General features: G+C 47.5%; 228 protein-coding genes, 5 tRNA genes, 2 pseudogenes and 1 riboswitch (2 of these 236 running past the window's edge). Of the genes and pseudogenes, 110 read left to right on the top strand and 125 right to left on the bottom strand.

Annotation, left to right across the window (positions count from 1 at the left end; genetic code table 11):
- The 6 genes from nifS to C1A11_RS09745 form a co-directional block, all read left to right on the top strand.
- Positions 1-380, top strand: partial view of a cysteine desulfurase NifS gene (gene nifS / locus C1A11_RS09770; protein WP_102050282.1) — the final stretch only. 829 nt of this gene lie to the left of the window's left edge; 380 of the gene's 1,209 nt are visible here — the last part of the coding sequence; its start codon lies beyond the left edge, outside the window; it ends in the stop codon at positions 378-380.
- A gap of 55 nt (positions 381-435) precedes the next feature.
- Positions 436-882 (top strand): Fe-S cluster assembly scaffold protein NifU, encoded by a 447-nt coding sequence (gene nifU, locus C1A11_RS09765; protein WP_102050281.1) that lies wholly within the window; start codon positions 436-438, stop codon positions 880-882.
- Positions 875-1,918, top strand: coding sequence for a tRNA 2-thiouridine(34) synthase MnmA (mnmA, locus tag C1A11_RS09760; protein ID WP_102050280.1), 1,044 nt, complete (start codon positions 875-877; stop codon positions 1,916-1,918). The genes nifU and mnmA overlap by 8 nt, the downstream gene beginning before the upstream one ends.
- A 234-nt stretch (positions 1,919-2,152) precedes the next feature.
- Positions 2,153-2,228: transfer RNA gene (locus C1A11_RS09755), tRNA-Trp, on the top strand.
- A 4-nt stretch (positions 2,229-2,232) separates the two neighbouring features.
- Positions 2,233-2,309, top strand: a tRNA-Asp gene (locus tag C1A11_RS09750).
- A gap of 3 nt (positions 2,310-2,312) precedes the next feature.
- A tRNA-Thr gene (locus C1A11_RS09745) sits at positions 2,313-2,388 on the top strand.
- Between the two features lie 203 nt (positions 2,389-2,591).
- On the opposite strand, the gene C1A11_RS09740 is transcribed toward C1A11_RS09745, so the two are convergent.
- Together C1A11_RS09740 and C1A11_RS09735 are read right to left on the bottom strand one after the other, a co-directional pair.
- Positions 2,592-3,359, bottom strand: a complete 768-nt coding sequence (locus C1A11_RS09740) for a helix-turn-helix domain-containing protein (RefSeq protein WP_102050279.1) — start codon at positions 3,357-3,359, stop codon at positions 2,592-2,594.
- A gap of 160 nt (positions 3,360-3,519) precedes the next feature.
- Entirely contained in the window at positions 3,520-4,305 is a 786-nt protein-coding gene (locus C1A11_RS09735; protein ID WP_242965900.1) for a helix-turn-helix domain-containing protein, read from the bottom strand.
- A gap of 429 nt (positions 4,306-4,734) precedes the next feature.
- On the opposite strand from C1A11_RS09735, the gene C1A11_RS09730 reads away from it, so the two are divergent.
- The 3 genes from C1A11_RS09730 to C1A11_RS09720 all read left to right on the top strand — a co-directional run bounded on the left by C1A11_RS09730 (position 4,735) and on the right by C1A11_RS09720 (position 8,969).
- Complete coding sequence (locus tag C1A11_RS09730; RefSeq protein ID WP_102050278.1) at positions 4,735-5,247, top strand: NADH-quinone oxidoreductase subunit NuoE family protein; 513 nt, start codon at positions 4,735-4,737, stop codon at positions 5,245-5,247.
- Positions 5,244-7,139 carry an NADH-quinone oxidoreductase subunit NuoF gene (locus C1A11_RS09725; RefSeq protein ID WP_102050277.1) on the top strand — a complete coding sequence of 632 codons (1,896 nt, stop codon included), beginning with the start codon at positions 5,244-5,246 and terminating at the stop codon, positions 7,137-7,139. The genes C1A11_RS09730 and C1A11_RS09725 overlap by 4 nt, the downstream gene beginning before the upstream one ends.
- Before the next feature lie 90 nt (positions 7,140-7,229).
- Positions 7,230-8,969, top strand: coding sequence for an NADH-dependent [FeFe] hydrogenase, group A6 (locus C1A11_RS09720; protein ID WP_102050276.1), 1,740 nt, complete (start codon positions 7,230-7,232; stop codon positions 8,967-8,969).
- A 286-nt stretch (positions 8,970-9,255) separates the two neighbouring features.
- Here the strand turns inward: C1A11_RS09720 and C1A11_RS09715 are convergent, their stop codons facing one another.
- The 14 genes from C1A11_RS09715 to C1A11_RS09645 all read right to left on the bottom strand — a co-directional run bounded on the left by C1A11_RS09715 (position 9,256) and on the right by C1A11_RS09645 (position 28,496).
- Complete coding sequence (locus tag C1A11_RS09715; protein ID WP_180950312.1) at positions 9,256-10,677, bottom strand: M56 family metallopeptidase; 1,422 nt, start codon at positions 10,675-10,677, stop codon at positions 9,256-9,258.
- Position 10,678: 1 nt separating this feature from the next.
- Entirely contained in the window at positions 10,679-11,035 is a 357-nt protein-coding gene (locus C1A11_RS09710; RefSeq protein ID WP_102050274.1) for a BlaI/MecI/CopY family transcriptional regulator, read from the bottom strand.
- Positions 11,036-11,159: 124 nt separating this feature from the next.
- The gene (locus C1A11_RS09705) at positions 11,160-12,509 is read right to left on the bottom strand and encodes a sodium-dependent transporter (protein ID WP_102050273.1); all 1,350 of its coding nucleotides are present in this window, start codon (positions 12,507-12,509) and stop codon (positions 11,160-11,162) included.
- A 231-nt stretch (positions 12,510-12,740) separates the two neighbouring features.
- Positions 12,741-14,633 (bottom strand): hypothetical protein, encoded by a 1,893-nt coding sequence (locus C1A11_RS09700; protein WP_145995751.1) that lies wholly within the window; start codon positions 14,631-14,633, stop codon positions 12,741-12,743.
- Positions 14,634-15,000: 367 nt separating this feature from the next.
- Positions 15,001-16,029, bottom strand: a complete 1,029-nt coding sequence (locus tag C1A11_RS09695) for a TAXI family TRAP transporter solute-binding subunit (protein WP_102050271.1) — start codon at positions 16,027-16,029, stop codon at positions 15,001-15,003.
- A gap of 251 nt (positions 16,030-16,280) precedes the next feature.
- Complete coding sequence (locus tag C1A11_RS09690) at positions 16,281-17,528, bottom strand: sodium/glutamate symporter (protein WP_102050270.1); 1,248 nt, start codon at positions 17,526-17,528, stop codon at positions 16,281-16,283.
- 146 nt (positions 17,529-17,674) lie between these two features.
- Complete coding sequence (locus tag C1A11_RS09685; RefSeq protein ID WP_102050269.1) at positions 17,675-18,355, bottom strand: response regulator; 681 nt, start codon at positions 18,353-18,355, stop codon at positions 17,675-17,677.
- On the bottom strand, positions 18,348-19,958 hold the full coding sequence (locus C1A11_RS09680; RefSeq protein WP_102050268.1) for a sensor histidine kinase: 1,611 nt from the start codon (positions 19,956-19,958) through the stop codon (positions 18,348-18,350). Before C1A11_RS09680 ends, C1A11_RS09685 begins: the two co-directional genes overlap by 8 nt.
- Positions 19,959-20,504: 546 nt before the next feature.
- Positions 20,505-21,707 carry an FprA family A-type flavoprotein gene (locus C1A11_RS09675; RefSeq protein WP_102050267.1) on the bottom strand — a complete coding sequence of 401 codons (1,203 nt, stop codon included), beginning with the start codon at positions 21,705-21,707 and terminating at the stop codon, positions 20,505-20,507.
- A gap of 36 nt (positions 21,708-21,743) precedes the next feature.
- Positions 21,744-23,648: an acyl-CoA dehydrogenase family protein gene (locus tag C1A11_RS09670; RefSeq protein WP_102050266.1), complete on the bottom strand. Its 1,905-nt coding sequence runs from the start codon at positions 23,646-23,648 to the stop codon at positions 21,744-21,746.
- 446 nt (positions 23,649-24,094) lie between these two features.
- Complete coding sequence (locus tag C1A11_RS09660; protein WP_102050264.1) at positions 24,095-24,967, bottom strand: carbohydrate ABC transporter permease; 873 nt, start codon at positions 24,965-24,967, stop codon at positions 24,095-24,097.
- A gap of 2 nt (positions 24,968-24,969) precedes the next feature.
- On the bottom strand, positions 24,970-25,929 hold the full coding sequence (locus tag C1A11_RS09655) for a carbohydrate ABC transporter permease (RefSeq protein WP_102050263.1): 960 nt from the start codon (positions 25,927-25,929) through the stop codon (positions 24,970-24,972).
- A 95-nt stretch (positions 25,930-26,024) separates the two neighbouring features.
- A complete protein-coding gene (locus C1A11_RS09650) occupies positions 26,025-27,419 on the bottom strand; it encodes an ABC transporter substrate-binding protein (protein ID WP_102050262.1) in 1,395 nt (464 codons plus the stop codon).
- 69 nt (positions 27,420-27,488) lie between these two features.
- Positions 27,489-28,496 (bottom strand): LacI family DNA-binding transcriptional regulator, encoded by a 1,008-nt coding sequence (locus tag C1A11_RS09645; RefSeq protein WP_102050261.1) that lies wholly within the window; start codon positions 28,494-28,496, stop codon positions 27,489-27,491.
- Positions 28,497-29,090: 594 nt separating this feature from the next.
- On the opposite strand from C1A11_RS09645, the gene C1A11_RS09640 reads away from it, so the two are divergent.
- The 3 genes from C1A11_RS09640 to C1A11_RS09630 are packed head-to-tail and all read left to right on the top strand — an operon-like array spanning position 29,091 to position 33,114.
- Positions 29,091-31,523 carry a glycoside hydrolase family 94 protein gene (locus C1A11_RS09640; RefSeq protein WP_102050260.1) on the top strand — a complete coding sequence of 811 codons (2,433 nt, stop codon included), beginning with the start codon at positions 29,091-29,093 and terminating at the stop codon, positions 31,521-31,523.
- 58 nt (positions 31,524-31,581) lie between these two features.
- Positions 31,582-32,937, top strand: a complete 1,356-nt coding sequence (locus C1A11_RS09635; protein ID WP_102050259.1) for a GH1 family beta-glucosidase — start codon at positions 31,582-31,584, stop codon at positions 32,935-32,937.
- A gap of 48 nt (positions 32,938-32,985) precedes the next feature.
- Positions 32,986-33,114 (top strand): sporulation transcriptional regulator SpoIIID, encoded by a 129-nt coding sequence (locus C1A11_RS09630; protein ID WP_102050258.1) that lies wholly within the window; start codon positions 32,986-32,988, stop codon positions 33,112-33,114.
- 190 nt (positions 33,115-33,304) lie between these two features.
- Here the strand turns inward: C1A11_RS09630 and C1A11_RS09625 are convergent, their stop codons facing one another.
- The 13 genes from C1A11_RS09625 to C1A11_RS09565 form a co-directional block, all read right to left on the bottom strand.
- The gene (locus tag C1A11_RS09625) at positions 33,305-34,273 is read right to left on the bottom strand and encodes a Gfo/Idh/MocA family protein (RefSeq protein WP_102050257.1); all 969 of its coding nucleotides are present in this window, start codon (positions 34,271-34,273) and stop codon (positions 33,305-33,307) included.
- Positions 34,274-34,284: 11 nt separating this feature from the next.
- Positions 34,285-35,097: a sugar phosphate isomerase/epimerase family protein gene (locus tag C1A11_RS09620; RefSeq protein ID WP_102050256.1), complete on the bottom strand. Its 813-nt coding sequence runs from the start codon at positions 35,095-35,097 to the stop codon at positions 34,285-34,287.
- Between the two features lie 133 nt (positions 35,098-35,230).
- Positions 35,231-36,145, bottom strand: a complete 915-nt coding sequence (locus C1A11_RS09615; RefSeq protein WP_102050255.1) for a sugar phosphate isomerase/epimerase family protein — start codon at positions 36,143-36,145, stop codon at positions 35,231-35,233.
- Positions 36,146-36,161: 16 nt separating this feature from the next.
- Positions 36,162-37,199 (bottom strand): Gfo/Idh/MocA family protein, encoded by a 1,038-nt coding sequence (locus C1A11_RS09610; protein WP_102050254.1) that lies wholly within the window; start codon positions 37,197-37,199, stop codon positions 36,162-36,164.
- 26 nt (positions 37,200-37,225) lie between these two features.
- Positions 37,226-38,269 carry an ABC transporter permease gene (locus C1A11_RS09605; RefSeq protein ID WP_102050253.1) on the bottom strand — a complete coding sequence of 348 codons (1,044 nt, stop codon included), beginning with the start codon at positions 38,267-38,269 and terminating at the stop codon, positions 37,226-37,228.
- Between the two features lie 95 nt (positions 38,270-38,364).
- Positions 38,365-39,864, bottom strand: coding sequence for a sugar ABC transporter ATP-binding protein (locus C1A11_RS09600; RefSeq protein ID WP_102050252.1), 1,500 nt, complete (start codon positions 39,862-39,864; stop codon positions 38,365-38,367).
- A gap of 71 nt (positions 39,865-39,935) precedes the next feature.
- On the bottom strand, positions 39,936-40,934 hold the full coding sequence (locus tag C1A11_RS09595; protein WP_102050251.1) for an ABC transporter substrate-binding protein: 999 nt from the start codon (positions 40,932-40,934) through the stop codon (positions 39,936-39,938).
- A 31-nt stretch (positions 40,935-40,965) separates the two neighbouring features.
- The gene (locus C1A11_RS09590; protein ID WP_102050250.1) at positions 40,966-41,973 is read right to left on the bottom strand and encodes a LacI family DNA-binding transcriptional regulator; all 1,008 of its coding nucleotides are present in this window, start codon (positions 41,971-41,973) and stop codon (positions 40,966-40,968) included.
- 636 nt (positions 41,974-42,609) lie between these two features.
- Positions 42,610-43,557: a DUF5692 family protein gene (locus C1A11_RS09585; RefSeq protein ID WP_102050249.1), complete on the bottom strand. Its 948-nt coding sequence runs from the start codon at positions 43,555-43,557 to the stop codon at positions 42,610-42,612.
- 20 nt (positions 43,558-43,577) lie between these two features.
- Positions 43,578-44,744: a 2Fe-2S iron-sulfur cluster-binding protein gene (locus C1A11_RS09580; RefSeq protein ID WP_242965899.1), complete on the bottom strand. Its 1,167-nt coding sequence runs from the start codon at positions 44,742-44,744 to the stop codon at positions 43,578-43,580.
- Between the two features lie 2 nt (positions 44,745-44,746).
- Positions 44,747-46,276 (bottom strand): phytoene desaturase family protein, encoded by a 1,530-nt coding sequence (locus C1A11_RS09575; RefSeq protein WP_102050248.1) that lies wholly within the window; start codon positions 46,274-46,276, stop codon positions 44,747-44,749.
- 32 nt (positions 46,277-46,308) lie between these two features.
- The gene (locus C1A11_RS09570) at positions 46,309-47,163 is read right to left on the bottom strand and encodes a hypothetical protein (protein ID WP_102050247.1); all 855 of its coding nucleotides are present in this window, start codon (positions 47,161-47,163) and stop codon (positions 46,309-46,311) included.
- 162 nt (positions 47,164-47,325) lie between these two features.
- The gene (locus C1A11_RS09565; RefSeq protein WP_102050246.1) at positions 47,326-47,958 is read right to left on the bottom strand and encodes a TetR/AcrR family transcriptional regulator; all 633 of its coding nucleotides are present in this window, start codon (positions 47,956-47,958) and stop codon (positions 47,326-47,328) included.
- Positions 47,959-48,503: 545 nt separating this feature from the next.
- Here C1A11_RS09565 and C1A11_RS09560 point away from each other — a divergent pair.
- The 3 genes from C1A11_RS09560 (at position 48,504) to C1A11_RS09550 (ending at position 52,778) form a co-directional block, all read left to right on the top strand.
- The gene (locus C1A11_RS09560; RefSeq protein ID WP_102050245.1) at positions 48,504-48,776 is read left to right on the top strand and encodes a sporulation transcriptional regulator SpoIIID; all 273 of its coding nucleotides are present in this window, start codon (positions 48,504-48,506) and stop codon (positions 48,774-48,776) included.
- A 137-nt stretch (positions 48,777-48,913) separates the two neighbouring features.
- On the top strand, positions 48,914-49,333 hold the full coding sequence (locus C1A11_RS09555) for an EamA family transporter (protein ID WP_102051057.1): 420 nt from the start codon (positions 48,914-48,916) through the stop codon (positions 49,331-49,333).
- Positions 49,334-49,460: 127 nt separating this feature from the next.
- Positions 49,461-52,778: a peptidoglycan-binding protein gene (locus tag C1A11_RS09550; protein WP_242965897.1), complete on the top strand. Its 3,318-nt coding sequence runs from the start codon at positions 49,461-49,463 to the stop codon at positions 52,776-52,778.
- A 102-nt stretch (positions 52,779-52,880) separates the two neighbouring features.
- Here the strand turns inward: C1A11_RS09550 and C1A11_RS09540 are convergent, their stop codons facing one another.
- The 8 genes from C1A11_RS09540 to C1A11_RS09505 form a co-directional block, all read right to left on the bottom strand.
- Complete coding sequence (locus tag C1A11_RS09540; RefSeq protein WP_102050244.1) at positions 52,881-53,120, bottom strand: hypothetical protein; 240 nt, start codon at positions 53,118-53,120, stop codon at positions 52,881-52,883.
- A gap of 403 nt (positions 53,121-53,523) precedes the next feature.
- Positions 53,524-53,973 (bottom strand): YaiI/YqxD family protein, encoded by a 450-nt coding sequence (locus C1A11_RS09535; protein WP_102050243.1) that lies wholly within the window; start codon positions 53,971-53,973, stop codon positions 53,524-53,526.
- On the bottom strand, positions 53,970-54,842 hold the full coding sequence (locus C1A11_RS09530; RefSeq protein ID WP_102050242.1) for a DMT family transporter: 873 nt from the start codon (positions 54,840-54,842) through the stop codon (positions 53,970-53,972). The genes C1A11_RS09535 and C1A11_RS09530 overlap by 4 nt, the downstream gene beginning before the upstream one ends.
- 360 nt (positions 54,843-55,202) lie before the next feature.
- Positions 55,203-56,312, bottom strand: a complete 1,110-nt coding sequence (locus C1A11_RS09525; protein WP_102050241.1) for a phosphotransferase enzyme family protein — start codon at positions 56,310-56,312, stop codon at positions 55,203-55,205.
- A gap of 2 nt (positions 56,313-56,314) precedes the next feature.
- Positions 56,315-57,238, bottom strand: coding sequence for a nucleotidyltransferase family protein (locus C1A11_RS09520; protein ID WP_102050240.1), 924 nt, complete (start codon positions 57,236-57,238; stop codon positions 56,315-56,317).
- A gap of 175 nt (positions 57,239-57,413) precedes the next feature.
- Entirely contained in the window at positions 57,414-58,430 is a 1,017-nt protein-coding gene (gene galE, locus C1A11_RS09515) for a UDP-glucose 4-epimerase GalE (RefSeq protein WP_102050239.1), read from the bottom strand.
- Between the two features lie 269 nt (positions 58,431-58,699).
- The gene (locus C1A11_RS13835) at positions 58,700-60,598 is read right to left on the bottom strand and encodes a DUF2207 domain-containing protein (RefSeq protein WP_180950311.1); all 1,899 of its coding nucleotides are present in this window, start codon (positions 60,596-60,598) and stop codon (positions 58,700-58,702) included.
- Positions 60,598-61,149: a LemA family protein gene (locus tag C1A11_RS09505; RefSeq protein ID WP_102050238.1), complete on the bottom strand. Its 552-nt coding sequence runs from the start codon at positions 61,147-61,149 to the stop codon at positions 60,598-60,600. Before C1A11_RS09505 ends, C1A11_RS13835 begins: the two co-directional genes overlap by 1 nt.
- A 224-nt stretch (positions 61,150-61,373) precedes the next feature.
- On the opposite strand from C1A11_RS09505, the gene C1A11_RS09500 reads away from it, so the two are divergent.
- From C1A11_RS09500 to C1A11_RS09465, 8 genes are all read left to right on the top strand, one after another.
- Positions 61,374-61,853 carry a COG2426 family protein gene (locus C1A11_RS09500; RefSeq protein WP_341458156.1) on the top strand — a complete coding sequence of 160 codons (480 nt, stop codon included), beginning with the start codon at positions 61,374-61,376 and terminating at the stop codon, positions 61,851-61,853.
- A 205-nt stretch (positions 61,854-62,058) separates the two neighbouring features.
- Positions 62,059-62,589 (top strand): RNA polymerase sigma factor, encoded by a 531-nt coding sequence (locus C1A11_RS09495; RefSeq protein ID WP_102050236.1) that lies wholly within the window; start codon positions 62,059-62,061, stop codon positions 62,587-62,589.
- Positions 62,576-63,103: a hypothetical protein gene (locus C1A11_RS09490; RefSeq protein WP_102050235.1), complete on the top strand. Its 528-nt coding sequence runs from the start codon at positions 62,576-62,578 to the stop codon at positions 63,101-63,103. The genes C1A11_RS09495 and C1A11_RS09490 overlap by 14 nt, the downstream gene beginning before the upstream one ends.
- A gap of 82 nt (positions 63,104-63,185) precedes the next feature.
- A complete protein-coding gene (locus C1A11_RS09485) occupies positions 63,186-63,815 on the top strand; it encodes a hypothetical protein (protein WP_102050234.1) in 630 nt (209 codons plus the stop codon).
- Complete coding sequence (locus C1A11_RS09480; protein WP_102050233.1) at positions 63,808-64,749, top strand: hypothetical protein; 942 nt, start codon at positions 63,808-63,810, stop codon at positions 64,747-64,749. Before C1A11_RS09485 ends, C1A11_RS09480 begins: the two co-directional genes overlap by 8 nt.
- 79 nt (positions 64,750-64,828) lie before the next feature.
- The gene (locus C1A11_RS09475; protein ID WP_207653949.1) at positions 64,829-65,506 is read left to right on the top strand and encodes an ABC transporter ATP-binding protein; all 678 of its coding nucleotides are present in this window, start codon (positions 64,829-64,831) and stop codon (positions 65,504-65,506) included.
- Positions 65,507-65,625: 119 nt separating this feature from the next.
- Positions 65,626-66,951 (top strand): MFS transporter, encoded by a 1,326-nt coding sequence (locus C1A11_RS09470; RefSeq protein WP_102050232.1) that lies wholly within the window; start codon positions 65,626-65,628, stop codon positions 66,949-66,951.
- Between the two features lie 106 nt (positions 66,952-67,057).
- Complete coding sequence (locus tag C1A11_RS09465) at positions 67,058-67,939, top strand: hypothetical protein (protein ID WP_102050231.1); 882 nt, start codon at positions 67,058-67,060, stop codon at positions 67,937-67,939.
- Positions 67,940-68,097: 158 nt separating this feature from the next.
- On the opposite strand, the gene C1A11_RS09460 is transcribed toward C1A11_RS09465, so the two are convergent.
- From C1A11_RS09460 to sdaAB, 3 genes are all read right to left on the bottom strand, one after another.
- Positions 68,098-68,778, bottom strand: a complete 681-nt coding sequence (locus C1A11_RS09460; RefSeq protein WP_102050230.1) for a YczE/YyaS/YitT family protein — start codon at positions 68,776-68,778, stop codon at positions 68,098-68,100.
- 117 nt (positions 68,779-68,895) lie between these two features.
- Positions 68,896-69,783 (bottom strand): L-serine ammonia-lyase, iron-sulfur-dependent, subunit alpha, encoded by an 888-nt coding sequence (sdaAA, locus tag C1A11_RS09455; RefSeq protein ID WP_102050229.1) that lies wholly within the window; start codon positions 69,781-69,783, stop codon positions 68,896-68,898.
- A gap of 9 nt (positions 69,784-69,792) precedes the next feature.
- The gene (sdaAB, locus tag C1A11_RS09450) at positions 69,793-70,455 is read right to left on the bottom strand and encodes an L-serine ammonia-lyase, iron-sulfur-dependent subunit beta (protein WP_102051054.1); all 663 of its coding nucleotides are present in this window, start codon (positions 70,453-70,455) and stop codon (positions 69,793-69,795) included.
- Between the two features lie 171 nt (positions 70,456-70,626).
- Here sdaAB and C1A11_RS09445 point away from each other — a divergent pair, with 171 nt between their 5' ends.
- Together C1A11_RS09445 and C1A11_RS09440 are read left to right on the top strand one after the other, a co-directional pair.
- Positions 70,627-71,358 (top strand): acyl-[acyl-carrier-protein] thioesterase, encoded by a 732-nt coding sequence (locus tag C1A11_RS09445; RefSeq protein ID WP_180950310.1) that lies wholly within the window; start codon positions 70,627-70,629, stop codon positions 71,356-71,358.
- Between the two features lie 20 nt (positions 71,359-71,378).
- Positions 71,379-71,942 (top strand): glycerol-3-phosphate responsive antiterminator, encoded by a 564-nt coding sequence (locus C1A11_RS09440; protein ID WP_102050227.1) that lies wholly within the window; start codon positions 71,379-71,381, stop codon positions 71,940-71,942.
- A 62-nt stretch (positions 71,943-72,004) separates the two neighbouring features.
- Here the strand turns inward: C1A11_RS09440 and C1A11_RS09435 are convergent, their stop codons facing one another.
- On the bottom strand, positions 72,005-72,865 hold the full coding sequence (locus C1A11_RS09435) for a LysR family transcriptional regulator (RefSeq protein WP_102050226.1): 861 nt from the start codon (positions 72,863-72,865) through the stop codon (positions 72,005-72,007).
- A 209-nt stretch (positions 72,866-73,074) separates the two neighbouring features.
- On the opposite strand from C1A11_RS09435, the gene C1A11_RS09430 reads away from it, so the two are divergent.
- The 3 genes from C1A11_RS09430 to C1A11_RS09420 are packed head-to-tail and all read left to right on the top strand — an operon-like array spanning position 73,075 to position 75,782.
- A complete protein-coding gene (locus C1A11_RS09430; RefSeq protein ID WP_102050225.1) occupies positions 73,075-74,055 on the top strand; it encodes an ABC transporter substrate-binding protein in 981 nt (326 codons plus the stop codon).
- Positions 74,018-75,037: a FecCD family ABC transporter permease gene (locus tag C1A11_RS09425; RefSeq protein WP_180950309.1), complete on the top strand. Its 1,020-nt coding sequence runs from the start codon at positions 74,018-74,020 to the stop codon at positions 75,035-75,037. The genes C1A11_RS09430 and C1A11_RS09425 overlap by 38 nt, the downstream gene beginning before the upstream one ends.
- Complete coding sequence (locus tag C1A11_RS09420) at positions 75,030-75,782, top strand: ABC transporter ATP-binding protein (protein WP_102050223.1); 753 nt, start codon at positions 75,030-75,032, stop codon at positions 75,780-75,782. The genes C1A11_RS09425 and C1A11_RS09420 overlap by 8 nt, the downstream gene beginning before the upstream one ends.
- Positions 75,783-75,888: 106 nt before the next feature.
- On the opposite strand, the gene C1A11_RS09415 is transcribed toward C1A11_RS09420, so the two are convergent.
- The 16 genes from C1A11_RS09415 to C1A11_RS09340 all read right to left on the bottom strand — a co-directional run bounded on the left by C1A11_RS09415 (position 75,889) and on the right by C1A11_RS09340 (position 86,965).
- Complete coding sequence (locus tag C1A11_RS09415; RefSeq protein ID WP_102050222.1) at positions 75,889-76,584, bottom strand: lysoplasmalogenase family protein; 696 nt, start codon at positions 76,582-76,584, stop codon at positions 75,889-75,891.
- 152 nt (positions 76,585-76,736) lie between these two features.
- Positions 76,737-77,621, bottom strand: coding sequence for a hypothetical protein (locus C1A11_RS09410; RefSeq protein WP_102050221.1), 885 nt, complete (start codon positions 77,619-77,621; stop codon positions 76,737-76,739).
- A gap of 24 nt (positions 77,622-77,645) precedes the next feature.
- Complete coding sequence (locus C1A11_RS09405; RefSeq protein ID WP_102050220.1) at positions 77,646-78,422, bottom strand: exodeoxyribonuclease III; 777 nt, start codon at positions 78,420-78,422, stop codon at positions 77,646-77,648.
- A 105-nt stretch (positions 78,423-78,527) separates the two neighbouring features.
- Positions 78,528-79,247, bottom strand: a complete 720-nt coding sequence (locus tag C1A11_RS09400) for a hypothetical protein (RefSeq protein WP_102050219.1) — start codon at positions 79,245-79,247, stop codon at positions 78,528-78,530.
- 99 nt (positions 79,248-79,346) lie between these two features.
- Positions 79,347-80,036: a hypothetical protein gene (locus tag C1A11_RS09395; protein ID WP_102050218.1), complete on the bottom strand. Its 690-nt coding sequence runs from the start codon at positions 80,034-80,036 to the stop codon at positions 79,347-79,349.
- A gap of 64 nt (positions 80,037-80,100) precedes the next feature.
- Positions 80,101-81,015 (bottom strand): ABC transporter ATP-binding protein, encoded by a 915-nt coding sequence (locus C1A11_RS09390; protein ID WP_102050217.1) that lies wholly within the window; start codon positions 81,013-81,015, stop codon positions 80,101-80,103.
- A 13-nt stretch (positions 81,016-81,028) separates the two neighbouring features.
- A complete protein-coding gene (locus C1A11_RS09385; RefSeq protein ID WP_423242025.1) occupies positions 81,029-81,400 on the bottom strand; it encodes a GntR family transcriptional regulator in 372 nt (123 codons plus the stop codon).
- Positions 81,401-81,573: 173 nt separating this feature from the next.
- Positions 81,574-82,254 (bottom strand): LiaF transmembrane domain-containing protein, encoded by a 681-nt coding sequence (locus C1A11_RS09380; RefSeq protein WP_102050215.1) that lies wholly within the window; start codon positions 82,252-82,254, stop codon positions 81,574-81,576.
- Between the two features lie 45 nt (positions 82,255-82,299).
- Positions 82,300-82,488: a PspC domain-containing protein gene (locus C1A11_RS09375; protein ID WP_102050214.1), complete on the bottom strand. Its 189-nt coding sequence runs from the start codon at positions 82,486-82,488 to the stop codon at positions 82,300-82,302.
- 77 nt (positions 82,489-82,565) lie between these two features.
- Complete coding sequence (locus C1A11_RS09370) at positions 82,566-83,501, bottom strand: DUF4097 family beta strand repeat-containing protein (protein ID WP_102050213.1); 936 nt, start codon at positions 83,499-83,501, stop codon at positions 82,566-82,568.
- 24 nt (positions 83,502-83,525) lie between these two features.
- Positions 83,526-84,164 (bottom strand): DUF1700 domain-containing protein, encoded by a 639-nt coding sequence (locus tag C1A11_RS09365; RefSeq protein ID WP_102050212.1) that lies wholly within the window; start codon positions 84,162-84,164, stop codon positions 83,526-83,528.
- The gene (locus C1A11_RS09360; RefSeq protein ID WP_102050211.1) at positions 84,161-84,484 is read right to left on the bottom strand and encodes a PadR family transcriptional regulator; all 324 of its coding nucleotides are present in this window, start codon (positions 84,482-84,484) and stop codon (positions 84,161-84,163) included. Before C1A11_RS09360 ends, C1A11_RS09365 begins: the two co-directional genes overlap by 4 nt.
- A 178-nt stretch (positions 84,485-84,662) precedes the next feature.
- The gene (locus C1A11_RS09355; RefSeq protein ID WP_102050210.1) at positions 84,663-85,082 is read right to left on the bottom strand and encodes a GtrA family protein; all 420 of its coding nucleotides are present in this window, start codon (positions 85,080-85,082) and stop codon (positions 84,663-84,665) included.
- Between the two features lies 1 nt (position 85,083).
- Entirely contained in the window at positions 85,084-85,560 is a 477-nt protein-coding gene (locus C1A11_RS09350; RefSeq protein WP_102051053.1) for a peptidylprolyl isomerase, read from the bottom strand.
- Between the two features lie 23 nt (positions 85,561-85,583).
- Positions 85,584-86,372, bottom strand: a complete 789-nt coding sequence (locus C1A11_RS09345) for a type III pantothenate kinase (protein ID WP_102050209.1) — start codon at positions 86,370-86,372, stop codon at positions 85,584-85,586.
- Positions 86,373-86,458: 86 nt separating this feature from the next.
- Entirely contained in the window at positions 86,459-86,965 is a 507-nt protein-coding gene (locus C1A11_RS09340; protein ID WP_102050208.1) for a flavin reductase family protein, read from the bottom strand.
- A gap of 317 nt (positions 86,966-87,282) precedes the next feature.
- Here C1A11_RS09340 and C1A11_RS09335 point away from each other — a divergent pair.
- Positions 87,283-87,370, top strand: a tRNA-Ser gene (locus tag C1A11_RS09335).
- Between the two features lie 55 nt (positions 87,371-87,425).
- Positions 87,426-87,518, top strand: a tRNA-Ser gene (locus C1A11_RS09330).
- 138 nt (positions 87,519-87,656) lie between these two features.
- Here the strand turns inward: C1A11_RS09330 and C1A11_RS09325 are convergent.
- The 6 genes from C1A11_RS09325 to C1A11_RS09305 form a co-directional block, all read right to left on the bottom strand.
- Positions 87,657-88,661, bottom strand: a complete 1,005-nt coding sequence (locus C1A11_RS09325; RefSeq protein ID WP_102050207.1) for a tyrosine-type recombinase/integrase — start codon at positions 88,659-88,661, stop codon at positions 87,657-87,659.
- Positions 88,662-88,836: 175 nt separating this feature from the next.
- A complete protein-coding gene (locus C1A11_RS13710; protein WP_145995749.1) occupies positions 88,837-89,265 on the bottom strand; it encodes a hypothetical protein in 429 nt (142 codons plus the stop codon).
- Positions 89,241-89,552 (bottom strand): hypothetical protein, encoded by a 312-nt coding sequence (locus C1A11_RS09320; RefSeq protein WP_102050206.1) that lies wholly within the window; start codon positions 89,550-89,552, stop codon positions 89,241-89,243. The genes C1A11_RS13710 and C1A11_RS09320 overlap by 25 nt, the downstream gene beginning before the upstream one ends.
- 3 nt (positions 89,553-89,555) lie before the next feature.
- Positions 89,556-90,509 (bottom strand): exonuclease domain-containing protein, encoded by a 954-nt coding sequence (locus C1A11_RS09315; RefSeq protein WP_102050205.1) that lies wholly within the window; start codon positions 90,507-90,509, stop codon positions 89,556-89,558.
- A 5-nt stretch (positions 90,510-90,514) separates the two neighbouring features.
- Complete coding sequence (locus C1A11_RS09310) at positions 90,515-90,952, bottom strand: hypothetical protein (protein WP_102050204.1); 438 nt, start codon at positions 90,950-90,952, stop codon at positions 90,515-90,517.
- Between the two features lie 10 nt (positions 90,953-90,962).
- A complete protein-coding gene (locus C1A11_RS09305) occupies positions 90,963-91,316 on the bottom strand; it encodes a helix-turn-helix domain-containing protein (RefSeq protein ID WP_102050203.1) in 354 nt (117 codons plus the stop codon).
- A 215-nt stretch (positions 91,317-91,531) separates the two neighbouring features.
- On the opposite strand from C1A11_RS09305, the gene C1A11_RS09300 reads away from it, so the two are divergent.
- A complete protein-coding gene (locus C1A11_RS09300; protein ID WP_102050202.1) occupies positions 91,532-91,729 on the top strand; it encodes a helix-turn-helix domain-containing protein in 198 nt (65 codons plus the stop codon).
- A gap of 37 nt (positions 91,730-91,766) precedes the next feature.
- On the opposite strand, the gene C1A11_RS09295 is transcribed toward C1A11_RS09300, so the two are convergent.
- Positions 91,767-92,078 carry a hypothetical protein gene (locus C1A11_RS09295; RefSeq protein ID WP_102050201.1) on the bottom strand — a complete coding sequence of 104 codons (312 nt, stop codon included), beginning with the start codon at positions 92,076-92,078 and terminating at the stop codon, positions 91,767-91,769.
- Positions 92,079-92,254: 176 nt separating this feature from the next.
- Between C1A11_RS09295 and C1A11_RS09290 the strand changes: the two genes are divergently transcribed.
- The 37 genes from C1A11_RS09290 to C1A11_RS09110 all read left to right on the top strand — a co-directional run bounded on the left by C1A11_RS09290 (position 92,255) and on the right by C1A11_RS09110 (position 118,814).
- Positions 92,255-92,464 carry a hypothetical protein gene (locus tag C1A11_RS09290; protein WP_102050200.1) on the top strand — a complete coding sequence of 70 codons (210 nt, stop codon included), beginning with the start codon at positions 92,255-92,257 and terminating at the stop codon, positions 92,462-92,464.
- A gap of 30 nt (positions 92,465-92,494) precedes the next feature.
- Entirely contained in the window at positions 92,495-92,713 is a 219-nt protein-coding gene (locus C1A11_RS09285) for a hypothetical protein (RefSeq protein ID WP_102050199.1), read from the top strand.
- Positions 92,714-92,720: 7 nt separating this feature from the next.
- On the top strand, positions 92,721-92,975 hold the full coding sequence (locus C1A11_RS09280; RefSeq protein WP_102050198.1) for a hypothetical protein: 255 nt from the start codon (positions 92,721-92,723) through the stop codon (positions 92,973-92,975).
- Positions 92,944-93,546, top strand: a complete 603-nt coding sequence (locus C1A11_RS09275; RefSeq protein WP_242965896.1) for a 3D domain-containing protein — start codon at positions 92,944-92,946, stop codon at positions 93,544-93,546. The genes C1A11_RS09280 and C1A11_RS09275 overlap by 32 nt, the downstream gene beginning before the upstream one ends.
- Positions 93,543-93,785 (top strand): hypothetical protein, encoded by a 243-nt coding sequence (locus C1A11_RS13705; protein WP_145995748.1) that lies wholly within the window; start codon positions 93,543-93,545, stop codon positions 93,783-93,785. The genes C1A11_RS09275 and C1A11_RS13705 overlap by 4 nt, the downstream gene beginning before the upstream one ends.
- The gene (locus C1A11_RS09270; RefSeq protein ID WP_102050197.1) at positions 93,739-94,038 is read left to right on the top strand and encodes a hypothetical protein; all 300 of its coding nucleotides are present in this window, start codon (positions 93,739-93,741) and stop codon (positions 94,036-94,038) included. Before C1A11_RS13705 ends, C1A11_RS09270 begins: the two co-directional genes overlap by 47 nt.
- A gap of 138 nt (positions 94,039-94,176) precedes the next feature.
- A complete protein-coding gene (locus C1A11_RS09265; protein ID WP_102050196.1) occupies positions 94,177-94,950 on the top strand; it encodes a rolling circle replication-associated protein in 774 nt (257 codons plus the stop codon).
- 23 nt (positions 94,951-94,973) lie between these two features.
- On the top strand, positions 94,974-95,228 hold the full coding sequence (locus tag C1A11_RS09260; RefSeq protein ID WP_102050195.1) for a hypothetical protein: 255 nt from the start codon (positions 94,974-94,976) through the stop codon (positions 95,226-95,228).
- 5 nt (positions 95,229-95,233) lie between these two features.
- Complete coding sequence (locus tag C1A11_RS09255) at positions 95,234-95,677, top strand: DUF1064 domain-containing protein (protein ID WP_102050194.1); 444 nt, start codon at positions 95,234-95,236, stop codon at positions 95,675-95,677.
- Between the two features lie 5 nt (positions 95,678-95,682).
- Positions 95,683-95,988, top strand: coding sequence for a hypothetical protein (locus tag C1A11_RS13900; RefSeq protein ID WP_102050193.1), 306 nt, complete (start codon positions 95,683-95,685; stop codon positions 95,986-95,988).
- 26 nt (positions 95,989-96,014) lie between these two features.
- Entirely contained in the window at positions 96,015-96,734 is a 720-nt protein-coding gene (locus tag C1A11_RS09245) for a DNA-methyltransferase (protein WP_102050192.1), read from the top strand.
- A gap of 33 nt (positions 96,735-96,767) precedes the next feature.
- Positions 96,768-97,166: a hypothetical protein gene (locus C1A11_RS09240; protein WP_145995747.1), complete on the top strand. Its 399-nt coding sequence runs from the start codon at positions 96,768-96,770 to the stop codon at positions 97,164-97,166.
- 259 nt (positions 97,167-97,425) lie between these two features.
- Positions 97,426-98,943 carry a hypothetical protein gene (locus tag C1A11_RS09235; protein ID WP_102050190.1) on the top strand — a complete coding sequence of 506 codons (1,518 nt, stop codon included), beginning with the start codon at positions 97,426-97,428 and terminating at the stop codon, positions 98,941-98,943.
- 312 nt (positions 98,944-99,255) lie between these two features.
- A complete protein-coding gene (locus C1A11_RS09230) occupies positions 99,256-100,308 on the top strand; it encodes a PDDEXK family nuclease (RefSeq protein ID WP_102050189.1) in 1,053 nt (350 codons plus the stop codon).
- Positions 100,309-100,447: 139 nt separating this feature from the next.
- Complete coding sequence (locus C1A11_RS09225; RefSeq protein ID WP_102050188.1) at positions 100,448-101,380, top strand: NERD domain-containing protein; 933 nt, start codon at positions 100,448-100,450, stop codon at positions 101,378-101,380.
- Positions 101,381-101,583: 203 nt separating this feature from the next.
- A complete protein-coding gene (locus tag C1A11_RS09220) occupies positions 101,584-101,901 on the top strand; it encodes an HNH endonuclease (protein WP_102050187.1) in 318 nt (105 codons plus the stop codon).
- A gap of 114 nt (positions 101,902-102,015) precedes the next feature.
- Entirely contained in the window at positions 102,016-102,345 is a 330-nt protein-coding gene (locus C1A11_RS09215; RefSeq protein ID WP_102050186.1) for a P27 family phage terminase small subunit, read from the top strand.
- Complete coding sequence (locus C1A11_RS09210) at positions 102,329-103,993, top strand: terminase TerL endonuclease subunit (protein WP_242965895.1); 1,665 nt, start codon at positions 102,329-102,331, stop codon at positions 103,991-103,993. Before C1A11_RS09215 ends, C1A11_RS09210 begins: the two co-directional genes overlap by 17 nt.
- An 11-nt stretch (positions 103,994-104,004) precedes the next feature.
- A complete protein-coding gene (locus C1A11_RS09205; protein WP_102050185.1) occupies positions 104,005-105,150 on the top strand; it encodes a phage portal protein in 1,146 nt (381 codons plus the stop codon).
- Positions 105,143-105,889 (top strand): head maturation protease, ClpP-related, encoded by a 747-nt coding sequence (locus C1A11_RS09200; protein WP_102050184.1) that lies wholly within the window; start codon positions 105,143-105,145, stop codon positions 105,887-105,889. The genes C1A11_RS09205 and C1A11_RS09200 overlap by 8 nt, the downstream gene beginning before the upstream one ends.
- Positions 105,890-105,894: 5 nt before the next feature.
- Positions 105,895-107,127 carry a phage major capsid protein gene (locus C1A11_RS09195; protein WP_102050183.1) on the top strand — a complete coding sequence of 411 codons (1,233 nt, stop codon included), beginning with the start codon at positions 105,895-105,897 and terminating at the stop codon, positions 107,125-107,127.
- Positions 107,128-107,147: 20 nt separating this feature from the next.
- The gene (locus C1A11_RS09190) at positions 107,148-107,465 is read left to right on the top strand and encodes a hypothetical protein (RefSeq protein ID WP_102050182.1); all 318 of its coding nucleotides are present in this window, start codon (positions 107,148-107,150) and stop codon (positions 107,463-107,465) included.
- Positions 107,443-107,772: a head-tail adaptor protein gene (locus C1A11_RS09185; RefSeq protein ID WP_102050181.1), complete on the top strand. Its 330-nt coding sequence runs from the start codon at positions 107,443-107,445 to the stop codon at positions 107,770-107,772. Before C1A11_RS09190 ends, C1A11_RS09185 begins: the two co-directional genes overlap by 23 nt.
- Complete coding sequence (locus C1A11_RS09180) at positions 107,769-108,164, top strand: hypothetical protein (RefSeq protein ID WP_102050180.1); 396 nt, start codon at positions 107,769-107,771, stop codon at positions 108,162-108,164. The genes C1A11_RS09185 and C1A11_RS09180 overlap by 4 nt, the downstream gene beginning before the upstream one ends.
- Positions 108,151-108,459, top strand: coding sequence for a hypothetical protein (locus tag C1A11_RS09175; RefSeq protein WP_102050179.1), 309 nt, complete (start codon positions 108,151-108,153; stop codon positions 108,457-108,459). Before C1A11_RS09180 ends, C1A11_RS09175 begins: the two co-directional genes overlap by 14 nt.
- 6 nt (positions 108,460-108,465) lie before the next feature.
- Positions 108,466-109,023, top strand: coding sequence for a hypothetical protein (locus tag C1A11_RS09170; RefSeq protein ID WP_102050178.1), 558 nt, complete (start codon positions 108,466-108,468; stop codon positions 109,021-109,023).
- Between the two features lie 12 nt (positions 109,024-109,035).
- Positions 109,036-109,323, top strand: coding sequence for a hypothetical protein (locus C1A11_RS09165; protein ID WP_102050177.1), 288 nt, complete (start codon positions 109,036-109,038; stop codon positions 109,321-109,323).
- A 71-nt stretch (positions 109,324-109,394) separates the two neighbouring features.
- Complete coding sequence (locus C1A11_RS09160; RefSeq protein ID WP_102050176.1) at positions 109,395-109,613, top strand: hypothetical protein; 219 nt, start codon at positions 109,395-109,397, stop codon at positions 109,611-109,613.
- 39 nt (positions 109,614-109,652) lie between these two features.
- Positions 109,653-109,859 (top strand): hypothetical protein, encoded by a 207-nt coding sequence (locus C1A11_RS09155; RefSeq protein WP_102050175.1) that lies wholly within the window; start codon positions 109,653-109,655, stop codon positions 109,857-109,859.
- Positions 109,849-111,882, top strand: coding sequence for a phage tail tape measure protein (locus C1A11_RS09150; RefSeq protein WP_102050174.1), 2,034 nt, complete (start codon positions 109,849-109,851; stop codon positions 111,880-111,882). Before C1A11_RS09155 ends, C1A11_RS09150 begins: the two co-directional genes overlap by 11 nt.
- Positions 111,879-112,583 carry a hypothetical protein gene (locus C1A11_RS09145; protein WP_102050173.1) on the top strand — a complete coding sequence of 235 codons (705 nt, stop codon included), beginning with the start codon at positions 111,879-111,881 and terminating at the stop codon, positions 112,581-112,583. Before C1A11_RS09150 ends, C1A11_RS09145 begins: the two co-directional genes overlap by 4 nt.
- Positions 112,580-114,310 (top strand): phage tail spike protein, encoded by a 1,731-nt coding sequence (locus C1A11_RS09140; RefSeq protein ID WP_102050172.1) that lies wholly within the window; start codon positions 112,580-112,582, stop codon positions 114,308-114,310. Before C1A11_RS09145 ends, C1A11_RS09140 begins: the two co-directional genes overlap by 4 nt.
- Positions 114,311-114,320: 10 nt before the next feature.
- Positions 114,321-115,664, top strand: a complete 1,344-nt coding sequence (locus C1A11_RS09135; protein ID WP_102050171.1) for a phage tail protein — start codon at positions 114,321-114,323, stop codon at positions 115,662-115,664.
- 20 nt (positions 115,665-115,684) lie between these two features.
- Complete coding sequence (locus C1A11_RS09130) at positions 115,685-115,939, top strand: hypothetical protein (RefSeq protein ID WP_102050170.1); 255 nt, start codon at positions 115,685-115,687, stop codon at positions 115,937-115,939.
- Positions 115,940-116,482: 543 nt separating this feature from the next.
- Positions 116,483-117,541: a tyrosine-type recombinase/integrase gene (locus tag C1A11_RS09120; protein WP_102050168.1), complete on the top strand. Its 1,059-nt coding sequence runs from the start codon at positions 116,483-116,485 to the stop codon at positions 117,539-117,541.
- 2 nt (positions 117,542-117,543) lie between these two features.
- Positions 117,544-118,320, top strand: coding sequence for a glycoside hydrolase family 25 protein (locus C1A11_RS09115; protein ID WP_102050167.1), 777 nt, complete (start codon positions 117,544-117,546; stop codon positions 118,318-118,320).
- Between the two features lie 2 nt (positions 118,321-118,322).
- Positions 118,323-118,814 (top strand): phage holin family protein, encoded by a 492-nt coding sequence (locus C1A11_RS09110; protein ID WP_102050166.1) that lies wholly within the window; start codon positions 118,323-118,325, stop codon positions 118,812-118,814.
- Positions 118,815-118,979: 165 nt separating this feature from the next.
- On the opposite strand, the gene C1A11_RS09105 is transcribed toward C1A11_RS09110, so the two are convergent.
- Together C1A11_RS09105 and C1A11_RS09100 are read right to left on the bottom strand one after the other, a co-directional pair.
- Positions 118,980-119,306 (bottom strand): hypothetical protein, encoded by a 327-nt coding sequence (locus tag C1A11_RS09105; RefSeq protein ID WP_102050165.1) that lies wholly within the window; start codon positions 119,304-119,306, stop codon positions 118,980-118,982.
- Between the two features lie 6 nt (positions 119,307-119,312).
- The gene (locus C1A11_RS09100; protein WP_102050164.1) at positions 119,313-120,215 is read right to left on the bottom strand and encodes a zeta toxin family protein; all 903 of its coding nucleotides are present in this window, start codon (positions 120,213-120,215) and stop codon (positions 119,313-119,315) included.
- Positions 120,216-122,113: 1,898 nt separating this feature from the next.
- Here C1A11_RS09100 and C1A11_RS09095 point away from each other — a divergent pair.
- On the top strand, positions 122,114-123,796 hold the full coding sequence (locus C1A11_RS09095) for a hypothetical protein (protein WP_102050163.1): 1,683 nt from the start codon (positions 122,114-122,116) through the stop codon (positions 123,794-123,796).
- A gap of 9 nt (positions 123,797-123,805) precedes the next feature.
- Here the strand turns inward: C1A11_RS09095 and C1A11_RS09090 are convergent, their stop codons facing one another.
- Both C1A11_RS09090 and C1A11_RS13830 read right to left on the bottom strand, forming a co-directional pair.
- A complete protein-coding gene (locus tag C1A11_RS09090; protein WP_180950308.1) occupies positions 123,806-125,371 on the bottom strand; it encodes a recombinase family protein in 1,566 nt (521 codons plus the stop codon).
- Positions 125,361-125,522, bottom strand: a complete 162-nt coding sequence (locus tag C1A11_RS13830) for a hypothetical protein (RefSeq protein ID WP_180950307.1) — start codon at positions 125,520-125,522, stop codon at positions 125,361-125,363. Before C1A11_RS13830 ends, C1A11_RS09090 begins: the two co-directional genes overlap by 11 nt.
- Before the next feature lie 403 nt (positions 125,523-125,925).
- On the opposite strand from C1A11_RS13830, the gene C1A11_RS09085 reads away from it, so the two are divergent.
- The 8 genes from C1A11_RS09085 (at position 125,926) to C1A11_RS14005 (ending at position 131,001) form a co-directional block, all read left to right on the top strand.
- A complete protein-coding gene (locus tag C1A11_RS09085; RefSeq protein ID WP_145995746.1) occupies positions 125,926-127,005 on the top strand; it encodes a phage/plasmid replication protein in 1,080 nt (359 codons plus the stop codon).
- 62 nt (positions 127,006-127,067) lie between these two features.
- Positions 127,068-127,316: a helix-turn-helix domain-containing protein gene (locus C1A11_RS09080; RefSeq protein ID WP_102050160.1), complete on the top strand. Its 249-nt coding sequence runs from the start codon at positions 127,068-127,070 to the stop codon at positions 127,314-127,316.
- A gap of 185 nt (positions 127,317-127,501) precedes the next feature.
- On the top strand, positions 127,502-127,708 hold the full coding sequence (locus C1A11_RS09075) for a helix-turn-helix domain-containing protein (RefSeq protein ID WP_102050159.1): 207 nt from the start codon (positions 127,502-127,504) through the stop codon (positions 127,706-127,708).
- A gap of 221 nt (positions 127,709-127,929) precedes the next feature.
- On the top strand, positions 127,930-129,042 hold the full coding sequence (locus C1A11_RS09070; protein ID WP_102050158.1) for an amidoligase family protein: 1,113 nt from the start codon (positions 127,930-127,932) through the stop codon (positions 129,040-129,042).
- 4 nt (positions 129,043-129,046) lie between these two features.
- Entirely contained in the window at positions 129,047-130,039 is a 993-nt protein-coding gene (locus tag C1A11_RS09065) for a class II glutamine amidotransferase (protein ID WP_180950306.1), read from the top strand.
- A gap of 13 nt (positions 130,040-130,052) precedes the next feature.
- Positions 130,053-130,319, top strand: coding sequence for a DUF6809 family protein (locus C1A11_RS09060; protein WP_102050156.1), 267 nt, complete (start codon positions 130,053-130,055; stop codon positions 130,317-130,319).
- A complete protein-coding gene (locus tag C1A11_RS09055; protein WP_102050155.1) occupies positions 130,316-130,873 on the top strand; it encodes a recombinase family protein in 558 nt (185 codons plus the stop codon). The genes C1A11_RS09060 and C1A11_RS09055 overlap by 4 nt, the downstream gene beginning before the upstream one ends.
- Positions 130,870-131,001 (top strand): hypothetical protein, encoded by a 132-nt coding sequence (locus C1A11_RS14005; RefSeq protein WP_278335981.1) that lies wholly within the window; start codon positions 130,870-130,872, stop codon positions 130,999-131,001. The genes C1A11_RS09055 and C1A11_RS14005 overlap by 4 nt, the downstream gene beginning before the upstream one ends.
- 32 nt (positions 131,002-131,033) lie before the next feature.
- Here C1A11_RS14005 and C1A11_RS09050 read toward each other — a convergent pair whose 3' ends face one another.
- Positions 131,034-131,327: a helix-turn-helix domain-containing protein gene (locus C1A11_RS09050; RefSeq protein ID WP_145995745.1), complete on the bottom strand. Its 294-nt coding sequence runs from the start codon at positions 131,325-131,327 to the stop codon at positions 131,034-131,036.
- 199 nt (positions 131,328-131,526) lie between these two features.
- On the opposite strand from C1A11_RS09050, the gene C1A11_RS09045 reads away from it, so the two are divergent.
- Genes C1A11_RS09045 through C1A11_RS09035 form a run of 3 tightly spaced genes read left to right on the top strand, consistent with a single transcriptional unit; the run spans position 131,527 to position 133,230 of the window.
- The gene (locus tag C1A11_RS09045; RefSeq protein WP_102050153.1) at positions 131,527-131,766 is read left to right on the top strand and encodes a hypothetical protein; all 240 of its coding nucleotides are present in this window, start codon (positions 131,527-131,529) and stop codon (positions 131,764-131,766) included.
- Positions 131,767-131,777: 11 nt separating this feature from the next.
- Entirely contained in the window at positions 131,778-132,569 is a 792-nt protein-coding gene (locus C1A11_RS09040) for a hypothetical protein (RefSeq protein ID WP_145995744.1), read from the top strand.
- Complete coding sequence (locus C1A11_RS09035) at positions 132,562-133,230, top strand: hypothetical protein (protein ID WP_102050151.1); 669 nt, start codon at positions 132,562-132,564, stop codon at positions 133,228-133,230. Before C1A11_RS09040 ends, C1A11_RS09035 begins: the two co-directional genes overlap by 8 nt.
- Positions 133,231-133,451: 221 nt before the next feature.
- On the opposite strand, the gene C1A11_RS09030 is transcribed toward C1A11_RS09035, so the two are convergent.
- The 6 genes from C1A11_RS09030 to C1A11_RS13820 form a co-directional block, all read right to left on the bottom strand.
- Complete coding sequence (locus tag C1A11_RS09030; RefSeq protein ID WP_102050150.1) at positions 133,452-134,402, bottom strand: PDDEXK family nuclease; 951 nt, start codon at positions 134,400-134,402, stop codon at positions 133,452-133,454.
- 218 nt (positions 134,403-134,620) lie between these two features.
- The gene (locus tag C1A11_RS09025) at positions 134,621-136,480 is read right to left on the bottom strand and encodes a UvrD-helicase domain-containing protein (protein ID WP_102050149.1); all 1,860 of its coding nucleotides are present in this window, start codon (positions 136,478-136,480) and stop codon (positions 134,621-134,623) included.
- Position 136,481: 1 nt separating this feature from the next.
- Positions 136,482-138,701, bottom strand: a complete 2,220-nt coding sequence (locus tag C1A11_RS09020; protein ID WP_102050148.1) for an ATP-dependent endonuclease — start codon at positions 138,699-138,701, stop codon at positions 136,482-136,484.
- Positions 138,702-138,906: 205 nt separating this feature from the next.
- A complete protein-coding gene (locus C1A11_RS09015; protein ID WP_102050147.1) occupies positions 138,907-140,727 on the bottom strand; it encodes an ATP-dependent nuclease in 1,821 nt (606 codons plus the stop codon).
- A 746-nt stretch (positions 140,728-141,473) separates the two neighbouring features.
- A complete protein-coding gene (locus C1A11_RS13825; RefSeq protein ID WP_180950305.1) occupies positions 141,474-141,626 on the bottom strand; it encodes a hypothetical protein in 153 nt (50 codons plus the stop codon).
- On the bottom strand, positions 141,607-141,768 hold the full coding sequence (locus C1A11_RS13820) for a hypothetical protein (protein ID WP_180950304.1): 162 nt from the start codon (positions 141,766-141,768) through the stop codon (positions 141,607-141,609). The genes C1A11_RS13825 and C1A11_RS13820 overlap by 20 nt, the downstream gene beginning before the upstream one ends.
- Before the next feature lie 629 nt (positions 141,769-142,397).
- Between C1A11_RS13820 and C1A11_RS09005 the strand changes: the two genes are divergently transcribed.
- From C1A11_RS09005 to C1A11_RS08990, 4 genes are read left to right on the top strand one after another with little or no spacing between them, the layout of a single operon-like run.
- Entirely contained in the window at positions 142,398-143,735 is a 1,338-nt protein-coding gene (locus tag C1A11_RS09005) for an ABC transporter substrate-binding protein (protein ID WP_102050145.1), read from the top strand.
- Positions 143,736-143,795: 60 nt separating this feature from the next.
- A complete protein-coding gene (locus C1A11_RS09000) occupies positions 143,796-144,677 on the top strand; it encodes a carbohydrate ABC transporter permease (protein ID WP_102050144.1) in 882 nt (293 codons plus the stop codon).
- Entirely contained in the window at positions 144,677-145,495 is an 819-nt protein-coding gene (locus tag C1A11_RS08995; protein ID WP_102050143.1) for a carbohydrate ABC transporter permease, read from the top strand. Before C1A11_RS09000 ends, C1A11_RS08995 begins: the two co-directional genes overlap by 1 nt.
- Positions 145,496-145,517: 22 nt before the next feature.
- On the top strand, positions 145,518-147,380 hold the full coding sequence (locus C1A11_RS08990) for a beta-N-acetylhexosaminidase (protein WP_102050142.1): 1,863 nt from the start codon (positions 145,518-145,520) through the stop codon (positions 147,378-147,380).
- A 42-nt stretch (positions 147,381-147,422) separates the two neighbouring features.
- Here the strand turns inward: C1A11_RS08990 and C1A11_RS08985 are convergent, their stop codons facing one another.
- Positions 147,423-148,673: an RICIN domain-containing protein gene (locus C1A11_RS08985; protein ID WP_102050141.1), complete on the bottom strand. Its 1,251-nt coding sequence runs from the start codon at positions 148,671-148,673 to the stop codon at positions 147,423-147,425.
- Between the two features lie 192 nt (positions 148,674-148,865).
- Between C1A11_RS08985 and C1A11_RS08980 the strand changes: the two genes are divergently transcribed.
- From C1A11_RS08980 to C1A11_RS08965, 4 genes are read left to right on the top strand one after another with little or no spacing between them, the layout of a single operon-like run.
- Positions 148,866-150,692, top strand: a complete 1,827-nt coding sequence (locus C1A11_RS08980; RefSeq protein ID WP_102050140.1) for a sensor histidine kinase — start codon at positions 148,866-148,868, stop codon at positions 150,690-150,692.
- Positions 150,664-152,160 carry a response regulator transcription factor gene (locus C1A11_RS08975; RefSeq protein ID WP_102050139.1) on the top strand — a complete coding sequence of 499 codons (1,497 nt, stop codon included), beginning with the start codon at positions 150,664-150,666 and terminating at the stop codon, positions 152,158-152,160. Before C1A11_RS08980 ends, C1A11_RS08975 begins: the two co-directional genes overlap by 29 nt.
- The gene (locus tag C1A11_RS08970) at positions 152,160-153,986 is read left to right on the top strand and encodes a hypothetical protein (protein WP_102050138.1); all 1,827 of its coding nucleotides are present in this window, start codon (positions 152,160-152,162) and stop codon (positions 153,984-153,986) included. The genes C1A11_RS08975 and C1A11_RS08970 overlap by 1 nt, the downstream gene beginning before the upstream one ends.
- Positions 153,959-154,201, top strand: coding sequence for a hypothetical protein (locus C1A11_RS08965; RefSeq protein WP_102050137.1), 243 nt, complete (start codon positions 153,959-153,961; stop codon positions 154,199-154,201). Before C1A11_RS08970 ends, C1A11_RS08965 begins: the two co-directional genes overlap by 28 nt.
- A gap of 112 nt (positions 154,202-154,313) precedes the next feature.
- On the opposite strand, the pseudogene C1A11_RS14075 reads toward C1A11_RS08965, so the two are convergent.
- Positions 154,314-154,906 (bottom strand): annotated as a pseudogene (locus C1A11_RS14075) (transposase).
- A pseudogene (locus C1A11_RS14070) lies at positions 154,857-155,075 on the bottom strand (hypothetical protein); the annotation flags it as partial. The pseudogenes C1A11_RS14075 and C1A11_RS14070, both read right to left, overlap by 50 nt.
- Before the next feature lie 186 nt (positions 155,076-155,261).
- Here C1A11_RS14070 and C1A11_RS13945 point away from each other — a divergent pair.
- From C1A11_RS13945 to C1A11_RS13815, 4 genes are all read left to right on the top strand, one after another.
- Positions 155,262-155,477, top strand: coding sequence for a type I restriction endonuclease subunit R, EcoR124 family (locus C1A11_RS13945; protein ID WP_242965892.1), 216 nt, complete (start codon positions 155,262-155,264; stop codon positions 155,475-155,477).
- A 1,035-nt stretch (positions 155,478-156,512) separates the two neighbouring features.
- Positions 156,513-158,873 carry a LuxR C-terminal-related transcriptional regulator gene (locus C1A11_RS08945; RefSeq protein WP_102050135.1) on the top strand — a complete coding sequence of 787 codons (2,361 nt, stop codon included), beginning with the start codon at positions 156,513-156,515 and terminating at the stop codon, positions 158,871-158,873.
- Between the two features lie 11 nt (positions 158,874-158,884).
- Entirely contained in the window at positions 158,885-159,169 is a 285-nt protein-coding gene (locus C1A11_RS08940) for a hypothetical protein (RefSeq protein WP_102050134.1), read from the top strand.
- Positions 159,170-159,173: 4 nt separating this feature from the next.
- Positions 159,174-159,323, top strand: coding sequence for a hypothetical protein (locus C1A11_RS13815; RefSeq protein ID WP_180950302.1), 150 nt, complete (start codon positions 159,174-159,176; stop codon positions 159,321-159,323).
- Between the two features lie 369 nt (positions 159,324-159,692).
- Here the strand turns inward: C1A11_RS13815 and C1A11_RS08935 are convergent, their stop codons facing one another.
- Positions 159,693-160,811: a hypothetical protein gene (locus C1A11_RS08935; protein ID WP_102050133.1), complete on the bottom strand. Its 1,119-nt coding sequence runs from the start codon at positions 160,809-160,811 to the stop codon at positions 159,693-159,695.
- Between the two features lie 296 nt (positions 160,812-161,107).
- Here C1A11_RS08935 and C1A11_RS08930 point away from each other — a divergent pair, with 296 nt between their 5' ends.
- From C1A11_RS08930 to C1A11_RS08915, 4 genes are all read left to right on the top strand, one after another.
- Entirely contained in the window at positions 161,108-162,526 is a 1,419-nt protein-coding gene (locus C1A11_RS08930; protein WP_242965950.1) for an MBOAT family O-acyltransferase, read from the top strand.
- A gap of 75 nt (positions 162,527-162,601) precedes the next feature.
- The gene (locus C1A11_RS08925) at positions 162,602-164,128 is read left to right on the top strand and encodes an amino acid adenylation domain-containing protein (RefSeq protein WP_102050131.1); all 1,527 of its coding nucleotides are present in this window, start codon (positions 162,602-162,604) and stop codon (positions 164,126-164,128) included.
- Positions 164,125-165,312, top strand: a complete 1,188-nt coding sequence (locus tag C1A11_RS08920; protein WP_102050130.1) for an alanine racemase — start codon at positions 164,125-164,127, stop codon at positions 165,310-165,312. Before C1A11_RS08925 ends, C1A11_RS08920 begins: the two co-directional genes overlap by 4 nt.
- Positions 165,296-165,523, top strand: a complete 228-nt coding sequence (locus C1A11_RS08915) for an acyl carrier protein (RefSeq protein ID WP_102050129.1) — start codon at positions 165,296-165,298, stop codon at positions 165,521-165,523. Before C1A11_RS08920 ends, C1A11_RS08915 begins: the two co-directional genes overlap by 17 nt.
- A gap of 185 nt (positions 165,524-165,708) precedes the next feature.
- Here C1A11_RS08915 and C1A11_RS08910 read toward each other — a convergent pair whose 3' ends face one another.
- The 13 genes from C1A11_RS08910 to C1A11_RS08850 all read right to left on the bottom strand — a co-directional run bounded on the left by C1A11_RS08910 (position 165,709) and on the right by C1A11_RS08850 (position 179,194).
- The gene (locus C1A11_RS08910) at positions 165,709-166,602 is read right to left on the bottom strand and encodes a ribokinase (RefSeq protein WP_102050128.1); all 894 of its coding nucleotides are present in this window, start codon (positions 166,600-166,602) and stop codon (positions 165,709-165,711) included.
- Positions 166,599-167,234 (bottom strand): dihydroxyacetone kinase family protein, encoded by a 636-nt coding sequence (locus C1A11_RS08905; protein ID WP_102050127.1) that lies wholly within the window; start codon positions 167,232-167,234, stop codon positions 166,599-166,601. Before C1A11_RS08905 ends, C1A11_RS08910 begins: the two co-directional genes overlap by 4 nt.
- A gap of 30 nt (positions 167,235-167,264) precedes the next feature.
- On the bottom strand, positions 167,265-168,260 hold the full coding sequence (locus C1A11_RS08900; protein WP_102050126.1) for a dihydroxyacetone kinase subunit DhaK: 996 nt from the start codon (positions 168,258-168,260) through the stop codon (positions 167,265-167,267).
- Positions 168,261-168,316: 56 nt separating this feature from the next.
- Complete coding sequence (locus C1A11_RS08895) at positions 168,317-168,970, bottom strand: class II aldolase/adducin family protein (protein WP_102050125.1); 654 nt, start codon at positions 168,968-168,970, stop codon at positions 168,317-168,319.
- A gap of 40 nt (positions 168,971-169,010) precedes the next feature.
- Positions 169,011-169,454, bottom strand: a complete 444-nt coding sequence (locus C1A11_RS08890; protein ID WP_102050124.1) for an RbsD/FucU family protein — start codon at positions 169,452-169,454, stop codon at positions 169,011-169,013.
- Positions 169,455-169,458: 4 nt separating this feature from the next.
- Positions 169,459-170,562, bottom strand: coding sequence for an S-methyl-5-thioribose-1-phosphate isomerase (mtnA, locus tag C1A11_RS08885; protein WP_423242029.1), 1,104 nt, complete (start codon positions 170,560-170,562; stop codon positions 169,459-169,461).
- A gap of 40 nt (positions 170,563-170,602) precedes the next feature.
- Complete coding sequence (gene mtnK / locus C1A11_RS08880; protein WP_341458138.1) at positions 170,603-171,829, bottom strand: S-methyl-5-thioribose kinase; 1,227 nt, start codon at positions 171,827-171,829, stop codon at positions 170,603-170,605.
- A 10-nt stretch (positions 171,830-171,839) separates the two neighbouring features.
- Positions 171,840-172,829, bottom strand: a complete 990-nt coding sequence (locus C1A11_RS08875; protein WP_102050121.1) for an ABC transporter permease — start codon at positions 172,827-172,829, stop codon at positions 171,840-171,842.
- Between the two features lie 2 nt (positions 172,830-172,831).
- On the bottom strand, positions 172,832-174,388 hold the full coding sequence (locus C1A11_RS08870) for a sugar ABC transporter ATP-binding protein (RefSeq protein WP_102050120.1): 1,557 nt from the start codon (positions 174,386-174,388) through the stop codon (positions 172,832-172,834).
- Positions 174,389-174,515: 127 nt separating this feature from the next.
- On the bottom strand, positions 174,516-175,697 hold the full coding sequence (locus tag C1A11_RS08865) for a substrate-binding domain-containing protein (RefSeq protein WP_102050119.1): 1,182 nt from the start codon (positions 175,695-175,697) through the stop codon (positions 174,516-174,518).
- A 283-nt stretch (positions 175,698-175,980) separates the two neighbouring features.
- Positions 175,981-176,988, bottom strand: a complete 1,008-nt coding sequence (locus C1A11_RS08860; RefSeq protein WP_102050118.1) for a LacI family DNA-binding transcriptional regulator — start codon at positions 176,986-176,988, stop codon at positions 175,981-175,983.
- 242 nt (positions 176,989-177,230) lie between these two features.
- Positions 177,231-178,583 (bottom strand): MATE family efflux transporter, encoded by a 1,353-nt coding sequence (locus C1A11_RS08855; protein ID WP_102050117.1) that lies wholly within the window; start codon positions 178,581-178,583, stop codon positions 177,231-177,233.
- Positions 178,580-179,194 (bottom strand): GNAT family N-acetyltransferase, encoded by a 615-nt coding sequence (locus C1A11_RS08850; RefSeq protein ID WP_145995742.1) that lies wholly within the window; start codon positions 179,192-179,194, stop codon positions 178,580-178,582. Before C1A11_RS08850 ends, C1A11_RS08855 begins: the two co-directional genes overlap by 4 nt.
- Before the next feature lie 90 nt (positions 179,195-179,284).
- Between C1A11_RS08850 and C1A11_RS08845 the strand changes: the two genes are divergently transcribed.
- Positions 179,285-180,082 carry a MerR family transcriptional regulator gene (locus C1A11_RS08845; RefSeq protein WP_102050115.1) on the top strand — a complete coding sequence of 266 codons (798 nt, stop codon included), beginning with the start codon at positions 179,285-179,287 and terminating at the stop codon, positions 180,080-180,082.
- A gap of 127 nt (positions 180,083-180,209) precedes the next feature.
- On the opposite strand, the gene C1A11_RS08840 is transcribed toward C1A11_RS08845, so the two are convergent.
- The 4 genes from C1A11_RS08840 to C1A11_RS08825 are packed head-to-tail and all read right to left on the bottom strand — an operon-like array spanning position 180,210 to position 184,163.
- Entirely contained in the window at positions 180,210-180,884 is a 675-nt protein-coding gene (locus C1A11_RS08840) for an ABC transporter ATP-binding protein (protein ID WP_102050114.1), read from the bottom strand.
- Complete coding sequence (locus tag C1A11_RS08835; protein ID WP_102050113.1) at positions 180,877-181,386, bottom strand: hypothetical protein; 510 nt, start codon at positions 181,384-181,386, stop codon at positions 180,877-180,879. The genes C1A11_RS08840 and C1A11_RS08835 overlap by 8 nt, the downstream gene beginning before the upstream one ends.
- A gap of 19 nt (positions 181,387-181,405) precedes the next feature.
- Complete coding sequence (locus C1A11_RS08830; protein WP_102050112.1) at positions 181,406-182,611, bottom strand: ABC transporter permease; 1,206 nt, start codon at positions 182,609-182,611, stop codon at positions 181,406-181,408.
- Positions 182,598-184,163 (bottom strand): permuted SH3 domain-containing protein, encoded by a 1,566-nt coding sequence (locus C1A11_RS08825; protein ID WP_102050111.1) that lies wholly within the window; start codon positions 184,161-184,163, stop codon positions 182,598-182,600. The genes C1A11_RS08830 and C1A11_RS08825 overlap by 14 nt, the downstream gene beginning before the upstream one ends.
- Positions 184,164-184,304: 141 nt before the next feature.
- Between C1A11_RS08825 and C1A11_RS08820 the strand changes: the two genes are divergently transcribed.
- Both C1A11_RS08820 and C1A11_RS08815 read left to right on the top strand, forming a co-directional pair.
- Positions 184,305-184,979 carry a response regulator transcription factor gene (locus C1A11_RS08820; protein WP_102050110.1) on the top strand — a complete coding sequence of 225 codons (675 nt, stop codon included), beginning with the start codon at positions 184,305-184,307 and terminating at the stop codon, positions 184,977-184,979.
- A complete protein-coding gene (locus tag C1A11_RS08815; RefSeq protein ID WP_102050109.1) occupies positions 184,976-186,094 on the top strand; it encodes a sensor histidine kinase in 1,119 nt (372 codons plus the stop codon). The genes C1A11_RS08820 and C1A11_RS08815 overlap by 4 nt, the downstream gene beginning before the upstream one ends.
- Before the next feature lie 334 nt (positions 186,095-186,428).
- On the opposite strand, the gene C1A11_RS08810 is transcribed toward C1A11_RS08815, so the two are convergent.
- The 3 genes from C1A11_RS08810 to C1A11_RS08800 form a co-directional block, all read right to left on the bottom strand.
- Positions 186,429-187,205: a hypothetical protein gene (locus C1A11_RS08810; RefSeq protein WP_102050108.1), complete on the bottom strand. Its 777-nt coding sequence runs from the start codon at positions 187,203-187,205 to the stop codon at positions 186,429-186,431.
- A 101-nt stretch (positions 187,206-187,306) separates the two neighbouring features.
- On the bottom strand, positions 187,307-187,876 hold the full coding sequence (locus C1A11_RS08805) for a 50S ribosomal protein L25/general stress protein Ctc (protein ID WP_102050107.1): 570 nt from the start codon (positions 187,874-187,876) through the stop codon (positions 187,307-187,309).
- A 235-nt stretch (positions 187,877-188,111) separates the two neighbouring features.
- Positions 188,112-188,939, bottom strand: a complete 828-nt coding sequence (locus tag C1A11_RS08800) for a TrmH family RNA methyltransferase (protein WP_102050106.1) — start codon at positions 188,937-188,939, stop codon at positions 188,112-188,114.
- Between the two features lie 442 nt (positions 188,940-189,381).
- On the opposite strand from C1A11_RS08800, the gene C1A11_RS08790 reads away from it, so the two are divergent.
- Positions 189,382-190,704: an acetyl-CoA hydrolase/transferase family protein gene (locus tag C1A11_RS08790; protein WP_102050104.1), complete on the top strand. Its 1,323-nt coding sequence runs from the start codon at positions 189,382-189,384 to the stop codon at positions 190,702-190,704.
- 160 nt (positions 190,705-190,864) lie between these two features.
- On the opposite strand, the gene fsa is transcribed toward C1A11_RS08790, so the two are convergent.
- From fsa to C1A11_RS08775, 3 genes are read right to left on the bottom strand one after another with little or no spacing between them, the layout of a single operon-like run.
- Entirely contained in the window at positions 190,865-191,521 is a 657-nt protein-coding gene (gene fsa, locus C1A11_RS08785) for a fructose-6-phosphate aldolase (RefSeq protein WP_102050103.1), read from the bottom strand.
- Positions 191,522-191,552: 31 nt separating this feature from the next.
- Positions 191,553-192,455 (bottom strand): ribokinase, encoded by a 903-nt coding sequence (locus C1A11_RS08780; protein ID WP_102050102.1) that lies wholly within the window; start codon positions 192,453-192,455, stop codon positions 191,553-191,555.
- Positions 192,456-192,464: 9 nt separating this feature from the next.
- Positions 192,465-194,567, bottom strand: coding sequence for an ADP-ribosylglycohydrolase family protein (locus tag C1A11_RS08775; RefSeq protein ID WP_102050101.1), 2,103 nt, complete (start codon positions 194,565-194,567; stop codon positions 192,465-192,467).
- A 257-nt stretch (positions 194,568-194,824) separates the two neighbouring features.
- On the opposite strand from C1A11_RS08775, the gene C1A11_RS08770 reads away from it, so the two are divergent.
- From C1A11_RS08770 to C1A11_RS08750, 5 genes are all read left to right on the top strand, one after another.
- Positions 194,825-195,868, top strand: a complete 1,044-nt coding sequence (locus tag C1A11_RS08770) for a LacI family DNA-binding transcriptional regulator (RefSeq protein ID WP_102050100.1) — start codon at positions 194,825-194,827, stop codon at positions 195,866-195,868.
- Between the two features lie 241 nt (positions 195,869-196,109).
- Positions 196,110-197,036 carry an ABC transporter permease gene (locus C1A11_RS08765; RefSeq protein ID WP_242965891.1) on the top strand — a complete coding sequence of 309 codons (927 nt, stop codon included), beginning with the start codon at positions 196,110-196,112 and terminating at the stop codon, positions 197,034-197,036.
- A 2-nt stretch (positions 197,037-197,038) separates the two neighbouring features.
- Positions 197,039-197,923 carry a carbohydrate ABC transporter permease gene (locus tag C1A11_RS08760; RefSeq protein WP_102050099.1) on the top strand — a complete coding sequence of 295 codons (885 nt, stop codon included), beginning with the start codon at positions 197,039-197,041 and terminating at the stop codon, positions 197,921-197,923.
- A gap of 43 nt (positions 197,924-197,966) precedes the next feature.
- Positions 197,967-199,463, top strand: coding sequence for an extracellular solute-binding protein (locus tag C1A11_RS08755; protein WP_102050098.1), 1,497 nt, complete (start codon positions 197,967-197,969; stop codon positions 199,461-199,463).
- A 59-nt stretch (positions 199,464-199,522) separates the two neighbouring features.
- Entirely contained in the window at positions 199,523-200,521 is a 999-nt protein-coding gene (locus C1A11_RS08750; RefSeq protein WP_102050097.1) for an ADP-ribosylglycohydrolase family protein, read from the top strand.
- Positions 200,522-200,654: 133 nt separating this feature from the next.
- On the opposite strand, the gene citF is transcribed toward C1A11_RS08750, so the two are convergent.
- From citF to C1A11_RS08705, 9 genes are all read right to left on the bottom strand, one after another.
- Positions 200,655-202,229 carry a citrate lyase subunit alpha gene (gene citF, locus C1A11_RS08745; RefSeq protein ID WP_242965889.1) on the bottom strand — a complete coding sequence of 525 codons (1,575 nt, stop codon included), beginning with the start codon at positions 202,227-202,229 and terminating at the stop codon, positions 200,655-200,657.
- Positions 202,226-203,125 (bottom strand): HpcH/HpaI aldolase/citrate lyase family protein, encoded by a 900-nt coding sequence (locus C1A11_RS08740; RefSeq protein ID WP_102050095.1) that lies wholly within the window; start codon positions 203,123-203,125, stop codon positions 202,226-202,228. The genes citF and C1A11_RS08740 overlap by 4 nt, the downstream gene beginning before the upstream one ends.
- Positions 203,115-203,423, bottom strand: coding sequence for a citrate lyase acyl carrier protein (gene citD / locus C1A11_RS08735; RefSeq protein WP_102050094.1), 309 nt, complete (start codon positions 203,421-203,423; stop codon positions 203,115-203,117). The genes C1A11_RS08740 and citD overlap by 11 nt, the downstream gene beginning before the upstream one ends.
- Before the next feature lie 227 nt (positions 203,424-203,650).
- The gene (locus tag C1A11_RS08730; RefSeq protein WP_242965888.1) at positions 203,651-204,580 is read right to left on the bottom strand and encodes a LysR family transcriptional regulator; all 930 of its coding nucleotides are present in this window, start codon (positions 204,578-204,580) and stop codon (positions 203,651-203,653) included.
- Positions 204,581-204,851: 271 nt separating this feature from the next.
- Positions 204,852-205,637, bottom strand: coding sequence for a dimethylarginine dimethylaminohydrolase family protein (locus tag C1A11_RS08725; RefSeq protein WP_102050092.1), 786 nt, complete (start codon positions 205,635-205,637; stop codon positions 204,852-204,854).
- A gap of 44 nt (positions 205,638-205,681) precedes the next feature.
- Complete coding sequence (locus C1A11_RS08720; protein WP_102050091.1) at positions 205,682-206,896, bottom strand: argininosuccinate synthase; 1,215 nt, start codon at positions 206,894-206,896, stop codon at positions 205,682-205,684.
- Positions 206,897-206,942: 46 nt separating this feature from the next.
- Positions 206,943-207,665 carry an amino acid ABC transporter ATP-binding protein gene (locus C1A11_RS08715; protein WP_102050090.1) on the bottom strand — a complete coding sequence of 241 codons (723 nt, stop codon included), beginning with the start codon at positions 207,663-207,665 and terminating at the stop codon, positions 206,943-206,945.
- Entirely contained in the window at positions 207,652-208,335 is a 684-nt protein-coding gene (locus tag C1A11_RS08710; protein WP_102050089.1) for an amino acid ABC transporter permease, read from the bottom strand. The genes C1A11_RS08715 and C1A11_RS08710 overlap by 14 nt, the downstream gene beginning before the upstream one ends.
- Before the next feature lie 50 nt (positions 208,336-208,385).
- On the bottom strand, positions 208,386-209,225 hold the full coding sequence (locus C1A11_RS08705) for an ABC transporter substrate-binding protein (RefSeq protein ID WP_102050088.1): 840 nt from the start codon (positions 209,223-209,225) through the stop codon (positions 208,386-208,388).
- 240 nt (positions 209,226-209,465) lie between these two features.
- On the opposite strand from C1A11_RS08705, the gene alr reads away from it, so the two are divergent.
- The gene (alr, locus tag C1A11_RS08700) at positions 209,466-210,608 is read left to right on the top strand and encodes an alanine racemase (protein ID WP_180950300.1); all 1,143 of its coding nucleotides are present in this window, start codon (positions 209,466-209,468) and stop codon (positions 210,606-210,608) included.
- Between the two features lie 291 nt (positions 210,609-210,899).
- Here alr and C1A11_RS08690 read toward each other — a convergent pair whose 3' ends face one another.
- The 7 genes from C1A11_RS08690 to C1A11_RS08660 all read right to left on the bottom strand — a co-directional run bounded on the left by C1A11_RS08690 (position 210,900) and on the right by C1A11_RS08660 (position 217,430).
- Entirely contained in the window at positions 210,900-211,349 is a 450-nt protein-coding gene (locus tag C1A11_RS08690) for a NanQ anomerase/TabA/YiaL family protein (RefSeq protein WP_102050085.1), read from the bottom strand.
- Positions 211,350-211,382: 33 nt separating this feature from the next.
- Positions 211,383-212,138, bottom strand: coding sequence for a glucosamine-6-phosphate deaminase (gene nagB / locus C1A11_RS08685; protein ID WP_102050084.1), 756 nt, complete (start codon positions 212,136-212,138; stop codon positions 211,383-211,385).
- 35 nt (positions 212,139-212,173) lie between these two features.
- Complete coding sequence (locus tag C1A11_RS08680) at positions 212,174-213,079, bottom strand: dihydrodipicolinate synthase family protein (RefSeq protein WP_102050083.1); 906 nt, start codon at positions 213,077-213,079, stop codon at positions 212,174-212,176.
- Between the two features lie 47 nt (positions 213,080-213,126).
- Positions 213,127-214,005: a carbohydrate ABC transporter permease gene (locus C1A11_RS08675; RefSeq protein WP_102050082.1), complete on the bottom strand. Its 879-nt coding sequence runs from the start codon at positions 214,003-214,005 to the stop codon at positions 213,127-213,129.
- Between the two features lie 12 nt (positions 214,006-214,017).
- The gene (locus tag C1A11_RS08670; RefSeq protein WP_102050081.1) at positions 214,018-214,923 is read right to left on the bottom strand and encodes a carbohydrate ABC transporter permease; all 906 of its coding nucleotides are present in this window, start codon (positions 214,921-214,923) and stop codon (positions 214,018-214,020) included.
- A 92-nt stretch (positions 214,924-215,015) separates the two neighbouring features.
- The gene (locus C1A11_RS08665; RefSeq protein WP_102050080.1) at positions 215,016-216,311 is read right to left on the bottom strand and encodes an ABC transporter substrate-binding protein; all 1,296 of its coding nucleotides are present in this window, start codon (positions 216,309-216,311) and stop codon (positions 215,016-215,018) included.
- A gap of 261 nt (positions 216,312-216,572) precedes the next feature.
- Complete coding sequence (locus C1A11_RS08660) at positions 216,573-217,430, bottom strand: MurR/RpiR family transcriptional regulator (protein WP_102050079.1); 858 nt, start codon at positions 217,428-217,430, stop codon at positions 216,573-216,575.
- 293 nt (positions 217,431-217,723) lie between these two features.
- On the opposite strand from C1A11_RS08660, the gene C1A11_RS08655 reads away from it, so the two are divergent.
- From C1A11_RS08655 to C1A11_RS08645, 3 genes are all read left to right on the top strand, one after another.
- Complete coding sequence (locus tag C1A11_RS08655; protein WP_102050078.1) at positions 217,724-218,341, top strand: DUF624 domain-containing protein; 618 nt, start codon at positions 217,724-217,726, stop codon at positions 218,339-218,341.
- Positions 218,342-218,700: 359 nt separating this feature from the next.
- Positions 218,701-219,396 carry an N-acetylmannosamine-6-phosphate 2-epimerase gene (locus C1A11_RS08650; RefSeq protein WP_102050077.1) on the top strand — a complete coding sequence of 232 codons (696 nt, stop codon included), beginning with the start codon at positions 218,701-218,703 and terminating at the stop codon, positions 219,394-219,396.
- Positions 219,393-220,292: an ROK family protein gene (locus C1A11_RS08645; RefSeq protein WP_102050076.1), complete on the top strand. Its 900-nt coding sequence runs from the start codon at positions 219,393-219,395 to the stop codon at positions 220,290-220,292. The genes C1A11_RS08650 and C1A11_RS08645 overlap by 4 nt, the downstream gene beginning before the upstream one ends.
- A gap of 354 nt (positions 220,293-220,646) precedes the next feature.
- On the opposite strand, the gene C1A11_RS08640 is transcribed toward C1A11_RS08645, so the two are convergent.
- A complete protein-coding gene (locus tag C1A11_RS08640) occupies positions 220,647-223,724 on the bottom strand; it encodes an ATP-binding protein (protein ID WP_102050075.1) in 3,078 nt (1,025 codons plus the stop codon).
- A 178-nt stretch (positions 223,725-223,902) separates the two neighbouring features.
- Here C1A11_RS08640 and ftcD (C1A11_RS08635) point away from each other — a divergent pair, with 178 nt between their 5' ends.
- Positions 223,903-224,781: a glutamate formimidoyltransferase gene (ftcD, locus tag C1A11_RS08635; RefSeq protein WP_102051049.1), complete on the top strand. Its 879-nt coding sequence runs from the start codon at positions 223,903-223,905 to the stop codon at positions 224,779-224,781.
- A gap of 53 nt (positions 224,782-224,834) precedes the next feature.
- Here ftcD (C1A11_RS08635) and C1A11_RS08630 read toward each other — a convergent pair whose 3' ends face one another.
- From C1A11_RS08630 to gltS, 6 genes are all read right to left on the bottom strand, one after another.
- Entirely contained in the window at positions 224,835-225,341 is a 507-nt protein-coding gene (locus tag C1A11_RS08630; RefSeq protein WP_102050074.1) for a folate family ECF transporter S component, read from the bottom strand.
- A 52-nt stretch (positions 225,342-225,393) separates the two neighbouring features.
- Positions 225,394-225,490, bottom strand: a riboswitch (THF riboswitch).
- Between the two features lie 26 nt (positions 225,491-225,516).
- Positions 225,517-227,181, bottom strand: a complete 1,665-nt coding sequence (locus C1A11_RS08625; protein ID WP_102050073.1) for a formate--tetrahydrofolate ligase — start codon at positions 227,179-227,181, stop codon at positions 225,517-225,519.
- 138 nt (positions 227,182-227,319) lie between these two features.
- Positions 227,320-227,922 carry a HutD/Ves family protein gene (locus C1A11_RS08620; RefSeq protein ID WP_180950299.1) on the bottom strand — a complete coding sequence of 201 codons (603 nt, stop codon included), beginning with the start codon at positions 227,920-227,922 and terminating at the stop codon, positions 227,320-227,322.
- Between the two features lie 28 nt (positions 227,923-227,950).
- Positions 227,951-228,577 (bottom strand): cyclodeaminase/cyclohydrolase family protein, encoded by a 627-nt coding sequence (locus tag C1A11_RS08615; RefSeq protein ID WP_102050071.1) that lies wholly within the window; start codon positions 228,575-228,577, stop codon positions 227,951-227,953.
- A 23-nt stretch (positions 228,578-228,600) separates the two neighbouring features.
- The gene (ftcD, locus tag C1A11_RS08610) at positions 228,601-229,500 is read right to left on the bottom strand and encodes a glutamate formimidoyltransferase (RefSeq protein WP_102050070.1); all 900 of its coding nucleotides are present in this window, start codon (positions 229,498-229,500) and stop codon (positions 228,601-228,603) included.
- A gap of 62 nt (positions 229,501-229,562) precedes the next feature.
- On the bottom strand, positions 229,563-229,746 hold the end of the coding sequence (gene gltS / locus C1A11_RS08605) for a sodium/glutamate symporter (protein ID WP_102050069.1). It continues 1,058 nt past the right edge of the window; only the last 184 of its 1,242 coding nucleotides appear in the window; its start codon lies off the right edge, out of view — the gene reads right to left on this strand; the stop codon is at positions 229,563-229,565.

Raw genomic sequence — 229,746 nt, 5'->3', positions numbered from 1 at the left:
CACTTTGCGCTGCTTTGCCTTATGTTAAACTGAACGGCCATCCCACCAAGCGTCTGCCCGGCAACGTCAACCTTTCCTTTGAGGGCATTGAAGGCGAAGGCATGCTGCTTTTGCTTGATGCAAAGGGCATCTGCGCTTCTTCCGGCAGCGCCTGCACCAGCGGCAGCCTGGACCCCAGCCACGTTTTGCTGGCGATTGGTCTGCCCCATGCGGTTGCACACGGCAGCCTACGGCTTACCTTTGGTGTGCAGAACACCATGGAAGAGGCCAAAGCAGCTTGTGAGGCGCTTGAGACCATTATCCCCCGTCTGCGTGCAATGAGCCCGATGTGGGAGGATATTGAAAAAGGCCGCGTACCGGCTCACCTTCCCGTTCACTGATTGATTTTATCTTAATTTATATACAACTGATAAGAATAGAAGGACTGAAAACAGTATGAATTATAGTGCAAAAGTAATGGATCACTTCTCGAACCCCCGTAACGTCGGCGAAATTATCGATGCCAACGGTGTCGGCGAGGTCGGTAACCCGACCTGCGGCGATATCATGAAAATGTACCTCAAAATCGAAAACAACGTAATCGAAGACGTAAAGTTTAAAACCTTTGGCTGCGGTGCGGCTATTGCTACTTCCAGCATTGCCACCGAGATGATTAAAGGCAAAACCATTGATGACGCACTGAAACTGACCAATAAGGCGGTTGTTGAAGCCTTGGATGGCCTGCCCCCGGTAAAGGTGCATTGCAGCGTTTTGGCGGAGCAGGCTGTTAAATCTGCTCTTGCTGATTACTATCGCCGTCAGGGTGTTGACCCCGAGCCGCTGGTTGGCAAACTGGTACAAGATTGCCACGACTGCTGCGAAAACGGTGGCTGCCATGCCTAACTCGGCTTTGGACCGCATTTTGGTCGGCATGTCGGGCGGGGTGGACTCCTCGGTTTGCGTGCAGATTTTGCGGGATCAGGGATTTGCCGTGGAAGGTGCGGTCATCCGCTTTTCTCCCGCACACGACAAAGCTGTTGAAGAAGCCAAAAAAGTAGCCGCGCAACTGGGTGTTCCTTTGCGCGTGTTAGATTGCGAAGACCGCTTCAATGAAGCGGTCATTCGTCCGTTTTGCGACAGCTATTGCAAAGGGCGCACACCAAACCCGTGCGTACTTTGCAACCCAGCCGTAAAATTTAAAGCAATGTGTGATGCCGCAGATGAAATGGGTATCCGCTATATCGCAAGCGGCCATTACGCCCGCATTGCAGAAACTCCGCATGGCTTTGCCGTACAAAAAGCAGTTAGCACTGCGCGCGACCAAAGCTATATGCTGTACCGGTTGCCGCAAGAGATACTGTCCCGTCTTTGCTTGCCGCTTGGCGAGTTTGAAAAGCCCGCTATTCGAGAAATGGCACGCGAAATGGGGCTGTGCTGTGCCGATGCGCCGGATAGTCAGGAAATTTGCTTTATTCCGGACGGTGATTACGCCGGTTACATCCAGGCACACGGCTATGCCGGGCTGGAAGGCTGGTTTATTGCACCGGATGGGAAACGCCTTACCCCCCACAAAGGCGTAATGCACTACACGGTCGGTCAGCGAAAAGGTCTCGGCCTTTCACTCAACCGTCCGGCCTTTGTAAAGCGCATTTGTGACAACGGGGACATCCAGCTTGGTTTTTCTGGCGACGAGTTTTACGATGGCATCACGCTGAGTGACGTGGTTGCCCCGTTAAAGCCATTTGCAGCTGGCGAGCAGTATGAAATCAAAATCCGCTCGGTAGCTACCCCTGTGGCCTGTACCATCGTGGATGCAAGCGATGACCGCCTTGCCCTGCGTTTTGCTGAACCTGCCCGTGCCCCTGCCCCCGGGCAATCTGCTGTGCTTTACCATGGAGACATTGTAACCGGCGGCGGTTTTATTGAAGATATGATTTAAGCGGCCATATCGGTGGCTTTTTATAGAAAAACAACCCGTTGCAATCAGCAAAAGGGGGTTGTTTTTCTTTCTTTTTGGCTCTCTATATTTCGCCAAAACAAGCGAAAATGCAGTGTTTACAGGGGTTTTAAGACTTTTTTAAAAAAAATCAAACTTTTTTCGGAAAATGTATTGACTTTTGGCCTAATCTTCGGTATTATATATGAGCGCTCTCAATTCGGGTGCAGCCCAGATAGGGGTATAGCTCAGTTGGTAGAGCAGCGGTCTCCAAAACCGCGTGCCGAGGGTTCAAGTCCTTCTGCCCCTGCCATTGTGGCCCGGTAGTTCAGTTGGTTAGAACGCTAGCCTGTCACGCTAGAGGTCGTCAGTTCGAGCCTGATCCGGGTCGCCATATGCTGTCTTAGCTCAGTCGGCAGAGCACTTCCTTGGTAAGGAAGAGGTCGTGCGTTCGAATCGCATAGACAGCTCCATAAAAAACTCGTAAATTCAGCTTTACTGAAGCTTAGTTTACGAGTTTTTTGTTTTATGTGAATTTTCAACAACAAAACAATAACGAAAAAGCCGAACCTTAAAAAGTTCGGCTTTTTTCTATTTTCGCCTTTTATCCTTTTGCATACACTTGTTTGCTGTTGTACTTTTTCTTGTGTTAATCTGCAGCAGTGCTCGCCAAGCTCTATTCGTAATACTTGCCCGCAAAATACATTGGTACGAAAAATCCCAGGCAGCCTACAAACACGACCCAACGACCGTAATTTTGCCAGCCTTCAAAAAACAGGTTTTCAAGCAGCAAATAAACAAGGGGCGAAAGGATGGCCACTGCCATCATCCAAATACGCCCAGCGCGTAAAATGTGCGGCCAGTTGCTATTGTTAAATGACAGTCCCGGGATGTTCATGCGCACGACACCGCTGCTATAGGTGTTAATTTTATATTCATCGTAATACGCTGGCAAACGTTCTTTTGCAAACAGACAAAACCAGCCTCCAAAAATCAGGGTTAGCAGCTCTATTAATAGCAAATCGTCTTTCATCGAAAGCAAATTGGTCCCCGTCTGGACCAGTATCCATAGCTCCAGTGCGACCAATGCCACGCAACCAGCATACAGCACGCCCCTCTGTTTTCGCTTCGTCTTTTGTTTTTTCTGCTCTTTTTCAGAAGATAGACGAATGGTTTCGTTTACCAATGCGTCTACTTCGCCTGAAGAAAAGGACGGCTGCGCTATGCGCTCGCCCCGTAAAAGCTCGGTAGTGCTTACCCCAAGCTGTGCCGAAAGCGGTAGCAATAAGCTAACATCCGGCATGCTCAGCCCTCTTTCCCACTTGCTTACAGCTTTATCTGAAATGAGCAATTTTTGCGCAAGCTCCTTTTGTGTCATCCCTTGGGCTTTGCGCAGTTCTGCTACAAATGCACCAAATTTTTGATTATCGATTTCCGACATCATCCTCGCCTCCTTACCCCGCTATTGTACCGCTACCTGCACACTGCCGCAACCGACCAGCAGTAGAATGAGCGATTTTCTGCATCTGACAATACGTTAGCGGTGAGTATTAAACATTTTTTAGACACATAGAAAAAAGCAGGCTTTAAAACAGCCTGCTTTTTTATATATGATCAGAAGTTTCATCTCTCTCGTTTACATCCAGCCATATATCTCCGCTAAACCAATATCCGCATACCGATACCTGGTATGCGCCATTGGGCAACGGTATTATTTTTTCTCCTTCTTCCAGCTGTTCATAGTAGTAAAGTTTGCCTTTATCGTCCAACAGCATCAACTTGGCTTCCCCGACTTTGATTTTTGTTTTGAGGTGAATTGCTCCATCTTCCAGCGTAAACGTGTCCGGCTGGCTGCTGCCACAGAGATAGTTGTGATGAAAATCCAGACTAAGCGTTTGTCCTTCCGCAGTTTCACTTTTGCCGCTATGGGCAAACGACATATCTGTACCCTGCCCCAGCTTTTCTACGACTGCCGATGGACTTTCAAAGTAAACCGGCGCCCGGGCGATCTGCCCTTGCAGTGCTTGCCGCCACATCGAGACGCATATCGAAATATTGAGCAAAAGAAGCACGAGCGGAATTACCAGCCCTTTAAAAAAAGACTGCCATTTTTCTCTCGTGGTTTCTTCTTGTGCCACAGCAACACAGCTCTCTACAATTTTTGCAGGCTGGTTAAGCTCTTCTGGTGTCCCGGCCAGCAGCTCCTCTACTGGAACGCCAAGGCAGTCTGCCAGGGGCTGTATTAAAGTAATGTCCGGGTAATTAATACCTCTCTCCCATTTTGATACTGCCTTATCGGTAACATGTAGACATTCTGCCACTTCTTTTTGCGTCAGGCCCTTTTGCTTTCTTAGGTCTGCCAGCTTTTTGCCGAATAATTCTCGTTCCACGCAGGCACCTCCTTGCTGTTTTATCATACGCGAGAGAGAGCCAAAAAGCAATCGACCATTTGTTTACCCTCTCTTTTTAGCCCTTTTTCGCAATATTGCTTGTTGAGGTCCCGCTAAAATTGCATCTTAAACTGAAATAATTTTAAAATTACAAAATTTATTGTTTTAGCACTTTACCGCTTTAAAATAAACAAAATGCAGCATTTCTTATTTATTTTATTTTGATATTACTTTAAAAGCACATTTTGCTTTTCTTTGCTTTTTTCTGTTTTAGTTTTTGCCGCAAAATATTTGATTGAAAATTAACAATGTTTTCGTTATAATGAGCGGGTAAAGTGTAGATATTTTTTTAACATAGTATTGTATTTTTATAGTTTTTATCTATAACTCTAAACAACATGCTTAAATGCCACAGCAAGGAGGAACCCCATGGAAGAAAAATTCGTACATACTTTTAAGGGAACGCTGACTCAAGAGCATCAGCTCAAAGAGCTCATCGAAACCTACCGTACCCTGCCAGGCGGCTTAATGCCGGTATTGCAACAGGCCCAGGGCATCTATGGTTATCTGCCTATTGAAGTGCAGACAATGATTGCCGAAGGGCTTGGCATATCACTTTCGGAGGTATACGGCGTTGCCACCTTCTACTCTCAGTTTACGCTGGTGCCAAAAGGAATCTATCGCATCAGCGTCTGCCTTGGCACAGCCTGCTATGTCAAAGGCTCGGCCAAAATATTAGAAACCATCGAAACAAAACTTGGCATCAAAAGTGGCGAATGTACACCAGACGGCCTTTTTTCGATTGATTCTACACGCTGTGTTGGCGCCTGCGGCCTCGCTCCTGTTATTATGGTAAACGAAGAAGTTTACGGCAAGGTAACCCCGGCACAGGCAGAAGCTATTATTGAAAGCTATATCGAAAAAGGAGGACGGACCGAATGACACTAGAAGAACTTGCAAAGATTCGTGCCGAAAAAGCCGACCTTGTGGCGGTGCGCCGCCTTGTCAAAGAAAAAGCCGAAGAAATGGCCGCCAAAACATCCTATCGCAAACAGGTGCTAATTTGCGGCGGTACCGGCTGCACCTCCTCGGGCAGCAAGCATGTTGTGGATGCACTGGAAGAGGCACTGAAAGAAAGTAAGCTGGAGAAAGAAGTGCTGCTTGTAAAAACCGGCTGCTTTGGCCTTTGTGCTCTCGGCCCCATTATGATTGTTTATCCTGAAGGCGCTTTTTATAGCCAGATTACACCTGAAGGTGCGCGGCGCGTGGTAAAAGAGCATCTGGCACAGGGCGGCAGCGTAGTAAAGGAACTTCTCTATCAAGAAACTGTACATACCGATGGCAGCATTATTTCACTTTCTGAAACTCAGTTTTATAAAAAGCAGATGCGCGTAGCGCTGCGCAACTGCGGTGTTATCTCGCCTGAAGATATTGATGAATATATTGCCGTTGACGGCTACCAGGCACTTGCCAAGGTGCTGACAAGCATGACCCCCGATGATGTTATCAGGGAAGTAACGGCTTCCGGTCTGCGTGGACGCGGCGGCGGCGGATTCCCCACCGGCAAAAAGTGGGCGTTTGCACGGGCTTCGGAGGGCGACATGAAGTATGTTTGCTGCAATGCCGACGAAGGAGACCCCGGTGCATTTATGGACCGCTCGATTCTGGAGGGCGACCCCCACTGTGTGCTTGAAGCGATGGCTATTGCCGCTTATGCAATCGGCGCACAGCGCGGCTATGTTTACATCCGGGCAGAGTACCCCATCGCTGTGCAGCGTCTTGCGATTGCACTTACGCAAGCACGCGCTCACGGCTTGCTTGGCAACAATATTTTCGGCACCACCTTTTCGTTTGATATCGAGATTCGTCTGGGGGCTGGCGCATTTGTCTGCGGCGAAGAAACGGCCTTAATGACTTCGATTGAAGGCCACCGCGGCGAGCCGCGGCCCCGTCCTCCCTTCCCCGCCGTCAAAGGCCTGTTTGGCAAACCGACAGTGCTAAACAATGTTGAAACTTACGCCAATGTCTGCCCCATAATTTTAAAAGGCTCTAAATGGTACAGCTCTATCGGCACTGCAACTTCAAAGGGCACCAAAGTCTTTGCTGTGGGCGGCAAAATTACCAATATTGGCCTTGTAGAAATCCCGATGGGCACCACGCTGCGCGAAATTATCGAAGAAATCGGCGGTGGAATCCCAGACGGCAAAAAGTTCAAAGCAGCACAAACAGGCGGCCCTTCGGGCGGCTGCATCCCAGCCTGCCACATCGATACCCCGATTGACTATGATAGCCTGCTTGCGCTGGGTAGTATGATGGGTTCTGGCGGACTGATTGTACTGGACGAGGACACCTGTATGGTGGACATCTCGAAATTCTATCTTGAGTTTACCGTGGCAGAGTCTTGTGGCAAATGCACCCCCTGCCGCATTGGCACCCGCCGACTGCTGCAGTATTTAGAGAAAATCACCTCCGGACATGGCGAGCCGGAGGACCTTGAAAAGATTGAAGAGCTGGCACTGCATATGAAGAGTTCTTCGCTGTGTGCACTGGGCCAAACAGCTTCAAACCCCGTGCTTTCCACCATTAAGTATTTCCGTGATGAGTACGTCGCCCACATTGAAGATAAGAGCTGTCCTTCCAAAGTCTGCAAAGATCTGATTGTTTACGAGATTGACCCCTCTAAGTGCCGTGGCTGCACCAAGTGTGCACGGCTTTGCCCAGTAGGGGCCATCGCCGGCAGTCCCAAGCAGATGCATGTTATCGACCGCGAAAAGTGCATTAAATGCGGCCTGTGCATGCGCAACTGCAATTTTGACGCCGTTTACACGAGATAACAGACCTTTGCCTTTACCGCTAAACTGCCACCGCAGTAGGCTGTAAAACAGACAAAACAAACGCTATCCCCAGAAAGGAAGGATTGCTATATGGATATGATTCATCTGAAAATCAACGGATTTCCGGTTGAGGTACCGGCCGGCTCATCGATTCTTGATGCAGCCAAAGCCGCCCAAATCGAAATTCCTTCACTGTGCTTTTTAAAAGATCTCAACTGCATCGGTGCCTGCCGTGTTTGCGTAGTAGAGATCAAAGGCCGCAACGGGCTGGTCGCTTCTTGCGTTTGTCCCGCAGAAGAGGGCATGGAGGTGCTGACCAACACTCCCAAAGTGCGTAAATCACGAAAAACCACAATCGAGCTGATTCTCTCCAGCCACCGCAAAAAATGCCTTTCTTGCGTGCGCAGCGACCACTGCGAACTGAAAAAGTTGTCATTTGACTATGCGGTAGACGAAGACCGTTTTCGCACCGAAGAAACGCATTACCCCATTGACGGGCTTGCCCCTTATGTTGTGCGGGACAATAACAAGTGTATCCAGTGCATGCGCTGTGTTGCGGCTTGCAATAACATGCAGTCCGTCTCGGTGATTGGTGCAATTCAGCGCGGCTACCATGCACATGTGGGCTGTGCTTTCGAGCGCAGCTTGGCAGATTCACCTTGTGTAGGCTGCGGCCAGTGCATCGTTGCCTGCCCCGTTGGCGCATTAAGCGAAAAAAGCCAGATTGACGAGGTCTGGGATGCCATCAGCGACCCGCAAAAGAAAGTTGTGTTCTTCACCGCGCCCTCCATCCGAGCTACGCTTGGCGAATGTTTTGACCTGCCCATCGGCACCAATGTAGAAGGACAGATGGTTGCCGCAATTCGCCGCCTGGGTGTAGACGGCATCTTCAATATGGACGTCACCGCTGACCTTACCATTATTGAAGAAGCACATGAGCTGGTAGAGCGGATTCAACGCAAGGGCGAACTGCCGATGTTTACCTCCTGCTGCCCCGGCTGGGTTAAGTTTTGCGAACATTACTATCCCGAAATGCTGCCGCATCTTTCTACCTGCAAATCTCCGCAAGAGATGTTTGGCGCATTGCTGAAAACCTACTACTGCCAGAAAATGCGCATTGAGCCGAAAGATTTATACGTGGTCAGTGTCATTCCCTGCACCGCCAAAAAGTTTGAAATCGGTAGAAAAGAACTGCGCACCTTCGAGTTTCAGGATGTCGATGTTGCACTCACCACTCGTGAGCTTGCAAGAATGATTCAGGGCGCTGGCATTAAACTGCGCGATTTAAAGGCCGAAGCTTTCGACGATCCGTTTGGCATTGCTTCGGGCGCTGGCGCTATTTTTGGTGCCACCGGCGGTGTGATGGAAGCTGCACTGCGTACCGCTGCTGTCACCCTTGGCGGTGATTTGAAAAAAGTCCCGGAGTTTAAAGAGGTACGCGGCACAGCAGACATCAAAGAAGCCAGCTACGATCTTGCTGGACTGCGCATCAACGTAGCAGTTGCCTCCGGGCTTGCTAATGCGCGCGAAGTGCTGCGCCGTGTCCAATCGGGCGAAAAAGAGTATCACATGGTGGAGATTATGGCCTGCCCCGGCGGCTGTATTAATGGCGGCGGCCAGCCACTACAAAGCGACAGCGTGCGCAACTATGTTGATTTGAAAACACTTCGCAGTGCTGCTCTTTACGATTTGGATAAAAAATCAAAACTTCGCATGTCACACGAGAGTCCTGTAACAAAGCAAATCTATGACGAATTTTTAGATGGTCCCGGCAAGCCACGGGCACATAAACTGCTGCACACCTGCTATGTAGAGCGCAAAGCATTCTAATCCTTTGCCCTATTTTTCAGATTGCCCAGCATTTTATGCAGGGATTTTATGCTTTCTTTAATTAGCTATGATTACTTGCCCTCCTGATTGCAGGCGGCGTTCTCTCTTTTGAGGGATGCGCTGCCTGCAATTTTATTTTGTCAATCTGCCATCGGCCTTTATCAATTTTGTTGTGTATTTCAGGAACTGCAAAACAAAAGAGCCCGCGGCTATCCGCAGGCTCTCGTTTTATAAACAGAAGTCTTTTCACTTTGTGCCGTGGCCGACTTTTTTGGGCCATCACTTGCTAGGACTCAGGTGGCTCGGCGGGCTGACTTTCAGCTCCTTCCGGTTCTTTTTTAAAGTCCGGTATTTCCATTCCCTGCTCCATCAGTTTCCAATCCGAAAAATCTTCCGGGCGTTCGCGACTGGTGACTTTAAAGTAATACGACCCATTGCCATAATCCTCGTCTTCCGTCTTCCATGTTTGATTAAAGGCATTGTAACGTAAAATGTACTCAGTCCAGCTTCCGTCCCATCCCTCAAAACCCAGCCGCATGTCATTGGTCCCGTCGCTTAGCGGTTTTGCCCAAACCGCCTTTGCACCAAAGCGCAGCTCATGCGGTGCTAAATCCTCATCGAAAGAAGAATTCATGCTTTTCCAGTAAAACTGCTCAAAGGTCGTTTGTATCTCTTCTTGCGGGCCGCGCGGCGGTGGGTTTGCAATGAGCAAAAATCCAAGTGCCAGCACAAGGCCGGTACTAATCCAGCGCATCGCTGGATTACGCTCACGATAATGAACTAAATGCCGGATGCGCACCGCAGCCTCACATTCGCCAAAAGCAGTGGGTGTACCCCACAGCGGTTTTGCTGAAGCAAGTTCCAGTAGCATATTAGCATATTCTGCTTTGCGCTCGTTTCCAATCCGGTGCAGCGTTTCCTCATCGCAGGCGAGCTCGATGTCTCGGCAAAAAATACGATAAGCAACCCAGATAAGCGGATTAAACCACTGTATCACGCAAGCTGCAAAAAATAAAGATTTCCAATAATCGTGAAAGCAATGGATATGACATATCTCATGTGTTATTGCAATCTCGCGATAATGCTCTGACAACTCTTCTTGAATGCAAATTTTCGAATTCCGCCACCCATTATAAACAAAACTGGTGGGCAGCCCTTGCGAAAACCAGATTTCGGTATGGTTGCGGGCACGGTAGCGGTAAGGCGCTAGTATCGCATTCGCTTCTTTCTCGCTCAGCTTCTGGGCTCCGTTTAATTGCATCAAATTTTTTAGGGTCAAACTGCGCCACAGCGTAATTGCAGCAAACACCGCCATGCCGACTATCCAAACAACCGCGAGCCAGAAAAAGATGCGTTCGGTAATCTGCATTGCCTGTTCGGGCGTGTCACCGGGCAGATAGGATATGCCTCCCGGGAGTAAAATCTTGCGCGTTGTACCACCACTCGACAGCTCCGAAGGAAAATATTCTGCCCCGTCGCCACCAGCAAACCCTTGCGTGCGCGGCACTAAAAGGGCCTGCAAGCCGAAGGAAAAGTGAAAAATATAAGGATAGAAAAACGCCCAAAAAACAGGCCACCAAGCAAGACCGGCCGCTTGTGGCGGCAGCTTTTTTAGTAGTGGACGAAGCAGCAAAAGCACTAAAATAACAATGCTTGCTGTAACACTACTGTTAAGAGTATTCAGAAACAAGCTTCTAAATAACCACATGCTAGCCATCCTCTCTGCTCTGGTCAATCAGTGCTTTTAATTCCTCCGCTTCTTGTTCTGTCAATTTTCTACCACTTAAAAATGCCGCAAAAAACCCGGGCAGGCTGCCACTTTTTTGCACCAGCGCATCGCCTTCGGCGCGCAGTACCTCTTGGCGGCTGACAAGTGGCGTAATATGTGCATTTTCGTTTTTCAAAACACCGCGCTCGCCTAGCTTGCGCAGCATCGTGTAGGTTGTGCTTTTTTTCCAGCCGACCTGCTCTGCTGCAAGCCGCACCAGTTCTGTAGAGCCGACACTGCCCTGCGCCCAGATGATTTCCATCAAACGATATTCCGCTTCAAACAGCTGTGTTTTCATTCTGCACCTCTTTTGATTTATCGCGATAAACCTTCTTGTTATTGAGTCTATCGTAATAAACCTAAGCTGTCAACCTTGAAAATGCAAAAACAGCTCTTTGCATAAAGCAAAAAGCTGTTTTTTGTTAACCAATGCCACCATAAAAAATGCCGAGCAGAAATACCACGGCAGTTAATCCACAAAAAAGGTATCGGGTCATTGGCTCAAGCCAGCGTCCAATGGGTTTATTGCGTCCCTTTTGCAGCTCGTTGCGGGCAAAGCTTTTGCCGCAAACCCAGTAAAACATAACACCCGCAAGCCCCGCGCCCAGCGGGCAAAGATAGATAGAAACAAAATCCATCCAGCCGCCTACAATGCCTTGGATGCCCACGCTGACCAGCGCACCAAACGCCAGCACCAGTGCTACAGCTTTCGCCCGAGGCAAAGTAAATTTTTGTTGTAACGTAACAATCGGCGCTTCGTAAAGGTTAATGAGCGATGTAAGCCCTGCAAAAAGTACCGCAGTAAAGAACACAATCATCAATAATCGCCCACCGGGCATACCGCGGAACAGGTGCGGCAAAAAGATGAACAGCAGCCCCGGCCCGCCCTGTGTCAGGGTTTCGCCTACCGTTGCCATGGCGGGGATAATCACGAGTGCCGCCAGCAGCGCCGCCAAGGTATCAAACAGTGCAACTTTCCACGCGGCGTTTAAAATATCCTCTTCGTCATCGAGGTACGAACCATACACTAAAGTTCCGTTGCCCGCAAGCGAGAGAGAGAAAAATGCTTGTCCCAGCGCGTAAATCCAAGTTTTAGGGTCTGCAAGCAGCACAGGGTCAACCGTGAACATATAGCGGTAACCTGCCGCTGCGCCCGGCTGTAACGCCACATAAACAGCAATGCCCAAAAACATCACGAAAAAGAGAGGCATTAGCACTTTGTTGACTTTTTCAATGCCACCTGCCACCCCTGCGACCACAATAAAAAATACAATTGCAAGCCCTACAAGTTGCCAAAAGGTATTGCCAAAGCTTTGTGCGGTATCGTTAAATCGGTCGGCAAACTGCTGGACCGTTTCAGGCGCAAGCCCGCTGCCCGTGTACGCACCGGCGGTATAGCGGGCAATCCATCCCACCACGACCGAATAGCCTATGGCAAGTGCCATCGAGCCAAAAACGGGAATTAGCCCCAGCACTGTGCCTACTTTTTGAGACCATCCTTTACGCTGTGCCGCTTGCTGAAAAGCCCCTACCGGCCCCGAGCGGGTCGCTCTGCCAAACGCCATTTCGCCAATTACCCCTGAAAAACCGATAACCATAACAAAAAAGAAATAGGGCAGCAAAAAAGAGCCACCGCCGTATCCGGACACTCGCACAGGGAATAACCAAATATTGCCCATGCCCACAGCTGAGCCGATACAAGCTAATATAAATCCCCATTTTGTGCGAAATCCATCCCTTGCTCTGCCAGCAGAATGTTTAGCGTGTTTCATCCGTTTCTCCTCTATTTCAGCATATCCGCATTTGGTTTTCTCATCGGCTTATACGCGGCTCTGCGTAAATTGCAAAATTCTCACTGGCACTTATGCCAGAAGTTTTATTGTATCATATTCTGTCCCATTTGTCTTTGCATGCCCAGAATTGCTTGAAGCGAAAGCACAAAAAGCCGGAGCATTATCGTCTGCCCCGGCTTTTATTGGATAATTTATAAATAAAAAAATGATTTATTGCACCGGCTCCATCATAATGCGACGCAGTTTTGCCGTTCCGTCTGGCTGCTGTACCACTTCAAACATTCTGTCTACTACAACCTGACTTTCGTCCTCAAAAACAGAAATGTAATCCCGCACAAACTGGTCTTCCGGGCAATGGATATATACATAGTCATATTCTTTGGCCAACAGCTGACTCCACTCTTCGGCGCTGTATTGCTTGACCCACGGTTCTTCGGAAGGTTCTGCCGCGATGATTGTTGCCTGTTCAGGCAAAGTTTGCGGCAGCAGCTCATAGCCTACAATCAGCTGTGTTTTGCCTGCATCGTTTGCGGTAATCAGATAAAGGCGCGGATCTGACTGCCCCAGCTGACGAATATATGCAGCCGTGCGCTGGTAAAGATAGCGGTCGTGGTGCGTTTGTGCCGCTGCCGTTGGGGCGTTCAGCAAAAGAGTGACAAAATTGCGACTGGTCGCAAACGGAAGGACCAGTGCTGCCGCCAACACTGCCAATGTGAACTGCAGGCTCTTTTTCTCCGCTGCGCACAGTGCCCAGCAAAGCATCCCCGCCGCAAAAACCACCATTGAAGTAATAAGCGAAGAAAGGTAACGGTAAAAAGACGCCAGAACTACTGCCTCTTCTGGGTCAAATGCAAACAAATAACTTGCAAGCAGAGACACAACAAACGCTAAAAAGAGGCCTGCGCTACCGGCAAACGCTATGCAAATTCTTTTTCTTTCATTTTTAGGGCGCAGCAAGCAGACGAGTACGCCAGCAAGTAGCGGCACCAGCACCCAGCAAACCGGTGAAGCAAATTGTCCCGGGCCATAAGCACCAGTGATAAACAAGTCTGTTTTGAATTTTGTAAGTACTTTCGCACGGTAACCTGTGCTGCGACCTGTCAGTAGCGACCATATGTCCCCTACTGTTGTCTGCACCTGCCAGCGCTCTGCTACCCCTACCGCAGCAAGGTATAGCTTCCACGAAAGCTTGGCCGCTGCAACCGCCAAAAGCGGGCTAACAGCAAGCAGCGAGCGCAATGCGCGCTTGTGCTGCAACTGCTCCTGCCCAGCCAACTCTTTGTACAATACAAGCATTACGACGTAGCAGCACAGTACAGCAAGCCCCGCGCCAGTACCCTTGAGCAAAGTTAATACAAAACAGCCCATGTTAACGAGAAAAAGTCGTGGCCTTGTTTTACCGGGCAAAAAAGTCACAAGCAGCAAAAAGGCTACTAAAATCCCCATCGGCATTTCTACGGCAACCTGATAATATGGGTGGTCTGTTGCAACCGCCGGTGCAAGCACCAAAACTGCACAGCTAAGCAGTGCACCCACCGGGCGCTTTTTTGCAGAAATAGCCCCAAGCGGATACAGTAGCATAGATGCCGAAAGTAATGCGCCGGATAACATAACAGCATCTTCACGAAACGGCAAGCCCAAGGTTTTGAGCAAAACATATTGCAGCAATGCAAGCGCCGGTGGATAAGACTTAAATAAATCGCTGGAAGCAGGAGCGCTGTACAGCTCATCGCTGTAATACATGATTTTAACGGAAGAGCCCCAATGAGAAAACTCGTCCCAGTCAAAAAATATTCTGCCGCGGCAAAGCCACCAAAGTAAGGCCGCAAATACACAAAACGCCATCATCGCAAAGCCGACCTCGCGCACGGTAAGCGTTTTCGTTTTGAAAAAGGCATAAATGCAATAAAGCAAGGCAGCCACAGCCAAGCCGCGCAGCAACCCAGGCGCAAGCCACAAGCCACCAAGCACCGCCAAAAGATAGCTGCTTATAATGATTAAAAAGCAGACCAGGGGCAGGCAATATGTAAATTTCTGTTTGCTTATTTGCATCATTGCCACTGCAAAAAGCAGCAGCAATGATGTTATCATTAAAAAAGGCACTCCGCTTTCCTCCTATTCCCTTGGCTTTTGCAGACGCTTTATTGTCTCTTCTCTCGCGTTATTTTTTCTGCCAAAGAGCAGTACTGCCGCATCAAAGGGATAAAATTTGAGAAATAAAACGAAAATTATCAATGCAGAAAAAGCACAGCTACATTTCTTAATATTTGAGCCAAGCTTAACAAATCGTTTCTACGTTGTAAAAGCAAAAGAAGCAAGGGATTTTGTTCTATATTTCGACATTGTCTTACAGTATTTTACAGTAATTTTTTACCATATTCAATTATTGCTTTTATTTTTCAAAAACAAAAAACAGAACCTATCTTTTGACAGGCCCTGTTTGCAGTGTTTCTTTTATAGCAGGAAAAGACTAATCTTGCACCAGGCCACGCTCGCGGTAAAACTTTTCTGCGCCTGGGTGCAGCGGTACAGGAAGATTACTGTAACAAAAATCTTCTTTTTTCATCTCCGCCATCACAGGTTGTTCCGCAGCCATTTCTTCTACCGAATCGTACAAGGCTTTGGTAATGGTATAAACCAGTTCCTCATCCATATCCGCGCTGACACAAAGTAGGCATTTCACCCCAAAGGTTTCTACCGGCTGTGTTTGCCCTGTATAAGTGCCCGCCGGAATAATCGAGCGCGAATAGCTGGCATTGCGGGCTAAAATTTTATGCAATTCCTCATCCGTATATTGGAGTAACCGAGTCGGCGTTTTTTGGGCCATTTCTTCGAGTCCATTGATGGGGATGCCCGCAAATCCATGCACTGCATCCACATCATTCTCCATAACGGCAGTGCCGGCGGTGCCCAGCCCGTAATTTAAAAATTGCGTGTTGTTTTTATTAATGCCAAGCACCGTCAGCGCATTTCGCGCAGAGAGCTCGGTAGTAGAGCCTTCCGGTCCCAGAGCCACGCGCTTGCCAATCAAATCGTGCACGTAAACGATATCTGCATTTTCACGCACCATCCAGTTAGACAGGCTGGAATATACCGCCGCAATCACACGCAGGTTTTCCACCGGCTTGCCTGAAAATTCTGCTTTGCCCTCATATGCTACCAATGCCACATCAGCGCTTACAAGGCCCATATCAATCTGGCCATTTTCAATGCCCTGCACGTTGGCAAGCGAGCCGCTGGAAGCGCTGGTATTAACTTTTAAAAAGGGTTCTTTTGCGGTGAGCGCCTGTGCAATTGCACTGCCTACTGGGTACATAGTGCCCCCACTGTCTGCTGTGCCGATGGTAAGTATCATAAGCTGCGGCTCAGACGTTTTGTCTGGGCGCAAACCTGACGTGGTGGAATCCCAGAAAGGTCTGCTTGCCACACCGATACCGGCCGCCAGTATCAGGATGCCAACCACCCCGGCAGCAAATTTGCTTATCCGCTTTTTGTCCACCGCACCTCACCAAACCTTTGCTTGTATTTTCATCGCAGACAGATTTCACACCTTCTGCATTATAATTTAAATTCGCCTCACATTAAGCCTTCTAGGCAATTACTATGCTTTTTATGTACAAAATTACTATACCATAATTTCAAGACTTTTTCTATCAAAGGTCGCGAGAAAAAAAGAAAAACGAGTGCCCGCTAATATAGCAGGCACTCGTTTTATCATTTTAATATACAACAAACAATCGGTAGAACCGCTTATTTCATAAAACTGCCGAAGATGGAAAGGAAAATCGGGTTGTAGATATCGTCGATTACAACCGCGAAGGAAGGATACAGCACCCATGCAACGTTGTGCCAGCCGTATTGCTCCATAACTGCTTTTTCGTTTGCAACAGCGTTCGGGCCAGAACCGCAGCCCCAACCGCAGTTGCCAGCGGCCATAACAGCAGCGCCGTAATTGCGGCCAAACATATTGTACGAAACGAAGATAGCAAACAATGCCATAAAGATTGCCTGTACCAACAGGATGATACCCATCTGGCCTGCAACAGGGGCAAGCTTGGTGATATCGATGGTCATAAGTACCAGTGCCAGATACAGCTCTAGGAACATATGTTCAATGGCGTCAACTTCGGGAGTGTAGAATTTGATGTTGGTTGCTTCCATTACGTTGCGGGCAATTGCACCGGCAAAGAGGCAGCCGATAAACTTCGGCATCTCAATCATCGGGATATTGTCGAGCAGGCAGTAAATGGGCATGCCAAGTGCTGCTACGAGCAAGCACATTGCAAACATCGAAATCATGCGTCCGTTATCCAAAAGTGCAGCAGAACCGTTCTGTGCTGCTTCCGGCTTGTCGTTGGGGTCTGCAGAAAGGTGGTGACGGCTGATCAGGAAAGCTGCAACCGGGCCGCCGATGAGGGAGCCCATAATGTTGCCCATGGTACCTGCCGCAACACCAATGGTGGTTGCTTCGGGTGCGCCCATACTTTCGAAAATGGGGCCAAAGGCAGAAGCCGTGCCAACACCGCCAGACATAGATGCGGAAGAGCACTGCAATGCCAGCAGCGGGTGCAGGCCAATCAGTTTGCCAACCAGCACGCCGAGGATGTCCTGGCCGGTGATAAGCAAGCAAGCAGCAACAGCAATCATGATGCACAGCTTACCGCCCGCTTTTTTAATCATTTTAAAGCTGAAGCCAAAGCCAACACAGAGGAAGAACAGGTTCTGGCAAAGGTCCTGCATGGTTTTGGTATCGAACGAAAGGGCGATGGTGCCGGATGCCTTGACTGCTGAAATCAGCAGCGAAAAGATGAGGCCCGCTACAACCGGTGCGGGAATCGCGTATTTCCGCAAAAGTTTCGAGCGAGAAACGATAGCGCGACCGACGAAAATAACGATTGCCGCAATGCCCAAAGTAATTAAGTACTCGAATTTGAATGACGCAATTGCCCCATCCGCCGCAGGGGTATAAGTGCCAAAGTAACTTAAAATGTCCATGATTTATTACCCTCCAACCTTTTTTGAAGCGCGCACTTCACTGCTCTTTAGTATAAAAAGGTAGGCCGAGTTTTTCAATTTTCTGTAACTAATGTAGGTCTTTTGTAAGTATTGTAATCAGTTTTTGTGTATTTTTTTGTTGGCGTTTGTTACCGAGAGCGGTATTTTATAGAAGGCCGACCCCCTGTTTGGTAGTCAATGGTGCTTGCAATCTCGTGTGTTTCTACAAGATAATTCATATATCGGCGTATGGTAATGCGTGAAAGATGAATCTGTTCTGCAATCTGTTCGCTGGTGTACATCGCGGCAGGATTTTCTTTTAAAAAATTGCGAATCAGTCCCATTGTAGCATCGTTCAGCCCTTTGGCAAGTGTCGCCGTCGCCGCCGGCGAGGGTTCTGCCGGCACCCATAGCCGATCAATATCTTCTTGGTTTAAACACATTTTTGAGTTCCCCAACAGCGACTGCGCCTGACTGAATTTATTGAGTGCCGCTTTAAATCTGCCGTATTCAAACGGCTTTACCAGATAGTCAAAAACGCCACGACTCATTAAGTCACGCACAATTTGGGTGTCATTTGCCGAGGTTACCATAATAATAGAAGGCGCTTTGCCCATCTGGTGCAGCTGGTCAATAAACTCTCCGCCGTTCATCAGCGGGGTGTAATAATCCAAAATAATCAGCTGGGTATCCCTTGTTTTCAGGTATTCCAGCGCATCGCAGCCATTTTTAAATACTTCTTGCACCTGAAAGCCGGGGGTGTTTTCTATGTATTGTCGATTAATGGCGGCTACCATGGGATCGTCTTCAATGATGATTACCCTATACATGGTTCTTTTCCTCTCTTGTAAAGGTCAAGGTAAAGCAGGTTCCTTCGCCCGGTTCGGTGTCTATTTCAATCTTTCCATCGTTTGCTTTAACGATGCGCTGCACCAGATACAGGCCCATGCCGTGCGTTTGCCCTTTGGTTGAAACATTTTTTTCAAAGATATGGTCTGCAACCTCGGGGCGAATCCCCCCACCGGTATCTTCGCAAACCAGAATATTGCAGTCTGGGCGGCAATAGATGCCCAGCTTGATTTCTTTAATTTCACGGTCACTGCCGCTCAGCTCTTCAATGGCATTTTCCAGCAGATTTCCGGTAAGGGTAATCCAGTCATCTACCGGCAGCAGCATATCCTGCTCAATGCAGCAGCTGTCACCAGCAAGATTGAGCAAAATACCCAGCTCTGCCGCATGCATCATTTTGCCGATGACTAGCGCACAAAGCTCGGAATTGCGAATCAGCTCTGCCGTTTGGCAAATCAACTGGCCGGAAACAAGGTTACTATTAACGATAAAACGAATTGCCTGCTGGGTCTGCCCTGTTTCCAGATAGCCCAAAATAACATGCAGCTTATTCGAAAACTCGTGGTTGAATGAGCGCAGTGCATCCAGCATACTGCGTGCGCCAAACAACTCGTCTGACACCCGCAGCATTTCGGTTTTATCGAACAAAATAGTAAGTACACCCTGCACCTTGTTGTCTTCTGTATGGATAGGAATCTCGTTGGCCAGCACCGTGTGCCCGTTGATAATCCAAGAGCGACGGTGCTCCGGCTTACCCGTTTCGATAATGGTGGTCTGGCAGGTATCCGGGAAAAGCTCTTGCACTTGCATCCCAACCAGCGTTTCGGTGTCAGGGAAAAAGTTTACGGCCGCGTGGTTTGCGAAAATAATGATGCCTTGTGGGTTTGACGCCACGAGTCCCTCTTCCACAGCGCCCAGCACTTCATCTTGGCGCAGATAGCGACGTAGCAGCTCTTCCGGCTGAAATCCCATCAACGATTTACGAAGCGAGCGTAGAATGGCATTGGTAAGCACAACGCTTGCCAGCAACATAACACCCAAAATACAAAAATGCACCAGTAAAATGCTGCGGTGGCGCGCGGTAAGTCTGGCGCTGAACACCGACACCATAACGTAACCGATGATTTTTCCATCTGCACCTGTAATTGCGTGGAAAGCCCTGCGCTGGTTGCCCTTGCTACCATAGCCGGTTGTAACATAAGGCGCACTGCCCTCTAAAATCTGCTTTTCGTCTCCATCAAGGTACGAATCACCGGTTTTTTGGCGGTCTGTGTGGTAAAAACGCAAGCCGTTCTTATCGCAGATAACCGCTACATTGATATCCGGAATCGTATCACAAAGCGAATCTACCGCCTGCTTCACCTGTGGGTCAGGATAGCCTTCCTCCAACATCGTCACCACACCGGGAAGCATCGCGATATAAGCAGCCGTACCACTGATGATGGCATCGGTATCTTTTTTCTGCCGGGTCACGTCGTAATAAAGCGTTACCCCGAGAGAAAGCAGGATTACTAGAGTAGAAAGTAGCAAAAACGCCGAATGCAATTTGCGCTCCAGCTCTGTTGTTTGCTTTTTTTGCGTCATTCGCTTTCCTCCCCGGGTTGTCTTTTTATGATGTGTCGTTATAAGATACCGCTACCCGGCGCTGCATAAAAAAGTCTACCAAATACATCTATGTTATATTATGTTATATAAGGTAAGCAGAAAAAATACTATTACAAATGGGCGTAGTAGCCCATTATCCCTATTTTCAAATTTCATTATAGCTTTTCCAGTACTTTTTTCAATCGATTTACGTCTGTTGAGATAATCTTAGCTGCTTTTTTCCGCTTTTCTCGCTTTTGCATAGAAATTGTGCCATTTATTTGTCACGAATAGCACCCAAAACTGTTCTGGCACTTTTGCTCTACCGCAAAAAAATAAAACCACTCGGCCAAAAGGAACAGGCCAAGTGGTTTTATATTTGGAGAAATTTATAAGGCGATTGTTCTGGAGATTATATGAGGCGTGCTGGAGCACCGGCACAAGAAAGAGGTTCTGCGTTCTATTCTTATTGCGAGCAACCCGTTTGCGAAAGGCTACTCTTCCTTTTAGAATGCTTCAGCCCGTCATATCAAAAGATAAAGGTGGCTATTTCATCGAATCCATCAAAGCATTTGCCAGTGATTCAAGATCCGGCAGATTGTTTTCGTTCATAGCAGAAGCCATGGTCACGCCGTCGGAAAGCACATTCATACCGCGCATATTTTCTTCGATGAAATCGCGCATCAACGTGCCGGATTTGCACGCCCAAGAGCCATTTTCAATGATGCCAACTGTGCGGTTTTGCAGGTGAAGAGCCTGCATATCCATCAAGTAGTTGTGCATTACCGGGTAAATGCCCAGGTTGTAAGTTACCGATGCCAGCACGATGTGGCTATAGCGGAAGGCTTCAGCAATCAGGTACGATACATGTGTTTTGGAAACGTCATACATCACCACGTTGGTCATGCCTTTTTCTACAAGGCGGGCTGCCAGTGCGCCAGCAGCAGATTCGGTATTGCCATACATCGAAGCATAGACAATCATCACGCCTTTTTCTTCCGGCTCATAGCGGCTCCATTTGTCGTATTTGTCTAACAGGTAAGCAAAATCAGAACGCCACACCGGTCCATGAAGGGGGCAGATAATTTTGATATCGATGGTGCTTGCTTTTTTCAGCAGCGCCTGCACATGGGGGCCGTATTTTCCCACGATATTGGTGTAGTAACGGCGTGCATCATCAATCCAGTCGCGGTCAAAATTCAGCTCATCGTTGAACAACTTACCATCCAGTGCACCAAAAGAGCCAAACGCGTCTGCGGAAAATAAAACGCCGTTGGTGGTGTCAAAGGTAACCATTGCTTCCGGCCAGTGGACCATTGGCGCCGCAACAAAGGTAACCGTATGTTTGCCAAAGCTGCGGGTGTCCCCTTCTTTTACCTCAATGGTGCGGCCCTCGATGGAAAAGCCAAATTGCCGCATAAAGAGGAACGCTTTTTCGGTGCTGATAATTTTCACTTTCGGGTAGCGCAGCACAATTTCTTCAATGGAAGCACCGTGGTCGGGCTCCATGTGGTTGATGACGAGATAATCCAGTGCGCGCCCGGCGAGCAGATGCTCGACGTTTTCAATCAGCTGGCGGCTGGCGGACCAATCCACCGTGTCAAACAGCACGGTGCTTTTGTCCATCAGCAGATAGGCGTTGTACGAAACGCCGCGAGGAATCGGATGGATATTTTCAAACAGGGTCAGCCGGTGGTCATTGCCGCCTACCCAGTAAAGGTCATCGGTCACTTTGCGATAGCAATACATAGTCAATGCCTCCTTGCATCAATTGTACCGTCTTTATTAGACGGGGATAAACTCACTTTTTGCTTCGCCGCAGTCGGGGCAAATCCACTCTTCGGGCAGCGCGTCAAACAAAGTGCCAGGGAAAATGTCGTTCTCGGGGTCGCCCAAAGCAGGGTCATACTCGTAACCACAGCCATTGCAGGCATACAGCGGGTAGCTGGGGGCAGCCTCTTTGGGTACCGAGCGTTTCATTTTCACCATCGGGGGCGCAGGCAGTTTTTCTTCGCCATTATCCAGTGCCGCGGTCAGCAGGGGGAGAATCTCTTCTACGTCCCCTACGATGCCGTAATCGGCATTTTTAAAGATGCGCGCATTGGGGTTGTTATTGATTGCTACGATAGTGCTTGCTTCTTTGATGCCTTTTAAGTGTTGGCCTGCACCAGAGATGCCGCAAGCGATGTAAAGGTTTCCTTTGAACTTCTGCCCGGACATACCAACATAGCGGTTAAGGGGCACATATTGCAGCGTTTCTGCCACAGGGCGCGAAGAGCCAATGGCTGCACCTGCCGCTTTGGCGAGTGCTTCTATTAGTTTCATATTCTCTTTGGGGCCGATGCCCTTGCCAGCGCTGACGACACGCTCTGCCTCTACAATGGGGGTGTCAAGAGGAATGCCAACCGTAAAATCGTAGCCGTCTTTTTTCAGTGCTTCTACAAGAGTATTGACACGCTCTTCCGCGGTTCCCTCTTTGAGCATCACCTTTTTGCGGGCACCGGTCTCCGGGCCTTTTGCTTTTGCAAATGCGACCTGCTCTTTCGGCATCTTGCCGATAATGTGAGAGGCAATCACGACACGCTGAATCTCATTGGTGCCCTCATAGATAGTGCAAATCTTCGCATCGCGGTAAGCGCGCTCAACTTCCATACCTTTGAGGTAGCCGGTGCCGCCGAAAATCTGCACGGCGTCATTGGTAATTTCCAGTGCAATGTCTGAGGCATACTGCTTTGCCATCGCAGATTCCAAACCATACGGCTCATGGTTCTCTTTCAGCTCGGCTGCGCTGTAAATCAACATTCTTGCACAGCGCAACTTGGTGGCCATATCCGCCAGTTTAAACGCGATAATCTGCTGCTGACAGATAGGTTTGCCAAACTGAACACGCTCTTTCGAGTACTCGAGTGCATGTTCATAAGCCCCCTGCGCAATTCCCAGCGCCTGTGCGGCAATGCCGATGCGGCCGCCATCCAGTGTTGCCATTGCAATTCTAAAGCCCTGGCCTTCTTTACCGAGCAGATTCTCTTTCGGTACTTTTACATCGTTAAAAATCAGCTCGGCCGTAGCGGAAGAACGAATGCCCATTTTGTCGTAATGATCGCCAAAGGTAAAGCCTTCCCAGCCTTTTTCCACAATAAAAGCACTGATGCCTTTTGTGCCAATATTCGGCGTGGTAACGGCAAACACAACATAAATATCTGCTTTACCGGCATTGGTGATAAAGATTTTGCCGCCGTTGAGTAGATAGTGGTCGCCCTCCAGCACTGCGGTGGTTTCTGTTCCGCCCGCGTCACTGCCGGCGTTAGGCTCTGTTAATCCAAACGCACCGATTTTTTCGCCCTTTGCCAGCGGCACGAGATATTTTTGTTTTTGCTCTTCGGTACCAAATGCGGCAATCGGATACGAGCCTAGCGAAGTGTGAGCCGAAAGGATAACGCCGGTACCGCCGTCTACACGAGAAAGCTCCTCTACTGCGATGGCGTAGCTTAAAACGTCCATCCCTGCCCCACCGTATTCTTTGGGGTAAGGTAAGCCCATCAGCTCCAGTTCTCCCATCTTTTTGACAGCCTCAGTGGGAAACTCATTCTGCTGATCCAGCATAAATGCAATGGGTTTAACTTCTGCCTCTGCAAAGGCCCGAACCTTTTCGCGCAGTGCCTCGTGAACTTCAGTGGTTTGAAATAACATGACAGAACCTCCTTTAATTAAATGAAAAATCGAACGCCTTCGATAACTATACTTGTTTGGTGTAGTTTCAGTATAGTCTTTTTTATGGTTCTGTCAATGGCCTTTGGGCTGTTTTTCAAAAGTTTGGGAAATTAACCCAAACGTTGCTTCGTTTTCTGGCATTATGCCAGTTTGCGTTTTAAGGTACCGCTCTTATCCGCTCTTTTTTCTCTTGCTTCTTATTTATAAAGGCTCGGTAGAAGAGATCCAAATAAAAAACAAGGGTACTATCGCCTTTCGCAATAGTGCCCTTGTTTTAATTGAGTTTATGCCCTGCTTCTATATTTCTGATTTTATCCAGTTTTTTTGCTTACGTTTCTCTTTCGCAAATTGATAAAGCATTTTATAACGCCAGCAGCTAAAAATCATCGAAAGAGCCAGTGCTCTGTGAAAGCCAGACAATACGTTTATCCTTTTACGCCGCCCAGCGCGACGCCGCCCACAATAAACCGCGAGAGACACAGATAAACAATAACAACAGGAAGAATTGCCAGCGCAATTAGCATATATACTTGCCCTAAGTCAAATTTCAGCCAGTCTGCACTGCGCAGCTGTGCCATTAAAATGGGCAGCGTTTTCATGTTTTTGTTGTCAATCAGCAGCGAGGGAATAAAGTAATTGTTCCAGTTTGCAACAAAGGTAAAAATGGCTTGCACCGCAATGGCGGGTTTTGTCATTGGCAGTACAATACGGTTAAAGGTGGCGAATTCGCCGGAACCGTCAATGCGCGCCGCTTCGATAATCTCCAACGGCAGGTTGCTTTCCATATACTGCTTCATAAAAAAGAAAGTCATCGGTGCCGCAATGGTGGGAACAATCAGCGGAATAAAGGAATTGCGCAGCCCCCAGTTGTTCATTAAGCTGATGAAACCAAGTGCAGAAACCTGTGTCGGCACCATCATAATAAGCAGGATAAATTTAAACGCTGCATTGTTGCCTTTAAACTGATAGGCATGGATACCATATGCAGTGAGCGTCGAAAAGTAGACGCTGAGCGCTGCGGAACCTGTAGCCACGATAAAGCTGTTGAGCATGCCGCGCAGCACCGGCATCTCGCTGGAGCTCATTACATTGTTGAGGTTAGCCATCAATGCACGGCCGGGCAAAAACGAAAAGCCTTTTTGAATATCGTAATGTCCGCGGGTCGCGTTGATAAAAAGCACGTAAAAGGAGAAAAGTGAGAGAAGCGTCAGCAAAATCAACACCGTATAAGCGATGACTCTGCGCAGCGTTAATGTACTGCGGCCTTTGCGAATGCGCACTGCCTGTGTATTACTCATATTCAGCGCTCCTCCTTTCGCGTATTAAAACGGAAGACCAAAAAGCTCAGAACCGCAGCGATGATAAACAACACAACCGACACAGCACCTGCCATACCGTAGTTTTTGCTGAACAAATGATTGTTTAAGTACATCACCAGCGACATACTTGTGCGGTCCGGCAGGCCTTTGCCGTTGGTCAAAATCTGCGGCACGTCAAACATCTGAATGCCACCGATCATGCTGGTGACAACCACATATAGCAAAATGGGACGAATAAGCGGAAGTGTAATGGAGAAAAACTGTTTGGTACTGGAAGCGCCGTCGATTTCCGCCGCCTCGTAAAGCCCCGGGTCTACGCCCATGATGGCCGCCATCAGCATAATGGTGGTATTGCCGTACCACATTAGAAAGTTCATGAATGCCACCAAGCCGCGGTTGCCCGCGGTGGTTGCGAGCCACTGGTAGGGCCTTGCCGCATCCATCCAGCCAAGGCTGATAAAGATGTCATTGATAGGACCTTTATCAGAAAACAGCGTAAAAAACAGCATTGCAAAAGCTGAGGCCATAATGATATTAGGCATGTAGATAACTGTTTTAAAGAACCCGCTGCCGCGAATATGCAGCCGCACGTCGGTAAACCACGCCGCTAGCAGCAATGAAAAAACAATCTGAGGAATAAAGCCGAGAATCCACATGATGAGCGTATTTTTCGCGTACATCACAAGGTCTCCGTTAGCAAACAGAGTTTTAAAATTTTCGAACCCTACAAAGTTGGGGCCGATGAATTTTAAGCCGCTGCGATAATACTCAAAAAAGCTATAATAAAAAGTAGACAGCAGCGGATAAAGCGAGAATACAGCATATACAACAAAGAACGGTGCAATAAAATAGTAGCCCCATTTTGCATAGCTGATGCTCTTGCGGTTTCTCTTCAGCCTTGGCTCCACGGTTTTTTCTGCCGGTGCTGTGGTTGCCTGCATAATATCACCTCGTACCTTGTTGCATCAGATGGTTGAATAAAACCGGGCGGGCGCTTGCCCGCCCGGTTTCGGTGTTATAAGAACAACTCGTTTAATTAGCCTTTCAGCTCGGGGTATTTTTCCTGTGCGGTTTTGATAAAGTTTGCATATGCAGTATCTTTATCTACGGTGCCGTTGAAGTAATCGTGGTATGCAGTTTGGAAGCTCTCGTTCAGGCCTTGGTCGTATGCGGTGCATTTATCCATGACAATTTTTTCTGCGGAATCATACATTGCGCCGTAAACGTTCTGGCCACCAAGGAAATTGGAGCCAAAGCTGGTATCTTCAGCAAGTGCTTTCATTGCGGTTTTGTTGTTCGCAAACTCGTTGACGTCTTTCGCCAGTTTGGTTGCGGTATCAGCATTGCAGCACATGGTCTTCATCATATCAGCAATCAAAGCGGTGTTATCAGAGCCTTCTGCTGCACACATCCAGGTACCGCCCCAGAAATAGCCCTGCGGGCCAGCGCAAGCCGCCCATTCGCCGTAGGTGCCGTTGCCCAGCTCTGCTTTGCCACCGTCTGCTTCACTGGTTTCCATGGTGTAGCCTGCCAGGCAGTAGTCGATGAACCATGCCGGTCCAAAGTAGCAGAATGCTTTGTCGGTAGCGCCTTTGGACCACTCAGAACTCCAAAGGTTGCCTTTTTCGTTGTAGCCTTTGTCGGTGTACTCTTTTGTCTGCTCCACCCACTGGGTAATGGCCGGGTCAACATTGATTTTGTTATCGGTTACCCAAGGTGCAGAAACGTTATTGGAGAATACGCGGTAAGTATCGTCGAAGCCGGGCAGCATTTTGTAGCCTTTGGCAGAAAGTTTTTCTGCAGCTGCGTCAAATTTATCCCAGTCGCTAACAAGTTTCTGAATCTCTGCGGGGTCATCGGTGCCAAAAACATCTTTCGCGATGTCGCGGCGGTAAAGCATAACGCCCGGGCAGCCCTGCCAGGAAATGCCGCGCTGTACGCCGTCTTCGCCGGTTACAACATCACGAGTATACTGGAACTGATCTGCCATATCGGCATCGGTCAAGCCTACATCCTGCACGCTCATTGCAACACCTGCATCGGCAGAGGTGTATTTGAGCGCGTAGTCTGCCTCGATGAGGAAGAGGTCCACTTTTTGGTCATCTGCTGCGGTGGATTGTTTGAGCAGCGCTTCATCCAGCGCGTTTTGGTATGCATTGTTTTCATTGGGGGTAATAACCCACTCCACTTTGGTGTCGCCAATCATCTGGGTATCTTTGTTGTAATCAGGATAATATGCTTCCACACGGGATTTGAACTCTTCGTTCCAGCAGTAAACGCGCAGGACCTTGCCTTCTGCGGGGGCCGCCTGAGAAGAGGCGGTGGAAGAAGCAGGAGCTGCGGTAGATGCGGAGCTGGCTGACGCGCCACACCCGGCGAGCAACGAAGACGCCATGGCCAATGCCATAAGAACTGCAAGTGCTTTTTTCATGTAAATATCCTCCTTTAAAAATGAAAACCTGTCGGTTTACAAAACTGTTTCACGTCCTGATCGAGGCGCTTACAGCTGCTTTACCGACCTGCCTTCTTGAAGGCTGCCCTTCACAAGGATACGTTCCGGCAAAGTAGTCTTTGGCCGCTCGATAGAATCGATCAAATGGATTGCCGCTTCCCTGCCAAGGGATTCGGTGTCCTGCTTATAGGTGGTCAGTTTGGGTCGTACCACCTGGGAGAGATAAATACCGTCATATCCAACTGCGGATATGTCCTCCGGTACGGTAAGACCGGTTTCTGTAATTGCATTAAGTCCGCCAATAAAAGAAAAATCGTCCGGAAAGAAGATGCAGGTGGGTCGCTTTTTCAAGGCCAATAATTCTTTTGTTACCTTGGCGCAGGTTTTGGGGTCATGGTATAACCCTTCCCGCACATATTCGTCTGGCACTTCCAGGCCTAGCTCATAACAGGCTTTATAAAAGCTAGCCAAGCGGTTTTCGGTAACCGATGTTTTTTCACCGTGAATAAAAGCGATGCGCCGATGCCCTTTTTGATAGACATGCCGCACCAGCTCTGCCATGCCGGTGATATTGTCTGAGATAATGGTTGTTTTGCTGTTAAAAACGTGATCAATGGTGACAACCGGAAGATCACTTTCCATCAATTCCAGCACTTGGGGATCTGAAAAATCCACACTGGCTACTACTGCTCCATCTACCCCACGGTAGCGGCAATGCTCCAGATAGGTGGTAGGTCTGCCCCCGATATTGTGATTGATAAAGGTGATGTCGTATCCCCGCTGCTCTGCCTCTACTTTAAAGCTATCCAGCACAGAGGAGAAATACTCGTGAGTTAAACCGCTCATTGTTTCGTCTACAAAAAGAACCCCCAAATTATATGTACGGTTCGTTTTCAGTGCACGAGCGGCGGAATTAGGCATATAGCCCATTTCGTCCGCTACCTTGCGGATGGCTGCACGGGTTGTTTCGCTGATGTCACTGTAACCGTTCAGCGATTTGCTGACCGTGGCAGCTGACACCCCGCACCGTGCAGCAATGTCTTTGATGGATACCATGTGTTTTCCTCCCTTGGGATATATGAAAATCATAAAAATGCAGAAATCGTTTTCTGTTCTAATTATACTCATATCCATCTGGAGGAGCAATAGTTTCACTTAATCGTTTTCGCAATTAAAGATTAACGCACTCTGCATCGTTTTTCAATAGTTTTTTTGAAATATTTGTGTATAAATCCAATTTTTGGCACTTCCAATAGAGCCGTCTTAAGTTTTTTGGGCATTTTGAAAGGCTAAATGGGTCGAAAAACATGATAATTGCGAAAACGTTTAAAACCATTTAACATTACATTAATACGTCAAAATTATTTCATTTTTCTGCTTTCGTTTCTCTTCAAATGCAAGCATAGCGACGACTTTTCTCGAAAGAAGCTTTTCTTCTAAAATGCTTATCGCTCAGTGGATAAGCATTTTGCACAATATCAAACTTGTTTTTTCAGCAGTGTTTTCTCAAAATCTTCTTGCAAATCTGTTCGGCGTGCGGTATCTTAAAGACATAGGTTCTCCTTTTCAGTTAAAACTTAAACGTTTTCGCAAGCGACAGGTTTTCCCGTTAATATGAGCGGGGTACGCTGTAAAAAGGAGATATGAATCATGCAATATGGACATTTTGATGATGGAAATCGGGAATATGTGATTTCCACCCCTAAAACTCCACTTCCCTGGATTAATTATCTGGGCAGCGAAGATTTTTTTAGTTTAATTTCCAATACTTCAGGCGGGTACAGCTTTTATCGTGATGCCAAATTAATGCGGTTGACACGGTATCGCTACAACAATGTGCCCTGCGATGCAGGCGGCCGTTATTTTTACATCAAAGACGGCAATACCGTGTGGAACCCAGGCTGGCAGCCGGTACAAACCGAACTGGATGCTTACGAGTGCCGGCACGGGCTTGGCTATACTGTGATTACGGGCGAGAAACAAGGGCTGCGCGCAGAACAAACCTCTTTTGTTCCACTCGGCACAGCCTGCGAGGTGGATCGGCTGGTGCTTACCAACACCGGGTGCGAGCAAAAGAATTTTTCGCTTTTTGGTTTTGTGGAGTTTTGCCTTTGGAATGCCGTCGATGATGCTTCCAACTTCCAGCGCAATTTCAATACCGGCGAAGTCGAGGTGGAGGGCAGCACAATCTATCATAAAACCGAGTACCGCGAACGCCGCAACCACTATGCAGTTTTCTCCGTCAATGCCCCGGTAGCAGGTTTCGATACTTCACGCGACGCATTTTTAGGTGACTACCGCAGTTTTGCAAACCCACTTGCCGTAGAGCAAGGCCAATGCACGGAAAGCATTGCCCACGGCTGGGCACCGGTAGGCGCATTGCAATTACAGATAACGCTGGCCCCGGGCGAAACAAAAAGTTTTAATTTTGTGCTTGGCTACATAGAAAATCCCGAAGAAGAAAAATGGGCTGCACCCGGCATTGTAAATAAGAAGCGAGCAAACGCGTTGCTTGCAAAATTTGAAACTGCACAGCAGGTGGAGGACGCGCTGACCGCACTGCGGCAGCATTGGAGCACCCTGCTCTCTCGTTTTACACTCACCTCGCCCGACCAAAAACTTGACCGGATGGTGAATATTTGGAACCAGTACCAGTGCATGGTAACTTTTAATATGAGCCGCAGTGCAAGCTATTACGAAAGCGGTATGGGACGCGGTATGGGATTTCGCGATTCCTGCCAAGATCTGCTGGGCTTTGTACATCTGATTCCCGAGCGTGCACGCGAACGCATTCTCGACATTGCCGCCACCCAGTTTGCAGACGGCAGCGCATATCACCAATATCAACCGCTAACCAAACGCGGAAATCTGGATGTGGGCAGCGGTTTCAACGATGATCCTCTTTGGCTGATTGCCGCAGTTTACACCTACCTTTGTGAAACAGGCGATTTTTCCATCCTCACCGAATTGGTACCATTTGATAACGATGCTACTCTTTCTGCCCCGCTTACGGAGCACCTGCGCCGCAGTTTTGATTACATCCCCTCTCACTTGGGTCCGCATGGCCTGCCGTTGATTGGCCGTGCAGACTGGAATGATTGTTTGAACCTGAACTGTTTTTCTAAAGAGCCGGGAGAAAGCTTCCAGACCTGCGCGAATTTTGAAAGCGGCAAGGCTGAAAGTGTATTTATCGGGGGCATGTTCGTAAAATACGGGCATGCGTGGGCAGCAATTTGCGAAAATCTGGGGCTTGCTGAAGAAGCCGCTGATGCTCGGACGAAAGTTGCCGAGATGGAAACTGTATTGCTGCATGCGGGTTGGGACGGCGCATGGTTCCGCCGTGCATATGACGCCTTTGGTGCGCCGATTGGAAGTGCTGAGTGCACCGAGGGACAGATTTTCATTGAGCCGCAAGGTATGTGCGTTATGGCAGGCGTAGGCATCCAGAATGGTTGTGCCGCAAAAGCACTTGCCAGGGTAAAGGAGCGGCTGGACACAAAATACGGTATCGTACTGCACCAGCCAGCCTATACAACTTACCAGCTGAACCTTGGCGAAATCTCTTCCTACCCACCCGGCTATAAAGAAAATGCCGGCATCTTTTGCCACAACAACCCTTGGATTTCTTGTGCGGAAACTATGCTGGGGCACGGTGACCGCGCCTTTGAGATTTACCGCCGCACTTGCCCTGCTTATCTGGAAGAAATCAGCGAAGTGCACCGCACCGAACCCTATGTGTACAGCCAAATGATTGCGGGACGCGATGCTGCAACCTTCGGAGAAGCCAAGAATAGCTGGCTGACCGGCACGGCTGCCTGGACCTTCGTGAACGTCAGCCAATATATTTTGGGCATTCAGCCTACATTAGATGGCCTGCGGATTGACCCTTGTGTACCGCGCAATTTAACCACATTTTCTATCGTTCGTTGCTATCGCGGTGCAGAATACCATATTAAAGTTGACAACAGCACCGGCGCTGAAAAAGGCGTGGCAAAGCTGATTTGCAATGGGGTTGAGTGTTCGGACGTACTGCCTGTTGCCCCCAGCGGCAGCCGTGTGGATGTTTTGGTAACCATGGGATGATTTACAAAAAGAGCCTGTTCGCTCAAAGCAGGCTCTTTTGTTTTAGGAGGATTTTGTTATGCCATTTCCAAAAGATTTTGTATGGGGTGTCGCTTCGGCTGCCTATCAAATCGAGGGTGCGGTCAGCGAAGATGGGCGGGGCGAATCGGTATGGGATGCCTTTTGCCGTCGTCCAAATGCCGTTGCAAACGGCGAGAGCGGGGAAGATGCCTGCGATAGCTACCACCGTTATGCCGAAGACATTGCACTTGCGGCAGCAATGGGCGTTTCCGCTTATCGTTTCAGTATTAGCTGGGTACGGATTGACCCATTGGGCGATGGTAACATTAATGCCGCAGGCCTCGCCTATTACGGCAAGGTAGTAGACACTTGCATTCGTGCCGGCATCACTCCCTATGTCACCCTCTTCCATTGGGACTTACCGCAGGCACTGGAAGAGACCGGCGGCTGGGCAAACCCCAAAACTGCGGAGCAGTTTGCCTGCTATGCGCGGGCGGTCGGCGCCTACTTAAAAGGTAGGGTGCACCACTACTTCACGCTTAACGAACCCGAATGTGTGCTTCAGCTGGGCTACGCTTGGGGCATTCATGCACCCGGCAAAAAGATGCCGCTGCCCGAGGCTTTTGCACAACTGCATGGCATGCTGCGTGGGCACGGGCTGGCCGCTGCTGCTTTGCGCAGCGAAGACCCCTTCGCCGAAATTGGCATTGTTACCACCGGACGACTTTGCTACCCGGCCACACCATCACAAGCTGATATTATCGCTGCCCGCAAGGCAACCTTTATTCTTTCAGACATTGACTGGATGTTTACCCATAACATCGTGCTGGACGCGGTGTGCTTTGGCCATTATCCCGAATGCAGCGGTACGCTTGGCGATTGTATCGCGCGTATTCCTCGAAAAGAACTGGAGGAAATAAACTTTAAACCCGACCTGATTGGACTAAATATTTATAATGGATGCAAGGTTTTGGCAGATCCGCAGGGCGAGCCTGTTTACGCCCAGCGAGAACGCGGCTTTCCGCTTACTGCGACCAAATGGCCTGTTACGCCCGAAGTAATGCGCTGGGGGCCACGTTTTATCGCAGAGCGTTACGGCCTGCCTGTTTGCATTGCGGAGAATGGGCAAAGCTGCAATGACCGCATTTTTCTAGACGGTAAAGTGCATGACCCTGACCGCATTGATTTTCTGCATCGCTACCTCTTGCAGCTGCGCGCCGCCTGTGAAGACGGTGTGGATTTGCGCGGCTATTTCGCCTGGTCCCTGACCGATAATTTTGAGTGGCACTGTGGCTATGGGGAACGCTTTGGGCTTGTCTATATTGATTATCCCTCACAAAGGCGCATCCCGAAAGACAGCGCACACTGGTTCGCACAAGTGACAAAAACAAACGGAAACGCGCTACCGTCTTAATGTCTACCGCATCCAATTGGACAAACGGGCTGTTAGGAGTGAGTTACAGTGAAAGGTGACCCTGAAGAGCGCGCTATTGCGCTAGGAGAATATATCGTCAAAATAGGCGAAACGGTGCGTAATGCAACTCCCGTATTTGGCATTTCCAAATCTACCGTACACACAGATGTTTCTTAATATGCAAGTGACTGCACTCTTTCAAAACACTTTATTTTAGCCATTTTTTCTGCATTAACCTGAAATCAAGAAACCCCGAAACAGCTTTCGCTGCTTCGGGGTTTCTTTTTTTATTTAATATATGCATTTGCAAAACGTGCGTCGGCTCTTTTCACAGGCTATCCTTTTTTGGTTTTACACCTTTGTGAATTTAAGCATCGACCTGTTCCAAAATTTCCAACACGGTAAGCACCTGTTCTTTTGGCACCCGCGGTGAGGGCTGATTTTCTTTTACACATTCGATAAAGTGGCGAAGCTCGGTTAAGTACCAACCGGTCGGCGGCACATTAATTCCGGTGGGGATTTTCACCTCGTCTTCCGTATCGAATACGTGTGGCGGCTCACCGAACTGGTAAACCGTTACCTGTGTGCCATCGTTGACGACCATCGCATTTTCAAAATAAACGCGCCAGCGAGCCGTAAATGGAATATCGGCATTCAGCCAACCGGCTTCCGCCACGACATTCAGTTTCCCAAAAGTATATGCAAACCGATACTGTTCTGCGTAGTCTTTACTTTCGCCACGGCAGCTTGTTACCTTTACCTGGTCGGGCTTGCCAAAAAGGCTCACAATCACATCCAAATCATGAATGTGCAAATCAAACGGTACAAGGCCGCTTTTGGATTTGTCAAACAGCCATCCCCCTTGTGCCCATTGCGGGCAGGCGGACAGGCGCTCAAAACAGGCATCCAAAGGTTTGCCATACACCCCTGTGGTCACCAGACGGTGTAGCAACTCTACTTCTTTCGTAAACTGCAACACCTGTGCCACATAAAGCTGTACACCTTTTTCTTCTGCCAGCGCAAACATGGCACGGGCATCCTCAGCAGAAAGTGCTACTGGTTTTTCCGTGATGGTATGTTTGCCTGCCAAGAGGCTTTCCATCACATGCTGTTTGTGCAAAAAAGTCGGTGTGCAAACATCCACAAGGTCAATTTCCTGCGCTGCCACCATCGCTGAGATAGTTTCATAAAGCGGCAGATTCCATGCCGCAGCATTTTCATGGTCTTTCGGTGAAGTGCCAACAACCGCCACTACCTCGCAGCCCTCAATATGGGCGTAATTGCTGTGATGTACCGTTCCCATGCCTCCGGCACCAACCAGTCCTATGCGTATCATAGTGTCCTCCTTTACAGCTCAAAGCCATGCTCGATAAGATACTTTGCTGAAGTTTCGACTGCCGCATTGATTTGCGCAAGGCTTTCAGGGCCAGCCTGGGTAAATTCAATTTCGACGCTGAACGGGCAATCATTGCCTGCCGCTTCTAGTTTTTGGAACACTTTGGGGAAATCAATATTTCCCTCCCCCAGTGCCGGGAAGTTCCATTCTCGTGTGCTGCCCGCTTTGTCTTTCAGGTGCATGTAGGCTACCTCCTCGATGCAGCAGCTCAAATCGTCTTGCGGAGCAACATCTCCGTAAAAAATAACGTTTGCGGTGTCGTAGTTGATTTTCACACGCGGCGAATCCACCAAGGCAACAATCTCTTTTAAAATACGCCCTGTGCTGTGGTCACCATGGGTTTCAAGCACCAGCGTCTGCCGATACTCTTCGAGATACGGCACCAATGCACGGATGTGACGCGCCACTTCTTCATTGCTTGCAATGGCTTTGTCTTCCAAGTGGGCTTCACCGACTGAAGACACGATATAATCACAGCCAAAAAACGCTGCTAGGCGAATATTAGAAACAAAATCCGAGATGCGTGCCGTGTCCATCAAATTGCAATGCCCACTCATTGCAAAAGGCATAAGCCCTGCCTTGTTCAGCTTTTCTTTGACCTGCCAAAGCCGCTCGAGAGGCATGGTGGGAAAGACGTGTTCTGTCCAGCCTTTGGTGGCTGTCAGCTCTATGTAATGGAACCCTGCCGCAGCTATGCCGTCGATGGCATCTTCTATGGAATAACCATGATAGCAATTAGAATTAACCGCAATGATACGTTTCATAAAAGCTCCATTCTGCCGCTTTCGCGGCTTTAATTTAAAGGCAGTACATGCCTTATCTCTGTTTACCTGTATCTCAAAACCACGGTAAAGCAAACGCGCTGAGCTCACAGCCCTGCGCGTTTGTACTTTTAAACTAAATCACAAATTGCTCAATATAGCGTTTAGAAAGACGCAGGCTATCAAGCACCCGGTCACGGCTGCTTTCAAAAGCTCGGTCCTCCACCTCAATGCAGGTGTAACCGTTATAGCCGATGTCATTGAGCGCGGATACATATTTCGCCCAATCCACATCGCCAAGCCCAGGCAGTTTGGGGGCCATATACTCGAGCGGATAGGCCATGATTCCCACTTCGCGCAGCTTATCCGGATACAGTTTAATGTCTTTGTAATGCACATGAAAGATTTTATCTTTAAACTCGTAAAGCGGTGCAAGATAATCCATCATCTGCCACACAAAGTGGCTCGGGTCGTAGTTCAGACCAAAGTAGTCACTTTCTGCAATTGCAAAAAGCTGGCGCCAAATTGCAGGTGTAGTGGCGAGGTTTTGCCCGCCCGGCCACTGGTCTGGCCCAAACAGCATGGGGCAGTTTTCAATGGCAATTTTTACTTTTCTTTCTTCGGCAAAGCGGATAATATCCGGCCAAACCTCGCGAAACAATGCGATATTTTCCTCTACGGTTTTGGACTGATCGCGCCCTACGAAAGTAGTTACCATGCCAATGCCCAGCCGATGGCTTGCATCAATTACCTTTTTCAGATGCGCAATGCAGGTCGCGCGCTTTTCAATATCCGGATCCATTGTATTGGGATAGTACGCGAGAGAAGAAATTTCAACTTTTTTATCTTTGCAATAATTGTGGATATAAGTAATTTTAGCTTCGTCCAGAGTATCCACATCAATGTGGCAGACTCCGGCATATCGGCGCTCTGCTTTGCCTTGCGGCCAGCAGGCTACTTCTACACATTCGTAGCCCATTTCACTTGCGGTGTCTATCATTTCCTCAAAGGTCCACCCGTCCAGAATGGCACTTACAAATCCCAGTTTCAACTAGATACGCCTCGCTTTACTGTGTTATTTTGATGCTTTGTCCGGTAGCGCTGGATTCGATGCTTGCAAAAACGGCCCTCATTGCCGGCAGAACAGACGCCCCCGAAATTTCTGGTGCTTTGTTTTCCGCAAGGCACTCTACAAACAGGTCAATCACACCAGATTTTGTCTGGTTGTCGTTGGTCTGTATTTTTTCCATTTCATAAAGAATCCGCTCGCCTGCCGCAGTGGTAATCTGGATAGCATAAGCAGGGTCGTCGTAAATGCGCATGCTGCCCGCAGTGCCATACAGCACAGTGGAGTTATCCTCGGCGCCGTAATAGGTCCAGCTTGCTGTCATCGTACCAGTGGCACCACCGCTCATCGTGTAGATGCAAATGGCATTGTCGTCCACACCAATCAGGTTGCCATTCGCGTCTTTTTTGTCCAGTGTTGTTACAGTTGCTTTGGTTTCTGCCACGGTTTCACCCAGCAGGTATTGAATCAAGTCTGTCTTATGAATGCCGAGGTCTGCCATCGCCCCCATTGAAGCCTTGTTTTTATCAAAGAACCAGGTGTTTTTGCCCGGGTCGATGCTCCAGCTCTCTGGCCCACCGTGGCCAAAAGTAGTGCGAAAGGTAAGCACTTTGCCAATGGCTCCGGCTAAAATCAGGTCTTTTGCTTTTTTATGTGCTTTGGTCAAACGCTGATTTTGCCCTATCATCAGGTATTTCCCGGCCTCTTGTGCCGCTTTCACCATCGCTTCGCAATCCTCCAGCGTGGTGGCCATCGGCTTTTCACACAGCACATGCTTACCCGCTTTGAGCGCAGCAATCGTAATCTCTGCATGAGAAACGTTTGCAGAGCAGACGCTGACCGCATCAATCTGCGGGTCGGCAAGCATGGCTTGGTAGCTAGGGTATACTTTTCCGCCATATTGTGTAGCAAAGGTTTCGGCGCGCTCGGTATTTAAGTCAAAAAAGCCCGCCATATGTACTTGTTGATTATCGGCATACTCCGGAATGTGGCGAACCTGTGCAATTTTCCCACAACCGATTATTCCAATGTGAAACATCGTGATTCCCCCCTTGGCTTTTATTATCAGGAAGCGCTTTCTTTTTTCTGCAGCAGCACCGCACCAATGACGATAACACCTTTGCAGGCCTCGCGTAAAAACGGGGGTACGCCCATCAGGTTAAGCAGGTTATTCATTACTGCGATAATCAACATGCCAAGCACGGTACCCACGATCGAGCCCTTGCCGCCAGACATGCTGGTACCGCCCACGATAACCGCAGCGATAGCATCCATCTCATATCCGCTGCCTGCGTTCGCATAGTCCATCGAGCCAATACGGCTTACCTGCAACACTGCTGCGAGGCCAACCAGTGAGCCCATAAGCGCATAAACGCGGCGTTTCACTTTTTGCACATTCACGCCCGAAAGTTTTGCCGTGCGCTCGTTCGAGCCTACTGCAAACACATGACGGCCAAAGGTGGTTCGCTTGGATACAACGTGCAGCAGGTAAGCAAGCAATCCCCAGTAGAGAATCGGCATCAGCATCTGACCGCCGATTTCAAAACTGGCAATCTGCAAAAACGGTTTGGGCACTGTGGGGGTATACCCCTGCATAAATTGCTGCGTCACACTGCGGCAAATTTTCATGGTGCCAAGTGTCGCAATAAACGGCGGCAGCTTGCCTTTTGTAATCAATAATCCGGTAATTTCGCCAAGCATGGTACCAAACCCTGCTGCAACCAGAATGCCGATTGCAAAAGCGGGTACACCGCTTATGCCAATGCCTGCAAGGATGCCTTTAGCGCCGGAATCAATGAACATCATCAATACAGCACCAACAGCTACAAGAGTGGAACCGACAGCAAGGTCGATACCGCCCGAAATAATGACAAAGGTCATACCCAAGGCAATAATGCCAACACCGGCGTTGTTGCGCAGAATGTTGACCCAGTTGCGGGCCCATACGTTGAACCATGCACCAATGGATGAGAAATCAAAGCCCAGTGCAATCGTTTGCAAAACTATCATCACCAGCAGAGCAATGCCGGTGCTGAACAAGGGATGATTCATCCACATATCCCGGAACCATGAGAAAAAACTGGTTTGCTTTTTTGTTGTGGTTTTCATATCTGTTATTCCTTTCTGAGGAGCTGTGCTTGCGCCGCCTGCCCGCAAAGAGCAGCAGCCAGGGTTCCTTTACGCTTTATCGCTTTGCAGCACATCTAAGCAGTTTCATGCGCTGTCTGGTCACCACCAGTGGCAAGCCGCATCATCTCGTGCTCGTTCATCTGCTCGCCGCTTACCTCGCCAATCAGCCTGCCATGGAACATGACAAGAGAGCGGTCACATACCCGGATAATCTCCTGCGCCTCGCTGGAAAGTACAACGACAGCCACCCCTTTTTTCGCCAGTGCAAGAATGATGTCGTAAATTTCTTCTTTCGCGCCCACGTCAACGCCTTGGGTCGGGTTATCTAAAATCAGCACTTTCGGGTTTGCACTAAGCCATTTTGCCAGCACCACTTTTTGCTGGTTACCGCCCGAAAGGCTGGTGATAAGGTCTGATTTGTTGCCCATCTTAATATGAAGCTCTTCTTTTTGACGGTCAAATTCTGCATGCTGCTTTTTGCGGTCAATAAAGCCCCAGCGGGCAAGCAATGGCCAGGTTACAATTGAACCATTGTCGAGAATGCTCATATCGCCGATGATACCATTTTCTTTGCGGTTGCGCGGCAAATACCCCACGCCCAGCCGCATGGACTGCATTGTGCTGGTGATTTTCACGGGCTTTCCTTCCAGATATACCTGCCCGGTATAGCTCCCTCCTGCCCCAAAAATCGTCTGGAACAGTTCGCTGCGGCCATCGCCCAGCAGCCCGGTAACACCGAGCACTTCGCCGGCGCGTACGCAAAAGGAAATATCCGCAAACCCGCTGCCGGTTAAATGTTCGCCGCGCAGCACATCGTGAGAAAATTCTGCGCTTTTGCAAAGGGCTTCGGTGCGCACATTGTGTCCAACCATGTGGCGCGCCAGCTCGTCAATCGATGTTTCCGGCACTTTGCCCGCGGCTACCATATTGCCGTCGCGCAGTACGGTGTAGCAATCGCAGATTTCCATTACTTCTTTGAGTTTGTGAGAAATAAAAACAATACCTACACCCTGTTCACGCAGGGTGCGCATCATTTCAAAAACGCGCTCGATTTCAGGGTCTGTCAATGATGTCGTCGGTTCATCCATAATAATAACCGAAGCATCCATCATCATCGCACGGCTAATCTCGACGATTTGCTTATAAGAAGCGTCCAGGTCCCGTACCATGGTTTTAGGATCAAGCGAAATACCAATGCGGTCAAAAACGGCCTGCGTTTTTTCTATCATCGCCGCTGCATCTAAAAGACCGCGTTTGGTTTTCAACTCTCGCCCAATAAACATATTTTCGTAAATTGCGAGGTCATTGATCAGGCTAAGCTCCTGGTGAATAAAAGCAATACCCGCATCAAGAGAATCGGACGGGCATGCGAACGACTGCACTTTGCCATCTAGCAGGACACTGCCGGAATCTGCGGGCAATACCCCGCCCAAAATATTCATCAGCGTAGATTTGCCTGCGCCATTTTCGCCAAGCAGCGCACAAATTTCGCCACCCCGCAATGTAAAACTAACGCTTTTAAGTACCGTGTTGCTGCCAAAAGACTTGCAGATATCGCGCATCTCCAGCGTCATGCTATCACTTCCATTTCTTCAAGTAAGGGGCTATGGCATTGCCATAGCCCCTATACTCGGTCTGTTACAGATTAGTACGGGGAATTTTCGTCCAGGTACTCGGTGTAATTGTCTTTATCCACGATGGTGGTGGGAATGATTTTGATTTTCTCGACCTGTTTACCGTTGAGTACATCCAGTGCCATGTCCACAGCGTCGCGAACCATGGCCGGGCTGTACAGGGCGGATTCAATCCAGAGGTCTTTATACTCGGGCATCATCTTGAAATATTCCTGGCTGCCGCCGCCACCGGTAACAACTTTGATGTCGCTGCGGCCGCTCTCTTTGATGGCCTGCAGTACGCCGATAGAAGTCTCGTCGTCCATAGAATAAACAGCATCAATTTTGGAGTTGCTGGTAAGGATATCTGCAAAATCTTTCAAGCCGTCTTCACGGGTGAACTGGGTTGCATAGGTTACAATGTTCATGTCGGGAGCCAGCTCAGCGATGGTATCCATGAAGCCTTTTTTGCGGAGCTCAGAAACAGAGCCGGAAGTCGGTACTTCGAGCACAACAACGGTGCCCTCTTTGCCAATTTTGTCAACGATGTATTTTGCACCTTGAACGCCCATGTCCTCGTTATCGCCGGATACACGGTATACGCCGTCTGCTGCAATTTCGATGTCGAAGTTAACAACGGTGATGCCTGCATCGAGTGCTTTCTGGATGGGCACTTCCATGCCTTCCCACTGCGGGAATGCAACGATTGCTTCGGCGCCCCAAGTCATCAGGTCATCCAGCTGAGTGGTCATTTCTTCTGCGTTGTTGCTGGTGTAAAGTTTGTAATCCACCTGGTCTGCCAGCTCTTTGCAGCGTGCTTCTGCATTATAAGCAACAGCTGCTACCCAGCCGTGTGTAACAGCCGGTGCGAGGATGCCGATTTTGTGGGCACCGCCGGCTACTGCGCTGTCAACAGCGGAAGAAGCCCCGGATGCAGGTGCGGAAGCGGGTGTGCTGGAAGCGCTGCCGCCGCATGCCACCAAGGAAAGCGCCATGACGGATGCAAGAGCAAGTGCGAGTAACTTTTTCATTGTCTGGTCCTCCTAATTTTGTGTTTTACTTTTATTCCAAGGCGTGGTTTGACGCCGAAGAATCTCGAAGAATGATTTTGTGCTCTAAGAAAACGTGGCTTGGTATACCGCCTGCAATCTTCTTGAGCAGCATTTCGCAGGAAGTTTTGCCAAGCGAATAACCCGGCTGGCTTACGGTAGTCAGCATCGGCTGAAACATCGTCGCGTAAGAAACATCGTCAAAGCCGACTACCGTCAAATCCTCTGGCACCCGCAGCCCTAATTCGCTCGCAGCACGCAAAGCGCCGAGCGCAATCATATCGGAAATACAGAACACCGCGGTAGGTCGCTTAGGCTGGCAAAGCAGCTCTTTTACTGCGCGCACACCGGATAAGAAGTTGTAGTCTGCATCAGCATAGGCAAAGCAGACTTCATCCTGTGCAAGCCCTGCTTCTGCCACCGCCTGCCGAAACCCGGTTTCGCGCTGCTGGGTAGAGATAAACTCGTTGACAGAACCTGCAAAGCCGATACGCTTGTGTCCCAGTGACACCAGGTACTGAATCACCTGCTTTGCTGCGCTGACATTGTCGATAGAAACATGCCCGATAGATTCATCCTCGCAATATTCGCAGCACTGTACAATCGGGAAGTTTTTCGCAAGGCGAGGAACATATTGGTCATTGCGCGTGGTGTCCAGCAACAGCGCTCCATCGGCATTGCCGCAGCGCAACAACTCAAAATATTCTTTGGCTCGTTCCTTATCTCCGTTTGTTACGCACAGCATCATGTTGTAGTTGTTCTTTTTGGCTGTGTCTTCAATACCAGTAATGATGTTGGCATAATAGGGATTTGTAATATTAGGCACAAAGACAAGCAGCATCCGGCTTTCCTGCCGGCGTAGGCTGCGCCCCCAAACGTTGGGGTGGTAGCCTAGTTTTGCGATAGCAGCATTAACACGCTGCTGTGTTTCCTGTGTTACTTTTGGGCTTTGGTTAATCACCCGCGAAACGGTTGCGACCGAAACGCCCGCCTCTTTTGCAACTTCTTGAATCGTGTGCATGGCATACCTCCGATGAAAAGTGATATCCAGCTTGTGAAAACTGTTATGTTTTCATCTTAAAGCGTGTGGTTTCGACTGTCAATGCCAAGAAAAGCCGTGCCACGCGCTTAAAGGTCACCGTGCTGGGAAATTTGAAAATAAAAAATGTATATCACAATTTGTAATCGTTTACATCTGCATTATAAATAAAAGCACTAATAATTCCTGATTTTTCAACAACATTTTTTATTCTTCAGATAATTACGAGTGCGAAATGTAATTGATTACATTCACATCTTAACATTCTATACAAAAATTGTAAATACTGTATCGTATTTTTTAATCATTCTGTATCTTTTTCGTGTTTATCTCCAATCTCTATGTTTTTTTGCTGTAAATTCTGCACAAGTGAAACCTGTATTTTGCTCTTTTAGGCCTTAGCGGGCTAAGTGTGGTTACCACTGTATTCCACTTTTTCACTGATAGATTTATCCTGTTTTTCTTATCCCCTTCTGCAAAGTCTAAGACTTCCTCAAAAATGAGTGCATAGTGTGCAAGCGATGGCAAATAAAAAACATTCGCACCGGCTTACACCCTGTGCGAATGTTTTTTGATTTATAATAGACAATTTGCTTTTGTGTTGCTTTATCGTTTGGTTTACACTTTAGTTTTGGGTGCAGACAAATTGTTTGCCAGTAAATTTTTTTGATAGGCGCCCAGATGCTGATACATTTCCTGTCGCAGAGGGTTGCGTCTGCTTTTTACAATCTGTGACATTTCGTACACAAACACCGCAATATTTACAATTAAGGCAAGTGCACTTAATGCAAACCATGCTGTCGGGTTGTAGGTCGCTGTAATCCCAAAGGAGGGCAGCGCTTGGTAATCCACCGCAAGCGAAAACATGCCGAACAATGCAAGCGTTTGCGCACGGTGCTGTAGCCAAACGCCGCGCTTTGCAGCAATTTCAGCCACTGCACTTGCCGCGATGAGCGCCACACCGGCATACATGGACCGGGTGGAAATGCAGTTGTAACAATAAGCGATATTCCATAAATCATACGCAAGAATCCAAAACCATAACTGGTCGGGCCAAACCATATCCCGGGATGGAGTTTGTGCCACCCGAATGCCCATCCACCCTGTCAGTGTCAGCAGCAAAAAGACACCTGCCAGCGCATTGAGCAAATTCCAGGGACCACCAAGAAGCATCACTCCTCCGGCATCCACCGTCGGGGTTTTATAGCGTTCAAACACCTCCAGCTCACGTGCAATAGCTTCCACAATATTAATTGCTAAAATCGCCACAGGAAAATACCATGCAAACTTCCGTTTGCCCCATTTGGTATAACGAATGGCCATAAACCCAGTGACGCCCAGTAAAGCAGAATAAGTTTTGACAACGCCAAACCATGTTTTACTGGAAGGGCTACTAACCACACCTGCTGCAATTAACCCCACCAAAACAACCGGGAAAATACAGTAAGCGGCAATCGCAGCTGCCTTACTGCGCCGTGTCAGCTCGTTAACCGCCACCAGAGCCGCCACCAGCAAAAGCAGCGTGATGATTGTGGCAGCGCTGTAACCTTGAAAAAAGAAGCCCATACTTACCACCTTCCTGCGTGTTAAAGCATAATCTCCACATCACTCACAGGGTACGATTTGCATGAGTGCAGATAGCCAAAGGCTTCATCCGCCTTGCGCTGCAAAATGCCTTGTGCCAAAAACACCTTGCCGGATACCAGTTTGACACGGCACAGGCTGCACTCACCGCTGCGGCAGCATACGTTGACACGTACCCCTGCTCGTTCCAGCGCGGTCAGCAGCGACTCACCGGATTTGGCCTCAATGACACGCCCATCTACCGTAAGGCGGAATATTTCCTGCCCTGTCAAATCTACCGGCCACCCCGGCTCTTTTGTAATATCCCGCTGTGCGCCAAACATTTCACGGCGTATTTTTTTAAGTGGCACACCCATGCCAAGCAATTCGCTTTTGCAAAAATCGTTCATCACCTGCGGGCCGCAGATGTAGCAGGTTCGCTCTGAAAAATCCGGCACCAGCCGCGCGATACGAGCGGCGTCAATAAAGCCTTGCTCCCCGCTCCAGCCTTCTGCCGAATCCGAAAGAACGAGATGATAAGTAAAGTTTGGATGCTCTGCCGCGTAACCCGAAAGCTCTTCATGGAAGAGGGCATTTTCTACATTGCGGCACCCATAAAGCAATGTGACCTCACGATCCAGCCCGGCATCGATGATTTCACGCAGCATGCTCATAAAGGGAGTAATGCCGCTGCCGCCTGCCAAAAACAGCGACCGCTTACTGTGGAAAACCGGTTGGTACCGAAATACACCTGCCGGGCCATTGGCGGTAAAGGTATCCCCTTCTTTCACCTCGTCCAGCATATAATCAGAAACGAAGCCATCTTTGGTACGCGCAACTGTGATTTCGTAATAAGCGCGCTGACGCGGCGAAGAGCAGATGCTATACGGTCGGCTGGTGCGTACACCGTCAATTTCGGCAAACAGGTTAATGTACTGCCCTGCCTCGAAAGGCGGCAAATAACCATTTTGCGAAGAAAGTCGAATCACTTTTGCCTGCTTACCGGTATCTGCGACAGAACTGACGACAAGGTTCAGCTCTTTGGTATGCAGCGGAGCAATGCGGACATCCGCCTCGTTACCTGCCGTAATTTTATCTTGCGAAACCTCACGCATCACGCGTATGTTCTCTAAAATTTCTTCTCCGTGCACCAAAGTGCCCAGCAACGTTTCTTTGATTGATTTTGCCATTATTACACCTCCAGAGCAATCTTGGTTGCCACTTTATCGGCAAAGAGATAGTTCGGGCCAAATCCACAGGCATTTACCCAGCCGCTGGCAAACTCAAGGTTTGGAATTTTGCTTTCTGCCGGGAAGAAGAACACAGAGGACATCACGTCTTGCTCGTATCCGTAAATCGCTCCGCCGGGATGGTTTAAGTAGCGCATATGAGTCAGCGGGGTTGCAACCTCCATCTCTTCAATATGGTCGGTAAATCCGGGATACATTTTTTCCAGACGCGCAACAATTCGCTTGCCGGCCTCGTATTTCTTCTCATAATACTGCTCTGGGGTCAGTTTTTCCCATTCGGCGCTGTATTTCAGCGTTCCGGCGGTAATAATGCTGGTTCCCGGCGGCGAAATCTCCGGGTCGTCTACCGTGTAGCAGGTCGCGACCAGCGGATCTTTTTCCGGCAAAAGCTTGTAGGCATCCTTGAAATCCTCGTTGGCATCAAAGCTTTCATAGTTCAGCGTAAACGAAGTCGCAAAGCCGATTTCTTCCGGCGTGCAGTCCAGGCCGATAAAGCAGGTCAGTGCCGAAATGCCGATAGTGTAGGGACGCAGGTATTCCTGTGCTGCCTGTGGCACCTCTTCCGGCTGCAGCAGTGCGCCGTAGGTTGCCAGCGGCGAAATATTGGAGATGATTTTGCTTGCCCGGTACTCTTCCCCTTTTTCATCCACCACGCCAACAGCAGCTCCACCTTCCAGCACAATGCGCTCCACCCCGCGGTTGAGGTGCACCACACCGCCCATCCGCTGCACAGCATCCATAATTGCCTGGTTCATCATCATGGATGTGCCGCGCAGATAGAAAGGTTTGTCTTCCATATAAATATTGGTACACTTTGCAAGAATCGACCACGGAAATCTCGCGGGCGGCATGCCCATAAAGCACCAGTAGGCACTTAACGCAAGCTGCAACTTGACATCTTTGAAAAATTCGTCCAGCACCTCTTGTGTACTTTTCAGCGCATAGCGTGCCAAGGTAGGATACATTTTAGGAAATCCCATTTTCATGATGGCTTTTTTGGCAGCACTGGGTTCACCCGTGCTTTGAGCACTCTTTTCAGCAAACGCGGCGGATTCTGAACAAAACGCGTATACTGTTTCGAAATAACGCAGAATGGATTCCTTTTCCTGCGGGAACTGTGAGCACAAAAACGCCTCGCAGTTTTTACGGTCGGCCGGGATGCTGATGCCGGTTCCGTCCGGAAAATTGACACGGAACAATTCTTTAATTTCAATCCATTCAATTTGATTTTCTATACCATAACGCCGAAACAGCTCGCGCAGCGGGCCGGGCTTTTCCGGCGTTCCCATGCTGCTCAGCTGGTGCAGCGCTACCTCAAATTCAAAACGCCCCCGGCGAAAACTGGTACCACAGCCCCCGGGAATATTGTGCTTTTCAAAAAGAATTACCTTTTTGCCCTTTTCCGCTAAGGTTGCGGCGCAGGCAAGGCCGCCGTTACCGGCTCCAATAACAATGGCATCATACTGTTGCATTCGTTTTGTTCCTCCTATCAATTTTCTATGGTCTATATCTTCAACGAAGAAAAGGTAAAAGAAATTCCGCCGTTTGAAAAAGTAAGGAAAAGTGCTGTCGCAATCAGTGCAAGGTTAAGTATCATCAAGGTAATCTGTACCGGCTTTTGCTTTGTCCACGCCACAAATCGAGCAAAGCTCTGGTCATGGAATTCACGCTCGAACCATTCTTTCGCACCAATTTGCAGCCAGCCGCCAATGGCAAGCGAGTTTGCGCGCAAAAGCAGCCACATGCCAAGCCCACCATAGGCACCCAGCCAAAGCGTGCAAATAGCGCCAATCAGCGGCGCGCTCAAAAAGCCAATATGCATCAGTGCAACCGAATCACTAAACTCATTGGTTACAAAAATCCAGTTCCATAAGGTGTAAGCAAGCACATATAGCGCCGTTACCAGGGGCACTACGCCCGTTGCGATGTAATAATCCCCTACTGCCGCATCAAACAGCCAAGTGCCTTTTAATGCAATTACGCCGATTGCTACCGCGAAACCGGAAATAGCATTGTACATTTTTTTGTGGCGCAGCAGATCGGTAAACGTAGCTTCCAGAATGTTTACGATAAGCATCAGCATGATGACATCTACATAGACCTGCGGATTAAACCACCGAAGTGCCGCAAACACAATCAGTATCCGCATCGCGACTAGGGTCATCAGCTTCATCTTTTCAAAAAAGACGGGCTTTGCCAAGGTAAGTACCAAAACAGAGGGAATGACGATGAGCGGAAGATTGGCATAGATGGGATAAAATGCGGCCAAAAGTGCCATGCCAGAAATGGCCGCCGTGAACATGATCAGCTTAAATAAAACTTCCACCTTCTGTTTGGCCGCGCTTTGGGTCGTGTGCATACAATATTCCTCCTTTATTTTACATGCATTAGCATGCGTTTAACGAAAATCTCCCTCTTGTTTGATATTTTTTTAACAGCCTTGGGTGAAAAAATTACGCCACAATATCACTTGGTTTGTGGCGCAGAAACTTGCCTTCTTTCTTATCTTATTTTCATTATGTCATCCGCAAAATGCCCGCACCATCATTTCACAGAAATCATCTAACCTCTGCTTATCATCGACTGTGTGTGCCCAGGTATTGGGAGCGCTTGTCGCCATCTTTTGCATCAGGCCCAGCAATCCGTCGTAGGCATTGTAATATAGCCGCTCCACATACTCACGGTTCTTTACTGAGCCATCCCGCAGGCCGGTGTGGATGGCCTGGCTGAGCGGGCCTTCGCACTGGTCAAACGGGGCTGGGGGTTTGTTGGCAATCAGCGCAGCCATACCATTTCTGTGCAGATACACCTCTGCTTCTTGTATAAAAACAATTTTTTCTTTTGCGGCAAAGTACTGGCTGGCATAAGCTTTGAGCACGGCTTCTATTTGCTGTGCGCCTTTTAAAGCTTTTACTGCGCTGGAAGCGTATACTCGCTCTGACTCCTGCATGGTTTGCGACCAAAACAAAAGAGCAACCGCCAAAACCAAATCCTCTTTTGTTGCAAAATACCGATAAATAGAGCGTTCTGTTAAACCGGCAGTTTTTGCGATGGTAGAAATTTTTGTATTCTCAATGCCGTAGCGCAAAAAACATTGCAAAGCAGCTGCAACCACTTTTTCTTTGTTTTGCTCACGTAACTCTTCTAAAGACATGCGCACTTCCCTAATCTACTGTAATATAGTTGTCAGTTCAACTGACACTTATATTGTAGCTTAGATTTTTGCAGCTTGCAAGCACCTTAGCGTCGGCGTTCTTCCAAATTAATTTTGATTTCTTTGGTGGTAGTTAACAACGCTTTAAGTTTATTGCTTAAAGCGCAAGTATTTTTGCTGAAACGTTCAGAAATACCGGTTACTTTTTGACAAGAAGCTTTTCGGCTGTTTTAGAACCATTTTCTAGGCTATTCGATTAAAATGCTCATTTACATTATACGCTCTTAGAAGCACAGGAAAAGAATAGCTTTTCTATTTTCCCATAGCAATGGCACCAGCTTTTTCTCCTTGTAAACTCTGGTAATCTATTCTCTTTTTGGTATTTAAACAAGCCCGCTACCAAATGATATGTTTTGCATATCGCCCTTTTTCCGGCAAACAAATTGTCTAAATAGTAAAGAAAATTTTGCTTATTTCTCCACTGTTCTAATCCTAAATGTTTGACGCATACAATTGGACAAACGGGCTGTTAGGAGTGAGTTACAGTGAAAGGTGACCCTGAAGAGCGCGCTATTGCGCTAGGAGAATATATCGTCAAAACAGGCGAAACGGTGCGCAATGCAGCTACCGTGTTTGGCATCTCCAAATCTACCGTACATAAAGATGTAACAACAAGACTGCGCAAGATAGATCGATCGCTTTGGCGGGAGGTCTCCAAGGTGCTGCAAAAAAACAAAGAGGAGCGACACCTGCGCGGCGGGCTTGCCACTCGTCACAAATACCACCCAGAGCGGGATGAGGAAACACCGCAGGCATAGCGACAACCTGCGAGTTTCGTCTATGGCGTGTCCTGGTTTGTGTGATATAATCAAATTGGATTGTCGGGCAGCCAGCCTATTGCAGCATTGCCTGCTGGGCGTTGGCCGCAAACAGGGCACCGTGGGGGATGAAAAAAATGTGGGCAGTTTACGCACTGCTCAGCGCTGTTTTCGCCAGTTTAACGGCGCTTTTCGCAAAGGTCGGCATTACCGGAATCAACTCAACCCTTGCCACCGCGGTGCGCACCGTTTTTGTGCTGATTATGGCATGGGGCATGGTCGCGATTACCGGGCACGGACAGGGTCTGCGTGAGCTTTCGGTCAAAAGCTGGTGTTTTCTTGCGCTTTCCGGCATTGCAACCGGCGCATCTTGGCTTTGCTATTATAAGGCGATGCAAACAGGGCCGGTAACCTCTGTTGTCACCATTGATAAGTTCAGCTTGGTGCTTACCATGCTTCTTGCCGCGGTGTTCCTTGGCGAGGCGTTTAACTGGAAAACAGCACTGGGGGCCGGACTGATTACAGCAGGCACTTTGCTGGTAGCCTTTGCAAAATAAACAGAAAAAACAGCTGTACACGGGCAGACAATCTGCGCGGTGTACGGCTGTTTTTGTCTTATGGTCGGTAAATATGTCACGCGGGGCAGATGTTTTGCATACCTTTGATTAAGGAGGTATGTCTGTTATGAGCACTGGTTATCTTCAGTTATTTTCTCGTTCCGCACGCGACGGCATCCCGGTGGATGCTGTTACCGCCACTATAACCTCAGCCACCGGCACTGTCATTACCGTAGTTACCGATGAGGGCGGCTATTCCGACCCCATTGCGTTACCCGCCCCTGATAAAGCGTTTTCTTTGGACGAAAACAACCGCACTGTTTTGCCCTATGCCGTTTATACTGTATCGGCAGAGAAAACAGGTTGGGAAAACTTCATCGTTGAAAATATTCAGGTATTTGCAGAAGAAAATGCACTAATGTATCTGGAAATGGAGCCTCAAAATCAGGAGTCGGTCGTACGGGCCGCACCTGAAATGTTCGATGTTCCGGTACATAGTCTGTTTAAAGGCGACGGCGGCAGCGGCCCCGAGCCGAAAGTTTTTTGCGACTCAAGCGAATTCGTTCTGCGCGAAGTCATCATTCCCACCAATGTAATCGTACACCTTGGCCGACCCACCAGCAGCGCACAAAACGTAACCGTATCGTTCCGCGACTATATCAAAAACGTTGCCAGCAGCGAAATCTACCCCACCTGGCCGGAGGAAAGCCTCAAGGCTAACATCTATGCCCAAATCAGCCTTGCGCTAAACCGCGTTTTCACTGAATGGTATCCCAGCAAGGGCTATCCTTTCACCATTACCAACTCCACCAGCTATGATCAATATTTCGTCTATGGTCGCAATATTTTTGATTCTGTCAGCAAAGTGGTCGACGACATCTTTAATACTTACATTCGCAAATCCGGCACCGTAGAGCCTTTTTACGCCGAATACTGCGACGGCAAAATTGTACCTAACTGCCCAGGCATGAAACAGTGGGGCACCAAGACTCTTGCAGACCAGGGTAAAACCGCCCTGCAAATTTTGCAATATTATTACGGCAACAGTATAGAGCTGATTACCACCAATAACATTCAGGCGATTCCTTCCAGTTACCCCGGCACCCCGCTGCGCCTGGGCAGTACTGGCACAGATGTAAGCATTATGCAGCGGCAGCTCAACCGTATCAGCAAAAACTATCCTGCGCTGGGTACTTTGCAGGTTAACGGCACTTTTGATTCCGCAACCCAATCTAGCGTGAAAAATTTTCAAAAGCAATTTTCACTTACGCAAGACGGCGTTGTGGGCAAGTCTACCTGGTACAAAATCAGCTACATTTATGTTGCAGTCAAAAAGCTGGCAGAGCTAACCAGCGAAGGCGAGAAGCCGACAGGCCTTCCGTCCACCGGCACTTACCCGGGCACAGCCCTTAAGCAGGGCGATACCGGTGCCAACGTCAAGCGTGTGCAATTTTACCTTTCTGTACTATCGGAGTTTAACAGCAGTATTCCTACGGTGAGCATTGACGGCATTTTTGGCCCTGCTACAACCGCTGCGGTAAAAGCATTCCAGGCCACTGTACCCACCACGCAAGACGGCGTTGTCGGCCCTGTTACCTGGGCAGCACTGTACAACGAATTCATGAGTACAGAAAGTGATATCACTCCCCCCGGCACCGATTGGATCGGCCAATATCCCGGCACCCCGCTGCGGGTTGGCAGCACCGGCACCGAAGTGCAGCTTGCACAGTTCTTCCTCACCGTACTCAGCAGCTCGTATCCGGATATCCCTGCCATTAGCCCGGACGGCATCTACGGTTCTGCTACTGCGAATGCGGTCATCAAATTCCAGAATAGGTTCTCGCTTGCTGCAGATGGTGTAATCGGCAAGGCAACCTGGGATAAATTGTATGAGGTATACGCCGATCTCGTAAACGGCGTACTTGACCCGAACGAAACCCCGGGCGTCTATCCCGGTGCTCCGCTTACTGTTGGCAGTACCGGTCAAAAGGTGAAAGAGGTGCAATTTTATCTCTTTTTACTCTCTGCCTACTATTCATCCATTCCGCGCATTGCTTATGACGGTGTGTTCGGTGTGGCAACCCAAAACGCCGTTATTGCTTACCAAAAGCTCGCAAACCTCACGCAGGATGGCATTGTTGGCCCTGCAACTTGGCAGTCAATTTATATTTCTGTCATTCGTTTGCGCACCATAGATGGGCCTATTGTGACATACACCATCTCTGATACCCCCTCTTACACCTTAAAAGAAGGCATGAGCGGAGATGTGGTAAGCTTTGTACAGCAGATGCTGGACCTTGCCGACGACTACTACGACTCCATCCCGGAAACAGATAATTCCGGCTATTACGGCCCGGATACCACATTGGCTGTTAAGGCGTTTCAGCAGCTTTTCGCTTTGCCCATTACCGGAGAGGTCGACACGGAAACCTGGAATACCATGGTGCAAGTTTACAAAGAATTACTCGTCGCATCCGGCGGAGAGCTGAGCGTTGCAGCGGGCTCATACCCCGGCTACGTGCTTGGGTACGGCAGTGCCGGCCCGGCCGTGCTTGAGCTGCAGTATTACATTGAATCCATTGCCGAGCGTTATTGCGCAATCGACTTTTTGGATGAGGATGGATGGTTTGGCCCGCAAACCGAACAGGTCGTAATAGATTTTCAGCAAGCGTTTGGGCTGCCGGTGACCGGCGTGGTCGATGAAGCCACTTGGGAAGTTATCTATGGTTACTATCTGCAAATCACTGGAAGGGCGGTATCTAAATTGAAAATTTTCGTTTACGACCAGTATGAAAATAAATTCTACATCTTCTACCGCGACCTCACCGACCCGATGCCTTATTCCACCGGGCGCACTCTTCTGGTGCGTGAGTTCCGCGGCTCGAGCAAGAGCAATACCCTATGGACAACAACCCGTGCAATGGAAAGCTGGAACGAAACCCGCGAAACCTATGGCTCTGGGATTCCCGTCGGCTATGCCTTCAAGCGCATTTGGGAGGGTGGCCATGGCACAACCAGCCAGCACTATGCCGGCGTTGCCTTTGATGTTGGGCAAACGCTGACTGCCGCACAGCGCCGCCGCATTTGGAACGTGGCCTACGACCTTGGCGTATGGGGCTACGTTGAGCCGCTTTCGATGACGCCAACCTGGGTACACTTTGACCGGCGTTATGGCACACCTGCCTGCGGTGGTACTTCCGGCTACCCGACCGTGCGCAATGGCAGCCGCAGCACCTACGTGCTGATTTTGCAGGACGCTTTAAACGCCCTGGGCTACAGCACCAAGACACTGGACGGCATTTTCGGCAACAACACCCTTACCGCACTCAAAGCCTTCCAGCGCGACAACGGCCTGACGGCAGACGGTATTTGCGGCTGTGCTTCCTGGCGCAAGATTGCGAACGCTGCGGTAGGCATTGGCAGAACGCCCACTGTCATTGATTAAATCCCCAGGCAGCGAAATTCGCACTATGCAAATTGTATTTTAAACAACAAAAAACCGGTATGCAATGCATACCGGTTTTTATTGCTTTTCTTAAGCTTACAATTAAGCAGCTTTGGAAGAAGAAGCAGCAGCCTCGGAAGAAGCAGCCTCGGAGGAAGCAGCCTCAGAAGAAGCAGCCTCAGAGGAAGCAGCCTCGGAAGAAGCAGCCTCGGAAGAAGCAACTTCAGAAGAAGCAGCGGAAGAAGCAGCTACGGAAGAAGAAGCCGGAGCCTCTTTTTTGCCGCAAGCAACGAGGGACAGTGCCAGAACGAGCACCAGAGCAATAGCAATGATCTTTTTCATAAGAAAAGAACCTCCAAAATTTTTGTTTTATTATCTAGCCGCCTCAAAGGCAAACCAGAAGGAACGCTTGTTATTATAGCATTTTGCACAGCCAGTTCAACCCTTTTTCACACAAAGTAACCAATTGTAACGTTTCTTACACAGTTCTTTCACAGACAATTGCACAAATCTCTAAAATAGTTTTACTTGTATGTCGCTTTTTGTTACTTGTGCTACACTCTCTTCATTGTCGTATTTTTCCTGTAAATTATTTGTAAGGCTCGAATAGAGAGAAAAAAGAGAAAAACCAGCAAACTTTTTTATTAGTCTGCTGGTTTTTTGAGGTTTTTCATCTCTTAATTCTCTACAAAATTTCGTATTTCAAGGGATTTCTTTGCAGATTTTTAGCAGTTTTTTGTTTTATTCAATTAAGATTTAACTGCAATGCAAAAAGCAATTTTTGAAAGTTTTTGCAAAATTCTTCTGTCTGTTCTGCTGTTCGTTTTGCCGGGCCTTTACCGTGCTTGCCTGCTCGTCGCTGTTTTGCTGCCGCCGCGCGCTGCTCCAGCAAAAGCCCAATATTAAATTCGTTATACACTAAACCATTTTGATTCATCGCATGAGCCCCGCGTGCAAGGCACATGGCGGCCAAGCCGTAATCTTGCGTTATGGCAACATCGCCCCTCGCTAGGCGATTGACCAGTGCATAATCTACACTGTCCGCTCCTTTGCTTACGATTACCGTTTCTGCACCCGGGCGTGTAATCTCATGTGAGGTGTCGCATAGCAGCACTACTTTTACCTTTTGCGCATGCGCAATTTGCACGGCTTCGGTCGTCACCGGGCAAGCATCGGCATCAATAAATACAGTCATACCGTTTCCTTTCTTTTGCTGTGAAAGCTTTCGCCAAAGGCAGCTCCACCCAAAATAAGCAACGCGCCCAACAGCTGTGGCAGCTGCAGTCTTTCCCCTAAAAACAAGGCCGAGAACACCAGCGCTGAAGCAGGGTCAATATAGCTAAGCAGTGCACTGGTTTGCGCCGGCAACTCTTCGATAGCGGAAAAGAACAGATAACACGCAAGCCCAGTGTGTACTACACCAAGCAAAATCAGTGCAGCCAAAGGCAGTCCCATGGGGGGAAGAGATGGCTGAATGCCGCTGAATGCAAGATAACCTGCCATAACTGCTGCCGCGCCCACCAAGCGCACCAGTGTCGTTTCCAGCCCTGAAAGGTCACGCACAAATTTGCCCAATAACATGAGTGTTGCATAAAGTGCTGCGGCTGCAAGGCCCAGCTGAATTCCTTTTATGCTGCTTGCACCACCTGTCCATTCTCTGCCGCCTACGAGCACCATGCCCGCCATTGCAGCTGTAATACCCACAAGGCGGGGCCAGGTCAACTTTTCTTTGAGCACTAAGGGAGATGCCAACAGAACAAAAACCGGTGCACAATAATAAGCAAGCGTTGCAGCACTAACTGTTGTATAACGGTAGGCTTCAAACAGGCAAACCCAGTTTGCTCCCATCACCGCGCCTGAAACAAGCAATAAAGGCAACTGGCGGCGCAATGCAGGAAGATTCAGCTTTTGGCCACGCAGCAATAATACCGCCGCCAGAAAAAAGCTGCCAATGACCGATCTCCACAAGACAATAACGCTGCTCTCTATTGGGATTTGCCGTACAAATAGCCCAATACTGCCAAAAATGAGCATCGCGGCAAGCATCTTTACTCTTGCTCTCATCCTATTTTTCCATCCTTATTTCAAAATTATTTTTGCGTCTCGTTTCTATGAATCACGTATGTTTCATTAAATCATGGCTTTGCCCTTCCAATGCGGCATTTACGTTGCAGGGCCATTTTTATTTTTCTGCACCTGTCACTTTGTAAACTGCCGAGCAACTGCCTTCCGGCATATCTTATATTACATTATTATATATTTATCGGTTAGGGCCGTTTGGCTTTGGTACACCATAGTTGATGCTGGCTTTGACATCAGATTGCAAAAACGAAGTGCTCTCAGTATAACATACCGGCGCCGCCGCTTTCCAGCATTACCCGGCAAAAGAAAAAGATGCAACTCAAAGAGTTGCATCTTGCTGTTTTACTTGCTGTAGTTGCGAATAATCTGCTGCATTTCATCCCAGTGGTCTTCCATCTCTTCCACAAGGCGGAACTGGGTATGGCAGCGCTCAAGATTGTGCTCGGGATGAGTCGTTTTAAAGTAAACATCCCCTTGCAGATAATCGGTTAAAAAGCGCATTCCGCATTCCAGCGTCATCAACTTAGCGCCCCAGCGCAGTGTTTCTTTTTCTTTTTCAGTCAGCGCATCCCCCGCAGCTTCAAGGTAGCCTTTGGTATACGTTTCAAAAAGCGGCAGGCTAAAATGCACCTTAGAAAGGTCTGTCTCGTCCTCTTTTGCTGTCGACGCTCCAAAGCGAATCGAATCGCCATAATCGTGCGCAGCAAGGCCGGGCATTACGGTGTCAAGGTCAATTACACAGAGGCCTTTGCCGGTGGCCGCGTCAATGAGGATATTGTTGAGCTTTGTATCGTTATGCGTGACGCGCAGCGGCAATTCGTTTGCTGCAAGCAGGTCGCTCAGTACGGCACAATCCGCTTTGCGTGCTCTTACAAAGGCAATTTCATCTGCCACATTGGCAGCGCGCTTGCAACTATCTTCGGCAACCGCTGCTTCAAACTTCTGATAACGGTCCGGAGTGTTATGGAAATCAGGAATCGTCTCGTGCAAGGTTTTCGCAGGGTAGGCTTCGAGTTGGCGCTGAAAGTTACCAAAGGTCAGTGCCGAATTGTAAAAGTCGGCAGGGTCTTTTACCTGCTGCAAGCAGATGGTTCCTTCAATAAAGCGGTAGCAACGCCAAATGCCGCCTTCGCTATCTGCAAAAATGGGTTTCCCCTCTTTGGTGCGCAGTACGTAAAGCGTTTCGCGGGCAGCATCGCCACCTGCTGCGTCAATTTTTTCCGCTAAAAAGTCTGTCACACCAATAATGTTTTCCATAACCTCAAGCGGCTTTTTAAACACATGGGTATTAATGCGCTGCACAATCCAGCGCTGGGTGCTGCCGTCCGGATGTTTTACGATTGCGGCAAAGGTATCGTTGATGTGGCCCTCGCCAAAACGCTCGCAGGAAATTACTTCTCCTGCGAAATCATAGGCCGCAAGCGCTTCCTGCAGTTTAATCGTCTCGGGCATGGCTATTCCTCCCACAATTTTTCCGGGTAAACGCCTGCATCAATAAAGCTGCGCAGGGCGGCAACCACAACAGGCTTATCTTCTTTATAGGTTACGCCGTACCATTTATCTTTGCTGGTCAGCACCTGTACACGGGCTTTGTCCTCGTCAATCAGTGCACTGACGACCGACGGCAAAAAGTATTCGCCTTTCATCGGGTTTGCAGTAAGGGTACGGTCGAGGAATGTGTTGAAACGAGCTTCGGTCTCTTTTAAAAAGCTCGGTGTAAAACCCCAAAGGTTCATCGAAACAGTCGTTTCGCCGGGCAACGACTCCCAGGTTTTCCCCTCATCTTCGGTAAACTTTGCATCGTTGCCATCTTTAACGATTTTCACGTGCTCGGTCACGCGCTGCAAGAAACCGTCCTCCCCTACTTCGCAGACACCACGAGCTACATGTCCATGCTCGGTCAACGTGTTGCGCAGGTGGTAGCCTACCATGGCATATTCATACTTTTCATCGTCCTGGTGCGTAGCAAGATAATCGTAAATTTTCTGGAATGCCTCAGGGCCATAATAGTCATCGGCGTTAATTACTGCAAACGGGCCATCAATTACGCTTTTCGCTGCCAGCACTGCATGGGCAGTTCCCCATGGTTTTTCGCGTCCTTCGGGTACAGTGTAACCTTCGGGTAGAATATCAAGCTGCTGAAAAGCATATTCCACCTGCATCACTTTCGAAATGCGCTCACCAATTACTGCTTTAAAATCGTCCTCAATCTCGTGTTTGATGATAAAAACGACTTTTTCAAACCCTGCACGACGTGCGTCAAACAAAGAGTAGTCAATGATAACTTCTCCACTAGGGCCGACCGGGTCGATTTGTTTCAGCCCGCCGTAGCGAGAACCCATCCCTGCTGCCATAACCGCCAATACTGGTTTTTGCATAACGATATCCTCCTAAACGCCGATATTTGCCGGCATCTTGATCTACTTTAGTATGCGCCAATATATCACTATACATATGCGCGTTCTTACTTATTATAAGGGAACAAAAGCCATCTTGCAACAATGCAAGACGGCTTTTATTGCGGTATTCTTCCAAAAACTTGGCTTGTGATTTTTAAGCGCGATAGCCGTTAGGGTTGTGGCTCTGCCAATTCCAGGAATCAGCACACATCTCTTCAATGCCGTATTTTGCTTCCCAGCCAAGCTCTTCGCGGGCTTTTTTCGGGTCTGCATAACAAGCGGCAATATCGCCGGGGCGGCGCGGGCCAACCACATACGGCAGTGTTTTGCCACAGGCTTTTTCGTAAGCTTTAATCACATCCAGCACCGAATATCCATTGCCGGTGCCAAGGTTAACAACTACAAGGCCGGGCTTTTGCTCCAGCTTTTTAATGGCTGCTACATGGCCAGCTGCAAGGTCCACCACGTGAATGTAATCGCGCACGCCGGTTCCATCGGGCGTATTGTAGTCATTGCCGAATACGTTGACGTGCTCCAGCTTGCCAACTGCCACCTGGGCAATGTACGGCACCAGATTATTGGGAATGCCTGCTGGGTCTTCGCCAATGCGGCCGCTTTTGTGTGCGCCGATAGGATTGAAGTACCGTAAAATTGCAATGTTCATCTCCGGCTGTGCTTTATACAAATCTTTAAGAATCATTTCGATCATCAGCTTGGTAGAACCATACGGGTTGGTGGTCGAAAGCGGAAAATCTTCGGTAATAGGTACTGTATGCGGGTCGCCGTAAACGGTGGCCGAAGACGAGAATACGAAGTTTTTCACCCCATATTTACGCATTGCTTTCAGCAGTACAAATGTGCTGGTAAGGTTATTGTCATAGTACTCCAGCGGCTTTGCAACGCTTTCGCCCACTGCCTTGTAACCCGCAAAATGAATGACCGAATCAATCTCTGGATGCGCTGCAAAAAGAGCATCTGTTTTTTCCGCATCGCAAAGGTCGATTTCGACCAGCGGGAAATCTTTGCCCGCCAGCTCGCGGGTACGTTCTACTGCCTCCGGGCAGGAATTAAAAAAGTTATCTGCAACAATGATATCATATCCCGCTGCAAGAAGTTCGATACAGGTATGGGAACCAATATACCCTGCGCCTCCACAAACAAGAACTGCCATGGTAATAACCTCCTTGAATAAAGCTAAGTAAACTAGCAATTAGAATCTCTTTTTCTTTTTCTATGATACGCTGTTTTTCACACTAAGCAAATGGACTTTTTTTTGAACAATTTGCACTTTTACTTTCTGGAGCAAAAAATTCGCAACAATACTCCATGTTTAGCATCATTGTTTTTATTTTGCCCAGACTGCGAAGAAATACGGGACGCGCTTCTCGCCCGCCCCGTATTTCTTAAATAAATTACACATATGCAAAGGCTCGTAGCAGGTTACCACCTGCCGCCGCCACCGCCGCCAAAGCCACCGCCGGAGAAACCTCCGCCGCCGCCAAAGCTGACGCCACCGCCGCCACCCGAATTCATCGAGTTTTTCATCGCGGCATTCATCACATTGGTCTGCACCTGGCTAAAGCTGCGATTCAAGCTGCGGGTCAGCCAAATAGCGGTAAACAAATCTCCATTGCTGCTGGAATACCACTGCGGTGCCGGAATCGCGAGACTCTCAAACTGGCTCGCCCATGCATCAGAAAGGCCGAACACATAGGCGTATGGCAACACGTGGTAAAAATACTCTGGGCTTTCCTCTACCAGCAGCTTCAGTCGGTCCAGCTCCGCTTTTTCAATAAAACTGCGCAAGCCGAGCAATTTGCCCGTCAGCTCGGCGCCTTTTTCTGTAAGCTGCTGCATCCCTGTTGCCGCCCATGCGGCTGCTGCCATTGCCACAGCGAGTACCAGAGGAATAAACTTCGGTGCAAGAGAGATAGCCGATGCACCAAAACCGCAAAGAAGGATAGTAAGATATAATCCACCAAACAGTAGCCGCATCCCAAAACGGGTGCCATTGGACCAAAAACGACTTGCCTGTGCGGTTGCAACACCGGTAATGCCCGCTGCCAATGCGGCAAACAGAGCAATCAAAGCGATAAACAACAAGCCCGGCTCTATGTCAACACCGCAAAGTAAGATGCCAATAAAGCCCAACACGCTAACGCCGATGGAACAAATCAGCCCCGTGGCCGTTGCGCCTGGTTTTGTCAGACGATTTTCTTTGGTATTGTAGTGGTTGGTGAGCGCCGCTTTGGCCGCGTTAAGTGTTTCGTAAAAAGCACCCTCCAGCTCACTCAGCGTTACCGTCTGTTTTTTATCGACAAAAAGACCGTTCCACAGCGCACGCACTGCCACCGACCAATTTGCCGAAGGCTCTTTTATTTTCGTGAGTTTCAGCGTTTCCTCTTTGCCGGTGATAGTCAAATAACCTTGGTCGGCAAACCAGATAATCAGCGAAAGCAAATCTTTGTCGTTTGCCACGCCGTCCACAATAATGCCTGCATCAGCACTGGTGATGCCCTCCGGCGGGTAAAACTCGACCGTGTCGACCACCTGCTGTTTTTTTACAGAAAGGCGTTTGAACACAATCAGCGCAGCAAGTGCTGCCCCCGCCACCATCATTGCCAGAGCTGGCATACCGTTAAAGCCCTGCACTTCAGAAAAGTATCCTTCCGGCAAGCGAAGTCTCAGGGTAATGCCTTCGCCCGGGGCCAGCGCACGGATTGCGCTGCCGGTAATGGTCAGTCCTTCTCCTCGCACACTGGCAAGCAGATTCGACGTGGTACCGTACCCGCCAGAGTAAACCTCGAGCCCGTCAAGCGCGGCGGATTTCGGTAGTGTGAGCGAAAAATTGAGTGCTTTGATGGTGGTGTTCCAATCAGACCCTGCCGGTGACCAATAAAGCTCATCGTACTCCGGCACGCGGTCGTCACCCATATCGTACACATAATGAATACGGTATTCGTGCTCTCCGCTCAGCCAGACATCTTCGCTGCCGAGCCGAATATAATCAATCCCGTCCTCAGAGTACTCTGCAAACGCCTCGCTTGCCGAAATGTCCCGCAGTTTCGGGACATAGCGCATCGTCTTGCTTTTGCCGCCGGTTTCTTTCAGTACCCGCACAGTGGAAGGGAATGCCCGAAAAATGCCGCGTGACGATTCGGTAAAATTCACCTTAATCGTTTCGGTCACGTCTACGGTAGCATCTTCGCGCAGCACCGCTTCAATGCGATAATCTTCAATCGTATAGCCCGTGTCTGTTTCGTCCAGTGCGGTAGCAGGCAGAGCAAGCAGAACTACCAGCACCAATACCAGACCAAAAAGCCGCAATGCTTTTTTCATTAAAATTTCACCTGCACATTGTTACGCTGCGCGGCATCTTCCACTTCGTAAAGAGGTTTGGTTTTAAAGCCGCCGATGTTTGCCACAATGTTGGTGGGAATACTCTGTACCTTGACGTTGTATTCACGCACAACAGCATTGTAATATTTACGAGAATTTGCAATATCGTCCTCTACCTTTTTCAACTGGTCCTGCAACTGCTGAAAATTGGTGTTTGCTTTAAGGTCAGGGTAACTTTCCGTCAAAGCAAACAGCTGGCGCAGAGCACCAGAAATCATGTTTTCGCCCTCCACACGGGCTGCGTCGCTGGGGGCAGCAGCAACCGCGTTGCGCGCGGCAATTACTTTTTCCAGTGTTTCGCTTTCGTGTTTGGCGTAACCTTTTACCGTTTCAACCAAGTTCGGAATCAAATCAAAACGTTTTTTGAGGTAAACATCCATGGTGGAAAAAGCTTCCTCTGTGCTGATGCGTCCCCGTACCAGACCATTATAGGCGCTAAAGCCCCACAGCACCACAATAACAACAACCGCAAGTGCAATCCATAAAAGCATAATAAAAAACCGCCTTTCCAATACTTACAGCGGCTGCCTGCGCACCCGCTTTTACCAAAATAAAGTAACAACAGTATATCACGTTGTTCCAAAAAAACATAGTGTTTTTGCTTGCGCCAAGGCTTCGACAACATGCGAGCTCTTGCACGGCTTTCTAAAATCATGTATACTACAACAAGTTAAAACCAAATATCAAATTTTTGAGGTAAACTATGCTTGCATTGATCGAACAATATTTTTGGATTCTTTTTATTTCTATGGTTCCGCTGATTGAACTGCGCGGAGCAATCCCTGTTGGCGTTGCTATGGGCAACCTGCCTTTGCTGGGAATTTATATTGCAGCCATCATTGGTAATATGCTGCCGGTTCCCATCATCCTTCTGTTTGCCAAAAAGGTACTCATTTGGTGTACCAAACTACCTTATGTAGGCAAGTTCTTTGGTATGATTTATAATAAAGGTGTCAAAGCTGGCACTAAAATGCAGGAAAAAGCAGGCCGGGGCCTTTACTTTGCGCTCTTCCTTTTCGTTGCCATTCCGCTGCCCGGTACCGGCGCATGGACAGGCTGCCTTGCCGCAACCTTGTTGGACATGAAAACCTGGCCCAGCGTTTTGGCGGTGCTCGGCGGCGTACTTACCGCCGGCCTTATTATGGGCGCGCTTTCGCTTGGCGTGTTTGGCGGGCTGGGGATGTTGCTGGGCTAAGCAACAGTTGTGCTGCGTTCTCTTTTAATGTATAACAAGCAGCAATTTTCAAAACAGCACACTGCGTGGCATTTGCATTTTGCATGCCGCGCAGTTTTATTATCTGCAAAGATTTGAAAAAATTTTGAAAATTTTGAAGAAATTGTTTTTTCTCGCTCGTTTTTTAATCAGACGAAGAAATGCAAACAGGAAAGGGGTGTGAGGTGTGCCGGTTACCGAGCAAAATTTTGAACAACTTGTTCAGCAATATGAAAAGCTGGTGTATACCATCTGTTTCCAGCTGACCCGCAACCCCCACACCGCGCAAGATCTTGCACAGGAGGCATTTCTTTCGGCCTATACCCACCGTGAAAGCTGTGACGAGGCCAACTTAAAACCATGGCTGTGCCGCATTGCCACCAACAAGGCAAAAGATTACCTGAAAAGTGCATATAACCGCAAGGTGGATTTGACGGACGACGACGAAGATGTACATTACAGTTTATATGCTACCCCTCCGCCGGAGGACATTACGATTGAAAAAGATCAGCTTTCACAAATTGCTTCCGTCGTGCGCAGCTTAAAAGAGCCTTACTTAAAGGTGGCGGTTTTCTACTTTTTAGAAGAAAAATCTGTAGAAGAAATTGCACAGCTGCTGGAACGACCACCCAAAACCGTACACACCCAGCTTTACCGTGCCAAACAAATGTTGCAAAAAAAATTGATAGAAGGAGGGATCTCGCGTGGAACTGTTTAAACCGGACGGACACATCTCTGATGAAGGCTTTGCCGTGCTGCTTGCCGGCGATGCCGATACCTTAGGCAACCTTGAACTTTCGGAACACCTCGCGTTTTGTGATCTCTGCTGTGAAAAATATGCTGCACTTTTAACGGAAGATATTTTAATTGAACCGCCGGTGCCGATTGCTCCCGTTGTCACCCACCGGATAGAAAAGCGCTCGCGCACGATTCTTTTCCGTCGCATCGTAAAAGTGGGTGCAGCGGCCTGCCTTGCCATGGGCTTATGGCTTGCCGGCACCGGTACCGGGGTTATCCCGGTAGAGGCTATCGGCTTTTTGCCCACGGTAACCCAGTCTGAGCAGATGGAAAAGATACGAGACCGTCGCGAAAAAGAAGATGTGGCTTTACGCAAGTCGCTCAAAGCGGTAAGCGAGCAGGAAAAAGAGGCTACCCCCGAAGCTACTCTTGAAATGAAAATTTCCGGCGCGTTTGAAGAGCTGATGCGCTCACTTCACGACAAAAAACGATAATACAATAAAAAACTCTTTCGCGCTGCTTAAGGCGCGCACCTAAAAAGTAAATTGCGTACACCTGAAAGGAAGGTTTCTGATTATGTTCCAAAACCAAACACCGAGCCAAAACCAATACCCTGTGCCCGGCCCCGGACCTGGCCCCTTACACCGCAAAAGCCTGTTTTTAACTTTTTGCTTTGCCTGCTGCGCAGGTGCCGGCCAGATGTATCTTGGCTATACCAAACGCGGAGCTTCTTTGATGCTTGCTTTTTCTCTTATTTTCGGCATCGGCGGCTTTTTAGATCTTTGGATCTTCGCTATCTTTCTGCCGGTCATCTGGTTCTTCGCCTTTTTTGATGCTTTCAACTTGCGCAACGCAAGTGCGGAATACCTCGCATCGCATCCTGATGCATTTATGATTGACCTGCCCGCTGAGACCAGCCGCGCTACCGTAGCTGACCTGGCAAAAAAATATCACGTTTTCATTGGCATTGGTCTTATCGTGATTGGCGCTTATGCCATCTACGGCTCCGTGCTGATGCCGCTTGTTGGCTCGGTGTTGGATGCGCTGCCGTACGACCTCTACTTCGTCTGGAGATTTATGTATAAGCTGCCCAGCCTCTGTGTTGCTATCCTTATCATTTTGGTGGGCATTCGGCTCGTCAAAGGCGGCAAATCGTCGGAATCTGATGACGTGATTGAATACAAAGGAGACAAAACCAATGAATGAGTTCGACCCTATCCAGCCGGAAAACGGTGCAGCGATGCCCGAAGAAAACTTTTCGCCCCCCGTTTCTTCGCCTTCTGATTTTCTTCCCCCGCCCACACCGCGCAAAATGCGTCGGGTAGGTACCAGCACCATGGGCCTTGCACTGATTGCAACCGGCCTTTTGATTGCAATTGCAATGTTTGCCCCGAACGTTGACCTGACTCTCGCTTTCCGGCTTTCGCCGCTGCTTTTGGTTCTGCTTGGCTGCGAGGTGCTCTTTTTCAGCCTGCGCAGCAAAGATGAGAAAATCAAGTACGATTGGCTCTCGATGTTTGTCTGCTTCATCTTGGTAGTCAGCAGTCTTGGTTTGGCCCTGTTACCTAAAATGCTCACTTATTACGGCCCGGAGCGTGAGCGCACCGAAAGCCGCCTGACCCGAGAGCTCGGCGATAATTGCTACACCCTGCTGGCAAACGAAAAAAGTGTTTTTGATTGCACCGGCTATGTTTACTTTCAAGGCTGGGATTTTGATAAAAATGCTTCTTTGGAAACACTGCGCAGCGACCCTGACAGCACTTACAGCTCTCTTGACTTCAAGCTTGCCGGCAATTATGCGCAGGGAGATAAAATTGCTTTTGCTACAGACGTTGCCCGTATTTTGGCTTCATTGCAGAATGGTGGATATCCGGTAGACCGGATGAATTTTCGCTGGAATAACTCTTCTGAAACAGCACAGCACGAGATGTCTGTGGAAATTTCAAGCCGTTTTGCTCTCAACAAAACTCCGGCAGAGCTTGCTGAAATGGTAAACGAACATTATTCGGAATATGCAGAAGAGGAAGACACTGCCGATTATCAGACAGGTTATGATAACGGATACAGTGAAGGCTACACCCAGGCACAGCAGGAGGCTTCCGCTTCTGTAGTAAGTGAGCCCACTTCACAGGTTTCCTAATATTTCATTCCAAGGTTTGCATGATAAAATGCCCCTTCTAAGCGCACACTGTACGGTGTGACCTTAGGAGGGGATTTTTTTGCAGTTTGCGATGGAAGCCGAGGGGCTGACTAAAACTTATAGGGGCGCGCAGGGCGTGCTTGAGGTGCTGCGTGGAATAGATTTGCGCGTGGCACCGGGAGATTTCGTTACGATTACCGGACCCTCGGGCTGCGGTAAAAGCACCTTGCTTGCCTTATTGGGCTGTTTGGATGCAGCTGACGAGGGCAGCCTTCGTATTTTCGGTGAAGAGGTTGAAGGGGCCAGCGACCAGCTGCTTTGCCGTATGCGCGGGCAGGTTCTGGGGTTTGTTTTTCAAAGTTATAATCTAATTCCGTCTATGTCGGCAATTGCGAATATTGAGCTGCCGCTGAAATACCGTGGCATGTCCGCCGCTGCACGGCGGCGCACAGCGCTCGCCGCGCTCGAAGCCGTAGATTTACTTGATCGCGCGCAGCATCTGCCGGGCCAGCTGTCTGGCGGGCAGCAACAGCGTGTGGCCGTTGCCCGGGCACTGGCTACCCAACCAAAGCTGCTGCTTGCAGATGAGCCAACCGGCAACCTGGATGCCGAGAGTGCCAACGCCGTTATGGGTGCCATCGGCGAATTGCAGCGGCAGGGCACCGCGGTGGTAATGATTACTCACGACAGAAAACTGGCGGCCCAGGCACCACGACAGTACACTTTGCGCAAAGGCGAGCTGATTGCCTTGTCATAACGCCGAAGTTTTTTTATGCTATGTAAATTTCTTGCAAGCTGCTTGCTGTTTACCTGCACTGCGCTGTACAATAGAAGCATTAAGAAAGCTGCGTTTGCGGCAGAAAAGAGTGCTGCTATATGCTAAAGAATTTTACCAGAGAAGAAAAAAGCTGGATGATGTACGACTGGGCCAACAGTGCCCATAGCGTTATCATCGTAACACTGCTGCCGATTTTTTACTCTACCGTTGCAAGTTATACTCTGGATTCCAGCTCGGCCATGAGCACCTGGGGGTATGTGACGAGTGCAGCAATGCTGATATGCGCAATTTTGGCGCCGTTGTTGGGCGCGATTGGCGATTTCCGTGGCTATCGCAAAAAGCTGTTCATCGCCTTTCTTACTATGGGGGTGCTGGCCTGCGTTGGCCTAGCTTTTACGCCGCTTACTAATTTTTTTGATGACCCGCAAAAAGCCGCCCGCATTGGATTTGTTATCCTTATTTTATATGTCGTCAGTCAGGTAGGATACTCGGCGGCAAACCTTTATTATGATAGCTTTCTGACCGATGTGACCACCGAAGAACGCATGGACCGCGTTTCCACAATGGGCTACGGGCTTGGGTACATCGGCGGTTCTACCATCCCGCTGCTTGGCTTTTTGGTACTGAACCTGATTGGGGTTGACATTCTATACTGTCTTTCTTTTGCTTTTGGTTTTACTGCAATCTGGTGGGCTGCTTTCAGCTGGCCGCTAATTGCAAATGTAGAGCAAAAAAGCTATGTAGAACGCCGCCCCGGTGCCATTCGTGATGCACTGCGCGGGCTTCGTAAAACGGTAAAGGAGATTGCGGCGCATAAAAACATTCTCGTTTTTTTGATTGCCTATTTCTTCTACATAGACGGCGTGGGAACCATTATCCACATGTCCACCATTTACGGCGACACCCTCGGGCTGGATTCCACCATGATGATGCTGGCCATGCTGGTGGTTCAGCTGCTTGGTCTCCCCTTTTGCCTGCTTTATATTCGCCTTGCAGAACGTTTTGGTGCACGCCGCATGGTAGGCTGTGCTATCATTATTTATATGTTCATCTGCGTATTTGGCTTTTTTGTCCGCTCGGTTTGGCAGTTTTGGGTTTTGGCAATTCTGGTTTCCACGAGCCAAGGCGGCATCCAAGCGCTTTCTCGCAGTATGTTTGGCAAAATGATTCCCGACAAAAACAGAACCGGCGAGTTCTTCGGATTTTATGATATCTTTGGTAAATTTTCTTCGATTATCGGCCCCGCGGTCGTTGCCTTTTTCTCTGCACTGGCAGCAAATGTATTCCGCCGCAACGGTACCGTGCCGGAAGAGCTGATTGATGCTGCCGCCGCACCTTGGGGCGTTTTAAGTATTTTACTCATCTTTTTCATCGGCGGAGGGCTTTATTTCTTCGTTTTGCCCAAATATCTTAACAAAGAGTAAATCTAAGGCTTTTCTTACCTGTCAGGTTCGCGTATAATAAATAAAGGAAATGCAGCTTTGCTGCACGTTCCTTTATCACTCGCCTGAAAGAAAGGACTTGGAAACCATGCCAGACGCCTACTTACATATCCGCACTGCGAGAGCTGCCCTGCAGCAAAGCGGATGCTCGCTTCGCTGCTTAGCAGCCTATGAGATGGGCGCAAATGGTCCCGACCCCCTCTTTTCCTATCAAATTTTATCGAGCCACCGCGATCCCGACCTTTACGCGCTTGCAGAGCGGCTGCACAGTGAGCGGGCCGGTGCATTCTTAATGGCGTTGGCAACATTGGCACGCGGAGACATTCAGCGCAGCTTTGCAGCCGGGTTTATTATGCACAATACGCTCGACAGTTTGGCGCACCCATACGTTGCATTTTTGTGCGAAAGTGAAGACGGCATCTATCATATCCCGAATGGCCATTGCTTTTACGAGTCCGCACTGGACTGTGTTACTTACCGCCAAGACACCGGAGATCGCCACGCGGTACTTCCGCTCAGCGAAGCTTGCCCCGTGCTTTCGCCCGCAGAATTGGGAGAAACCACGGCATTGCTGCAACGTGCAATTTTTGCAGTATTTGGCGAGGATATTCCTTTTCTCGCAATTTCAGACAGCTACCGCTGGTTCCACTGGGTACATCGCAGTTTCCGCTCTCGCTATGGCTTCAAAAAGTTGATTGCCCGTTTGCTAGATGCCGCGTTGCATAAGCCCGGTTTTGCACTAAGCCACATGCAGCCTTGTAAAATGAAGCCGGATGTGCCCGACACATGGCTCGACCCGTATACCGGGGAATCGCACATCGGCGGCATGGCTGCAATTGTAGAGCAGGCGGAGCACAAGGGCAGCGAGCAGTTGCGCGCACTTTGTGGCTATTGGAAGCGCGAGGTAACGCGCGAAGACTTAGCCCAAGTTTTGGGCAATGCAAGTTACAACACCGGGCTGCCTTGTTAAAACAAGCGCCTGAAGCGGCTTGCGTAATACAGACGAAAGAATTAAAAGGGCAGACTTCCCTGTTTGGAAGCCTGCCCTCTTTTAGTTTTAGGATAGCGCCCGAAAAAGCGATTTTAGTTTATTTTTCGCTATGGGGCGTATTTCACACCATAAGTACCTTAATTATTTTCAGAGTTTACCGTTTGCTTTGCGGCAAATTCAGCCTTCCAGCGGCGCAGTGTTTCTAAAGCATTTTCATGGTGCACCTGTTTAGGATCAAAACGCAGTACGCTAAATACCGCTTGCATAATAAGGCCGATGCCGAACATATAAACCACGGTACCAAGCCCAACTTTTGCGCCCATCAGCCAACCGGCAAACAGTGCCAGGCCTTCAATACCCCCACGCAGCAGCCCAACGGGTGCTTGGGGAAAGCGCTTGCAGGCTGCAACCATTAAAGAGTCGCGCGGGCCGGAGCCCATACCGGTACGCATATAGAAAAAGACGCCTACACTCATCAGCAGCTGGCTTATAACAAGCAGCAAAAGACCTGTGCCAAAGTTTTCTGCTTGCGGCACCAACTCAAAAGCAGCACAAAGGTCCACAAACTTGCCTACCAGTACTGTATTCAGAATTGTGCCAAGGCCAATTTTTTCTCCCAGCAGAACATCCAGCACAAGAATAATCAGACCAATTAGTACCGACATATTGCCATAGCTCTGCCCGGTTAAAATTGCGGTGCCCATGTTCAGTGCATCCCACGGTGCAAGGCCGATGTTTGCCTGAATGACGCAGTAGCTTGCGAGGCCGCAGAGCGCAAGCCCTCCCAGTAAGGACAACGCTTTTTTGAATGGTTTCACAGGTGATTTCCTCTTTTCTAATTGATTCTCACGCCTGTTGGTTTGCCGGGTGGCGTGCAGCTATTTAAGCGAAGCCGTACCCCCGTTAGCTTTTACGCTAAGTACTACGGCATCGCTTTAAGTTGTTTCGTCCGTTGCAAACAGTTTTTTCGCAATTGCGCGGGCGGTCGGCTCTGCGGCCATGCCCCCCAGTGCGGTTTCACGCAACTCCATCGGCAGTTTGCGTCCTACGCGATACATGGCGTTTATCACTTCGTCAGGCGGGATGCCCGGCATTTGCCCCGCAAGGGCAAGGTCTGCACTAATCAGCGCATTTACCGCGCCCGAAGCGTTGCGAAAACTGCACGGCAGCTGTACCAGTCCTGCCACCGGGTCGCATACAAGCCCCATTACATGAATGAGTGCAATTGCCGCAGCATCACCTACTTGCTCCGGGGTACCGCCAAATAGCCAGGCTGCCGCCCCGGCTGCCATCGCTGCTGCCGTGCCGCATTCTGCCTGGCAACCACCTTCGGCCCCTGCAACGGTAGCATTTTTTGTAATCACCGCGCCAATGCCACCTGCTACCAGCAGGGCATCAAGCATTTTCTCTTTGCTCCAGCCACCTTGCTCTTCCAGCCCTACGAGTACAGCGGGCACTATGCCGCAGCTACCTGCTGTGGGTGCTGCACAGATACGCCCCATAGAGGCATTTACCTCGCTGCCCGAAAGTGCGAGTGCCATAATGCGGTTGAAAAAAGTACCGCTGATACCGCCGCGTTCTGCGGCATATTTCTGCTGCCGCATTGCTTGCCCTTCAATCAGCCCGCACACCATCTTTTGTGGCTCGCGCAGGGCCTTTTCGGCGCTTAGCCGCATAACGGCATAACGCGCCTCAAGCTCTGCATAAATTTCTGTTTTTGTGCGGTCAGTCAGCCGGATTTCGTTTTCATAAATCACTTGAGGCATCCGCTCCGGCCTGCCCTCGCACTGTACCATCAGCTGCGCAATCGTATCATATCCCATCTTTGCACCCTACCCTTCAATCACGCGTACTGTATGCACATTGTCCAGCGCGCATAGTCGGGCGGCTACCTCCGGCGGCACAGTCGTGTCTGTTTCAATGACACAGCCTGCCGCTTCGCCTTTTGCCGTTCGGCTGACCCGCATGACGCCGATATTGATGCCCTGCTCTGCGAGCACGCGGGAGATTGCACTGACAACACCGGGTTTGTCGTTTTGTTCCACCACAATGGTAGGCTGCTCGGCCGATATCTCGGTTTTCATGCCGTCGATGTCGGTAACCAGAATCCGCCCACCGCCCAGCGAGCAACCAACAATGCGCACCTGAGTGCCATCGGTGCAAAAAAAGGTGAACGCGACGGTGTTTTCATGTGCGTCGGGCAGCTCTATTTCAGAGAATTCCCAGTCAATGTCCTGCGCTTTGGCAAGTTTATCTGCCACACGCAGTCGCTCGTCGTCCTCATGCAAGCCGATTGCCCCCGCCAATAAGGCCTGGTGAGTGCCATGGCCAAGGCCGGTTTTTGCAAACGAGCCGGAAAGTTCAAACCGAACCCGCAGAAACGGCTTTGCAGCGATAGCAGCCGCCGTGCGTGCCAGTTTTGCAGCCCCTGCGGTGTGGGATGAAGATGGCCCGATCATGACCGGACCAAGTATTTCAAAAATGCTGATATTCACAGCCATTCCTCCGTACATTTCGCACAAGATCAATTTCATTCTACCTTATTATGAACCCCTGTGCAACCGCTATGCTACCCGTTTTTGACGGTTTTTGCTTATTTTTACTTTTGCTTTGGTATGGTTTGCGCTATAATAAAAGCAATAAGAAAAAGGACTGGTCGAAAAACAATGTCGGTATATGAAGAAAACTTTCCTGTCTTGCAGCCCGAATGCGATTTAAACGGTCGTTTTACGCTGGGCGGCATCCTGCGTGCCACGCAGCAGGCTGGCACAGACCAATGTGAAAAACTGGGCGTTGGCGGCGCGTATATGCTGAGCTACGGTGCAGCTTGGATTCTTGCAAAAGTAAGCGTAGAAGTATATGGTGAGCTGCGTGACGGAGACCGCTTGCGAATTGTCACCGAGCCATTTGCCCCGGTACATGCAGTATATCAGCGTGTCACCTCGTTTTACGGAAACGACGGCACACTGCTTGCGCAAACAGATGCGCGCTGGATTATGGCAGACATCAATACGCGCCGCATTCTGCGCCATCCGCCAGAGGGCATGACACTCCCGTTTCAGGCCGTACCGGACAAAGAACATTCTCTGAACATTCTTCGTACAGATGCTCTTGTTCCAGGTGGTGAGGCCGCCGCATCCTATTCGCAATGTGATGTAAACCGTCACTTAAATAATACTCGCTATGCGGATTTACTCTGTGACGCTTTGCCGCTGAAAGAGTGGGAAGCTGGCCGGTATGCAAAAAAGGCCGTTATCAATTTCCGCAGTGAGCTGCCGCTGGGCCGCACCATGCAGCTGGCGCGCGGCGAAATTGAAAACAACGGCCGCAAAGGCTGGTATGTTACCGGCACCGAGGGCAGTACCCGCTGCTTTGATGCAAACCTTTATTTTGAATAATACTGATAAGGAGGCTTAAGATGGACCTTAGCGAACTGTTACAGGAAACGCCGGTCATTGCCGCAGTCAAAGACGAAGACGGCCTAAAACGTGCTTTACAATGTGATATTCACATCATCTTTGTTCTCTTCGGCACCGTCTGCAATATCGATTCTATCGTGGCACAGATTAAAGCAGCCGGCAAGCTCGCTTTTGTGCATCTGGATTTGATAGAGGGGCTTGCCCCGAAAGACGTTGCGGTGGACTTTTTAAAAAAGACAGCCGCGCCGGATGGCATTATCTCCACCAAGCCGTCACTGCTGAAGCATGCACATAACTGTGGCTTTTTAACAGTGCAGCGTTTCTTTTTGCTGGATTCCATCGCCGCGGCGAACATTGAGCGCCAGCTTACCGCACACCGCCCAGACTTGGTGGAAATTTTGCCCGGGCTGATGACCCCTGCCATTGCAAAGGTTGCGGCAGAGCACCCGGGCTTGCCGGTCATCGCCGGGGGTATGATTCAAACCAAAGACGAAGTGTTTGCTGCGCTGCGTGCCGGAGCCGCAGCGGTCTCTTCCTCAAACCCCGCTGTTTGGGCGATGTAGCCCTACCTGCAACAAAATAAAAGCGGAGCCGCGCAATGCTACGGTTCCGCTTTTCTATTTGCTCAGCCCTCTTCACACAGTGTAATAAACCGTGCCAGACGCTTGCCGATATATTTATCTTTATGCCAGACCAGAGAAAATTCACGCATCAAGTTACAGCCAGTCAACCGTACTGCGGCAACGCGGCCCGCGGCTACTGCCGGTGCTGCAAGCCGTGCCGAAATGACCGAACTGCCAAACCCATGCTGCACCGCATTCAGAATCGCTTCGGTATTATTGCATTCCCATACCGTCTTTACGCTGACTGCCGCAAGTGCAAAAGCTGCTTCGCACAGCTTTCGGCTGCCGCTGCCCGCTTCACGAAAAATCATCGGCTCCCCTGCAAGTTTTGCAACCGGCAACTCTGTATTTGCCGCAAACGGGTGTTCCGGTGCACAAATCAGCACCATTTCGTCCTGCATTACCGGCCGCACCACAAGGTCCGGGCTGGTGACAGTGCCTTCGATAATGCCGATATCCAGCACGCTTTTGAGCAGTTGCTGCTCAATCATTTCAGTGTTGTTTACCAGCACTTTCGGGGTTGCGCCGGGCAGCTTCGCAAGCAGGTCGCAAAGCACGCAGGTGCCTACCGTTACGGTAGCGCCAATGCGCAGTTCCTCTCCATCAGACGCATGGTGCATTGCGCCGCTCATTTCGTCGGATAGTTTCAGCAGATGGCGGGCATAATCTGCCAAGGTGCTGCCGGCAGGGGTAAGGTACAGCTTGCGCCCCAAACGCTCAAACAGCAAGGTGCTGTATTCCCGCTCCAGCTCTGCTACCGCCCCGCTTACCGAGGGCTGGCTAATATATAGCTCTGCGGCCGCTGCGTGCATGCTGCCGCAGTCTACTACCGCTAAAAAAATCTCCAGGTTGCGCAATGTCATGGCGTTTCCTCTCTTCTTGGCAGCACCTCAGTTGTATCCCCTGCAGCAGCCGATAGCTTTGGCTGCTCTCGCAAGCGTTTTGCGGCGTTGCCATAGGTATATTATTATCATTATAACGCAAAATCCATATTATACAATATCGTTAAAACGTTGTATGATGTGGAGAGCACAGATTATGACACACATTAAGGTGTAAAAAGGAGATTCTCATGACAAAGAAAAAAGTAATTGCATTTGCTCTTGCTCTTTCGTTAACCGCCAGCATGTTTGCAGCCTGTGGGAAAGCCGCGCCTTCTTCTTCGGCTTCTTCTGCTGCGCAGCAAAGTAGCTCGCAAGCCGCAGGCAGCTGGTCTTATACCGATGCGCTGGGCCGCCAAGTTAAGATTGACACCATGCCACAGCGTGTGGTTTCGCTGTACGGCAGCTTTGCTGAATGCTGGATGCTTGCAGGCGGCAAAGTAATCGGCGCCACCGATGATGCCGTTAAAGAGCGCGACCTTGATCTCGATGATGATGTGACCATCGTTGGCACCGTTAAGGAGCCGAACCTTGAGCAAATCATTGCACTCACCCCAGATTTAGTTATCCTCTCTGCCGATATAGCCCCGCAGGTGCAGCTTGACACCGCGCTTACCGAAGCAAAGATTCCCCATATTTACCTGCGCATGGATGACTACCATGCTTACCTTGAAGTGCTGCGCGGATTTTGCGATTTGACCGACCGTGACGACCTGTATGCAGAAAACGGCATCGAGATGGAAGAGGAAATCAACGAAGCCATGGAGCGCGCCAAAGCACAGACAGAGCACCCCTCCGTGCTGTTGCTGCGTGCTTTTTCCAGCGGTGTCAAGGCCAAGGCAGAAGACAATCTGGCTGGCATTATTCTGAAAGATTTGGGTGCTGATAATATTGCTTCCCGTCACGAAAGTCTGCTGGAAGATCTTTCGATGGAAACCATCATCGCAGAAGATCCCGACTTTATCTTTGTTACAATTATGGGCACCGATGATGAAGCCGCAATGAAATCCATTGCAGATACTCTCGGCTCGAACCCGGCTTGGAAAGACCTTTCTGCGGTAAAGAACAACCGTTTCATCGTATTGCCGAAAGAGCTGTTCCATTATAAACCCAACGAAAAGTGGGGAGATAGCTATGAATACCTTGTCGATATCCTCTACCCCAACGAGTAAGCAGATTGCTTTTCGGCTTTTGGTTTGTTGCTTAATGCTCATCGCGGCGGTGGCTGGTTCGGTATCTTTGGGGGCAACCAGGCTGGACCTTTTCACCGCGCTGCGTGAGGCAGTTTCCGGTACACCCAGTGCAGCTGCGCGCATCTTACTGCATGTAAGACTACCGCGCACCTGCGCTGCGCTGCTTTGCGGTTCTGCACTTAGTGTCAGCGGTGTTTTGTTGCAGGGCGTATTAAACAATGCGCTTGCTGGCCCTAATATCATTGGTGTGAATGCAGGCGCAGGGTTCGCCGTGTTGCTGGTCAGCATCTTTTTGCCCGCCGCGGCATTCGTGCCTGCGGCAGCTTTTTTAGGAGCCCTGCTTGCTGCACTGCTGGTTTATGGAATTGCAGTAAAAACGGGTGCCGGGCGCATTACGCTGGTGCTGGCTGGCGTTGCCATCAGCGGTATATTAACCGCAGGCAGCAACACGCTGGAACTGCTTTTCCCAGAGCTTGTGCTGGGTGCAAGTAACTTTTTTCTCGGCGGTTTCGCGGGGGTTACGTTGCAGGCGCTTAAGGCCCCTGCGCTTTATATTTTCGTGGGACTTGCCGCGGCCTTCTGTTTTGCAGGTGGGCTAAACCTGCTTACCCTGGGGGAAGAAACCGCGCAAAGCCTTGGGCTGCGAGTAAGCCTTACCCGCTTTTTGCTGGTGGCGATTGCCAGCCTGCTTGCTGGTGCTGCGGTCAGCTTTGCCGGACTTGTGGGCTTTGTGGGATTAATCGTCCCCCATGCCGCACGTGCGCTGTTTGGGCACGACCACCGTATACTGTTGCCGGGCGCTGCCATTGGTGGTGCGCTGTTGGTGACCGTATGTGATTTGCTGGCACGAGTGCTGTTTGCCCCATTTGAAGTCCCAGTAGGGATTTTGCTCTCCTTTTTGGGCGGGCCGTTTTTCCTTATGTTACTGCTGCGCAAAAAAAGGAGCCGTCTTTATGCTTGAACTTCGTGATCTTCGCTGTGGATACCGCGGCGCTCCAATTTTGCAAAACGTTTCCCTCGAATTCCCCGAAGGCAGCATTACCACACTGGTGGGCATCAACGGCTGCGGCAAAAGCACGCTGCTAAAAACTGCCGCTGGGCTGTTGCCGCCGGTAAGCGGCGAGCTACTGCTCGACGGCAGACCGATTTCTTCTTTCGCCCCGCGCGAGTTTGCACGCCGGGTTGCAGTTCTGCCCCAATCTCGCGAGGTGCCCGCCATCACGGTGGAGGCTTTGGTGGCACACGGGCGCTTTCCCTGGCTGGGGCTGATGCGCAAACCGGGCGAAAAAGACCGCGCGCTTTGTGAGGCTGCTCTCGAAGCTGCCGACATTGCCGCACTACGACACCGAGAGCTGCGTACGCTGTCTGGCGGCGAGCGGCAAAAAGCGTATCTTGCAATGACCATTGCGCAAGATACCGATTACATTTTTTTAGACGAGCCTACCACCTATCTTGATATTGCCAGGCAGTTTGAATTTTTAGAACTGGTGCAAACTTTGCATGCACGCGGCAAAACCATCGTTATGGTGCTGCACGACCTTGCACAGGCACTGCAATATAGTGAGCGGGTGGCGGTATTCTCAAACGGTGCGCTGATTGACTGCGCTGCACCCGAGCAAATTGCCGCAAGCGGCGTGCTGGAACAGGCTTTTTCTGTAAAACTTACCTGTTGCGAAGGGCATTACCTGTTCTCTCCGTTAAAATAAAAAAGCTGCTGTGATGCATTTCACAGCAGCTTTTTTCGTAAACACTCGCTTTTGCACTTCGCCCAAATTGAGTTGGCAAAAACTCGCATCGCTATTTTTTGCACTTTTAATAGAACAGCGAAAGCGCAATCAGCAATACCCCGATGTAATAGGTAGAAAGATTAAAGAATCTCAAAATATGACGTTTGCGGTCGTTGAGGGCGGTGCCAAAATACATGAACACCAAAATAATATCTGACACAATAAAAAGCACACTGCCTATGGCAAGCAGCAGATGGCGCTGGTCGTAAAAGCCGTCCCATACTGTCAGCCCAACCGCTTTGGTGACCATGAGACCGACCAAAAAGCTGTAGCAAAGTGCAGGCACTCTCATTTTGCGCAGTCGCAACACTTTGCACTTTTCGAGAAAGAAGGTAATCGTTACGCAAAGCAGCGGGGGCAGTAAGTCCAGCAAATAGAACTGCGACTCAGTATAATACAGTGCGCAGAATACCAAGTGTGCAAGGCCAAACGCCATTACGCCAAGTTTAAAAATGGAACCTTGCGAGCCGCCGCGGATGTTGGCAAAACCGAGTAAAATATCCCCTGCCGCACACAGCACCAAGGCCACCATACAAATGGTAAAAGCCGTGACCGAAACATTGCTTTGCCCGGTGAGCCATGCAAAGGGAGCCATCACCAAAAAGCCCGCGCTGGCACATGTCTTTGAGATAGGATAGTATTTGAAAAAGCGGCGGCTACCACCTACAAAGAGCAGCTGTCCAAGCAGCACCAGATAAACCAAAACCAAAATTTGCAGCAAACGTAAGCCTTCTTTCTCCGTGGCAGTGCTGTGCAAATTCACGCACTACACAGAAGTTTTATTATGCAGGCAACGCCCTTGCCCACTGTGAACAAATAAATAAGTGCGTTATCACCCAGCACTTTTGTCGGTTATATATTTAGCACGCTGCGCTAAAACATGGTATGGATGCCAAACTCGAAATTCATCATCAAAAAGCCACAGCCAAAGCTGAGCAAATTGGCCACAAACGCATACAACACCGGCTTGCCTGGCCCGGCCGGGCGCACCAGCACCTTGTGATAATAAGCGGCCTCTACTGCAAAAATAATAAGTTCGAGCAGCGGCAAAAGCAGATATGCTTCAATCAAGCCGGTTTGGTGAAGCACCGTGCCAAGTGCCACCGTAAGCAAAACCTGGGTGGCAATGTTCGCTGCCAAAAACGGCCGTAAATTGCGCCGCAGCGGATAGCGAAATAAAATCAGCACTACGCCTTCTAAAAGAAGCGTCGGTAGTAGTGTTGTCAAAAATTGGATAAAATAAGCCATCAACTGGTTCTTCTGCCCTACTTCGGCCTCGCCAAATGTTGTTTGCTGCGCCTTTTCATAATCGAAGGTTACTTTTTCTTGAAACGCTTCCTTCTGCATCGGCACCGAAAGTGTCATTTTACCACTTTCGGTTACGATGAAAATGCGGTATTGCTCTGGTACTCCAAAATATGAAAAGCGGTGCATCATCGTTCCGTTTTTGACTGGTTCGCCAGTCAGCTTACCATGTAGCGGAATGCCGTTGCCATAAGAAAGTGCCGGGTACCATCCATTTGACATTTGGCTTTTCAGCAGTTCCAGCATCTCTTTATCAAGATCCCCTCGCGCTTCATACAGGTTATCATAGGGTGCATCTCGCTGCACCAGCAAATCAAGGTAGTACGGCTCTTGCGGTGGATGCTGCACGGTAATGGTCAGCGCGGGCTTCGGGCCGGTATCGGCCAGTGCCGGAATGCCGAGCAGGCACATGACCCACAAAAGAGTTATCGTGGTGAGCAAGCGTTTTTTCATCTCGCACTCCTCCTTTTCTATTGCCTAAACTGTAGCGAGCGCCGCAGCCTCCTGTAATTCCAGCCCTACCGGGCAGTGGTCGCTCCCCTGCACCTGCGGCAGAATCAAAGCATCTGTCACAAGCGGCAGCAGCCGACGGCTGACGATAAAATAGTCGATACGCCATCCTGCGTTATTTTCACGCGCATGGTACATATAGCTCCACCAGCTGTAAGCGCCTGTCTGCTCTGGGTAGAGTGCACGGTAGGTATCCACAAATCCGGCATCGAGAAGCTCGCTCATTTTACCGCGTTCTTCATCAGAAAAACCTGCATTGCCACGGTTGCTTTTCGGATTTTTAAGATCAATTTCCTGATGCGCTACATTCAAATCTCCGGTATAAATCACTGGCTTTGTGATGTCAAGCGCCATCAGATAATCGCGCAGGGCATCCTCCCAGCTCATGCGAAAGCCCAGCCGTGCCAGCCCGCGCTGTGCGTTAGGTGTATAGCAGTTCACTAAGTAAAAATCTTCAAACTCAAGGGTAATCAGTCTGCCCTCGTGGTCAAACTCCTCTAAGCCGATGCCGTATGTAACCGAAATAGGGGCAATGCGCGTAAACACCGCAGTGCCTGAGTAACCTTTTTTCTCGGCACTATTCCAATATTGGGTGTAACCCGGCAGCTCTATTTCTGCCTGGCCCGGCTGCATCTTGGTTTCTTGCAGACAAAAAATATCGGCATTCAGCTCCTGAAAGATGTCGATGAACCCTTTATTGAGCACAGCACGCAGGCCGTTTACATTCCATGAAATCAATCTCATTGTTTTGTTCCTTTCCCACCTGCTCTATGTATGCAACAGGTACTTTCTTGAGTATAACAAAAAGAGCGCTGTTTTTCCACTAAAACGGCGCTCTTTTCTCTTGATTCAGTTTGTAACGGCTGTTTTGCGGACCAGCAGAAAATTGCTAATCAAACAGACTACCAAGCCTACTCCGCCCAAAACTTTCCAAGTAGAAAGCGGAATGCTGGTGAAAAACTCTACCACACGAATCGCAATCATGCCAAGAATCGTGGCATTACCACTTTCCGCGGCAGCCTCGCTTGCACGGGGCAACACCAGAAAAGTAAACATCCAAATGGCCCAGAGAATCCAGAAAGCGGTTTTGCCATAACGGGCCAGCAGCGCGCCGAGGAAAGATGCCACCACGACACCAGCCACCACGACCAGCAGCAGGACTTTCCAACCAAAGAATACGGAAAAATCCACATCAAGCTTCAGATGTGAGAAGAAAGTTCTCAGCATAAGCCGGTCCAGCTGAAACAGGAGAAGCATCAGCGCACACTGTGCCACAGTATAAACCAGGCTAACCACGTAATGGGCCGCGAGGTAACCTTTGCGGGTACGGCTCATTGTAATGCCATTGTTTAAGCCAATGCTCATCTGGGCACCTACGCCAAAGAACCAGAATCCCAGACCGAGAACAGCGAAAAGTGAAGCGAGCGTTGCAGTAGTATCTGCTACGCCGGTAGCTACCAGCACCGAAACGATGATGAAACCAACGACGAACATACCCAGCATAATCAGCGCAAACTGCCACAGATTATCCCACTGCAGTTTAAATTGTTGTTTGATAGAAAGCAACATTGTTTTATGACCCTTCCTTTCGGGAAAGTGCCTTGAGGGCGAAGTGCCCGCCCCAAAGCCACACGAGTAAAATCAGTGATAATCGCCGTAGCAGACGGCTTAAACTTCAATTTTGCGATAAATGCGCCAGCAAAGCAGTGTAGACAGCGCACTGAGCAGCAGCAACAATCCACAAGCAGCAAACAGCAAACCATTACCGCTTGACCAGTGAATCAGGTGTTGTGCAATGTCAGCAAGCGTACCTGTACCGGACATAGCAACGGTGCCACCTACAACACCGCCCATAATCATACAGATAATAACGTAGGCAATCATACCCCATTTGCCAAAGCGTTTTGCCATAATGCCGACAACTTCCATCATACTGCAAAAGAAGATAGTCGCACAAAAAACCAGCAAAATAATCGAGCCGGTAAACGGCAGTTTTTCTTCGGAAGAAAGCGCGCCGATAAATCCGTTTGCAATAAGTCCCATAACAATAATGCCAAGCGCATAGCCCAGTTTAGAAAGCTGGCAAACAGCAAAACTGGCTTTACGGGTCGTGCCCATCGCTAACATATACGGCATGTAACTGGTGTGCATTGCCAAAAAGCAGCCTGCGCTCCAAATAAACGCTGCGAACACCAAAAACAGCACGCTGTTTACTGCAAGGTTGGCAGCAAGGTAAGAAAGCGGCGTGGTAAGTGCCTGCCATACCAGCATTGCCGCAGCGGTAAGCAGGGTGTACAGCAGCATTTCGCCCATTATACGCCCCTGATATTTCAGGTTGCGAATCATCCCTTGGTTCATGAAAACCTCTCCCTTTCTCGGTGCCATCCCCACCCAATTTCGTGGGTTGGCGTCCAGTGTTGCATTAGGCGAACTGCGCCTCTTGTTTTTCTTCACCGCACAGTGCCACAAACACTTTTTGCAGGTTCATAGGCTCTACGTCCAGGTCGTACTTTTCGGTGTGTTTGCGTATAGAATCGCCCGGTTTGGTGCGCACACAAATTGCTTTGGAACGGCCGATTTTTTCAGCGCGGTAGCATTCGAGGCCAGCCGTGGCAGCATCCACATCCTCGGCCTTGCCCGAAACATGCGCAAAGGAAGCAACTAGCTCTTCGGTGTTCTCTTTCATCAGCAGGCGGCCGTCTTTGATGATGATAACCTCTTCAAACACGTTGGCAGCCTCTTCGATAATGTGGGTGGAAACGATGAAGGTACGCCCTGTTTCGGTATAGTTTTCGAGCAGCAGGTCGTAAAAACGCTCGCGCATTACGACGTCCAAGCCCGCTACCGGCTCGTCGAGAATCGTGAAATCAGCGCCTGAAGCAAGTGCTACAACAATCGTAACCATCGACATCATGCCTTTGCTGAGCTTGGCGATTCGCTTTTTCTTATCCAGGCCAAATTCTTTGACCATGCGCTCTGCGTAAGCATTGTCCCAATTGGGGTAGTAGGTAGCAGCCATACGCAGGTACTCTTTTACTTTAAAGCTGTTCTGGCCCAGCGAAGTCATGGGGTTCAGCTCACGCGAGAAGCAGATATGATCCAGTGCTTCCTGGTTTTCCCACACCTTTGCACCATCAAAAACAACGCTGCCGCTGGTAGCGGGGTTCTGTGCTGTTAAAATAGAAAGCAGGGTGGTTTTGCCTGCGCCGTTGCGGCCGATGAGGCCATAAATTTTACCCTTTTCCAGTGTGAGGTCAACACCGTGCAGGACCTCGGTTTTACCATAAGTTTTGGTGATGCCGGTGCAGGAAAGGGTTTGTGTTGTCACGTTATTCATTCCGCTCTTCTCCTTACAATGCTTTGTGGATCATATCGATCAGTTCTTGTTCGCTGATGGCAAGGCTTTTCGCCTCTGCGACCAAACGCGTAACAAATGCTTCATAAAATTCTGATTTGCGCTGCGCGACGATTTGCATTTTCGCCCCTGTTTGTACAAACATACCGATACCTCTCTTTTTATAAAGAATACCTTTGTCTACCAGCAGATTTACGCCCTTTGCTGCAGTGGCCGGGTTAATACCATAAAGCTTTGCCAGCTCGTTGGTGCTGGGCACCCGCTCCTCTTCCAGCAAAATGTCGCGCAGGATATCGTCCTCTATCGTTTCACTTATCTGTAGATAGATGGATTTTTCCTCAGTCAAATTTAAGTTCAAACATCTCACCTCGCTGTTGCCCGTATTGGTTGTGTGGTTAATTACTTGTGTAACTAACTATATCACATATTTTTTTATTGTCAACAGGTTTTGCAATTTTTTATATTGCGCTGCCTTATTTTTTTGCGCGCAAAAAAACTCCCCCAAAGCCTAAGCCCTGGAGGAGCCAAAAGAAAACCGACTTATTTAATGTCTACGCCGCCAAAAATGCAGGTGCTGTTGACATATACGGTAGGTGCATTGGGTGCTGCATTGGCAGCTTTGTTATCCACCCCGCCAAATACCGGCACACCGGCAACCTTAACCTGTACGTTCTGCGGTACATAGATGTCAATGCCCGCAAAAATGCAGGTGCTGTTAATGACGACATCTTCTGTAATAATTGCATTGCGCAGATCGAGCGTAACGCCGCCGAACACAGCGGAAAGGCTTGCGCCAGTGAATTGCTCTGCCGGCCAGCGCACATCGTTGCCTGAGAAAATAGCGTTATACCCCGGCACACCGCCCACAGGCACGCTTGCAAATGCGCTTTGCGGCACCGACTGGCGCACACGGTTACCAAAAATGATGGAAAATCCAATCAACACCAGAATAACCGGGAAGAACAGCTTACCAACAATCCGTCCGTCAATAATATCCTGGGCGGAAAGCAGCAGCACACCGCCTACAATCAGCCAGATACTGTTGCCGGTATTGGGGCCGTTCTCTACCATACTGATAATGGCCGGAATAATGATGAACAGGGTCCACCAACCATCAAAGAAGATGTCAAAATCCCAGATGCCAAATGCGTTACCTGCAAAACCCAAGCCGGCAATGATGAAGGCAACGCCCCACAAAACGCTTCCAATTCTTTTTCGCATATTATATTCTCCTCACATAATTAATCACAGGGTGATTGAAAACAGTTAATAAGTTTTATCCGGCATAATGATGGCGGCAATGATATATAAAATCAGGCCAATGCTGGTAAACGCCAGTAGCACAGTGAGCAGTCGCACGATGGTAACGTCAATGCCTGCATACTCTGCAAGGCCTGCGCAAACGCCGCACAGCATTGCACGAGAGCGATCTTTTGTCAGTTTTTTCGGTTCCATTTGTCATCGTTCCTTTCTTAACAATAATTTACATTAAAACGCTTTAAGGTATCCGCTGCCGAATTTCTGCAGCGCTTTTATCCGATGCGGAATTCCACATTACCCATGCCGCAATCAATCTCATAATAATTTGCGGCGCCGGTATTTTGTACCGCCTCTGCGCCAAGGCCGCTGTATTTGTGGCCTGCAATTTCTACATTGCCCATGCCACAATCTACGCTATAGCCATAGTCCTGCGGATTTCCTTTGGTGTACACTTCCACATTGCCCATACCGCAGTCAATCGATCCTTTGCCAGTCAGCGTGCCGTCAAACAGCAGTTCGCCCATGGCACATTCCAAATCTGCGGATTCGAGGTAGCAGTCCTTCATCTCAATCTGGCCTGCACCTACGGAAACACTTGCGTATTTGGCAGTCAGCTCTTTTATCGTCATTTTACCGGCGCCCAGTTCAATTTCCAGAGATTCCGCATAGAAGTCTTTCGGCACCGTAATCGTAACGCGACCCAAAGTTTTAGCAAAATTGACAAGGTGGTCGGGGCCTTCCAATTTCCAAACGCCGTTTTCGACATAAGAATTGATTTTGCCCACATCGCCACGCTCGCTGGTAACGGCGAACCCGTCACCGTGGCGCAGAATAAACTCACCTGCGCCCAGCTCTGCGTCAATGCTGTGAATTTCGTAGGTCCCCTTTTGGAAAACGGGGACGCTGGAAACTTCATCAGCTGCGGAATTCGGCTGCGAAACAGCGGTATCGCCATTGTGCTCGGGTTCAATTACTACCACGCCGGCAGAGTTGCTTTGCGGGGTTTCGGGAACCTGCACCTCATGTTCCTGTTCCCATCTATCTTGCAGCCAGTAAGCCGGCAGCCGGATGTAATCCGTCACCTCTATTGTACCATCGGCCGTCACATATCTGCTGGCCCCTGTGTACACCGCGAGCACCGAGAACAGAACACCCAGCACCAACAAGCCAGCACACAGGCCTGCCATGACCTTATAAAAATTCTTCATAAAAAGCCTTCCCTTTCTGCTCAGTTAGCCCTGTGCCGTTTTCGGCTGTCTTCTGCGAAAAATTCTGCTGCATATCCGCCCGACAAAACGTGCCGTAGCAGGAATTACTGTGCGGCAAAGGAATACGCATCCCATACAGAACAACGCACCAATGCTAAGCCCAATGCAGCCAACGCCCATAACGAGCAGCCCTAGCGGCGGGGCAGAAAATGCGGTTACAATGCCCACACAAACGAGTACAACGCCGCAAATTAGCAAAGCAAAGGTTGTAGCGAAAAATCCGATACCTATGCCGATTGCGCCTACCAGCAAGCCGCCCAGGGTTGCCAAAATCGGCAGCCAAACCGGGAATAACAGGCAGATCAGCAGTATCCATGCCCAAACGGGCATCCCGCCGGGAGCACGCGGTGCTGGGGGCGGCATCGTGCGAGAAGCTTCGGCCGCCGCTGCGCCGTTTACAGCCTGCTGGGCAGCATCCGCATCTGCCAAAATCGAGGCCGCTACCTGCTCAGGAGAACCCAGCTCCTGCAAAACATTTTCCAGGTTTTCTGGACCTGCATCATCAATATAATCGCTGTAGTATTTGATGGCCGCGCTGCGTTCATCGCCGGTCATCGAGCCAAGCGCATCGTTTAACGCCAGCAAAAAGTCCCTTTTCGTCATTCTGCTTCCTCCCCATAAAAAACCCGGTCGATTTTCGTCTTGTAATCCTGCCAATCGCAAAGATGCGCTTGTAAGCGCTCTGTCCCACCCGGTGTGATTTTATAATATCGACGGTTGCGCCCGCCAAACTCCTGGTCGTAGGTCTCCAAACAACCATCTTTTTGCAGCCTGCGCAATACCGGATAAAGTGTAGATTCTGACACTTCTATGACGCTGCGTACATCTTGCGTAATTTTGTAACCATAGGTGCCTTCCGGCTCTTTGCCCACTACCGAAAGCACGATTGCATCCATCATCGCTGTGCCTGTTGTGAATGCCACACAATTCACCTCCATCTTTTTTGCATGTGTATGTTATACCACTGCACATATTATATTCAATATAATATAGTTTGTCAATATAATATTGTGTAAAATATTTTATTATTTTTTGTATAAGTCAAAACACAAAACACCCACCTGCAAAAATGCTTGCAAGCGGGTGTTTGTTCTATTATTATTACTCTTTAAAAGCCCAAAGGCGCTGGCCAATATAGTTGCAACCGGTAAAGATAACCTGTGCGACCAACATGGCAATGCGGGTTTTCCATTCCACACTCAGGCCCAGCGACAAAGCATCAAGTACCGTGGGTACCAGCCAATGCGAAAGACCAAAGCTGATTAAGTAGCAACCGGCAATTACCGCCGCAAACCGCACCGCGCTTTGCAGCAGCGGTGCTTTGCTTTCAAAACTGTATTTGCGGTTAAAGTAAAAGCTGGTAAAGCTGCACAGGGTAAACATCAGGGCGGTGGAACCCCAATATCCCAGTGCATTGAGCAACAGCTGACTGCCCGCCATCGAAATGATGGTGTTCAGCCCGCCGATAATCAGAAAGATGACCAGACTGCGGTCACAGAAAAAACGAACGAGCTTTTTCATCTTATGCCTCGACCACACGCACCGTTTTCATGATCTGAGCTTTTTTCGGTTTATCGCCAAATCCGGTTTTGGTCGCAGCGATTTCGTCCACAACGTCCATACCTTCCACCACGTGGCCAAAAGCAGCGTAGTCGCCGTCCAGATGCGGAGCATCCTGATGCATAATGAAGAACTGGCTGCCAGCAGAGTTCGGCATCATGCTGCGTGCCATAGAAATCACACCGCGGGAATGCTTAATCGGGTTGGGATGTCCATTAGAGGCAAACTCGCCTTCGATGCCGTAGCCGGGGCCGCCGGTGCCGGTTCCCAGAGGGCAGCCGCCCTGAATCATAAAGCCGGGGATGATACGGTGGAAACCGAGACCGTCATAGAAGCCCTCGTTTACCAGTTTCAAAAAGTTTTCTACGGTTTTCGGTGCAGCAGCAGCATCCAGCTCCAGCTTAATTTCCTTGCCGTTTTCCATTGTAATTACAACCATCATTCATTCTCCTTTTGTGTTTGTTAGGTGGGGTCTGTATCTTTTTTATTTAACAGATAGAACCGATAAAGGCCGTCCAGCAGCAATTCCGGCTCATAGATCACTTCTTTAGTATGGCAACATGCCACAATTTTACGCGCAATGCCACCAGTGCCAACCACAGTTGCCACCTGACCCAGCTCTTCTTCAAAACGCTGCACCATGCCGTCAATCATCGCAGCGTTGCCAAATACAGCGCCACTCTTCAGAGAGTCAGAGGTATTGCGTCCGATAGCATGCTTGGGAGCTTCGAGCTCAATGCCACGCAGCAAGCTGGTGCGCGATTTCAGTGCCTCTTGCGAAATAAACACACCAGGCATAATTGCCACGCCGCAAACATTGCCGTTTTTGTCCATTGCAGTCAGCTTGGTTGCAGTGCCCATATCTACAATAATGCAGGGCATCGGAAAACGCTGTTTTGCGGCAATGGCACAAGCCAGCAGGTCTGCCCCCAGCTCTGCCGGGTTGTCAATATCTACTATTAGTCCGGTATTACTTTTACCGGGAATCAAAAACAAAGGTTCTGCTGCAATCAGTCTGCTCAATGCACCCGCCACCAGTGAGGTAATACCAGGCACAACCGAAGAAATTACAACATCCGTAATCTGCGCAGGGTCAACCCCATGTAGATTAAAAAGTCCGCCGAGTTCTACAGCGTATTGGTCTGCCTCCATCTTCAACTCGGTCGCATACCGCGTAAAAAAGGACAATTGCCCGTCGACATAACCACCGAGCACAATGTTGGAATTTCCGATATCTACTGTAAGTACCATCTTGTAACCAGCCTTTCGGTCTGTTCTTATTATATATGTAAGGCTTGTCCGCTTTGAGGATACCCGGCATTAAAGTGCCGGGACACTCATACTTCCTTTTTCAGAATTTTCGTAACCTCGCCTACATACATTTCATGAAAATCATTTTGAGGATAAAACTTTGCGATGATGTCAGAGTCCAACATCGCTTCAGGTGTCATCTGCTGCCGATATTTTTTGCGGCAAAACAGCACCAGTCGTGCTTCCTTAAAATAAGGAACACCATCCTCAACCGCCACAGTGAGCCCTGCTTTTTCAATCTTATCCTCGTCACGCCCGCTCACCTTGCCAAGATAGCCTAATTTATCATGCATGCCCTCAAAGAAGCAAAGCGAGTATTCTTCCTGTGCATCTACAAACTCTTTGGTGTAGCGCTGGGGACGAATGAAGGTGAAAGCCACGGGTGTATTCCACAAAACGCCAAGCCCGCCCCAAGAGGCTGTCATGGTGTTGCATTTTTCTTCGGTACCAGCGGTAATCAACATCCAGTCGTCACCAATTAAAGAAAACGGATTTTCTGTTAAGTCCCGAAAAGCAATTTCGCAAAAAGCCATAGTATCCCACCTTTTCAAAGCATTGTCTTTTATTATATACGATATAAATTTAAAATAACAGCCATTTAAGAATATTTTTCAGGGCTTTTTGTAAAAATAGCGAGGTTTTATATGATTTGGGCAAAGCCACTCCAGACACCGTTTTAAACTATACTTTTCCAATTTATGGAAAAGTGAATAGAAATCTTTTACTTGCCAAATAATAAATTTGTTGTGCTTCTCTTCTTCAATGGTTTCATCAAAAGTTTGAAAAAAATGGGACAAAGCTGTTGACAAAGCCATATTGTATATGCTATTATAGCTAAGCACTCATTTGTGGAAAGGTGTCCGAGTGGTTGAAGGAGGCGGTCTTGAAAACCGTTGAGCAGCAATGCTCCGTGGGTTCGAATCCTACCCTTTCCGCCATCATCTTGCAAAAGGTGTCAATTTAATAGTTGCTTATCACTTTGATAGCAAGCATGGAGAAGTACTCAAGCTTGGTCGAAGAGGCGCCCCTGCTAAGGGCGTAGGCTAGGAAACTGGCGCGAGAGTTCGAATCTCTCCTTCTCCGCCATAAGATAAAACCGCAATGTGAAGCCAAAACGGCTAAACAATGCGGTTTTTCTTTATTGTATGGCTTACTTAAAACAACCTCAAAAGCACTCGTTTTACCCGCATTTTTTCGTAAATTCTTCGTAAATCTCGAAGCCATTCAAAACTTCACTTTATTGAGTTTATCTGCGGCATTCACAATTCGGTTGTCACGCCAGTCGGTATAGATGTTCATCGTAGTAGTAATGTCGGAATGGCCCAGCAAATGCTGCACGTCCTTCGGCATAAGCCCAGCTTCAAAACACATCGTTGCATAAGCGTGGCGCAGCTCATGGGGCGTTACATTCGCGCCGGTTTCCTTCCGGTAGTTGTCCATCACCGTCCAGATGCGCTTATTGGTATACCATTCGCCATTGAGATCCGGGAACACAACGCCTTTCTTTTTATGTGGAATTTTATCTACTAAGCATTCCAGCAGCGGCACGGTTCTCGTGCCAGCCTCGGACTTGGGTCCCTTCTCGTGTGGCACATTGCTTTCAAAATAAATGGAGCGATGCACAAAAATTGTTTTTGCATCAAAATCAATATCTTCGTATCTTAGCGCCAGCAGCTCCCCTATTCGTAACCCCGAATATAAAATGAAGTAGAGCATCAATCCCGCTGGCGTGTCGCCGTGAGACTTCACGAGTTCCAAATTAGATTGTTCTGGGCAGCGGCGCTTTGTTTTGGGCAGCGTTCGCGGTACTTTCACCAGCACCATAGGGTTTTCGGTTACATTATAGGTTACACAACCATGCTTTAAAATCAACCGCAATACCAACATAGCATTGGAAACAGTTTTAAATGCGTACCCGCGGCTGATGAGATGGTTCATATAAGCATTGCAGTCTGAAATCTGAATTGTCTTCCACGGAGTGCCACGAAACCATTCTGTGCATTTCTTATATCCTGCATTATAACTTTTTTGTGAGTTTGGTGTCACGGTATTAATATGCTTGTTATACCAGTCCTCGGCCAATTTGGTAAACGAAATGCCGCTTTCTTTTGTTCCTTGGTAGTCCTTCAGCTTTTTCAAAATTTCTCGTTCTGTGCGCCCATAAAAGTGATGTCCGTCCACCACTTTCTCTATTAGACCGTCTTTTCTTGTTTTAGCTTTTTTTGCCATAATAAAACACCTCCAAAGTATGACTTGATAAGCCTACCCCAGAGGTGATACAATACAGTTGTGGGCTGCGTATCCTTCGGGGTAAGCTGTTCTTCTATATCTCCTGCCGGTTGCCGCCGGTGGGGGATTTTTTTATTTACAGAATATATGTTGCCAACACATTTCCATTTTGAGGTCAATAGAAAACCTTTCCGGCCTCTAAGTTCTTGCGATACATGCATGCCCCGGAATAGAATGGGTTTTCGTGTGTACAACATTTTAGATTACTACATTCTCGATAGCGGCTACAGCAGCCAAACTGTTCAAAGGTAAAAAGCGTTCGTAAATGCGTTTTAATAGCTGCTTTTAACCGCATTACATCTATAAAATCCAGAGCCTCAATCACTTCAGCAGGATTTTGAAAAACTAAACACTTTCCATCAAATTTACAAAGCGTCTGGGTCGCCACATTCGAATAGTATATAGAAGGAGCAATAAGCACCTCAATATTTACACAAAACTTATTTTTATTTTTTAATGTTCGTGCTTTTATTGCACATACATCTAAATAGTTTTGAGGCACCTGTTCGATTACAATTTTTAGAATGTCATCTGCGGAATACAATTAATATCACCTGTTTCTTTAAACTCTTTTAAAACTTTCACAGTGGGCTGCATCTGCAGTAAAAAGTCACATGCTATCTTGTGCAGCTGACCTGCAACAGCAATTACCATTATCTCGTTATCTATTCTTCCTGCCGCTTCGCATACTTGCGGAGCATTGGTGAATACCCCTCGATAAACTAAAGGTACTTCCCCATTTGTTACTGCGTTGGTAAATCCGTGAGATTTTAAAAACTCAAATTTTATTTCATCGGACTCAAATTTTATGTAATTATCAGGACAAAGCACTTTTCACGCCTCGCTTTCTATCATATCGTAAAAGACTCGTTCAGAAATAATTTCAATGTCGTTGCCAGAGAGCTTTAGCTTTTCCGCTTTTTTCTGTTTTGTACTCTTTCCATCTTTAATGCTGGCACAATAGTCATTGTTACCTAACACAAGAAAATTTGTCTTTTGGGTAACTCCATCCCCATTAAAGCCTCCAATGTCAGAGATATACTGCATGGCGGCTTTACGAGTCATCCGTTCTAAAACACCAGTGAACACGACAGTTTTATTAAAAAAAAGATTAGACGGATCAATCTTTTCGGCATTGGGGGAGATGTCTTTGGCTCGCAATGTTGAATGATTTTTTGATTTTCTGCATTGACTTATCTGAATATTATTATTTATAGTATAGTTTTTCATGTACTCATAACATTGCACCGTTACTGCTACATCTTCTTGAGCACGATGTGTGTTACACCGGCTACATTCAAATTTTTCTACCAATGTCTTCAGCTTATGATTTTCAAAATCGGGAAACAGTCTTCTCGATATTCGCATAGTATCAACAAAATCATTAGGGAATGCTTCTCCCCCTTGACGGATGCATTCATCATATAAAAAATTAATGTCAAAATTAACATTGTGCCCTACGATAACAGACCGCCCAACAAAGTCCAACAGTTCGGGCAAAACGGTATTAATCGTCGGCTGGTCTCTAAGCATTTCGTTTGTTATCCCTGTTAGTTCTGAAATAAACTCGCTAATTTGAAAAGGTGGGCGAACTAATGTGCTATATGTTTGTTTAATAATGCCACCGGCTACTCGAGAAGCACATACCTCGATAATATCATCACACTGGGGATCAAGTCCCGTTGTTTCTAAATCGATGCATACATACTCGTCGGGCAAACTCAAAAGGCTTGCACCCTTTTCAATACGCTCCGGCTTTACCGAACGGATTATATCCATCGTTAGCATTGATATTAACCCTCCATACTGTTAAAATTCACACCCCTGCACTCTACCCAGTAGTGCAGGGCTTTTTTTATATCTTCTTCCGGCAAATCAAACCAGTCAGCAATTTCCCATGGCTCTGTATATCCATATTGCATAGCCTGTTTTATCTCGTTTACTGGCACATATGTTTCATAAGATCTGCGTTGTGCTTTATATTCATTGCGCTCCACCAGCTCAAAAGGACTATCAATTCTATGCAATGCCCCTGTTGCGCAATGGCTTGTTTCGTGAATCAGTGCTGCTTTGTATTGACGCACTGTTTTGTATTGCGAAAAATCCAAAAACACGCCATATCCATTTGCGTTGCCTATAATTGCACCGTCTGCCATATCCTCCAAGGCATATTGAAAAATTATAATGTTATGCCGGTCTACATCCTCATAAATGGATTCCAGTGACACCATGGTGATATCCTCACTTGTTTTTTTGCGCGTCCTGCGCTAATTTTAGCATTCGTGCCATATCTAAAAGTTTTTCCTTATTTGCGTCATTCAGCTCTTTGCTCTGGTTGTGCAGCGCATATGTGAAGTCATCAAATGTTACCTCGTCGCTTTTTGCGGCGTGGTTTTCTTTTTGTTCGCCATCTAACAATTGATCAATTGTTACACCAAAATAATCTGCGATTTTTTGCAGTTGTGCAGCCTGCGGTAGCCTAGTCGTGTTTCGCCATGCCGACACCGCGCTCCTACTTAATCCTATTTCCAAGGCGGCACCTGTTGGAGACTTCCCCTTGATTTTGCAAAGTTCACAATAGTTATCGAAAAACACAATACTCACTCCCAAAGATTGTGCAGTACGCTAAAAGTTCACTAATGTGAATTTAACGTATTGCAAAGTTTCCGAAAGTGTACTATACTGTGAGCAACGGATTCACAAAAGTGAACTTTCGGTGATGTGACTGTCTGAACAACTTCACTATATCACTTTTGTTCACAAATGTAAACATTTTGAATCTCAAAATTGTGAACGGAGGTGAACTTTGTATGTCTGCACAATGGACCGCTGAAATCGTAGGCAAAATGCATGTACACAATATAAGCCAATCTGAAATAGCTGCGCATTTAGGCTTCTCGCGTGAATACACAAATGCTGTACTTAATGGGAAGCGTAATCCGAAAACTGCAGAAGTTGTGTTTCGCAAAGCTATAGATGAACTAATCGCTGAAAAATCTATTACATAAGAAAGGACAAGCAATGGGGAAATCCGAATTAGTTGCATTATTTTGTTGTGCTGGAGTTTTTTTTGGCGGCTTGCTCGAAACGCTGTGTGAGCGTTACAAAGTTGAAAAACATAAAAGCAGACGTTCCAAAGCATCCGAATGCAGATACCGCTCGCAAGACAAAAATTAGTCCGTTACTCTCAACTGCGAATATGGCAGACAAAATCCCTACTGACATGTTTATAAAGAACAACGATTTTATCAAAATATAGTATTTTTTTGTTTTTTCAACTTTCTGCCAGCACTTATAAGCGTACACCAATGTGACCCAAACCAAATTCCCTAATATGGAGAAAAAAATATCAATCAAACATTTCCACCTTCTTTCGACCATGTTTTACCATTTGAATGAGCGGAATACAAACAGAACAATTAAACGGGGGTTTATTTGCCTTCCAACTTCATCTTGTCAATTTAGCAGCCTTGCATCCAAATTATACCATTATATATGTCCAATAAAACGGACTTCTAAAGGAGTGATACAAAATGCCAAGAGAAAAAGAGCTGTACCGTGACACACTGGAAGGCCTTCGACGCATCGCATCAGAAAAATATGGCGCAAAAATGCTATACACTTCTGCGGAAGTTGCCGATTTGCTCGGGTACGAGCGTCGCACCATTTACAACCAAGCAAAAAAATTCGGGTTTGTCGGCGGCCGCACCACTCTAGAAAAAATTGCACTCGTGTTGTCATAACACACGCAAACCAGCAGGAGGCAACGTAATATGCCGCAGCCCAAGGAACTATCTGCTTTCGAGCAGGCACACCAACACTACTTAATTTACTACGCAGCTTGCTCCCCGCAGGAGCTGCAAGAGCTGTTCGACCGCACCGACAATGCCCAAAGCCGCCTTTATGGCAAAATCACAAACACCGCGCTGCTTTTCGCAATGGGCAAAAAGCTCGCTATCCAAGAACTGCTAAGCGCGGCCAAAAGGAAGTGAAATACACATGGCAGTAAAACAATTAGGTTCCATCAACATTTTGGTGGACCACTTCGGCAATTACACCGCAGAGGTAAACACCGACCACGCAAACCCAAACGGCGCACAGCTTTCAGAAATGCTCTGCGATTTTGCCGACCGTATCAACCGTACACTCCATGCAGAGCCGGAGCAATACGGCATCCAAACAGCAGCGGACAAGCTTCGCAAGGATGTAGAAAGGATTGCAAATGAATACGCAGAATCTCTCGAAACCGCGTAGCACGGATGAAATACTGGCGCGTAAATACCGCACCGCCTACCAAGCCGAGCGGCATCGCGCCGAGCGGCTTTCCTTTTACACTGCCGGCATGGCCGGTGTCGTGCTACTACTCGGCTTTGTCATTGCAAACGGGATGCAGACGCAAAAGGCTTTGCTAGATTCTGCAAACGCCACTATCGAGCGGCTCACGATTCAACAAAAAGAAACCGCAGCAGCGGAAACCATGGCTTTTCAACAGACCGCACCCATTGAGGTTGAATACCTCGGTGAATTTGACTGCACCGCATATTGCTGCGAAGCTTACCCGCACATCTGCGGCACCGGCACCGGTATCACCGCCAGCGGCGCGCCTGTCGCTGCAGGTGCCAGCGTTTCGGCAGATCCGGAAGTGATTCCGCTTGGTAGTTGGATCTACATCGAAGGGGTCGGCATTCGGCAAGCGCAGGATATTGGCAGCAAAGTAAAACAAAACAAACTGGACGTTGCAGTGGACACCCACGAAAACGCGCTGCACTGGTCAGGCTACGGCTCGCACAAAGTGTATTTGCTCTCCGAGGGGGTGCAGCAGTGAATCGGCTTTTCAAAAACAAATTCAAGCCCGGCGAGCGGGTGTATGTCACCTGCGGCTGCTTTCGCGGAATGAAGGGTGCCATCTACTGCGGCGGCAGTATTCTGGAACGTGCCCCAAAACGCTGTTTGGTGCAGCTCGACAACGGACGGTGCATCTACATATCCGAGAACCACATTGAAAGGAGCGTTGCAGATGACCAGAAAAGAACTGGCAGCGGCAATCCTGCAGGAACGCAGTGAAATGTTTGCGAAAAGCGCACGGCGAGAACGCAACCCGCTCCCCTATTACTTACTCAACTTATCTCACCCCGCCATGCACCTGCTTTACCAAAACTGGCGGCTTGAGAAAAAAGGACAGGCCCGCTTTCCGCCTAGCGACCTTGAGCGCACCGAGTTTGAACTAGAAATGCTCAGCGCTTCGGCCCTCAAAACACTGGAACAGCACTTCAACCAAAAAGCACAAAAAAAGAGCCCCTCACGGCTGGCACCATGAAGGACTCGGGTGGAAAAGTATTCCCACGTAACTGAGAATATTATACCACCCTTTTCTATTCCTTGCAAGCGGCACAAAGCCGCCGTTTGCCTAGGTTCAAGTATTAATAACTGGAATCTGAAAGGGGGTCACAGCACAGTGCCGTATATTAAGAAAATCTACAATGCCGGCGGCATCATCGAGATAAAGAAAACATACTCCGCAAGGGTTGGCATTAAAGGCATCGCACGATCTGAAAACTGCAACCCTACCCCACTGGATGTGGAAAAAGTCAACGATGCCAACGCAGAACAAAAGCTCCGGCTATTGCTTTTCACGAACTTCAAAGCAAATGACTGGCATCTAGTATTCACCTATCGCCCGCAAAGAAGGCCTGCACCAGAACAGGCAAAGGCAGTGTTTAAAAAGCAGGTCGCAAAAATGCGGGAGTACTTTAAAAAGACATTGGGAAACGAACTCAAATATGTCTATGTTACAGAGTACGAAAGCACGGCCATTCACCATCACATGATTATTCCAGACGCAGACATTCGCCCATTGCAAAAAATGTGGCGGGAATTCGGCACCCTGCGCGGCACACCGATTCGGGATACACAGCACCTTGCTAATCTGGCTTACTATTTTATCAAAGAAACCAAGCACAGAAAAGACAGTGCCGGCCGGCATCAGCGCCGCTGGGTTGCTTCTACAAATCTCGATAAGCCGACAGTGAAAATCATCAAAGTATCAGCATCCGAATGGGCTAAGGAGCCTAAGGCGAAAAAGGGCTACTACATAGACAAGTCGGTTGGCGATGGCAGCGGCGTAAAGAACTACGAAAACCCACTCAACGGCCTGCCCTGTCAATTCTACCGGCTGATTCCATGGGAACGAGCAGCGGAAGAGAATTTCGAGGACTTCCCTGCTGTATAACGAAAATTTGGAGGTACATATCTATGAAACTGAAAACAGGCGCAACCGTGCGGGCTATTCGCCCCGAAAACGCGAAAGCACCGCTCGGCAAATTTGAAGCGGCCACCGAAAAGCCAACCATCGGCACCTTGGTATTTATTCACCCGCTCGGCCAGTTTGTAACCGTGGAATTTCCGGACAAGCGGTCCGCAGAATACAAGGTGCTTTACCGCGAATGCTTTAAGCTTGACCAGATTGTACTGCTGCGCAAGAAAAGAGCTGCTCGCAAATCAAGGTAGGCACAATGGGGATTGATATCAGCCGTCTCGGTCCAGATGCACAGCGGCAAATTGCCCGCCAGCTTGCCGCCGGGCAGCAGCGAAAAAGCGCAATGCCTGCAAAGTTGCCCAAAGATGCTTTTGACAGCAACGGCGAGCGCGAGTTTTATCTTGCCGAGGTTTTGCCCGGGCTGCGCAATGGCACCATTGCAAAATGCGAACTACACCGAGAGTTTGAACTTTACCCGGCAGCGGAATTTTGCGGCAAAAAGTTTCCGGCAGCGGTATTCAAGCCAGACTTTGTACTTCACTACCGCAGCGGAACAGTTGAAGTAGTGGAAATCAAAAGCAAATTCACAAAGAGAAAATCCCGCGACTACACCTTACGCCGCCGGCTTTTCATCGAGCGGCATGCTCGGCCCAGCGGATGGCTTTGGCGCGAGATTGTGACCGACGACAGAAAGGAGTAACCGTCATGCTAACATTGCCAATTAAAAAGAAGTGGTTCGACATGATCGCAGCAGGCGAAAAACTGGAAGAATACCGTTCCGACACACCCTGCTATGCCGCGCGATTTGGCCCCGCAATGAATGCTAATGGACAAATGGAAATATGCCTGCGGAACGGGTACCGGGCAGATAGTCCCAAATTGTATTGCACGATAACGGCACGGCTACGGCATGGGGCACGTCCAGAATGGAGAGGAAACCCAAAAGAGCCTTGCTGGGTATTAACGCTTCTGGGTGTAAAAGCCGAGAACGAAAGGAGTGGTTACATCTAACCAATAAGCAGAGGAGAGAGGACAATATGGAATACACAAACAAACTTTTTAACATGGACTGCATCGCTGGGATGCAGCTCCTTCCCGATAGCTGTGTGGATATGGTGCTGACTGATCTGCCTTATGGCATTACCGGGTGCCGCTGGGATAGCCTTATCCCCTTCGACCAGCTTTGGCAGCAACTAAACCGCGTTTGCAAGCCAAACGGTGCAATGGTATTTACCGCTGCGCAGCCGTTCACTACCGATTTAATTAACAGCAATCGCCGCCACTTCAAATACGCTTGGTACTGGAACAAAAACCAAGTCACCGGTTTTCCATTCGCGAAATACCAGCCTTTGCGCTGCGTCGAGGAAGTCGTTGTGTTCTATCGCAAAACACCGATCTACAATCCGCAAGGGCTTATTGCAATCTCAAATCCAAAACCGCACACAGCGAAAAAGGTTGCCAGCGATTACGTTTATGATCCGAAGACACTTAGCAAAGCATACACCAGTAAATACACAAATTATCCGCGGCAGATACTTACCTTCCCCTGCCAACGGGACGGCCTTCACCCGACGCAAAAGCCGGTTGCCTTGTTTGAGTATCTGATCCACACCTACACAGAGCCAGGGCAGCTTGTCCTCGACTGCTGTATGGGCAGCGGCACCACCAAGATAGCAGCGTTAAACGCTGGCCGGGATTATGTAGGCTTTGAAATAGATTCAGAACATTTCAAAACAGCCAACGAGCGTACAGAGTAAGAACATCGTCAAATGCAGAAGGAGGACGCAACTTTGCCAAACCAAAAGGATTTAAACCTCGAAAAATATGAAATATCAAAATACCGCTACCGCGAATTAAAAAACTTCTGCTTGCAGTATGACGAAAAAAAGCAGCGACTTGCAGCGTTGCGCGGAATTGGCGCAGTTACATATAGCAATGAGCCCCACGGCAGTGGAACTTCGGACCCAACCGCAGCCAAGGCAGAACGTGCTCAGCAGCTTGCGAGGGACATCGAACTGATTGAGCAAACTGCGATGGAGGTGGATTCGGTGAACTATCACAGTTTACTTGCTAATGTTACCGCAGCTAATCTACCGTATGAGTATCTATCCCCTGCCTGCGGGCGTCGGCAATTTTATGAAGATAGGCGGAAGTTCTTCTATCTTTTAGATAAAAAATTAAATAAATAAGATACTAAAAAGCTCTTAGAACAGTGTGTTTTGCAGCTGCTGTGCCAAGAGTTTTTTGCTTTTCCTTTCAATATATTGCGAAAAATAGAAAATAATGTAATATCCCACATATTTTTGGTTATTTTTTGAGCATTTTTTCAATTCTTTCCGATGGCTTCAAATGGTATCATAAAAGCACACACGGAAAATTTATAGCAATAATCGAAACATCCTACCTGCTTATACAGAATGTATTTTGTTGCCAGAAGGAGCCAAATTTGTGAGTAAATATAATTTCTATTATGATGAATCTGAGCATAGCCGAAAAATCAACCATAAAACCATTACTGCAGAGAATTATTTCGACAGCTTTATTGCGGTTATCGTTGGCTGGTTCTCTGACAATCAGGCCGGATTGTATAAAAGATACGCAGCGTTTGAGTCTAAATATCAGCACAGGCAGTCAAACGGCGAACTAAAAAGCACTACTATCAAGCAAAGCCAACTAAAAAGTGGTTTTGCCTCCTTGAACGCTGACAGCCTTTCCTTGTTAGAGGACTTCTTGACGCTGTTCGATGGAAGAATCCTTGTCTATTATGCTGTCACAAGTAAAATCGAATACATAATCTATCAGTTATTTGAGGAATATGAAAACAGCCTTTTCGTGAATATGGATGCGATGAAATATTCCATCACGAAGGCAATAGTCTTGTATCAGCCAAGCGAAATTATGGCGGGGATGTATAATAACACAAGTGAACTTATTGGTTTATTGAAAAACTTCTTTACATCCCAAATCGAAAAAGATAAGGCAAACGAAACGTTGAAACAAGAGGAAATTAAGCAATTTAGCCAAATTCTCTTGCTCTTGGACGACGTATCCTCGATTAAAACAATTGACTGGAACTATGACATCGCTTTCGTGGGATTTAGAAAATTTCTGGATGAAAAAGGCATTCATGATTATTCGATTACCATAGACAAAGAAGGCGAAAATAGCAACACAGTGAAAGCCGCTGAACGAGCGGGCTTATGCGCAGTTTCCGAGGCAGACTCATTGACCTCCTGCGGAATTCGTATGGCTGATATGTTGGCAGGCATCATTTCAAAATTGCTTAAGGCACTACATAACGAATTGGAATATGCTTCGCCTGAAGAACCACTAAACAAGAAAATCCTCGATAAGAGTTGGTTCGTTATCAATGAGCGGCAGCTTGCCCTTTACAAGAAATTACACCAAGTAGCCATTGAATTGAACACGGCATGGTATAAGACGTTTGCTGGAACATACTCGGATGATTTGATAGTGTTCATTGCTCTCTTAAATTTCATGAATCATTTTCAATCGGTGGAAGATATAAAAAAAAGCCTTGATATGCAAGGTGAGTATTTCAACGCTTATTGTTGTAAATGTCTTGCTGAGCATTTTGAACGGATGGGAAACGGCAGACAAACGCCTGCGTTGCCAATTGATGCTGTTACAGATAACGACTTATCTAATGGTTTTTTAATAAATCGCCAAGGAGCAAAGGTTTACTTTGACATTGACAAGCAACCTTTTCTTGAAATAAAAAATGGACATCAAACATTTGATGTATTATCAGTAGGCATAAGCAAAGGAATGATTCCAGTAGTTACGATTTTAGAAGAAGACGAGGTAAAGTGCTATCGAATTCCAGAAGAGTTATCTGGATGGGCGATGACTTTAGTTGATTTAGCAAATAGGGGCGAGAATGTGTTCCCATCGAAAGTTATGTTTTCCAGAACCAATGCTGGGTATTTTGCAGATATTTTGTAACGATTGAATGTTAGCTTAGCTTTGTTACCAGAAAAGCAATTAGCTACTGTATCGCTTAGTACTTAACACAGAAAGCCATGGTTTAGAAGATGTGAAAGGTGCGCTGAAAACAAGCTCCTGTAACTACTTATCTTCAACCGAAAAACGGCGGCCAGTAAAAGACATTCTATGTTTTATTAACTGCCTAAACGAGCCGCACTTAATCTTCCATCTACCAGAAGCAGAAACGTACTTAGAAAACTGGTACGAGTTGATTAGAACCTTAACCTCGGCTAAAAGCAAGTAGTAAACGAAAAGGGTGGGGAAAATATTATGCGGAATGAATTTAGTATGTATCGCAGCCAACTAAAAGGATATTTGTTCGAAGTAATAATTAATGAACTCCTTAGGAAAAACGGTTTCACTCTGATAGCCTTCGCTACAGAACCTCAGGAACGGGTAAGAAAGAACCGGGAGGGGTTTATAGAAATCAGAGGGCGCGGATGCTGGCACCAAATTGATTGTCCCTGCGATTTTAATCGTTTGATTCCATTTTCCTATCCGCTGCGTCTTTTGGGCGAAGTGAAATTTTATAGAAGCCCGTTAGCAAAAAAACATATTCGGGAATATATCGGAGTGGTGAAAGATATTCAAGAAAACTATTTTGTCGCAGATGGTGTTAGTCCTGAAGAGGCCTATCCTAGGAAGGCAGAAGTTGGTGTCTACTTTTCGGCAAGTGGCTTTCAAGCGGAGGCCGAAAAACTTGCCTACGCCCATGGCATTAAGACAATCTCATATGCTAACAATTACTTGATTGACCAAATAAAAAACACTCTTGTGGAATTTGAATCAAACTACTTATCAGTGAATTGCATAAAAGCTGGACACTGGAATGATTTTCAGCGAACTTTCATTTCTGCAATTCGCAATCAAAATTTTGACCAAAATATCTTTGCACAGTATTGTGCTGACGGATACCATGAAATCTTATCACAACTTCAAAACGAACTTGTAATAATAAAATCCAGTTTTATCGCGACAACCGCTACAGGAGTATTTCTTCATTTCGTTGGTAACAGGCCATTTCCTGAGGATGAATTCGCGGCCTCCGACGAAGGACGTTGTCGCGTCTACTTTACTCGCAATTATAATAATGTGAATGGTGGACAACGCCTATTCTGGATGGAAATCAATGACGACCATCGCAGATTCTATTTCACGCCACCTGAATCATTAGATTATGCTTCTGTGTTTGGTGGAGAAATTGCACTTGATGAAAAGGAGCGATTGTTTGGTTTGCTGAATGTCAACATTGTGTTGGGAGGAATTACAAGAAACTTAATTTTGCATCTTGATCGGAATTGGCTTGATGCTATCCGAGAGTAAAAACACTTAATTTGAGGTGAAACAAAGCAGCCATTTGTGGCGTTTTTTCGCTGTGGAAATTATTGATGTAAGTTTTCCATTATGTTTATTATGCGTGAAATAGTCATGACCATAACTACTTACTAAAGCGAGGGTACCCATGGGCCTATTCGACAAAATCAAGGAACCTATTTTTTTGAAAGATGACAGTGAAGCGGAGCGCCAACTTACCGTCTTGCAAAAGTTCCGTAAAACAGCAACCGAAGAATTGACTAACAAACTCGATGAGGAAATCCGCCGCGTAGATGCCGGTATTTTCGGTGAAAAGGCTGTTCGATATGAGCTTGAGAACAGCCATATCCCAATGTTCGTGTTACATGATTTATATTTAGAACATGAAGGGTTAACAAGCCAGATTGATTACTTGATTGTTACCCGCAAGCATTGCTTTGTATTGGAATGCAAGAATCTTTATGGTAATATTGAAATTAACAGCGCCGGTGATTTCACGCGCACTATCTCTTACGGACGCAGCACAAAAAAGGAAGGTATCTATTCCCCTATTACACAAAATCGAAGACATTTGGAGCTCATTAAGGAAATCCGTTCTGCCGAAATAGGAAACATCTTCTTAAAAGCTATTTTTGAAAGATATTTCTATGATACATACCGGTCAATTGTGGTTCTCGCCAATCCTAAAACCGTCCTTTATGATCGATATGCAAAAAAAGAAGTGAAATCACAGGTTATCAAAGCAGACCAATTAGCTCAGTATATACGCAGAATAGACAGCGAGCCAAATGCTGTTTCCATGAGCGAAAAAGACATGGAGGCAATGGCACATTTTTTTCTTCAAATACACAAGCAACCCAATATTGATTATACCGAAAAATTCAAAGCTGCTTTAGAAGAAGCTTGCTCGACTGCAGCGGAAACGGAAAATACGGAACAGGCAAAAGCAACAGAGATCCTTTGTCCGAAATGCGGTGCTGTCATGGTTTTGCGTAAAGCCTTCAAAGGGCCTAATGCTGGCAAAGAGTTTTACGGGTGTTCTAACTATCCTAGATGCCGATCTATTATTAATATACAGTAGTCCTATACCTAGCGTTTTCTCACGCGATACAAGAATATTATTTTCTAAAAATATTCAAATTGGGTCACCAAGAGGACCTACTTTCATGCTAAACTAATATTGTGCAAAATAAGAAAAAGCAGCCGAGAGCAATCTCAGCTGCTTTTTCTTTTGCGCAAAATTAAAAATAACCCCATCAAAACCAACAAGGAGAAGCAGCGGCAATGAATCAGCGGTACACACCGGAAGGGCTTACACGTTGGATACAAGAATTAGTGGCAGCGGATAACATTCACGGCTTTTATATCTGCAAGCCGTGGATTCACCTTCGAGCATTGGTTTTGAAAGAACAGCACTACGAATGCCAGGATTGCAAAGCCAAAGGACTCTATACACCGGCAGCCACAGTACACCATGAAAAGACTGTCCGCAAGTTTCCTTGGCTGGCATTAACCAAGAGCAATCTCACCGCGTTGTGCGATGAGTGCCACTATGCCAGACATCACAAAACAGAATCGAAGTGGAACGATGAGAAGTGGTAGCCCCCCGGTCAAAAATTTCAAAAAGCGGCCGCCCAACAGGAGAACGGGCAAAGGGTCGACAAAATGGAAAACTTCGCGCGCGTGAGGAAAAAACGAGAAGGAGGTAGGTAGAATATGGCCAAATTTTCAGAAAAAAGAATCCGAGAATCGCTGACACAACAGCTCAAAAGCAAGGGTGCAGACGTGGATTTATATCGCTCAATGATTGAAGATTACGTCTTTTTCTTTAAACAACTTGAGCATATGAAGCGCGATATTGCAGAGCGAGGGCACACCTACACTGCTTATTCGGCAGCGGGCAAAGAGTACGAAAAAGAAAACCCATCGGTGAAAAATGCAATCGTATATTCGCGCCAAATGCTCGCTATTATTTCCTCTATGGGGCTGAGCACGGAGAAGATTACCGGCGGCTCCGGCAGTGAGGCAGATGGTGACCTTGGTTAATCTGCCACCCGAAATCGCCAACTACATCGCATATGTCCGCGCCGCGAATGTACCTCAATGCAAAGATCAAATCGCATTGTGCGACCATGTAGAGCGTTGCTTCAATACGCAAGATATTTATGTCAATGAGGAACAGCTTCAGCGTTACCTGGCACAGCAAAAGCATTTTCCTTTCAAACTATTCCCCTGGGAACTTTTTATCTTTACGCTTCACAACTGTACCTACTGGCGCGAAAGCGGTTTGCTGCGCTGGCCGAATCTCTTTGTATTGGTTGGGCGTGGTGCTGGAAAAAACGGATATCTCGCTTTTGAAAGTTTCTGCTGGATTACGCCAATTAACGGAGTTCCTAAGTATGACGTTGATATTTTCGCCACGAGCGAAAAGCAGGCCCGAACCAGCCCGGACGATGTGCGTGATGTGTTAGACGAAAACCGCGCGCAGATGGAGAAATACTTCCATTGGAACAGCGAATGCATCACCAACAAAAAAACCAAAAGCCACCTGCGCTTTTGCACTTCCGGGCATAAAACCAAAGACGGAGGCAGGCCGGGCGCGGTTGTTTTTGACGAATACCATGCCTACGAAGATTACCGCATGGTCGACGTTGCCACCACCGGCCTTGGCAAAAAAGAATTTCCCCGCAAGACAATTATCACAACGGACGGAAACATCCGAGGTGGGCCACTCGACGATTTAAAGCGATTGGCTGAGGACGTTCTTTACCACGGGCAAGATGATTGCGGACTTCTCCCCTTCATCTGCCGGTTAGACAGCCCGGACGAAGTAGACAACCAGCTCATGTGGCACAAGGCAAACCCCTCTTTGGTTTATTTCCCTGTGCTGATGCAGGAGCTCATTTCAGAATACGCAGCATACAAAAAGAACCCATCGGCAGCGGCTTCTTTTATGTCTAAGCGGATGAACTTGCCGCCGGAATGCTTAGAGGACGATGTTACCGAATGGTCTAATGTTCTCGCTGCAAACAAGCCTCTGCCTGATCTGCGCGGCATGCCTTGCGTGGCTGGCATCGACTATGCGAAAACAACCGACTTTGTGGCAGCGGGGCTTCTCTTCAAAAAGGCAGGCACCTACTATTGGCTTTCGCATACTTGGGTGTGCAAAAAATCGCCAGATCTGAAAAGAATCAAAGCCCCACTGGATGAGTGGGCAGCCAAAGGCTTACTTACTTTTGTAGACGGTCCAGAAATTTCACCCGACATTGTAACAGGGTGGCTAGAGGAAAAAGCAGATGAGTACGAAACCACATGCCTTGGGCTCGACAACTTCCGTTTCACATTACTCGCTAAATCATTGAGAGACCATGGATTTGACACGGATAAAGGCGGGAGAAATAATATTCTGCTCACAAAGCGTGTCACTGTAATGCGCTGGTCCCCCGTTATTGCAAGCATTTTCACAAATCAAAAAATGGTTTGGGGGATTAACCCATTAATGAACTGGTATACCAACAACACATGTACAACCACAGACAAAGAAGGAAACACGTTTTATCAGAAAAAAGAGGAAAAATCACGCAAAACCGATGGCTTCATGGCGCTGGTCTCGGCGGTGTGTGCAAGCGAAAGCCTGCAGGACTGCGAGGACAGCAGCGGAGAATATGAGCCTACTCAGGTTTACAGCTATTAGGAGGCGAATCAGTGAAACTTGTTGAGATGCTGCGCAATATCTTTACCAGCGCAGAAACGGTCAACGTCAACCAACAATTAGAGTCGGCGCGGTACCAGCTGGCGGTCGAAGATTTTGCAATTCAGATGGCAATCAATTTGATTGCCGGTACCATTGCAAAGTGCGAATTTCGCACCATGCTGAAAGGCAAGCAAGTAAAAGGCGATGACTATTACACCTTCAACGTGGAGCCGAACAAAAACCAGAACTCAAGCCAGTTTTGGCATGAGGTCGTTGCGAAGATGCTCTATTACAACGAGTGTCTTGTCGTGGAAATGAACGGCCAGCTGATCATTGCAGACAGCTTCACGCATGACGAATATGCGCTTTTCCCGGACAAGTTCAGCAACGTCACGCGCAAGGATTTCACTTTTCTGCGCAGCTTTTCCGCTGATGAGGTTCTTTACTTTACATACGCAAACAAGGACATTCGCGCTCTGCTGTCCGGTGTAATGGCCGGATATGCCGACCTGCTCACTTTGGCCGTCGGTAAGTACAAACGCGCTGGCGGACGCAAGGGTGTAGTGAAAACAGACACCGTTCCCACAAAAGATGAGAAGTGGCAGAAAGCCCTTGACGACCTTTACGGCAGACGCTTTAAATCCTACTACAGCGATGAAAACGCACTGGTCGTGCTGCCAAAAGGTGTGGAGTATGAAGAAATTACCGGCGAGGGCAGCAAGAAAAGCACCAGTGAGGTTGGTGACATCGCCAAAATCACAGAAGAAGCATTCACCCGCGTGGCGCAGGCATTTAAAATCAATCCCTCGCTGCTGCTGGGCAACATTGCAAATGTGGACAGTGTGGTGGACGAGTTCCTCACGTTCTGCATCGACCATATTGTAGACATCATTGCCACCGAAGTGAATCGCAAATATTACGGCAAGAAAAGCGTTCTCGCTGGCTCGTGCCTTAAAATCAACACCATGTGCATCAAGCACATCGATATATTCAGCATCGCGGAAAAAGCCGACAAGCTCATTGCAGACGGCATTTTCTGCATTGATGAAATCCGTGAATTGGTCGGCGCTGTGCCATTGAACACATGGTGGAGCAAAAAGCACTGGCTGACGAAAAATCTGGCAGACCTTGAAGGAGGTGAAACACAAAATGAGTAAACCGGTAAAAACCATGTGGGTGGCAAAGCAGGCAGCGGAAACGCTGGACATCTATCTGTATGATGACATCGCGGCCGACGGGCGTGACTGGTGGACGGGTGAAGTGATTGAAAGCGACACTTCGGCAAAGCACATGAAAAATATTCTCGATGCGGCCGGAAACGTTTCACAAATCAATATCTTCATCAATTCCTACGGCGGGGATGTCTCTGAAGCGATGGCAATTTACAATCAGCTCAAGCGGCACAGCGCGCACAAAACCGTGTATGTGGACGGCTTCGCCTGCAGCGCGGCAAGCGTCATTGCCATGGTGGGCGATGATGTCGTTATGGGCAGCAATACGCTGATGATGATTCATCACGCTTGGCTGTGTGCCTGCGGCAACCCGAAAGAATTACGCAAAGCAGCAGATGACCTTGAAGTCATCGACACCGCAAGTTGCAAAGCGTATCTCGAAAAGGCTGGCGACAAGCTGGACGAAGCCACGCTCACTACCCTGCTTGATGCAGAGAGCTGGCTGGATGCCGAGACCTGCGTTAAGTATGGCCTTGCGGACCGCATCGCGGCCAAAGAGTCCGTGGAAGATGTTGCGCAGCAGCGGCTGGATGCCGCAAAAGCGCAGGCGCTCGCTATTGAAAGAGGGAACCCCGCACCGGCACAAAATGTGCCGCAAGAATTTACACAGAACAAAACCATCGCAGAACAGCTGATGGCAGCGTTCGCCACCAAAAAGGAGTAACGAATATGAGAAGCAAAGATGTAGTAAAAAACGAACTCAAAGAAAAGCTCGACACCGCGCTCGCTTCCCAGAATGCCGAAGGGCTGACTGAAGCACTCGCTGATTTTGCCATGGGCATTCAGCAGGAAGTGGTGGCCGATTTCAAAGCATTCCAGCGCACCGGCGACCAGCAGATTATGGCAAAGCGTGGCGTGCGCCAGCTGACCAGCGCCGAAGAGGGCTTCTACACCGCCATGATGCAGGCAGTACGCACCGGCGATATCAAGCAGGCTTTCACCGGCATTGAAAACGACATGCCGGAAACCGTCATTGATGCAGTGCTGGATGATATCTCTACCGCATTCCCCCTGCTCGGTGCAATCAATGTACAGAACACCGCAGCAGTCACCAAGATGCTGATCAACAAAAAAGGCGTTCAGCTCGCTATGTGGGGCGCGCTTGGCAGTAAAATCACCGAAGAGCTGGAAGGTGCTATCGGCAAAATCGACATCACCACCAACAAACTGACTGCGTTTATGCCGGTCAGCAAAGACATGCTCGACGCTGGCCCGGCATGGATTGACGCATATGTGCGTGCAGTTTTGACCGAAGCCCTGGGCGGCGCTCTCTGTAAAGCCGTGGTGGCCGGTACCGGTAAGGACCAGCCGATTGGCATGCTCAAAGATGTTTCCGCAACCGCTAACGTGCAGAATGGCGTCTATCCCGACAAAGAAGCAATCACGCTGACCGAAATCACACCGAAAACCATCGGCGGCATTGCAAAGACCATCGCTACTGGCCCGAACGGCCGTACTCGCGTTGTTCCCGAATTGCTGCTGGTGGTCAACCCGGTGGACTACTTTGAAAAAATCATGCCTGCCACTACCCTGCTGCTGCCGGACGGCACCTATCGCAACAACGTCATGCCGTACCCCACCAGAATTGAGCAGGACATCAACGTTCCCACAAACAAAGTGATTTTCGGTCTTGCAGATCGTTATTTCATGGGCGTGGGTAAAGGCGGCATCGGTGGCAAAATTGAGTATGACGACAGCGTTCGCTTCCTCGATGATGAGCGCGTCTATCTGACCAAAATGTACGGCAACGGCAGACCGCTCGACGAAAATGCCTTTGTAGTGGCCGATATCACCAATCTCAAAGAAGCCGCGCTGCCGGCAGCCGTTAAAGGCACAGTCGCCACTTCTGCAATCGTTGAGGAAGTCAAAGGCGTTGTGACCACCAAGGCCGCACAGGCGTAGCCAAGTAAGGAGGGCTCACCATGGCAGAACCTACAAAAGAGCAACTGGAAGAGCTGCTGCGTGATGTAATGGAAGAGCTGTCAGGAAACGACGATGAGGCCACAAAAAAGCGCATCAACGGTTACATAAAATCAGCAATGGAGCGTCTGCAGGTCGTTGCAGGCGCTCCGCTTGATTTTATAGCGCCGGGGTTGCCGCGCGATTTATTGATGGCCCGTTGCCGGTATGCCAATGCGCAGGCGCTCGAAATGTTTGAAAAGAATTTTTTAAGCGAATTGGTTTCGCTCAATTTCCTCAGTCAGGTGGTGGTACCAGTTGAAAATCAAAGTACCTACTGATTTTGTGACATTTAACGATGGGCGGCTTTCGGTGTTTGAAACCGTGGCCAATAAGCCAGGTCCGCAAAAGGCCGCCGGCATTCGTTTTGGTGAGCGCACCGTCAGCTTTAAACGCTTTTACGCAGCGCGCACCGCCAGCACAGAAATCAGCCGCGTTGTCCATATTCCCTACCGCACCGGGATTGACCCGCACGACAATGTCGTGATTGGCAGCGAACGCTACAAAATTGAGCAGCTGCAGCCTGTACGAGACACCAACCCGCCATGCATGGTGCTGACGCTTAAACGAATCGGGGCGATTCCATGAAAGAAGTAACCCCGGACACCCTTGCTGCCGCGTTGATGAAAGAGCTCGAGCAATATTCGAACGATGTAACCGAAGGTATTAAAGAAAGTGTGGACCGCGTGGCCAAAGAAGCCAACGAGGAAATCAAACGACACATCACATTCAAGCAGCCCACCAAAGCCTACGTCAAATCTTTTCGCATTAAAAAAACCTATGACTCACACTATCGGCGCGAGCGCACATGGTATGCAGACAAATCTCAAGCCAGGCTGACCCACTTACTCGAAAAGGGGCACGCACTTCACCAAGGCGGACGCACCGACGCATTTCCTCATATCATTTACGGCGAAAAGCTGGCGCAGGAGCGCATGGAAGAACTGGCAAAGGAGGCAATCAAAAATGCTGGACGTTAAACTGTACCTCTCGGCAGCGGGCGAAGATGTAGCAGATACTGCATTTGTCGATAAACACGATTACCCTTTTATCGTGTTTCTGGATAGCGCCGAGGGCATCGGCTCCGATTTTCGCCGCGATTTGATTCAGCACGACCTTACCGTGGAGCGGTACAGCGCCGATGGAGAACCGAATGCAAAGTTGCTAGATTTGCTGGAAAAGCTCGACCCGGGTTATTCCAGTGACAAGCAGTGGCTGGCGACAGAAAGCTGCTTTATGGAAGTATTCGACCTCAGTTTTAAAGAAAGAAGGTAAATAAAAATGGCAGATAACAGAACTGCTGATGTAAAAATCCCGCTTGGCAGCGGCTATATTTACGTTGCGGAGTACAAAGGCTCGATTCCGGCCGATGAGGCCATTGAAACGGCAGACAATCTTTTCGGCTATGTACAGAAAGGTGCTACCATCGTGTACAAGCCGGAGAAAAAGACCATTAAGGACGATATGGGCCATGTTTCCCGCACCATTACGACAAGCGAGGAAGCGACCCTCAAATGCGGCTTTATTGCTTGGTCTGTGAAAAAGTTGCCGCAGCTCGTGGCCACCGGTCGCAAAGCGACAGTCGGCAACAAAACCACAATCAAAATCGGCGGTATTAGCAATGATGACGGGCTGCGCTATGTGGTGCGATTCGTACACCCGGACAAAGAGCTTGGCGATTTGCGCATTACCATTGTCGGCACCAACACCGCAGGACTTTCGCTCGCTTACGCGATGGAGGAAGGCACCTTGCTTGAGCCGGAGTTCACCGCAGAGCCTTGCGATGGCGAGGGTACGCTTATTATTATGGAAGAAACCGCGCCGACCGTTTTGGCGTAACAGGAGGACAGTATGGGAAATTGCTTTTACAGCTACAAAATGCCGGACGGCAAACTCATTATGGTGGGGCTGCCTGCCAAAAAGCAGCTTAGCCAGATGATTCTTGTGGCGCAGCTTTCTGAGGAAGAGAACGTCACGCAAGAAACTGTCGATGCCATGTATGATGCAGCTTCTGCTGTTTTAAGCAGAAACAAAATGAAAACAAAGGTATCTGCCGAAGATTTGGATGTTAAGCAGATTCAAGAATTTTTCAAAGGCTACGGTGCTTTCATCGAAAAGGAACTCTCCCGCCCAAACTAAAACTCCCGTCCTGCCCCAGCAGCGGTGGCGCAAAACTGTACTACACAGCCGAGCTTATCTATGAACATCTGGTGTACCAATATACCGGCATTGACATTACCGCACAGGAAGAGATGCCCATTGATGAATGGCTGCTGTATCGCCGGGATGCCGCAATCGCAGAATTAAACAAGAGCGAGGACGGGAGAACCTATTTAGAGCGTTGCTGGCTGTTTGAGCAAACAGAGCCAGATCGTGGCGCATTGAGAAAACAGTTCAGCGCAAAAACAGCAGAAAAGCAAGCCCAATAACGAGGGCTTGCTTTTTTCTGCATTTAAGGTGGTGAAAACTTGAAAAAAGAAATTACGGGAATCGAAGTTGCAATTGATTGCAATGTCAGCGAAGAAAGCTTCAAAAGCATTGAAAGACTCACGGGGTGCATCCGAAGTTGCAGAATTGAACTGCAAAAGATGAATAAAGAACTGAGAAAAGCGCAGCGCTTGTCTGCACAAATTGTGATGCCGATGGACCGAAACGAGGTGCAGCATGGCAAATAACATTAAGGGTATCACCGTCAACATTGGCGGCAACACGCAGGGGCTGGATAAAGCTTTAAAAGGCGTGAACAGTCAGGCTGCAAGCCTACAATCTGAGCTGCGAGAAGTCAACCGAGCGCTCAAACTCGACCCTACTAATACAGAATTACTGCGGCAAAAGCAAGAGTTGCTGGCCAGCAGCGTAACCGAAACAAAAAATAAACTGCAAACGCTTAAGCAGGCCGATGCTCAGTGTAGCGAGCAGTTTAAAAAAGACCATGCAGAACAGTACCGCGCACTGCAGCGTGAAATTGTTTTGACTGAAGGAAACCTCAAACAACTTGAAGCACAGGCAGAAAAAACAAACACAACGCTTTCAGACGTTGCAACGGTTTCCAACAAAATTGCCGATTCTGCTGGTAACATATCCAAAAAGATGGCTCCCGCAACACTTGCAATCGCTGGTATTGGCGCAGTTGCGTTTAATGCGGCAAGCGAAGCGGAGGATGCAATCGGAGCAACCGACCAGATTTTCAAGTCGCAATCTGAAACCATGCAAAGGTGGGCGGATAGTCTTGAAACATATTACGGCATAGCCGGCACAGAAGCTCTTACCTATGCAAACACCATGGGGGCAATGCTTCAAAATATTGGTGGGTTGTCTGAAGCGGAAGCCGCGAAGCAGTCACAAACGCTTGTAAAGCTGGCTGGCGATTTAACTGCGATGTTTGGCGGCACCACAGAGAGCGCTATACAGGCTCTTACAGGCGCTTTAAAAGGCAATACCTCCATGCTAGACAACTACGGCATGGCGGTAAACGAAACGCTCATAAAGAACAAAGCGTTTGAAATGGGTCTCGTTTCGGAAGGAGAACAGCTATCACTCGCAGCAAAACAAGCTGCCACGCTGGCACTCATAACAGAACAATCATCTGCGGCCACTGGACAGGCAGCGAGAGAAGCAGATGGTGCGTCTGGCAGTTGGAGAGCTGCTACAACAGAGCTTAAAAACACTTCAAAAGAATTTGGAGAGGTGTTCATGCCTACAATCACGGCAGCAATTCAAGCCGTGACAAAAGCTGTTAAAGCCTTTTCTGACATGAGCAATGGACAAAAAACTGCAATTGTTACTGTTTTGGCTCTAGTTGCCGCTATATCTCCTGTTGCCGGAATTGTAAGTGGAGCTGCGAGAATGGTTGGCACCCTATCCGGTGCGCTGGCTATATTTACCGGGGCAGCCACAACAGGCAGTACGGCAGCTATGGGGCTTGCAAAAATCATCGCTGCACTTACATCTCCTATCACGTGGGTGGTTGCTGCTGTGGTGGCAGCTGTTGCGTTGATTGCCATTAAAGGCGATGAGATACAGGCTGTTTTCCAAGGGGTCGATACCTTCATGCAAACCATTTTTGCGCGTGACTGGACAAACATCCTCGGTCCGGTGCTGGGCGGTTTGCTTAACACATTTTTTGCAACATTCAAAGGCATTTGGGACGGCGTGATGCTCATATTTAACGGTGTCATAGACTTTGTGCGCGGTGTGTTTACCGGGGATTGGGAACGCGCATGGAAAGGCATCACGGAGATTTTCGGCGGCATCTTCGGCAGTCTGGATGCCATCGCCAAAGCACCGATTAATGGCATCATCGGGCTGCTCAATATGGCAATTTCTGCGGTAAACTCGCTCATCCGTGGTTTCAACAGCATGGGCTTTACAATGCCGAAATGGCTTGGCGGTGGGTCTTGGCACCCCAACTTGCCGTCTATCCCGTCTATTCCTTTTCTTGCAAAAGGCGGCACATTTAGCCAAGGCTCCGCGATTGTAGGTGAAGCAGGTCCAGAACTGCTCACGCTCATCGGCGGCGCTGCACGTGTTACCCCGCTTACCAACAGCCAAAAGCAGATAAAGGCAGCGGGTGCTTCTTTCGGAGATATCAATGTAACCGTTTACGGTCAAAACCTTGGCGACCCCAAAGCAACCGCAAAAGCCACTGCAGATGAGCTGCAGAATGAAATCCAGCGAAGGGAGATGGTATTTGCTTGAAAGGCATCTTTTTCTTAGACGGGCGCTCAAGCGCAGATTTAGGCCTCTATATCAGCAGCGGTGGCACTTTGAATAGCCCCGAAATTGATGCAGAGGCCATATCAATTCCCGGTAAAAATGGTGATTTGGTGATTTCAAACAACAGGTATAAAAACCGTCCGATACAGTATCCGGCATTTGTTGATGAAAACGCTTTACAGCGCACCGATGAACTCAAGGCATGGCTGCTAAACAAGGCCGGTTATCGTCGCCTGCAGGACAACTTCAACCCTGCATTCTTTCGCATGGCTCGGTTTATCGGCCCACTGGATATTGAATCGTATGTGCTGAAAGCGGCAGAATTCACGATTGCATTTGATTGCAAACCACAGCGGTATCTGTGCGATGGCGAGATGCTGGTGACAATGTCCACCGCCGGAAAAATCTACAATCATACCGCCTTTACGGCGCTCCCACTGATTCGTATCTATGGTACTTCAGCTGGCACGCTTACGGTCGGAAATACCGTGGTGCAAATCAAAAGTATCAACGAATATGTAGACCTGGACTGTGAACTGCAAGATGCATTTAAAGGCATCTCAAATTGCAACGGCAATATTTACGCGCCGGACTTTCCTAAGCTGCCGCCCGGCGGTACCGGCATCAGTTTCTCCGGCGGCATTACCAAAATTGAAATCAAACCGAGGTGGTGGACTGTATGACACCTTTACTTTTCGCACCAAGCACAACTATTTTTAATACAAACGGCATCGGCGCTTTGGCTGATGCCGTTTCTTGTATCGTAACCGAAGAGCGCAACGGCATGTTCGAGCTGGAAATGCAATACCCCATTACCGGTTTGCATTATGCCGAGATTGAGCTTTCAAGCACTATTCTCGCGGTGCCGGGTGACGGACGCGATAAGCAGCCATTCCGCATCTACAAAATCACAAAGCCCCTAAACGGCATTGTTACGGTCTACGCGCAGCACATCAGCTATCAGCTGTCACATATACCTTGTATGCCTTTCTCGGCTGGTTCTGCTGGTCTGGCGCTCTCTGGCCTTAAAACCAATGCGGCAGAAGCGTGTCCGTTCGAGTTTTGGACGGACGTGACCACGGTGGGCAATTACTCGCAAGTTATTCCTGCAAGTATTCGCTCCCGGCTTGGCGGTGTAGAGGGGTCCATCCTCGATACCTACGGCGGTGAATATGAGTGGGACGGCTATACTGTTAAGCTTCACGCAGCGCGCGGGGCTGATAATGGTGTCACGCTCCGCTATGGCAAAAACATCACTGACCTCACACAAGAAGAAAATATCTCAAACACAATTACAGGCGTTTGCCCATTTTGGGTTGGTACAGATGGTATCACCGTCACATTGCCGGAGAAAGTGCTTTCTGCTGAAAGTGCAGCGAACTATCCTTACCCGCGCACGGTACCGCTTGACCTTTCCGGAGATTTTGAAGAAAAGCCGGCAGCCGAAGAGCTGCGTGCAAAAGCGCAAGCCTACATCTCAAAAAGTGGTATCGGCATTCCAACAGTTAGCCTTGATGTTTCTTTTGTTGCTCTTTGGCAGACAGAGGATTACAAAGACATCGCACCGCTCGAACGTGTGCGGCTCTGCGATACCGTCACCGTAATATTTGACAAGCTCGGCGTATCAGCAAAAGCCAAGGTTATTTCCACGGTTTATAATGTGCTGCTTGACCGATATGACCACATCGAGATTGGTGACGCAAAATCCACATTAGCCGGAACAATCGCCAGTACCAACCAAACCGTTGCAGAAAAGACCAGCACAAGCTTTCTTCAAGCAGCGGTTGACCACGCGACCGGGTGGATTACCGGAGCAAATGGCGGATGCCATGTAATCCGAAAAGATGCCAATGGGCGGCCATATGAAGCACTTATGATGGACGATTATGACATCGCCGTTGCGCAAAAAGTTTGGCGGTGGAATATCGGAGGGCTTGGGTTTTCTAGGAATGGATACAATGGGCCATATACCACAGCCATCACTCAAGACGGGCGAATTGTGGCTGATTTCATCACAGCAGGAACGCTAAACGCTGCCATGGTTAAGGTTATCAACTTAATCGCAGACCACGTAAAAAGCGTAGACGGGATTTACACACTCGAGCTGGATGCTGCAAACTTAAGTTTAGACAGTAAGACAGGCAGAAAAATCCGAATTAACGCCAGCACTATGGAAGGTCGCGACCAAGGTGTTGTGTTTGCTTATGGAAAAGATGCAAACGGTATAGAACATGAATCGCACATGGACGGATTTGCCGTTAAAACAGACACCGTTGACGCAGACACAATTCAACTAACAAAACTTCGTCCCGCGCCAGGGCAAAACACCCTTTATACAAACTGGGTGCGTATAAACGCTGCCGATGGTTCCGACCAATGGGCACTATGCGGTAAATCCACACCGTGGTAGGAGGTATTAAATGCAAACAATTAAACTTGATTTACAGCGGCAGTCAATCTTGACCCCGCTGAAGACAAAACAAAATGATCGGTACAGCAGATTTTTCAAGTTGGAATTATGGGACAACAGCACGGAATTCCAGCTGCCAGAAGGTGCTGTGTTCACGCTGCGATATGTTGCCCCTAGCGGCTGCGGATGGTATGACACAATAACCGAAATTGATGGCAAAAAAACGCACAGCGCTTTTTCCGTGGACGGCAGTAGTATAACCATTGAACTCGCTGAAGCTGTACTTACTAAGCCCGGAAGAGGTGCTGTTAGTTTACAAATTTACACCGTGGCAGGCTACCGAATTGGAAGCTGGAATATCCCGATTGAAATAGAGGAAGATCCATGCAGCGACCAGAATATAGTCGCAAGCGACTACTACAATGTGCTAACGGCACAGGTTGCACTGACGTTGCAATATCGAAATGCCGCAGAAAAAGCAGCGGATGCTGCTTTAAAATCTGAAACTAACGCAGCAAATAGTGCAGGTGCAGCTTCTAATAGTGCTGTATCTGCGAATGGCTCAGCATCGAATGCAGCCACATCAGCAGGCGAAGCAAGTACAAAAGCAGCGGCAGCAGATACAAGTGCTAAGGCTGCAAAAACGAGTGAAACCAATGCAGCCGCATCCGCAGGCACGGCAAGCGCAAAAGCAACGGCAGCAGATACAAGCGCTAAGGCTGCAAAAACGAGTGAAACTAATGCAGCCGCATCAGCAGGCACAGCAAGTACAAAAGCAACGGCAGCGGCCAATAGTGCTGCTTCTGCCGCACAAAGCGCTTCGTCCGCGGAACAAAGTGCAAAGGCGTTAGAAAATGTGTACACAAAACCTCAAGCAGATGAAAGATTTGCACCAGTCGCTGCTCTAACACCCACAGGGGCAGTTATACCATTCGCAGGAGCGTCCGCGCCAGAGGGTTGGCTGTTTTGCGATGGTGCCGCAGTGAGCAGAACAGCATATGCCGGACTCTTTAATGTAATTGGAACAGCGTTCGGTGGTGGCAATGGCAGCACAACTTTTAACCTGCCAGATATGCGCGGGCGTGTGCCAGTAGGTTGCGATGCTAATTTAGCGCGTGGTAAAACTGAGGGTTCACGAACCGTGGCTCTAACCGGTGCCAATAACGGACCACATACTCATGCCGTATATGGTCAAGGTTATGTTTCCCCCGGCACATTAGGTGGTGCTGCACTAGCATGGGACAATCGAAACATTGGAAGTAACGTCATGTCAGAATCAGCCATATCTGGTAGCGGTACTCCATTCAGCGTTATGCAGCCAAGCATGGGTCTCAACTACATCATAAAGACGTAGTCGTTTGCGATGCTAATTTAATGAGAGGCAAATTAGGAGGAGAAAAAGAGCATTTACTAAAGCTCGAAGAGCTTCCAGAACACTATCATACAGGGCTTTATGTAGATGGAAACGAAATTGGAATTTATACTCCGGGCGCAGCAGGATATGGTATTCAGCTCGTTGCTGGTGTTACTAGCTCTCGTTTTATAACAGGTTCTAAGGGCAATGTTGGAAATCAAGTTCACAACAATATGCAGCCATACAGTGCAATGCATTTCATTATTAAAACTTGATGAGGTAGTTGATTCCAATGCTGGGTTGCATAACATTAAATGGTCTGTCTTCACCTATTGTTTGGTCACTATATATTGCACTGAAAAACCCCCCTGTTATACGCTGTGCGTCAGGGATGCCGCTAGTGGTGCCGTTACCCACGACAGTTGGGATGCGTGGTTGAAATGCTGGAAGTTCCTCTAAAGTTAATTTATGCGTCTTTTCGCCAACCGTAAATCCGCGTTGCAAATTAGCATCGCAAACGGCTACACCTTTATGATGTAATTGATACCGATGCTAGGCTGCATGTTATTGTGAGCGTTGCCTCCACCAGTATATCCGGTAGTCCCTAATTTAGCTGCGCCTGCAGCATTTCCGCTTATGCTCTGATCTCCAAAATTGTTGCTATATATCTGAATGGGAATATTGTGCGTATGTGTTGGTATTTCATCGACGGTTAACGTATGTGTTCTTGTACCTACTTTAGCGCCTATTGCTAAATTAGCATCGCAAACAGATATGCTTTAAAATGGATAATAAAACCATTTTAAGGCGGTAAGAAAATGAAGCTAAAGAAGCATATGGGCATAGTTGGAACAAGAGCGGATGGGCGTCCCATTAAAAAAGCATTTTACGGAATTACGGTAGCGCAAGCAAAGCAAAAGGCAGCGGAATATATCAAGGCGAACGGCGGGCCAGAGAAAAGGTGCAAGGGCGACGAGTACACATTTGCAGGCTGGGCGAGACAATGGTTGCTAGTGTACAAGCAGCCCACAGTTACAGCAAAAGCTTATTACACAACGTATGAAAGTATTGTTTATCAGCACTTGTTGCCATTCTTTGGGGACAAGCTGCTTGTAGATATAACGCCAACCGACGTGCAGAAATTCTATGCTGAAAAATCGGAGCTTTCGCCTTCGATGTGTAGCAAAATCCAAATGGATCTAAATGCAATATTTGAAACCGCGATTTTTAATGATCGCTGCTATAAAAACCCGGCAAAGTTTTCTGTACTAAAAAGTAAGCGCGCAAAAAAGGTCAAGGAGGTGTATGACGATGAAGAAATAATCGCAGCAGAGCGGTGGTTTATGTCGCGCATGCCGGAAGTTGTTCTAATACTGGAAACCGGTGCCCGCCGTGGTGAAATGGCAGGCTGGCAAGAAGATGATTTTGATTTGAAACGAAAGTATTATCGCATAGAGCGCAGTATCATCTTAGCACCCGGCAGCGGGCCGCAAGAACGCCCGCCAAAGTGCAATAGCTACCGTATTAATCCATTGTCAAACATCGCCGTGCAAGCATACAAAGCTTGCATCGACCTATACGGACACGGGTCGTACCTAGTGCATGATAATGGACAGCCAATCAACCCGGAAGCGTGGAGCCGCAGATTAAAAACGCAGATGCAGCACTTTGAGAAGGAAACAGGAGTGCATCAGCTGACTGCGCATATCCTTCGCCACACATATGGTACTTATCTTCGCAGACATGGCGCAGATATTTACACCATAGCAAAAGTGCTGGGGCATCGTTCCATTGATGTTACCAGCAACACATACGTCCACAGCGAGCTAAGCGCATTGCGCAAAGCCATGAAGTTTATTAATCAAAAGGAGTTATAAAAATGAAAAAAGGTATTGATATTTCCAAGCATCAGGGTGTAGTTAACTTCGACCAGGTGAAAGCATCTGGCGCAGCGGAGTTTGTTATGATTCGTGCCGTATCCACAAACAAATACGGCATCTACATCGACCCGCAGTTTGAGCGCAACTATGCAGAGTGCAAGCGCCTTGGTATCCCGGTAGGCGTTTACTATTACACCTATGCACAGACCACTGCGCAGGTGGATGCAGAGCTGGCCATGGTGCGTAAGGCAATTGCAGGCAAGCAGTTTGAGTACCCGATGGTTGTTGATGTTGAGGAGAACTTGCTCAAGCCGCTTTCTGCGGATGCATTGACCGACCTTGTTATCAGAGCCGCAAAGGCCATTGAAAGCTGGGGCTGCTATGCGATGATTTACACCTATACATATTACCATCAGACCGAGTTGAACATGAGCCGTCTTGCTGCCTTTGACCTCTGGATTGCAGACTATCGTGGCATCCGGCCCAGCATCAAGCATGGTATGTGGCAGCACACCAGCCGGGGCAGAGTGCCGGGCGTTTCCGGGTATGTCGATTGCAACTTTGCTTATAACGACTACCCGGCCCTGATTAAGGGTGCAAAACTGAACGGATTTGCAGAAGAGGTACAAGCCCCGGCACAGCCCGCAGCACCCGCACCTCACTTTGTCATTTCGACCAGCCCGTGCACCGGCGGCGATGCCGCCAGCCTGTTTGCGCTAATTTCTGAACAGGCCGCTCGACTGGGTAACATCAGCGTAAGCAAAACGGAGGTATAGACATGGAAGAGAAGCGCAATATCTTTGCAGTCATCAAGGGCGGCATCGTAGGGACAGCCACAGCCTTTACCGCTGCTTTTGGTTGGATTGGTTGGCTTGTCGTAGGCTGGGTTTGTTGCATGGCATTGGACTGGATGTCGGGTTCTGCCGCAGCCAAGAAGAATGGTGAGTGGAAGTCGAGCACCGCGCGAGACGGCATCTGGCACAAAGCAGGGATGATTCTCGTCGTCATTATTGCAGCAATCGTAGACGGAATACTCGGTCAAATCGTCAACAACATTCCCGGATTTACACTTCCCTTTACTTATGGCATGATGGTATTTCCCGTAGTAATCTGCTGGTATATTTTCACGGAACTCGGCAGCATTTGTGAAAACGCAAACAAAATGGGGGCGACTATCCCGGACTTCTTAATCACTCTTCTCTCTGCTGGCAAACTTGGTTCCGAAAATATATGGGACAATATACTCAAGAAACCGAGTAAAAAAGAATAAAGCTAAAAAATCCCCGGCCTCATCGGTCGGGGATTTTTTATTGTAAAACATAACAAGCATGCCAACTGGTTTGAGAGCATTACCTCTATCTTTCGAACGACTGTTGAAAATTCAACATCGAGCTAATCATGCAGGGCTGTGCTACTAACAACTCTCTGTAGCTTATTATTTAATTGCACGTAAAGCTTGCAACGTACGCGCAGAATCAATATCTTCTTGTTTAATAATCCGGTCATAGGCAGACTGCAACTTTTTATTCCTGTTAGTGATTTTCTTCCGTCCACTCGCGAAAGCGGACGAGGGAGTAATTTCCATCGTTCCAGCGCTCTTTACAACATAGCCCGCAGCCGATCGCTTCATTTTCGAAGTCCGCACACCTATGGTCGCCACTTCCAAATCACGGCGGGCTGGTACCCAAGAATTAGAAGCACTTACTTTTCTCGCACTGGTGCACGATGTTGGTGTCCTAGCAGTGTTTCTCTCTTTAGTCATTAACAATTACCTCCATTCAATATATTTTAATTCATCTAAGTTAATCTGTTCCTTTAATTCAAAAGGACTGCCGATTGGTACATCTGTAGAGATACGCGCAAATCCGGAAAATACAGTTTTGGGACCTGACTTAATGCGAAAATAATTAATAAGAGGTTCGTTAGAATATTGATCAAAAATTATAGCCAGCGGAACATATCTATTGGAATCAATGAATCTTTGATATGCACGCCTAGTGGCTTTTTGTCGATCAAGATCGATAGCAATAAGATATACCTCATAACCTTTTTCTGACAGTCCTGTACAAATATCATTAATACTATTTATAGTGTGTCCAATTTTAGGAATAACTAGATTAACTGATTGACTAACACACCAAGACATCAAATTATTTTCACCTGAAAATACAATTTCGTCAGACTCTTCATGAACTAGGGACGCGCCTCCCTCTTTAGTATATTCTGGAAGTTTCCTTTTAGCGAAATCAGAGTCAAGGATATATGCCCCCATTCTATCAGCAAGGATATTAGAAACTTTAGATTTCCCAGATGCTGGAGGACCAATTATGTAAAAAGCTTTTCTTTCTGCGCGCATACCCGCAGGGGGCTTTGCTCCCCCTATCCCAAGTTTAATGCTATCATCATCTGAGAGTCTCGGGAGATCCTTTAATTCCGTTAAAATTGTCTCTCTAAGTGTTTCCCGGCGCTTGCTATCGCGATATTCAAAGTCTCGGTGCGAATCATCACGAAGAGTCGAATGAGAACCATATGCCAGCACGTTGTTCTCTTGAGAACAAATTTTGCGAATAGCGTCTCGCTTTTCAGTAGTGGGCACTATTTGCAAAACGTTATCCACAAAATGCTCGATTTCAATCTCTGTGCGAAGGAGTCGGCTTATAGTATAACCCAAAGCAATCACTTCCAATATCAATATAAATATATAATAACACTATTTTTATATTTAATTCTAAACCATATTCCTTTCCTTTGCAAGATAGCCTTCATTCTGTCTAAGTCTTATTTATAGGCTAACAAGGTGCAACGGATTTTGCAATACTGTCAATTTTGTACTTAATTAATATATGTCGTTTGTAAAGTCAACTAAGCGAACACTGCAAGAAACAGTTGCCTGAAATTTTTTGTGTTAACGGAATACAAATCGTCTCCAATTCCTCCAACAAACTTATTCATTATAATCATATCAGGAACAGCAATATTTTAGTTAATCACCGAAAAGAAAATTTTGATTTACTCTATCAGCTAAAGTTCTAAAAACGGTGGCAAGCTTGTAGTAACCCAAGTTGTCCACTTCTTCTGCTTTTTTCCTCCAAAAAGGTGCTTCTTTTTTAGTTGTTCATGAAAATCTTCTCCGTGAACACTGAAACGCAAATCGTCCAAATCTCCCATACCACAAACTGCGTCGCTAAAGGAGGAAGACATAATTGCTAAGGAATCTAAAACAGATAATATTTGTGTGTTAGGCAAAGCTATTATAGAATCCTACTTTCGTTTATGCTGATTTCGTCCAAGATACTTTTGAAAATAAGTTGATGCATTCTTACTCAATTTTTCATTAATACTAGAATACCACAAGCGGAAATCTGGAATAGTATCGAAATCGGGACACCACAGCCATAACAAGTAGTTCGCTTGCTATCGAGTAATATTGTATCACCAAATTACACTGTTTGAAAGATTGCACACGTTTTTTCAGTAGCACACCATTCTTATTTTGAAACTTTGCTACATCTTGGTTTTAAAGTAGTTTCGTAATAATTCGTAACTGCTTGTCCCTCCCTTGAAAACAGACGGAAAGTTTGCAGTTCGAATCTCTCCTTCTCCGCCATTCAAGCACACAACATTTGTTGTGTGCTTGTTTTTTTGCGAGGTATATAAATCAAAAATCTTTCTATAATACAGCAACAGTTTAATCTATTAAGATATCTTTTGCAGTACAATACCACTGATATATCTTGGTCACGCTACAGTAACATTGACGAAATATTATTGGAGCTTGCCACATTAGAAAATGATATAATCAATAGGAAACCCTATGCTGCGGAACAATTGTGTTTTTTATTAGCGCCCATTGGTAGCCTTCAAGAAATTTCGATTTCAAATGGGTGGGGTGTTGAATTCTGTGATATTGCTGATAGTATGGAAAACGCTATCAGTAATTAGTCAAAATAAGTACAACCCGAAGTTGACTTGTCGCCTCAAATCTTATGCTAAATCAGCAAGGATAACATTTATACGCAGACCACACATTTAAGCCCACAACGGAAACGTTGTGGGCTTGTTTTTTTGTGTTATAAAAAGAATCGTTGCGATTTCGGTATGCAAAAAATAACTGTGTGAGCAGTGAGCATAATCGGCATAAAAAATGGTTGGCTTGTGATTTGGACAAGCATCAAAAGGCAGATGCCGAAAGCATTACAGTGCCCATGTTAAGAAAAAAGAGTAAAGCTCCGACCTCTAAAATAACCACAATTACGTTTTCACTACCTGAGCGAAAGAAAAATAATAGCGCTTACAGTTTGCAAAAAAGCGCCATGAAATGTCTTATCATAAGTTGAGAAGTTGAGATTTTTTTGCATATTTTTTGATAAATTTTTTTCTTTGTGGTATGCTTACTTATATCATTCAGAGTATCATTAAAACAATTGTTTTCTATGTTTCCCTCCCCCTATATAGATACGGCCAAAATTTTCTAAAACAGGCATAAGTGAAACCCTTTTTCCGGCTTTAGCGCCGTGTGTGAAAAGCACTGACCTTTATCGTTTGCGTCCTGATAGACGAGGAGAGTTTATGAAAAAGAGCAAATTCCAAGTTATAACAATATTGTATGCTGGTTGCCATGTAACCGGCCAAGACTACAAGGTGCATTATAAATACTGTCAACATCCCCGCTACCTTGTCACTGATGTCAAGGTGGACTATTTCCGCATGCCTGTCAGCTACTACCGCAATGAAAATGCAGGAATTCACCGTTCGCCACGTTTTTATCAACGTTTTGTAAAAACGTATACAACGCCTCGGGTACATATAAACAAAGCTAGAATATCGCAACAGCTTCGTTGGTTGGAAAATCCCGAAGTGAAAAAGCCTCATAATTCTGATTACGATGAATTTATTGAACAGATTCTCTCTAATATTGAAGCCATCCCAGAGCTCGAAATCGAGCCGCTGGTAGGTTGGGCATCCAGGGAAGGAAAGTATAAATTTAATGGATTAAATTATCCACTTTTTGCCGACATTAGCTTTAAACGCCAGAAGCCGGGAGATGGAAATTATAAAGAACCTATGTTACTTTGGCAATTAGTCCCTGAAATATTGCCCACTGTAGCCTATGCACTTTTTGCATATACAAATTACGGACAATGGACAAACCCCGATGGCGACTTCTGCAAATTTATTGGCCATTCTAATTTTAATCCGCCGTATACCCTCACCAATATTGGCATCTGCCCGAAAGAAGATATCTTGTTGCAGTACCTTTACGCAAACCCATTTACCTCTAATCTTTTTGCAACAGAAGAAATTCCCTATTGTTGGCCTCACACCCTTTTAGGCTTTGAAGCGGATAAAAACCGAATTGTAGGAGATATGACTTATCCGGTGCACAACCTCGTCTTGCAAAAGCAACTTTCTGCCATATCCAACGATGTTTTGGATCATTGGAATAGCAAGCTCCTTCGCTACCCATGTCTTTATACGCACACAAGCAATTTGAAGTACAGCCGTGCTGAGGCAGCACTGTTAGGCCACATTATTTGCCAGCTGCCCGCAAAGAGTTATCCTCCCGTAACAAAACAAATTTTGAAGAAGAAAATCATAAAAGACACAACTCTCCTTTGGTGGTATTACATTCACAAATTCATATTAGCAATTCAAGACAGCTTAAACACACCTCAGAACACGCTTTATTCTTTTAGCAGCTTTGTCTCACCAGAAAAAGTGCTAAAAAATCCATCCACTGATTTTGATGTGAAAAAAATGATACACGTTCTGAAACCCTATCCTGCACACTTAATATTGCTTATGACTTTTTGGGCATTTCAAAATTATCTGCTATACAAATTAAACAAGGGCAACGCCGATAGCGTATACACTGCAAAATACGCAATCGAGGGAACCAAGGCTTTATATAAGCAATTAAAAGCCAGCCTTTTGCCACTCAATTCCTCTTTACAGCTTTTCTGTAATTACCTGCGCGATATTTTTGTGGCGCAGTGTGTCACCCCAACCTATCTACACTGGGAGGGCGTTGAGCATAGCGGAAAAGAAAACTGTTACTATCTGGACGCACATGCGTGGTTTGCCGAATTTGAGAAATATACAGAAATCAAGTTGAACCGTACAGAGGTCCAGGATGAAATCTCCGGTTTGCTCAAGCTTCGCCCCAACCGACCGGCTTTGGGCAATTACCGCACCTATGAAGGAGAAAAGCACTATGTGCTTTGCATATTGAAGGACAAACTTCCCAAATAAAAAAAGATGTCAGGAATTTTTCCTGGCATCTTTTTTATTTTCAATCGAAACCCACTCATCCATATGAAACATGTCATTGAGCCGCAAAACAATATGGATACGATTCGGGAATACTTCTACCACCTCAACATATTGCTCTATCAGCTTTTTGCGGCACTGCAAGCCGCCGGTTTCAAGCAGTCTTTTTGCTTCGCGAAACAGTGCGGTCAACTGTTTGAAATCCACCCGCTGCTCTATTTCCACCCGCTGCAAATCCTCCAGCTCAGCTTGCAGTTCCTGCTGTTCCTTCTCCAGTGCGTTTAAACGCTCGGTGAGAGCGGCCGAGCCGGTTTTTACTACCACCTCTACCACATTGCCGATGCCCCGCTGCACTTCCTGCAAGCGCTTCGTAATCGCCTCACGCTTCTGCGCCCCCTGCGTGTTCTGTGCGGACAGAAACTTTTCATAACGCTGTTGCAAAGCAGGCAGCACTTCCGGACGAAACAGCCGGGTGGCCAATGCCCTGCACACAATTTGCTCAATCGCATCCTGTGGTACTTCAGGATTTTTGCAAGGAACACTGCCATTTCGGCGACTGCATCGGTAAGAAACATAGAGCGGATGGTCCGGCCGTGGGTGTCGGGCATTGCCGACATATGCACTTTGACAGACCCCACAGCGGATTTTCCCGCTCAGCAAATAGTTTTGCTTGGCTGTGAATTTGGCAGCTTTGTGTCGGCGCTGCGCCATGCGCTGCTGCACTTCATCAAATACCTCTCGGCTTACAAGCTGCGGAAGTGCATCCGGTACCCGAATAATTTCTTCCTCGCTTTTATACTTATGGCGATTCATCTTCCCATTGTTATCTTTTGCTGCACTTTTATTGTAAACATAGGTACCCGTATACTTCTCGTTGCGGAGAATATCGTAAATGGAATTGCGCCCAAACAGGCTACCACGTTTTGTGCGATATCCTGCATGATTCAGCGCATTCACAATCTCGCCATAGCCTGCACCGGCGGCAGTCATCTGGAAAATCTGCTTGACAGCCTGCGCCTCAAAAGGTTCTTCCTCCAACATCATAGTTTCTTTGTTTAGCCGGTAGCCAAGCGGTGGAACCCCACCGGTATGGTGCCCCTTCAGGGCATTCTCCTTCAGTCCCTTTTTTACTTCGCGGGCTAAGTTCTTTGAATAGTATTCATTAAATCCTTCGACTACACTTTCTAGAATGGCTGATTCCGGAGAGTCGTCAAAGTTTTCAAGAACCGAGCGTAGCTTTACGCCGGACTTGTTCAGTTCGTGTTTGTAGATTGCACTGTCCTGCCGATTTCTCGCAAACCGATCCAGCTTGTGTACCAAAACCACATCAAACTGTCTTTTTCGTGAATCGGCTATCATCTGTTGGAAAGCAGGGCGTTGATCTGTAGTTGCACTATAGGCTTTATCCACATAGGTATCAACCAAAGCCATTCCATTGGCCCCTGCAAATTCTCTGATCGCTCTAATCTGAGCATCTATGCTTTCCTCGCGCTGTAAGTCGCTGGAAAACCGAGCATATGCAACTGCTCGAAGTGGACCTGCTTCTTTAAGCTGCATGATTGATTTCCTCCTGTACTGTACAGGCACAGCTTGCACTGGCCTCATATAGGCACTCGCACAATAGCTGCAAATATTTTTCCATGTCCCACTCCTGCGTGGGGCACTCTTCATAACTAACGTGGTCCAATCGCTGTATAGAATATTTCATATGTAAATCCTCCTATTCACCACGGGCTATTTAGGAGATGATATATGCTTTCCATCCCTTATGTTTTTGCCGCACGGTGTTTTCTTTTTACACCGTTGTTGCTGCAAAATATTTTTTTACACTTAGCGCTACGCCGTTTAATTTTTTACCACCTATGTCAACACCTGTCATAAGGGGCTTGGTGTTACCAAAGCTTCCATAATAATAAAGGCAGGTTGCTGTATGAAAAAGGATAGAAAAATTTTTCTTATTCGGAGAATACCGAAAGATAAGAATGATTTCCTTTTATAAAAATATGCGCAGCTGCAAAAGGAGTGTATTTACTATGAATCCTCATTACTCGGTACATACGTTTGAGTTAACCTATCGGTTAAACAGCGAACAATTTCATTGCGCAAAAACAATGATAAAAGAAAACGGAGGATACCCCGAAAAAGCATTCTGGGCCATAGGACAAGATAAATGGTACCTGTCTGCCCGAAGCTGCAAAGACGCCGCATTACAAGCCGCCCTTGCGGGTATTCGTATCATATTGACCAAGGCTTTGATAAAGGAGAGTGGCTATTGCTCCTACACCTTAAAATTAATTGTCAACCCTGCTCGTGTGGTGCAGGGGATACAAAATGAGCCGCCCGACCATATCGCCCTGTTTTGCGCCTCAGCCGAGGCAGCATGGAAGGTGGAAAAGCAACTGCTTTATGTGGTAGGGCTTTTCATTTCGGATTTTGGCCCGGAAAGCTACCGTATCACCCGGGCGGATTATTGCATGAACTGTCAGATGAAAAACAACAAGGAAGTCAACGCCTATTTAAAGCTAATAAAGAAATCCCGCCCTCCCTATGAAATCAAGCTGATAGACGAACGAGATCCTGTTACGCACCGCAGCAAGTACCCCCACTCTGTACATTTTGAAAGCAGCGGGTTTGCCTTTGTCGCTTATAGCAAATTCGACCAAGTAGCAAGTCAAAACCAAAAATCAGATGGCTTTTTTTCAGGAGAAGAAACCGCTGCCGCCAAAGGAATTTTGAGGATTGAAGTTCAGATGAAAGCCAAAAAGCTCACAGAGAATCCAAACGCTGCTACTGTTCATACCTTTTTACAGGACGTAGAAACCACCAGCAAGCATGAGATGATCCGCGTTTTAAAAATGCTGCACCTTGATTGCCGTTACATTGTGCAGGAATCGGCTTGGAAAGTTCTTAAAATATTAACAGAGCAGCGTCGAGTGAGTACCCCAGCATGCCAAATGCTTTTAGACTGTTGGGAAGAGCAGCGCAGACATACAGCATGGCAAAGTTTCGCACAGTCTGCCCAAAAGAGAAATATCGACCTCCCTTATTGCGAAAAACTGCTGAAAAGCGCTTTCGGGGCATCTGTGCTTTTATGGCCGGGAAAGACGAAAGATAGTGATAGCTGGTCAGGGTTTTACCCAAGCCTGTTAGAACGTGTAGACCATAGTACGGTAAGCAACCCCGTGTGGTAAAAATAAAAACCGATACAACAGAAAGTTAAGGACTACAACAAAAAAGTAAAGGAGTGTTTACAATGATAAATAAAACGCCAAAAAAATTTTGTGATTATGGAGATATTCTAACCCTGCAAGAGGTTGCAGATCTTTGTCAGTTGACCAAGCAAACTGTCTACGCAATGGTGCGGCACGGAGAGATCCCCGCAGTCAAGCTGGGCGGATATCGCATCAGCAAAAAATGGTTGCAAAGTCATGTAGAATCCGGTGAAAGCGTTTCTGCAAACGAGATCGAGGATGATGATTTTGAGGCTACAGAGCTAGATTAAGCAGAAAACTGGATTTGTTTTTTCAATCTAATTTGAAGATAAAATTTGTCCCACACTCGGCATTTACCGAGCGTGAGAGAAAATCATCAATTTACAAAAGAACATAGTGTGTGCAGCATGTGGAGAGGAGTGGATAAGCGTAAGCTTCACTCTCTACCACTTGCGTACACAGAAAGGGAATGGATATGAACGACTACAACAGTGAAGTTATCTATGAAGTGGGCGATCTGCCTGCAATTCTTGTGCCAGAAGATGTCGCCGCTTTTTTAAACATTCATCTGAATACCGTTTACAAGCTTTTAAATACCGGTGTGCTGAAAGGCTTTCGTGCCGGCGTTCACTGGCGCATCTACAAAGAAAACTTATTGCAATATATTTTAGGCCGCCCATAGTGCGATAACGAGACGGCCATTTTCGTATTCTCCACCTTCTAAGAGATATATCATACCAGCAAGCAACACTGCTATGAATCTCTAAAGGAGGCCTGTATATGACCGAAAAATAATTTCAAGCTGAGCCGGCAGGCAGCGGAAGCGTTCGTCGCGCTTGCAACCAGCTTGTTGGTCATGCTCGTCCAAAAAATTACCGACGAAAAATAAGGAGAATACGAAATATGGAAACCTTTGTTTGCACCCATTGCGGAGCCGTGGGCCGCCAGGAAGAAGCCTATTGGGCGGAAGAGGAACCACTTTGCCAAGACTGTGCGGATGCACAGACCGCCATCTGCGACCGCTGCGGCGAGCGGTACTATCTCGACAACATGGTGGCAGATGCCTGCCAGCAGGTCTGTACCCACTGCTATGACGATTACTACACCCGCTGCCACCACTGCGGAGAAATCATCCCAAACTCACAGGCTTACTATCTGGACGATGATGAGGACTATCCTTATTGTCCCGCCTGCTATGATAATGTGGGCGTTCCCATTCATCCCTACAGCTACAAGCCGGCGCCTGTCTTCTACGGCAATGCGCCCCGTTATTTTGGCGTAGAGCTGGAAGTGGACGACGGCGGCAAGGATTCTGGAAAGGCCCGTCAGGTGCTTGCTGTTTTCAATCAGAATAGCGATGCCGAGCCGATTGGATACGGCAAAGCTGACGGCAGCCTTGAGGATGGCTGGGAGCTTGTGACCCATCCCTGCACCCTTGCGTACCACAAACAAAATCTCCCGTGGGAAGAAACGCTGGAGAAGTTCAAATCGCTTCATTACCGCTCCCACAATGCCGGTACCTGTGGCTTGCATGTCCATGTCAGCCGTGCTGCATTTGGAGAGAGCGAAGAATTGCAGGAAGCCGCCATCGGGCACATCCTCTATTTCTTTGAACGGTTCTGGCAAGAGCTACTGTGCTTTTCTCGCCGCACCGAGGGGCAGATTCGCCAGTGGGCGGCACGATATGGCTACAAGGATTCCGGCCGTGAGATTCTGGAACACGCCAAAAAAGCCGATAGCGGCAGATACTCCTGTGTTAACCTTTTACCCCGAAATACCATTGAGTTCCGCATCTTCCGGGGCACTTTAAAATACAATACTTTTCTAGCCACGCTGCAGCTTGTTGATGAGATTTGCAGCGTGGCTCTTTCTTTCGGTGAGGAAGAAATGCAGTCGCTGAGCTGGCCGGATTTCGTGGCGAGAATCTCAGCAGCGGAAAAGCCGGAGCTGGTGCAGTACTTAAAAGAGCGGCGCCTTTATGTCAATGAACCGATTGCGGCAGACTGTGAGGTGTAAAACGATGTGTGGATTATTTGGATTTTCTGACCCGAATCATACTTTGACACGAAAGCAGGCAAATCGGCTGACCCGCTGCCTTGCCGAGGCAAGTGCCGTGCGTGGCACCGATGCCACCGGCATTGCATATGTCAGCACAGACGGCGCACTGCGCATTTACAAACGCCCAAGAGCCGCAGGTTTGATGCAGTTTTCGCTGCCGGCGAAAACCACTGCCGTCATGGGACATGTGCGCATGGCGACCCAGGGCAAAGCCTCCCACAACGAAAACAATCATCCATTCCCCGGTCATCTTAAGGGAAATTCATTTGCACTTGCGCATAACGGTGTCATTGCAAATGATTCTATGCTTGCATTGCAGCAGCATTTACCTGCAACCAAAGTGGAAACGGACAGCTATGTCGCCGTACAGCTTTTGGAGAGGGGCGGAAAGCTCGATTTTAATGCGCTGGCAGAAATGGCAGAGCAGCTAGAAGGTACTTTCAGCTTTACGGTGCTGGACAGCAATAATACCCTTTTCTTTATGCGTGGCAACAACCCGCTTTGCATCGCTCGTTTTGCCGGCTCTGGTCTTATTTGCTATGCCAGCACCAGAGAGATCTTATTAAAAGCCTTATACCTGGCTAGCTTTCTCTCTGGCACTTGTGACGTTATCCCAATAGAAGAAGGAGAAATTCTCTCGCTGAATGCCGCCGGTAAGATGAAGCGCAGCACCTTTGATACAGCAAAGCTCAATCGCCCGCACTTTGTCCCCTCTTTCTTTTCTGTACCGTATGGCTATAGGGGGTGGTTTAGCGACTGCGAGAAAAAGGGGGTTGGCAACGACGCATTGGCGCCATTGCTGGAGATTTCTCACATCATGGGCTATACCGAGGACGAGATTTTCTGCTTGCTGGACGCTGGCTTTTGCGAAGAAGAAATCGAAGAAATGCTGCTGCATCCCTCGCAGATGCAAACCGCATTAGCCGAATGCTTTGATTGCGGTTACTACTTTTAAAGGGGGCAATGCTATGCAGCCAACCATTTCTGCGCTTTTTCAAGGGACGATTGACCCGATGCGTGACGCCACATATGCCGATGCCGATTACAAAGCGCTGCTTAATGAAGCGAATTGGCGTGAAAAAGAAATCGCCGTGCATTTTTCAAAGGAAGATACAGAGGCTCTTTCTGCGCTGTTGGAAACCTTTCGTAAAATCGGGAAGATGGAAAGTGAAATCAGTTTTGCTTCTGGCTTTCGGCTAGGCTGTAATCTGATGATGGAGGTAATGAAAAAATGAAGATTGGATATGTCCGTGTCAGCACCGCAGAACAAAACACGGCACGTCAAGAAGAGATGATGCTTTCGCTCGGTGTGGAGAAAGTCTACATCGACAAAGCGTCCGGCAAAAACATGCAGCGCCCACAGCTGCAAGAGCTGCTTTCATTTGCACGCTGCGGCGATGTGGTCATCGTGGACAGCATTTCGAGATTTGCCAGAAACACAAAAGACCTGCTCGAACTCATGGAAATCCTTGAGTCGAGACAGGTCTCTTTTATTAGTAAGAAAGAAGCAATCGACACCGCGACACCTACCGGTAAATTCATGCTGACGGTGTTTGCAGCGGTGGCAGAGCTGGAACGAGAATATCTTTTGCAGCGGCAACGGGAAGGCATTGAGATTGCCAAACGAGCCGGAAAGTACAAGGGCAAGCCGCCCATTGCGCTGACAGCGGAAATGCAGGCTATCTTTCGCCGGTATCTCTCCGGCGAGCTGATTGCCGCCCAGGCGATTCGCCAGATGCAGATTAGCAAAAGCACCTTTTACCGGCTATTGCGGGAGAAGCGAATATGAAAAACAAAAGGATATTTGCCACTATGCTGCTCATTGGCTTCGTCATATTACTTGGGACACTGGAAGCTGGCAAGCCCCGTGGCACAAAGCCTCACGGATTTTATGCCGAGCCGCTGAAAAGTCAATAAGGCAACAAAAAAAGAAGGCCGCGGCCTTCTTTTTATATCGACTGGAGAAAATCCAGTAATCGCTCTTGCTGCTGAGGGGTAAGCCGATAAACGGCTTGGAGTGCCCTGTTTTGGTCTATTGCTTTCAGGGTTTCATCATTAAAGAAATCTTTGAGCGTGATATCCAGTGCTTCACACAGGGTTTCGAGGAGATCAACGGTCGGATTCTTATTGCCCAGCTCAATGTCTCGCACATAGCTTTGCGAGATTCCCGCTTGGTTGGCCAGCCGGTTCACGGTGAAGCCTTTTTGCTCCCTGAAAAATTTAATTCTACCAGCTACATCCATATCGTTCCCCCCACGTTGCTTTATCACTTTAATGATATCATTCAAACGTTGCAGAGATTACTTTTATAGTATTTACAAATTATCGTTATAGAGATATACCGTTATTATTGGCATGCGCCATACTTTGCTATGCGGCAAAACGAGAGAAAAATGAATGGCTTAGATACAAAATACAGTTCTTTGTTATGAGGAGGTTAAAATGGGATTTCTTATTTTATGGGTCATCTGTTCCGGTGTGATTTGGTTTGTGTATCACAGTATTTTTGATGTGATGTATTTTGAAGGCGGTTTTACAAGGGAGTTAGTAAAAGTCGCCGCTTACGGGTTAGTTGGGAGCTATTTGATTTTAATAGGCTTTGCGAAAAATCCTTTCTTAGCAACCGTGGTCACAATTATCGCCGTAATCGCTCTATATTCTCTTGCCAAGAGCAGAAAGTAGCGAGGTTTAACATGAAACATCAATCTTTGCACCCATGTCGTTTTGCGGAGTGTGCTTTGTTCCTTCTATTATTACTTAGTTTCACCGGCTGTGGGGCACAAAACAGCTCTGATTTCATAAGCTTTGAAATGCAACCAACCGCCCTCATATCCCATGATTCGCCGGGTTTTCCGTACACCAATGCTGACAGCTTTGTACAGGATGCAGCTACCGGCAGTTATAATCTTTATCCGAAAACTTGCAGCCCTTATTTGGATTCAGACGAACTGCGCCAAGAATTAGAGGATATGATTTCGACCGGCAAGCAAAACAGTATTGGCCCACAGGTTTTAGTAGATCGCATATCCGGAAAGGTTACTATCGGGTTTCCAGGCAGTGGTTTTCAAAATATCTCTGCCAAAAAATTATTCGATACAGACAATCCCTATGAAAAAGCACCTGTTCTTCTTTCAGAGGGGAACTCCTTGAAAAACACAGAATATATGGTTTATCAGTTCATCATCGATCGACTTGCCGCCACAGTGGTAATTGAACGCTATATCGATCAATTCCCTATCGCAGTACCACCAACCTTAGATGAAAGGGCAGCGCTTGAAAGCTCCTCTGTTCCGGCAAATGGTGAGACTGAATCTGCTCCATCAATAACCTATGGCGAAGCCGGCAGTATTGCGATTTATTACTGCGGCGTAGAGCAGTTGGGTGAGCCGTCAAGAATTTTATACTGCCACATGAGTGATGAGGAAATCTATGCCTTCTGCACAATGTTGAGCCGGTTAGAATTGGAGGGTGTTCAGAATGGATAACGACAATAGGCATCGCAAATGGCTCCGGTGCGCATCTTTCCTGCTCTGCGTAGCCGTTATGCTCACATTCTCTTCCTGTGGAAAACAAACCAGCATTCTCAAGGGCTCTTATTCCGAGCGAAAAAGCAAATACGTGAATAAAGAAATCGGCCTTAAATGGGAAAAGCCGAAGGATTTAGACGCTTATTCAGGGACTGCGATAGATGGAACCGTACATGATTCCTATGTATATTCTCAATTTTGTATTAGCGATTTGCAGGGCGCCACCTATGGTCCGACCTATGCGATTGCTCTGACGATTTACGACGTGGAAAGCACCAAATTCCCCAATGATTTTGTCGCAGGAAAAGAAAAGACAGACCTTACCGCTGCCGAGGTAGCAAATCAGCTGCTTCTAAACAGACTGCCGAGTGATCCCGCCAAGCGTTCTTTATCCGATGCACGAATTTCAGAACCCACCACCAAGAAAGTCGCCGGTCGCTCTTACGCTGCTCAGAAGCTGGTAGTGACCCATTACGAGCGTGAGGGCGACACCACACAGTCCTGGATCGCACTGGTGCGGAAAGTGGATCACGTGTTTGTCTCCATACTGATTTCTTATGAGGGCGACAGCTGTGACCTTGCAATCCAAAAAGCTATGGAAGGATTTAGCAAGGTCTAGGCACTCGCCCCCAGCACAAAGTTGCGCCATTCCATTGCCGGACAAATCGTTCCATACGATTTTCCACCTTACCAAAGAACAGCATTGGCTTTTAAGGCCAATGCTGTTCTTTTTATGTGAAAACGCAGCTGCATTCTTATGGCGTTGTTGTGGGGTTCGTGGAATAAACATAATCGGAAGTCCAAAATAAGTGATATATCTAATAACTGATCCACATGCGTTTAGACGTATAGAGACTCTCTGGCTCTTTCAAGTTCATATTTATCTATGGAAATCATCTTGATAACTGGACGGCTGTGTTCGGTAAAATATACAATCATATTTGCAAAGAAGCTTGCTTTACAATTAATGGCTTCCTTTTTCATTTCAAGCTCGTTTTTGGCATTATCCAACCACAGTTTCAAAATATTATCAGGTAATTGAAATATATATGTTTGTTCTCCTGTGTTCAAACTCCACGGCTGTGTTGGTTCATTCCAATGTAAAGAATAATAGTCAGAGAATTGAGTTCGTTCACCAGTTGTTCGATACAAAAACAGCATTTGCCCCGAATTGGTAATTGCCACAGCCATATACTTTCCAACCCTATCAGCAAAGTCTATGATTTGAGTTTCTATCTCGCCATCTCTAAATTCGTTCATATATAGTCTATGTTGATTTTGATAAATACCCCTATTACTAATTAATTCACAAAATTCATTCCAAAATGGCATTCTATTAAATTCCAGTAAAGGAATACGATATGTTGCCGCAAATTTTTGGGCAGGTACAGTATATCCACTTATGGATGCAATCGCCACTTGATAAGAATATCTTTCAAAACTATAAACGACGCCATTACGATTCTGCCGACGACGAGCGGTCAACTCGTTTAAATCTACGATCTCAAAATTATTAATATCCTCCCTTAGACCTAAAACACTCCTTACAGTATTCAAACCAACTTTTCTACTGTAATCTTTACACTCTACTAGTAATCTTGTTTTAGAATAAAATGGTGTTTGAACAGGAGGCTCCAATAGTACATCAGCATTATGCGCTTCTCCCAATCCTTGAATCATTTGACCGGGAGCACCATCAAATATATACAAACCATCAGACATAACTTCTGAAAACCCAATATTTAATAGAATGCGCTTTACAAGTATTTCAAAGGCTTTACCAAGTTTCATATTTTTTCTCTCATTTTATATAATTTTATTGTATTTGTTTTTGGATTTGCTAAACATCGGCTTTAGTTTATATTATTTCTATAACAAGGAACTACGAAGCATAAACATTAGGCAACGTTTAATTAAGATAAATCCTTCTTTGCACAAATCCAATCTTCTTACTAAATATCTTTCCAAGTTTGCTTTATTACATTTATTTAAGTAATCATATCTTGTCATTACAAGAGCTCAATTTCTTCAACCGAGAACCAGCCGTTTGAAATTGCAGTATCCTTGACTGCGTTTTTATCATTCGTGTAAGCCACAACTGACAAACTTTTTTCTGCTCGCGTACATGCTACATAGAAAAGTCGTGTCGTTCTTATTATTCCCGTGTCCTTGCCTTCGCGTTCATTTTTGATATCTGTTTCTGTTTTGGCCTTCGCACCGAAAAGCTTCTCATAGCTAAATAGGAATCCTTTGGCCTCGGCATCATCCATAATGACCATAACTCTAGGGAACTCTAAGCCTTTTACACCTTGGTGCGTAGCAAATTGGGTATTGTCAGTGACATATGCCGAATATCTTTCCAACTTATCAAAAGGCACAGACAGTGCTTCTCTTAAAGCGGTTATCTTTTTATCCTCATCTGCTGTTGTGCCAGACAAAATTTCGTCTACACGATCATTAAGGAAAAAAAGGTTAGTTTTTTTGATGACCTTTAATATATCAACACAAGTAGGGATAGATCCGTCCTTCCAGAGTAAGAGCAATTCTTCGACTGCTTTTTCGGCGGATTCAAGCAATTTGCTCTGATCTGTAGAGTTTTCTAGGAAAGCCTTTTTGCCTAAAAGAGGGGAAGACTGTCGCACAATTCTTGAAACCTCAAAGTCATTGCCGCTTTGATATGCTTTTATTAAGGGAGAAATAACATTTGCTAAAAATGATATTTCAGATATTGATCCATTACGTAAAGATGTGCTGAAGGAATCTATTTCGTTCAGCGGGGAATACAATTCAAGAAATCCAAATCTACTGGCAGCCATATGGTGCTCTAGAATCAGACTTTTATATTGTGTGGCATCAAGCCATGCTTTGTCATTAGTTTTCTCAGACATAGCTTTAGCGGCTTGATGTTCTACTTCTTCTTTATTAGCAGAAGAATCAGCTATAAATAAACGTACTGTTCCTGTTTCAGCATCAGTGCGTGGCCGCTGTTGCTGTTTATCAATAGTCTTCCTGATTGTATTGGCAAGCTCAACTATGCGCGTAGCACTACGATGGTTCATGACTTTTTCGGGTTTTTCCCATTCATCGGGAATACAATCGGCCAGATTGTCCTTGCCATCCATATATATTCTCTGCATGGTGTCACCAAACATGCCAATAACAAATCTGTCTTTATATTTTTCGTAAACGATAAGCAAAGCGTCAACAAGCTCTTTCTTTGTATCTTGGCTCTCATCAATTAACAAGATGGGATATTTACCGATTAGGATTTCCTGCATGGTTTCTTCGGTAGCTATAAATTCGGAGCCCATTTTAACGACTTCGCTATGGTTTAGAGAATCATAGCCCACATTATCTCCATTAGGATTGTAGGAGAATTTCTTTATGGTATCAATTTTACTAATGCGAACCGTTTTCTTTTTTATCTCTTCCGCTCTTTTAATGGCGGCATCACCGCCACGTCCTTTAGCCTGTTTTTCGTTTAACTCTGCAATATCTCTTTTTAGAGATTCGATAATCCAAGCTTTAATATCAGGCTGATAGTTTTTAATCAGTTCCCATAGGAAACTGTGAATGGTAGATACCGCAAAAATCGGCTTATACTGAAGTCTTTTAGAAATTTCGTCGCAAGCAGCGTTGGTATAAGTTATAACTGCAATTTGTTTTGAATATACGGACAATTTTGCTCCCATTTTCTTATCTAAGAAAGAAAGCGTATTAATTAAGCTCCGCGTTTTGCCAGAACCCGCTCCCGCAAACATAAAGAAGCTTTTGGGATTATCTTCAGAAAAACATATTCTTATTTCATCATCCACATGATCATCTACATAGTTATCCGATAATGGATGAGTAACTTTTATATCTTCCATTTCAACACTCCTTAGGGCGCAGAATAGTTTGGAGCCACTCTAATCCTTCCGCAATATATGGAGGGACCGTAAGCTTACCGGGATCAACGGCATAAATTAAATCCAGAGCAAATTCAGCTTTCTGATCACTTTTTCCAGTTCTAAGCTCATCATATATTTGCTTATGTATGTTATCAAATGGCTTTTCAGCATTGAGTGCGGCATTTACTTTCTTAAGAAGGTTCCCAGCCTCACCTGCATCATCGTCCTCAAGCTTAAGATCTTTAAATAGTTTATAATTCGCATAAACCATACAGTCCTCAAAGGTGCTGGACAGCACCTCTGTCGGAACTCCCTTAAAATCAATTTGCATCGGAGTCTGATAGGCAATTCGTACAGAGTACATGTAAGGGATATTACATTCAGACTCTTTTTGTTTTTCCCCAAGATCAAGAAGTTTGTCCAAATCTTTTTCTTTAATCAGCCAATTTGTGATAGCATAATTACTACTTATTAGTCCTTTGTTCCGTTCAGGGCGAACTGCCTTATGGTGTCCGCTTGGTTCAGCAGAATCCAAATCAGAAATCACTAATGTTGGTAAGCATAGCTTATCAATCAAAGGACTTAGACGATGTGAATGACGGCCACTTATGCTAAGTATCGAAACATATCTTTGATGCAATTCCGGATAATGTTCTTTTATAAAATGCGGTACCAACATACTTTCAGCGGAACCTTCAACTAATATAGCAGCATCTGCAAAGAATAAGTCACAATGGGTTGTTTGCAGGTATCGCGTTACAAATTTGTCTGTTTCATCTTCATTACCGAATACATCAGATAGATTAATTACTTTTGTCGTAGCAACATTACAGCTCGCACATTCAGGAAGTCGTTTGAAATAGCGTAAATCCGCAAAGTCTGTCTCGCGTGCAATATGGCTGGAATGGGTGCTAATAACAAGCTGTGTGGCAAAATTCTTATTTTCTTTCAAAAACTTATGATTTCTTAATACCGAGTAGGCTTTTCGTATAAAAACTTGCTGAACCTGCATATGCAAATGTGCTTCCGGCTCTTCCACTAAAACTAGATGCAACGGCTCAATTGTATCTGGAGTATCCTGTGTTTGCTGAGCTTTTCCCACTCTCATCCAACTATCTCTAAAACTCATAAGATCAAATACCATTGAAATTAGATTCTGATAGCCCAAACCATTATATTTTTCCGGCAACTTTAGTGTCTCATCGTTTTTACTAAGGGCATATTGCACGGCAGAATCATGTTTCAATGTTTCACCTGTACTAATTTTAGTTATAATCGTAATTTTAGGATCGGTTACTCCGGGATAACCCAAACCTTCTAGTTCCGAAATTGCAGGGGCAAATTTATCGGCTAGATTTTTATCAAAAACACCTCTCGCTTGTTCGGTGACTTCCAATATTTCTAAATCCTCAGAGGTAGGGAGTTTTTCTGGATCTAAGTGCTTGTCATAATAGCTCCGCATCTGGGCAGATAATTGTTTCCGTGACCTTTCATTTTCATCAGAAGAATCCGGATCAAAAAATCCACGCTGGGCATCAATCATATCGATCCTGATAATACCCTTTAATGGGTTATCTGTGAAACATTCCATTGAATAAGGGGTTGATTGTGGTGGTTCTGCTAATGACTGTTTTGGATCAAGTACATATGACTTAATAGAAAAATACGCATTTAATTTTTTGTCTAAAAAATCACACAAATTCCTTGGGTATAGACTTATATGAACTGCTTCCTTTTCTCTTCCCGCAGCTTCAGTAGTACGAGCCGCAGAATAAGCATCCCGATATTCGGCAAATATTTTTGAAATATCTTTGGGCTGAAAGGCTAAGCGAACTCCAAGCTTTCCTCCGCGCCATTTTAACGTAGGAATGATACTTGCTACATAGTGAATTTCGCTATGCTCAACTTCTAGCCAAACATCCATCATAGGCACAAGATTGTCCCATTTTACCAAGTCTTCTGGCATCTGGCATCTTTCCGCTGTCCATTCTTCACCAATTGCATTTATTGCAGTACGGTTTGAGATAGTAAAATCATTAAAAACAAAGCCTCTTCCTGCTAAAAATTTACCTAATGCATCCATAGCTGAAGTTTTTCCGCTATTATTAGCCCCAACGAACAAAGTAGTATTCTTACTGAAATCTATGTGGCACTGTTGCAGTTTTCGGAAATTCTGAACATGTATAGATGAAATATTCATATCACGTCTCCCTGCTTTCTGTTTTGATATAAAGGCATTACGGCATATGCATTTCTTGGGGTGTAATTTGCAGTATTATATAGCCGTGCTTCTATCTCTCATAAGTGTGCATTTTTGTTATGATTTTCCGCTAAACAAATTGCGTATTATTGCTACAATCGGTTGTCCACCAATTAAACATAATATGAAGTTGATCTTTTTGGTTTTAATTTATCAGTGTATTGAGGATATCCTGATGACAATCATAGATATTTTCGGTACTTACCCTTGATAAATAAAAAGCGATTATTGTATCGTTATCTAACTTATCAGTTTGAACTTCATAATTGGCAATAATTCTATCATGAAGTGACGATAAAAACATATTTAATATAGGTTTAGTCATAATGTACTCAATATTGTCACTATTTATTTCTGCTAACATATCATGTAATGATAAATGTTTATATTCATCTCGTACTTTAAATTGTCGGTTAAAATGCCGTTCTAACTCTATATGAACAGTATCCAAACAGTCCCTAACCTTTGTAGCGTATTCATTTTTTAATTCTTGAATTATTGCTTTAACTATCTCGTATTTAGCGTTATCTAATTCATAATAAGCCAAAATCAAATCGGTCAGTTTGTCGACTTCATGTATAAATGTGGACTCTATCCCATAACCTGCTTGAAAAACAATTTGCTTATTTGTTGCTGTAATATATGTTTTGCTTTTTTTAGATGACTTTTTCTGTTTGGAAATAGGCAAACAATCAGAATCTCTAATGACTATCCATTCAGCATCTTCTTGAACTATTTCATTATACGCTCTTGAATAAGACACTAATTTGTCATTTAAGGCATCAATTCCATCAAGCTTTTCAATAAATATACTTGGAAGTTGAACATCATTTATTTCTTTGTATTTCTCTAGAAGCTGATTAAAAAAAGCAACATCGGTTTGTCCTTCACATAACACTATTTTATTAGCTACCCTAAGCCTATCAACTTTATCAACATCACCGATTAAATTTTCTAAAATCAAATATTTATATCCTTGCTCAATAGGAGAAATGATACCGCTTTCTTTTTTGGCGGCATTAATGAATAGTATCTCTTGTTCAGGTATGTAGGAAATGAATTTATCATTGTGCGTAATAACAAATGTTTGGCTATTATCTATGCTTCTAAGTTCCTTAATCAATTCTTTTTGTAAAGACATATGCAAATGTGAATCTGGTTCATCAATTAGTAATATATATATTCCTGCTTGGGTGTATTCTAACGATGAAAATATTTCCGCGATCTGCAGAAAGCCACTGCCTTGAGACAAAATATTGGTGCCATTCACAAGCAGTCTTATATATGTTTTATTATCTTTATCAATCTCACTAAAACTATAAGATGAGCCTAAGACATTAGTTATGTGCATTTCTATCAATTCTTTAACCTGAGTTGATTTCACTATTTTATTCCTTAATACTTCGTAACCTTTTCCTCGAGATATTTTATCTATTACTTGGCTTTTGTACATGTATGGCTCTTTTGCAACTATATTGGCAATAGGTCTTGATTCGCATATTATCAAAATATTAGTAAGGTTAAACTCTGAAAGCTTTACAATATTTGAAAATCTATTAAATTCATCTCTATTTATATATGATGTTTGTAAGTACGCATTGTCTAGTGTTAAAACTTTTGTTATCTGAAAACCAAGTGCACAGGTATTTCCATTATATTTTATTATCAACTCGATTTCGATATCTTTGCAATCTTTATAAAGATCATTGTTTACTAGATCCTTGTCTTCAAAAACCCTTAAGTATTCATTATCTGAAAAAAGAATATTTTTGGACGTTGCATAAAATGATTTCTTGTCACTTTTTTGAATGCACGCATCATAACAAATTTTCCACAGGTGAATAGCCTCGAAAACGGAAGTTTTACCAATATTATTTTGCCCGATTATAACATTAAAACGATCATTGCAGTCAATAACAATTTCTTTGATTGATTTGAAATTCTTTATCCGAATTTTATCAAGCATAAAAAACACATCCTCTTATAAATCAAAATTACCATGAACCCATATATAGAAATTACCTGTATGACAATAATTTGTTTAAAAACCTTTTCATAGCTACCATTTTATGCATAGTCATTATTCTCTCTGCCGATTCTTGCCACAATGGTGGCAGTGTATATCTATTGCGTATTCTCCAACATCCTGAATTAAGGATAGGACACACAAGTAGAACTATATTCTTTGTTATGACGAACCAGTTCCGTATATAGCACATTTTTGTTTAACTTCAATTCAACAACTGTTTTGTCCATTTTTATCTCTCACTTAGATATGGATTAATTATACCGCCAAGCCCATTGATTTGGGTAACTGTCAGTTTCTTATTATTGCTATACTTAGTTTTTCCTTACACACAAAACGCCGTACAGATATTCTCTGTACGGCGTTAATTGTTTGCTATGCGGTGGAATTTGCCTACCGTATATCTTTTATCCCAGTATATTCCAAATTTTTACATTTTTCAACTATATCTGCTCTTTTCTGTCACAGAAGAAATTGACCATACACATTACTCGAGCCCATACCCACCAAAACTTTCTTGTGCCAATAGGCTATACCCTAATCGGTCTCGCTTTCTTTGCGATAAACGGTATCAATAAACTTGGTTTTCTTTTTTGGGACGTGCCCATAAGCAGACCCATCTGATAGGCACTGCTCGTTGTCGTTTTCGGGCAAAAATACACGAGACGAAACGGCGTCGAGGTTTGTTAATGCAAAGTTTTAAACCCGTTTTCGGCGGCATACGCAAGCAGCGGTTCTACTTGCAGCTGTCCGTCAGAGTGGGTGATATGATTGTGCAGCTCTGCGCGAATATACTTCGTTACTTGTATTCCTCCATGGTCAAGAGTAAGCCGTTTCATCTTCCAGCAAATTCTTTTTATCAAATACAAATTTCAGCCGTACATCTGTTAAGGCTTTCGGCAAAACGATGTTATAAGCAATGTGCCCCACAAAGCCTTGGGGCAAAACGCCTTTTACAGTATAGAATGTCTGAGCTTGCACCTCAGTCTGCCTTTTGTTTTTTGTGCTTTGATTATAAAAATAATTGAAAACCACAAACACCAACCCTATGACAAAAAACGGTAAAAAAAGTAAAGTGAGTAAACTTGGCCAATTTGTTTTGTGTTATAAAATACAGATGTTTTAAGTCATGCATGTGCTGCTCTTTTGAAAAAGTTATACTTATGAATTAACTTTGCTTACAATAAAAAATAAAGATAAGCCTTGTAGGCTTATCTTTGAAATTCAGCAACACTAAATAAAATCAGTCTGCTTTTGCGATGTGGTAATTTAATCTATAAATGCAATTTAATAGCAACAAAAACAACTTAAGTGAGCTATTTAAACTGAAGCTTTTGGATATGCACATTTCTCTTAAATTTTTTCGTCGCAAAGCAAAAAGTTGCTGAGATAGAATCATTGCGGCTTTTCGGCTAGCATTTTGTGCAATATATCCCAAGCTGCGCACAACAATACTGCACATTGGCTAGTTTTTGTTTTCTTTACATCTTTCTTTTCCATTTTTTACATTTACCTGCTTGCTTGGTTACGGTACAATAGGAGCCGTTAAAGGGGGCTTTTGTGTGAAAGGCTACCCAAAATTTTGTTTGAGAAAAAGGAGGAACTATTTCATGAAAAAACTGATTGCCTGTGTTTTAGCGTTAAGCCTAGCTCTTAGCATGACCGCTTGCGGCGCTACCTCTGCCAGTGGCAGCACTGCTTCCGGCTCTGCAAAAACAGATTCCACTGCTTCCAAAGGAGAACCCGTCACCATTACCGCTCTTATTCAGCAGTCCCGAAACTTTGACGGACTGCAGGCGATGATCAAGAAACTGGCAGAAGAAGAAAACATCATCGTCGATGCTCAGATTGTCCCCGATGACGAAGCACTGAACATGATTAAAATGAAGCTGAACTCCGGCGAAGCACCTGACATTATCGACTATAACGTGCCTGCCATTTATGACATTGTAAACCCCGCAGAATATTTTGCCGATATGAGCGACGAAGCCTGGACACAGCGTCTTATCATCCCCGATAACGTCGCCTGCAAAACCGATGGCAAAATTTATGGTTTCCCGTTCCTTTCTGTGCCCGGTCTGCACGGCTTTACTTACAATAAAGACGTTTTTGAAAAAGCAGGTGTCACTGCTGTGCCCTCTACTTGGGATGAGCTACTTGCCGCTTGCGAAAAAATCAAAGCTGCTGGTATCACACCTATTTTCATGCCGAAGGACACTTGGGTGCCTCAAATTTTGATGACCGATAACTTTGCAAAATCACTGGGCGATGAAGGCGCGCAGGCGTTTGCAGACAAAGTTATGAAAAATGAGACCCAATGGACCGATGTGCCCGAATTTGCAGCTGTCATCGACAAATATCTTGAGCTCTATAAAAAAGGCTATGTCAATGACAACTTCACTTCTGCCGTTTATGACGACGCTATTGCGGCAGTTGCTGATGGCACTGCTGCTATGCATTTTAACGGCGATTTCTTCGCAGCCAGCGTGCTTGAAGCAAATCCCAACGCTAATATCAGCATGTTCCCGATGTCTATAAAAGATGGCGTGGATGTGATTACCGAAAATATGTCCTCTGCTGGATTTGTCGCTTACAAAAACTCTAAAAATCTTGATACTGTAAAAAAAGTTTTTGATTTGTGGTCTACCCCGGAATACGCTAATCTGTATTTCGCAGATCGCCCTGCATTCCCTGCTTTTAAAGATGTTGACGGTGGCCCGGTACCTGCTTATTTGCAGAAAATCAATGAAAAGTACATCAAAACAGGCAAGGCAATGCCTGAGTTCAACTATTACGTAATGAATCTGAATGCACTGTGTGAGAGCAGCCTGTATGTATATTATGTGGATGCACCTGCCAAAGGCAACATGGACGGTAAAGCCATTATGGAGAAATTTCAGAAAGATTTTAATCAGTACATGAAAGACCAAGGTGCTCAGGGCTTCTAATCAAACAGCAAAGCGGTCTGCCTTGGCAGACCGCTTTTTTTATAAAAGGAGGCCCTTTGAATGAAAAGCAAAAATCAGCGCACAGCCTATCCTTTATGGCTGGCAGGCCCCGGTCTGCTAGTATATTCACTCTTCTTTATTGTTCCTATTTTTACTGCATTTGGCTACTCTTTCACCAACTGGAATCTGGACCATATGCACATTGCGAGCTGGGTAGGTATTAGCAATTTCGTCAGCCTTTTGAAAGACGAGATCTTTTTGCGTTCAATTGCAAACACTCTCATCTTTGCATTATTTACGACATTTTTTAAAACTCTCATCGGTTTATTGCTTGCTCTACTGGTGGTAAAAAAGTTCCCCGGCAACAGCATTTTTCGTACGCTGTTTTATCTGCCTTGTGTATTAAGCACTATGATTGTTGGATTGCTTTTTACGGCTATTTTAAAACAAGACGGCCTGCTGAACAATCTGCTGAACAGTCTGGGGCTATCTTCTCTCACACGAGATTGGCTTGGCTCTTATGGCAGTGCTATGGCTTGGATTATTATAGTGGAAATCTGGATGTGGGCCGGCTTTAGCATGTTTATTTTCATTTCCGGTCTGCAGGCAATTTCAAAAGACTATTACGAAAGCGCACAGCTTGAAGGCGCAACGTCATGGCAGCAGTTTCGGCACATTACAATGCCACTGCTTGCCCCTTCGTTTACTGTAGTTACAACATTAAATATAACCGGCGGTCTTAAAGTGTTTGACCTCGTCTATGCACTTACCGGCGGTGGTCCGGGATTTGATACGCAAGTTCTCAGCACTTATGTTTACCGCGCTTTCAGCATGGGACAGCTTGGTCGCTCGAGTGCCGCAGCAATCCTGCTTTCCATTCTGGTTGTTGCAATCACCTTCCTGCTGAACCGGTTCTTAAAATCCAGAGAGGTGGAAACATAATGAAAAAACGATATGTCAAATTACTGCGAACTTTAGCGGCACTACTTATCTCTTCCGTGTTTTTTATCCCTATTCTGATGATGCTGCTTGGCTCTTTTAAAAATCAAAACGAGGTGCTTCATCTGGATCTTAGCCTACCTGCACATTTTGAGATTCAAAACTATCAGCACGTGCTGAGCACCGGTTCTATTTTACGGGGATACTTTAACAGCTTTATTATTACAGTTGGCGCCGTCATATTGATTCTGCTGTTCGGCGCAATTACGGGTATTATTATCTCCCGACGAAAAAACCGTGCTACCAAATGCCTTTATTATTATTATCTTTTTGGCCTTACCGCCACCATGCAGATGGTTACTACTTATACGCTGATGATTGATTTGAACCTCAGCGGAAGCTATCTTGGTGTTATTCTCGTATTTGCTGCTATTAATCTTCCCTTTTCAGTCATGACATTTTCCAGTTTTGTCACCAGCGTACCGCGAGAAATCGACGAGGCCGCGCTGATTGATGGCGCTGGTCCGCTGACTCTAATTTTTCGCATTTTGCTGCCCATCATGCGGCCTGTTATTGTCACCAATTTAATCATTGCGGCTATCGGTGTATGGAATAATTTTCAGGTGCCACTCTATTTAATGAGCAGTGCAAAACGCATGACCATTCCGATGACAGTATTTAATTTCTACGGTTTGTATGCCCGTAGCTGGAACTACGTTTTTGCTGCGCTGACGATTACGATTTTACCGGTAGTTTTGCTTTATCTCTGCCTGCAAAAATATATTGTAGAGGGCATGACAGCCGGGGCAGTGAAAGGCTGATTTTTATAACGAGGTGTTTTCTATGTGGTATGGCCTTACAGAATTTCAAAAGCAGTTGCTGCAAAATCTAGGTCTCCCTACGCCCGCATCCGATGTGTATGTATTGACTGGCGGCTGTGGTATCGAACTAGAGCGCCGCATTGGCGGATGGCAGGTAACGCTTGCCCGTCCTTCCCTACTGGGCCGCGCCGCTATGCTGGTTTGTGAAAACGACGCGCGCCCCGCGGGGTTTAAGCTCAAACAAATCCCCCGGTATGAACGCCTTGGTGCAATGCTCGACTGCTCGCGCAACGCGGTTCCTAAAGTGGACACTGTCAAAAAATTGCTGTGCTGCCTTAGTCGCATGGGCTTTCAAGTGTTGCAACTTTATATGGAAGATGTCTACCAACTATCTGAATATCCTTATTTCGGATACGGGCGCGGCGGCTATACCAAAGATCAGTTAAAAGAGATAGACCATTTTGCCCAAAGTGTCGGCATTGAGCTAATTCCCGCAATTCAGACGCTCGCGCATTTGGGGCAGGCCCTTAAATGGAAAGCAATGCAACATCTTGTGGATGTAAACGATATCCTTTTAATTGACGACGAGCATACCTATGCGTTGATTGACGCAATGTTTTCTACAATGGAAGAATGTTTTAATACGCACCGAATTAACATCGGTATGGATGAGGCGCACCTTGTAGGGCTTGGCAAATACCTTGACTTGCACGGAGCGGCTAACCGGACAGAACTGATGCTAAATCACTTTCAAAAGGTACACGAAATCGCAAACAGACATGGCTTTTCACCCATGCTTTGGAGCGACATGTTCTTTCGTCTTGCTTCTGGCGGAGACTACTATGCCAAGGATATCCAAATTGATTCCAGCGTTACCGTATCTATTCCACAAGATACTACTTTGGTTTACTGGGATTATTACTCCTCTGACCTCGCCACTTATGAGCGCATGCTAGAGAAACATTTCGAGCTTAGCCCTAATGTTATGTTTGCGGGCGGTGCGTGGAAGTGGTCTGGTTTTGCACCCTGCAACACCTTTAGTATGCAGCTTGCCGACCTTGCACATTTTGCCTGTGTCAACCACGGCATAAAAGAGGTGCTCCTCACTATGTGGTCTGATAATGGGGCAGAATGCTCTCCATTTGCAGTACTGCCCACTCTTCAGTATTGGGCAGAGCTTTGCTATGAAGAATCCGCCGTGCCCGGAGCGCTGGCAAAAAGATTTGAGATTTGCTGTGAGGGAAGCTGGGCCTCATTTATGCAATTGGACCACGCTGTATTTACGCCTAACAACCCCGCACCCGGCCGGTGTGCGGTAAACGCCACCAAAACTCTTTTATATGAAGATCTTCTCTTTCCTCTGTTGAGCAGTTGTATGGAACTGGATAAATATACTGTGCATTTTGAAGCGTGTGAGCGACTGCTGGAAGAAGCAGAAGCCAGCGCTGGCGACTGGAGCTATCTTTTTCAGATGCAGCGTACCCTTTGTCATGCATTGGCCGCAAAAACACAAGTACGTGCGCAGCTGAACACCGCGTGGCAAAACAAAGACAAGGCTTCGCTTCGCACCATTTGCGACGCCGATCTTCCCACTCTTCGAAAAGCGCTGGAAACTTTCGGTCAGGCCTTTCATGTCTTATGGCTGAGAGAAAACAACCCCGCTGGGTTGGATATCTTCGATTTAAGGCTGGGCGGACTGCTCCAGCGTGTAAATACGGCAGCTGCGCGAATCGAAAGTTACCTGCGCGGTGAAATTACAACAATCGAAGAGCTCGATATGGAGCAGCTTCCTTTTGACGTGCAGGAAGCGCAAGCAGGGCATGTCGACATCCCGGCGCCTTTCTGGCATAATATTGCATCTCCTTCCTGCATTGCGACGATTTAAATAGAAAAAACGGGCGGTGATTACACCGCCCGCCTGATTCCACTATCCCAGCTTTGAAAAGCGCCAACGCTGATTGTCTGCTCTATTGTTTTCGTACTGTATGATTTTCGCTCCGTCTTGTGTGCTTCTTGCAGCCACATCGGCTACTTTTTTGCTGTTTTGATTGATCAGATAAAACGAGCCGCTCCCTGAAGCCTCCAGCAGCCATCGCTGGTTGGCACGCCCCTCGTCATTCCACTGGATAATCGGAGCGTTATTCTGCGTTTGCTGGCCGTATACATCTAGAGATAGGCCAGTGGCTACGTTGGTGATTTTGCAGGTTCCATCGCTCATCTGCTGCACGTCCCACTGCTGCAATGTACTTTGGCTTGGTATTTTCTGCACAATGGCCGCTCCTGCTGCCGCGCTTGAAACCTCAAGCGCCTTACCAGAAAACTCAGAGCTAATAACATATCGACCGTTTTCTATTTTGTCTGTTCGCTGATAAACCCTTACATAGTCTACCAGCATATCCGCAGGCATTTTCGCCCGGTCCGGCTGTCCAATCCACCCTCCAAGGCCTAAGCTTAAAATGATAAATTCGGGCCCGTATGGAACTGCTTCGCCAGTGTAAGTTGCAACCACGTTGCCATCTACCATGAATTTAAGAAAGCTAGGTGCCCACTCCACGCCGAACACGTGCCAGTCGTGCATAGAACCCATATATGGTTTTGGAGATGCAGTCCAGCTTTTATGGTTGCTTTCGTATCCACCCCAGTGGACGGTCGTTTGGTAATGGTCGTTGTCGTTATAAAGGTGTTCCAGAATATCTACTTCCGCACCCGTGCCCCCCAGGCCAATAAACGAAAAATTTGTCCCATCATGGTGCGGCATCAGCCAAAAAGCAGGGTTACTTCCGGGCAAGTCCGGCATTTTAATTTTTGCCTCATACAGACCATAAGTCAGTTCTACTTTGCCGCGAGATTGCAGCGTACCGGTACGGTAATCGTGAGTTGCCCCGCCAAATTGCATCGGTGCATACTCTGCATGCAGCTTTAACATACCATTGCTTACGCTAACATTCTCTGGACAGACGATTGTTTCTGGCGAGTTTGCATAGAAATAATAATCTTGCGCTGACAGGTTTGGGTCAAAAGTATTCCAGTATTGAGGATTGATGGTTGTCCCCTCAAACTCGTCTTGAAACACAAGTTGCCAGCCCGGACTTTCCGGCACCGTACTTACTGCGTGCAGGTTTGGTACAGCACAGAGCATCATGGAAAGTGTGAGCAAAAACGAAACTGCTTTTTTCATTTTCTTGGAACCTCCTTACGTTTTGGATAGCGATTTTTTCGCTATCACCTTCTGACCCCAGTGTACCTGCACAGCGCAAAAGAGGAAATGCCGAAAAGTGAAAAAATAGATATCCTTTCATAAAAAAGAGATAGCGGCTATAATGGACACAGGGTGTTTTTAGACAATCTGGTGAGATATGGGGGGATTTGTGTGAAACGAGCGCGCTTTACCAGCAAAATGATTATTTACAATCTACTGCTGTTTTTTTCTATTATTCTTTTGGTTACAGGCGTGTTTTATTACTGGGTCGTTCGCGATATCCAAAGCCGTGCGCAAATTGACTTTGAAACCTTATCCGGCAAAACTGCCGGGCAGTTTGATACCTTGGTTTATAATATTGATAAAACCGCTTTGCAAATTGCTGCAAACCCTACCATTGTTGCGCGGTTCACCAGCCTTACAAAAAATCCGTCTGCCAATTATTTTATTGAGAATCCCCTGGTTGCATCGGAAGTCATCCGACTACTGAATTCCTACAACTTTAAGAAAGACGGCAACACCCGTATCTGCCTCTATAATAACGACCATGATTTTGTATATTCTGCCACCACTATGACAACCGCCGACGGCGTTGCCAACTTCTTTGCCAGTGACGATTTCAAAAAGGTAAACACACATTTTGCAGACAACAATGTTTTTTCCATGTTTCGCGCACCTGGACCCGATATTTTAAACACCTCAGGCCTGCCGAGTCCGAATTACTTTTCTATTGTTCGGCAAATCAAAGATTACTACTCCGGCACCCAAGAAAATGGCTATGTTGAGGTACAACAATCGGTTGCGCGCATTGATAAAATATTCAGTGATTTGGGCGAAGAAAGTTATGCCGCAGTTTACAATCAAAAAGGGGCTTTGATTTATCTGTGCCCAGCACTGAGAGAAAACGCTGAAGTGCTGGAAAAATTCAAAAAACTAAATCCTGCGTCCCTTCCTCTAGGGGTAATACGGCACGATCAGGATTTTTATGGCCGATATCAAACAGAAGAAGCTCCACTAGATATTATATTTTTCAAATCCGGCTCTACGATACTTACTCCCATTGTCAGTTTTAGCTTGTTTTTGGTGGTAGCTTTACTGCTTGCCATGTTGGTTGCCATTTTTAGCGAACAAGTTCTCGTAAAACGCTTGTCTAAGCCACTGGTAGAGTTGAATCGCTCTATTAAAAATGTAAATATTGATAACCTTAAATTAGAACTTGCTAACACGCAAGACAGTGATGAGTTGCAGCAGCTGGATGCTGCGTTCAACAAAATGCTGGCACATCTGCACCATGCTATTGAACGACAGCTCCTTTCTCAAACAAACGAACTGAAGGCTCATCTTTTTGCACTTCAGTCCCAGATGAACCCTCACTTCATCCACAACATCCTCGCTATTATTAATATGGAAGCTGAAATCGATGGTAACGAAAAAACGGTTACCATCTGCAAAGCACTTTCTCGTATGCTCAGTTATTCTTCGTCTATGGGCGATGGCTTTGCCAAAGCGGGGGATGAGTTAAGCCACACTGAAAACTACCTGGAGCTTATGAAACAGCGCTATGAGGATGGGTTTGAATATAACATGCAGGTGGACGAATCTCTCTGTAATGTCTTTATCCCCAAACTGATTGTTCAGCCCTTATGTGAAAACTGCTTTAAGCATGCTTTTATGAATTCTGAAGAAGTTTGGCGAATAAGAGTAGATGCCGTGCAATGTGACAGTATGTGGGTGATTGCAGTAGAAGACAACGGCACCGGTGTAACACCTGAATTTCTTGCAGAATTTGATCAGTTTAAGAATGGCCTAACACTGGATAGCATGCGGGACCGGATACAGCAGTGCACTATAGGCGGGCTAAGCTTGCCTAACATTTACATGCGCTTAAAGCTGTGCTACGGCGACCGATTTATTTGCGAAATCCGCAATACCAACCACGGCTCTGTGGTAACGTTGGGAGGAAATATTGATGATACGCACGCTGATAGCCGAGGATGAACTGCCACTGCTGCGCGGCATTCGTCAGCTTATTGAGCGAATTGACTCGGAGTTTTCGGTGGTATGCTGCGCAAAAAACGGCAAAGAGGCACTAGAATATCTTACCCAGCACAGTGTAGATGTGATGTTTACGGATATCAATATGCCGATTCTCTCCGGTCTTGATTTGATGAAACAGGCGCGAGAGCTAAACTCTCAGCTCGAGATTGTGGTGATCAGCGGGTATAACGAGTTCGAGTATGCCCGTCAATCCATGTATTACGGGGCAAAAAGCTATCTGCTTAAACCGATTGACCGCACAGAACTGGTGGGGTTGTTAACCACGCTGAAAGAGTCGCTTTCCAGCCGTTCGTATACGCAAAAGCGGGAAGCTTTGATTGGCTGCCTGTTCGGGACAGATGATGTTTCGGTGCAAAAATGCTGCTGGGAGCCACTTAAGCTACTTTATTTATGCGTTGGTAGTTTTCAAAGTGCACAAACGGCCGAAGACCCTGCTGATCCAGGTGCACTGTCTAACAATGACATGCTCTTGCGAGTAAAAAAAGAGCTGAAGTGTACGGACGCGTGGCTGTTTTTTGGTCAGCACCCGAACGAGGCCATCTGGATTTTAGAAAACACCTCTGCGCTTTCACTCATTCCAATCGCCAATTTGGTGTGCAGCCAGCTAAATCTCGAGCTTCCGGTCACTGTTGCAGCAGAAGACGTTTCAGACGTTACACGTTTGCACGAAACTACTTCAAAACTCGCCCACTGGCTCAGGTCAGGGCTTGTATTCAGTAAAGGCCGCTTAATTCAAGCCGCTCCGCCGACATCAGGTTTTCAGCTATCGGTGGCAGACCGCAGCGCGTTGCAGGTAGCCGCCCATAAACGCAATTATGATGAGTTCTCGCTGGTGCTGAATAAACTTGCCGACCAAATGCGGATACACCAAGTTACACAGAAAGAACTGGAAAGCCTGCTCACCGCTATTCTAAAGCTGTTAACTGAAGAGTTTGCCGTAGACAGTGCGCGCGATGCTCATGCCACTGCGCTGGAACTGGTTAGCGGAAACGAAAACTATGATTCTCTGTTTAAAGATCTACTTACTTATTGCGGCGATCTTTTCCAAAATAGACCGTTTGATACTGGGAATAAATCCGCATTGATGCAAGCAGTGGATGATTATATTGTTGCTAATATCACTTCTCCGCTTTCTTTAAAGCAGCTTAGCGCTCAATTCGGGCTGGTCGCGCCTTATCTTTCAAAACTTTTTAAAACGTACAAAGGGGTTTCCCCTGCGCAATATATTCAAAACATTCGTATCGAAAGTGCCAAACGATTGCTGCGAGAAAATCCCTCCATACTGTCAAAAGATATTGCCGAAGCACTGGGCTATTCCAATGCCTTGTATTTTTCAAAAACCTTTTATAAAAATGTGGGCATGTATCCTTCTGATTACCGTGCCCACTGCAAACAGGAGAAAAACTGATGGAACGCTTTATACTGAATGTGGTACACCGCCCTGAGATGGTGCCAGAATATGCAGAGAAAGTAACGAGCCATGGAAAAGAAGAAGACATTAGCCGAGAAAGCCTTCTTACTGAAAGCCTCGATATTTTCAAAACGCAGCAAGCAATTGCACATAAAAACGGATTTCGCACTACGATACAGATGACCTATGCCAGCCTTTTTAATGACGAGGCTGTAGCTCTGGCAAAACAACATCACGAGCAGTTCGGCGATGAAATCGCCCTTACTTTGCTGGGGCTGACCTGTGAAAAATTCCAAAAAAAATATAAGACGAAAGATTTTTGTATCTGGATGTTTTCTATGAAAGATAAAAAAGCAATCGTTACCGATGTCTTTGAAAAGTTTTTTATGTGTTTTGGTTTTTATCCGGAATCCACAGGCAGCTATTATCTGGACGCCGAACTTATCAACTACATAAAAGAAAAATACCCAAGCGTAAAATGCGCGGTGGCCACTTGTTGGGAGGAGGGTCCCAAAGCCTACCGCACGTGCAACAATTCTTGGTATACCTTATTCGATGGCGGCCCCTGGAACCCGTGGATTCCCTCAAAGCAGAACACCCACGCGCCGGCATCCAATGCGGAAGAAGACAGCGGAATTGTTGCTATTCCGCATCTCTCGCGGGATTTGATGGCCTGTTTTGATGGCAATGGATCTAATTTTGGCACACATCCCCAAAATGTGTTGCGAGGTATGATCTATAGAGATGGCCAATACCCTTATCTCTATAATTTAATTGATCAGTACAGAAGCCTAGCAGTTTATAACGAGGGATACGCTTACAACATGATGTTCGTCGGGCCGGGTTGGATGAACAAAATGGGGCGCTGGGAAGCACCCTATTCACTGCTTCTCAAAAGCTACGAAGATGGTATGGCCTATTATGCCGAGCTAAAACAAGAAGGAAACCTGACCGATATGACTATGTCCGAGTTTTCTGACTTTTACCGTGCAACCCATACCTATAAACAGCCCGAATGCGCACTTTGGCGAGATATTTTATATGGTTCTGATAAACAGTATTTTTGGTATGCTGACCCTTATATGCGGTGCTGCTTAGATATGAATCAAGGCGGTGCCATCATTGATTTGCGGCCCTATGTTGCAAAACTCAATTGGCCGGTCGGCATTGGTACACCACATGTGCAAAACGCGAGTTATCCGTTTTTAATTCAGTCCAATTATCGGGCAGGGTATTTTACCCACTATGCTGGAGAGGGCACCGTAAAAAGCTGCAAGCTTACCTATAAAGGAGAAGAGGCGGATCTCTGCCTTTGCCGAAGCTGGGCACATTTTTCGCAAAAGGGAGATTGCCGCGTCATCGTTCTGGACCCTGTGGAAATCGTATTATCCGGCGTCTCACTTAAACTCGTCAGCAGTTTTACGTTTCGTCAAGGTAGCTCAGAAATAGAAATCAGCCGAAAAATAATCGAATGCAGTGACCCTGCTGCTGAAATCGAGCTAAATGAGTACATCACAGCTTGCTACGGCACCACCGAATACCCGGAGGACATGACAGGTATTACGCTTACGCTTGAAAAAGGTGATTTGCGCCGCTCTATCCAGTATGCCTATGGCTGCCGCGAAGATTCGGCTGAAGGATATCGTGCGCTGGCCAGCATCCTCGCAATTCAAACCCGGGTAATTGTACAAAGCCATTCTCCATCCACAGCCTATTATAAAGAAGGCTATGCCTTTAGCCCAATGTTTACCTTAGGCTTAAAACAAAAAATTGTCTGTGGGGAGGAGATGAAGTCATGGCTCAGGCTGGAAAAGGAAAATTGAACTACCGATGCCCGGCTTGTTTTATGCGGGACCTTGATATTGATATGTTTTACGATAACGACAAGCAAGAATATTATTGTCTGCGTTGTTGTTATACGGGCAGTGAAGCCGATGTATGCGCAAAAAACGAAATGGCACGCTTCCGCTACAAAAATATACTTACTCGTTTTAAAGAATTCGGGCATCAAAATAATAAAACCGAACCTCATAAATGAACGATCATCTCTGGCCACATATTGTAAACTGCACCCAAATTGTTAGACAGTATGATATACTGTAAATAACAATTTGGGTGTTTTCTATGCCAAAAGGGATTCCAAGCTAGTGTCAATAGAAATTCGCAATTTCTCCGCAAAGTGAATGAAAAATGATTGCCGGCGGAAGCCGGGAAGTATACCTCGCAGCACAAGCCGGACACGAGGTTAGGGGCACTGCAGACGATGTGGAGCCGGCCTCTTGACGTCGGCGGATCTCTATATTAAGCCGCTCGAGCATGTTAGTAGACGATACCTTCCGAGCATCCACCTCCGGATACGCGTAATAGGCTAGCGAATCCTCTAGCCCATGTCCCAGTGTCTCGATCGCTTTCGTAAAACGCACATTGTAGCAATCAGCCAGTGCCTTGGCGCGTTCCTGTTCCAGCTCTGTGCTCGGAGCGAGCCATATCTCCTTGAGTTGGCAGCAAAGATTCCCTTGGCTTTTTGCGGGACATGGGCGAGGATATTGTACATGAAATGCACCTTGCACCGCTGCCAAGAGAAGCCCCGGAAACTCTCTCTGAGCGCAGCGATCAAGCCCTTGTTTGCGGAACGGGGCGTAGTCTTGCCCTCGCAGCTTTGGTACCATGAGGTACATGGTACCCATCCGCGTGTCAAAACGCCGAGGACAGTAGCCGCAGCGGTAGTCCTTGCGGGCCGCACTGTGCGTATTCTTCTCTGCCCCGGTCAGTCCGGCAGCTTCCGCTTCCACAGTAGCTTCGTGGTCCTGGGAGAAATTCAAACGAACGCTGTCTGTGCAATCAGAGTCAAATTCTGTGCCGGTGGCAACTATCACATTGACATAAGTCGTCACGAATGGCCTGACGAGCATTAATTCTCTCGGCCATCCAGCCATCCGATTCTGCAAGCCAGTTGCGGATAACTGTCTGACTATCAAGTCTAGCCTGCAGCTGCGGTTCAAGAAGAAACTGATCAAAGGTTTATTGGTATCATCAATGCTGACACCGATGTAAATAATAACTGACAGAAGTTTGTCCGGGAACAGAAGTAAACGGATATGGCCATCATTATTGACGAGCAAAAGCTCAAGCCAGAAGCGATCCGTAAGTTTTTGGACAATTCGTTCCGTGACGGATCTCTGAAAACCACCCGCACAGACATTGATCGAATTTTGCCGCCGGTGCCTCGCTTCGGCGGCGGCAGAGACGCAAAAAAACAAACTGTAATTGAAAAATCACAGAAGTTTTTCGAAAAGCATTTTGGACTAGTCTAAAGCCCAATAAATGGGGTGGCAAACTCTTCAGCATATACTAATCACATTGCTTGACCCTTAACCAATAACCGATTGCACATTAACATTAGAATTTGTTGTGTGCTTCACGGGTCGCTCTCCTTCTCCGCCATGGAAAACCGCTTAAACATCACGTTTTTGCGGTTTTTTATTTTTATATATTCTTTAATTTACCCTTTACAGGTTTTGCATCCTTTTTAATAAAAGTAGACCCTATCACAATGCATTATTGCATTCTCTGCGAGGGTCTATTTTTTTATGCTTTTTTAATGTTCTTTTGAATGAATTTTTCCATTTGGCTAGCACTTTCATGCTTCATTTTCTCTGTTACATGACCGTATACGTCAAGCGTAAAGCTGGCCGTGGCATGTCCCAAATTCCCCTGCACGGTTTTAATGTCATCGCCTCTTGTATCGCCGCAACTGCATAAGTGTGGCGCAGGTCATGGAAGCGAGCAGCGGGAACCCCTATTCTTGTCACTGCACGTTTAAAATACTTGTACAACGAATGAATCGCTAAGTGCTTGTCCAATTCATCAGCAAACACTAAATTATATTCTCCGCTCCATGCAGTCCCCGCCTTTAGCCTTGCTTCCAACTGCCTTACTTTGCGTTCTTGAACCTTCTTTTGATAAAGCTAGGCCCCGGCAGCGAATGCAATAATGCATTTTGCCGGGGCCTAGCTTTTATGCTTTTTATTACTTTCTTGTATCAATCTTGATGAGCAATATTGCCATTTCGTTTCTTATTTGCTCAAAATCCAACATCCAGGACATAAACTCTTCGTTTTAAGCGTTGCCGTAAAGAATCTTCTCCTTATGTCCAATATAAACAAAAGAGGACTCTAAAAGTAAAAATCGTCGAAAAAACTTTCAAAATCAGTTCATTTCATCCTTTGGGATGATGACGGGTAGAAAACCCCTTTGGTATAATATACCATGTATTGTATTGGTTTGTGCAAGTGTACTCTAAAACGCATCACTGCCACAATAATATCAAATCAAAGGGAAGTGTGCAAATGAAGCCCCATATAAGTAACGACGTGGTAACGCCCGCTTTGCGGGAAGCTTTTGAAGCCGGCTGGCAAACTTGTCGCGTTATCTTCTTCAGCGCGCCCTGCGGGTTTGGTAAAACCACCACGGCGGGCGTGCTGCTGGCTGGCCAAACGGTGTGCCGCCGCAGCGCAGCGCAACCGGATGATTTGTCCGCCCCCCTTGATGCGACCTGCAATGCGGTACTGATTGACGAGGTACATCTGCTAAAAAATCCCGTTGACCAACAAACCGTTTGCGGCTGGATCAATGTAAACCCCAACGTACATTTTGTGCTGCTCAGCCGCGGCGCACTGCCCGGCTGGCTGATGCCTTATCAGTTTACCGGACTGCTGCTTGCTATCGAAGCACAGCAGCTGATGTTTGACCGCGCCACCACTGGTAGGTTGCTGTCACAAAACGGCGTGGAGCCAACCGCTGGGGAGCTGACCGCCATCCAGAACGACAGTAACGGTTACCCACTGGCAATCTCCATCCTCAGTCGCCGCATGGCGGGCGGCGTGCCGTACCAGGTCAGCGTAGCGGACGAAGTGCGGCGAGAGATGTTCTTCTATTTTGAAGAAGCGGTTTACCGTCGATTTGACCCGTCCCTACGCCAGCTTCTGGTGCGCCTTGCCTGCTTTGAGCACTTCGATGCGGAGCTTGCCAAGCTGATTAGCGGCGACAGCCATGTAAACGATCTGTTGGCACAAATCCTGCATGACACTACGATGTTGCAATTTGACGGTGTGGAAACCTATCATTTCTGGCCGACCTTCCGCCAGTTTTTGCTTTGGGAGATGAAGCAGGACTGCACAGTGGAGGAACAAAACGACATTTATCGCCGTGCGGGGTTCTCCTACGAGCTGCAGGACGATTACTTCCATGCGCTGGATTGCTATAGTAAGGGCGGCGACCATCGCAAGGTATGCGACCTACTGATTAAAAATGCGCAACTCCATCCCGGCGTAGCCCATTACCATGAAATGGAGCAGTATTATTATGCCATGCCACGGGAGGACGTGTTGCGCTCCCCTGTGCTGATGTGTGGTATGAGTATGCTCACGGCCATGTGTCTTGATTTTGAAGCGTCGGAACAATGGTATGCGGAACTGCAAAACTACGTCGCCCGGCTGCAAAAAAGCGACGCCAATTATAAAGAAGCAAAAAGCAGACTGATTTATCTGGACATCGCACTCCCCCAAAGAGGAAGCAAGGGCTTAATTGATTTGATAGGCACGGTGTTCCGTGCCATGACGGATAAAAATTTGCGGCTTCCGGCCTTTTCCGTCACCAGCACCCTGCCCAGTGTAATGAACGGCGGCAAGGACTTTTGCGAGTGGAGCAAAATGGACGATCTGTTGTATGCTACAATGCGTCTGCCGTTGGAAACAGTGCTGGGCAAAGATGGCATCGGCTTAGCTGACTGCGCTATCTGCGAGAGCAAGTTCGAAAAAGGCGAGGATATTTCTACCCGGCTACTTGCTCTGATGGCGCGAATAAACGAGATTCAGCGCAAAGGTACACCGGATATTTTCTTTGCCACCATGGGCTTGATGATTCGTGTACAGGTGATGCAGGGTAAAGCGCATACAGCACTTTCCACACTGGAAGAAGTGCGTCAGAACTTTGTGGAAACTGGGCAGACTCGCTTTCTGTCCAATGTGGATGCTATGCGCTGCCGAATCTGGCTGAGGCTGGGGATGCAAGAGGAGATTGACCGCTGGCTGCGGGAAACCGCGCCGTCTATCACATCGCATTTTCGCGCCATGTGGCGGTACCAGTATATGACCAAGGCTATGGTGCAAATTGCATGTGGCACACCAAACGAGGCCCTTTTAAGCATTGCCCCCCTATTGCCATACTGCGAACATTGTGCTCGCATCATGGATAGTCTGCATCTGCGGGTGCTGGTTGCCATCTGCCACTACCGGCAAAAAGATGACCATTGGAAACCAGAGCTTTTGACAGCGTTGGATGCTGCTGCCGATTACGGCTTCATCACACCGGTAGCACAGTACGGCGCCGCCATTTTACCTCTACTTACCACCTGCGGCTGGAACAAAGACCCTGCATTTTATCAACGACTACTGGCTGCAACGCGCGAGCAAACTGTGTACTACCCGGACTTTCTCCGCCCTGCCATCGCACTGGCCGAGCCGCTGACCCCTGCGGAAAAGCAGGTGTTACGACTGCTTTGTCACAACCGCAGCAATCAGGAAATTGCAGATATTTTGGGCGTTAAACTGCCTACAATAAAAAGCCAGGTGCGCAGCATTCTGCAAAAGTTAAGTGTGAAACGCCGCAGCGAAGCCAAAGAAGCCGCTGAAACGCTGAACTTACTATAGGGAGGCGCTTAATGGACAACACGAAAGACGAACTGTGCCTAAAACCAGGTACAGTGGTTTTCCACGACAGCAACGGCTATGGCCTGCGAAGTGGAGCGCAAATCCCATACGCAAGGGACGAACAGCAGGCCTTAATATTAAAGGCTGTGGAGCAAAACCAGTTTGCGCTGAAGGCACTGATCGACGCTGTCAACAACAGCGGGCCAGGCAAGCTGCAAGAGGGCATAGCCGCAGTAGCGGTAGCAGAGTTTATTCTGAATTTTGAAGCATATTTAAGAAACGGAAGGAAGGAGTAACTCTATGGAAAACACGTTCACCCTGACTATCACCGGCACAGAACACGCCGAGTGGCAAGGGATACTTAAAACAGCAAACGGTTCCGGATCAGAATTTCAAAGCGTTCTAGAACTATTGAAGCTGATACAAAATCAGTTGGGAGAAATAGCATAACAAGCGAGTTCCAGGCGTGCTAATGGCTTTGTGCATGGTGCGAGCCATGGCACCTGCCGCAGCGTTTGCAGCTGATTCGGAACAAGTGCCATGAATCGCTTCACCACTTTTTATCCAGGTTAAGCTATTATCCGTGCTCGTTTATATTGTTTATGCAAACTTTTAAACACATTTGGGTCTTCACATCATAACCTAAATTAAAATAAAATCCCCTGCACTCTTTTGAGATAGTGCAGGGGATTTTATTTTGTCATTCTCTGAAATTTGTTCTACAGTCAATTAGCACTTCTTTTTTCTGAATGAGTTCTGTTATCTTTGTAATGGTGGTACTGGCATCTCAGTGGAAGTAAAAGCACAGCGCGGCTCGCCTTACATCCCAACCTCGAGCACAATCTCCGACACTCGATTTTGGTACAATTTCTCTAGTTTTGCAGCATCGATATATTGGCTGGTTTTCGAATTTTTGTGCAGCATATCTCTTAGCATCAAACAGTACGCAACGTCCGAGCCGTGAAATGCATCTATGAAATTTTCGTCTGTAAGAGAGAGCTTGGACGGGTCGGTGTAATCGTAAAACTCAAATCCTGCATTACGAATCATTTGTCCAACAACGGGGTCAATTTCTTTTAAAAATCCAACATCCTTACGCGTTTTGTAAATTTGCATAGCGCTTTGCGAAAAAGGCGGAGTGTAAGCAATTAAGTGAATTTTATTGCTTTTACAAAAATCAATCAAAGCCTGTACACGTTCCACCGTTTTGGAATAGACATGTTCTCCACCGGCAAACCAGCCCTCTCCTTTACGGATTCGGTCAAGATCCACCGCGGTTCGCTCTGCTCCGGTTTTTTTAGACTGATAGACATCTCCATAATAATATGAGCCGTCTTGCTTAAAGCCAAACCCTTTGGTTTTGGCCAAAACACCAATTTTGTTAGGTTGCCACAACAAATTCCAAAAATGGAATTTGTCTTTGCGCCGATCATCCGCCATTCTTCTGATTAATATGTTAAAACTCTGGTAGTCTTCTTTTTTCAAAAAAGACGGTTCATCGAAGTAGCGCTGATCTTCAACACCCTTTTGAGTGAAAAAGCTTTGGTCCATACAAAGAATGAGTGTTTGGGGAAGGAGCTCTTTGGGAAAATTAAGCAAGGCATTGATATTCGCATCCAGAGAAACGGTAAGCATACCTGCATTATAAAAATTTTCCGGGTGTTTAAAGAAATCTCCTTTAATTTGCAGAGTGCGAGAATCCCCCATCGCAAGTATTTTCGGCTTACGCTGTTTTAACACTTGATATTTATAATGAGAATAATTGTTAGAGTAAGCCGTTCCGTACAAAAATTCTTTGCCCATATGCTGCTGTATTTGCGCTACGCTCGCAGCTCGCAGCAATTCTCCACAAGTTAAAAACGGCAGTACTAAAATGAGTAAAACAAGCACAAATATCAGTAGCCGAAATACACCTTTTTGATTCTCTGTAAACATCATAAAAAAATCCTTTTTCATTTGTACGTTCATCAGTTTTTCATGTCTATATCATACACTTACGCTAAACACAGTGCAAGCCATAGACTGTTGCCCCGAACTATGGTATTGTATAAATTGGTATTTTATGGTAGCGATAAAAGGAGCTTAAAATGTCATTTATGTCTTTACAATTTGCAGCCTTTGTGACGGTTTGTATTGTCGTATATTATTTATTGCCACTAAAGTATCGGTGGCTTGCACTGTTTTTTGCTAATTTTGTGTTTTACCACGCATTTGGAAGACGGCGGTTGGCATGCATGTTGCTGAGTGCGCTGTCTGCATGGCTCTGCGCAATTATTATCGGCCGTGTACATCACGCAGAAAAGCAAGTTTTGTCACAGCAAAAAGAGCGGCTTTCCAAAGAGGATAAAAATCAAATAAAACGCAATTTTAAAAACAACCGTCGTATTATACTCTGGTTGTTTGTATTGCTGAATTTGGGCATGCTGCTTGGATTTAAGTTTTACCCGATGGCCGCTGCTTCTTTCTCGGTGCTGCCAAAGCTAAATTTGCTTGTGCCGGTTGGCATTAGCTTTTATACATTGCAGGTCCTTAGCTATGTTATCGACATCTACAACAAAAAAATCATGCCGGAGAAAAACCCTCTTAAAGTAATTTTGTTCACCATGTATTTTCCTCAAATTATCGAAGGGCCAATCAGCCGATTTGACCAAATCTCTTGGGAACTGTTTAATGGCAACCGCTTTTCCTACGACAATCTTCTTTTGGGCATAGAGCGAGTTCTTTGGGGTCTTTTTAAAAAGCTTGTCATCGCGGATAGGCTTTATATCGCTGTTGCGCATATTTTTGATAATTACACAGAGTATTTTGGCTTTGAGATTTTACTGGGAGCCATTTTATATACTTTCCAACTCTACGCTGATTTCTCGGGTGGCATCGATATTGCTTTGGGCGTTTCTCAAATGTTCGGTGTGGATCTGCCAGAAAACTTTAAAAGTCCCTTTTTCTCTAAAAACATTCCGGAGTTTTGGAGAAGGTGGCACATTACGCTGGGGACCTGGCTACGAGATTACGTATTCTATCCCATCACGTTCAGTAAGCCGCTAAGCAAACTGACGAAGTGGTTATCCAAGCACGTAAACAAATGGGCGGGCAAATGGATTCCTTCTTATCTGGCGCTGCTGATTTTATGGTTTTGCAACGGGTTATGGCATGGTGAAGGATTACAGTATATCGCTTTCGGATTATATCATGGCTTTTTGGTCATCATCGGCATGAGTTTTTCTCCTCTTTCGAAAAAATTGTGTGCGAAACTGCGTATTAATACTGTATCCTGCTCTTGGAAGATTTTTTCGATACTCCGCACTTTTTTACTTGTTTGCATTGGCGAGCTTATCTTTCGTTCTTCCTCTGTCGAGATGGCAGCCGGAATGCTGATAAATATGTTCTCCAAATTCAATCCTTATGCGCTCACCGGGGGCTTTTTATCCTCACTAGGGCTGAATGCATTTGAGATGACAATTGCACTGGTTGCTATCTGTTTTATGATGGTAATTGAACACCGTGCTCAAAAGCAGGATTTATTTGTGTGGGTAAAAAACGCTGAGCTACCTATAAGATGGTGCATTCTGTTTGCCGGCGTTGCTGTAATCGCTTTATTTGGTGCCTACGGCCCTATGTTTGTGCCCGCACCGTTTATCTACTTTCAGTTTTAAAAAGCAGCAGGGCATCGGCTCTGGCCTGCTTCTTACCAGCCGTTGTTTTACCAAGATATAATGGAGATGGGCACAATGAAAACGATATTAGAATATTTAGAGCGGCAGGTCGCAGCGTTTCCTCAAAAAACAGCGTTTGCTGATTTAGACCATAGTGTTACCTTTGCGCAGCTGCAGAAACAGGCGCAGGCGGTGGGCGCGGGGCTATCCTCTCACATCGCCCCGCGCAGCCCCGTAATTTTTTACGGCGAAAAAAGCGCACTATTGCTCAGTGGCTTTCTGGGTTCCGTATATGCTGGCGGCTTTTATGTTTTAATCGACCCCAAACAACCTACTTTGCGTGCCAAGGCAATTTTGGACACCTTGCACGCAACTTGTGTTGTCGCGGAGGAAAAGTACTATGATAAAGCTTGTGAAGTTGGATTTGACTGTGAAGTGCTACAACTGGAAACTTTGCTGCAAACACAGGCCGCCCCTGACCTTTTGTCAAAAATCCGCCAGCAAGCGCTGGATATTGATCCCCTTTATTCGATTTTCACCTCCGGTTCCACCGGCACTCCCAAAGGGGTAGTGGTATCTCACCGCTCGGTAATTGATTTTATCGACACTTTCGTGGCTACTTTTGGAATTTCGCACAGCGATGTTATCGCCAACCAAGCACCTTTTGACTTTGACGTATCCGTAAAAGATATTTACTCCGGGCTTGCTACTGGGGCTTGTGTGCATTTGATTCCTCGCGAGTTTTTTATGCTTCCTACCAAATTGATGGACTTTTTGGAAGAGCGAAAAGCCACCGTGCTGATCTGGGCGGTATCCGCATTGTGCTTTGTTACAACCATGAAGGGGCTGGAATATAAAGTGCCAAAAAGCCTTTCTAAAATTATGTTCAGCGGCGAGGTCATGCCGATAAAACATCTCAAGCTATGGAAGCAATTTCTGCCCGATGCAATGTACGTAAACCTCTATGGTCCCACCGAAATCACCTGCAACTGCATGTATTATATTGTAGACCGAGATTTTGCCGATAACAGTGTTCTGCCGCTTGGGGTTTGTTTTGATAACGAAAAAGTTTTTCTGCTCGACGAGAATCATCAGCCTGTAACCGAACCGGACGTTTTAGGTGAAATCTGTGTGAGCGGAACTGCTTTGGCCCTCGGCTATTTTGGTAATCGCACACGCACAGAGAGCGTCTTTATTCAAAATCCGTTAAATCCATATTATAATGAACAAATTTACTGTACTGGCGATCTTGCTCGATTTGACCATGAGGGGAACCTGTACTATGTGACTCGCAAAGATTTTCAAATCAAACATATGGGTCACCGTATTGAGCTTGGCGAGATTGAAACGGTAATTAACGGGTTGGAGGGCATCAGCCGTGTTTGCTGTCTTTACCTTGAGCAAAAGCAAAAAATTCTTGCATTTTACACCGGCATTGCCGAAAAGCGCGCCATCGTTGCTGCCTTGCGCGGCTTGTTGCCTGCTTATATGCTGCCCTCTGTTTTTATACAACTAGACCAAATGCCAATCACCAAAAATGGTAAGATTGACCGAAAATTTTTGCAAGAAGAATACGAGAAAGGCAGGGAAACGAACGGATGACAGCCTCGATGCTTGCACAGCAATACCCCACCCCCATGTATATTTTCGATACCGATATTCTTCGCGAGCGTATGCATGCCATTCGAGCTTTAACCGGAGAACAAATCAACCTCTGCTTTGCGGTAAAGGCAAATCCTTTTTTAATTCCTGCGATGGCATCACTTTGTGACCGGCTTGAGGTTTGCTCCCCAGGCGAGCTGGAAATTTGCAAATCTATTGGGATTGCTATGGAGCAAGTGGTTTTTTCCGGCGTAAACAAAACAACCGAAGACGTAAAAAACGCCGCCGATTGCGCCGTAGGTATTTTCACCTGCGAAAGCGAAAAGCATTTTGATTTAATTTGTGCGGAAGCGCAAAAGCGCGGTACGGTTTATCCTATACTGCTGCGTTTAACAAATGGTAACCAGTTTGGCATGGACGAAGCTCTGGTTCGAAAATTAATTGCTAAGCGGGACAATTACCCGATGGTCAGCATTAAAGGAATCCATTATTTTACCGGCACCCAGAAAAAAAAGACTGCCGATATTTTGGACGAGCTTACCCTGTTACGTAATTTTTTCGACGCGTTAGAGCAAGACTATAGTTTTGTGGCCGCGCAGCTGGAATATGGTCCTGGACTACCTGTTCCGTATTTTGCAAACGAGGATTTCAGTGATACCTTAGCTCCACTGAAAGCAATTTTGCCCGCCCTGAAGGCATTTGCCAAAACCACCCAAGTCACCATTGAAATGGGACGTTTCTTTGTCGCTTCCTGTGGCAGTTATATTACTCGTGTTGCAGATTTAAAGCGCAACCACTCCACTAATTACTGCATTGTGGACGGCGGTATTCACCACCTAAATTATTTCGGCCAGACCCTTGCAATGAAGCTGCCTGTAATTGCGCATACTGCCCAGCACAAAAGTGGCGCAACTGAAGACTGGGCCATATGCGGCAGTCTTTGCACGACCGCTGACGTCATTGTGCGTAAAGCCCCTTTTGAGAATTTGCAAATTGGCGACCTGCTCACTTTTTATAACACCGGTGCCTATTCTATTACAGAAGCGCCTTACCTGTTTTTAAGCCGCGCTATGCCCACTGTTTTATTGTACTCTGCGCTTTCCGGCCCATGCCTGGCTAGGCCGTTAACGGATACCTACACTTTGAATACCATAAGGAGAACAGAACATGGAAAAACTAATTGAAATTTTGAAGGAAATTAGAGAAGACGTAGATTACACCACCTGCACGACTTTGATTGATGACGGCATTTTCGACTCTTTTGATATTATCCAAACAATCAACGAGTTAAACGAAGCATTTGAAATCGAAATTCCGGCTACCGAAATCATTCCTGAAAACTTCAATTCTGCCCAAACGCTTTGGGACATGATTTGCCGTTTAAGAGAAGAGTAAACTGTGCGATTGGATTGTTTGGTTGACTAATAGAGGCATAGCGAACAATCCGCTCACACTGTCTGTTTTCAAGCAAAAATTAAAAAGCAAAGAGCCCATAGCATTTAACTGCTGCGGGCTCTTTTATTTTTTTATAGGCGTTTTATAAGCTTTTATTTGTGGGCCGTGCTTATCATTGAATGCTATCAATTCCACATTTCCAAAACCTCATCCAGCTTTGGAATAGAGGGTGCAGCGCCTGGCCGGGAAACTGCAATTGCCGCGGCTTTCGCCGCTAGGTCGAGAGAAGCTTTTACGCTTTTGCCTTCCAAAATTGCAGCTAAAAAATACCCGGTAAAGGTATCCCCTGCCGCGGTTGTATCTACCACTTTGGCAGGGTAAATCTCTTGCCATATGGTTTGTTTTGCATCCGCGTAGTAAGCACCCTGTGGGCCCAATGTCAGCACAAAACAAGCGGAAGGGAACTTGCGTTGAAGCAGTGCAAGCATCGTTGCCGGTTCAGTGCCAGTGCCCCCCGTCAGCTCTGCTGCCTCAAGATCATTTAAAACAAACAAGTCTACAAGGCTCAGATTAATCTCAAAAATTTTTTCATCCATAGGGGACGGATTAAGCACAATGCGCATGCCTTTTTCATGGGCTTTTTGCACCAGGTAATGGAGCTCATTGACCTCATTTTGAAGTACCAAAAAATCCTCTGCAGAAAAGTGCGACAGCGTTTCATCTATCTGTTCTCTGGTGATTCTTTGGTTGGCTCCCCCATAGAGTAAAATACAGTTATCGCCTTCTGCATCGTTCTGGATAATGGCGTTTCCCGTCTTGCCCTCTTCCAGTACACGCACGCAGGAAACATTTACCCCGGCAGTTCGCAGCGTTTCCAGCAAGAACAAACCATCTTTGCCAATGCTGCCCGCGTGCCAGACCTTGGCCCCTGCGCTGCCAAGTGCAACCGATTGATTGAGGCCCTTACCACCACTGAATAAAGTGAGTGATTTTGAGGATATCGTCTCTCCTTTTCGCACGAAGTGGTCTACTTGATAGACGTTATCGATATTGAGAGAGCCGAAATTCAAGATTTTCATGCAAGATACCTCGCGAGTCCCTCCAGTAAATATTGGCCTGCCACTGCCCCTTGGTCCGGTACGCCTTGTGCCTTTGCAGCAAACACCGCCGCTTTACCAAACTTAGGAACCATTTGTTTCGTTGCTTCGACGCCTTCGGAGGCACCCTGCACTGCTGCTTTTATAATATCGGCAAGCGTACCGCCCTCAGCGCAGGCCTGCATTGCTTTTTCTGCTGCAGGCTGCATCGCATCTAATATTGTTCGGTCGCCCGGCTGGCATTTTCCACGCTTCTGGATTCCCGAGGCAAATCCTGTTAAAAAGTCCGATAGTTCCTGCGGACCCATTGCGGCTTTTTCTGCTACCGCCTTCCCGCCTTCCATCAACCCGCTCGCCATAAGTGTACCCATGGTAGAGGGAACAAGGCTGGCCATTTTCATGCCGGCTTTGCGCAGCGTTTTTCCAATGTCGTCAGGTTCTTGATTCTCTGCAATCAGCAGCGGAAGTTCCCCAAACCCCTTACACATAGTAAGCCCCAGGTCTCCGTCACCCATTTTAGCATCCATCTCACAAAGCTCTTGTTTTTTCTCTGTAAAAATATCTGCCGCTCCTTTAAAAAAGTCAGACAGCTGTTGACAGCTTATATATTCCAAGGCTCTGAACCTCCTCTCGCATCACACAGTTTAAACCTGTGTGTAGAATGGCGTATGGACGGGCAGATCAATCCATTCCTTCATTTCGTCGTCTGCCATGCGGCATATGGAAATTGACGCACCCGCCATCTCCATACTGGTGGCATACTCCCCTACAAAGGTGCGGTAAATGCGGATGCCCTTTTCATCCAGCAATTGTTTTACACTGCCGGAAAGAATATACAGCTCTTCTTGGCTGGTGGCACCTAGGCCGTTGATTAACACGCAAACTTCTTCGCCTTCCGCAATCGGCATATCTGCCAATATTTCATCCAGCGATTCCTTCGCCAGTTCGTCTGCTGTTTTTACAGGGCCATTCCAGACGCCCGGCTCTCCGTGAATTCCCATGCCAAATGCCATTTCGTTTTCAGCAAGCAAAAAATTAGAGTGCCCCAGCTCCGGAATCACGCAAGGCGTAAGGGCAAACCCGACCGTTCTTGTATTGTCTTTTGCTTTTTGGGCCGCCGCAAGCACTTCTTCCAGCGTTCCCATTGCGGCGGCTTTTGCACCGGCACATTTGTAAAGGAAAAAAATGCCCGCAACGCCTCGGCGCGCCTGGATATTGGAGCTGGAAAGCACATCGTCCGCCCCTACAATGCTTTTTGCCGGAATATCTTCCATATCAAGCATCTCTGCGGCCATATCAAAATTCATAATATCTCCGGTGTAGTTACCGTATAAAAACAGCACACCGGCGCCCGATTCCACTTCTTTTGCCACGTTGTAAATCTGCTCGCTGGCGGGTGATTGAAACACACCGCCAACCCCACAGCCATCCAGCAAATTTTCACCTACATAGCCTAGAAAAAGCGGCAGATGCCCCGTGCCGCCGCCAGTGATAATGGCGACTTTACCAGCTTTTTTGTATCGCGTACAATAGCAGCGCAAATCACCGCTGGCGTATTTCACCAAATCAGGATGCGCAGCATAAATTCCTCGCAGCATGTCATCTGTGTAGTTTTCCGGCGCATTAATCAGTTTCTTCATCCAAACTCCTCCTTCGCCTTTGCAAAAATCGTCTGCCTTGGTGTTCAAAGCTGCGCTTAAAACTTAATCTCCTGCGGATAGGCCCACTTTGCCAGCTCTTCTTCTGAAAGCGGCGGCGGCTCTTCCCCGTTTCGGGCGGCAAGCGCAATATAATACAGCTCCGCCACCTCTTCTATGTATTGCGCTTTGATGAAAGCATCATCAATATCTTCACCAATGGCAATTGCGCCGTGGCTTTCCATCAGGCAGCAATCTGTATTGTGCAGTGTCGCGGCCACCTTTTCTGCAAGGTCTGCTGTGCCTGGCCTGCCATATGGCGCTACCGGAACAGTGCTGCATTTGCCGATGTATGAAAACTCATACACAATCGGCGGAATAGGCTTATTCAGCACCGCAAAAGCCGTAGAATAACGCGCGTGAGTGTGCACCACTGACCGTACATCTTTGCGCTGCCGGTAGATATAAATGTGCATCAGCGTTTCGCTGGAGGGCTTATTTTTGTGATTCCACTCTATCACATTTGCGTCGAGGTCCAGCACGCAAATATCCTCTGGTGTAAGCACCTCCCGCGCAACGCTGCTGGGGGTAACCACCAGATAGCCTGTCGCCGGATCGTAGATACTGAAATTCCCGGATTTGTGCTTACACATACCAAGGCTGTCTGCTTCTCGTGCTACCCGGATAACTTCTTTTTTTAGTTCTTCAAGCATAATTGTCTCCTTTTAGAATCCGCTGCCTTTTGGTTTAGAATTACAGGCAACCTTTCTGCAAAATGATGCAGGCGTAAAAAGCTGTTTCTGTGGTAGATACCACCGCATAAGCATCTTTCGCAGCCTCATAAAAGGCAAATCGGTCCACAAATTTCACAGCACTTTCGCCCCGTTTGTCATGCTCTGCAACAATGGTTTTAAAATCTTCCCACACGGGGCAGACCAAATCTTTATGCAACTCCATTTTATCCATAATGGTGACAGGCTGCGGCACAAACTCATCCAGCGGAAACAGCTGCAAAATGCCGTCTAGCATCTCGGTGGCCCGGTGGCCATCACAGCGGATATTTACATGGTTTTTCGCTTCTGCCACCGCTGCCGCTGGGAAATTCGCATCGCCAATTACAATGGTGTCACCGTGGCCCATTTCGTGCAGTACCTTAAGCAATTCGGGAGAAATACACGCTGGGATTCCTCTCAACATATGCTCACCTCCCCATGCCGAGGGCTTCGAATGCCTTGTCGTAAGGGGCGTGACAGAGTCCTTTTTCGGTAATGATGCCGGTAATAAGGGAATGATCGGTCACATCAAACGCCGGGTTGAATACCTCAATACCGCTGGGGGCCATCCGCTCCTTATACCACATTTCGGTCACCTCGTCGGCATCGCGCATCTCTATGGGTATCTCCTCCCCTGTTGGCGTTGCCAGATCAATGGTGGAGCTGGGTGCACAGACATAGAACGGAATACCATAATGCTTCGCAAGGATAGCAACACCGCTGGTGCCAATTTTATTGGCTGCATCGCCGTTTTGGGCCACGCGGTCACAGCCGACAAAAATCACATCAATCTTTTTCGATTTCATCAGGATGGAAGCCATATTGTCGCACTGCAGCGTCGTTGTAATCCCTGCGTTGTACAGCTCAAAAGAAGTTAGCCTGGCACCCTGCAACAGCGGTCTGGTTTCATCGCAGTAAACGTGCATATCGGTGCCTGCCCAACCTTTTTCAAGCGCTATGTACATAGGTGCTGTGGCTGTGCCATATTTTGCGGTCGCAAGGGTACCGGCATTGCAATGTGTTAAAATGCCGATCTCTTTGCCCTCTTGTTTGAGCTGCTGCAAAAGCCCAAAACCAATTTCACCGATGTTACGGCTAATCTGTACATCCTCTTCCCGAATGGCCTCGGCCTCGGCAAACAGAATCTCTTTGATTTCAGCAACACTTTTGCTGTGACTTGCCTTTACGGTATCTTCCATGCGGTTCAGTGCCCAAAACAGATTGACCGCTGTGGGTCTGGAAGAAGCAAGATACTCTTTGAGCGCGTGAAATTCTTCGTGAAAGCGTTCGTAGCTGTCCGCGTTGATGCGGGAAGCAAGCAAAGCAATTCCATACGCAGCCGCCACACCAATGGCGGGTGCACCGCGCACCTTAAGCTGTTTGATTGCTTCCCAAATCTCCTCTTTACTGCGCAGTTCGATTCTGCGAATGGTGCCGGGCAGCAGCGTCTGGTCAATAATATCCACTGCGCTTTTATCCGCTGCCATACGAACCGTAATCACCTTATTAAAGAAATCATCTACCGTCATCATCATCTATCCCTTCGTTTTTTATTCGTTTTGTCTGCGGCTTTTACAGCGTCTTTTCTGCCGCTTCCTTCGCCTTCGTCACCGCCGCTGCAAAATCAGCACCGGTGCGGAACGAGCTTTGATGCATGATGTAGTCTTTTCCTGCGAAGATGTTAATTCGCTCTGCCAGCAAACGCTTTTGCTCGTCTGCGATACTCGTTACGTCGACAACGTTAGCCATGCCCACTGTTCTGCGGTGCAGCTCTGTGCCAGCGTAGCCAGCCGTATCATTGAGAATGCCTTCCATATACCACTCTTTAAACCCGGAAACTTTAGCCATCGGCTCGGTCACTGCTTCGTCAAACCTCTTGCTGAATTTTTCTATAAACAAATCCATGGTTTTTTCGATGGTTTCTAAAATCCAATCGCAAAACGCGGTTGCACCTGCTGCAAGGCCATTGTCATAAGCAAAAATAAGGTTTGCCACCACGTTGCCCACGTCGTAACCCATTGGGGCGTAGGTGCCAAATTCAGAGTCAAACACCTTCGTGGCATCCTGCCGGATAAAGATGGAACCGGTGTGGAGGTCGCCATGCATTAGCGCCTGCGCGTCGGTCATGAATTTGAATTTCAGCTTTGCCACTTCCAGATGCAGCGCGGGGTCATTGTACAGCTCCCGCTCTATAAAATCAGCATTGGGGACAAACACATTGTTGCGTTGATTGAGGTCGTTGTAAGGCTCCATAAGTACCAGTTTTTCGGTGATATCACAAAGGTCCGGAGAGATGAACTTGCGGATCAGTTCTTTTTTCTCTTTGTGGTCCATCACCAAATCACTGCTGAGCAGCAATGTTTCTACCATAAATGTAGAGATATCGTCTGCAAATCTGGGGAATGTTTCGTGCCGCAGCATTGCGTCACGCATTACCATAAAGTCAGAGCAATCTTCCATGCCGCAGGCGCACATAACCGTATCAAAAAAGTAAATGTGCGGCACCATACCCGGCGCAAATTTATCTTCCAGCATGATGATTTCCGATTCCAGCCGATTGCGGTCTTTTGAGGGTTTCATATCTTTTGAAATGCGGGTTTCGGTACCTGCCTGTTTGATGTAGAGCGAGTGCCCTTTACCATCCCAAATACGGTAAACATAGTTGAGGTTACCGTGAGAATCAGGCACAACAGCTTCCATAGAATCCCTGTCCCAATCAATCTCGGTCGCTTTTTCCAGCGTATATTCAATTACGTCATCCACATTCATCTGAAAATAATGGTCAAAACGAGACATCATCCATTCCTCCTCAATTTTCTTTTTTAGATGCATAAGCCGCGACAAGTGCCAGCGCCAATACTGCGCCTTTTACTGCCGGCAGTACATAGAACGGAACTGCGCAAATGGTAAGGCCATTTTCCAACGTAGAAACCAGCATCGAACCGATCATCGTGCCAAGCGCATTGGGTTTTTCGGCACCACCCACGGTGCGGCCCACAAACACTGCTGCCAGCGATGGCATTAAGTAGTTGTCGCAGCACATAACCTGTGCCGAACTGCCGCGGGAAGCAACCAAAATGCCGCCAATTGCGATAAAAACAGCGGTAAGCATACCCGCCATATAGCGGTATTTCTTTACGTTGATGCCGGAGAGTTTAGCCGCCTCACGGTTGCCGCCCATGGCATACAGATACCGCCCGTGCTTTGTAAAATTCAAAAACAGGTACGCCACCAGCACGCAACCCAGCATGATAATAATAATCCACGGTGCACGGCCGATTGCAGAAAAAGAATTGGAGAGTGTTGTGCGCACCGGCTGGGCACCCCAAGGGGTTCTCATACCGGTAGAAACAGCGCCGCCGCCAATGTACCACTGGCCCAGGCCCTGATGTACAAACATCAGCGCGCAGGTCGCAAGCATATCTGGAATTTTACAAACCAGAATAAGAAACATCGTCAGTTGGTACATCAGCAAGGTAACCAAAATGCAGATGATAATTGACATACCCAGCGACTGCCCAAACCAAAGATAAGCGGACACAAACACATAGGCTGAACAGCTCGCCAGCGTACCGGCCGACATGTCAAAACCGTCCGGTGCCATGGTAATGGTAGCAGCAATGCCAAACACCGTATTAATCGCCATGGCGCGCAAAATATTCACCATATTGCTGCCCGACATAAAGGCACTGCCTTTGACGGCAGAAAACACGATAAAACAGGCAATTAAAGATATCACAGCTGCCCAGTTTACAAGAAATTTCGTTACATTTTTTGCTGCACTTTTTTGTTTAATCATATCTATCTTGTTCCTCCTGTTTTCGCGTTCAGACCTTCGTCGGCTCTGCCGCCAACAGAGTAGTTCATAATTTCGTCTTCTGTGGTATTTGCGGTTTTCAGTTCTGCCATCACTGCGCCGTTGTACATTACATACATGCGGTCAGTCAAAGACAAAAGCTCTGAGTTTTCGCAAGAAGCATAAATCACGCCATTACCCTGTTTTGCAATTTCATTAATCAAGTGGAAGATATCCTGTTTTGCACCCACGTCCACACCTTTGGTGGGCTCATCAAAAATGTACAAATCGCAGTCTGCTGCAAGCCATTTGCCTACGGCCACTTTCTGTTGATTTCCGCCTGAAAGGTTACGCACCATCTGTTTGATGGAAGGTGTAGAAATGCCCAAATTAGCCACATACGTTTTGGCATTTTCATTGACCAGTTTATTATTGATAAAAGAAGCCGTGCAAAATTTTGATAAGCAGTTCGCCGAAAGGTTAAAGCTCACGTTTTCGTTGACCAATACACCTTCTTTGCGGCGCTCTTCCGGCACCAATGCCATTCGCTGCCGCACGGCGTCTGAGGGGTTCGAGATTTTCAGCTCTTTGCCTTTCATCATCGTCTTGCCCTGCGTCTTTTTATAGGCGCCAAAAAGGGTTTTGCAAAGCTCTGACTTACCTGCGCCAACCAGCCCCGCAATACCTACAATTTCACCGCTTTTAACATAGAACGAAACGTCTTTCACCTTGCCGTCTGCACCGGAGAGATGCTCCACCTCAAACAGCGTATCCCCTATGCTGCACTTTTCTTTGGGGAAGTTTTCTTCAAACTTGCGGCCCAGCATCTGTTCCACAATTTCTTTGGTTGTGGTCGACGCATTGACCGGCGCACTGCCAATAAGCTTGCCGTTTCGCATGACTGTGTAATTTTCGCAAATTTCAAGTATCTCGTATAACCTGTGCGAGATAAACAGAATTGCAATGTTTTCAGTTTCATGCAGATGGCGTACTACTCGGAACAGCTCGTTGGTTTCGGTGTTGCTCAAAGGCGCTGTCGGTTCATCCAGAATCAAAAAGCTGCACTTGGCCTGTAAGGCTTTTGCAATCAGCACCATTTGCTTTTGTGCCAGCGACAGTGTCTGCACCAATGCATGCTCATCAATCTGCTCTCGGCTGATGTGTAGCTTATCCAGTGCCGCTCGCCCCTGCTGGTATACCTTGCGCCAGTTTACTATGTATCCGCTTGTGCCCATCAGCATATCGTTTTGGACGATATTCTCCGCAACAGAAAGGGTGGGATACAGCGCGGTGTCGACCTCTTGGTAAACAATCTGGATGCCAAGTTTTTTCGCATCCACAGGGGTGCGCACCTCTACTTTTTCGCCGTTTAGCAGTACTTCTCCGGTGTAAGTGGGGTTTGCGCCGGCAAGCACTTTCATCAGTGTTGATTTTCCTGCTCCATTCGCCCCAACCACTGCGCGTATTTCGCCTGTGGTTACCGAAAAGTTAATATCTTCGAGGGCCTTTACGCCAGGAAATTCTATCGAAACCTGCCTCGTTTCAAGCTTAATTCGATTCATAGATTTCCTCTTTTCCGTCAAAGTGAATTCTAAAAAAAGGAAGCGCCGGGGCAAACCCCGACGCTTCCTTTGTCTGAAGCATTCGCTTTGGATCCTGCCGCTAGAAAGTAAGCGCTGTTGTCGGCGCTTATTTATGGATCAGGTCCTTCGGCATCCATGTCGCTTCGGACAAGTAATCAAGATTGCCATAGGTTTCTCCTGCTATATTTCCAAGGTTCTCTACAGTAGAATCCGTTTTCAGCTCAGTCGCTTTAATGGCAGTGCCCGGAACTTCCACTACGTCCACACCGGTTTTATCGGTTGCGGGGTCATAGATTTTGTCATACTCGCCGGCCAGCTGCAACAACAAAATGCGCATGCCGATCTCGCCGTTCATGGTCCAGTCGGTGGTGCCGGCTGCGGACCAAATATCGGGGCTGGTCTGCATATTGGTTACGTCTACGGGGTCGATATCCACAGAGGCCATCGGCAGTGCATCGCCTTTTTTGCCGTTGAAATTATCGTTCTCGATGATGGCGTTGTAAACACCCTGGCCATACATGTCGTAGTATGCAATAATGCCGTCAACATCTTCGCGTTTTACACTTTGCAGGTAAGCTGCAGTAACGGTGTTTGCCGAGTCAACAGAGTCCTGAAGCGGCTGAATCTCGCCAACCGTTTTGATTTTGCCGGCTTTTTCGTACTCTTCCCAGCCAACTTCGCGGCGATCAAACGGGCTGTTGTAGTTGGGGCCTCTCCAAACTTTGATAAGGCGGACACCCTCGCCGTACTTTTCAATCATCTGATCGAGCAATACAGTAACCAGCGATTTGTCCTGCTGGAACATCTGAGTAACACCGGGGAGTTTCTGGTACTGACCATCGGTGTAGAACTGGGTGTCGAAGGTCACGATTTTCAGCTCCGGGTACTGCTCGGTAATTTCTTTTAGGAAAACATACGAGCCGTCCTGGTTGCCGTGGCTGACAAGCAGTCCGTCGTATCCTGCAGAAGCACAGGTACGGATAGTATCCTGCCACTTATTGAAGTCGCCATCACAGAAGAAGAAGTCGAACTGAACGCCGAGCTCGTCGCACAGTTTTGCGCAGGAGTCCTTCCACATTTGAAAAATCGTTGCAGAAGGAAGCAACATGACATACGCTACTTTTTTGCCCTGTACAGGGTTTGATGCGGGAGCCGCTGCCGAGCTGCCCTGCGGAGCCGCCGAAGGTGCGGCGGCACTGCTGGCTGTGCTGCTACCGCAGCCTGCAAGCAATGAAACCGCCATGGTTGCTGCAAGTACTAAGCTAATAACTTTTCTTGAATTCCTCATAAACGCCTTTTCCTCCTTTGTTTAGTAAACAAGTGTCGAAACATATTTAGTTTCGTTTGGCTAAACAATACAACTGTTTTTCATTGTTGTCAATAACATTTGGTGTAATTTACCGTTTTAACCATAGTATTTACATTTTTTTGGTACATTTGTCCATTCCAATGAGCGTATTTTTCCGTTTTTTCGCCTTTATTTTTTTCAGTTTTGTTTATTAAACAAAAAGATGACCTAAATCCGCTTTTTCGCGTCTTTAAGTCATCTTTTTCAATTTATATTTTTAATTTTAGGTCTCGCGTAGATCCTTTACACTATCCCGCACCACAAGGTGGCCCGTAATTCGTGTTTTAATAGGCGTAAACCGAGAATCTTCCATCAATTGCAACAGCTGAAACACCGATTGACGCCCCATAATATTGCGCTGTACATGCACTGTGGTAAGCGCTGGAGAGCTAATCGAAGCGTACGGAATATCATCAAACCCAATGATAGAAATGTCGTTTGGCACCTTATAGCCCTGCTCTTTCAGTGCTTTCATCACGCCCAAGGCAATCGTATCGTTCTCCGCAAAAAAGCAAGAGGGCAGCTCCGTTTTTTTTGTAAGCATCTTGATAAAATCGTCATGCGCACCAAGCATTGTTGGGGTGACAAGAAACTTCCACCTCTCTTCAAAGCGGAACCCAAACTCCTTCACATACATCTGAAACGCCTTACTGCGAGAGCGAAAGTTTTCCGTATCCGAAATGCTGCCGAGATATCCCATTTCGGTATGTCCGCACTCTTTGCAATACTGCAGTGCCATCCACACGTTCTCATAATTGTTCATGCAAACGCTGTTATATCCATAGTTTGGCACCGTATTATCTACCACCACAAATGGAATGGGAATGCTTTGCAGCGTTTTGTAATTGTCCTCCATAATCTCTGTTGCAATCACAATCATGCCACAGTATTTGGTGTAATCGATGGAGTTTAAGACCGCGCGCAGTTCTGTTTTCGCCACCATCATCGTCATGCCAAGGTGTTCCATGCGCAGCTGCTCTTCAATCGAATCGATAATCATAGAAATAAAGCCCTGGTTTTCTTCTACGAACATACCGCTTTTGCAATATTTCATTAAAAGCACGCTTTTGGATTTGCTGGCCTTCTGAATAGATGGCATATAGTGATAAGTTTCGATGGCCTCAAGCACTTTTTTGCGCGTTTCTTCACTAACGCCCTTTTTTCTATTTAAAACAATGGACACTGTAGCGGGTGAAACATTGATTAATTTGGCCAATTCTCTAATTGTCATAGTTTTTCCCCCACGTTCGTTCTTGTTTGCTAAACTTCATTAAACATAAAAGGCATATTTAGTAATCACGTGTCCACTATATCACTATGTTAAAATCTCGTCAACTATTATGTGTATTAATGAGCTACACTTTTCAAGTGGCAAAAGGCAGGTCTAATAAAATACCTCCCATCTTATTTGGTCTCTATTTAAAAGATCAAAATCATTCAAATAAAATTCTTCATTCTAAAAATCGCTTTTCATCATCCGTTCTTAGTTTTTGTTTTAATATTCTCTCGCATCATCAATCTGCTTTTTTGCCTCGCTAAGCTTTGTTTTAACAACCAGTACCCCAATGCGGATAGTGCCACTTGTGCGAGAAGCATTGCAGCCCAGACGCCGTGAGAGCCTTTCCACCAACAGCAAACCAGCAGAAAAAACGGTGTAACCGCCAGCGGTTCCATATACGTAAGCAGATTTGCTTTTCGGCTTTGGGTAGATGCAAAAAAGAATGGTACTAAAACGCGGTTAAAACCGGTAAACGGAATCATAAGAAATAGACAAATCAGCACGTGTTGCACTGTAATTGCAACTTCGTTAGATGCGTTAAAAAGCCGCGGTATGTGAAAGCGTACTGCATAAATCCCTATAATCAAAAAGCTTGCTACGCATAACATAAACACCATGGCTTTGCGAAAAACTTTATGCACCGCTTTGCCATTGTTGGCGCCCGTGCAGTAACTGATAATCGGCTGAATTCCGTTGCCGATGCCCGTGAATAGAATCTGGATTGCCAGAATTAATTGATTCATCACCGCAAAAGCTGCCAGGGTTGCTGTGCCGCCTGTCCATACACAGGCATAGTTGACGCACATTACCACAATGGAGGGTGCCAACTGAACTCCAAAAGGAGAAAACCCGGTTTTAACAACTTTTTTCAGCAGTTCTTTTTCCGGTTTTAAATATTCTACTTTAGGGCGAGTGCTTTTATCTTTGAGCAAAATCATGGTATAGACAACGGCAGACAGCGCCTGTCCAATTACGGTCGCAAGTGCAGCGCCCAGCGTCCCCATATCAAACACCAGTACAAAGACGCCGTCCAAAATAATGTTTACAACCAGGGCACCAACCATCACCGCCATGGCAAGTACCGATTTACCAGAGTTGATAATTAAATTGCTGAGCCCACTGGAAAACATCTGAAAGCATCCAAAAGTTAAAACAATTTTGAGGTAATCAAACGCCGGCGTAAACACAGCACCTTTTGCCCCCAGCAAATCTACAATTTGCTTACTAAATAACCCACCTGCAAGAAAAAGTATAAGCGAAACTGCTGCTAAAGTAGTAATTGTAGCGCCCCGCGCTTTTTGGACATTTTCTTTTTCTCCATTGCCAGCATAGGTCGACATTAAAATAGAGCCACCCATACCGATGCCCGCTGCCAGCGCGGTAACCAGCGCAGCTACCGGCGCCACAAGGTTAACCGCTGTCAATCCCAAATCACCGGTACCCTGCCCGATAAAAACGCCATCTACAAAGGCAAATGTGCCGCCCAGCAGCACCGTAACCATGCTGGGAATCACATATTTCCAAAACTGATTTTCCATTGGCTTCATTCGGTAATACCCTTTTCATAAACATAAAATTCAAACTGGTGGTCGTGTACTTGATGCATCCGCTGATTTACCCGCACAAATCCTTGATGCTCATAAAAGCCAAAATTGCAGGTGGCATCCGTGTACACATAGACACTTTCGCACTGATACTTGTGACACTCTACTAAAAACTTTTCATAAAGAGCGGTTCCTATATGATGCCCGCGCACCGCAACATGAGTGACAAAAAACACCAGCTCACCATCGTAGCTTTTGCCGGTTTGCGCCAGCATCTCAGTGTCCAGCTTTTCGAAGCCCGAAAACATATCCAAAATAAATTTACCCTCTGAGTACTGGGTCATCTCTTTGTAATATTTCATCAGCTTTTGCTGATAAAGCGCGGTCTGTGCTTTAGGGCCGCGCTCTGTACGCCCCATAATAATGCCGACCGGCAAATTTTGATAGACTGCAACCTGATTAAAATTTTGGCTGCATAAACAGCTATACAAATAAATTTTACCCATTAACAGCGCAACTTCCGGCTTCGCGCTCAGCCGATTATACCCCCAGGTATCTCTTATCATTTCGGCCAGACGAATTTCGTCCTCCGCCATAAAAGTTCTAAATTCCAATTTACTTACCTCCGAAAACTTGTTTTTGTTGAGTGTATAGGGTACTATAAACTATACAGTAACCGTAAAGTCAACAGGAGATTTCAAAAAATGAAACCACAATTATTTACTATTCAGCAATTTGCAGATCTGCACGAAATCGGTAAACGCACGCTGCATTTTTATGATGAAATCGGGCTTTTTTCTCCCGCAATTAAAAAAGAAAACGGATATCGTTATTATTCTCTTGCGCAAGGCGCAATGCTGGAGATGATATTAACCTTAAGAGAACTTGATATGTCGCTGGACGCCATTAAGCAATATATGGAACACCGAACGCCAGAACGTTTTAGCGAGCTGATTGTCGCAAAACAACAAGAACTTAGCAAAAAAATAAAAGACTTAAAAGAAACCAAAAGTCTGCTTTCCGTTAAGCAGGAGCAGCTATGCTATATCGCCGAAGATTTAAACTCTATCGAAATCATCGATTGCAAAAAGAAAAACTATGCCATCACGCCGGTGACCGAAAGCCAAAGCTATGTAGATGCGATGATACAGCACGGCAAATCTCTGCCACACCATTTATTTAATATGGAACTTGGCACCATGAATCATGTGCACAATCTTTACGAGAGGCACTACAATCATACCGATGCCATCTTCTCCAATATGGGCACTTTAAAATGTGCTCATGTTCGGCCCGCTGGGCGGTATCTCCGTGCTTTTCATATCGGAAATTTTGAAGACCTGACCCCCACTTATGAGCGCATCTTGACCTTTTGTAAAAAGCACGAAATCACCCTGGAAGGCTATTCTTACGAAGTTGGCATCAACGATTTATGTGTTATGAGCATTGATGAATTTGTAACGATGATTGAGATAAAAGTTACCGAAGACGTGCCGACATAAAAGTGTGCTAAACGCCACTTTCTACTTTTATCCGCTGTAAATTATCAAATCTTATTTCGATGTAAAAAGCCGCTAAAACACAATGTTTTAGCGGCTTTACTTTTTCAGTTTCAGGTTAAAAAATCTTTCAAGGACATTCCAGTACACCGTCGTTTAATTTCACAAGCCGACTTGCGGCTTTCGCCACGGTTAAATCGTGGGTAATTTGGATGATGGTCTTGCCTTCCTCATTCAGCTCTTGAAACAGCTGCAAGATTTCTTTGCCGGTTGCAGCATCCAAGGCACCGGTGGGTTCATCTGCCAGCAGCAGTGCCGGTTTTGTGACCAGTGCCCGTGCAATCGCAACGCGCTGCTGCTGTCCGCCGGAAAGCTCGTTCGGGCGGTGTGACAGGCGCTCTTGCAACCCAACGCGGCCAATGCTCTCGTCGGCAAGCTGCTGTGCTTCTTCCCGGCCCAGACCGCGAATAAGCAACGGCATCATCACATTTTGCAGCACAGTGTACTGAGGCAGCAGGTGATATTTTTGAAAGATAAACCCGATTTTTTCGTTTCTCAGCACAGCAAGCTGTGCCGGAGTACATTTAGTAACCTCCTGCCCTGCCAGGCAATAGCTACCACTGTCCGGCTGGTCCATACAGCCGATAATGTGCATCAGCGTGGATTTACCCGAACCGGAGGCGCCCAGTACCGAAACAAACTCACCCTCTTGCACAGTAAAGTCTATATCTTTCAGCACATGCAGCCGGTTTTCGCCCATGTGATACTCTTTGTTAATCTTGTGCAGTTTCAGCATGTTATTCATAGAGAAAAACTTCCATTAGGTTGCCTTCAGCGTCTACATAAAAGTTCATCACAGAGCCTTTTTTAATTTCAGACAGCTGTTTTTCGTTGCCCATGGAATCTTTAATTTTCATACCGCCGGGAATCACAAACGATTTCATTTCACCGGTGTACTCTACTTCGACGCGTTGTGCAGCACCGTTTCCACCTGCTCCTGCCTCTGTGCTCGGTACTGTCGTCACCGCGTCAAAGCTACCATCCGCATTTGGCTTGGGGGTTTCTTGCTGCGACACATCGGGCATCTCAGGCTCTTTTGCCAAATTTAGCTCGATTTCATTGCCTGCCACACTGTTTACTTTTCCAAAGTAAGTGGTTGGCATCTCAATGGTTTCACCCGCTTCCGATGAGGAAGTACCGGAAGTAGGGGGCGTGGTGTCGGGCTTAGATTCAGAGCTGCCGCCTGTGCAGCCAACCAAAGCCAGCGAGAGTGAGAGTGAGAGCATAAATACAACTAGTTTTTTCATAACAAAATCCTTCTTTCATTTATTCATATGACAAGGCGTCTACGGGCTTAAGCTGTGACGCTTTGTAGGCTGGATAAAAACCAAACAAACCGCTGGTGAGCATGGCAAAGATAAACGCAATTACGAATGCCCCCGCAGAGGGTGCAATAGGCAGATCGGTATAGCGCATCAGCGCAAGCCCCACGCCGCTGACCAGCAGCCCTATAAAGCCACCCACTACACCGATAGAGAGCGATTCCAGCAAAAACTGCACAAGAATATCTTTGTCCGGGCTGCCAAGTGCTTTCAGCACGCCAATCTCTTTGGTTCTTTCTTTTATGGTGACGAACAACACATTCATAATCCCAATACCGCCGACCGTTAGAACGATAAGCGCGACTGAAACAAGCAGCATACTCATTGTGCGGGCCGATCGAGTCGCACTTTCAATACGACTGCCAGCATCTTCTACTGCATAACTGGAGCTGCTGGCCATGTAATAATCCATAGTGCCTTGCATTTGCTGCATGGCTTTTTTTACATCTTTCAGCGAATTTACTTTCGCAGTAATTTGTGGCAGCGAAAACTCATCGTCCATCTTGTTTTTCACCATAGTTTCATAGGGCAGATAAATTGTGCTGTCATGCATAACTCCCTGCAAACCGTCGCCATTGCGCGCCAACACACCAATAATCTCAAGCGACACATCGCCAATTTTAATACGTTGTCCAACTGCCTGACCGGCATCTCCGAAATATTTTTCTGCAAGCCCAAAACCAATGACGGCTACCTTTGCTTCGTCCTCAAAATCCGCTTGGGTAAAATTATTTCCTTCTACAAATTCCAAAGAAAATACATCACTATAACTTTCGGTCACACCGGCAATGCTGGCATACTCTTTCACCTTGCCGGTACGCACTTCGCGGGTTACCTCGTTACGCAAACAAATGCTTTTCAGGTGAAAATTCTCTTCAAATATGTGGTCCATTAGGCTTTTATCCAGCTTTTCAATTTTAGAGGTATCAAAATTTCCGTTTAACTGCTTATAGTCTAAGTTGATAAAAAGAGTGTCTGCGGAAAGGCCGGAGTATTGCGCTTCCGCATCGTTTTTTGCGCCCTGCCCAATTGCAATTACCAGCACGATAGTGGCAGTGCCCACAATAATGCCAAGGCTGGTAAGCAGCACTTTAAACTTGTTTTGCAGAGTGTTAATCCACACCAGGCGTATCAGTTCACTTTTTTTCATAGCGTTCCTCTACCACGGCAACTTCACCGTCTTTCAGCCCGCTCAATATTTCGGTCAGCCTGCCATCTGAAAAGCCGGTGGTAATCTGTCTTTTCTCGAGTTCGCCTTTTTCATTTTTCACCATCAAATAAGACTTGCCGTCTTCCAGCACAATTGCTTTGTTGGCAACAGTCAAAATATCCAGTTTTTGTTTTACTACAAGAGTTGCATTGGCGCCCATACCTTCAAAAAGCTCTTCTTCGGGCGGGTCAAACGCAACAATTACCTCATATTTGCCTTTGTCATCCTGCAGGTATGATTTAGATTCCACCTTACCGTAAAAGGTCGCATCCGTATAAGCATCTACATAAAAAGACACTTCTTGCCCGATTGATACATCCACGATTTCAGAGGAATCAACCGAAAGCCGCAACACCCTTTTCTCTTGCTGACCAATTTCTGCAATCGGGGTAGTGGCATCGGTAACACCGTTTTGCTTATATCCCAGATTAAGAACAACACCGTCGTGCTCTGCGCGCACAGCCGGGTCGCTTTTGTATTTTTGCAGTTCATTCACTGCTTTTTGAGATTCCTCTTGTTTGCTTTGTGCTTCGGCAATACTTTGATCAAGCCCAATCATCTGGGTATCTTTTTGTTTTGCCATCAAATCAATGGATTCGTTTTCTTTCTGCTTTTCCTGCTCGCGCTGGCTGCTGTAAATTTGCAGCGTTTTTTCTACTTCTGCAAGCTCTGCGGTCAAGTTGGCAATTTCAGTTTCCAATTGGGCAATTTCGTTGTTAATTTGAGCTTGGTTTGCCTCGCTACTTGCGTTTTTAAGCACATCGCTCTCTTGCTGTAACGCAACTAGGCGTGCATCATTTGCAGTTTTTGCAGCATTTAGCTGGGCAAGCTCTGCGGCATGGTCTTGTGTGGTGTCGGCTATCAGTGCATCTATTTGGCGCTGCAACTCCTGATTTTCATTTTGCAGGCTGTTGATTTCGCGCTCTTTCGCCGCGAGGTCTGCCCCGGTGGCATTCTTTTGCAACTGCTGTTTTAGCTCTTCAAGCCTTGCGCGTTTTTGAGCAAGACTGCTTTCCAATGAACTTTTTCTCGCGAGTGTGGCCCCTGCTTTTTCTTGATAGGCTGCCTCTCCTGCCGCGCGCAAATCGTTCATCTTTTTTTCAGCTTCCAGCTTGGCATTTTGTTTTTCCTGTTTCAGCTTTTCCAGTGCATTGCGGTCGTTCTTCAGTTTTTCATCAGCAGATTTCCATTTTTCCTGAACATCTTTTTCAGAAAGCAGCGCAAGGATATCGCCTTTTTTCACCTTGTCGCCTACTTTTACTTTGTACTCCTCTATCTGCAGCGCAGTATCAATAAACTGCCCTGCCTTTTCCGATGTGATGACTCCGGCAGAATCGATTCCTACAACAATGTCTGTCTTTTTTACCGGGTACTCGCGTTGCCGAGCCTCTTCTTGCGGTGGCTTATAAGTAGCCGCTGCCACTGCCAGCAAAACCACCACTGCTGTGCCTGCGCCCAGCAGTATTTTTTTCTTTTTATCTAAGTGTTTCATCTATTTTGTTAACTCCCCTTTGCTGAGTAGATGCCCTGAGTATAGCAAAGCGGAAATAAAATCCGTATAAAGAAAGCAAAAAGTTTCTTTATATGGATTTAATATTGTCGTGCTATACTAATGTAAAAGGAGGCGTGATTTGTGAAACTACTGGTCGCTGAAGATGACAAAGACTTGCGTGAGTCCTTAGTAGAAGGCTTGAGGATGCAAGGGTATGCTGTAGACTGCTGCGCCGATGGCGAAGTGGCTGACGAGATGGCATTTAGCGAAAGCTATGATTTGATTATTCTGGACCTGAACCTGCCCGGTATGGATGGACTGGAGGTGCTTAAAAATATTCGCAGTCAAAACCAAACGGTGAATGTGCTAATTCTATCGGCACGCGCCTCGCTTGAAGATAAAATCATCGGCCTTGACGACGGGGCAAACGATTATCTTACAAAGCCTTTTCATTTTGCTGAATTGCTCGCGCGGGTACGCTCGTTACTGCGCCGAAAAACGGTGCAGGAAAGCACCGTTTTAACCTGCGATGATTTATCGTTTGATACAGCTACCCGCACGGTATTTGCAAGCGGATCCGAAGTACCGCTGACCACCAAAGAAACAGCGATTTTAGAATATCTGCTGCTGCATAAAGAAAGACTGGTAGCTTTGAGCGAACTGCTGGAGCACGTTTGGGACAATAGTGTGGATTCGTTTTCCAACTCGGTGCGCGTACACATTTCTTCTCTTCGGCGCAAACTGCGCACTGCGCTGGGATACGACCCTATCCGTAATGTCATTGGGGAAGGCTATCAGCTGAGGGAAAAGCTATGAAAAACAAAAAATCAACTTTAAGATTTAAACTCACTTTGGTAGTGCTTTGTGTTACTGCTGCCATGTGCCTTGCACTTGCACTTATCTCAATGTCTGCATCGCGGGTATTTTTCAATGCAATGCTCTTAACCCCGTCACAGCGTTCTGAGCTTACCACCGAGGCATTGCCAGACATGTCAGAGGGTTTCCCCAGCGTGACCGCAACGCCCGCCGCAGCTGCGCAACGTTCTTTTAGTGGCGTAACCGTACTTTCTACCTTACTGGTTTTGACTGGGGGTGGAGCATTTTTGTTTTGGTATGTAAAAAAATCGTTAAAGCCTCTCGAAACTTTGGCGCAGCAGGTCCGTCAGCTGGATGCCGACCACCTTTCCTGTTCACTGGACATCGTTTCTACCGGGGACGAAATAGAGCAGCTTTCAGGGGCTGTTTCGGACATGCTGGGGCGGGTAAACGATGCGTACACAATGCAAAAAAACTTTTCTGCAAGTGCAGCGCATGAGCTCCGCACCCCGATTGCCGCGATGAAGTCTCGCATCGACGTATTCCAAATGAAACCAGAGCACACCCCAGACCAATACGGGCATTTGATTGATACAATCAGCCGAAATACCGAGCGCCTGTCTGGGCTGGTGGAGCAGTTGCTGGATTTGACGAACCAAACCGCGGTGGACATGGAAGAGCATGTGGATCTGCGTGCGCTTGCAGAAGAAGCCGCCATAGATCTGGAACCACTGGCTGCAAAGCAGAACATCACGATTACAGTAACCGGCCATGCTGAAACCACCGGCAACGACTGTTTGCTGCAGCGCGCCCTTTTTAACCTGATGCAGAATGCTGTAAAATACAATCTGCCCGGCGGGACTGTAACAGTAACACTCGGCCAGCGCGAGGGACAGGTTTGCTGCCGCGTTGCAGATACCGGCAGAGGTGTTCCCAAAGAATTGCAGCCACATATTTTTGATTTGTTTTTCCGCGTAGATGCTTCCCGAAGCCGCGAAATTGGCGGCAATGGCCTTGGGCTAGCTTTAGTGAAACGCATTATTGAACAGCATGCTGGCACACTTAAAGTATCGGATAATCTGCCGCAAGGCCTTTGTATTGAGTTTTGTATTTAGCACAAACTTTTTTGCAAACGATAAACGCACTGCTGAGCGACCCCAAATGGGGCTTTATTGCAAGGCCTTGCCATGGCCAAGGTAACGTCCATCAGCTCCCTTTTAAATTTAGAGAAATAACAAAGCCGCTTAAACTTTACGTTTAAGCGGCTTTTTCTTTTGCATCAAAACAGCACCGGTTTTTTAACGCCCGGCGCCGTTATGCTTTCGCGATATTTTTGCACTTTTCAAGAGCACACTGCCTTTGAGTAAAACACCTTAAGCCTAAGTAGAGCTTTGCAGCGGCACTTGTTTCGACTTATGCGTAGTTTTGGTCTGGTTGCGGCGTACCAAGTTAAAAAGATAAATTCAATTTATTTATTTTACAAAAATGCTCATAAAACTGTTCTGCGTGTTCTTGCTCACCGGTACCGCGCACCGCTTCTTTCATGTCAAACAAAATTTTTGCAGCGGTAATATTGCTCAGATACCGAAATGCCACACTGCCCCACGCTTTTGTAGGGGGTGTTTCTTGTAAATACGGCCAAAACAGCAGTTCATCTTTCGGTGCCAGTTTCATACGATAGATTTCATGGGCTGGGATGATACCATCTTCACACTCGGACCCCAGAAAATCCTCCGGTACCATAAAAGCACCTATAATTCTGCGATCTTGCTCTATCATTCCATTTTTACAATGGGTCAACACACAAATAGAATTGGGGGCGAGCCGATCCAGCGTGCGCGGCTTGCCTTTTGAGTAGCCGCTGAGGTAATAGCCGGTGCAAACCGACCAATCTGCAAATGTTTTAGCAATCTCCTCTTTTTTGAGATTGAAAACCGCCTGAGAATTCGGGACAATTTTCAAAGAGCGCAGATAATCCCGTCGAGCTTTTTCTTTTGCTATCTCCTGCTGTTTTGCATGCTGCTTTGCGTGCTTTTCTTGCAAAAGCGCTTGAATCTCATTTTGCAGCCCTCCATCTTGCAGCGACAAAAAGCTTGAAAAAGAATCTGGGAACAAAAAACGCTTTTCTCCCGCAGAAAAATCAACGGTGAGAATGTTGTTATTTCTGCCCGTTACGATGCCTTTACCAAAAACCTTGTGTTTAATTGTCTGGCCTACTAATTGCACATTCTTCACACCTTTCTTGTAAATAAAACACAGAGCCTTTCTTGTCTCTATCGGTTCGACAATCAAGGCTCTGGTGTAATCCATCTGCGCGAAAGGCTCGGTTACTGTTCAGCCTCTTCTTTTGCAGACGCGTGCTTCTTTTCAGTAATTCTTAAAACCATAGCATCCGGTTCAACCTGTAGTTCAACGTGTTCGCTTAAAAATTCCGGAATATCTGCTACCGTTAATACGGTACCTATCTTTTTGCCTTCCAAGTCCACTGTTACCGTGTCAATCATGTCTTTGGGCAGTGAAGCATAGGGAATTTCAAGCATCATTTTTTCCAGTACGCCGGGTACGTTTTCGTCATTTTTTAAAAGCACGTGTGCTACACTGTTTACCTTTTGCTTGGGTGACAGTGCCTGAAAACCGATATGCTCGATTTTATTATCTGCAAAGCATCTGGTTTTGTCCTTGATTTGTGTTGTGATGGTTTCGCCTTCTAAATTCAGTTTCACCTTACTCCCCAGCCGCAGCGTGCGAAGTAGCTTGTCGGCGGTTTTCTCTTCCATCTGAATTGCAATTGAAGCCGGAAGATTGCCGCCGTAAACACAGCAAGGCACAATGCCTTCTTTTCGCAACTGCTTGCCTTTTACTTGTGTGTTTCTTTTTTCTACAGCAATAATGTCCATTGTGGTCCTCCTTGTGAAGTTGACTTGCATTATTCCGCCTGTTATAAAAAAAAGAAGGGCTTTCCCTGTTTCACCTTTCAGTGAAACAAACAAAAGCCCTTCTATAGCAGACGGTTCTCTTATGTCTACTAGTATACCACGTTAAAAAAATAAGTCAAATGGCCGATACGCTTTTCTCATTGCTACTCACAGTAACCCGCATGGGCTTTCGACTTTATTTTTGCATTTTCGCGCATTATCGCGCTTTTAGCTGCCAAAAGGCCACCGCACTGGCAGCCGCAACATTCAGCGAATCCACATTATGCGCCATTGGAATGCACACCGTATAATCACAGCCTGCAATGGTTTGGGCAGAAAGTCCGGTGCCCTCTGTACCCATAATAATGGCAAGCTTTTCTTCCACCATCAGCTGTGGGTCGTCCACGCTGACCGCTTCATCGCTTAGCGCCATCGCGGCAAGTCGAAAGCCCAGCTTGTGCAAACGGTCTATACCCGGCCCCGGCCATTCTGACGCCTGTTCGCCAATAGATGCCCAAGGAACCTGAAACACGGTGCCCATACTCACCCGCACCGCGCGCCGATTCAGTGGGTCGCAGCAAGAGGGTGAAACCAGCACTGCATCTATATTCAACGCGGCTGCGGAGCGAAAAATCGCGCCGATATTCGTCGCGTCTACAATATCTTCGAGCACTGCAACACGGCGTGCACCGGTGCAAAGGGTTTCTGCTGTGGGAAGCTTAGGGCGGCGCATGGCGCAAAGCACCCCGCGCGTCAGTGAAAAGCCGGTTAATTCTGCAAGCACTGCTCTTTCGGCAGTGTAGACTGGTATGTCTCCTGCACGGGCAATGATTTCTTTTGCGTCACCTAAAATATGCTTACGCTCCATCAGCAGCGAAACCGGCTCGTACCCTGCATCCAATGCAAGCGCAATTACTTTGGGGCTCTCTGCAATAAAAATGCCTTTTTCCGGCTCTAGCCGGTTGCGCAGTTGCGCCTCGGTCAAGCGTGCAAACACGCCCAGCTCTGGCAGGGTAAAATCGGTGATTTCTATAATATTGGGCATGTTATCTCCTTAAAGCGTAATCTTTCGTTTGTTATTTATTGTGCCTTCGCTTTATAAATTAAAATACGCTTAGCGTACGCAGCGTTTTATCTTCCAGCATCTTCGACTAATGCAGCTACGGGAAATAAAGCTGATTGCTGTTAGCAATTATACCACGCATCCACTCGCTGCACCAGCAAGCCCTTTTGACAAAGAAGCACAAAATAGTGCCCATGCAACTTATTTTACAGCTCGCATTGCTCATTGGGCAAATTCTCGGCTTTGCATACCGGTTTTGGCAGAGAAAGGGCAATTGCAGGTTTACGCGAAATTTGGTAGTATTAAGAGAAACCAAAAAAGCTTTTGAGCACTTTACCTGTGCGTCACAAGGTGCATTTTCACCGCATACGTTGCCGCCATATGCATGCGGCAGGTAAAGATTGCCGCAACAAGGAGAAATGAAATGTTGAGCGATTATAGAGAAAAATTCGTCACGCCGGAAGTCGCCGCGGCAAAAGCGGTCCAGTCTGGCGACTGGGTAGACTATGGCTTTGGCGCCGGCTTTCCTGAATTGATGGACAAGGCACTTGCCGCCCGAAAACACGAACTGCGCGATGTTAAAATTCGCGGCGGCCTTGTGATTCGCCCGCGCATCGAAGTGGTGGAGTGTGATCCTGAGCAATCTGCTTTCACTTATTACAGCTGGCACATCGGCGACTACGAGCGCACCTTGCAAAAACGCGGCCTGTGCCGCTTTATGCCGATGATTCTGCGTTATCTGCCGGACCTTTACCGCCACCATATTCGGGTAGACGTAGCATTTGTGCCGGTTTCGGCGCCGAACAACGACGGCTATTGCAGCCTTGGTATTTCCAACTATGCGTGGCGCACCATTTTCGAAAACGCGCGCACCGTTGTTTTTGAAATCAATGAGCACCTGCCCACTTTGCTGGGTGTCGACGGCTCGCACCGTGTTCATCTTTCTGAGGCAGACTATATCGTAGAAGGCGAGCATGAGCCGCTGCCTCTTCGCACTTACAAAGATCCCTCGCCTACCGATGTAGCAATTGCAAAGCACGTCGTAAACGAAATTTCTGATGGGTCCGTGCTTTCTCTCGGTGTTGGCGGTGTTCCGTTTACCGTTGCGCAGATGCTTGCAGAATCAGACCTGAAAGATCTCGGTTGCCACACCGGTACCATTAGCGATGCCTTTTTGGCACTTCACCGCGCTGGCAAACTTACAAACAAGCGCAAAGAAATTGACACCGGCTACTCGACCTGGAACCTCGCAATGGGCTCGCAGGAACTGTACAATTGGCTCCGCGATGAGCCGACCCTTTTCCGCCCGGCAGATGTTGATTATGTTCATTCGCCAGAGCGCATTGGCCAGATGAAAAATGTCATCAGCATTAACGGTGGTGTAGAGCTTGATTTGATGGGCCAGGAAAATGCGGAATCTGCTGGCAGCCGCCAGCTTTCCGGCACCGGCGGCCAGTTGGATTTTCTGGAAGGTGCTTTCCGCTCTGAAGGTGGCAAGGGCTTTATCTGCCTTAACTCTGCCCGAAAAAACAAAGACGGCAACTTAAAATCCAACATTGTTCCGTTTATCAAAGGCGGCTGCACCGTCAGTGCACCGCGCGGCATGATTCAATACGTTGCAACCGAATACGGCGTTGCCAAGCTTTCCGGCTTATCCCTGCGCGAGCGTGCAGATGCCATGATTGCCATTGCGCACCCCGATTTTAGAGAAGAGCTGGCACGGTATGCACAAGAGAATTTTCAGTAATCTCTGAAAAGATCTTATTTTTTCGCACTTGTATTGCATACAAAAACTGCTGAGGAGCTTGGCTTCCTCAGCAGTTTTTATTTTATCCAAAATCACACCCGGATGCACCGCAAGCGGCACAGTACTAAATCATTTTGCGAGTAATGTGTCAATCACGCCCTTAAGCGCCAAATACCGCAAGGTAATCCTTTTGAAATTTTGCAATGCCTGCATCGGTCAGCGGATGTTTTGTCATCTGCTCAATCACGGCATACGGCACCGTTGCAATGTCCGCACCTGCAAGCGCACACTCGGTTACATGAATCGGGCTGCGCACACTGGCTGCGATAATCTCGGTTTTGATATCGTCGTACAAATCAAACATTTCTGAAATGGTGCGAACCAAATCGATACCCGGTTGCGAAATATCGTCGAGCCTGCCCAGGAACGGAGAAACATAAGCTGCACCTGCCCGCGCTGCCAACAGCGCCTGGTTTGCCGAAAAAATCAACGTCACATTGCAGTGGATGCCCTCTGCGGAAAGCACTTTGGTTGCTTTCAACCCTTCGGTCGTCATGGGGATTTTAACTACCATGTTCTTATGAATTTTAGCAATTTCGCGGCCTTCGGTAATCATGTCCGCAGCATCCACGGTGGTTGCCTTTACCTCGCCCGAAATCGGGCCGTCCACAATCGAGGCAATCTCGCTGATGACCTGGTTAAAATCTCTGCCTTCTTTTGCAATCAGGCTGGGGTTTGTAGTAACACCGCAGATTACGCCCATGTCATTTGCTTTTTTAATATCTTCCACATTTGCGGTATCAATAAAAAATTTCATCCAGAAGTTCCTCCGCTTCATTTTCTATCATTTATTGAAAAGTCTCTTGTTCAAAAGCCGCTACTTCCTGCTTTATAGGAATAGAAGGAGCCGCACCTTTGCGCCCTACTGCGATTGCCGCCGCGCAGGTGGCAGTGCGCAAGGCCTGCTTTGCGGTGGCGCCCGCTGCAATACCGGCAATCAGGTAGCCGGTAAAGGTATCCCCCGCCGCGGTGGTATCCACAGCTTCGACCCTCACTGCCTGTTGCGCCAGCCGAAGCGCTCCGTCTTGATAAATGGAGCCTTTTTCGCCCAGCGTCAGTACAATTTTAGCCTGCGGGTACATTTTTTGCAGCTGGTTTGGATATTCCTCTTCCGGCAGCTCGGTGCCGCAGATATCCTTTGCCTCTATCTCGTTGAGTACAAAATAATCCACCAGTTCCAGCGGCAGCTTTCGCAGCGCCTCGGTCATCGGCGAAGGGTTCAGCACAATTTTTAACCCGCGGCGGCTTGCACTGGTAATGAGATAGTCCAGCTCATTGATCTCATTTTGCAAAATCAAAAAGTCACCGGGGTCAAAACAATCGAGCGTTTGATTGATTTGGGCGCGTGTAATGCATTGGTTTGCGCCGCCATAAAGCAAAATACAGTTTTGGCCTTCTTCATTCACCTGAATCATGGCATGGCCAGTAGGGCAAGGCAGCCGCTGCACCAACGAAACATCCACATGCGCGGCGCGCAACGCCTCAATCAGCATACCACCATCTTGTTCCCCCACACAGCCTGCGTGCCAAACTTCGGCACCGGCCTTTGCAAGCGCAATAGACTGGTTGAGTCCCTTGCCACCGCAAAACTCTTCGAGGGTTACAGCCGCCATAGTCTCTCCGGGGCGTATAAAATGTGACACCGTATACACTTTGTCGATATTAAGCGACCCAAAGCTTAAAATTTTCATGCTTCCTCCTTACAGTTCGCGATAGGTAAAGTCTCCAAAGGAAGTACGGCCCATGCGGCAGGAGCCACACCCAAACATGCCGTAGCCATATGCTTCATCTTTTGCGCTAAGCAGAACTTTGCCGTCTACCAAAAGGGTAATCTCATCCTGCTCGCAGCGCAGTTCCATCCGATAAGTCTGGTTTTCTTTCCAGTCAAAATCGCACGAGGCAAGGGTGCTGAAGCCAAAGTCATTTTTCAGCAGCACGGCTTTGCCCTTTTCATCAAATCCTGCGGCGTAGCAACGCTGTGCGCCCTGCGCACGGCAAACCAGCAGATGGCTCTCTCCATGGCGCGGTGTGACAGGTGCTTCAAAAACATAGTTTTCGGCGTAGTAGTTGCCTGTATAAGCAAAAGAAGGCTCGTTACGCATCAGGTTTAGCGTTCCGCCATACAAATCCCATGCGCCGTGGTCCATCGAGAATGGCGTGATTGCCGCAAAATTGCGTTTTTGTTTTTGAATTGCAATCGAGTAAGCAGATTTTCCGCTGACGGTGAAATTGTCAAGGTATACAAGGCCTAAGGTTTTAAAGCTGGCCGGCGCATAGCCCTCCAGCACAACGCCAACTTCGTCTACCCCGTCGCCCTGTGTATCAGGAACTGTAAACGTCACGTCAATCCACTCATGCTGTTTCAGTTTAATAAAACCTTGCAGATGGTCCTTTTTATCCCCTGCGGTACGGATATAAGGTGCTACGCCCGGGGTTTCGTTGCCATTCCACTGGTCAAGATAAAGTTTCATCGAAACGGTCTGTCCCGGATACACCGTGGGGCTGAACACCGGGCTGTAACGCTCGTCAGAAAATTCATCGCGGGTGTAGAACGGTTTATAGTAAATTTTGCATTGATTGCCGCGCACCAGTCGGTCCATCAAAATTTTCAGCGAGCCACTGCCCTCATACGCCTGCTCTGTGCTGTGCGATGCCGTGCAGAGGAACGGGTCCGAAACGCGAATATTGTGGGTGCTGCCGGGAATTTCAAAGTCAAAGAAAACCTCGCCCAGGCGGCAGCTCTGCTGCAACTTCTGCGGTGCTGCTTCATTCGCCAGCCGGTAACCCAGCAGTGCAACTTCTTTCGCGTAGGTGGGAATATCGAGAATATTTAAGTAGCCGGAAATGCCCGAACAAACGATACTATCGTTGATGGGAGCCCGGTAATGGGCAGGCAAGCCCTCGATGCCGCAAGCGACGCCCATAATAGTGCCCACGTTGCCTGCATTGCAGTCGGTGTCCCAGCCGGCCATTGTGGCAATTTCTACGGTGCGGTCAAAACGGCCCTCGCCGTACAGCAGTGCCATAATGCAAACGCCTGCATTGGGGATAATGTGGCAAACGCCCTGGTATTTATCATAGCCCCAGTCGCGCATTAGCATGGCATGGCAATCGCGCCAGTTTTCCGGATGTGCTGTGTGGAAAGCACGCACTGCATCTACGACATGGCGGTAGGTGCAGTCTTCGGGAATTTCTGCGATGCCTGCATCCAGTAATTCCTGCACATCGCTCGTTTCAAAGGCTTTGGCAATGGCAGCACAGATAAACCGTGCGCCCCAAACGCCGTTGCCGTCATGCGACACGCTGGCGGCTGCTGCGCCATAATCCGCAGCTTTTTTAGGATTTGCGGGATTTACGAGGCCCCAGGTATCAATAAAAATCTGGCCGCCAATCTGCTCTGCTAAAATCTCACCGTTTTGCTCAATCGAGCCGGACAGCGGCGCAGGAATGTTGTTTTTGAGGTTTAAGTACGCAGTATGCTCGGTGCTGGTGCCATAGCCGCCCCACCAAAACATGCCCACACCTTCGCGGGCGTAGTTCAGCCATGCACGGGCCACGTCCTGCGAGGTCAACTCGCGGTCTTTTGCATCATCATAAAGCGCCCGCAGAAAAAATACAGGGCCGTTTGCATCGTCATCTGCAGCAAAGTTTTTATACTCTTTTACATAATCGGTAATATCGCCATAGGTAGACTGAATCCGCTCATAGGTCCAGATGGTAGGTTCTACAGGTGCCCCGAGGCGGATGCCAATGTTCATGCCAAGGAACCCGGCATAAACTTTTTCTAAATAACAGTTTATCATATTGACGTCCTTTCAATCACACGATATAATTTGAGTAACCGGTTTCTTAACTGCATTATAGTACACACTTTTGGGCTTTGCAAGTCTTTTGTACTTTCGCAAGCATCCGTTTGTACTTGCCATTATTTTACTTATAATGTTATGATAAACAAAAGAAAAATGCCTTTTGGATAGATGCAAAATAAGTTTTCAGCAAAATATTTGCCCTTTGCCTTAAGTGCGGGGCACTGCCGGTCAGAGGATAAGGAGATGACTTTGTGCTACCAAACCGTAAATACAGCATCGCTGAAATCGCACAGATCTGCAACGTATCTAAGTCTACTGTTTCGCGTGTTATCAACAACAACCCCAATGGTGTAGGCGAAGAAACGCGCCAAAAAGTGCTGGCCACCATACAGGAGATGGGCTATCGCCCCAATGCACTCGCGCGCAGTGTCGCGACTTCCCGTTCCAATACCATCGGTGTTATCATCCCGGATGTTTCTAACTTCTTTTATCCCAAAATCATCAAAGGCATCACCGATTACATGGACACCAAGGATTATGCTGTCATTGTCTGCAACTCAGATTACCAGCCAGAGCGTGAAGCGCGCCACCTGCTTTCTTTAATTGATAAACGGGTGGATGGCATCATTCTCTGCTCGGGCATCTCTAACCATGAGTTTCTTTCACAGTTTCGTCAATATCGGGTGCCGCTGGTTTTACTTGGCCGCACCTTCGACAGCTCCCTAAGCGATGCAAGCATTTCTGGCGATAACGTGAAAGGCGCTTATAAATCAGCTTCTTATTTAATCCGCGGGGGCAACCGCCGCATTGTGTACATTGAGGGCAACCCGGATATCTCAGGTTCTCGTCAGCGTTTGGAAGGATATCATCAAGCACATACCGCAGCCGGACTGCCAGTATTTCCAGAGCTGATTATCAGCGGCGAATACAGCATTGACTACGGCAAAAAAGCCGTTATGGAGCTGCTGGATAAACACGTGGAGTTTGACGCTATTATGACAGGCAGCGACCTGATTGCAATTGGCGTTGTGTCGCAGCTGCTCAAGCAGGGCATCCGCGTGCCAGAGGATATTGAAGTGGTCGGCTTTGATAATATTGAGCTTTCGAGTGTGTTCAATCCCCCGCTTTCCACCATTTCCAAACCTCACTACGATATGGCGCAGCACATAGCAAAGCAGCTTGTTAAAGTAATTGAGGGCGAAGAAGTTAAGTTTCCCCATACCGTAATTGAACCGCAGCTGGTTTTGCGCGAAACAACAAAACCTCGCGAATATGATGAAGAATACGGAAGATAGACCTTCTTGCATAATTTAGAGTCCGCCTTTGGGCGGACTTTTTCTTTTTGAAGACGTTCTAAGAAAACGCTTTCTTAAATATTTCGCATTTTTTCTTTCTTTTACAAGAATCGTGCGAAATTTTCTTCTTAAATATAGAAAAATACTGCTCAAATATGTACAAAAGCACCATTGAAATAGCTTTAGAAAGTCTTTATAATGAGTTTAACAGAGAAACCGGTTACTTAAAACGGAGGCCACTATGCTTAAAAACAAAGAACACAAGCGAAATCCTCGCCGCACCTTGCACCGGATGTGGCAGGACAGAACGCTTTATCTCCTACTGGCACCTACGCTTATCTATTTTTGCATTTTCCGCGTATGGCCCATGATAAACATGCGGCTTGCTGTTTACAACTATAAAGCCAAGGGCGACTGGACCTTTGCCGGGCTGAAATATTTTAAGATGATTTTTAAATCGCCTGCTTTTGCAGACATCTTAAAAAACACTTTAATTATCAGCTTTATGAAATATGTTTTGCTGTTCCCTCTTTTTGTGGTTTTCGCAATTATGCTCAACGAGCTGCGGCATAACAAGTTTCGTAAGTATGTGCAGGTCGTCTCTTACCTCCCGCACTTTCTTTCTTGGGTCGTTATCGCCGGTATTTGGATGTCGTTTCTCGCCCCTTCCAACGGAGCATTGAACGAAATTCTCGCCTGGTTCGGCGCAGGACCCGTAGACCTGATGACCAGCAAAGGTGCAATTCGCTGGGTTTTGTTCTTTTCCGAAGGTTGGCGCAGCCTAGGTTGGGACTCGATCATCTTCTACACCGCCATCATCGGCATCAGCCCCGATTTGTACGAGGCAGCACTGATGGATGGCGCAAACCGCTGGGATATTATCAAGCACATCATATTCCCCGCACTTATTATCCCGATGACCACCGTGTTCATCCTCAATCTCGGCTTCTTTATGTCGGCCGGTTTTGACCAGGTGTTTAACTTTACTAATCCTGCAGTCAACAGTGTCATCGATATTCTGGATACATATATCTACCGTGTTGGTATCGAAAATGCACAGTATTCTATTGCAACAGCTGTTTCTCTCATCAAAGGCGTCGTCGGCGTGATACTGGTTTACCTAACCCATATCACCTCTAAAAAGCTCACCGGCGAAGGAGTGTGGTAAGCATGAAAAAGAAAAAATTCAGTATTTTGCAGATTGTCTTGATGGCATTTATGATGCTCCTCACGCTTACAATGATTATTCCTCTGCTGCACATTTTGGCGCGTTCGCTTTCCGATCCTGCGCTCTCTCCTTCGATGAGCGGTCTTTCGATTATTCCGAAAGGCTTTACCCTTATCAACTACGAGGTGCTGTTCAGCAACAAAAATCTGGTTCCCTCCATCTTCAACTCCATTTTCATCACGCTGGTGGGCACCATCATCAATATTTTCCTAACTATAACCGCAGCATATGTACTCACCCGCCCCAACCTTGTCGGCAAAAAGATTTTAATGATATTTTTCATCGTAATGATGCTGTTTGACCCGGGCATTGTGCCGGAATACATGGTAGTCAAAGCGCTGGGGCTGATGAACAGCCAATGGTCTGTTATCCTTTCGATGTCGGTCAACGTTTACTATCTGATTATCATGATGCGGTACTTTGAAGCGGTTCCTCCGTCTCTTTGCGAGGCCGCACGCATCGACGGTGCAGGGCATTTGCGCACATTGTTTTCCGTTATCGCGCCGCTTTCCAAAGCGGGTATCGCCACCTTGACGATGTTTTACGGCGTGCTGCGGTGGAACGAATACTTCCGCGCAGGTATTTACATCTCCTCCATTAAAAAAGTACCCTTGCAGGTCATTTTAAGAAAATTCATCGTAGATGGCGACGTCACCACCTTGATTGGCACCCAGAACCTGCTTAATTACAATGAGCTTGCACAGCTTGATTTTACGGCTCTGCAATACGCCACGATTATCGTGGCAATCATCCCCATTCTTATGATTTACCCGCTTGTCTTAAAATACTATACCAAAGGCGTGATGGAAGGCGGCGTAAAAGAATAAGCGTTCATTTTCCCCGGACACAAAAATAAAATTGGAGGTTATTATGAGAAAGTTTGTTTCACTTGCTTTGGCACTTGCTCTGCTCACCACCTCTTTGGTAGGGTGCGGCGGTTCTTCCCAAAGCACATCTGCCTCGGCACCCCAGAGCGGCGCTTCCAGCGAAGCCGGCACAATTGGCAGTGCCGATGCCCCCGTCGATGTAAAAATCATGATCAAAGACGTTTTCCCCGATGAGGAGGATGTCAAGCTGCTCGCCAAAAACATCAATGAAAAAATGGCTGAAAATGGCCAGTACGTAAATGTAGTATTTGAAGAGCCGCCTGCAAGCAGCTATTCCACTGCGGTTCCCCTTGCTATGATGAACGGTGAGATTGATGCAGATCTTGTTTACTTCCAGGGCGGCGATCTCGCTGTTTCGCAGCAAGGCCTGCTCGAAGATTTGACTCCCTACATTGAAAAATCCACCTATGTAAAAGCATTGATGGATGAAGCCAACGCAACCAAAATGGCAAACTATCCGTACCTGCTGTGGCTCGCTCCTCCTCGTACATACACCCCGGTTATCCGCGATGATTGGGCACAGCAGCTCGACAGCTACAAAGCTCTGGTTGCAGACCCCACCCCCGACAACTACTACGCTTTCTTCAAAGAGATGAAGGACAAAGGCCTTGCAGAGTACGGCATCACTGCTGACGGCTCTACGGCTCGCCTTGACAGCATCTTCAACCATGCATTCGGCATTACTGCCTCGGTCGTAAAAGAAGACGGCAAATGGGTCTTCAGTAAAGCCAGCCAGGCTGAAAAAGCAAAACTTGAATTCTATGCAAAACTGTACGCAGACGGCCTGCTGGATCCCGAGTTTTTAACCAACACCTGGGACGTGATGGAGCAGAAATTCTATGACGGCAAAGTTGGCGTACTCTCCGGCACCGCAGGCGCTGTTATCCAGATTTACAACAACAAGATGACTTCTGTCAATGGCGACGCGGCATTCCTCGACGTGCTGCCCCCGGCAAAAGGCGTTTCTCAAGCTTACACCTCGGTAGACGTTACCAAAGAATCTCGCGGCTTTGCACTGAACGCAGATTCTCAGAACAAAGATGCAGCTTTTGCTGTACTTGAGTTTATGGCAAGCCCCGAAGGCCGTGTGCTCGACAAAGTCGGCATCGAAGGCGTTCACTACAATGTCACCGACAACAAGATTGTCTTTACCGAAAAATTCCCCGAGTGGTGGGCTCGTTTCTGGGATACCATGAATACCTTCGAGCCGAAGGACCCGTCTCTTGCTGAGCCTGTTTTCAGCGCGCCCGCAACCGCTTCTCTGGACGCTGCTGCAAAATACATGGTGCAGGATACCAACATTCTGATTCCCGAAGACATGGCACCGCAGTGGGATGCTATGACCAACTACTACAACGAGTACGCAGCAGATATCATCCGCGGCGTCAAACCGATTTCGGCATTTGATGAGTTTGTACAGAAATGGAACCAGGCCGGCGGCGATGATTTCTCTGCTGTTCTGACCGAAAAACTGGGCTAACCCACCAAGTCCATAACCTGTTCGCAAAACAAATCCATTCAGAAAAGGTGTTTAAAATTATGTTATCTAAAAAGGAATTTATCCAAGACAGGGACCGCGTGTTTGACAAGGTTTACGGCGCTTTGTCCGGCCTTGCTATCGGCGATTCATTCGGCGATGCCTCCCGCAAGCAGGAAAACCGCGTTAACTATGCGGTGACAACTGACTTTAACAAGGGTGCCTCGTGGAGCACTGACGATACCGAGTTTGCCCTGTTGACCGCGAAAACCCTGATTCGCTGCAAGGGCAAACTGACCAGTGAAGAAGTGGTAAAATCCTGGATGGAAGATGTCGTTACACAGGACGAATACAAACGCGGCGGTGCCAGCGAAATTGAAGCTGCCAACAATCTGCGCAAAGGGTTGATGCCTCCTCTCTCCGGCAAATTCAACACTTTCCACATGAGCGACGGTTCTTCAATGCGCATTGGACCCATCGGTATTTTGTGTGCCGGTGACGTAGAAAAAGCGAAAGAATTCGCCCGTATTGAATCAGAAATCAGCCACTACCGTGACGGCATTTGGGGCGCGCAGGCAGTTGCTGCCGCCGTTGCTGTTGCCATGGTAGACGGTACGATGGACGAGATTTTTGATGCAGTGATGGCTGCAATTCCCGAAGACTCTTGGCTGCATTACAATATGCAGCAGGCTTTTGGAATTTTAGACGAGTGCAACGGCAACCTGCTGGAAGCATGGATGCGCATTCATGATGCGCTGTGGACCAGCTCTTGGGCAACAACTGCCGAGGCACTGCCCTCTGCATTTGTCTGCCTGAAAGCTATGAACAAAGATTTCCGCACCGGGGTAACGCTTGCTGGCAACTTTGGGCGCGATGCCGATACCATCGGCGCTGTTGCAGGCGTAATTTTAGGTGCAAAATACGGCGCAAGCCAGATGCCCGCCGCGTGGATTGAAAAAACTCGCTTCCCCTCCGGCACCTGCCTTACCTTTACCAAGGGCATCGACATCCGCCAGTTTGCAGAAGAACTCACCGATATTATCGTTGCTAACGATTTTTAACAAAACCAATTCTCTGCAAACCAACTTAAAAAGCGCGCTGGCAAGTAGCCAGCGCGCTTTTTCTTTTCCCCTTGCTTTGGTACAATGCAAAGAAAAAAGCAGCCGTGATAACTTCACACGGCTGCTTTTCTTTTTATTCTGCGTTGTTTTTAATCTGACGTATCACGTCTACCACTGTTCCATCGCGGTATTCTACAATCGCCACCACTTTTTCGGTCGTTGCAATCGGCTGCGGCACGCCGGTGATTGACTGGGCAAGCTGCTGCAACTCTTCGATAGCTACCAGCGGCAGCCCTGCGTTCCGCAAATCCTGCTTCAGCTCTTCATAACGTAAATGGCGCGGGTTTAGGGCAATCCCCGCTTGGGTGACCACGCATGCCACCGTTTCACCAGGGGTGCAGCAAGTGAACACATGCCGCACAATAGAAGGGGTCCGTCCTCTTACGATGGGCAGCGCAACGATAGAAATTGCGGCACCGGCAGCAACGTCAGGGCCACCGCCAAGGCCGCCCATCATCTGCCCGGAGGAACCGGTAAGGATGTTGACATTAAAATCCGTATCGACCTCGAGTGCCCCCAACACACCAAAATCAAGATGGTTCAAAAATCCGCCTTTGCTGTATGCGTTTGAGTAATCAGCATTATCAATTTCGACCACTCCGCTGCGGCTTGCAATTGCATTTGCAGCAACTGCATCAAAAGACTGGCTGCATTCCACGGCACGTATCTGCCCCGCATCGTACATTTCAATGATGGCTGCCGTGATACCGCCCAGCGCAAAGCTTGCCGTCACGCCACGTGTTTTCATCCGGTCTGCCAAAAACTTGGTGCAGGCAATACTGATTGCGCCAGCGCCTGTTTGAAAAGAGAAGCCTTCTTCAAAGCGTCGCGAAGCAGCAATCACGTCTGCTACCTGCTCGGCAATCATAAGGTCACGCGGGTTTTTGGTAAGCCGTGCCGCGCCTGCACCGATTTTCTGCGGATCTCCAATCTCATCAACTTTCACCACATAGTCAACATACTGCTGACTGATGCTGACCGGGCAGCAGGGGTAAGGGACCAGTGTATCGGTGAGCACAATCACACGGCCTGCGTTATGCGCATCAACAAAAGAATACCCCAGACTGCCGCATGGGTTCGCACCAATCTGCCCTGTACAGTTACCATAGCTATCTGCTGCGGAGGCTGCAATAAACGCGACATCAATTTGCAGTTCACCCGCCTCTATGGCACGAGGCCTTGCTCCGTGGGGGCGCAGTATGGCCGGTTTTTCCATCGTAATGATGCCATTGATGATACCGTCTCCAAGCTCGCCGCGGATTCCGCTTGCTTCTACACTGGTAATTGTGCCGTCCTGCACATATTCTGCCAGTGAAAAATTTTTGAGGTTAACCACTGCACTGGGCGCAAACCGCAGATTTTTAATGCCCAGACTGCGAATGGCTGCAAGCACCTGCCCCACAGCAAGGTCACCTTCCCGAAAGCTGTGATGAAAAGAAATCGTCATCCCGTCCGCAAGGCCGGCAGCGCGTATCGCATCGGCAAGGGTGGGCTGCAACTTTTCTTCGCCCCGCTGGCGGTGCTCTGCTGTACGTCTTGTAACTACCGGGCCTGTGCTGGGCGGTACGCCCTGTGCCGTCTGGTAAGGGCGCACAACGTAATCTCCAATTTGCTCGGGCAGCTCACGCCCTAAACTGTTCTTTATCATTTCAGCCATTCCCCCGTTTCTATGCCGGCTGCTTTGGCCTGCGCGAGAATTGTTTTTGCGCGAATTTCCATCGGCTTATCTACCATACTGCCATCCACAACGACAACACCAGTGTTGTTGCGCGCCCCTTCTTGCAACGCTTCCATCACCTTCATCGCATTGCGTATTTCTTTGGTGGTGGGGGTAAACGCCGCATTTACAAGGTCAATTTGCCGTGGATGCACAACGGTTTTACCATCAAAGCCAAGACCTCGGGTCATCTTTAAATCTTCCTGCAAGCCTTCCGCATCATTGATATCTGAGAAAACCGCATCCTGCGCGGAAATACCTGCAAGGCGGCAGGCCTCCAGCACCTGCATACGGCCATAAAAAATCTCCCAGCCAGCCTTGGACCGCTGCGCCCCCATGCTTGCAGTATAATCTTCTGCGCCAAGTGCCATTGCAACCACACGTGGGCTTGCTGTCGCAATTTCTTTTGCGTTTGTCGCTCCCAGCGGCGATTCGATATTACACCAAAGTTCTGTTTGCCCCAAAGGAATGCCTGCCGCCGCTTCAATAGCGGTAATGGCAGCATCAATTTGCTGCACCTCGCAGGCTCTTTCTACTTTGGGCAGCCGGATAGCATCCGGTCGTGCACGCACGGCGGCCTGCAAATCCTCTGCAATAAAATCAGAGTAAATGCCGTTGACACGAATAAGGACATATTTATTCGGCGGGCGGTGGCAGCGCACAGCCTGATAAATCAAAAAGCGTGCCGCGTCTTTATCGGTTGCTGCAACTGCATCTTCCAGGTCGTAAACAATGCAGTCCTCATGGTAAAACCGGGCATCCAACATTTTGCTGGGGCTGGAGCCGCCCACATAAAGGCTGGTGCGCTTTAAATGGTTATTGCTCATTCTGCGCATCCTCCTTTGTCCAGTCGTAAGTAATCTCACAGGCACGGCAAATAGCACATTGCATCCTTGCTTTGATGACGCAGTCAAGTGCACCTTTGTCTTGCAGCTGCACAAAGGCGTCTTGGATGTCAAACTCTGCAAGCGCTTGTTTCACTGTGTGCTCTATGGCAGGGCCAAACTGTGCTTTCACCACACTGTCCAGCTCAATTTCAATGCCATGCTCTTCTCGCGGGCAAAGCATTATGCGAATATCGCTGGACTCCAGCGTGCCTGCAACCGCTGCTTTTATAATTTTCATTCAATGCTCCTTTCTTTTCTTAGAGAGATGCAAAATATCTGTTTTGGTTTCTAAACTTCGGCCGGCTTAGACAGGGCTGTTTTCACCCAAGCAAGCTGGCTAAAGTTCCTCTGATTTTATGATAACAGAGCTTGAAGTGTTTGTTAAATAACAATTCCAGTTGGCCCACATAAGCCTTTGTTATGCCCAAACAAAAAGAGCACGGTAAACCACCGTGCTCTCGTAAATTAAAAGGTATATTGTATTTCCTGTAAGCGATTCAGCAACTGACGACTGGCTTTTGATAAGTAGGCGTCCTTTAAAGTGCAGACAACAAAGGCGTAAGATACGCTGTACTTTTCGTCGATTAAAAAGTAGCCCCGGCGTTTGATATCCTCGGTCAGCTGCTTTTCGGGCAGCAGCGTCGAGGCATAGTCTACAAGGGTTAAAGCGTCCAGCGTACCGATATGCTGCACCTCTTGCCTCACCTGTGGCAAAATGCCTGCTTTTTCAAAAATCTGGTTGCATGCAATACGACTGCGCTGGCCTTGCTGCGTAAGCACCAAAGGCTCATTTTTCAAAAAACCAATATTCAAATAGGGCAGCTTCTCGCCCTCTTTATAGTAGATATACTGCTCGTACGCGCCGCAACTGCGGGGGATGATAACGAACCGATCTCGGCTGAGCTCAAAATAATCCAGTCGTGGACTTGCGATTGGCAGATGCAGAATACCAATGTCGATTTCTCCTGCTTCAATGCCTTTTTCGATTGTATCGCTTGAAGCTTCCACCAGTTGCAGCTCAATGGACGGATGCTGAACTCGAAAATTGGTTAAAAAATGAGGAAGCACAAATGCGGCCTGTGCACCGGAAAAGCCGAGACGAACCGCTCCGCCTTCGCTTTGCGAGAGCGAGAGGTCTACCAGCTCTTTCTCAAAATTAGTGCGTTCTGCCAATGTTTTCTCTACAAAGCGCAAAAAGCATTCACCTTCTGCCGTGGGGCAAACGCCTGTAACCGTGCGCAAAAAAAGAGTGATGCCAAGCTCTTTTTCAAGCTTGCGCACACATTGGCTCAGCGCCGGCTGTGCAACAAACAACTGCGCGGCGGCTTTGGTCATGCTCTTTTCTTTTGCAATCGCCGCAATATATTCCATATCTCGTATCGTCAAATCGTCCACCGCTTTCTGTGCGGCCGCTTTTCTGTGCAGCTCTATGCTTATTTTACCACATTGCGGTGGTAGTTGCCATGCTGTGTTAGTAAACGAAGTGAGAGCCCTGAGCACGCGAAAATTTTCTTTGCGTTAAACTTTTATTTTCATAAGTTCTTTTTTGCTTTTGTAGCTAAACCTCATAAAATATCAGCCACACTTTTAAGTGGACATATCAGGAAGTAAATTCCTTGATATGTCCACTTGTCTTGCTTTTAATGAAATCGTAAAACTTCTCTATTTATGCAAAAGCGGGTGTAAACCGCAGCGAGAGACAGGAAAGCCCGCCATCAATTTTTTTAAACTCGCCGGTGTCGCACTGCACTGTTTGATAGCCAGCTTTTTGCACGGTTTGCAGTACCTCCGGGTATCCTTCCGGCACAATCACTGCGCCATTAAACCATACACAGTTAGCGGCATAGTCTTCCTGTTGCGGCGCAATGTGCTTTTCGTATTCTGCAAAAGCGATTTTGCTCTTAAAATCTTCTTTCATCAGCATCTGTCCTTCTTCCAGATAAACCGCTCCTGTTTTCAGGTGCAGTACCCCTTCAAACGGGACGCCGACTACTTTGTAGCCGAAAGGTGCAATGTATTTTGCAAGCTGAGCTGCGCCCTCCGCATTGCTCCGCTGCGAAAGCCCCACATACAGGGTGTCACCTACCTTCATCACATCGCCGCCCTCGAGCGTGGCTGGTGCGGTAATTTGAAATATCTTTTCTTCGGGGTAAAACTGTTGGAGTAATGGTGCCATGAGAGCAACCTCCCCTACGCGGCTTTCGGTCGCGGGACGGGTAAGTACCGCACACTGCGGCAGCAGCACAGCCACATCTTCTACAAAGCAGCTGTCCGGGTAGTCCTCCTCCGGCTCCAGCACGGTTACTTTCGCACCCAGCGCTTCCAGTGTTTTCACATATGTAGCATGCTGCTCCAGCGCTTTTTCGTAATCCGGCACACCCAACTCCGGGTGGTCGGTAAGGCCATTAATCATTGCCTTACAAGGTTTTCTTGTAATTGCGTATTTAAACATTCTTTTCACCTAGCATTCTTTTTTGCCTGCGGCAGCTCTTTAATTTACCAGTTTTTCGACAGCTTTGCGTACTCTTTAATCGGCAGGCCAAACAGGTTGATAAAGCCTTCTGCATCAGCCTGATTGTATCCATCGTCCTCACCAAAAGAGGCTGTGGCCTCGTCATAAAGTGTATAGGGACTTTTTACTCCGGCATTCATGATATTGCCTTTATACAGCTTCATTTTCACTTCGCCGGTAACAGTTTGCTGCGTAGTTTCCACAAAAGCATCCAGTGCCTCTCGAAGCGGCGTGAACCACTGCCCATTGTAAACAAGGTCTGCATATTTTTGAGCAATGCTGGCTTTAACGTGCATTGTTTCTTTATCCAGACAGATGGTCTCCAACACTTCGTGGGCGTGGTAGAGAATCGTGCCGCCCGGAGTTTCATACACACCTCTACTTTTCATGCCAACCAAACGATTTTCTACGATGTCGATAATGCCAATGCCGTTTGCACCGCCAAGCTCGTTGAGCTTCGCAATCAACGCAACGCCTTCCATCACTTCGCCGTTTACTGCGGTGGGGACTCCCTTTTCGAACTGCACCGTCACATAGGTCGGGGCATCGGGTGCTTTTTCGGGTGATACGCCAAGTTCCAGAATTTCTTCGTACTTTGGCTCGTTTGCAGGATCTTCCAAATCCAGTCCCTCGTGCGAGAGATGCCACAAGTTTTTGTCCTTGGAATAGTTCGTTTCTCTGCTGATTTTCAGTGGAATATGATGTGCCTCAGCATAGTCAATTTCCTCATCCCGGCTTTTAATATCCCAGATACGCCAGGGGGCGATAATTTCCATCTCCGGTGCAAAGGCTTTGATAGCCAGCTCAAAGCGCACCTGGTCGTTGCCTTTGCCGGTGCAGCCGTGGCAAATGGCATCTGCGCCTTCTGCTTTTGCAATTTCTACAATGCGTTTGGCAATGATAGGGCGCGCAAAGCTGGTGCCCAGAAGGTAGGTTCCTTCGTATTTTGCACCGGCTCTTAAGGTAGGCCAGATGTAATCTTCAACAAATGCCTCGGTGAGGTCTTCGACGTAGAGCTTAGATGCCCCGGTTTTAAGCGCTTTTTCTTCCAAACCTTCCAGCTCGTCTGCCTGCCCGACATTGCCGGATACTGCAATGACTTCGCAGCCGTAATTTTCTTTCAGCCAGGGGATAATAATGGAGGTATCCAGCCCGCCGGAATAGGCAAGCACTACTTTTTGATAGCTTTTCTGTTTCATCTCAAAATCTCCTTTGAATCTATTGCCTTGTTTGGCTTTTCGGCCCTCACAATACTTTTGATAAAAAGCTTTTCAGGCGCTCGTTTTGCGGGTGTTCAAAAAAAGAAACCGGCTCGTTTTGCTCTACCACAATGCCTTCATCGATGAAGAGAACGCGGTTTGCAACTTCGCGGGCAAAGCCCATTTCATGGGTGACAATTACCATCGTCATTCCTTCGGCTGCCACTTCACGAATCAAATCCAGAACCTCGCCCACCATTTCGGGATCCAGGGCGCTCGTCGGCTCATCAAACAGTAGCACTTCCGGGTTCATCGCCAAAGCACGTACAATGGCAACCCGCTGCTTTTGCCCACCGGAGAGCATATTGGGGTAGGTTTCAGCTTTTTCTAAAAGGCCGATGCGCGCTAGCAGTGCGTCGGCCTTTTCGTCTGCCTGCGGCTGGGTCATCAGCCCCAGCTGTACCGGTGCGAGCGTAATATTTTGGCGCACTGTGAGATGTGGAAACAGGTGAAAATGTTGAAACACCATGCCCATGCTGCGGCGTGCTGCATTAACATCGCATTGCGCTGAGGTCAGCTCGGTATCTTCTAAAAAAATCTGGCCCGCGGTTGGTGTTTCCAGCAGATTTAAACAGCGCAAAAATGTGCTTTTGCCGGAGCCGGAGGGCCCAATTACAGCGACTTTTTCGCCTTTGCGAATGGTTTCGCTAATACCACGCAGCACCTGGTTTTCTCCAAATGTTTTTTCAAGTCCTTTAACTTCGATCACTGCGCGCAAGCCTCCTCTCCAAACGTTTTTGCACTGCCGTTAATCCCACCACAAGGGCCAGATAAATTGCAGCCGCAATAAAAAGCGGCATCGAATTATAAGTACGCAGCCGCAGCGCGTCAGACATTTTGGTCAAATCGCGCCCGGCAATGTACCCCGCCACGCTGGTTTCTTTGATGAGTGCAATAAACTCGTTAAACAGCGCGGGCAAAATGTTTTTTACAGCCTGCGGCAAAATAATCAGCCGCATTGTTTTGCCTTGTGGAAGTCCTAAGCTCCGTCCGGCTTCCATCTGACCGGGGTCAATTGACGCAATGCCGGAGCGGATAATTTCGGATACATATGCCCCTGAATTGATGCCAAACCCGGCAATGCAGGCGGCAAAGCTGCTGTTGAACACCAGCACATATAAAATAAGCAGCTGCACAATGACCGGGGTGCCTCGAATTACGGTAGTGTAAAACTCGCAAATACCGGCAATGACGCGCCAGCCGACAGATTTTTTGCCTGCTGCGGCGGTTTTTAGTAACGCAACGGTAACCCCAATCAAAACGCCTACAAGACAAGCAATCAGCGAAAGCAGCAGCGTATTTGCAAGTCCTTCGAGATAAATTTTCCACCGTTCACCCACAATCAGCGCGGCGTAAAGGTCAGAACCGATTTTTTCCACAGCTTGCTCCTTTCTTTTAAGGCACCTTTGGCCGAAGATTTTGTACCGGCTTATGCGCCGGCAATTTCGTAGTGTTTATCGGTCAAGGCTTCCACCGTACCGTCTTTTACTGCGGCTGCAAGCACTTTATCAATCTCTTCAACAAGGTCTTCTTGATTTTTTGCAATGCCCATTGCCATCGGCTCTTCGGTAATAAAGCCTTCGATGACCTGCAGTTTACCATTGGAACTTTCTGCGATTGATTTTGCAGGCAGATTGTCGATGATTGCAACGTCTGCTTTACCACCTGCCACTGCGGTGCCCGCCTCAATCGGAGTTTTAAAGGTGAGCACTTTGGCACCCTTAACCTCGTCGTTTGCATAAAGGTCAGCGGTGGTGCCGCTTTGCACTGCAATGGTTTTGCCTGCAAGGTCGGCAGCTGTTTTGATGGTGTCATTCCCCGCTGCGACTACCATTAAAAGTCCATTGGCCGTATAGCTTTGCGAAAAGTCAATGTGGGTAGCGCGCTCTTCATTGGCCGTCATGCCGGCTGCAATAAAGTCACCTTTTCCACTTTTCAGTGCATCAATTAAAAGGTCAAAGTTCATATCAATTACTTCCAGCTCAACCCCAAGGTCATCTGCTACCAGCTGTGCCAAATCGATATCCACGCCTGCGGGCTTTCCGTCATCGCCCAAATATTCATATGGGGGAAAGCCGGTTGAGGTGAGCATTACGATTTTGCCTTTTTGTTTAATGGCATCCAGTGTTGGGGTTTCGGATGCTGGGGCTGAAGTTACTTTAGAGGAATCCCCCGCCGATGCCACCGACGCGGTAGAGCTTGAAGTTCCACAAGCCACCAAAGAAATAGCCAGCGCACCCGCCAGCAAAGCTGCAAATATTTTTTTCATATTGTTCTCTCCCTTTTGTTCTTCGCATTGATGTTGTTGATGTGATGGTGCTTATTATAGTTGCATTTTTATGCTAAGTCAATGTATTTTTATTATATTTGTGAAAATATACAACTTTTGGCGAAATTAATGAATATATATTCTAAATATCACTATTTTTTAAAATATATATTGAATTATTTATGCATAAAGTGATAATATATTCTAAAATTACAAAAAACAAAAGGACGTGAAGTAGTTTTGAATACCTATTATAATTCTTTATTGCAAGTAGATTTGAATAAAATATCATCTAATTGGAAAACCATACAGTCCGCTTTGCCGGATCACTGCCAATGCATTCCGGTATTGAAAGGCAACGCCTACGGTGCAGGACTGGTACCGGTTGCAAAAGCATTGTACGCCTCGGGCGCAAGCTTTTTAGCCGTCGCCCAGGTAAGCGAAGGGATATTACTGCGCAGCGCCGGGCTGAAAGATGCCGAAGTATTCGTGTTAGGTGGTGTTCCGCAGCCACTGCTTGCAGCTGCGGTTTCTCATCGTATCGGGCTTACTTTATTTTCTGCGGCCACCGCCTACGCGTTGGAGGCTGAATGTGCCCGCCAGCAGGTCAATGCTTTCCCTGTACAAATCAAAATTGAAACCGGTCTGCACCGAAATGGCGTGCTGCCCGGCGAAGAGTTGGATAAATTGATTGAGGCTTTGCGTAATTGCCCGCATCTTAAAGCAGCCGGGGCATTCAGCCATTTTGCCGAGGGCGAAGTATACGGCAGCCCCTTAACTATGTGCCAGTTTGCAGAGTTTCAGCGAGGTGTCGCACAGCTCAAATCTGCCGGTATCTGCCCCCCACTTTTGCACATTTGCAACAGTGGGGCAAGCGAATGGTTCGACGAGGCCATCTGCACCGGCGTGCGCATTGGTCGTCGGCTTTATATGGATAGCCAGAAACACCCCGGCGAGCACGGTGCGATTGCAGAAGCCTGCTGCTGGCAATCCAGCGTGACCAATCTTCGCACCTTAGCCCCCGGCGAAACACTCGGCTACGACGGTGCCTGGACAGCTCCCCGTGCCACCCGCGTTGCGGTGGTTTGCGTGGGCTATGCAGACGGTCTTTGTCCTCAACTGGCAGCTGCACATGCGCCGGTACTCGTTGGAGATTGCCGGGCGCCGCTTCTTTCCACCTGCATGGATCAGTGCTTTGTGGATGTTACCGATATCTCGTGCCAGATTGGCGATGTGGTAACCTTTTTTGGTGAGAGCGCAGGCGGCGTTCATCTTTCTGCCCAAGAGGTTGCGGGCTTGATTGGGGATGAGGGCGTGTTTTTGACCAGCCTGCTGACAGCCCGTGTGGGCAGAATTTATCTCGGCCTTGGCACTTCCGCTTAAGCCCGTCCCCTATACTTGCATTTTCCGCGTTGGCGAATTCTCTTTGCCTTCCCAGGAGGGTGCTTTCAGCTCTGCATTCCTTTTGCAGACATGTTTCAGCCGCCTAGTGGTTTTGCTGTGAACATCACAAGCTAAAAGCATCTCTTTGGTTTCCACCAAGTGGACTGAACGCTTTAGATTTACCTGCCGCAAAAAATAAAACCCGTCAGCATTATGCTGGCGGGTTTTATTGGTTAGGAAAATAGTTTTGAGCAAATACAGCACAAAGCATTTTAAGGCTTCGCACTTTTTTTACATTTTAATCTTGCCGATTAGTTTTTTCACAGGTGCGGGGGCATTCTGCATAATGCCTACTCGATGTGCGTCTTGCGGAAAGCAAACCAAGAAATCGCCCGGGTACAGAGTGCAAACTACACCTTTGGTGCATGTAGCAAAGCTGATGTCTTGCGTCTGATTATAAGGCGTTGTTTCAGCAGTTTCAGCAATATCTGCCACTATAATAGTCTCGTTGCCCTCCAATATGTAATGTACATCTGCAAAGTTGCGATGCAATTCAAACCGGCATTCCTCAAGTGGCTTAGTGGTAAATTGAGCAGGGTTTACAAACACTTCACCCTCACGCAACTGCATTGGGGCTTCCGGCATCGTTTGAACAGTCTGCTCTGCCATATATTCCAGAACCTGCGTAAGGTCTGCCATCTGCCGGTAGCTGTCGCGGTGTGCAATGTTATCTAAAATCATATCCGTCTCCTGCGCGTCGGCGCCAAATTTTCGTTACTTACGGCAGATTCTAACACCTGCTGCCTTTAGCTTTGAAAGCGCGGGGGCATCTCCAACAAGCGTCACGTCAGGGTGGAATTGCAGAATAGAACACGGAACGCCCGGCTCCACAGGGCCTGCAAAGCTTCGGTAAACCGCCTCTGCTTTTTCTTTACCCGATACTGCGAGCAAAATCTTTTTCGCCCCCAGAATGGTCTTAATGCCCATTGTAAACGCCTGTCGCGGCATAGATTCTCTGCTCTCAAAAAAGCGGGTATTGGCCTCTATGGTACTTTCAGTCAACTCGACCAGATGGGTTTCTTTCGCAAAGGCAGCAGCCGGCTCGTTAAAACCGATATGCCCATTATGCCCCAGCCCTAAAAGCTGCAAATCAATACCGCCAAGAGATGCAATCAGTGCTTCGTAGCGAGCGCACTCTTTGGCCGCATCTTTGGCAAGGCCGTTCGGCACATGTGTCTGCTGCGGCAAAATATCGATATGGTCAAACAGATTTTGCTGCATAAAATTCCGGTAACTCTGTGGATGGTCCGGCGCAAGGCCGTGGTACTCATCCAAATTTACCGTTTGTACTTCTGCAAAGCTTAAATCTCCTTTGCGATACCACTCGATAAGCTGACTGTAAATACCCACCGGGGTGGAACCCGTGGCAAGCCCCAATACCGAGCGCGGATTTAAAAGAACCTGTGCAGAAATTAAATTTGCGGCACAGCGGCTCATTTCCTGGTAGTCCGCTACTTCGTAGATTCTCATGTTGCTGCTCTTTCCTTTCTGCCGCTGGCCTCTGCTTAAAGCAGCTCGCGGATTGCCGCAGCAATCATCTCTGCACTTTCTTTTGCAACTACGCGACCTTTTTCGGTCAGCCCGGCAAGCGGGGCACGCACATCACCGATATCGGGGCCACCATGCTGGCGCAGCACTTCCTTCATCACAGCATACAAGTTGCAGTCTGCGGAAAACACATGGTAAATAATACGGCAGACCTCGTTTTGAATCACCCGCGCTTTTTCCATTTCGCCTTTGTGATAAAGCGCGTAAATTCCCAAAAACAGCTCTGGCATTACCGCATAGGTGCCGCCAATTCCACCGCACGCACCTGCGGCAAGGCCAGAAAGCATCTGCTCGTCGGGGCCATTGAAAACCAGCACCTCTTCATCATGCCACATCTGGATATCCTGCACCGGCATGGAGGAGTTTTTGACGCCGAGCAAACGCGGGTTTTGCTTCATTTTACGCAAAAGGGATACGCTTAGGCTAACCCCCGCAAGCTGCGGAATATTGTAGATAACGAAGGGGGTATTGGGCGCGGCATCCGAAATGTCATTCCAATATTTTGCAATATCATCTTCCGGCAGGTGAAAATAAATCGGCGGGATTGACGCAATGGCGTCCACGCCGAGCGCTTCGGCATGGGCAGCCAGCAGCTGGCTATCTGCGGTGTTGTTGCAAGCAACGTGGGCAATTATCGTCATCTTGCCGCCCACTTCTTCCATCACTGCCTGCAACACCTGTTTGCGTTCTTCCACGCTTTGGTAAATACATTCCCCGGAAGAGCCGCCCACATATAGCCCCTGAACGCCTTTTTCCAGCAGATAGCGCGCCAGCTGTTTTACCCGCGCAGCACTTACCTTGCCCGCCTCATCATAGCAGGCATAAAATGCGGGGAAAACGCCCCGATATTTCTCATAATTCATTTTCTTCTCCTTAATTCACACACGGGCAAAGTATCCCGCTTTTTTCTTTAGCCCTTAACCGCACCCATGGTAATGCCTTGGGTAAAATACTTTTGGAACACCAAAAAGACAACAATAATCGGAATTGCGCCCAGCGCGGCACCTGCCATAATTAGGCCATAATCGGTAGACATCTCTGCCTGCAAGCCTGCAATGCCAAGCGCAATGGTTTTCACCTCTGTTTTGTGCAGCATCACCAGTTGCAGCGGGTACTCATTCCACGCATTAATAAACGTAAAGATGGCGAGGGCACCGATACCTGGTTTGATAATGGGAACAACCACGTCCCAAAACGTGCGAAGCTCCCCTGCGCCGTCAATGCGCGCCGCTTCCAGCAAGGAGGTGGGTATTGTTTCAGAAAATTGTTTCATCAAAAACACGCCGAAAGGCCAGCCCACCACCGGGAAAATAACCGACCAGGCCGATTCAGAAAGGCCAAGCGTTTTGGCAAGGGTAACGAGCGGAATGAGAATGACCTGTTTGGGCAATGCCATTGCACAGACAAACAGCCCGAAAATGATAGCCTTGCCATAAAAATTCTTTTTCGCCAACACATATCCTGCAAGCGACGCCGTTACGCAGGTAAGCAACATTGCCATAACCGAAATGAAAACGCTGTTATACAGCCATTTAATAGCGGCTGGCAACCGAAATGAGGAGCCGAACAATTCCCAGGTGACCTGCATATTAAACAGCTTTTCATAGTTAACACTGGTTGCTGCACGAGGCCACCATTGAATTGCCTCTCCTGCCTTTAGCAGAATATCGCTTTTTTCTTTCACAGAACCGGTTATAATCCAGTACAGTGGAAACATAAACAAAATTGCAAGCACAATAAGCAACACGACGCAAACCATAAAATAGGGGGATTTTTTATTTATTTTCATTGTCTTCTCTCCTTATTCTGTGGTTCCGCCCTTCATCACCTTGAACTGCAAAGCGCTGAACAGGGCGATGACGAGAGCCAGAATAACACCCATTGCATCGGCATAGCCATACTGGTAGGTTTTAAATGCGGTTTCATACAGCAGGTACATGACGGTACTGGTGTGATAGTTTGGCCCCCCGGAGGTGAGCAGCTGAATCAGTGCAAAGCACTGGAACGAGTTGATGGTTGTGATTACGACAATATAAAGTGTAGTTGGCATAATCGACGGCCATTTAATTTTCCAAAAAGTTTGATGGTTCGTTGCGCCATCCACCTCTGCTGCCTCTACCAGCGATTGATCAACATTGCCGAGTGCCGCAACATACAGCACAATGGGCTGCCCAATAGAGGTGGTAAATAGGATAATTAGAATGCACCAGATTGCGGTGGTAGAGTTACCCAGCCAGTCGATGCCTTTTTCAAGCAGGCCCATAGATGTGCCGACGTGGTTAAATAGTCCGTTATAGGTATTGAACATCCATTTCCATACCACAACTACCGCGACAGAGCCGGTAACAACAGGCAGGTAAAAAACACAGCGAAAGAAGGAGCGCACTGTCGCGTGCATCCGGTAGATTGCCGTACTCACCCACAAGGAAAAAGCCGTAACGGCCGGAACCGCGATGAGTACGATGAAAATGGTGTTCCAGGCGGAGCGCAAAAACTTGGGGTCTTGAAAGAGGCGTATGTAATTATCAAACCCGACAAATTCGCTGCCCCCTAAATGCGAGTTGGTAAAACTGGTGACAAACCCCATCACCATTGGCGTAATGACAAAGCAGGCAAAAACAGCAAGCGCAGGCAGCAAAAACAAATAGGCCACCATCGTTTCTCTGCGTCGGATTGCCCTACTTTTTGCGGCGACGGAATGCGCCATAACACACCCTCCTTTAGGAGTAAAACAGCCCCCTCCCCCGCAATTGAGGGAGGAGGCTGTTTTTTCGTTTCAATTATGGTTTTTGGCTAAAACTAGCTTTTATTGGAATTGGTAATGTAGGTTTGCACCTCAGTTGCTACATCGCCGCCCTGGAAGATGCGCTGCAGCATGTTCCACCACTCAACACGCATATTTGCAAAGCCCGGAGCGGTGTTATAGTAATCGCCGTAGTACTTCGTCCAGTTGGAAAGAAGCACCATTTCTTCATTGCCTTCATACAGGTTGCCAAAGGAGGCGCGAACCGGGAATGCACCGGTCTGTTTCACACTCTGGGGGCCCCACTCGGAATCATCGCAAGCAAACTGCAGGAATTTTTTAGCTGCGTCTACCTTAGCGGCATCACCATTATCAAATACGCAGAAGCCGTTGACAAGGTACTCAAGCACCGGTACGCCGTCCTCAGAGGGGAACGGAACCGAGATTGCGGTGTAATCTTCAGAAGCATAGTTTTTAGAGTCGGAAGTGCCCCAGCAGAAGGTCGTTGCGCTGGTTTCTGCCTGGAACTCCTGCAAGGCGTCTGCTGCTGCATAAGACATGCCTGCGTCGAGGCTCTTGTTTTCCACCATGTCCTGAAGAAGCGTCAGGGCTTTGATGCCGTTTTCGTCAATATTCCATTTGCCATCTTTATCAATAATAGTGGAAGAATACAGGTTGTTGACAAGGGCACGAGTGCCTTGGTCACCGCCCTGTGCGCCACAGTAAACGATGCCGGGGGTTTGTGCCACGCCTGCATCACGCAGTGCTTCGCACATTTTCACAAAGTTTTCCGTCGTCCAGGTGCGGTCGCCTTCGAGGTTGACATATTGCAGTGCGTCAGCCTTTTCGAGCATCTCTTTGTTCAGCCCCATGTAGAACGGAGCGGAAGACAGAGGATACATGTAAGCGGTGCCGTCTGCTTTGCAGGCATTCAGCAATTCTTCGTTGTTTACATCCTTTACAAAATCCGCATTAAACATATCATCAAGTGCAACCAATTTGCCTGCGCGGCCGTACTCGATAATGCGGCCCGGTGCGTCGAACAAAATATCGGGAGCTGTGCCGCCCTCAATGGCGGAAGCCAGTGCCTCGGGGCCGCTGGTAAAATCAATGGTGACTAGCTCGATAGTAATTTCGGGGTTTTTTGCCGTGAAGGCATCCGCTACCTTTTGTGCGTAAACGCCATCTGTACCAAATGTGGGGAATGTCCACCAGGTTAGCTTGACCGGCTGCGCCGCTGCGGACGAGGCCGCCGTGCTGCCGGCAGGGGCACTGGATGAGCTGCTGCCGCAACCCGCGAAAGCAGACATTGCCATGAGCGCGCTAAGTGCGAGTGCAATAAATTTTTTCATGGGATTTCCTCCTTTTAAATCTTAATTCTTCTCCAAAGTTTTCGCCGCGTGGCGAATCTCTCTGTCGTGATTGTATCGACAAACCGGGTGGTTTGTCAATAAGATTCTGAAAAAAATTTTTATATTTAATAATTTTTGGTATTTCTTTTCAAAAACCTAAATTTTTTATTGCACTTTGACCAAAATGTTTTTTGTCATGCTAATTTTTTACGCATTTTTCGCCAAAAAACAGCAGCTACCGGTTAAGGTAGCTGCTGTTTTTTATATATGCTTTTCTGAAAGAACATCTGCAATCTCTTGGCGATGGATTTTACAGCACTCCATATCTCTGCGGCACATCTCTGACATTAAAATATCCAGCAGATAAATTTGCGAAATACGGGCGGCAGCGCTCCCCAGTTGTAAGGGGTTTTCGTTCGAGCCGCACTGCAGCACAATGTCTGCCCCCGCAGCACCCGGAGAATTTGGAAAGCGAGTAACCAAAATAAAGGTGGTTCCCCGTTGGCGCGCCACAGGCAGCAGCTCTATTAAGTCACGCGTTGCACCCGAATAGGAAAAATAAAGCACTGCGTCCTTGTCGGTTAAATGGGTGGCAGCCATGCCTTGCATGTGCGAGTCTCGCACCGGAAAAAAGCCTCTAAACGCCGTGGAGAATAGATTTGCTGCCTCTTCCGCCATAATCATGGTACCGCCCTGCCCCATGCAAAGAACCGTATTTGCTGCCAGCAGCACATCCGCTGCTTTGCGGATTGCTTCTGGCTGAATCAGCTCACGGGTTTGCGCCAGGGTTTCTACTGCCGCGGTATACAGTTTGTGACACATATCCGGAATGCTATCCTCCGGCATCACCTCACCAGAGAGCAGGCCCGGTGTGCCATGGCGCACCACGGTGGCTTTGGCAATTGCAAGCTTAAACGCATTATAGCCCCGGTAGCCAATCTGTCGGCAAAACCGCGAGATCGTCGCATCAGCAACGCCGCAGGCTACGGCCAGCTCTGAAATTGACAGGTATTGCACCTTTTGCTGCTGCACGACAACATAATCCGCCACCTTTTTTTCTGACGAGGTCAGTTGGTAGTAGCTATTGCTGATTCTGGTAAACACGTTGCTGTCCGGCATTGCTTCGCCACCCTTTCTTTCAGCCTTTTTCTTACTATTGCTCTGCTTTTTGCGCGTTCAGTATAGCATACATGAAAATTTTTTTCAATACAGCTGTTTTCGATGTTTTGTTTTTCCTCTCGTGACATTTTTGGCCGCAAATGCTATAATGGCGTCACCTAAGCAGTACTTGATACAGAATAGGTTGCGTTGCGGCTCACCGCTTCTTTGCTGCTTTGGGCAATTATTACGGATTCCGGGAGACTTTCTTCTCCCCTGCCGCTGCATACTTGCAGCGTTTTTTAAGGTGAACTATGCAGATATTTGACCCTAACAACACTTTTTTTCGCTGGGTGGCCTGGGCAACGGATATTCTGGGCCTCAGCCTGCTGTGGGCGTTCAGCTCGCTGCCTGTGGTTACAGCAGGGGCGGCTACTGCCGCTTTGTACGATAGTGTGCTGCACTATGTAAAGCCTCGTGAACCGGGCGCATTTCGAAATTTTTTCCGCACTTTTCGTGCGTCTTTCCGCACCACTGCGCTTTCTTCAGTATGCTGGGCACTGCTTTGGGCCGGGCTGCTTTTTGGGGCTCAGATACTATTACTCATGGCGCTCGCCGGGCACCGTGCAGCACTGTTGCAGCTGATTATTTTTTGCATTCTGCTGCTTATCCCCGCTGGCGTGGTCTGCTGGCAGTTTCCCCTTTGTTCCCGTTTTCCTATGCGCTTTGCCGAGCTAAATTTAAACGCTGCCCGTCTCACACTCGCCCGGTTGCCTGCTACATTGCTGACGCTTATCGTAACATTGGGTGGCCTTTGGCTTTGCTGGCGCTACTGGCTGCCAATCTTTTTCATGCCGGTGGTATGGGCTTTTCTGTGCTCGCTATGGATGGAACCTATTTTTGAAAAAGACGGACTCACATCAACAATTTGATCGCTTGTTTAACGCCGGAAGACCCGGCGTTTCTTTTGCTTGTTTCAGAAAATTATTTTCAATAGTTATATTTACATAAAATTTATTTTCATTTATTGTGGAAGCATACAAACTTTGCTGTAAGGGCTTCGCAAAGCTTGCAAGTGCCTGCCCTTCGTAGCTACAATAAGGCAAAAGGGATTTCGTGTGAGCGTTTTTTCACACGAAGCCTCCGGCGGATGTGCAGGGCGATTCGCTCGCTTTGCTCGCTCCCGCCCGATGCACGAAAATCATCTTATCCTTCTTTTGCTTCGCGTGGTAAGATGCGCACTTTTATTAAAATTTGTGCCGACGCGAAGCGGCGGAATGGATGATTTTTTATGACTGATAAAAATAAAGCCGTGTTAGACCGTTTGCAGGGTGGGCTGGTAGTATCCTGCCAGGCTTTGCCAAACGAGCCGCTCCATAGCTCTTATATCATGTCTCGCATGGCATACGCTGCTTTTCTTGGCGGTGCCGTCGGCATTCGTGCAAATACGGTGGCTGACATTACCGAAATTCGCAAAACCGTAGACCTGCCCATCATCGGTATCATCAAAGAAGTCTATCCGGACCATCCGGATGTTTATATTACACCTACTATGACAGAGGTGGATGCACTTGTCGAATGCGGCGTAGAGATTATCGCACTGGATGCGACCCGCCGCGTGCGCCCGGGTGGACGCAGCCTTGCCGACTTTTTCGGCGAAGTGCGCGCCAAATACCCCGAGCAGCTCTTCATGGCCGACTGCGCCGATTTTCAAGATGGCATGGCAGCTGCCGCAATGGGCTTTGATTTGATTGGTACAACAATGGCAAGCTATACCCCGTATACCAGTGGCTGCGAGCTGCCGCCCTATGGCATGATTGCAGACCTCGTGCGCGAGTGTGGCAAACCCGTGGTGGCAGAGGGTAATATCGGTACCCCTGCACAGCTTCGCCACGCAATGGACCTTGGCGTGCTCACCGTGGTAGTAGGCGGTGCAATCACACGCCCCATGCAAATTACGCAAAAATTTGTGGCGGCACTCCAATGAAGCAAGAACGTATCGCAGTATTAGACATCGGCGGAACCCGGATTAAAGCGGGCCTTTTTGTAGACGGGCATCTGACCGAACAACAAGAAACAGATACTTTGGCGGCTCAAGGCGCCAGCGCAGTGTTACACCGCGCAGCTACGCTTTTAGCGCAATTCATCCCCTTTGATGCAATCGGCATCAGCACTGCTGGGCAGGTAGATGTGCCGACCGGAACCATACGCTATGCCAATGCAAATTTACCAGGCTACACCGGTGCTGACCTGCGCGGATATTTTAACAAAAAATTCAATGTACCGTGCGCCGTTATCAACGACGCTTATGCAGCCGCACTGGGAGAAGGCGTTTGCGGTGCTGCCAAAGGGGTGGCCGATTACATTTGCGTCACCTATGGAACAGGCGTTGGCGGCGGCGTAGTGCTTGGTGGCAAGCCCTACTACGGCACCGGCGGCTCTGCCAATGTGTTGATTGGCGGCCTTGTCACCTGTCCTCAAGCACTGCGTGCCGGCGACCCTTTTGCGGGCACCTATGAGCGGTTTGCGTCCGCAACTGCGCTGGTTGCTTCTGCAAAGGCGCTGGACAATTCCCTGGTCAATGGTCGAGCGGTTTTTGCACGACTAGAGGAGCCTGCCGTGCGCGTTATAGTAGACAGGTGGATTGACGAAGTTGCTGCCGGGTTACTGAGTCTGCTGGCTCTCTTCAACGTTCCGATGCTGGTGCTCGGCGGAGGTGTGCTGGAGCAGCCTTATGTTATTACCGAGGTCGAAAAGCGGGTGAAAGCATTGGCAATTCCCGGCTTTGAATCTGCACAAATAACAGCCGCACAGCTGGGCAACACAGCCGGGCTGTATGGCGCATTTCAAACGGCACAGCAACTGCTTTCTGGTACTCCCTAAAACCCCGCTACCCACAAAAAATAAATTCATTTACAAGCCGTCGGTTTTCTTTTACGCAAACCGACGGCTTTTTCTTTAGGATAATGGCTTTTGATTACTAGGTAAACCGAGCAATCTGTGGGTTGAGCAAAACCCGGTTTGCTCAACGTCTGCTTCGCTGAAAATATTTTTTGCTCTGCAATGGTATCTTCCCTGCGAACATATTCTAAATCAGGTCACAACGCTCGGTACTGGGCAGCATGGCCGCTCAAGGTTCAATCAATTACAAAAAGCCTTTGCCAAGACAATAAAGTCGGCAAAGGCTTTTTGTTTCTACAAGTTGCTCGGCGCACACGCTGTCTATGAACCCGTAGATTATTCTGTCATAAAGTGCTTGTTTTTGCTGTAAAGTTCAGAGGCTCGGAATCGCTGCTGTCCAGTAATGCCATCTCGCAGACATCTACTCAAAAGCTGCGTTTCGGCAACATCTGTAATGCCCTCTAAGCGGCGTATGCCTTGCCGCGCGTAACTCGCTGCCGAAAAAGGCAATAACGGTTGCAACGCGCTGCGGGGGCCTGGAACCTGTTCTATTTTTTTTCGTAGCATGGTGCAAACAAAGCACAATATTCCACCTTCCAACGGGGAGCTGAATTTTTTGTCACATTCCTGTGCCTCTGTCAGTGCTTTGGCAGCCTCCTCTTCCTGTCCATTTTCTGCGCGATAATAGGCGCAAAAAGCAGCCGCTGCGGTTCGTCCCCAAATCTCGCCTGTTATCCGCGCCTGCCGGTAAGCTTGCTCAAAAAGTTCACTTGCATGCAGGTGGTCCTCCATTAAAAATGCAGCACGCCCATAATGTACCAAAATCGATACGGCACCAGGCCAATTTTTGGTGTCAAGCAGTGCAATGCTTTTCTTGAAATGGGTACAGGCCGTGGCGTAGTCTTGCTTTTGGCGGCAAAGTCTTCCGTAGTCGCCATGTGCAGCTGCCATCTGCACCCGCATGGCTGGCGTATCCGGCAGTGCTTTTAGCGCATCAATTGCTTCCAGGTAATAATAACTGCTTTTTTCGTATTCTCCCCGCAAGCAAAAGCAAGCACCCCGCAATCGCTGGAACTGTGCTGCAAGCGCAGGGTTATGGTCTTTTTGCAGTAGCCGCATACCAGCCATAGTGTAGCGCTCTGCCTGACTTGCAGATTGCTGGTACAGTGCTGATACTGCCAGCAAGTAGCAGGCATGAACCATCACAGAATGTTCACGCTCACGCCCTGCTGCGCTCAATGCACCCAGTAGCTCGGCCCCTTCTTCCCAATTGCCATAAAAAAGCGCAAGGCGTCCTCTAATCAAAATCAGCTCATTTTTCAGACTTTCTATAACCTGTGCATTTTTTTCAGTCTGCCGCAAGTGGGCAAATTTTTCTGAAATATGATGCAACTCTTGCTCTATTTGTGCTGCCGGCACAAAAGGCGCTGGATCTCCTGTATACAGCGGAAAAGCTTCACAGCTGCGCGCGCTTTCCTGGTTTAAAGCCCGCACTTGGCAAGCGAGTGCGCGCAGTGGTTCTCCGGCGCGTTCAAAATGCCATGCCGCGCGGCGGCAGGTGTTGCTATTCTCCGGCAATTTTGCTTCGCACAAAAGCTCTGCAATCTGGTGGTGCAAAGGAGTTCTTTGAAAATAATTCAATCTGTCGTACACCAATCGTCGAATACGCTCGTGCGAAAATCCATAAGCAATATCGTCACTTGAATTGTACTCTTCAATTAAGCCTTCCTGCAATAACGTTTCCAGACCTTGCGCAAGGCTGCCATTTTCTTTACCAACGAGCTGCAGCAGTATCCGGCAAGGGGCATCCTGTCCAAAAACCGCAAGCATTTCTGCCATGTGTAAGGCATTGTCATCCAAGCCGTTAAGCCTTTCCAGCAAAATGTCGTTTAAAGCTTGCAACGTTTGGGTTACGCTTTTGCTACGCTGATAAGCTCGGATTAATTCCGTAAGTAAAAACAAGTTGCCGCTGGTTTCTTCATAAAATTGTGCTTGCAGCTGGGTTGCCACCTCTTGGCCAAGCTCGTTTTCCAGCAGCGCTGCCGTTTGAGTTTTGGTCAGCGGCATCAGTCGATGACGCAATAGCAGGCCATCCGCTACTGCGCTTTCTAAAAATTCTTCCGTTTTGCGACTGCTATGGCTTCTGCTGCTCAGCAGCATCATCACATTTTCCGCCGCAAATCCGCGCAGCAGTTCTTCCGCGAGCAGAAGGCTATCTTCGTCAATCCATTGTAAATCTTCAAACACAAAAAGCAGCTTGCGACGCCGTACCAATACAGAAATTAAATAAAGCACACTTTCTTTTAAAGATTGGTCTAGATGTCGCCACCCGCGGTCTGGCAAAAAACCATTCGGGCTTTTCTCTTTTTTAAAGCTAAAGAAAGTCTGTTCCAGCCGGGCTTGCATCGGTTCTGGCAGCAATAAATTCTCACTTTGCACCGTCTTTGCAATGGGCAGCAACACCTTGTTCCACAGCGCTAGCGGCACCGTTTTCTCTGCCTGCAAACAAGCCGCCCGCACTACCAACGCAGAACTCAGGTCCACATTGTGCAGCACCTTGTCGATAATCTCACTTTTGCTGGTACCCATTTCGCCCACTACAAGTTGAGAGCAATGTCGGGAAGTGCCTGAAACAAAGGCCGCTGCTGCGTCACAAAGAGTGCCAAAAAGGCCTTCTCGCCCAATTAAAACGGGCAGTTTTCGTTCTTGCGTCGGTTGCGTAGTTTCATTCCACTCATTCATTACCTCATAGTAAAGCAGCGTTGTGCTCTCCATAGGCTCAGCGCCCATTTCTTCACACATAAGTTCTTTAAAATGTTGATAAATCTGCGCTGACTTCGGATACTGCCGCATTTGCCGCCAAAGCTGCATCAAAAACACACAAACATCTTCGTTTAGCGGGTCTTCTTGCTGATATATTTCTGCCCAGCTTACCGCTTGCTCAAATGCTTTTTCTTCGAATGCTTGACGCGCACACGCCCCCACCCTTTGCAAATACTGGTTACGCAAACGGTCACGTGTGCTGCTAAGCCATTCTTCGTAAGAAAACGCCTGCTTTACGGCAAACCCTTTTAAAAACAGACCTTCATAAGAATCGGTGTTTTGTTCTCTTGTGAATTTATCATAATCACATTCGTACACCCATTCCGGGTTCACGATAATCACCGATTTTTGTGGTGAAAGCAGGAATTCTCCTCCCAATACCTTTTTAATTGTGTAAAGCGTATTGCGCAGATTTTTCAGGCCTGCAGCTTCGTCATGGCTTTCCCACAAAAGGTCAATCAGCTCTTGTCGCGTTGCGCTGCGCTGCACCAACATATAATAAAAAAGCGCCTCCGCCCGACGGTACGGAAAAACGATTAACCGCCCGTCCAGTTCTATGCTTGGCGTTTTTAACAGAGAGATCTTCAGCATGCAAAACCCTCCTGAAAGCTCATTTTATTTAGTATAGCGTTTGCTGCAAATTTTGTCGAGCACGGTTATTTCTTCGCTTGCGCCCCTTCCGGTTGCAGGGTATAATGAACTTGTAAATATTTCGTTAAGAGATGCAATTGTAAGGGAGGTTGTTTTTTTGGACGCTGCAAAAAAAGTGATGGAGTGCGTGCCGAATTTCAGTGAAGGCCGCGACCTGCAAAAGGTAGAGCAAATCGTCAACGCGTTCCGCGCCAAGCCTGGTGTAAAACTGCTGGATTACTCTACCGACGCAGACCATAACCGATGTGTCGTTACTGTTTTGGGCGAGCCGGAAGCCTTGAAAGCCGCTGTCATCGAAGCTGTTGGTACTGCGCAGCAGCTTATCGACATGAACCACCACGAAGGCGCACATCCACGCATTGGCTGCGCCGATGTCATCCCTTTTATTCCGGTGAAAGGCTGCACCATTCAGGATGCAGACGAAATCGCCCGGGCTACCGCCCAAGCCATTGCAGAACGCTTTGCACAGCCTGTTTACTTATACGAAAAATCCGCTTGCGCCGCTTATCGTGCTGAAATTTCAGCAATTCGCAAGGGGCAGTTTGAAGGTCTTTCCGAAAAAATGAAAGATGCGCGCTGGAAGCCGGATTTCGGCCCAGAGAAACCGCACCCGACCGGCGGTGCCACCGCAGTTGGCGCACGTATGCCACTGGTTTGCTTTAACATCAACCTTGATACCCCAAACGTTGAAGTTGCCCGCAAAATCAGCCAGCGTGTGCGTAGCATCAATGGCGGTTATCACTATGTCAAAGCCATGGGTATCTCACTGGATGAGCACGATTTCGCGCAGGTAACTATGAATCTTACAGATTACACTCAAAGTGCTTTATACAGCGTGTTTGAAGCAGTAAAAATGGAGGCCCGGCGCTATGGCGCAAGGGTGATGGGCAGCGAAATAGTCGGCATTGTGCCAATGCAGGCGCTCATCGACTGCGCCCAATACTATCTGCAAATTGATGAGTTTTCGATGGATCAGGTGTTAGAAACACATTTGTGATACTATATAAAAGAAAAGCCGCCAGACGCAATCGGTCGTCCGGCGGCTTTCTTTTATGCGATAACTTGCTGCCGGTATCGCACTAGCAGTTTTGCCAGCAAGCTAATGGTCAAAAACTGCACCGGGGCTACCACAGCACATTGCAAAATGCGGGTTCCCAACAGCACTATATACGGTGTGCCATACAGCATTGATATCCAGAGTGAATTCAGCAGTAAGCTGCCCGCAAGCTGTGTGGCAGTAACTGCCGTAAACATTCGTAACGGCGTTTGGACTTTGTGCAGCAACAGGCCAAAGCAAACGCCACACAGCATTGCTGTCAGCGTAAAACCGGGAAAATATGGCCCGATGGGAATTAGCACAGCGCCAATAAAATCGCCTATCCCTGCTACTGCGGCAGCTGCCTTTGCCCCATATAAAATTGCTGCGATAACCACCGGTACAAAGCTGAACCCTATTTTAAAATTCCACGCAGAAACCGAACAAAACCGAGACAGTACAATCTGGGATGCGATTAATAAGCTCAGGGTTGTCAGCAGTTTAATGTCTAATTTTTTCATTGCAAAACCTCCATGCAACAGGTGCCACAGCAGGAAGCATGCTCTTGCCCGTGGCAGCGGAAGCGAACCAGCACCGCAAGGTGGTTTGCCTTTTCGTTCTGCAGCAACCTCCCATCTGCAGACACTTAACGCGCTGATTCTACTCTGTCCAGTGAACTTTAATTGATAGAAACACTTAGAATAATCCGGAGATGCGCCCTTCGTCATCAACGTCAATCTTATCCGCAGAAGGCACTTTTGGCAAACCAGGCATCGTCATAATATCGCCTGTTAGGGCAACCAGGAAGCCCGCACCGGCAGATACCTTCAGGTTGCGAACCGTAATTTTAAATCCGCGCGGCGCACCCAAAAGCTTTGCTTCGTCCGAGAAAGAATATTGTGTTTTCGCCATGCAAATGGGTAGATTACCATACCCCAGCTCGGTAAGCTGCTTCATCTGTTTTTTTGCGCCGGCAGTTAAAACCACACCGTCCGCATGGTAAATACGCGTCGCAATGGCATTCAGCTTTGCTTCGATGGTATCGTCCACATCGTAGCAATATGCAAATTCGTTGGGCTGCTCACAAAGACGAATCACTTCTTCGGCAAGTGCTACGCCGCCTTTGCCGCCTTTGGCCCAAACTTCGCTTAGCGCGACATTCACGCCCATGGCGCGGCATTTTTCTTCCACCAGGTTCAGTTCGGTTGCTGTGTCGGTGGGGAACGCGTTGATTGCCACAACACACGGCAGCCCAAAAACCGTCGTCACATTTTCTACGTGCTGCAAAAGGTTCGGCAGGCCTTTTTCAAGAGCATCCAGGTTTTCAATGCCGAGGTCCGCTTTTGCCACACCGCCGTGATGTTTAAGCGCACGTACCGTTGCGACGATAACCACGGCACTCGGTGCAAAGCCACCGGCACGGCATTTGATATCGATAAACTTTTCTGCACCGAGATCCGCACCAAAACCAGCTTCGGTTACCACATACTCGCCAAGGCGCAGGCCGGTTTGCGTAGCGGAAATTGAGTTGCAACCGTGCGCGATGTTGGCAAATGGCCCGCCGTGAATCAGTGCGGGGGTATGCTCAAGTGTTTGCACGAGGTTGGGTTTGATTGCATCTTTCAGCAAGGCCGTCATAGCACCTTCCGCATGCAGGTCATGCGCGGTAACCGGTTTATCGTCATAAGTATAAGCCACCACCATTTTGGCAAGTCGCTGCTTCATATCTGCAAGGTCGGTGGAAAGGCAAAGTACCGCCATGATTTCAGAGGCAACTGTGATGTCAAATCCATCCTCACGGGGCACGCCGTTTGGCTTGCCGCCAAGGCCGCAGATGATATTGCGCAGTTCGCGGTCATTCATGTCCATGACGCGTTTCCATACAATGCGGCGCACGTCAATATTCAGTGCATTACCCTGCTGAATGTGGTTATCCAGCAGCGCGGCCAGCAGGTTGTTGGCAGCGCCGATGGCATGAAAGTCGCCTGTGAAATGCAGGTTGATATCTTCCATCGGCACAACTTGGGCATATCCCCCGCCCGCAGCGCCGCCCTTTACGCCAAACACGGGGCCAAGCGACGGCTCACGCAGGCAAAGTACTGTTTTTTTGCCAAGGTGGCTCAGTGCATCTGCAAGGCCAACACTCGTGGTTGTTTTGCCTTCTCCCGCTGGAGTGGGGTTAATAGCAGTCACGAGCACCAGCTTGCCCTTGCAGGGCATATCTTTAATAGCGCGCAGATCCAGTTTTGCTTTGGTGTGCCCATACGGCTCTATTTCGCTTTCTTTCATACCAAGCTTTTCTGCAATCTGCCCAATCGGCAGCATACTTGCTTCCTGTGCAATTTCAATATCGGTTTTCATAAAACAGCCTCCTTTAATTTTTTGGTTGCAGGCGCTTTTCATTTCGCCCGCTTTTAGATGCAAAACGCCCGTAGGTAGCACAGGCAGCCACCCACGGGCGTCGCTGAGTCGTAAAACGATGACTATAAATACGTTGTTTTAGAGCGGCACGATCTCTGCCACCATAAAGGCTGAGGATTTACTGCACTTTAAGCTGGGCCAAGCGGAAAAGTGAGAAACCAAAACCGCTTCTTTATCCGAAACAGCACATACCTGCCCTTCGATTTCGAGCATGCCTTCTCCATAAACACAATAAAGAACCAGTACTTTGTTTTTGGATATTCTCACAAGCTGCTGCGGCAATTGCAACACGGCGTTTTCTGCCACTTGTAAGCAGCAAAGGCTGCCTTCGCAACGTCCTTTGCGCAGCATCAGGTTAAAATCCGTGCAGGTTCCGCGTGCGTGGGTTGCATCAGCTCCATCAAAAAGGTGAATTTCAAAAGGAGCCAGCGAGCGTTCTACACCACCATTATGAGAGAGATTCATTTCTCCCTGTAGCGGTGAAATATACCGGATATAGTCTTTAAGCGGAGTAAAGTCCGACTCTGGCAGTGTCACTGTCGCAGAGCTGATGCGCCACAAAAAGTCGCGGTCTGCATAAACAGCTTCGGCAGGACCTATAGCAAGCTGCGTTGTGGTACCGCCGCTCCAGTTGCTTACCGCAAAATCTTCCGGCGTAATTTTGTGAAGGACAGACGCCATGCAAAGCACTCCTTTCTTGCAGTAAGTTTTATAGAGAATCCAGCACTTGCTGATAAATGTTATCGGCCAGCGGCAAAGCTTTCTCCAGCAACTGTTCGCCATTTTTGCGGTACTCGCTGGTAAATGCTTCGTCTTTGATGCCGCCTATGTTAATCAGAACATTCAGCCAGGCTCCCTGAATTGCAGCTTTCAGACTAAGTGCTGCACATCCAAGATCACTTGCAGCGCTCGCATTGCTTTTACCTACCAGCTCTGAAGTCAGCTCCAGCGCGCGCAACGCAAGCTCCATCATTTCATAAGGGGTCTTAGTGCATGCTTTCAGTGCCTCTTGTAATGCTGCGGTGCGTGCCATTTTTTCTTCTTCGGTCGCTTTTGGCATGGCAAAAACAGCACTCACCCCATTGAAAGCTTCGGTATCTCGATCAATTACATCCAGGTACTGTACACGCAGCGCATTTGCTTTCTGCTCGCTTTCGCGCGCCAGCTCTTCATGCTCTGCATATTTTTTCTTTCCTACCGTCAGCGCACACACCATTGCGGTAAGCGCCGTGCCCAAAGCCCCCTGTAAGGCAGCAGCAGAGCCACCACCCGGTGCAGGTTCCGAGGAGGCCATCAAATCAGCAAATCCACGCACGGTATACTCGACAAGTTTCATTTTTTCTACTCCTTTGTCTGTAGTTAGCCAATCAGATGATTCTCCATGACCTGCTTGTGATAGTCAAAGTTTTCGATTTTCAGATAATACTCAGCGCAGTCAACCAGGGCTTTCGCTGGGGTAAGTCCAACCAGCTCGCTGCCAATAATAGGTACGCCCCAGCGCTCTGCTTCGGCACGGATTACCTCAAATACGCGATACAGCGGTGTTCCTTCGTAGTTGACCATGTTCATCGAAACCTGTGCTACATTGCGGTCTTCCAGCAGCAAGCCAATAGCTTTGCAGTATTTAAAGCCGCCGGAAGAACCACGAATCACTTTTGCAATATTTTTAGCAACCTGCACATCAGAGGTTCCAAGGTTGACGTTAAACGCAACCAAAGGCATACGTGCGCCAATGGCGGTGATACCTGCGGTGGGATGCATTTTGCGCTCGCCGTAATCTGGCGCCCACTCGGGTTGCAACAGTTTTTCCGGCATGCCCTCAAACTGGCCTTTGCGTACACTTGCAAGGTTGACACGGTCTGGGCTAGCTGCAGAATCTTCGTAGAGGAAGCTGGGGATTTTCAGTTCTTCCCAAATCCGCTGTGCAACGCGCTTGGAGATTTCCACGCACTCTGCCACGGTCATGCCAACGGTAGGCACAAACGGAATGACATCGGTGGCGCCCATACGGGGATGTGCCCCCTCGTGCTTTGTCATATCAATTGTTTCCGCAGCTTTTTTGCAAAGCTGGAATGCAACTTCTTCAATGCCTTCCGGTGAGCCAACCAACGTAAATACGCAGCGGTTATGCGTCGCATCCGACTGTACATCCATTAAGGTGCAGCCCGGTACGCTTTTTGCCACGTCTGCTAATCCGTCGATAACGGCCTGATTGCGGCCTTCACTAAAATTAGGGATACATTCTACCAGTTTTGCCATTTCAAATTTCCTCCTAAAATAATTATTACAACAATAAACCAGAAAGCAATCGCCTTACCAGATTAGCCTACAAATCCTTGTACAAAAGTTTTGATGAACCAAATGGTCTGCGGCTGATAAATAATGTCGACCAAAAATGCGCCAACGATGGGAACAATCATCATGGCACGGCGAGACATGCCGTATTGCTCGTTTACCGCTGTCATGTTAACAATAGCGGACGGGGTTGCGCCCAGGCCATGGCCG

The sequence above is a fragment of the Pygmaiobacter massiliensis genome, from assembly GCF_900199435.1.
Taxonomy (GTDB): Bacteria; Bacillota; Clostridia; order Oscillospirales; family Ruminococcaceae; genus Pygmaiobacter; species Pygmaiobacter massiliensis.
Note: the sequence above shows the minus strand (reverse complement) of the source record. Positions and strands in the feature narration are given on the sequence as shown.

What these genes read in the sequence shown, in the direction of transcription:
- C1A11_RS09165 (WP_102050177.1), top strand. Translation starts at nt 109,036, where the DNA reads ATGGGAAATTGCTTTTACAGCTACAAAATGCCGGACGGCAAACTCATT.
- C1A11_RS08945 (WP_102050135.1), top strand. Translation starts at nt 156,513, where the DNA reads ATGAAGCCCCATATAAGTAACGACGTGGTAACGCCCGCTTTGCGGGAA.
- C1A11_RS08755 (WP_102050098.1), top strand. Translation starts at nt 197,967, where the DNA reads ATGAGAAAGTTTGTTTCACTTGCTTTGGCACTTGCTCTGCTCACCACC.
- fsa (WP_102050103.1), bottom strand. Translation starts at nt 191,521, where the DNA reads ATGAAATTTTTTATTGATACCGCAAATGTGGAAGATATTAAAAAAGCA.
- C1A11_RS09280 (WP_102050198.1), top strand. Translation starts at nt 92,721, where the DNA reads ATGGCAGTAAAACAATTAGGTTCCATCAACATTTTGGTGGACCACTTC.
- C1A11_RS09625 (WP_102050257.1), bottom strand. Translation starts at nt 34,273, where the DNA reads ATGATACGCATAGGACTGGTTGGTGCCGGAGGCATGGGAACGGTACAT.
- C1A11_RS09730 (WP_102050278.1), top strand. Translation starts at nt 4,735, where the DNA reads ATGGAAGAAAAATTCGTACATACTTTTAAGGGAACGCTGACTCAAGAG.
- C1A11_RS09230 (WP_102050189.1), top strand. Translation starts at nt 99,256, where the DNA reads ATGCGGAATGAATTTAGTATGTATCGCAGCCAACTAAAAGGATATTTG.
- C1A11_RS08835 (WP_102050113.1), bottom strand. Translation starts at nt 181,386, where the DNA reads ATGAAAAAACTAGTTGTATTTATGCTCTCACTCTCACTCTCGCTGGCT.
- C1A11_RS09365 (WP_102050212.1), bottom strand. Translation starts at nt 84,164, where the DNA reads ATGACGAAAAGGGACTTTTTGCTGGCGTTAAACGATGCGCTTGGCTCG.
- C1A11_RS09620 (WP_102050256.1), bottom strand. Translation starts at nt 35,097, where the DNA reads ATGAAACGTATCATTGCGGTTAATTCTAATTGCTATCATGGTTATTCC.
- C1A11_RS08640 (WP_102050075.1), bottom strand. Translation starts at nt 223,724, where the DNA reads ATGCTGAAGATCTCTCTGTTAAAAACGCCAAGCATAGAACTGGACGGG.
- C1A11_RS08925 (WP_102050131.1), top strand. Translation starts at nt 162,602, where the DNA reads ATGAAAACGATATTAGAATATTTAGAGCGGCAGGTCGCAGCGTTTCCT.
- C1A11_RS09340 (WP_102050208.1), bottom strand. Translation starts at nt 86,965, where the DNA reads ATGGCTTTTTGCGAAATTGCTTTTCGGGACTTAACAGAAAATCCGTTT.
- C1A11_RS09540 (WP_102050244.1), bottom strand. Translation starts at nt 53,120, where the DNA reads ATGAAAAAGATCATTGCTATTGCTCTGGTGCTCGTTCTGGCACTGTCC.
- C1A11_RS09080 (WP_102050160.1), top strand. Translation starts at nt 127,068, where the DNA reads ATGATAAATAAAACGCCAAAAAAATTTTGTGATTATGGAGATATTCTA.
- C1A11_RS09325 (WP_102050207.1), bottom strand. Translation starts at nt 88,661, where the DNA reads ATGGCAAAAAAAGCTAAAACAAGAAAAGACGGTCTAATAGAGAAAGTG.
- C1A11_RS08720 (WP_102050091.1), bottom strand. Translation starts at nt 206,896, where the DNA reads ATGAAACAGAAAAGCTATCAAAAAGTAGTGCTTGCCTATTCCGGCGGG.
- C1A11_RS09110 (WP_102050166.1), top strand. Translation starts at nt 118,323, where the DNA reads ATGGAAGAGAAGCGCAATATCTTTGCAGTCATCAAGGGCGGCATCGTA.
- C1A11_RS13825 (WP_180950305.1), bottom strand. Translation starts at nt 141,626, where the DNA reads ATGAAACGGCTTACTCTTGACCATGGAGGAATACAAGTAACGAAGTAT.
- nifU (WP_102050281.1), top strand. Translation starts at nt 436, where the DNA reads ATGAATTATAGTGCAAAAGTAATGGATCACTTCTCGAACCCCCGTAAC.
- C1A11_RS09200 (WP_102050184.1), top strand. Translation starts at nt 105,143, where the DNA reads ATGAGTAAACCGGTAAAAACCATGTGGGTGGCAAAGCAGGCAGCGGAA.
- C1A11_RS08660 (WP_102050079.1), bottom strand. Translation starts at nt 217,430, where the DNA reads ATGCCGGACAGCAACGTGTTTACCAGAATCAGCAATAGCTACTACCAA.
- C1A11_RS09150 (WP_102050174.1), top strand. Translation starts at nt 109,849, where the DNA reads ATGGCAAATAACATTAAGGGTATCACCGTCAACATTGGCGGCAACACG.
- C1A11_RS14005 (WP_278335981.1), top strand. Translation starts at nt 130,870, where the DNA reads ATGAAAAACAAAAGGATATTTGCCACTATGCTGCTCATTGGCTTCGTC.
- C1A11_RS09430 (WP_102050225.1), top strand. Translation starts at nt 73,075, where the DNA reads ATGACAAAGAAAAAAGTAATTGCATTTGCTCTTGCTCTTTCGTTAACC.
- C1A11_RS08645 (WP_102050076.1), top strand. Translation starts at nt 219,393, where the DNA reads ATGAAGCAAGAACGTATCGCAGTATTAGACATCGGCGGAACCCGGATT.
- C1A11_RS09390 (WP_102050217.1), bottom strand. Translation starts at nt 81,015, where the DNA reads ATGAATAACGTGACAACACAAACCCTTTCCTGCACCGGCATCACCAAA.
- C1A11_RS09595 (WP_102050251.1), bottom strand. Translation starts at nt 40,934, where the DNA reads ATGAAAAAGTTACTCGCACTTGCTCTTGCATCCGTCATGGCGCTTTCC.
- C1A11_RS09605 (WP_102050253.1), bottom strand. Translation starts at nt 38,269, where the DNA reads ATGAAAACCACAACAAAAAAGCAAACCAGTTTTTTCTCATGGTTCCGG.
- C1A11_RS08915 (WP_102050129.1), top strand. Translation starts at nt 165,296, where the DNA reads ATGGAAAAACTAATTGAAATTTTGAAGGAAATTAGAGAAGACGTAGAT.
- C1A11_RS09435 (WP_102050226.1), bottom strand. Translation starts at nt 72,865, where the DNA reads ATGACATTGCGCAACCTGGAGATTTTTTTAGCGGTAGTAGACTGCGGC.
- C1A11_RS09260 (WP_102050195.1), top strand. Translation starts at nt 94,974, where the DNA reads ATGAAACTGAAAACAGGCGCAACCGTGCGGGCTATTCGCCCCGAAAAC.
- C1A11_RS08690 (WP_102050085.1), bottom strand. Translation starts at nt 211,349, where the DNA reads ATGATTTTAGATAACATTGCACACCGCGACAGCTACCGGCAGATGGCA.
- C1A11_RS08985 (WP_102050141.1), bottom strand. Translation starts at nt 148,673, where the DNA reads ATGAAAAAAGCAGTTTCGTTTTTGCTCACACTTTCCATGATGCTCTGT.
- C1A11_RS09660 (WP_102050264.1), bottom strand. Translation starts at nt 24,967, where the DNA reads ATGAGTAATACACAGGCAGTGCGCATTCGCAAAGGCCGCAGTACATTA.
- C1A11_RS09600 (WP_102050252.1), bottom strand. Translation starts at nt 39,864, where the DNA reads ATGACGCTGGAGATGCGCGATATCTGCAAGTCTTTTGGCAGCAACACG.
- C1A11_RS08765 (WP_242965891.1), top strand. Translation starts at nt 196,110, where the DNA reads ATGCTTAAAAACAAAGAACACAAGCGAAATCCTCGCCGCACCTTGCAC.
- C1A11_RS09425 (WP_180950309.1), top strand. Translation starts at nt 74,018, where the DNA reads ATGAATACCTTGTCGATATCCTCTACCCCAACGAGTAAGCAGATTGCT.
- C1A11_RS09075 (WP_102050159.1), top strand. Translation starts at nt 127,502, where the DNA reads ATGAACGACTACAACAGTGAAGTTATCTATGAAGTGGGCGATCTGCCT.
- C1A11_RS09255 (WP_102050194.1), top strand. Translation starts at nt 95,234, where the DNA reads ATGGGGATTGATATCAGCCGTCTCGGTCCAGATGCACAGCGGCAAATT.
- C1A11_RS09680 (WP_102050268.1), bottom strand. Translation starts at nt 19,958, where the DNA reads ATGACGCAAAAAAAGCAAACAACAGAGCTGGAGCGCAAATTGCATTCG.
- C1A11_RS09520 (WP_102050240.1), bottom strand. Translation starts at nt 57,238, where the DNA reads ATGCAAAAACCAGTATTGGCGGTTATGGCAGCAGGGATGGGTTCTCGC.
- C1A11_RS09300 (WP_102050202.1), top strand. Translation starts at nt 91,532, where the DNA reads ATGTCTGCACAATGGACCGCTGAAATCGTAGGCAAAATGCATGTACAC.
- C1A11_RS09285 (WP_102050199.1), top strand. Translation starts at nt 92,495, where the DNA reads ATGCCGCAGCCCAAGGAACTATCTGCTTTCGAGCAGGCACACCAACAC.
- C1A11_RS08870 (WP_102050120.1), bottom strand. Translation starts at nt 174,388, where the DNA reads ATGAATCGAATTAAGCTTGAAACGAGGCAGGTTTCGATAGAATTTCCT.
- C1A11_RS09275 (WP_242965896.1), top strand. Translation starts at nt 92,944, where the DNA reads ATGAATACGCAGAATCTCTCGAAACCGCGTAGCACGGATGAAATACTG.
- C1A11_RS09405 (WP_102050220.1), bottom strand. Translation starts at nt 78,422, where the DNA reads ATGAGATTGATTTCATGGAATGTAAACGGCCTGCGTGCTGTGCTCAAT.
- C1A11_RS09640 (WP_102050260.1), top strand. Translation starts at nt 29,091, where the DNA reads ATGCAATATGGACATTTTGATGATGGAAATCGGGAATATGTGATTTCC.
- C1A11_RS09720 (WP_102050276.1), top strand. Translation starts at nt 7,230, where the DNA reads ATGGATATGATTCATCTGAAAATCAACGGATTTCCGGTTGAGGTACCG.
- C1A11_RS09585 (WP_102050249.1), bottom strand. Translation starts at nt 43,557, where the DNA reads ATGGGCTTCTTTTTTCAAGGTTACAGCGCTGCCACAATCATCACGCTG.
- C1A11_RS08990 (WP_102050142.1), top strand. Translation starts at nt 145,518, where the DNA reads ATGTGGTATGGCCTTACAGAATTTCAAAAGCAGTTGCTGCAAAATCTA.
- C1A11_RS09065 (WP_180950306.1), top strand. Translation starts at nt 129,047, where the DNA reads ATGTGTGGATTATTTGGATTTTCTGACCCGAATCATACTTTGACACGA.
- C1A11_RS08890 (WP_102050124.1), bottom strand. Translation starts at nt 169,454, where the DNA reads ATGTTGAGAGGAATCCCAGCGTGTATTTCTCCCGAATTGCTTAAGGTA.
- C1A11_RS08615 (WP_102050071.1), bottom strand. Translation starts at nt 228,577, where the DNA reads ATGAAACTTGTCGAGTATACCGTGCGTGGATTTGCTGATTTGATGGCC.
- C1A11_RS08760 (WP_102050099.1), top strand. Translation starts at nt 197,039, where the DNA reads ATGAAAAAGAAAAAATTCAGTATTTTGCAGATTGTCTTGATGGCATTT.
- C1A11_RS08860 (WP_102050118.1), bottom strand. Translation starts at nt 176,988, where the DNA reads ATGACAATTAGAGAATTGGCCAAATTAATCAATGTTTCACCCGCTACA.
- C1A11_RS09610 (WP_102050254.1), bottom strand. Translation starts at nt 37,199, where the DNA reads ATGTTTCACATTGGAATAATCGGTTGTGGGAAAATTGCACAGGTTCGC.
- C1A11_RS08930 (WP_242965950.1), top strand. Translation starts at nt 161,108, where the DNA reads ATGTTGCTGAGTGCGCTGTCTGCATGGCTCTGCGCAATTATTATCGGC.
- C1A11_RS09005 (WP_102050145.1), top strand. Translation starts at nt 142,398, where the DNA reads ATGAAAAAACTGATTGCCTGTGTTTTAGCGTTAAGCCTAGCTCTTAGC.
- C1A11_RS08975 (WP_102050139.1), top strand. Translation starts at nt 150,664, where the DNA reads ATGATACGCACGCTGATAGCCGAGGATGAACTGCCACTGCTGCGCGGC.
- C1A11_RS09140 (WP_102050172.1), top strand. Translation starts at nt 112,580, where the DNA reads ATGACACCTTTACTTTTCGCACCAAGCACAACTATTTTTAATACAAAC.
- C1A11_RS09375 (WP_102050214.1), bottom strand. Translation starts at nt 82,488, where the DNA reads ATGGAACCGAAAAAACTGACAAAAGATCGCTCTCGTGCAATGCTGTGC.
- C1A11_RS09245 (WP_102050192.1), top strand. Translation starts at nt 96,015, where the DNA reads ATGGAATACACAAACAAACTTTTTAACATGGACTGCATCGCTGGGATG.
- C1A11_RS09020 (WP_102050148.1), bottom strand. Translation starts at nt 138,701, where the DNA reads ATGAATATTTCATCTATACATGTTCAGAATTTCCGAAAACTGCAACAG.
- ftcD (WP_102050070.1), bottom strand. Translation starts at nt 229,500, where the DNA reads ATGGCAAAACTGGTAGAATGTATCCCTAATTTTAGTGAAGGCCGCAAT.
- C1A11_RS09535 (WP_102050243.1), bottom strand. Translation starts at nt 53,973, where the DNA reads ATGACTGTATTTATTGATGCCGATGCTTGCCCGGTGACGACCGAAGCC.
- C1A11_RS08920 (WP_102050130.1), top strand. Translation starts at nt 164,125, where the DNA reads ATGACAGCCTCGATGCTTGCACAGCAATACCCCACCCCCATGTATATT.
- C1A11_RS08865 (WP_102050119.1), bottom strand. Translation starts at nt 175,697, where the DNA reads ATGAGGAATTCAAGAAAAGTTATTAGCTTAGTACTTGCAGCAACCATG.
- C1A11_RS09505 (WP_102050238.1), bottom strand. Translation starts at nt 61,149, where the DNA reads ATGCTTTTATGGATTGCACTTGCGGTTGTTGTTATTGTGGTGCTGTGG.
- C1A11_RS08805 (WP_102050107.1), bottom strand. Translation starts at nt 187,876, where the DNA reads ATGGACATTATTGCTGTAGAAAAAAGAAACACACAAGTAAAAGGCAAG.
- C1A11_RS09090 (WP_180950308.1), bottom strand. Translation starts at nt 125,371, where the DNA reads ATGCAGCTTAAAGAAGCAGGTCCACTTCGAGCAGTTGCATATGCTCGG.
- C1A11_RS09095 (WP_102050163.1), top strand. Translation starts at nt 122,114, where the DNA reads ATGAAAAAGAGCAAATTCCAAGTTATAACAATATTGTATGCTGGTTGC.
- C1A11_RS09635 (WP_102050259.1), top strand. Translation starts at nt 31,582, where the DNA reads ATGCCATTTCCAAAAGATTTTGTATGGGGTGTCGCTTCGGCTGCCTAT.
- C1A11_RS09525 (WP_102050241.1), bottom strand. Translation starts at nt 56,312, where the DNA reads ATGCCCGAGACGATTAAACTGCAGGAAGCGCTTGCGGCCTATGATTTC.
- C1A11_RS08875 (WP_102050121.1), bottom strand. Translation starts at nt 172,829, where the DNA reads ATGATTAAACAAAAAAGTGCAGCAAAAAATGTAACGAAATTTCTTGTA.
- C1A11_RS09135 (WP_102050171.1), top strand. Translation starts at nt 114,321, where the DNA reads ATGCAAACAATTAAACTTGATTTACAGCGGCAGTCAATCTTGACCCCG.
- C1A11_RS09440 (WP_102050227.1), top strand. Translation starts at nt 71,379, where the DNA reads ATGGACCTTAGCGAACTGTTACAGGAAACGCCGGTCATTGCCGCAGTC.
- C1A11_RS09105 (WP_102050165.1), bottom strand. Translation starts at nt 119,306, where the DNA reads ATGACTAAAGAGAGAAACACTGCTAGGACACCAACATCGTGCACCAGT.
- C1A11_RS09550 (WP_242965897.1), top strand. Translation starts at nt 49,461, where the DNA reads ATGAGCACTGGTTATCTTCAGTTATTTTCTCGTTCCGCACGCGACGGC.
- C1A11_RS09575 (WP_102050248.1), bottom strand. Translation starts at nt 46,276, where the DNA reads ATGCAACAGTATGATGCCATTGTTATTGGAGCCGGTAACGGCGGCCTT.
- ftcD (WP_102051049.1), top strand. Translation starts at nt 223,903, where the DNA reads ATGGAGTGCGTGCCGAATTTCAGTGAAGGCCGCGACCTGCAAAAGGTA.
- C1A11_RS09025 (WP_102050149.1), bottom strand. Translation starts at nt 136,480, where the DNA reads ATGGAAGATATAAAAGTTACTCATCCATTATCGGATAACTATGTAGAT.
- C1A11_RS09270 (WP_102050197.1), top strand. Translation starts at nt 93,739, where the DNA reads ATGACCAGAAAAGAACTGGCAGCGGCAATCCTGCAGGAACGCAGTGAA.
- C1A11_RS09030 (WP_102050150.1), bottom strand. Translation starts at nt 134,402, where the DNA reads ATGAAACTTGGTAAAGCCTTTGAAATACTTGTAAAGCGCATTCTATTA.
- C1A11_RS08940 (WP_102050134.1), top strand. Translation starts at nt 158,885, where the DNA reads ATGGACAACACGAAAGACGAACTGTGCCTAAAACCAGGTACAGTGGTT.
- C1A11_RS09715 (WP_180950312.1), bottom strand. Translation starts at nt 10,677, where the DNA reads ATGTGGTTATTTAGAAGCTTGTTTCTGAATACTCTTAACAGTAGTGTT.
- C1A11_RS09445 (WP_180950310.1), top strand. Translation starts at nt 70,627, where the DNA reads ATGTCGGTATATGAAGAAAACTTTCCTGTCTTGCAGCCCGAATGCGAT.
- C1A11_RS09420 (WP_102050223.1), top strand. Translation starts at nt 75,030, where the DNA reads ATGCTTGAACTTCGTGATCTTCGCTGTGGATACCGCGGCGCTCCAATT.
- C1A11_RS09740 (WP_102050279.1), bottom strand. Translation starts at nt 3,359, where the DNA reads ATGATGTCGGAAATCGATAATCAAAAATTTGGTGCATTTGTAGCAGAA.
- C1A11_RS09055 (WP_102050155.1), top strand. Translation starts at nt 130,316, where the DNA reads ATGAAGATTGGATATGTCCGTGTCAGCACCGCAGAACAAAACACGGCA.
- C1A11_RS08780 (WP_102050102.1), bottom strand. Translation starts at nt 192,455, where the DNA reads ATGAAAATTTTAAGCTTTGGGTCGCTTAATATCGACAAAGTGTATACG.
- C1A11_RS09050 (WP_145995745.1), bottom strand. Translation starts at nt 131,327, where the DNA reads ATGGATGTAGCTGGTAGAATTAAATTTTTCAGGGAGCAAAAAGGCTTC.
- C1A11_RS09210 (WP_242965895.1), top strand. Translation starts at nt 102,329, where the DNA reads ATGGTGACCTTGGTTAATCTGCCACCCGAAATCGCCAACTACATCGCA.
- C1A11_RS08800 (WP_102050106.1), bottom strand. Translation starts at nt 188,939, where the DNA reads ATGCCCAATATTATAGAAATCACCGATTTTACCCTGCCAGAGCTGGGC.
- C1A11_RS09175 (WP_102050179.1), top strand. Translation starts at nt 108,151, where the DNA reads ATGCTGGACGTTAAACTGTACCTCTCGGCAGCGGGCGAAGATGTAGCA.
- C1A11_RS09070 (WP_102050158.1), top strand. Translation starts at nt 127,930, where the DNA reads ATGGAAACCTTTGTTTGCACCCATTGCGGAGCCGTGGGCCGCCAGGAA.
- C1A11_RS08815 (WP_102050109.1), top strand. Translation starts at nt 184,976, where the DNA reads ATGAAAAACAAAAAATCAACTTTAAGATTTAAACTCACTTTGGTAGTG.
- C1A11_RS09410 (WP_102050221.1), bottom strand. Translation starts at nt 77,621, where the DNA reads ATGAAAAAACGCTTGCTCACCACGATAACTCTTTTGTGGGTCATGTGC.
- C1A11_RS09180 (WP_102050180.1), top strand. Translation starts at nt 107,769, where the DNA reads ATGAAAGAAGTAACCCCGGACACCCTTGCTGCCGCGTTGATGAAAGAG.
- C1A11_RS08845 (WP_102050115.1), top strand. Translation starts at nt 179,285, where the DNA reads ATGAAACCACAATTATTTACTATTCAGCAATTTGCAGATCTGCACGAA.
- C1A11_RS09380 (WP_102050215.1), bottom strand. Translation starts at nt 82,254, where the DNA reads ATGCGAAAAAGAATTGGAAGCGTTTTGTGGGGCGTTGCCTTCATCATT.
- C1A11_RS09650 (WP_102050262.1), bottom strand. Translation starts at nt 27,419, where the DNA reads ATGAAAAAAGCACTTGCAGTTCTTATGGCATTGGCCATGGCGTCTTCG.
- C1A11_RS08680 (WP_102050083.1), bottom strand. Translation starts at nt 213,079, where the DNA reads ATGAATTATGAGAAATATCGGGGCGTTTTCCCCGCATTTTATGCCTGC.
- C1A11_RS13830 (WP_180950307.1), bottom strand. Translation starts at nt 125,522, where the DNA reads ATGAAATATTCTATACAGCGATTGGACCACGTTAGTTATGAAGAGTGC.
- C1A11_RS09480 (WP_102050233.1), top strand. Translation starts at nt 63,808, where the DNA reads ATGAATGAGTTCGACCCTATCCAGCCGGAAAACGGTGCAGCGATGCCC.
- C1A11_RS09085 (WP_145995746.1), top strand. Translation starts at nt 125,926, where the DNA reads ATGATAAAAGAAAACGGAGGATACCCCGAAAAAGCATTCTGGGCCATA.
- C1A11_RS08625 (WP_102050073.1), bottom strand. Translation starts at nt 227,181, where the DNA reads ATGAAAACCGATATTGAAATTGCACAGGAAGCAAGTATGCTGCCGATT.
- C1A11_RS08750 (WP_102050097.1), top strand. Translation starts at nt 199,523, where the DNA reads ATGTTATCTAAAAAGGAATTTATCCAAGACAGGGACCGCGTGTTTGAC.
- C1A11_RS09315 (WP_102050205.1), bottom strand. Translation starts at nt 90,509, where the DNA reads ATGCTAACGATGGATATAATCCGTTCGGTAAAGCCGGAGCGTATTGAA.
- C1A11_RS09000 (WP_102050144.1), top strand. Translation starts at nt 143,796, where the DNA reads ATGAAAAGCAAAAATCAGCGCACAGCCTATCCTTTATGGCTGGCAGGC.
- C1A11_RS09120 (WP_102050168.1), top strand. Translation starts at nt 116,483, where the DNA reads ATGAAGCTAAAGAAGCATATGGGCATAGTTGGAACAAGAGCGGATGGG.
- C1A11_RS08655 (WP_102050078.1), top strand. Translation starts at nt 217,724, where the DNA reads ATGCAGATATTTGACCCTAACAACACTTTTTTTCGCTGGGTGGCCTGG.
- C1A11_RS09060 (WP_102050156.1), top strand. Translation starts at nt 130,053, where the DNA reads ATGCAGCCAACCATTTCTGCGCTTTTTCAAGGGACGATTGACCCGATG.
- mnmA (WP_102050280.1), top strand. Translation starts at nt 875, where the DNA reads ATGCCTAACTCGGCTTTGGACCGCATTTTGGTCGGCATGTCGGGCGGG.
- C1A11_RS09675 (WP_102050267.1), bottom strand. Translation starts at nt 21,707, where the DNA reads ATGTATTGCTATCGCAAAGTGACCGATGACCTTTACTGGGTAGGCGGC.
- C1A11_RS08790 (WP_102050104.1), top strand. Translation starts at nt 189,382, where the DNA reads ATGTTGAGCGATTATAGAGAAAAATTCGTCACGCCGGAAGTCGCCGCG.
- C1A11_RS09370 (WP_102050213.1), bottom strand. Translation starts at nt 83,501, where the DNA reads ATGAAGAATTTTTATAAGGTCATGGCAGGCCTGTGTGCTGGCTTGTTG.
- C1A11_RS09310 (WP_102050204.1), bottom strand. Translation starts at nt 90,952, where the DNA reads ATGGTGTCACTGGAATCCATTTATGAGGATGTAGACCGGCATAACATT.
- C1A11_RS09115 (WP_102050167.1), top strand. Translation starts at nt 117,544, where the DNA reads ATGAAAAAAGGTATTGATATTTCCAAGCATCAGGGTGTAGTTAACTTC.
- C1A11_RS09045 (WP_102050153.1), top strand. Translation starts at nt 131,527, where the DNA reads ATGGGATTTCTTATTTTATGGGTCATCTGTTCCGGTGTGATTTGGTTT.
- C1A11_RS09195 (WP_102050183.1), top strand. Translation starts at nt 105,895, where the DNA reads ATGAGAAGCAAAGATGTAGTAAAAAACGAACTCAAAGAAAAGCTCGAC.
- C1A11_RS08830 (WP_102050112.1), bottom strand. Translation starts at nt 182,611, where the DNA reads ATGAAAAAAAGTGAACTGATACGCCTGGTGTGGATTAACACTCTGCAA.
- C1A11_RS08895 (WP_102050125.1), bottom strand. Translation starts at nt 168,970, where the DNA reads ATGCTTGAAGAACTAAAAAAAGAAGTTATCCGGGTAGCACGAGAAGCA.
- C1A11_RS08620 (WP_180950299.1), bottom strand. Translation starts at nt 227,922, where the DNA reads ATGGCGTCTGTCCTTCACAAAATTACGCCGGAAGATTTTGCGGTAAGC.
- C1A11_RS09400 (WP_102050219.1), bottom strand. Translation starts at nt 79,247, where the DNA reads ATGTTGCTTTCTATCAAACAACAATTTAAACTGCAGTGGGATAATCTG.
- C1A11_RS09565 (WP_102050246.1), bottom strand. Translation starts at nt 47,958, where the DNA reads ATGTCTTTAGAAGAGTTACGTGAGCAAAACAAAGAAAAAGTGGTTGCA.
- C1A11_RS08705 (WP_102050088.1), bottom strand. Translation starts at nt 209,225, where the DNA reads ATGAAAAAAATATTTGCAGCTTTGCTGGCGGGTGCGCTGGCTATTTCT.
- citF (WP_242965889.1), bottom strand. Translation starts at nt 202,229, where the DNA reads ATGATAAAGAACAGTTTAGGGCGTGAGCTGCCCGAGCAAATTGGAGAT.
- C1A11_RS08900 (WP_102050126.1), bottom strand. Translation starts at nt 168,260, where the DNA reads ATGAAGAAACTGATTAATGCGCCGGAAAACTACACAGATGACATGCTG.
- C1A11_RS09395 (WP_102050218.1), bottom strand. Translation starts at nt 80,036, where the DNA reads ATGAACCAAGGGATGATTCGCAACCTGAAATATCAGGGGCGTATAATG.
- C1A11_RS09130 (WP_102050170.1), top strand. Translation starts at nt 115,685, where the DNA reads ATGAGAGGCAAATTAGGAGGAGAAAAAGAGCATTTACTAAAGCTCGAA.
- C1A11_RS09215 (WP_102050186.1), top strand. Translation starts at nt 102,016, where the DNA reads ATGGCCAAATTTTCAGAAAAAAGAATCCGAGAATCGCTGACACAACAG.
- C1A11_RS09670 (WP_102050266.1), bottom strand. Translation starts at nt 23,648, where the DNA reads ATGTTATTTCAAACCACTGAAGTTCACGAGGCACTGCGCGAAAAGGTT.
- C1A11_RS09485 (WP_102050234.1), top strand. Translation starts at nt 63,186, where the DNA reads ATGTTCCAAAACCAAACACCGAGCCAAAACCAATACCCTGTGCCCGGC.
- C1A11_RS09555 (WP_102051057.1), top strand. Translation starts at nt 48,914, where the DNA reads ATGTGGGCAGTTTACGCACTGCTCAGCGCTGTTTTCGCCAGTTTAACG.
- C1A11_RS08630 (WP_102050074.1), bottom strand. Translation starts at nt 225,341, where the DNA reads ATGAAAAAATTAGACATTAAACTGCTGACAACCCTGAGCTTATTAATC.
- C1A11_RS09190 (WP_102050182.1), top strand. Translation starts at nt 107,148, where the DNA reads ATGGCAGAACCTACAAAAGAGCAACTGGAAGAGCTGCTGCGTGATGTA.
- C1A11_RS08935 (WP_102050133.1), bottom strand. Translation starts at nt 160,811, where the DNA reads ATGATGTTTACAGAGAATCAAAAAGGTGTATTTCGGCTACTGATATTT.
- C1A11_RS09580 (WP_242965899.1), bottom strand. Translation starts at nt 44,744, where the DNA reads ATGGCAAAATCAATCAAAGAAACGTTGCTGGGCACTTTGGTGCACGGA.
- C1A11_RS09355 (WP_102050210.1), bottom strand. Translation starts at nt 85,082, where the DNA reads ATGAAAAAGCTCGTTCGTTTTTTCTGTGACCGCAGTCTGGTCATCTTT.
- C1A11_RS09290 (WP_102050200.1), top strand. Translation starts at nt 92,255, where the DNA reads ATGCCAAGAGAAAAAGAGCTGTACCGTGACACACTGGAAGGCCTTCGA.
- C1A11_RS09040 (WP_145995744.1), top strand. Translation starts at nt 131,778, where the DNA reads ATGAAACATCAATCTTTGCACCCATGTCGTTTTGCGGAGTGTGCTTTG.
- C1A11_RS08970 (WP_102050138.1), top strand. Translation starts at nt 152,160, where the DNA reads ATGGAACGCTTTATACTGAATGTGGTACACCGCCCTGAGATGGTGCCA.
- C1A11_RS09590 (WP_102050250.1), bottom strand. Translation starts at nt 41,973, where the DNA reads ATGCACACGATTCAAGAAGTTGCAAAAGAGGCGGGCGTTTCGGTCGCA.
- C1A11_RS08840 (WP_102050114.1), bottom strand. Translation starts at nt 180,884, where the DNA reads ATGAATAACATGCTGAAACTGCACAAGATTAACAAAGAGTATCACATG.
- C1A11_RS09705 (WP_102050273.1), bottom strand. Translation starts at nt 12,509, where the DNA reads ATGAAACACGCTAAACATTCTGCTGGCAGAGCAAGGGATGGATTTCGC.
- mtnK (WP_341458138.1), bottom strand. Translation starts at nt 171,829, where the DNA reads ATGATGTCTCGTTTTGACCATTATTTTCAGATGAATGTGGATGACGTA.
- C1A11_RS08965 (WP_102050137.1), top strand. Translation starts at nt 153,959, where the DNA reads ATGGCTCAGGCTGGAAAAGGAAAATTGAACTACCGATGCCCGGCTTGT.
- C1A11_RS08910 (WP_102050128.1), bottom strand. Translation starts at nt 166,602, where the DNA reads ATGAAAATCTTGAATTTCGGCTCTCTCAATATCGATAACGTCTATCAA.
- C1A11_RS09350 (WP_102051053.1), bottom strand. Translation starts at nt 85,560, where the DNA reads ATGGTTGTAATTACAATGGAAAACGGCAAGGAAATTAAGCTGGAGCTG.
- C1A11_RS09470 (WP_102050232.1), top strand. Translation starts at nt 65,626, where the DNA reads ATGCTAAAGAATTTTACCAGAGAAGAAAAAAGCTGGATGATGTACGAC.
- C1A11_RS09725 (WP_102050277.1), top strand. Translation starts at nt 5,244, where the DNA reads ATGACACTAGAAGAACTTGCAAAGATTCGTGCCGAAAAAGCCGACCTT.
- C1A11_RS09035 (WP_102050151.1), top strand. Translation starts at nt 132,562, where the DNA reads ATGGATAACGACAATAGGCATCGCAAATGGCTCCGGTGCGCATCTTTC.
- C1A11_RS13945 (WP_242965892.1), top strand. Translation starts at nt 155,262, where the DNA reads ATGGCCATCATTATTGACGAGCAAAAGCTCAAGCCAGAAGCGATCCGT.
- C1A11_RS08740 (WP_102050095.1), bottom strand. Translation starts at nt 203,125, where the DNA reads ATGAGCAATAACCATTTAAAGCGCACCAGCCTTTATGTGGGCGGCTCC.
- C1A11_RS09645 (WP_102050261.1), bottom strand. Translation starts at nt 28,496, where the DNA reads ATGGTATCCATCAAAGACATTGCTGCACGGTGCGGGGTGTCAGCTGCC.
- C1A11_RS09465 (WP_102050231.1), top strand. Translation starts at nt 67,058, where the DNA reads ATGCCAGACGCCTACTTACATATCCGCACTGCGAGAGCTGCCCTGCAG.
- C1A11_RS09220 (WP_102050187.1), top strand. Translation starts at nt 101,584, where the DNA reads ATGAATCAGCGGTACACACCGGAAGGGCTTACACGTTGGATACAAGAA.
- C1A11_RS09015 (WP_102050147.1), bottom strand. Translation starts at nt 140,727, where the DNA reads ATGCTTGATAAAATTCGGATAAAGAATTTCAAATCAATCAAAGAAATT.
- C1A11_RS08675 (WP_102050082.1), bottom strand. Translation starts at nt 214,005, where the DNA reads ATGAAAATAAATAAAAAATCCCCCTATTTTATGGTTTGCGTCGTGTTG.
- C1A11_RS09170 (WP_102050178.1), top strand. Translation starts at nt 108,466, where the DNA reads ATGGCAGATAACAGAACTGCTGATGTAAAAATCCCGCTTGGCAGCGGC.
- C1A11_RS13815 (WP_180950302.1), top strand. Translation starts at nt 159,174, where the DNA reads ATGGAAAACACGTTCACCCTGACTATCACCGGCACAGAACACGCCGAG.
- C1A11_RS09570 (WP_102050247.1), bottom strand. Translation starts at nt 47,163, where the DNA reads ATGCACACGACCCAAAGCGCGGCCAAACAGAAGGTGGAAGTTTTATTT.
- sdaAA (WP_102050229.1), bottom strand. Translation starts at nt 69,783, where the DNA reads ATGGGATATGATACGATTGCGCAGCTGATGGTACAGTGCGAGGGCAGG.
- C1A11_RS09345 (WP_102050209.1), bottom strand. Translation starts at nt 86,372, where the DNA reads ATGGTACTTACAGTAGATATCGGAAATTCCAACATTGTGCTCGGTGGT.
- C1A11_RS09710 (WP_102050274.1), bottom strand. Translation starts at nt 11,035, where the DNA reads ATGAAAACACAGCTGTTTGAAGCGGAATATCGTTTGATGGAAATCATC.
- C1A11_RS09530 (WP_102050242.1), bottom strand. Translation starts at nt 54,842, where the DNA reads ATGAGAGCAAGAGTAAAGATGCTTGCCGCGATGCTCATTTTTGGCAGT.
- galE (WP_102050239.1), bottom strand. Translation starts at nt 58,430, where the DNA reads ATGGCAGTTCTTGTTTGTGGAGGCGCAGGGTATATTGGTTCCCATACC.
- mtnA (WP_423242029.1), bottom strand. Translation starts at nt 170,562, where the DNA reads ATGATGACGGTAGATGATTTCTTTAATAAGGTGATTACGGTTCGTATG.
- C1A11_RS09685 (WP_102050269.1), bottom strand. Translation starts at nt 18,355, where the DNA reads ATGTATAGGGTAATCATCATTGAAGACGATCCCATGGTAGCCGCCATT.
- C1A11_RS09225 (WP_102050188.1), top strand. Translation starts at nt 100,448, where the DNA reads ATGGGCCTATTCGACAAAATCAAGGAACCTATTTTTTTGAAAGATGAC.
- nagB (WP_102050084.1), bottom strand. Translation starts at nt 212,138, where the DNA reads ATGAGAATCTACGAAGTAGCGGACTACCAGGAAATGAGCCGCTGTGCC.
- C1A11_RS08725 (WP_102050092.1), bottom strand. Translation starts at nt 205,637, where the DNA reads ATGTTTAAATACGCAATTACAAGAAAACCTTGTAAGGCAATGATTAAT.
- C1A11_RS08650 (WP_102050077.1), top strand. Translation starts at nt 218,701, where the DNA reads ATGACTGATAAAAATAAAGCCGTGTTAGACCGTTTGCAGGGTGGGCTG.
- C1A11_RS13900 (WP_102050193.1), top strand. Translation starts at nt 95,683, where the DNA reads ATGCTAACATTGCCAATTAAAAAGAAGTGGTTCGACATGATCGCAGCA.
- C1A11_RS08855 (WP_102050117.1), bottom strand. Translation starts at nt 178,583, where the DNA reads ATGAAGCCAATGGAAAATCAGTTTTGGAAATATGTGATTCCCAGCATG.
- C1A11_RS08995 (WP_102050143.1), top strand. Translation starts at nt 144,677, where the DNA reads ATGAAAAAACGATATGTCAAATTACTGCGAACTTTAGCGGCACTACTT.
- C1A11_RS13835 (WP_180950311.1), bottom strand. Translation starts at nt 60,598, where the DNA reads ATGAAAAAAGCATTGCGGCTTTTTGGTCTGGTATTGGTGCTGGTAGTT.
- C1A11_RS08825 (WP_102050111.1), bottom strand. Translation starts at nt 184,163, where the DNA reads ATGAAACACTTAGATAAAAAGAAAAAAATACTGCTGGGCGCAGGCACA.
- C1A11_RS08775 (WP_102050101.1), bottom strand. Translation starts at nt 194,567, where the DNA reads ATGATAAACTGTTATTTAGAAAAAGTTTATGCCGGGTTCCTTGGCATG.
- C1A11_RS08670 (WP_102050081.1), bottom strand. Translation starts at nt 214,923, where the DNA reads ATGGCGCATTCCGTCGCCGCAAAAAGTAGGGCAATCCGACGCAGAGAA.
- C1A11_RS08665 (WP_102050080.1), bottom strand. Translation starts at nt 216,311, where the DNA reads ATGAAAAAATTTATTGCACTCGCACTTAGCGCGCTCATGGCAATGTCT.
- citD (WP_102050094.1), bottom strand. Translation starts at nt 203,423, where the DNA reads ATGAAAATTATAAAAGCAGCGGTTGCAGGCACGCTGGAGTCCAGCGAT.
- C1A11_RS09655 (WP_102050263.1), bottom strand. Translation starts at nt 25,929, where the DNA reads ATGCAGGCAACCACAGCACCGGCAGAAAAAACCGTGGAGCCAAGGCTG.